Annotated in this window: 222 protein-coding genes, 1 tRNA gene and 1 pseudogene (1 of these 224 cut by a window edge); 118 read left to right on the forward strand and 106 right to left on the reverse strand. The window is 66.0% G+C overall.

Translation table 11 applies throughout. The annotated features are described in order from the left end of the window. Positions 1–234 precede the first annotated feature (234 nt). Together DK26_RS14840 and DK26_RS14845 are read right to left on the reverse strand one after the other, a co-directional pair. Positions 235–1425 (reverse strand): hypothetical protein, encoded by a 1191-nt coding sequence (locus DK26_RS14840; protein WP_066473887.1) that lies wholly within the window; start codon positions 1423–1425, stop codon positions 235–237. A 12-nt stretch (positions 1426–1437) separates the two neighbouring features. Beyond that, entirely contained in the window at positions 1438–2247 is an 810-nt protein-coding gene (locus DK26_RS14845) for a hypothetical protein (RefSeq protein WP_248309983.1), read from the reverse strand. Positions 2248–2758: 511 nt separating this feature from the next. On the opposite strand from DK26_RS14845, the gene DK26_RS14850 reads away from it, so the two are divergent. The 4 genes from DK26_RS14850 (at position 2759) to DK26_RS14865 (ending at position 9283) form a co-directional block, all read left to right on the forward strand. Next, the gene (locus DK26_RS14850) at positions 2759–3361 is read left to right on the forward strand and encodes a hypothetical protein (RefSeq protein WP_066473892.1); all 603 of its coding nucleotides are present in this window, start codon (positions 2759–2761) and stop codon (positions 3359–3361) included. A 400-nt stretch (positions 3362–3761) separates the two neighbouring features. Further along, the gene (locus DK26_RS14855; protein ID WP_157089665.1) at positions 3762–4655 is read left to right on the forward strand and encodes a hypothetical protein; all 894 of its coding nucleotides are present in this window, start codon (positions 3762–3764) and stop codon (positions 4653–4655) included. Between the two features lie 51 nt (positions 4656–4706). Next, a complete protein-coding gene (locus DK26_RS14860) occupies positions 4707–5660 on the forward strand; it encodes an aminotransferase (protein ID WP_248309984.1) in 954 nt (317 codons plus the stop codon). Then, positions 5660–9283: a DEAD/DEAH box helicase gene (locus tag DK26_RS14865; RefSeq protein WP_066473901.1), complete on the forward strand. Its 3624-nt coding sequence runs from the start codon at positions 5660–5662 to the stop codon at positions 9281–9283. The genes DK26_RS14860 and DK26_RS14865 overlap by 1 nt, the downstream gene beginning before the upstream one ends. A gap of 304 nt (positions 9284–9587) precedes the next feature. Here DK26_RS14865 and DK26_RS14870 read toward each other — a convergent pair whose 3' ends face one another. From DK26_RS14870 to DK26_RS14935, 16 genes are all read right to left on the reverse strand, one after another. Next, positions 9588–9872, reverse strand: a complete 285-nt coding sequence (locus DK26_RS14870; RefSeq protein ID WP_066473902.1) for a hypothetical protein — start codon at positions 9870–9872, stop codon at positions 9588–9590. Between the two features lie 53 nt (positions 9873–9925). Next, a complete protein-coding gene (locus tag DK26_RS14875; RefSeq protein WP_066473904.1) occupies positions 9926–10378 on the reverse strand; it encodes a hypothetical protein in 453 nt (150 codons plus the stop codon). A gap of 11 nt (positions 10379–10389) precedes the next feature. Further along, a complete protein-coding gene (locus DK26_RS14880) occupies positions 10390–10578 on the reverse strand; it encodes a hypothetical protein (RefSeq protein ID WP_066473906.1) in 189 nt (62 codons plus the stop codon). A gap of 63 nt (positions 10579–10641) precedes the next feature. Next, positions 10642–10845 (reverse strand): hypothetical protein, encoded by a 204-nt coding sequence (locus tag DK26_RS14885; RefSeq protein ID WP_066473908.1) that lies wholly within the window; start codon positions 10843–10845, stop codon positions 10642–10644. Continuing rightward, positions 10838–11188 carry a hypothetical protein gene (locus tag DK26_RS14890; protein WP_066473911.1) on the reverse strand — a complete coding sequence of 117 codons (351 nt, stop codon included), beginning with the start codon at positions 11186–11188 and terminating at the stop codon, positions 10838–10840. Before DK26_RS14890 ends, DK26_RS14885 begins: the two co-directional genes overlap by 8 nt. 4 nt (positions 11189–11192) lie before the next feature. Continuing rightward, entirely contained in the window at positions 11193–11339 is a 147-nt protein-coding gene (locus DK26_RS29030) for a hypothetical protein (protein ID WP_157089666.1), read from the reverse strand. 81 nt (positions 11340–11420) lie between these two features. After that, the gene (locus tag DK26_RS14895) at positions 11421–11819 is read right to left on the reverse strand and encodes a hypothetical protein (RefSeq protein WP_066473914.1); all 399 of its coding nucleotides are present in this window, start codon (positions 11817–11819) and stop codon (positions 11421–11423) included. A gap of 2 nt (positions 11820–11821) precedes the next feature. Further along, entirely contained in the window at positions 11822–12250 is a 429-nt protein-coding gene (locus DK26_RS14900; protein WP_066473917.1) for a hypothetical protein, read from the reverse strand. Between the two features lie 3 nt (positions 12251–12253). Further along, positions 12254–12637, reverse strand: a complete 384-nt coding sequence (locus DK26_RS14905) for a hypothetical protein (protein ID WP_066473919.1) — start codon at positions 12635–12637, stop codon at positions 12254–12256. Positions 12638–12641: 4 nt separating this feature from the next. After that, positions 12642–12797 carry a hypothetical protein gene (locus DK26_RS29035; RefSeq protein ID WP_157089667.1) on the reverse strand — a complete coding sequence of 52 codons (156 nt, stop codon included), beginning with the start codon at positions 12795–12797 and terminating at the stop codon, positions 12642–12644. Positions 12798–12948: 151 nt separating this feature from the next. Continuing rightward, on the reverse strand, positions 12949–13071 hold the full coding sequence (locus DK26_RS29870; RefSeq protein ID WP_282568039.1) for a hypothetical protein: 123 nt from the start codon (positions 13069–13071) through the stop codon (positions 12949–12951). After that, positions 13068–13307: a hypothetical protein gene (locus DK26_RS14910; RefSeq protein ID WP_066473920.1), complete on the reverse strand. Its 240-nt coding sequence runs from the start codon at positions 13305–13307 to the stop codon at positions 13068–13070. The genes DK26_RS29870 and DK26_RS14910 overlap by 4 nt, the downstream gene beginning before the upstream one ends. A 3-nt stretch (positions 13308–13310) precedes the next feature. Further along, a complete protein-coding gene (locus DK26_RS14915; RefSeq protein WP_066473922.1) occupies positions 13311–15257 on the reverse strand; it encodes a methyltransferase in 1947 nt (648 codons plus the stop codon). Between the two features lie 102 nt (positions 15258–15359). Further along, positions 15360–15629, reverse strand: coding sequence for a hypothetical protein (locus tag DK26_RS14920; RefSeq protein ID WP_066473923.1), 270 nt, complete (start codon positions 15627–15629; stop codon positions 15360–15362). Positions 15630–15958: 329 nt separating this feature from the next. Next, entirely contained in the window at positions 15959–16222 is a 264-nt protein-coding gene (locus tag DK26_RS14930) for a hypothetical protein (RefSeq protein ID WP_066473927.1), read from the reverse strand. Between the two features lie 10 nt (positions 16223–16232). Further along, entirely contained in the window at positions 16233–16421 is a 189-nt protein-coding gene (locus tag DK26_RS14935; RefSeq protein WP_066473929.1) for a hypothetical protein, read from the reverse strand. 143 nt (positions 16422–16564) lie between these two features. Between DK26_RS14935 and DK26_RS14940 the strand changes: the two genes are divergently transcribed. The 3 genes from DK26_RS14940 (at position 16565) to DK26_RS14950 (ending at position 17615) form a co-directional block, all read left to right on the forward strand. After that, positions 16565–16945 (forward strand): helix-turn-helix transcriptional regulator, encoded by a 381-nt coding sequence (locus tag DK26_RS14940; RefSeq protein ID WP_066473932.1) that lies wholly within the window; start codon positions 16565–16567, stop codon positions 16943–16945. Beyond that, on the forward strand, positions 16932–17321 hold the full coding sequence (locus DK26_RS14945; protein ID WP_066473934.1) for an aminoacyl-tRNA hydrolase: 390 nt from the start codon (positions 16932–16934) through the stop codon (positions 17319–17321). Before DK26_RS14940 ends, DK26_RS14945 begins: the two co-directional genes overlap by 14 nt. A 78-nt stretch (positions 17322–17399) precedes the next feature. After that, on the forward strand, positions 17400–17615 hold the full coding sequence (locus tag DK26_RS14950; RefSeq protein ID WP_066473937.1) for a hypothetical protein: 216 nt from the start codon (positions 17400–17402) through the stop codon (positions 17613–17615). Between the two features lie 201 nt (positions 17616–17816). Here the strand turns inward: DK26_RS14950 and DK26_RS28560 are convergent, their stop codons facing one another. Beyond that, positions 17817–18020, reverse strand: coding sequence for a hypothetical protein (locus tag DK26_RS28560; protein WP_083533250.1), 204 nt, complete (start codon positions 18018–18020; stop codon positions 17817–17819). Positions 18021–18050: 30 nt separating this feature from the next. On the opposite strand from DK26_RS28560, the gene DK26_RS28565 reads away from it, so the two are divergent. The 25 genes from DK26_RS28565 to DK26_RS15070 all read left to right on the forward strand — a co-directional run bounded on the left by DK26_RS28565 (position 18051) and on the right by DK26_RS15070 (position 44318). Then, the gene (locus DK26_RS28565) at positions 18051–18383 is read left to right on the forward strand and encodes an HNH endonuclease (protein WP_083533251.1); all 333 of its coding nucleotides are present in this window, start codon (positions 18051–18053) and stop codon (positions 18381–18383) included. 319 nt (positions 18384–18702) lie between these two features. Beyond that, the gene (locus tag DK26_RS14960; protein WP_157089668.1) at positions 18703–19233 is read left to right on the forward strand and encodes a hypothetical protein; all 531 of its coding nucleotides are present in this window, start codon (positions 18703–18705) and stop codon (positions 19231–19233) included. A 3-nt stretch (positions 19234–19236) separates the two neighbouring features. Further along, positions 19237–20931: a terminase large subunit gene (locus DK26_RS14965; protein WP_066473945.1), complete on the forward strand. Its 1695-nt coding sequence runs from the start codon at positions 19237–19239 to the stop codon at positions 20929–20931. Between the two features lie 18 nt (positions 20932–20949). Continuing rightward, complete coding sequence (locus DK26_RS14970; RefSeq protein WP_066473947.1) at positions 20950–22905, forward strand: phage major capsid protein; 1956 nt, start codon at positions 20950–20952, stop codon at positions 22903–22905. A 68-nt stretch (positions 22906–22973) separates the two neighbouring features. Continuing rightward, positions 22974–23360: a hypothetical protein gene (locus DK26_RS14975; protein WP_066473949.1), complete on the forward strand. Its 387-nt coding sequence runs from the start codon at positions 22974–22976 to the stop codon at positions 23358–23360. Further along, complete coding sequence (locus tag DK26_RS14980) at positions 23350–23640, forward strand: hypothetical protein (RefSeq protein WP_066473951.1); 291 nt, start codon at positions 23350–23352, stop codon at positions 23638–23640. Before DK26_RS14975 ends, DK26_RS14980 begins: the two co-directional genes overlap by 11 nt. Next, positions 23633–24565 carry a hypothetical protein gene (locus DK26_RS14985; RefSeq protein WP_066473954.1) on the forward strand — a complete coding sequence of 311 codons (933 nt, stop codon included), beginning with the start codon at positions 23633–23635 and terminating at the stop codon, positions 24563–24565. The genes DK26_RS14980 and DK26_RS14985 overlap by 8 nt, the downstream gene beginning before the upstream one ends. Continuing rightward, complete coding sequence (locus DK26_RS29040; protein ID WP_157089669.1) at positions 24565–24729, forward strand: hypothetical protein; 165 nt, start codon at positions 24565–24567, stop codon at positions 24727–24729. The genes DK26_RS14985 and DK26_RS29040 overlap by 1 nt, the downstream gene beginning before the upstream one ends. Continuing rightward, complete coding sequence (locus DK26_RS14990; protein WP_083533252.1) at positions 24722–26146, forward strand: phage portal protein; 1425 nt, start codon at positions 24722–24724, stop codon at positions 26144–26146. Before DK26_RS29040 ends, DK26_RS14990 begins: the two co-directional genes overlap by 8 nt. 37 nt (positions 26147–26183) lie before the next feature. Then, positions 26184–28121 (forward strand): hypothetical protein, encoded by a 1938-nt coding sequence (locus tag DK26_RS14995; protein ID WP_157089670.1) that lies wholly within the window; start codon positions 26184–26186, stop codon positions 28119–28121. A gap of 3 nt (positions 28122–28124) precedes the next feature. Then, positions 28125–28772, forward strand: coding sequence for a hypothetical protein (locus DK26_RS15000; RefSeq protein WP_066473967.1), 648 nt, complete (start codon positions 28125–28127; stop codon positions 28770–28772). Then, a complete protein-coding gene (locus DK26_RS15005) occupies positions 28769–29158 on the forward strand; it encodes a hypothetical protein (protein WP_066473969.1) in 390 nt (129 codons plus the stop codon). Before DK26_RS15000 ends, DK26_RS15005 begins: the two co-directional genes overlap by 4 nt. Beyond that, a complete protein-coding gene (locus DK26_RS15010) occupies positions 29158–29811 on the forward strand; it encodes a hypothetical protein (RefSeq protein ID WP_066473971.1) in 654 nt (217 codons plus the stop codon). Before DK26_RS15005 ends, DK26_RS15010 begins: the two co-directional genes overlap by 1 nt. A gap of 1 nt (position 29812) precedes the next feature. Then, on the forward strand, positions 29813–30223 hold the full coding sequence (locus tag DK26_RS15015) for a phage tail terminator-like protein (protein WP_066473973.1): 411 nt from the start codon (positions 29813–29815) through the stop codon (positions 30221–30223). Between the two features lie 15 nt (positions 30224–30238). Beyond that, positions 30239–30445 carry a hypothetical protein gene (locus DK26_RS15020; RefSeq protein ID WP_066473976.1) on the forward strand — a complete coding sequence of 69 codons (207 nt, stop codon included), beginning with the start codon at positions 30239–30241 and terminating at the stop codon, positions 30443–30445. A gap of 110 nt (positions 30446–30555) precedes the next feature. Further along, a complete protein-coding gene (locus DK26_RS15025) occupies positions 30556–32037 on the forward strand; it encodes a phage tail tube protein (RefSeq protein WP_066473978.1) in 1482 nt (493 codons plus the stop codon). A 175-nt stretch (positions 32038–32212) separates the two neighbouring features. After that, entirely contained in the window at positions 32213–32692 is a 480-nt protein-coding gene (locus DK26_RS15030) for a hypothetical protein (protein ID WP_184231620.1), read from the forward strand. Positions 32693–32700: 8 nt separating this feature from the next. Further along, positions 32701–33021, forward strand: a complete 321-nt coding sequence (locus tag DK26_RS29380; protein ID WP_066473980.1) for a hypothetical protein — start codon at positions 32701–32703, stop codon at positions 33019–33021. Then, positions 33018–39224, forward strand: a complete 6207-nt coding sequence (locus DK26_RS15040; protein WP_066473985.1) for a phage tail length tape measure family protein — start codon at positions 33018–33020, stop codon at positions 39222–39224. The genes DK26_RS29380 and DK26_RS15040 overlap by 4 nt, the downstream gene beginning before the upstream one ends. Before the next feature lie 65 nt (positions 39225–39289). After that, positions 39290–39697 carry a hypothetical protein gene (locus DK26_RS15045; protein ID WP_066473988.1) on the forward strand — a complete coding sequence of 136 codons (408 nt, stop codon included), beginning with the start codon at positions 39290–39292 and terminating at the stop codon, positions 39695–39697. Positions 39698–39705: 8 nt separating this feature from the next. Continuing rightward, a complete protein-coding gene (locus DK26_RS15050; RefSeq protein WP_066473989.1) occupies positions 39706–40389 on the forward strand; it encodes a hypothetical protein in 684 nt (227 codons plus the stop codon). Next, complete coding sequence (locus DK26_RS15055; RefSeq protein ID WP_066473991.1) at positions 40389–42113, forward strand: hypothetical protein; 1725 nt, start codon at positions 40389–40391, stop codon at positions 42111–42113. The genes DK26_RS15050 and DK26_RS15055 overlap by 1 nt, the downstream gene beginning before the upstream one ends. Then, entirely contained in the window at positions 42113–42895 is a 783-nt protein-coding gene (locus DK26_RS15060) for a discoidin domain-containing protein (RefSeq protein WP_066473992.1), read from the forward strand. Before DK26_RS15055 ends, DK26_RS15060 begins: the two co-directional genes overlap by 1 nt. Next, positions 42895–43821: a hypothetical protein gene (locus DK26_RS15065; RefSeq protein ID WP_066473994.1), complete on the forward strand. Its 927-nt coding sequence runs from the start codon at positions 42895–42897 to the stop codon at positions 43819–43821. The genes DK26_RS15060 and DK26_RS15065 overlap by 1 nt, the downstream gene beginning before the upstream one ends. Before the next feature lie 5 nt (positions 43822–43826). Then, positions 43827–44318 (forward strand): DUF4376 domain-containing protein, encoded by a 492-nt coding sequence (locus DK26_RS15070; RefSeq protein ID WP_066473996.1) that lies wholly within the window; start codon positions 43827–43829, stop codon positions 44316–44318. An 8-nt stretch (positions 44319–44326) separates the two neighbouring features. Here DK26_RS15070 and DK26_RS15075 read toward each other — a convergent pair whose 3' ends face one another. Further along, positions 44327–44530: a hypothetical protein gene (locus DK26_RS15075; protein WP_066474002.1), complete on the reverse strand. Its 204-nt coding sequence runs from the start codon at positions 44528–44530 to the stop codon at positions 44327–44329. 137 nt (positions 44531–44667) lie between these two features. On the opposite strand from DK26_RS15075, the gene DK26_RS28570 reads away from it, so the two are divergent. The 4 genes from DK26_RS28570 to DK26_RS15095 all read left to right on the forward strand — a co-directional run bounded on the left by DK26_RS28570 (position 44668) and on the right by DK26_RS15095 (position 47015). Beyond that, positions 44668–45408 carry an N-acetylmuramoyl-L-alanine amidase gene (locus DK26_RS28570; protein WP_184231621.1) on the forward strand — a complete coding sequence of 247 codons (741 nt, stop codon included), beginning with the start codon at positions 44668–44670 and terminating at the stop codon, positions 45406–45408. 302 nt (positions 45409–45710) lie between these two features. Beyond that, on the forward strand, positions 45711–46163 hold the full coding sequence (locus tag DK26_RS15085) for a hypothetical protein (RefSeq protein WP_157089671.1): 453 nt from the start codon (positions 45711–45713) through the stop codon (positions 46161–46163). A gap of 52 nt (positions 46164–46215) precedes the next feature. After that, positions 46216–46536: a hypothetical protein gene (locus DK26_RS15090; protein WP_066474008.1), complete on the forward strand. Its 321-nt coding sequence runs from the start codon at positions 46216–46218 to the stop codon at positions 46534–46536. After that, on the forward strand, positions 46536–47015 hold the full coding sequence (locus tag DK26_RS15095) for a hypothetical protein (RefSeq protein WP_066474011.1): 480 nt from the start codon (positions 46536–46538) through the stop codon (positions 47013–47015). Before DK26_RS15090 ends, DK26_RS15095 begins: the two co-directional genes overlap by 1 nt. A 252-nt stretch (positions 47016–47267) precedes the next feature. On the opposite strand, the gene DK26_RS15100 is transcribed toward DK26_RS15095, so the two are convergent. Continuing rightward, positions 47268–47573: a DUF982 domain-containing protein gene (locus DK26_RS15100; RefSeq protein WP_066474014.1), complete on the reverse strand. Its 306-nt coding sequence runs from the start codon at positions 47571–47573 to the stop codon at positions 47268–47270. A 517-nt stretch (positions 47574–48090) separates the two neighbouring features. Continuing rightward, positions 48091–49134: a RhuM family protein gene (rhuM, locus tag DK26_RS15105; RefSeq protein ID WP_066474016.1), complete on the reverse strand. Its 1044-nt coding sequence runs from the start codon at positions 49132–49134 to the stop codon at positions 48091–48093. Positions 49135–49535: 401 nt separating this feature from the next. On the opposite strand from rhuM, the gene DK26_RS15110 reads away from it, so the two are divergent. Next, on the forward strand, positions 49536–49793 hold the full coding sequence (locus DK26_RS15110) for a hypothetical protein (protein ID WP_066474019.1): 258 nt from the start codon (positions 49536–49538) through the stop codon (positions 49791–49793). A 364-nt stretch (positions 49794–50157) separates the two neighbouring features. Here DK26_RS15110 and DK26_RS15115 read toward each other — a convergent pair whose 3' ends face one another. Continuing rightward, positions 50158–50385, reverse strand: a complete 228-nt coding sequence (locus DK26_RS15115; RefSeq protein WP_066474027.1) for a hypothetical protein — start codon at positions 50383–50385, stop codon at positions 50158–50160. Positions 50386–51253: 868 nt separating this feature from the next. Here DK26_RS15115 and DK26_RS15125 point away from each other — a divergent pair. Continuing rightward, positions 51254–51592: a Nif11-like leader peptide family natural product precursor gene (locus DK26_RS15125; RefSeq protein WP_066474032.1), complete on the forward strand. Its 339-nt coding sequence runs from the start codon at positions 51254–51256 to the stop codon at positions 51590–51592. 371 nt (positions 51593–51963) lie between these two features. On the opposite strand, the gene DK26_RS15130 is transcribed toward DK26_RS15125, so the two are convergent. The 5 genes from DK26_RS15130 to DK26_RS15150 form a co-directional block, all read right to left on the reverse strand. Next, positions 51964–52215 (reverse strand): hypothetical protein, encoded by a 252-nt coding sequence (locus tag DK26_RS15130; RefSeq protein ID WP_066474034.1) that lies wholly within the window; start codon positions 52213–52215, stop codon positions 51964–51966. A 201-nt stretch (positions 52216–52416) separates the two neighbouring features. Further along, a complete protein-coding gene (locus DK26_RS15135) occupies positions 52417–52842 on the reverse strand; it encodes a hypothetical protein (RefSeq protein WP_066474037.1) in 426 nt (141 codons plus the stop codon). 708 nt (positions 52843–53550) lie between these two features. Beyond that, a complete protein-coding gene (locus DK26_RS15140) occupies positions 53551–54117 on the reverse strand; it encodes a general stress protein (protein ID WP_066474039.1) in 567 nt (188 codons plus the stop codon). Between the two features lie 36 nt (positions 54118–54153). Further along, positions 54154–54447, reverse strand: a complete 294-nt coding sequence (locus DK26_RS15145) for a PepSY domain-containing protein (RefSeq protein WP_066474042.1) — start codon at positions 54445–54447, stop codon at positions 54154–54156. A 112-nt stretch (positions 54448–54559) separates the two neighbouring features. Next, positions 54560–55681, reverse strand: a complete 1122-nt coding sequence (locus DK26_RS15150) for a PHB depolymerase family esterase (protein WP_066474045.1) — start codon at positions 55679–55681, stop codon at positions 54560–54562. Between the two features lie 367 nt (positions 55682–56048). On the opposite strand from DK26_RS15150, the gene DK26_RS15155 reads away from it, so the two are divergent. The 3 genes from DK26_RS15155 to DK26_RS29045 all read left to right on the forward strand — a co-directional run bounded on the left by DK26_RS15155 (position 56049) and on the right by DK26_RS29045 (position 58916). Continuing rightward, positions 56049–56954: a hypothetical protein gene (locus DK26_RS15155; RefSeq protein WP_066474049.1), complete on the forward strand. Its 906-nt coding sequence runs from the start codon at positions 56049–56051 to the stop codon at positions 56952–56954. Positions 56955–56993: 39 nt separating this feature from the next. Continuing rightward, positions 56994–57500, forward strand: a complete 507-nt coding sequence (locus DK26_RS15160; RefSeq protein ID WP_066474051.1) for a ferritin-like domain-containing protein — start codon at positions 56994–56996, stop codon at positions 57498–57500. A gap of 537 nt (positions 57501–58037) precedes the next feature. Then, positions 58038–58916, forward strand: coding sequence for a hypothetical protein (locus tag DK26_RS29045; RefSeq protein WP_157089672.1), 879 nt, complete (start codon positions 58038–58040; stop codon positions 58914–58916). Positions 58917–59022: 106 nt separating this feature from the next. On the opposite strand, the gene DK26_RS15175 is transcribed toward DK26_RS29045, so the two are convergent. Further along, positions 59023–59247, reverse strand: a complete 225-nt coding sequence (locus DK26_RS15175) for a hypothetical protein (RefSeq protein ID WP_066474059.1) — start codon at positions 59245–59247, stop codon at positions 59023–59025. Positions 59248–59579: 332 nt separating this feature from the next. Here DK26_RS15175 and DK26_RS15180 point away from each other — a divergent pair, with 332 nt between their 5' ends. Continuing rightward, positions 59580–59984 (forward strand): hypothetical protein, encoded by a 405-nt coding sequence (locus DK26_RS15180; RefSeq protein WP_066474061.1) that lies wholly within the window; start codon positions 59580–59582, stop codon positions 59982–59984. A gap of 115 nt (positions 59985–60099) precedes the next feature. Here DK26_RS15180 and DK26_RS15185 read toward each other — a convergent pair whose 3' ends face one another. After that, the gene (locus DK26_RS15185; RefSeq protein WP_066474062.1) at positions 60100–60900 is read right to left on the reverse strand and encodes a Ku protein; all 801 of its coding nucleotides are present in this window, start codon (positions 60898–60900) and stop codon (positions 60100–60102) included. 126 nt (positions 60901–61026) lie between these two features. On the opposite strand from DK26_RS15185, the gene DK26_RS15190 reads away from it, so the two are divergent. Beyond that, positions 61027–61866: a Ku protein gene (locus DK26_RS15190; RefSeq protein ID WP_066474064.1), complete on the forward strand. Its 840-nt coding sequence runs from the start codon at positions 61027–61029 to the stop codon at positions 61864–61866. 646 nt (positions 61867–62512) lie between these two features. Here DK26_RS15190 and DK26_RS15195 read toward each other — a convergent pair. From DK26_RS15195 to DK26_RS15215, 6 genes are all read right to left on the reverse strand, one after another. Continuing rightward, the gene (locus DK26_RS15195) at positions 62513–62755 is read right to left on the reverse strand and encodes a hypothetical protein (RefSeq protein WP_066474070.1); all 243 of its coding nucleotides are present in this window, start codon (positions 62753–62755) and stop codon (positions 62513–62515) included. A gap of 302 nt (positions 62756–63057) precedes the next feature. Beyond that, positions 63058–63267, reverse strand: a complete 210-nt coding sequence (locus tag DK26_RS15200; protein ID WP_066474071.1) for a cold-shock protein — start codon at positions 63265–63267, stop codon at positions 63058–63060. Between the two features lie 612 nt (positions 63268–63879). Beyond that, positions 63880–64122, reverse strand: a complete 243-nt coding sequence (locus tag DK26_RS29050; protein ID WP_157089673.1) for a hypothetical protein — start codon at positions 64120–64122, stop codon at positions 63880–63882. A gap of 670 nt (positions 64123–64792) precedes the next feature. After that, positions 64793–66121 carry a hypothetical protein gene (locus DK26_RS15205; RefSeq protein WP_066474072.1) on the reverse strand — a complete coding sequence of 443 codons (1329 nt, stop codon included), beginning with the start codon at positions 66119–66121 and terminating at the stop codon, positions 64793–64795. Between the two features lie 178 nt (positions 66122–66299). Beyond that, positions 66300–66659 carry a hypothetical protein gene (locus tag DK26_RS15210; protein WP_066474078.1) on the reverse strand — a complete coding sequence of 120 codons (360 nt, stop codon included), beginning with the start codon at positions 66657–66659 and terminating at the stop codon, positions 66300–66302. Next, complete coding sequence (locus tag DK26_RS15215; RefSeq protein WP_066474080.1) at positions 66656–66910, reverse strand: hypothetical protein; 255 nt, start codon at positions 66908–66910, stop codon at positions 66656–66658. Before DK26_RS15215 ends, DK26_RS15210 begins: the two co-directional genes overlap by 4 nt. 374 nt (positions 66911–67284) lie before the next feature. Here DK26_RS15215 and DK26_RS15220 point away from each other — a divergent pair, with 374 nt between their 5' ends. Together DK26_RS15220 and DK26_RS15225 are read left to right on the forward strand one after the other, a co-directional pair. Beyond that, the gene (locus tag DK26_RS15220; protein WP_066474082.1) at positions 67285–67617 is read left to right on the forward strand and encodes a hypothetical protein; all 333 of its coding nucleotides are present in this window, start codon (positions 67285–67287) and stop codon (positions 67615–67617) included. Positions 67618–67627: 10 nt separating this feature from the next. Then, a complete protein-coding gene (locus DK26_RS15225; protein ID WP_066474084.1) occupies positions 67628–68386 on the forward strand; it encodes an SOS response-associated peptidase family protein in 759 nt (252 codons plus the stop codon). A gap of 201 nt (positions 68387–68587) precedes the next feature. On the opposite strand, the gene DK26_RS15230 is transcribed toward DK26_RS15225, so the two are convergent. Together DK26_RS15230 and DK26_RS15235 are read right to left on the reverse strand one after the other, a co-directional pair. Next, complete coding sequence (locus DK26_RS15230) at positions 68588–68821, reverse strand: hypothetical protein (RefSeq protein WP_066474087.1); 234 nt, start codon at positions 68819–68821, stop codon at positions 68588–68590. A 127-nt stretch (positions 68822–68948) separates the two neighbouring features. Next, the gene (locus tag DK26_RS15235) at positions 68949–69194 is read right to left on the reverse strand and encodes a hypothetical protein (RefSeq protein ID WP_066474090.1); all 246 of its coding nucleotides are present in this window, start codon (positions 69192–69194) and stop codon (positions 68949–68951) included. Between the two features lie 145 nt (positions 69195–69339). Here DK26_RS15235 and DK26_RS15240 point away from each other — a divergent pair, with 145 nt between their 5' ends. After that, positions 69340–69816 (forward strand): hypothetical protein, encoded by a 477-nt coding sequence (locus DK26_RS15240; protein WP_066474098.1) that lies wholly within the window; start codon positions 69340–69342, stop codon positions 69814–69816. Between the two features lie 15 nt (positions 69817–69831). Here the strand turns inward: DK26_RS15240 and DK26_RS15245 are convergent, their stop codons facing one another. The 11 genes from DK26_RS15245 to DK26_RS15290 form a co-directional block, all read right to left on the reverse strand. Beyond that, the gene (locus tag DK26_RS15245; RefSeq protein ID WP_157089674.1) at positions 69832–70038 is read right to left on the reverse strand and encodes a hypothetical protein; all 207 of its coding nucleotides are present in this window, start codon (positions 70036–70038) and stop codon (positions 69832–69834) included. Positions 70039–70390: 352 nt separating this feature from the next. Further along, positions 70391–70636: a hypothetical protein gene (locus tag DK26_RS29055; protein WP_157089675.1), complete on the reverse strand. Its 246-nt coding sequence runs from the start codon at positions 70634–70636 to the stop codon at positions 70391–70393. After that, a complete protein-coding gene (locus DK26_RS15250) occupies positions 70633–71214 on the reverse strand; it encodes a hypothetical protein (RefSeq protein ID WP_066474104.1) in 582 nt (193 codons plus the stop codon). The genes DK26_RS29055 and DK26_RS15250 overlap by 4 nt, the downstream gene beginning before the upstream one ends. Then, on the reverse strand, positions 71211–71510 hold the full coding sequence (locus DK26_RS15255; RefSeq protein ID WP_066474106.1) for a hypothetical protein: 300 nt from the start codon (positions 71508–71510) through the stop codon (positions 71211–71213). Before DK26_RS15255 ends, DK26_RS15250 begins: the two co-directional genes overlap by 4 nt. A gap of 1 nt (position 71511) precedes the next feature. Continuing rightward, positions 71512–71808: a hypothetical protein gene (locus DK26_RS15260; protein WP_066474108.1), complete on the reverse strand. Its 297-nt coding sequence runs from the start codon at positions 71806–71808 to the stop codon at positions 71512–71514. Next, positions 71798–72253 carry a hypothetical protein gene (locus DK26_RS15265; protein WP_066474110.1) on the reverse strand — a complete coding sequence of 152 codons (456 nt, stop codon included), beginning with the start codon at positions 72251–72253 and terminating at the stop codon, positions 71798–71800. Before DK26_RS15265 ends, DK26_RS15260 begins: the two co-directional genes overlap by 11 nt. Further along, positions 72243–72500, reverse strand: a complete 258-nt coding sequence (locus DK26_RS15270) for a hypothetical protein (protein WP_066474111.1) — start codon at positions 72498–72500, stop codon at positions 72243–72245. Before DK26_RS15270 ends, DK26_RS15265 begins: the two co-directional genes overlap by 11 nt. After that, positions 72493–72954 (reverse strand): hypothetical protein, encoded by a 462-nt coding sequence (locus DK26_RS15275; RefSeq protein WP_066474112.1) that lies wholly within the window; start codon positions 72952–72954, stop codon positions 72493–72495. Before DK26_RS15275 ends, DK26_RS15270 begins: the two co-directional genes overlap by 8 nt. 2 nt (positions 72955–72956) lie before the next feature. Beyond that, positions 72957–73253, reverse strand: a complete 297-nt coding sequence (locus DK26_RS15280) for a hypothetical protein (RefSeq protein WP_066474113.1) — start codon at positions 73251–73253, stop codon at positions 72957–72959. Continuing rightward, positions 73250–74122, reverse strand: coding sequence for a phosphoadenosine phosphosulfate reductase family protein (locus DK26_RS15285; protein ID WP_066474119.1), 873 nt, complete (start codon positions 74120–74122; stop codon positions 73250–73252). The genes DK26_RS15280 and DK26_RS15285 overlap by 4 nt, the downstream gene beginning before the upstream one ends. Beyond that, the gene (locus DK26_RS15290; protein WP_184231622.1) at positions 74115–74396 is read right to left on the reverse strand and encodes a hypothetical protein; all 282 of its coding nucleotides are present in this window, start codon (positions 74394–74396) and stop codon (positions 74115–74117) included. The genes DK26_RS15285 and DK26_RS15290 overlap by 8 nt, the downstream gene beginning before the upstream one ends. Before the next feature lie 447 nt (positions 74397–74843). Here DK26_RS15290 and DK26_RS15295 point away from each other — a divergent pair, with 447 nt between their 5' ends. The 15 genes from DK26_RS15295 (at position 74844) to DK26_RS15365 (ending at position 86726) form a co-directional block, all read left to right on the forward strand. Beyond that, positions 74844–75686 (forward strand): amino acid ABC transporter substrate-binding protein, encoded by an 843-nt coding sequence (locus DK26_RS15295; protein WP_066474124.1) that lies wholly within the window; start codon positions 74844–74846, stop codon positions 75684–75686. A gap of 107 nt (positions 75687–75793) precedes the next feature. Next, positions 75794–76342, forward strand: a complete 549-nt coding sequence (locus DK26_RS15300; RefSeq protein ID WP_157089676.1) for a hypothetical protein — start codon at positions 75794–75796, stop codon at positions 76340–76342. Between the two features lie 126 nt (positions 76343–76468). After that, entirely contained in the window at positions 76469–76663 is a 195-nt protein-coding gene (locus DK26_RS15305; protein WP_066474128.1) for a hypothetical protein, read from the forward strand. Between the two features lie 93 nt (positions 76664–76756). After that, a tRNA-Ser gene (locus DK26_RS15310) sits at positions 76757–76847 on the forward strand. Positions 76848–77364: 517 nt separating this feature from the next. Then, a complete protein-coding gene (locus DK26_RS15315; RefSeq protein ID WP_066474131.1) occupies positions 77365–78387 on the forward strand; it encodes a zinc-dependent alcohol dehydrogenase in 1023 nt (340 codons plus the stop codon). A gap of 106 nt (positions 78388–78493) precedes the next feature. After that, entirely contained in the window at positions 78494–79336 is an 843-nt protein-coding gene (locus DK26_RS15320) for a universal stress protein (RefSeq protein ID WP_066474134.1), read from the forward strand. A 400-nt stretch (positions 79337–79736) separates the two neighbouring features. Continuing rightward, complete coding sequence (locus tag DK26_RS15325) at positions 79737–80492, forward strand: response regulator transcription factor (RefSeq protein ID WP_066474137.1); 756 nt, start codon at positions 79737–79739, stop codon at positions 80490–80492. Continuing rightward, positions 80489–81865 (forward strand): ATP-binding protein, encoded by a 1377-nt coding sequence (locus DK26_RS15330; RefSeq protein ID WP_066474141.1) that lies wholly within the window; start codon positions 80489–80491, stop codon positions 81863–81865. The genes DK26_RS15325 and DK26_RS15330 overlap by 4 nt, the downstream gene beginning before the upstream one ends. 147 nt (positions 81866–82012) lie before the next feature. After that, complete coding sequence (locus DK26_RS15335; RefSeq protein WP_066474143.1) at positions 82013–82225, forward strand: hypothetical protein; 213 nt, start codon at positions 82013–82015, stop codon at positions 82223–82225. Positions 82226–82227: 2 nt separating this feature from the next. After that, positions 82228–83682, forward strand: a complete 1455-nt coding sequence (locus DK26_RS15340; protein ID WP_248309985.1) for a TolC family protein — start codon at positions 82228–82230, stop codon at positions 83680–83682. Positions 83683–83697: 15 nt separating this feature from the next. Further along, on the forward strand, positions 83698–85134 hold the full coding sequence (locus DK26_RS15345) for a copper oxidase (protein ID WP_066474146.1): 1437 nt from the start codon (positions 83698–83700) through the stop codon (positions 85132–85134). Between the two features lie 26 nt (positions 85135–85160). After that, positions 85161–85649, forward strand: coding sequence for a cupredoxin family protein (locus tag DK26_RS15350; protein WP_066474150.1), 489 nt, complete (start codon positions 85161–85163; stop codon positions 85647–85649). Positions 85650–85681: 32 nt separating this feature from the next. After that, positions 85682–85966, forward strand: a complete 285-nt coding sequence (locus DK26_RS15355; protein ID WP_066474153.1) for a copper-binding protein — start codon at positions 85682–85684, stop codon at positions 85964–85966. Beyond that, entirely contained in the window at positions 85963–86241 is a 279-nt protein-coding gene (locus tag DK26_RS15360) for a hypothetical protein (RefSeq protein ID WP_066474155.1), read from the forward strand. The genes DK26_RS15355 and DK26_RS15360 overlap by 4 nt, the downstream gene beginning before the upstream one ends. 35 nt (positions 86242–86276) lie before the next feature. Beyond that, complete coding sequence (locus DK26_RS15365) at positions 86277–86726, forward strand: DUF411 domain-containing protein (RefSeq protein WP_248309986.1); 450 nt, start codon at positions 86277–86279, stop codon at positions 86724–86726. Positions 86727–86819: 93 nt separating this feature from the next. On the opposite strand, the gene DK26_RS15370 is transcribed toward DK26_RS15365, so the two are convergent. Both DK26_RS15370 and DK26_RS15375 read right to left on the reverse strand, forming a co-directional pair. After that, positions 86820–88109, reverse strand: coding sequence for an amidase (locus DK26_RS15370; protein ID WP_066474158.1), 1290 nt, complete (start codon positions 88107–88109; stop codon positions 86820–86822). A gap of 83 nt (positions 88110–88192) precedes the next feature. Further along, positions 88193–89140: a LysR family transcriptional regulator gene (locus tag DK26_RS15375; RefSeq protein ID WP_066474160.1), complete on the reverse strand. Its 948-nt coding sequence runs from the start codon at positions 89138–89140 to the stop codon at positions 88193–88195. A 127-nt stretch (positions 89141–89267) separates the two neighbouring features. Here DK26_RS15375 and DK26_RS15380 point away from each other — a divergent pair, with 127 nt between their 5' ends. The 3 genes from DK26_RS15380 (at position 89268) to DK26_RS15390 (ending at position 94631) form a co-directional block, all read left to right on the forward strand. Further along, positions 89268–90104, forward strand: coding sequence for an alpha/beta hydrolase fold domain-containing protein (locus DK26_RS15380; RefSeq protein ID WP_066474163.1), 837 nt, complete (start codon positions 89268–89270; stop codon positions 90102–90104). 48 nt (positions 90105–90152) lie between these two features. Beyond that, the gene (locus DK26_RS15385) at positions 90153–91370 is read left to right on the forward strand and encodes an efflux RND transporter periplasmic adaptor subunit (protein WP_066474166.1); all 1218 of its coding nucleotides are present in this window, start codon (positions 90153–90155) and stop codon (positions 91368–91370) included. 78 nt (positions 91371–91448) lie between these two features. Next, entirely contained in the window at positions 91449–94631 is a 3183-nt protein-coding gene (locus DK26_RS15390; protein ID WP_066474179.1) for a multidrug efflux RND transporter permease subunit, read from the forward strand. Positions 94632–94767: 136 nt separating this feature from the next. On the opposite strand, the gene DK26_RS15395 is transcribed toward DK26_RS15390, so the two are convergent. Continuing rightward, entirely contained in the window at positions 94768–95493 is a 726-nt protein-coding gene (locus DK26_RS15395) for an outer membrane protein (protein WP_083533255.1), read from the reverse strand. 468 nt (positions 95494–95961) lie between these two features. On the opposite strand from DK26_RS15395, the gene DK26_RS15400 reads away from it, so the two are divergent. From DK26_RS15400 to DK26_RS15430, 7 genes are all read left to right on the forward strand, one after another. Continuing rightward, positions 95962–96798: a DUF3108 domain-containing protein gene (locus DK26_RS15400; protein ID WP_282568040.1), complete on the forward strand. Its 837-nt coding sequence runs from the start codon at positions 95962–95964 to the stop codon at positions 96796–96798. 464 nt (positions 96799–97262) lie between these two features. Continuing rightward, positions 97263–100889, forward strand: coding sequence for an autotransporter domain-containing protein (locus DK26_RS15405; protein ID WP_066474187.1), 3627 nt, complete (start codon positions 97263–97265; stop codon positions 100887–100889). Between the two features lie 180 nt (positions 100890–101069). Then, the gene (locus DK26_RS15410; protein ID WP_066474195.1) at positions 101070–102212 is read left to right on the forward strand and encodes a pyridoxal-phosphate dependent enzyme; all 1143 of its coding nucleotides are present in this window, start codon (positions 101070–101072) and stop codon (positions 102210–102212) included. 129 nt (positions 102213–102341) lie between these two features. After that, positions 102342–103280, forward strand: a complete 939-nt coding sequence (locus DK26_RS15415) for a transporter substrate-binding domain-containing protein (RefSeq protein ID WP_157089678.1) — start codon at positions 102342–102344, stop codon at positions 103278–103280. 82 nt (positions 103281–103362) lie between these two features. Continuing rightward, complete coding sequence (locus DK26_RS15420; protein ID WP_066475520.1) at positions 103363–104028, forward strand: amino acid ABC transporter permease; 666 nt, start codon at positions 103363–103365, stop codon at positions 104026–104028. Between the two features lie 125 nt (positions 104029–104153). Further along, positions 104154–104831 (forward strand): amino acid ABC transporter permease, encoded by a 678-nt coding sequence (locus DK26_RS15425; RefSeq protein WP_066474197.1) that lies wholly within the window; start codon positions 104154–104156, stop codon positions 104829–104831. A gap of 64 nt (positions 104832–104895) precedes the next feature. Next, on the forward strand, positions 104896–105678 hold the full coding sequence (locus tag DK26_RS15430; protein ID WP_066475521.1) for an amino acid ABC transporter ATP-binding protein: 783 nt from the start codon (positions 104896–104898) through the stop codon (positions 105676–105678). Positions 105679–105760: 82 nt separating this feature from the next. On the opposite strand, the gene DK26_RS15435 is transcribed toward DK26_RS15430, so the two are convergent. The 4 genes from DK26_RS15435 to DK26_RS15450 all read right to left on the reverse strand — a co-directional run bounded on the left by DK26_RS15435 (position 105761) and on the right by DK26_RS15450 (position 110423). After that, positions 105761–107029 carry an acyl-CoA dehydrogenase family protein gene (locus tag DK26_RS15435; RefSeq protein ID WP_066474200.1) on the reverse strand — a complete coding sequence of 423 codons (1269 nt, stop codon included), beginning with the start codon at positions 107027–107029 and terminating at the stop codon, positions 105761–105763. Between the two features lie 147 nt (positions 107030–107176). Beyond that, complete coding sequence (locus tag DK26_RS15440; protein ID WP_066474203.1) at positions 107177–108223, reverse strand: phosphotransferase family protein; 1047 nt, start codon at positions 108221–108223, stop codon at positions 107177–107179. A gap of 49 nt (positions 108224–108272) precedes the next feature. Continuing rightward, positions 108273–109670 (reverse strand): bifunctional serine/threonine-protein kinase/universal stress protein, encoded by a 1398-nt coding sequence (locus DK26_RS15445; protein ID WP_066474205.1) that lies wholly within the window; start codon positions 109668–109670, stop codon positions 108273–108275. 12 nt (positions 109671–109682) lie between these two features. Then, on the reverse strand, positions 109683–110423 hold the full coding sequence (locus DK26_RS15450) for a metallophosphoesterase family protein (protein ID WP_066474207.1): 741 nt from the start codon (positions 110421–110423) through the stop codon (positions 109683–109685). 296 nt (positions 110424–110719) lie between these two features. Between DK26_RS15450 and DK26_RS15455 the strand changes: the two genes are divergently transcribed. The 3 genes from DK26_RS15455 to DK26_RS15465 all read left to right on the forward strand — a co-directional run bounded on the left by DK26_RS15455 (position 110720) and on the right by DK26_RS15465 (position 114955). Next, positions 110720–111514 (forward strand): phytanoyl-CoA dioxygenase family protein, encoded by a 795-nt coding sequence (locus DK26_RS15455; protein WP_066474209.1) that lies wholly within the window; start codon positions 110720–110722, stop codon positions 111512–111514. A 113-nt stretch (positions 111515–111627) separates the two neighbouring features. After that, entirely contained in the window at positions 111628–113229 is a 1602-nt protein-coding gene (locus DK26_RS15460) for a CYTH and CHAD domain-containing protein (protein WP_066474211.1), read from the forward strand. 145 nt (positions 113230–113374) lie between these two features. Then, positions 113375–114955, forward strand: a complete 1581-nt coding sequence (locus DK26_RS15465) for an aldehyde dehydrogenase family protein (protein ID WP_066474214.1) — start codon at positions 113375–113377, stop codon at positions 114953–114955. A 73-nt stretch (positions 114956–115028) separates the two neighbouring features. Here the strand turns inward: DK26_RS15465 and DK26_RS15470 are convergent, their stop codons facing one another. Then, the gene (locus tag DK26_RS15470; RefSeq protein ID WP_066474216.1) at positions 115029–116267 is read right to left on the reverse strand and encodes an aspartate kinase; all 1239 of its coding nucleotides are present in this window, start codon (positions 116265–116267) and stop codon (positions 115029–115031) included. A 147-nt stretch (positions 116268–116414) separates the two neighbouring features. Between DK26_RS15470 and ubiG the strand changes: the two genes are divergently transcribed. Then, positions 116415–117167 (forward strand): bifunctional 2-polyprenyl-6-hydroxyphenol methylase/3-demethylubiquinol 3-O-methyltransferase UbiG, encoded by a 753-nt coding sequence (ubiG, locus tag DK26_RS15475; protein WP_066474219.1) that lies wholly within the window; start codon positions 116415–116417, stop codon positions 117165–117167. Positions 117168–117171: 4 nt separating this feature from the next. Here ubiG and DK26_RS15480 read toward each other — a convergent pair whose 3' ends face one another. Next, complete coding sequence (locus tag DK26_RS15480) at positions 117172–117534, reverse strand: DUF4180 domain-containing protein (RefSeq protein ID WP_066474222.1); 363 nt, start codon at positions 117532–117534, stop codon at positions 117172–117174. Between the two features lie 284 nt (positions 117535–117818). Here DK26_RS15480 and DK26_RS15485 point away from each other — a divergent pair, with 284 nt between their 5' ends. Both DK26_RS15485 and ccrA read left to right on the forward strand, forming a co-directional pair. Beyond that, positions 117819–118925: a hypothetical protein gene (locus tag DK26_RS15485; protein ID WP_066474225.1), complete on the forward strand. Its 1107-nt coding sequence runs from the start codon at positions 117819–117821 to the stop codon at positions 118923–118925. A 180-nt stretch (positions 118926–119105) separates the two neighbouring features. Beyond that, positions 119106–120380 (forward strand): crotonyl-CoA carboxylase/reductase, encoded by a 1275-nt coding sequence (ccrA, locus tag DK26_RS15490; RefSeq protein ID WP_066474229.1) that lies wholly within the window; start codon positions 119106–119108, stop codon positions 120378–120380. Between the two features lie 55 nt (positions 120381–120435). Here the strand turns inward: ccrA and DK26_RS29690 are convergent, their stop codons facing one another. Then, entirely contained in the window at positions 120436–120822 is a 387-nt protein-coding gene (locus DK26_RS29690) for a hypothetical protein (RefSeq protein WP_248309987.1), read from the reverse strand. A 248-nt stretch (positions 120823–121070) separates the two neighbouring features. Here DK26_RS29690 and DK26_RS15500 point away from each other — a divergent pair, with 248 nt between their 5' ends. Then, entirely contained in the window at positions 121071–122003 is a 933-nt protein-coding gene (locus DK26_RS15500; protein ID WP_066474234.1) for an acetamidase/formamidase family protein, read from the forward strand. 17 nt (positions 122004–122020) lie between these two features. Here DK26_RS15500 and aac(6') read toward each other — a convergent pair whose 3' ends face one another. From aac(6') to DK26_RS15515, 3 genes are read right to left on the reverse strand one after another with little or no spacing between them, the layout of a single operon-like run. Further along, complete coding sequence (gene aac(6'), locus DK26_RS15505; RefSeq protein WP_066475522.1) at positions 122021–122470, reverse strand: aminoglycoside 6'-N-acetyltransferase; 450 nt, start codon at positions 122468–122470, stop codon at positions 122021–122023. Between the two features lie 53 nt (positions 122471–122523). Beyond that, positions 122524–123036 carry a GNAT family N-acetyltransferase gene (locus tag DK26_RS15510; RefSeq protein WP_066474238.1) on the reverse strand — a complete coding sequence of 171 codons (513 nt, stop codon included), beginning with the start codon at positions 123034–123036 and terminating at the stop codon, positions 122524–122526. Between the two features lie 44 nt (positions 123037–123080). Continuing rightward, the gene (locus DK26_RS15515; protein ID WP_066474245.1) at positions 123081–123938 is read right to left on the reverse strand and encodes a YihY/virulence factor BrkB family protein; all 858 of its coding nucleotides are present in this window, start codon (positions 123936–123938) and stop codon (positions 123081–123083) included. 146 nt (positions 123939–124084) lie between these two features. Here DK26_RS15515 and DK26_RS15520 point away from each other — a divergent pair, with 146 nt between their 5' ends. Continuing rightward, entirely contained in the window at positions 124085–124969 is an 885-nt protein-coding gene (locus tag DK26_RS15520) for a DMT family transporter (RefSeq protein ID WP_066474246.1), read from the forward strand. A gap of 4 nt (positions 124970–124973) precedes the next feature. Here the strand turns inward: DK26_RS15520 and DK26_RS15525 are convergent, their stop codons facing one another. Beyond that, the gene (locus DK26_RS15525) at positions 124974–125906 is read right to left on the reverse strand and encodes a hypothetical protein (RefSeq protein ID WP_184231623.1); all 933 of its coding nucleotides are present in this window, start codon (positions 125904–125906) and stop codon (positions 124974–124976) included. A gap of 262 nt (positions 125907–126168) precedes the next feature. Here DK26_RS15525 and DK26_RS15530 point away from each other — a divergent pair, with 262 nt between their 5' ends. Then, entirely contained in the window at positions 126169–127845 is a 1677-nt protein-coding gene (locus DK26_RS15530) for an acyl-CoA dehydrogenase family protein (protein WP_066474251.1), read from the forward strand. A gap of 4 nt (positions 127846–127849) precedes the next feature. Here the strand turns inward: DK26_RS15530 and DK26_RS15535 are convergent, their stop codons facing one another. Beyond that, positions 127850–128179, reverse strand: coding sequence for a hypothetical protein (locus tag DK26_RS15535; RefSeq protein WP_066474253.1), 330 nt, complete (start codon positions 128177–128179; stop codon positions 127850–127852). Between the two features lie 83 nt (positions 128180–128262). Further along, positions 128263–129987 carry an ABC transporter ATP-binding protein gene (locus DK26_RS15540; RefSeq protein ID WP_066474255.1) on the reverse strand — a complete coding sequence of 575 codons (1725 nt, stop codon included), beginning with the start codon at positions 129985–129987 and terminating at the stop codon, positions 128263–128265. 175 nt (positions 129988–130162) lie between these two features. Between DK26_RS15540 and DK26_RS15545 the strand changes: the two genes are divergently transcribed. Continuing rightward, positions 130163–134728 carry an autotransporter domain-containing protein gene (locus tag DK26_RS15545; RefSeq protein ID WP_066474258.1) on the forward strand — a complete coding sequence of 1522 codons (4566 nt, stop codon included), beginning with the start codon at positions 130163–130165 and terminating at the stop codon, positions 134726–134728. 13 nt (positions 134729–134741) lie between these two features. Here DK26_RS15545 and DK26_RS15550 read toward each other — a convergent pair whose 3' ends face one another. From DK26_RS15550 to DK26_RS15565, 4 genes are all read right to left on the reverse strand, one after another. After that, positions 134742–136694, reverse strand: a complete 1953-nt coding sequence (locus DK26_RS15550; RefSeq protein WP_066474260.1) for a bifunctional 2',3'-cyclic-nucleotide 2'-phosphodiesterase/3'-nucleotidase — start codon at positions 136692–136694, stop codon at positions 134742–134744. 192 nt (positions 136695–136886) lie between these two features. Then, positions 136887–137729, reverse strand: a complete 843-nt coding sequence (locus DK26_RS15555; protein ID WP_157089706.1) for a MaoC family dehydratase N-terminal domain-containing protein — start codon at positions 137727–137729, stop codon at positions 136887–136889. Positions 137730–137866: 137 nt separating this feature from the next. Further along, positions 137867–139021 carry an acyl-CoA dehydrogenase family protein gene (locus DK26_RS15560; RefSeq protein ID WP_066474262.1) on the reverse strand — a complete coding sequence of 385 codons (1155 nt, stop codon included), beginning with the start codon at positions 139019–139021 and terminating at the stop codon, positions 137867–137869. Between the two features lie 9 nt (positions 139022–139030). Continuing rightward, positions 139031–140173, reverse strand: a complete 1143-nt coding sequence (locus tag DK26_RS15565) for a CaiB/BaiF CoA-transferase family protein (RefSeq protein ID WP_066474264.1) — start codon at positions 140171–140173, stop codon at positions 139031–139033. 248 nt (positions 140174–140421) lie between these two features. Here DK26_RS15565 and DK26_RS15570 point away from each other — a divergent pair, with 248 nt between their 5' ends. The 7 genes from DK26_RS15570 to DK26_RS15600 all read left to right on the forward strand — a co-directional run bounded on the left by DK26_RS15570 (position 140422) and on the right by DK26_RS15600 (position 147667). After that, entirely contained in the window at positions 140422–141738 is a 1317-nt protein-coding gene (locus tag DK26_RS15570) for an ABC transporter substrate-binding protein (RefSeq protein ID WP_066474266.1), read from the forward strand. A gap of 189 nt (positions 141739–141927) precedes the next feature. Next, positions 141928–142833, forward strand: coding sequence for a branched-chain amino acid ABC transporter permease (locus tag DK26_RS15575; protein WP_066474271.1), 906 nt, complete (start codon positions 141928–141930; stop codon positions 142831–142833). Then, positions 142833–143774 carry a branched-chain amino acid ABC transporter permease gene (locus DK26_RS15580; RefSeq protein ID WP_066474272.1) on the forward strand — a complete coding sequence of 314 codons (942 nt, stop codon included), beginning with the start codon at positions 142833–142835 and terminating at the stop codon, positions 143772–143774. The genes DK26_RS15575 and DK26_RS15580 overlap by 1 nt, the downstream gene beginning before the upstream one ends. Then, positions 143771–144517, forward strand: coding sequence for an ABC transporter ATP-binding protein (locus DK26_RS15585; protein WP_066474273.1), 747 nt, complete (start codon positions 143771–143773; stop codon positions 144515–144517). The genes DK26_RS15580 and DK26_RS15585 overlap by 4 nt, the downstream gene beginning before the upstream one ends. A 2-nt stretch (positions 144518–144519) precedes the next feature. Beyond that, positions 144520–145215: an ATP-binding cassette domain-containing protein gene (locus DK26_RS15590; RefSeq protein ID WP_066474279.1), complete on the forward strand. Its 696-nt coding sequence runs from the start codon at positions 144520–144522 to the stop codon at positions 145213–145215. Positions 145216–145422: 207 nt separating this feature from the next. Continuing rightward, on the forward strand, positions 145423–146856 hold the full coding sequence (locus tag DK26_RS15595) for an aldehyde dehydrogenase family protein (RefSeq protein WP_066474283.1): 1434 nt from the start codon (positions 145423–145425) through the stop codon (positions 146854–146856). Positions 146857–146938: 82 nt separating this feature from the next. Beyond that, entirely contained in the window at positions 146939–147667 is a 729-nt protein-coding gene (locus tag DK26_RS15600; protein WP_157089680.1) for a class I SAM-dependent methyltransferase, read from the forward strand. A gap of 9 nt (positions 147668–147676) precedes the next feature. Here DK26_RS15600 and DK26_RS15605 read toward each other — a convergent pair whose 3' ends face one another. Next, positions 147677–148231, reverse strand: coding sequence for an Lrp/AsnC family transcriptional regulator (locus DK26_RS15605; protein ID WP_066474289.1), 555 nt, complete (start codon positions 148229–148231; stop codon positions 147677–147679). Between the two features lie 48 nt (positions 148232–148279). On the opposite strand from DK26_RS15605, the pseudogene DK26_RS28575 reads away from it, so the two are divergent. Beyond that, positions 148280–149311, forward strand: a pseudogene (locus DK26_RS28575) (MFS transporter); the annotation flags it as partial. Between the two features lie 222 nt (positions 149312–149533). Here the strand turns inward: DK26_RS28575 and DK26_RS15615 are convergent. Together DK26_RS15615 and DK26_RS15620 are read right to left on the reverse strand one after the other, a co-directional pair. Further along, positions 149534–150658, reverse strand: a complete 1125-nt coding sequence (locus tag DK26_RS15615; RefSeq protein ID WP_066474291.1) for a zinc-dependent alcohol dehydrogenase family protein — start codon at positions 150656–150658, stop codon at positions 149534–149536. Positions 150659–150865: 207 nt separating this feature from the next. Beyond that, positions 150866–151828, reverse strand: a complete 963-nt coding sequence (locus DK26_RS15620; protein ID WP_066474293.1) for a LysR substrate-binding domain-containing protein — start codon at positions 151826–151828, stop codon at positions 150866–150868. Positions 151829–152025: 197 nt separating this feature from the next. On the opposite strand from DK26_RS15620, the gene DK26_RS15625 reads away from it, so the two are divergent. The 5 genes from DK26_RS15625 (at position 152026) to DK26_RS15645 (ending at position 158199) form a co-directional block, all read left to right on the forward strand. Next, positions 152026–153006, forward strand: coding sequence for an MBL fold metallo-hydrolase (locus DK26_RS15625; RefSeq protein ID WP_066475524.1), 981 nt, complete (start codon positions 152026–152028; stop codon positions 153004–153006). A 336-nt stretch (positions 153007–153342) separates the two neighbouring features. After that, positions 153343–154638 (forward strand): hypothetical protein, encoded by a 1296-nt coding sequence (locus DK26_RS15630; protein WP_066474294.1) that lies wholly within the window; start codon positions 153343–153345, stop codon positions 154636–154638. Between the two features lie 2 nt (positions 154639–154640). Continuing rightward, complete coding sequence (locus tag DK26_RS15635) at positions 154641–155933, forward strand: glycosyltransferase (RefSeq protein ID WP_066474297.1); 1293 nt, start codon at positions 154641–154643, stop codon at positions 155931–155933. Positions 155934–155937: 4 nt separating this feature from the next. Then, a complete protein-coding gene (locus DK26_RS15640) occupies positions 155938–156948 on the forward strand; it encodes an HlyD family efflux transporter periplasmic adaptor subunit (protein WP_066474299.1) in 1011 nt (336 codons plus the stop codon). 162 nt (positions 156949–157110) lie between these two features. After that, positions 157111–158199, forward strand: a complete 1089-nt coding sequence (locus tag DK26_RS15645; RefSeq protein WP_066474301.1) for a mandelate racemase/muconate lactonizing enzyme family protein — start codon at positions 157111–157113, stop codon at positions 158197–158199. 7 nt (positions 158200–158206) lie between these two features. On the opposite strand, the gene DK26_RS15650 is transcribed toward DK26_RS15645, so the two are convergent. After that, positions 158207–158617 (reverse strand): helix-turn-helix domain-containing protein, encoded by a 411-nt coding sequence (locus DK26_RS15650; protein WP_083533261.1) that lies wholly within the window; start codon positions 158615–158617, stop codon positions 158207–158209. A gap of 87 nt (positions 158618–158704) precedes the next feature. Here DK26_RS15650 and DK26_RS15655 point away from each other — a divergent pair, with 87 nt between their 5' ends. Then, a complete protein-coding gene (locus DK26_RS15655; protein WP_066474312.1) occupies positions 158705–159694 on the forward strand; it encodes an NADPH:quinone reductase in 990 nt (329 codons plus the stop codon). A 98-nt stretch (positions 159695–159792) separates the two neighbouring features. On the opposite strand, the gene DK26_RS15660 is transcribed toward DK26_RS15655, so the two are convergent. The 12 genes from DK26_RS15660 to DK26_RS15715 all read right to left on the reverse strand — a co-directional run bounded on the left by DK26_RS15660 (position 159793) and on the right by DK26_RS15715 (position 173225). Further along, positions 159793–161688: a sugar phosphate isomerase/epimerase and 4-hydroxyphenylpyruvate domain-containing protein gene (locus DK26_RS15660; protein WP_066474314.1), complete on the reverse strand. Its 1896-nt coding sequence runs from the start codon at positions 161686–161688 to the stop codon at positions 159793–159795. Positions 161689–161856: 168 nt separating this feature from the next. Then, entirely contained in the window at positions 161857–162594 is a 738-nt protein-coding gene (locus DK26_RS15665; RefSeq protein ID WP_066474317.1) for an ABC transporter ATP-binding protein, read from the reverse strand. Positions 162595–162604: 10 nt separating this feature from the next. After that, positions 162605–163348: an ABC transporter ATP-binding protein gene (locus DK26_RS15670; RefSeq protein ID WP_066474320.1), complete on the reverse strand. Its 744-nt coding sequence runs from the start codon at positions 163346–163348 to the stop codon at positions 162605–162607. Beyond that, entirely contained in the window at positions 163345–164370 is a 1026-nt protein-coding gene (locus DK26_RS15675; protein ID WP_083533262.1) for a branched-chain amino acid ABC transporter permease, read from the reverse strand. Before DK26_RS15675 ends, DK26_RS15670 begins: the two co-directional genes overlap by 4 nt. Beyond that, positions 164367–165245, reverse strand: coding sequence for a branched-chain amino acid ABC transporter permease (locus DK26_RS15680; protein ID WP_066475528.1), 879 nt, complete (start codon positions 165243–165245; stop codon positions 164367–164369). The genes DK26_RS15675 and DK26_RS15680 overlap by 4 nt, the downstream gene beginning before the upstream one ends. Before the next feature lie 161 nt (positions 165246–165406). Next, a complete protein-coding gene (locus DK26_RS15685; protein ID WP_066474321.1) occupies positions 165407–166543 on the reverse strand; it encodes an ABC transporter substrate-binding protein in 1137 nt (378 codons plus the stop codon). Between the two features lie 68 nt (positions 166544–166611). After that, entirely contained in the window at positions 166612–167493 is an 882-nt protein-coding gene (locus tag DK26_RS15690) for a shikimate dehydrogenase (protein ID WP_066474325.1), read from the reverse strand. Between the two features lie 110 nt (positions 167494–167603). Further along, the gene (locus DK26_RS15695) at positions 167604–168536 is read right to left on the reverse strand and encodes a LysR family transcriptional regulator (RefSeq protein WP_066474327.1); all 933 of its coding nucleotides are present in this window, start codon (positions 168534–168536) and stop codon (positions 167604–167606) included. 131 nt (positions 168537–168667) lie between these two features. Further along, on the reverse strand, positions 168668–168937 hold the full coding sequence (locus DK26_RS15700; RefSeq protein WP_066474330.1) for a hypothetical protein: 270 nt from the start codon (positions 168935–168937) through the stop codon (positions 168668–168670). Between the two features lie 49 nt (positions 168938–168986). Continuing rightward, complete coding sequence (locus DK26_RS15705) at positions 168987–170579, reverse strand: bifunctional aspartate transaminase/aspartate 4-decarboxylase (protein ID WP_066474332.1); 1593 nt, start codon at positions 170577–170579, stop codon at positions 168987–168989. 18 nt (positions 170580–170597) lie between these two features. Further along, positions 170598–172283 carry an aspartate-alanine antiporter gene (gene aspT, locus DK26_RS15710; protein WP_066474334.1) on the reverse strand — a complete coding sequence of 562 codons (1686 nt, stop codon included), beginning with the start codon at positions 172281–172283 and terminating at the stop codon, positions 170598–170600. A 255-nt stretch (positions 172284–172538) separates the two neighbouring features. After that, positions 172539–173225, reverse strand: a complete 687-nt coding sequence (locus DK26_RS15715) for a GntR family transcriptional regulator (RefSeq protein WP_066474337.1) — start codon at positions 173223–173225, stop codon at positions 172539–172541. 314 nt (positions 173226–173539) lie between these two features. Between DK26_RS15715 and DK26_RS15720 the strand changes: the two genes are divergently transcribed. The 6 genes from DK26_RS15720 (at position 173540) to DK26_RS15745 (ending at position 179317) form a co-directional block, all read left to right on the forward strand. After that, positions 173540–174532, forward strand: a complete 993-nt coding sequence (locus DK26_RS15720) for a 4-hydroxythreonine-4-phosphate dehydrogenase PdxA (protein ID WP_066475529.1) — start codon at positions 173540–173542, stop codon at positions 174530–174532. Positions 174533–174594: 62 nt separating this feature from the next. After that, complete coding sequence (locus DK26_RS15725) at positions 174595–175587, forward strand: tripartite tricarboxylate transporter substrate-binding protein (protein WP_066474339.1); 993 nt, start codon at positions 174595–174597, stop codon at positions 175585–175587. A 138-nt stretch (positions 175588–175725) separates the two neighbouring features. Further along, positions 175726–176214, forward strand: a complete 489-nt coding sequence (locus DK26_RS15730) for a tripartite tricarboxylate transporter TctB family protein (protein ID WP_066474341.1) — start codon at positions 175726–175728, stop codon at positions 176212–176214. A 21-nt stretch (positions 176215–176235) separates the two neighbouring features. Continuing rightward, positions 176236–177753, forward strand: a complete 1518-nt coding sequence (locus DK26_RS15735) for a tripartite tricarboxylate transporter permease (RefSeq protein ID WP_066474352.1) — start codon at positions 176236–176238, stop codon at positions 177751–177753. A 72-nt stretch (positions 177754–177825) separates the two neighbouring features. After that, positions 177826–178359 carry an O-acetyl-ADP-ribose deacetylase gene (locus DK26_RS15740; protein WP_066474355.1) on the forward strand — a complete coding sequence of 178 codons (534 nt, stop codon included), beginning with the start codon at positions 177826–177828 and terminating at the stop codon, positions 178357–178359. A 40-nt stretch (positions 178360–178399) separates the two neighbouring features. Next, the gene (locus DK26_RS15745) at positions 178400–179317 is read left to right on the forward strand and encodes a dihydrodipicolinate synthase family protein (protein ID WP_066474357.1); all 918 of its coding nucleotides are present in this window, start codon (positions 178400–178402) and stop codon (positions 179315–179317) included. A 45-nt stretch (positions 179318–179362) separates the two neighbouring features. Here the strand turns inward: DK26_RS15745 and DK26_RS29875 are convergent, their stop codons facing one another. Both DK26_RS29875 and DK26_RS15750 read right to left on the reverse strand, forming a co-directional pair. Next, the gene (locus DK26_RS29875; RefSeq protein WP_282568041.1) at positions 179363–179497 is read right to left on the reverse strand and encodes a hypothetical protein; all 135 of its coding nucleotides are present in this window, start codon (positions 179495–179497) and stop codon (positions 179363–179365) included. Between the two features lie 74 nt (positions 179498–179571). Continuing rightward, positions 179572–179925 (reverse strand): VOC family protein, encoded by a 354-nt coding sequence (locus DK26_RS15750; RefSeq protein ID WP_066474361.1) that lies wholly within the window; start codon positions 179923–179925, stop codon positions 179572–179574. 154 nt (positions 179926–180079) lie between these two features. On the opposite strand from DK26_RS15750, the gene DK26_RS15755 reads away from it, so the two are divergent. The 6 genes from DK26_RS15755 to DK26_RS29385 all read left to right on the forward strand — a co-directional run bounded on the left by DK26_RS15755 (position 180080) and on the right by DK26_RS29385 (position 192828). Next, positions 180080–180835 carry a fumarylacetoacetate hydrolase family protein gene (locus DK26_RS15755; RefSeq protein ID WP_066474363.1) on the forward strand — a complete coding sequence of 252 codons (756 nt, stop codon included), beginning with the start codon at positions 180080–180082 and terminating at the stop codon, positions 180833–180835. A 248-nt stretch (positions 180836–181083) separates the two neighbouring features. Further along, the gene (locus DK26_RS15760; protein ID WP_248309988.1) at positions 181084–183036 is read left to right on the forward strand and encodes an autotransporter assembly complex family protein; all 1953 of its coding nucleotides are present in this window, start codon (positions 181084–181086) and stop codon (positions 183034–183036) included. Then, on the forward strand, positions 183036–187361 hold the full coding sequence (locus tag DK26_RS15765) for a translocation/assembly module TamB domain-containing protein (protein ID WP_066474367.1): 4326 nt from the start codon (positions 183036–183038) through the stop codon (positions 187359–187361). Before DK26_RS15760 ends, DK26_RS15765 begins: the two co-directional genes overlap by 1 nt. Positions 187362–187580: 219 nt before the next feature. Continuing rightward, the gene (locus DK26_RS15770) at positions 187581–189221 is read left to right on the forward strand and encodes a porin (RefSeq protein WP_248309989.1); all 1641 of its coding nucleotides are present in this window, start codon (positions 187581–187583) and stop codon (positions 189219–189221) included. 278 nt (positions 189222–189499) lie between these two features. Then, complete coding sequence (locus tag DK26_RS29880) at positions 189500–191830, forward strand: OmpA family protein (protein WP_066474378.1); 2331 nt, start codon at positions 189500–189502, stop codon at positions 191828–191830. An 11-nt stretch (positions 191831–191841) separates the two neighbouring features. Next, the gene (locus DK26_RS29385; RefSeq protein WP_066474380.1) at positions 191842–192828 is read left to right on the forward strand and encodes a hypothetical protein; all 987 of its coding nucleotides are present in this window, start codon (positions 191842–191844) and stop codon (positions 192826–192828) included. 42 nt (positions 192829–192870) lie between these two features. On the opposite strand, the gene DK26_RS15785 is transcribed toward DK26_RS29385, so the two are convergent. Continuing rightward, positions 192871–193764: an alpha/beta hydrolase gene (locus DK26_RS15785; RefSeq protein ID WP_066474381.1), complete on the reverse strand. Its 894-nt coding sequence runs from the start codon at positions 193762–193764 to the stop codon at positions 192871–192873. A 96-nt stretch (positions 193765–193860) separates the two neighbouring features. Then, positions 193861–195885 (reverse strand): lytic transglycosylase domain-containing protein, encoded by a 2025-nt coding sequence (locus DK26_RS15790; protein ID WP_066474384.1) that lies wholly within the window; start codon positions 195883–195885, stop codon positions 193861–193863. Positions 195886–196295: 410 nt separating this feature from the next. Between DK26_RS15790 and dapA the strand changes: the two genes are divergently transcribed. Then, the gene (gene dapA / locus DK26_RS15795; protein ID WP_066474386.1) at positions 196296–197189 is read left to right on the forward strand and encodes a 4-hydroxy-tetrahydrodipicolinate synthase; all 894 of its coding nucleotides are present in this window, start codon (positions 196296–196298) and stop codon (positions 197187–197189) included. A 52-nt stretch (positions 197190–197241) separates the two neighbouring features. Then, complete coding sequence (gene smpB, locus DK26_RS15800) at positions 197242–197715, forward strand: SsrA-binding protein SmpB (RefSeq protein ID WP_066474389.1); 474 nt, start codon at positions 197242–197244, stop codon at positions 197713–197715. Positions 197716–197906: 191 nt separating this feature from the next. On the opposite strand, the gene DK26_RS15805 is transcribed toward smpB, so the two are convergent. The 4 genes from DK26_RS15805 to lepB all read right to left on the reverse strand — a co-directional run bounded on the left by DK26_RS15805 (position 197907) and on the right by lepB (position 201080). Further along, positions 197907–198533, reverse strand: coding sequence for an NYN domain-containing protein (locus DK26_RS15805; protein ID WP_066474393.1), 627 nt, complete (start codon positions 198531–198533; stop codon positions 197907–197909). Positions 198534–198683: 150 nt separating this feature from the next. Then, positions 198684–199595, reverse strand: coding sequence for a GTPase Era (gene era, locus DK26_RS15810; RefSeq protein WP_083533264.1), 912 nt, complete (start codon positions 199593–199595; stop codon positions 198684–198686). Continuing rightward, a complete protein-coding gene (rnc, locus tag DK26_RS15815) occupies positions 199588–200319 on the reverse strand; it encodes a ribonuclease III (RefSeq protein ID WP_066474397.1) in 732 nt (243 codons plus the stop codon). The genes era and rnc overlap by 8 nt, the downstream gene beginning before the upstream one ends. Then, positions 200316–201080: a signal peptidase I gene (gene lepB / locus DK26_RS15820; protein WP_066474401.1), complete on the reverse strand. Its 765-nt coding sequence runs from the start codon at positions 201078–201080 to the stop codon at positions 200316–200318. The genes rnc and lepB overlap by 4 nt, the downstream gene beginning before the upstream one ends. 215 nt (positions 201081–201295) lie before the next feature. Here lepB and aqpZ point away from each other — a divergent pair, with 215 nt between their 5' ends. After that, positions 201296–201988, forward strand: coding sequence for an aquaporin Z (gene aqpZ / locus DK26_RS15825; protein WP_066474404.1), 693 nt, complete (start codon positions 201296–201298; stop codon positions 201986–201988). A 72-nt stretch (positions 201989–202060) separates the two neighbouring features. Here aqpZ and acpS read toward each other — a convergent pair whose 3' ends face one another. Together acpS and DK26_RS15835 are read right to left on the reverse strand one after the other, a co-directional pair. Continuing rightward, positions 202061–202468, reverse strand: coding sequence for a holo-ACP synthase (gene acpS / locus DK26_RS15830; RefSeq protein WP_066474405.1), 408 nt, complete (start codon positions 202466–202468; stop codon positions 202061–202063). Positions 202469–202477: 9 nt separating this feature from the next. Then, a complete protein-coding gene (locus tag DK26_RS15835; protein ID WP_066474407.1) occupies positions 202478–203230 on the reverse strand; it encodes a pyridoxine 5'-phosphate synthase in 753 nt (250 codons plus the stop codon). 147 nt (positions 203231–203377) lie between these two features. Between DK26_RS15835 and DK26_RS15840 the strand changes: the two genes are divergently transcribed. The 3 genes from DK26_RS15840 to DK26_RS15850 all read left to right on the forward strand — a co-directional run bounded on the left by DK26_RS15840 (position 203378) and on the right by DK26_RS15850 (position 208011). Then, entirely contained in the window at positions 203378–205114 is a 1737-nt protein-coding gene (locus DK26_RS15840) for an ATP-binding protein (protein WP_157089682.1), read from the forward strand. Between the two features lie 108 nt (positions 205115–205222). Beyond that, positions 205223–205612 carry a DNA-directed RNA polymerase subunit omega gene (rpoZ, locus tag DK26_RS15845; protein ID WP_066474411.1) on the forward strand — a complete coding sequence of 130 codons (390 nt, stop codon included), beginning with the start codon at positions 205223–205225 and terminating at the stop codon, positions 205610–205612. A gap of 185 nt (positions 205613–205797) precedes the next feature. Then, a complete protein-coding gene (locus tag DK26_RS15850) occupies positions 205798–208011 on the forward strand; it encodes a bifunctional (p)ppGpp synthetase/guanosine-3',5'-bis(diphosphate) 3'-pyrophosphohydrolase (RefSeq protein ID WP_066475530.1) in 2214 nt (737 codons plus the stop codon). A 120-nt stretch (positions 208012–208131) separates the two neighbouring features. Here the strand turns inward: DK26_RS15850 and DK26_RS15855 are convergent, their stop codons facing one another. After that, the gene (locus DK26_RS15855) at positions 208132–208974 is read right to left on the reverse strand and encodes a LysR family transcriptional regulator (protein ID WP_248309990.1); all 843 of its coding nucleotides are present in this window, start codon (positions 208972–208974) and stop codon (positions 208132–208134) included. Positions 208975–209085: 111 nt separating this feature from the next. Here DK26_RS15855 and DK26_RS15860 point away from each other — a divergent pair, with 111 nt between their 5' ends. The 3 genes from DK26_RS15860 to parC all read left to right on the forward strand — a co-directional run bounded on the left by DK26_RS15860 (position 209086) and on the right by parC (position 212794). Next, positions 209086–209469 carry a tautomerase family protein gene (locus DK26_RS15860; RefSeq protein WP_066474416.1) on the forward strand — a complete coding sequence of 128 codons (384 nt, stop codon included), beginning with the start codon at positions 209086–209088 and terminating at the stop codon, positions 209467–209469. A gap of 239 nt (positions 209470–209708) precedes the next feature. Then, the gene (recO, locus tag DK26_RS15865; protein ID WP_066474418.1) at positions 209709–210437 is read left to right on the forward strand and encodes a DNA repair protein RecO; all 729 of its coding nucleotides are present in this window, start codon (positions 209709–209711) and stop codon (positions 210435–210437) included. Between the two features lie 110 nt (positions 210438–210547). Then, the gene (parC, locus tag DK26_RS15870; RefSeq protein ID WP_066474420.1) at positions 210548–212794 is read left to right on the forward strand and encodes a DNA topoisomerase IV subunit A; all 2247 of its coding nucleotides are present in this window, start codon (positions 210548–210550) and stop codon (positions 212792–212794) included. A gap of 198 nt (positions 212795–212992) precedes the next feature. Here parC and DK26_RS15875 read toward each other — a convergent pair whose 3' ends face one another. After that, positions 212993–213400 (reverse strand): DoxX family protein, encoded by a 408-nt coding sequence (locus DK26_RS15875; protein WP_066474421.1) that lies wholly within the window; start codon positions 213398–213400, stop codon positions 212993–212995. 219 nt (positions 213401–213619) lie between these two features. Here DK26_RS15875 and DK26_RS15880 point away from each other — a divergent pair, with 219 nt between their 5' ends. Continuing rightward, positions 213620–213910 (forward strand): helix-turn-helix domain-containing protein, encoded by a 291-nt coding sequence (locus tag DK26_RS15880; protein WP_066475531.1) that lies wholly within the window; start codon positions 213620–213622, stop codon positions 213908–213910. Between the two features lie 88 nt (positions 213911–213998). On the opposite strand, the gene DK26_RS15885 is transcribed toward DK26_RS15880, so the two are convergent. Then, entirely contained in the window at positions 213999–214631 is a 633-nt protein-coding gene (locus tag DK26_RS15885) for a hypothetical protein (RefSeq protein ID WP_157089683.1), read from the reverse strand. A 62-nt stretch (positions 214632–214693) separates the two neighbouring features. After that, positions 214694–215674: a DUF2336 domain-containing protein gene (locus DK26_RS15890; RefSeq protein WP_184231625.1), complete on the reverse strand. Its 981-nt coding sequence runs from the start codon at positions 215672–215674 to the stop codon at positions 214694–214696. Positions 215675–215981: 307 nt separating this feature from the next. Here DK26_RS15890 and DK26_RS15895 point away from each other — a divergent pair, with 307 nt between their 5' ends. Further along, the gene (locus DK26_RS15895; protein WP_248309991.1) at positions 215982–217652 is read left to right on the forward strand and encodes a glucan biosynthesis protein; all 1671 of its coding nucleotides are present in this window, start codon (positions 215982–215984) and stop codon (positions 217650–217652) included. 6 nt (positions 217653–217658) lie between these two features. Here the strand turns inward: DK26_RS15895 and DK26_RS15900 are convergent, their stop codons facing one another. The 7 genes from DK26_RS15900 to DK26_RS15930 form a co-directional block, all read right to left on the reverse strand. Continuing rightward, a complete protein-coding gene (locus tag DK26_RS15900; protein WP_066474431.1) occupies positions 217659–218858 on the reverse strand; it encodes a UxaA family hydrolase in 1200 nt (399 codons plus the stop codon). After that, positions 218855–219169: a UxaA family hydrolase gene (locus tag DK26_RS15905; RefSeq protein ID WP_066474434.1), complete on the reverse strand. Its 315-nt coding sequence runs from the start codon at positions 219167–219169 to the stop codon at positions 218855–218857. Before DK26_RS15905 ends, DK26_RS15900 begins: the two co-directional genes overlap by 4 nt. Next, positions 219169–219816: an RraA family protein gene (locus tag DK26_RS15910; protein WP_066474442.1), complete on the reverse strand. Its 648-nt coding sequence runs from the start codon at positions 219814–219816 to the stop codon at positions 219169–219171. The genes DK26_RS15905 and DK26_RS15910 overlap by 1 nt, the downstream gene beginning before the upstream one ends. A gap of 182 nt (positions 219817–219998) precedes the next feature. Further along, a complete protein-coding gene (locus DK26_RS15915; protein ID WP_066474445.1) occupies positions 219999–220745 on the reverse strand; it encodes an arginyltransferase in 747 nt (248 codons plus the stop codon). Positions 220746–220816: 71 nt separating this feature from the next. Beyond that, entirely contained in the window at positions 220817–221290 is a 474-nt protein-coding gene (locus DK26_RS15920; protein ID WP_066474448.1) for an RDD family protein, read from the reverse strand. Positions 221291–221472: 182 nt separating this feature from the next. Next, positions 221473–222726 carry a threonine ammonia-lyase gene (locus DK26_RS15925; protein WP_066474451.1) on the reverse strand — a complete coding sequence of 418 codons (1254 nt, stop codon included), beginning with the start codon at positions 222724–222726 and terminating at the stop codon, positions 221473–221475. 21 nt (positions 222727–222747) lie between these two features. Beyond that, a protein-coding gene (locus tag DK26_RS15930; RefSeq protein WP_066474454.1) for a branched-chain amino acid ABC transporter permease crosses the window boundary here: on the reverse strand, positions 222748–223735 show its 3' portion. 347 nt of this gene lie beyond the right edge of the window; 988 of the gene's 1335 nt are visible here — the last part of the coding sequence; its start codon lies beyond the right edge, outside the window; the stop codon is at positions 222748–222750.

The raw sequence follows: 223735 nt of genomic DNA on the forward strand, positions 1-223735 counted from the left end.
GCCAACTTTTTCAACGGTATCCGCCAGAAGCGGAACTTGGGACGTTGCCTGGAAGCGGACATTAGCAGTTCGCCTGAGCGATGTCCGCTGGCGATCCTATCCTGACGTGACGCAAACGAAGGTTCCGGCCGGGGCTGGCCGATAATTAGTCATGCGCAACCGGTCCGAAAGCGGACTTTGAGACGATACGCTCAGCAACGCAGCGCGCATTGCGGCGCCGAGTTGAAATAGCAACTAAATAGGTGAGCTGCCTGAGCCCGGATAAATGAGGTTGAGGCGAACACCCGTGATGCGTTGTATGCCCATCTGGGGCAGCACGACACTTACGACGGAAGTATAATGGTCGAGAAGCGCCTTTATATGGTCGAGCACGCCATTTTCGATCTCGTGCCAGAGCGAGGGAAGGTATCTGACGACAATGCTTAGCGCGTAGAGCGTCACGAAATGGATGACGAAGAGATCGTGAGTCTGCCATAGTGGCACAACGATGCTGGTGCCTGTTGCAGCTTTGTAAAGCGGCAGGCTTTGCCACCAAAATTCATTCTCGGGATGGACGTACTCGCCCATGAAGTTGGGGCTGGGGTCATCATCTTCTTTTTGAGCGACGATGTTCTGGATCGGAAACCCGAGGGACGAAAGGAACGCGGCGGTGATTCCCTGGCCCCCACCGAACCCGGTCGAAAAAAGCAGATAGGTCGTCTTTGTATTGCCGTTGTTCGGCCCGCCGACTGGGCTCGCAGGAAACTTACCTGTTCGCTTTAGGTGCTCGGCTCGCAGTTCGCTCTCGATCTCCAAGTTTTTCAACGCGTGAACTAGGTGGAATGATAGCGGTGGCAGACCAAGACACTCCGGGATAAGCGGCCGTAACTCGGGGATCCGCCTTAGCAAATCGGTAAGGGAGACAAGCCTCGCCCTTTCTTCTTCCTTGACCTTTGACCAGCTTCGCGGACGTGAGTCGAATGCGAACGCATCCACGTCATGGCCCTTCGCCCTGCAGTAAGAGCCGAAATGGCCGGATTTCAGCGCGGCGACGAAGTAGTTTTCCGGAAAGACACCATCCAGTGCGCGGAGCGTCCCCAGACCGTGTCCCTGCTCCGTGTGACGCTGAATAGTCTCGAGGCTGGCGTTCTCATCAGGGCCTGCGACCTGTTCTGCGATGGATAGCTGAAGTGCGAAATAGTACTGCGACAGAAGCCGGGCGTTCAAAGCGGTTGGCGCCGCTTCCCAGAAGCCCAAGGCGCTCCGAACGGCCGATGCTACGCCTTCCGCCTTTGATCTCCTGAGATTCGACGTCATGGACGGATGCTTGTCCGCAAGCATCCGATCGCAAATGGTCGCACTCGTCATGCGCCTCAGGCGGAGCCGAAGCGCCTCTTGAGCGTCTTCGGCGACAAGCTGCTCGACTCGTTCTTCAAGTTTTACCATCCTCCCGCACCATCAATGTATGGGCTGAGGCTCGGTGGCGTCGGGCGCCTGGGCAGGCTGGTACTGAATTTTGACGGTCAATTCGGTCATCGCGTAGTGGACGAATTGCTTGCCGAGCGCCGTGAGCTCGTAAGCCTCCGTCTCGTCAAAAGCTGACTTCAGTTGTCGGTTGTTTGCGTGACGGACCGGCGTCGACCTCCTTTTGGCGATGAAATTACCTGCATAGTCAGTCTCCCGGTGCTGACGGATGATGCCCCCGGTCGACAGGTCCCGTACCAGCAACTTGAACAAGTCTGCGTCGGCAGAGTCCTCGCGCACGTCACCTTTGCCAAGATTTCCCCATATTTCACCGCGAGTCGAGCCGGGATTGCGATAAAGCTCGCCAATGACGGCAAAATGAAATTCTGAATATTTCTGTAGCCAATCAATAAAAAGGCCTACCACGTCATCGCTGACGATCCGCGTGCTCGCCGCATTGCAAAGTATATTTCGGACGTAGTCCTGCTTCTTTTCACTTTCGGTTCCCGACCAATTACGAAAGGATTTTCGTAGCAGCGATTGGTATTCCGACGTTTTGACACGCTTCGCGATTTCATCGTCATGAACGTTGATGCGCGAAAAGATGTCGAGAATGGTTCGTTGCTTTTCCCGCAACTCTTCCTCGATCATCTTCATCCAGGCCTTGAGGACGGCCATGATGCTGCCCTGTTCGGCGCCGCTCCATTGGCCCGCAGCTGCCGCGAACAGTTTGTGGGCGAACGACACATTTCCTTCGTCCGAACCATCGCTGGCGTCCGGTTTCTTCTGTTCCAAATTTCCCATTATTGTTTCCCTTTCAATCAATACGCAGATATAATTTTTGGAAAAACATTACTAAACTCGCCTGAATCAATGAAAAATAGCTCGCGACGCGCGCTCAAAGGAAACTTTATTTAACCGAAAAGCGGGATCTAAGAAGTCCACTATGGGTGCGGAGGTACCGCCGCGTCAATATTTGGTCAATTCCACTCCCCCATACAAGCCAGACGTTCTTAGGCACTTGCCCCGCCGTCGGTCTCCGCCATTTGGGGACTCTTGCTTTTCGCCCCGTCGCGGACATTCAGCCGCCCAATCTAATCGGCGTCGCGACAACGGTGATTGCGGCAATTCCCTAGGCATTGAAGAGAGTCAGCTCACCGACAGGAAGTGGTACTCGCGAGACGACCTCACAGATTCCATTTTGCGCGCGCCCGTTTCGACAGGGCTGGCGGAATGTCATTTGTTCGTTCCATGTTCCTTGCGAATCTTGGCTGTTTTGACTTGGATAGCCAGACGCTGCTGGAGGTGTGATGACATGGCGCTGATTGGAGATATCCTGTTTTATAAGGGTGATCTGGACGCTGGATTGCGCCACCAGTTCACGCTACTGCCCGCAGCAGTCGACAAGATTTCCGAGCCGACGTTCAATGCGAAGTCCGATGAGGAAATCGTCGAGCTTGTTCTCAAGGATTTCCGCGTCGAGCCGTTAACGCTTCACACGGACCAGGCGGAGGCCAAGGTCGAAGAGGGACAGGCGGAGACTAGAGACCACTTCCGCTATCATTTGCCTAATGGCCCGATGAAAGTTCCGGGCCTCAAGGCAAGCAAAAGGATTCCGTTCAGCGGCGATCCACAACTCTGGAAGCTCAAGCCCAACCGTTACACACTCAACCCACCCTATGGCGAGGTCCGCAGCAACACGCTAATCATCGGGATCACCGTGCCAGCGGCTCAAGCCAACGAAGCCAAGGAACACATCGACAGCACCCTGGCCAAGATTCCCGACTATCTGAATGCGCAGCGGGCCCAACTCGACGAATATAATGCGAGGCTCCCCGCGGAGGTCGCGCGGCTGATCCAGCAGCGTCGCGGCCGCCTTGGAACAGCAGCCGAACTGCTCAAGAAACTGCAAGGCTAGGACGGCGCGGAATGGGGTTTCGCGGGCTGTTCATTGGCATCGATCGCTATCACGCTCCCGAAATCTACGAATTGAACTGCGCCAAGCGTAATGCTAGCGCGCTGGAAGCGCTCTTCAGCTATACGCTGGGCGACAGCACCTTTTTGCGAGCAGACCACGACGTCACGCGGGCGCGTATTGAAGCAGAGTTTCTATTGCTTCGTGATACCTCGCCTGATGACACCGTAGTCGTGGCTTTTTCCGGTCACGGGTCAGAACGGACGAGCTTGTCGCCTACGACACCGCGTTGGCCGTCGCGCCAATTCGGCTTAGACGCACTTGTTTCGAAGGTCTCACTCCGCCGGTATTGGACGCCTACGTTGCGTAAGGTTGGGGTCTGCCCAAAGGAGGCGGCGACGTGTTGACCGGACCACCCTTCGCAGCGTTTGCGAACCGATATTCTCAGCGTTCGCTCATCGACAGCGCGAACCGCGAGAAATTCGAGCTCTTTGCCAACAGCATGGCGAATTTCACGTGCTCAAGCCTGCTGGAAAATCTGGTCTCGGGCTATGATGCCGTGCGCTTCGACGCAGTAAACGAGGCGGTTTCCGGTGCGCACAGACTCGCCGCGACCGAGCTTGGCATCTGTGTGCTTTTCTCCATGCGCCCGGAGCCGCTGGAGTGGAAGACGTGCTTCATTGAAGACAGCGGTCAGTATGTCGCCGACTCCAAGGCCAAGCCCGAAGAGCGCCTAACCTACCTCGAGTATCTGTTAGCCTGCTGCTATGAGCCATTTCAGGTTCAATGGGCGGCGATCGAAGATCGCATTAACGGCTTCCTCAAAGCCTCGGCGTTGCGGCTGACCTACCGAGATTTGAACTTCCTGCCTGTCGATGACGAACGGCTCATGGACGAAGTGGTCCAGCCGTTTTGGACGCTTGTCGCCGGAAAAGAGTGGATCAATGTCCGACAGGACATGGAGGGCGCGGTGCAGCAGAGGGATACTGGCGGTCCGAACGCAGCATTGCTGGCTTCGAGAGCGCTTGAAAGCACAATCAAAATTATCAGCGACCGCAGAGGTTGGACGCATCGGAAGGAGCGCGGCGCGGCCAACTACATCGATAACCTAGCATCAGGCGGTCGTTTTATCGATGCATGGGAAGGTAATCTGCTCAAGCGCTTCTTCGCGGAGGTCCGAAATCCGGAAGCACATGGCGCGGGGAGCTTCCCGCAGCCAACGCTAAATGAGCATCAGAACATCTGGGCCATCGAGTTCTGCATGATATCGATCAAAAGTCTGATTCGGCGCTCCTGAATCGACTGTCTGTGGGTGGGCGTTTTCCTGAACGAGGGTGAGGATTCCGCGTTGACCTTGCATATCTGTCCGCCGCCGAAGGATGCGCTTGACCGCTGGCTCAAGGGTTATCCGAGCGTCGTCAACAATTATGGCCATCTTCTGCTGGAGCAGGACTGCGACTGCGACGATGCGCTGATCGCTGACCTCGTCGGCTATTTTGAATCCGCCCATGCCGATGCGCGCGCCTTCTTCCATGAGCAGATGGGGATCGACCTTCATCCCGACGCCAACGCAGAGGGCGTCCATACGACCTATCCCACCTGCCTGCCCTCGATCACGCGGCGCGGACTGTTCGGCGAGGTTATGGCCGGCATGCTTACCGAGCATTACGTCTATATCGGCGGCCACGACTGGAAGATTCCGGTCTTTCTGTTTCGATACCATGAGGATGCAGAGGCCTATCTATTCGCGCTAGTGCGTGACGAGAAGCGCAAGCGCGAAGTGTATGGCCGCCGCGGGTCGGACTTCCTTGCACTCGCACTAAATGAAGCTGGCGAGGTGATCCGGTTCATCGCCGGTGAGGCAAAATGGCGCAAGAAACTTCAGCCCGCTGTCGTTGCCGAACTCATGTACGGCAAAAAGAAGAAAAACCCGGATACTGACGAGCTCGAGCATGACGGCAAGGGCATCTGGTATCAGGTGAACCGCGATATCGCGGCGCCACACGGCCTGCGACAGTTGCAGCGGCTGCTGCGCGAAATCGATCCCGAGGGCTATTCGGCAGCCATTGCCGCGCTCGACAGGGTGTTGGTGGTAAAGGGAGCGCAACAGCTGCCCCGCACCAATCTCATCATGATTTCAGGGGGGGACGTGTCGAGCCGAGAGGCGACACACTCGCTCATTCCCTGGGACGAGGTGCCCAAAGACTATATGGCGCCGCACGATCTTCAGGTGGTCGAGCTTATCCTGACCGACGGCGACGACGTCATAGATGGCGTCTATGACGCGCTCTGGAGCGCCTGATGCCGGCTCATGATCCGCTTCGTCTTGAGATCGCTAACAGTGCTCGCGTCGGCCTCGCGCTCGAGAACGAGCTCTCCGCCAATCAGGCCCGCGCCTACGTGCGCTGTCTCCAGGTCGGCTGGCAGGTCGATACGATCGGGTGGAACCGCGCGGATTCCGAAGGACAGCTCACGGACGCGCGCAGCCTGTTGCAGGCCGCCGAAATTTTCGCGGAGATCGAAGGCCATGACGCGCCGCGCGCGATCGACTGCTACCGGCGTGCCGGTGAAATCTTGGAATGGCTGGCGCGGTCGAACGATGGGACCAAGACCCTGGCGCCGATTGAACTCCTCGCAGGTGCGGCATTTCAGCTCGGCGGCCTCCCGGCCATGGCATCCGGACTGCTCGGCCAGCTAGATCTCGAGGAGGATGGTCCGTCACTGTTCGCCGCGTTCCTGAAGGCAGACTTCGACGAAGTTCTGACCCTCGCCATGACATTCTGGAAGCAACATCCCGACCTGACCGTGGCGGACGCTTCCCGGAGGATTCTCGAGGAGGAGCAGGATGACCGGCTTGCCTGGTATTTCACGGTTGAGCTGGTGCGCGCTCTCGGGCTCTTCGCGGACTCGGTGCGCCGTGGGGACGATGCGCGGCTCGCAAAGGCCTCTGCCAAGCTTAAGGCGCTCGACGCGATGGCTGTGCGCACCTTCAGCGATGACGTTTCTCTGCTAATTAGCCTGCTGCGGCAGGTAGGCTCACGTTTCGCCGATGCAAGTATCTACCGATCAGCACGCGCTCTCGGCGAGCTCAATGTCGAGCGCATGCCGCGCATGCTGGCGTTCGCGCGTGACCAGTTCGCGCGAGGGCGGGGCATCCTCTGGTCGTCACAGCGTGCCGGGCTCAATCGCCTATTCGACAACTCCTCCTTCGCACTCTGCACCCCGACCGGTTCGGGCAAGACGCTGGTCGCCAATCTCGGCCTAGTGAAGGAATTGCTGCTGCGCGACCATGGCGAGGTCGTTCCGCTCGCGCTTTATCTGGTCCCCTCGCGCGCGCTGGCCGGAGAGGTCGAAGCCAAACTCACCGCCGAGCTTGGGCGCGATCTCATTATCACTGGGCTATATGGCGGCGCAGATTGGGGGATCACCGACTATTGGCTGAACGCTGATCGCCCGACCGTGCTCATCGCCACGGTCGAAAAGGCCGACGCGCTTATGCGCTATCTCGCGCCGCTGTTGCTCAGCCGATTGCGATTGTTGATCGTCGATGAAGCGCATCAGGTTCTGCCCGAGGACACCGAGAGTGGCCGAAGCGCCTTCGCCGACCATAGCAGCCGCGCGTTGCGGCTCGAGAGTTTTGTGGCGCGATTGCTTACCCAGGCGCCTGACATCGTCCGCATCGCGCTGACCGCGGTGGCCGGCGGAGCAGCAGGGCCGGTCGCGCGGTGGATGGAAGGGCAGGCTAACGCGCAGGCGATCGGGATGCGCTACCGCAGCACGCGACAGGTGATCGGCGTGCTAGAGACAGCGCCACAGCGGCGCTGCAAGATGCTGCTCGAGCTAATGAACGGCCGGCCGCTCTATGTTCAGGGTCGCGACGATCCGGTCTATCTCAATCTCACCACCCCACCGATGCCCCAGCTGCCGGCCTCGATGCGCAGCAGCCTCAACCGCTTTAACCAGGTCACGGTGCTGTGGACCGCGCTTAGTCTCACCGCCGCCAATCTCCGCATCCTTATCTCGCTTGCGCAGGAGCCCGAGCAGACGATGGGCTGGTATGTGCAGGCCTTCGCCTTACCGGCCTGGCAGCAATTGCCGGCGTTCCAGCCACCCGAGGGGCGGCGAGGCGAACTGTTCGCCGAAGCGCGCGCTGCCTGCGTCGATTATTGTGGGCCGGACTCGTATGAGGTGAAGCTGCTCGACCGGGGGATCGCGACCAGCCACGGCCAGATGCCCCAACGCCTGCGCCGCCTTATAGTCGCGCTCATCGACGAGAAGATCTGTCCGATTACGGTGGCCACCGCGACGCTGACCGAGGGTGTTAATCTCCCCTTCGACATCATCTTCGTTACCTCGCTCAAGCGCAGCGCCTATGACAATGTTCGCCAGCGTCCAATTATCACACCGTTCACCCCCGCAGAATTTCGTAACCTTGCCGGACGCGCGGGGCGGCCTGGCGCGACCAAGGGTATGGAAGGGCTGACGCTCGTCGCCCTACCGACCTCGATCGCCACTACGGCGAACGGACAGAAGCAGACCCAGCGCGACCAGATGGCGGTGCTGCAAGAGGACTATGATGCGCTGCGCGAAAATCTGCGGCGCGATGAATTGGCGGGTGATGCGACGCTGAGCCCGCTCTCTATGCTACTTCAGGAGCTTCGCGAAAAGGCTCGGGCGTATTTCGGTCACGTCACCGACGAGGCCTTTCTCGACTGGCTCGATCAGGTCCAGGCCGAGGACGTTAGCGATGAGGCCGGCACCGGCGCCACCGATGGATTTTCGCGCCTCGCTGATACCGTCGACGAGCTCGATGCCTTCGTCATGACCGCGCTTGAGGAATTGAGTCTGCTCGACGACGGGCTTGACGGCGCGGCCGCCGAGGCGAAATTGGCGTCGCTCTGGCAAAAGACCTTCACCGTGGCTGCGGCAGCGCAAGAGGCCTGGCTCGAACAAGCAATCGTGCGGCGCGGCCGCGCGATCGTTGAGACCATCTATCCCGATGCCGAAGAGCGCCGGCGACTCTATCAGTATGGCTTGTCACCTCACGTCGGCCGCCGGTTCGAGGCGATCGCCCCGTCCATTGCCGCGCAGCTTGCGGCGGCGACCGACTATGGCACCGAAAGCGCGGCCGAGCGGCTCGCGCGGTTCGCGGCGCTGGGCGAGTTGCTCAAGGACGACCGCGGTTTCGGATTTCGGGTGCGCGATACCGTTACCGACCAGAATATCTTGGAAAACTGGACCGATGTGCTCGGCTGGTGGATGCGCGGGCCGGGCGCTGCCGTGCCGGACGCGGACGGTCTGCGTGCGCGACAACGCTTCGTCGCCGACAATCTGGAATTTCGCCTCGGCGTCGCGCTTGGAGCGGTCGTTGCGCAGAAATGGACCGCAGGCGCGGGCGACCCGCTCGCCGTGCCATCGCTCGCCGAATGGAGGGCGACGACGGGTTTGCCCTGGTTCGGCTTCTGGGCGCGCGAGCTGCTGCGGTGGGGCACCCTCGATCCATTTGTCGCCTTTGCTCTGGCGCAAGGGCGCGCCAAGACGCGCGAGGAAGCCGAAGGGATGCGCGCCGATTTCGAGGAGTGGCTCGCCGGCGAGGTCGATGATCCGGCTGCGGAAGACCTGATCGACCCGCAGCGTTTCTTGGCTTGGGAAAAGAGCCTGCCAGTCCGCGAGCGCGAGCGCGCCGAGCCCGTGCCGGAGCAGGCCGAGCTTACCGGCACGACGGGTGGCAGGAAGCTCTACAATGTGCTTCCGATCTCGGGCGATGAGGAAGTGCTGTGGGTCGACGCGGCAGGCTATGAGCTGGCACGTTCGGTCGATGAGTTCGGCTTATATGACGCGAGCGATATCGCCCATGACTACGTCCTAGAAGCCGAGGGACGGGCCACGGTGCGCCGCGTGTTTGCCCGCTCACGCCGCCGATGAGCCGTGCCAACTGCCAAAACGAAGTAGGTATTGTCGCAAGAAGGGGCGACATCTTTCGAATGGCTCTAGGCCTTAGAACGACAGCTATCTCATGATTGCCGTTGAAAACCTGCTGGTGAGCAATTGGCCGATCCTCGACGCGCCGCCCAAGCGGGCGAAATGTCCAAAACCGGACGCTCCGAATTTCGCCTAAGGGCGAGATTCGGTCATGCGGCGCGACGCGAAATCGAACCGCCCATAACCGGACGTTCCAGACGTCGGCAAAGGGCCAACGGGCTCTTCTCCCACAGGATCGCTCAGAGATTTACTGGCTGTCCGCCGGTCGGGTATCGCTGATCACGGAATCGGTCACGCGCTCGGCCATCTCGACGGCGCCGGGAAGCGTCAGCAAAGATAAAGCCAACAGTGCGGCGTGCGGGATATCCTCCTCCCCGGTGGCCCAGGACCGGACCCGCCTGGGGATGGTGCCGAAAAGCCTCGCGAAGCGCCCCTCGGAGAGGCCGACCGTCTCCAGCGCCTGTCGGAACTGCGCGGCCGTCATCCTCTCGTACTCGTATCGCTTCGCCACGGGCTTCACGGTGTCCAGCAATGGGGTCTCCTCTGTTTGCGCGATTCAGGCGTCCGTGGAAAGGCGGGGGTGCGCTAGCGCCGCGGTTCCTGGTAGCCGGGCAGGTCGCGGCGATAGATGTTGAACTGGAGCTTCATGTTTTCGTGTCGAGCCTTGTGGTCGGCTGCCGATATCTGCGCGGCGAGGTCCCATAGCAGGAGCGCGACCGCTTCAGTCTCCAGTGGCTGGCCGGCTGGCGCGTTCAAGATTCCGCGCAGCGCGTCCGCGATGTGGCCGGTCCGATGCGGATCATGGAGGACAGCCTTGCAATAGGCCTCGACCATTTCACCGGTCTGCGGCTGCGGATGCACGTCCCGGATCACCACGATATGGTCGGGCTTCACCTCGTCGACCGAGATCAGCGGGCCCCGCAACCAAGATAGGAAGCCGTCGTTTTCGACGACGTGCACGGTCTTTTTGGTGAGCCAAGCGTGCCGGCGTGCCTTTCCGAGCGCTACCAGAATCTGCTGCGGGGTATAGCCGGTCATCTGAGCTCCTCTTAATTCGGTTTCGGGTAGGCGTCGGCGGCTTCCAGCGCTGCCACGACCATAGGTCGGACGAACAGGCGCATGCCGTCCCGCCAATCGTCGCTGCACGTTTCCCAGTGCAGCATCCGCTTTTCGCGGGACTTCTCGTGCATTGCCTTGGCTGCGGCTTCCACGGCGGCTTCTAAGCGAGGGTCGGTCATGGCTAACCTCCACCGCGATGGTCTTCCTGGCGGCGATCCCGCGCAAGCGGCGGAATGCGGGGTCTAGGCGTAGCGCGGCGCCGCCTTCGTCTCGGCCCGCCGCTCGTTCTCGGCCTGGAGGTCCCAGGCCTGCCAGAGCTTATGGTTCGCCTCGGCGATGAGCTTGCCGACATCCTGGTCGAGCCGCTCGTCGTTCGCGATCCTGCTGAGCTGATCGGAGAGCGGGGAATAGACCGACCAGTGGAAGGGGTGCTTGCGCTTAGCCACGGGCGCCGCCCTCCGTGTCCAGGCTGGCGAGCAGCGCCTTCGCGGCGTCGACAGCGGCGACGGCCTTGTTTGCATTGTCCCGTGCTTCAGCCGCGTTGCTGGCGATGCCCTGGTTAGTAGGATGCTTGAGCGTGCTCGCCTCGCATTCCTCCGCGCATTCCAGCATGTCCTCCGCTCGGCTCTCCGCCAACGGCAGGATGGCGCGGAGAGAGGCGAGTACGTCGCCGGCCGGCGCTGGCGCTGGGTAATTTTCTGCCAGTGCCAGCGCCGGCCGCTGGACGCGCGCATAGAGCGCTTCAGGGATGCGAAGGGTGTATCGGACAAACCCGTCGTCGCGCGCCATCGGTTCAGCCCTCCCTGGTGATGCGGACGACGAAGCGCACGCCGCTCTGTGTGAAGATGACGAGGTTGCTCGGGTCGCTGTTGTCGACGAGCGCGATATGGTCCACGGCCTCGATCGTGGCGGCGTCCTCGTCGAAGTCGTGAACCGCCATCGGCTGATCCTCGAGCCGGAGGCAGATCATCAAGCCGACGTCTAGCGTCTGCGGAATGCGGGGTGCAGGGGAGGGCATCGCTCAGCGCTCCCGCACAGCACCGCCGCCCTGGCGGAAGCGAAGTGGCTCGTCGTCGGCGTCGTAGCTGATGCGCTGGCCGGCGGCGTTTATCAGATAGCCCTCGGCGTCGAGCATCGGCGCGCCGCACTTGTGGGTCAGGACTCGCTTGTGCTCGCGGCCGTAGGCGCACCACTCGGCGGGATTGTGCTCGCGGATGTAGTCCATCGCGCGGATGTGGTAGGCGCTGCCGGCAGTGGCCCCGTCTATGACGTGCCGCCAGGCCGCGTCATCGCTGGCAAAGACGGCTGCCTCGTCGTCGCGGCAAATCTGATAGGGGCCATTGCTGGAGCCGTCGCACTCGTAAATGCCCCAGCCCTCGGCGTCGGCCTGCGTGTTGTCGAATTCTGGGATCGCGTCCACGCTCAAGCCTCCTCGCCTTCGTCGTCCTCGTCCTGCTCCACAAGCTGGACACCATCGGCGGCGGCATATTCCTGCATGATCTGGAGTGCCCATTCGCAGGCGGCGCCGGGCAACTCGCTGGTATCGTCGTTCCACTTGCCGGACACGCGCGCGGCGGCATCGACGGCCCATCGCTGCATGCCGGGAACGTTGCCCCAGCGCTCAGCGGCGGCGTCCATCACTTCCGCCACGGTGAACGCCGCGAGCGAGTAGTGCCCGGCCCTGTACTCAGCCTCGTAGATGAACTGATGTGCGTCATCTGCGGTCATGGCGCTGCGGGCGTAGCGCAGGGCCCTGCCATAGCGCTCCAGGCGATAGCGAAGCCGATGGCGAGCCGTGTGGAAGGCGTTGCGGGCGCGGTGGATAGCCGCGCGGTCGAGGATCGCCAGCATCGATCAGCCCTCCTTATCCAGGTCGGCCAGAAGCTTGCGCGCGGCCTCCCGCTCGCCATGGTCAGACCAGCCGCAGCGCGCGGCGTGCTCGTCGGAGGCCTTCAGCAGACCGCGCAAGGCGTCTTCCAGCTCCTGCGCCTGCCATGCGGCGCCGCGCGTTATGTCGATGAGGGACCCGCCGAACTTGCCTTCCGCGTCGGTGCGGTGCTCGCAAAGCTCGTCCTCGTCTTCGCCCTCCTCGCCGTACTGCTCGATGTAGGAGTCACGCATCGCGGCGCGGCCCTTCGCCTCGGCGTCGCTTTCATTGTCGGCAAGCCCGGTCCAACCGAACTCGCCTTGTTCTTCGTCGCCGTCTTCCCAACGGATCAGGACTGAAAATCGCGGCATGGTTTCAACCTCCGAAAGCGAGGAAAGGGGAGAGGGCGAGCGCAACGGCGCCGACCGAGAGGCTCGCCAGCAGGAGCGCAGCGCGAGCGGCGTAGAAGGCAAAGGCGAGCGCGGAATAGCCGGGCCGGCTGGCGTGCGGGACGTAGGGGCGGCAGGTCATGCTGCCACCTCGCGAGGCGGCTCCAGCGCGCCGAAAATCGAGGCGTCCCAGCCATCGGCATAGAGCCGTTCGAAGCGGCGCGCAGCGGCCGGGCTCACGGTGTACCCGCCGGAGCGGTGAACCCATTTCCCGCCGATGCCCTTGGCGCCAGCTAGGCGGCGCGGGTCTTGAAGCCGGAGCCGTCACGCGCCGGGACGATGACCATCTTTCCCTTGGCGTAGCGGGCTGGCCCGATCGAATAGGCGGCGGCAGGGGTGAGGGCGGGCGCGGTCATGAAAGCACCTCCTCGACAGCGTCCGCCGGGGCCCAGATGTGGTAAAAGGTGGTGTCGTGCGCCCAGATGGTTCCGCGCCCCGTGGCGCTGTCGGTTTCGACGCGAGCGACGGGGATCACGTAGCCCGGACCTGTGCCGCACATGACCATGCGCAGCGGCGTGCCGGCCTTAGCGCGGACGGTGTGCAGCCCTTGGAAAATCATCTGCACGTCGCGGGCGAGCTGATAGCGGGGCATCGGTCAGCCCTCCGCGTCAATGACGACGAGGACGGTCGCGACGCCCGTGCCGCTTTCCTTGAAGGAGCCGGCCGGCAGGTCTTCGCGCTCGCCGCCCAAGGCCTCGAACCATTCGCGGAACTCGACGGCGCGCCGGTCCTGCCGGAAGAACGGGCCGGGCGACATGATCGCGACGAGACGGCCGCCCGGCTTCAGGAACTGGAAGGCGTGGCGAACGTGCGCGATATCCTGCCCGTTCTCGAAAGGTGGGTTCATCACCGCCCGGTCAAAGCGCGGCTCCGGCGCGGCCTCCATGAAGTCGGAGCCGACAAGGGCAACCCCCTTCATTTGCAGCACCTCGCGAAGCCGGCTGTTGACCTCGAAGGCCTCGACCTTCGCCAGCGGGGCAGCTCGGGCGACGCCTTCGCAGATCGCTCCGCTACCGGCCTCCGGTTCGAGAATGAGGCATGGCCCCTCCGGTAGGCGCGCCGCATCGGTCATCCGATCGACGACGGCCGCAGGCGTCGGGAAATAGCCGGGGATGCTGGCGAGCTTCAGGGCATCGACCTTGCGCCGCAGTTCTTCTGCTGCGCGCTCGGCTTTGCCTGCGTCCGCGACAAGGTCCCAGAATAGCCGGGCCGCGTCCGTGTCGCTGGCCGGCTGCCCGGTCTCGTGCCCCGCGTCATAGTAGCCGCCCGACCGATTGATTTCGGCGCGGGCGAGGTCCATGGCGGCTTTCTTGCTGGTCACGCCAGCGAGCGCGCCGGGAACCTGGCCGGCTTCATGAAGATCGGCGAGCGCTCGCAGCCCGGCTTGCGCCCGCTGAAGCTGGAAGCCGTCGAGCCGCGCGCTTGCTGCCTCCCGCTGTTGCTTCGGCGTATTGCTTCGGCGCTCAGCGAACTTGTGCGCGATGTCATCCGCCATGCCATCAGCGAGCGCGCGGAGCTTCGCCGCAACCGGGGCGCCGTTGCGCGCCGGCTGGACGCGGGCCGCCGGCTCCGCTGGCGTTGCAACCTCCGCCGGATTGGCGAACGCCTCCGCGCTCGCACGATCCTTGAAGGCGAAGCCGCCGGGAGTACGGCCCCACGGCCGGGAGTACCAGCCCCCCATTGCCTGAGCGGCGTCCCGCAGGCGCTCGAACTCGTCGCGCTCGACACGCTCCGGCATGACGCAGACGAACATGGCAAAGCCCTTCTTCGTGTGCGTGTGCTCTTCGATCCGAAGGCCTCCGGCGGTTTCGAGCGCGACGGGCGGCGCGGCCGGGGCCGCCAGCGACCATTCCGCAGTGGGGAGGCTGGCGGCCGGGTTGTCGTCGCGCAGCGAAACCTTGGAGACCTGCCAGCCGCTGGAATGGCGGTAGCCGTCTTTCAGGTAGAAACCGCCGCCCATCGAATATTTCTCGCGGTGCTCGGCTGCCTCCGGCGCGTCCGCGAGACGGGCGGTTTCGGCGAAGTTGCGAGCGGCCGCCCGCATCTCCGGGAAGAGGTCGCGGGTATGCTTGGAAAAGCCGAGGATGACGGCCCGCGTGCGCTTGGAACCGAAATAATCCGACGCGATGTCGGATTCGTCCTCGATCAGCTCCGCCACAATGGCGGCCTTGGCCCATGCCGGGATGCGGTTCGCGGCGTCCGCATCGAATGCCGCGCGCGTCTGGCGCTGGGCTTCATCGGCGAGCCGGGCCGCGTCGCGGCTATCGGCCATCGCCTGCCGTGACGCGGCAAGGCGGCGCGCCGCTTCCTCCGGCGAAATGTCGGGGATCCCGGCGGCCTTGGCGCGGGCGATGAACGGCGCCGCAATCCCGTCGATCAGTTCGGAAACGTGGCTGTCGAAGCAGCAGACATATTCGGCGGAAGCGGGACGCATCCCGCCGGACAGCGTGAAGGTGTTGGCAGGCGCGGGGCGAACCTCGGCAATGTAGCCGGGCGCGCCACTGGGGGCGAGAAGGGCGGTTCCAACGGTCGCATTGGTCATCGGACAAAGCTCCAGGGTTCGCGCTCCAGCCATGGGCGAGCGCGTTGTGGTGGGGTGAGGTTCAGGAAGGGCGCGGGCGGCCAGGCGTCCGCGCTGTAGGGATCAGGCGCGGGCGCGACGTTCGGCGCGGATTTCAGCCCCGAAGACGGCGACGAAATGCCGGTTCCAGTTTCGGGAGGCAGAAAAGAGCCGCTGATACTCTGCGCGCGCCTGCTGGTAGTCCGGCCGGCGCTTCACTTCGTCGGGCGTAAGCCCATGCGGGCCACTGCCGACGCCCGGAACAGCCTTCAGCCGCGCGCTTGCGTCCGCGACGAGCTTGTCCCAATGGGCGCGATGCAGCTTGGCGCTTTCATAGGCCTGATTGCCGGTCATGGCCGCACCATGCGAACGCTGCGGCCATAGTCGCGAATGGCGCGCATATATCCGGCATAGTCCCGGGAGCGCCGGGCGTTGCCGACCCATGCGACGACGGTAGAGGCGCGGCCCTGCCCATAGAAGCGGCCGCGCGGGCCATCGGGTCCAGCCGTGACCCACTGCCCGACCGGGAGCGCGGCGCGCTCTGCGTCAGAAAGGGGCCAGATGTCGAGAGTGGCGCGAAAGCGTGCCATGGGGGAATCCTTCGCCGTTCGCGCTGGCGATCGCCGCGCGTCATCGTGGAATGGATGAGGGGGAGGGCGCGGCGCTAAGGCCGCGCCGCAGGATCAGTGCGGGAGATTGGCGAGGAAGCGCACCGCGAGGAAGCCGGCGGCAAGGATGCTGCCCGCACCGCCTGCCACCATCAGGCCGAGGCGGATCGTAAGGCGCAGCGTCTGGACTTCCAGCGCCTGCCGCAGGTCCTCGCGTGTCGCGATCTCGGCCATGATGAAATCTCGCGCGGCTTCCGCCATCGCTTCGGCATCAGCGGCTTTCACACCGCCAGCCTTAAGCGCCTTGGCATATCCGAGAGTATCGAAGGCAAGAGCCATCGTCAGCCCCTCACATGCTAGCGAGGAAAGAGCGCTTGTCGGCGAGGCGAGCGCGGCGCACCCGGCGACGGTCCCGGCCTTCCGCGCGCTCGGCATAGTCGCCAGCGCCCGGCGTAGTGAAGGGACGCGAGGCGAGCGGCAGGCCGTTCTGCGCCGCGCCGGCGGAAAGCGAGATTCCATTGAGCTTGAAGGTGGTCATCTGACGGTCTCCAAAATGGAAGGCCACAATCGGCCTGTGTCGTCCAAAGCGCTTGATGTGCTCTATATGAGCGAATATGTATCACGTCCGCTGCGCCGTCAATAGGGCGTGATACAGATTTCTCAAAATTGTTGGAGGGCAGATTGGCTATCCGCTACGATCCGGCGATTCCCATAAACCCGCTTGGCTCGCGCGGGCCGGCCGCTGCATCGCCTGTTGTAGTTGGTAGCCAGGTCAAGGCGCGCAAGACGGATAAGAATGCCAGCGTCGCCGAAGTGATCACAGCTCGCCAAATCCGCGCAGGCCGCGCATTGCTAGGCTGGACGCAAGACGAATTGGCGAAGGCGGCCAAGATCGGAAGGGCTACGCTCGCCCGGATCGAAGCGGACATGACTAATCCCGGCGCCGACACGCTCAAGGCGATCCGCGCAGCGTTGATGGCAAACGGTGTCCGCCTATTCGACGACAGCGACGGCATAGGCGAGGGCGCCCGCATGGCAAAGCCGGACGATGCTGATGCTTGAGCCGGCGCCGCAGAAGCCCGAGCTGAAAATGTGGCTCGCGGTGCGAACTGACCTGGCGCTGTCTCGCGGCAAACTCGCGGTTCAGGCAATGCACGCCGCCGGCTGGCTGCATTTGATCGTTGCGCAGGATCGCCCGGATTTGATGCGGGCCTACATTGAGAGCGCTACGCCCAAGGTCGCGGTCCGTGTCGACTCCGGGGCGGCGCTTGACCGAGTAGAGGAGGAGGCCAAAGCAGCCGGCATCCCGTGCTTTGTCGTTGCAGATGCCGGCCGTACCGAGATCGAGAGTGGGACGCGGACCGTCTGCATGTTTGGTCCAGCATATCGCGACGACCTGCCGGATTATCTGCGCCGGCTCCGTTTGCTCACGGAATAGTCGCGTGAAGGCCAAGGTGCTCGGCTATCGCCCTAGAGCCAGCCGGCCTATGGTCCCGGCTCATGTTAGGAGCCTGCTATGAGTGACGATGGATACAAAGTGATTTCGGTCGAGGACGACGCGAAGTTGCTGCAGGAAGCACTGGATCAGATCAGCGAGGACCAGGGTGTCGTGGTCACGGTCATCTGGCAGCCCGCCAGGGAGATCACAGTCGGCGGCGAAACCAAGAAGGCCAATTCGGGGTATGTGGTCGTCGCCGACTACGGCCTCGAAGAGCCCGATCCGCGCCACTAGCGGCAGCGCACGCGCTCAGAGCGTTGAGCCCGCACGGTTCGCCCTGCGGGCTTTTCCATGTCTGCGCCATCTTCAATCTAAACGCACAAATCAAAAATCATTGTTGACGTTTTGAAGAAGATGATTCAGAACTATCTCCACAAGGCGAATCGTCTCCCCACGGATGCACTGGGTTGAGGCGCCGCCCCAGCGAAGCCCGGTTCATAGCGAGCCGGGCTTTTGCATTTCAGGGGTCTGGTCGTCCGGGTGCCTCCAGCCTTTGGCGCGGCCGTGGCGTTCCATCTCCTCCAGCTCCTGCTTGGCCTTTTCGTGCTCTGGAAACCGCTCCTGCAATGCGAGCCGCATCACATCGCGACGCAATCCCCGCACGATATCCACCCATTTCAGGCGCGACTCATAATTCATTCGGGAAACCTCCTTCTGCGAGCTTAGTCCATGGCACGCCTCCGCGCTCTCCCGCCTCTGGCCAGCTCGCTCCCGCCGCTTGTCCCCGTGGCGCCGAAGCAGACCGACGCCGAATTGGGGACCGCCGCTCATCGCACATGGGCACGGCAGGTAAAGGAACGCGCCGGCTACCGCTGCCAAGACCCGGAGCACGACCGAGCCACGCCGCGCAGCGGCCCCGGTGTCGCGCTCTATGCCGACCATGTCGAGGAACGGCAGGACGCCCCGCACCGTGCGCTCGATCCTCTCAACGGCATGTGCCGCTGCGCATCCTGCCACGTCCGCAAAACCCATCGCGCCAGAGCCGCACGCCACGGCGCATAGGAAGCCAGCCCATGAGCGACCAGGCCGCAATCCGTTTCATCGGCGATATGCAGCGACTTGAAGTGAAGCCCGGCGACCGCTTCGTCATCATGGTGCCCAACGTCATCACCGCAGAGCAGCAGGAGCGCATCGCCGATGCTTGGGCCAGCTTTGTGGCAAGGCTCGACCCAGCGCCGCCGCTGCTGATCCTCGAAGGCGGAGCAAGCCTCAACCTGATCGGCCGCGACCACCTTGAGGGCTCATTAGAGGGGGGGGCTTCCCGACCTCGAGCCCGACCGGGGGCCGCCACCGCTTGGGGGCAACTTCGCAGAAAAAATTCTTGCCCCCGGAATTTTCGGGGCGACTCGGAAACTGTGAACAGATGGCAAAATCACCGAAACGCGGCAGCCGCGGGCCGGCGCCGAAGCCGATCTCGAAGGAGCAGCGCGACAAGGTGCGCCTCTGGGCTGCCGGCGGCATTGCCGAGGAGCAGATCGCGTACCTGCTGAAGATCTCCAGGAACACGCTGCGCAAGCGCTATCCGCGGGAGCTCGACCAGGGCAACGCCATCGAAAGGGCCCGCAACCTGGAGCGCTTGCAGGCCGCAGCCGACAAAGGGAACGTCGCAGCCATCAAGCACCTGGATGCAAAGCTCCAGGCAGCGGCGGCTCAACGGGCCTGGACCGCCGACGAGCCCGAGGCGACCCCTGCCGCACCCGCGGCTCAGTCCACAGGCAAGGGCAAGCAGTCGAAGAAGGAGGCGGTCGTCGCCGCGGCCGAGCAGGCGCTCCAGCCGACCGGCGACTGGGGCAACGACTTGATGCCGGAAGGCGTCCTGGCGTTCCCGGTTGCGGCGGCGCGGAAGAAGTAACCGATGCTGGCTCTGCCCAGCTGGAACACGGCCTGCAAGGATTGGGCGCGCCGGATCATCGCCGGCGAGAGCATCATCCCGGTTCTGCCGCTCGACCACGAGCGCGCCGCCAAGGCGCTTCGGATCTTCAAGCGGCTCCGGGTCAAGGATATGCCTGGCTTCCCCACCTTAGGGGAGTCGAGCCCGAAATGGGTTTTCGAGTTCGTCTACACGATCTTCGGCGCCAGGGACGCCGAGACGAAAAAGCAGGCCGTCAAGGCGTTCCTGCTGCTGATCGCGAAGAAGAACGGGAAGTCGACTATCGCCGCCGGCATCATGATGACGGCGCTGATCCTGAACGACCGGGCCGACGGCGAATTCCAGATCATCGCGCCGACGCAGAAGATCGCGAACAACTCGTTCGGGCCGGCAATGGGAATGGTCGAGCTCGACCCGCAACTGAGCGACCTGTTCAAGGCGAACCGGAACTACCGCTCGATCGAGCACAAGCTGATGAACTCGTCGCTGCGCGTGGTCGCGGCGGACGCGGACACTGTCGGCGGCGGCAAGTCGATCGCCAACCTGATCGACGAGCTCTGGCTGTTCGGTAAGAACCCGCGGTTCGCGAACATCCTGTCGGAGATCGAGGGCGCGCAGGCGGCGCGGCCGGAAGGCTTCACCGTGATGCTGTCTACGCAGGCAGATGAGGAGCCCACGGGCGAGTTCAAGCGCATCCTCGAGCACATGCGGGCGGTGCGCGACGGGACCGTGGCCGACCACACCTCGCTGCCGGTCCTCTACGAGCTCCCGGAGTACCTGCTGAAGGACGAGATCTGGCGGAACGACGAGACGCTCTGGCGGATCCCGAACCCGAGCATCGAGACTGGCTTTTTCGACATCGACTTCCTGCGGAACGGGTTGGTGTCCAAGACCGGGACGCGCGAGGCGAAGAACATCTTCTTCGCCAAGCACTTCAACATTCAGGTTGGCCTGCGGCAGCGGTCCGACGGCTGGGCCGGCGCGGAATTCTGGGAGGCCAACGGCGATCCGACGCTGACGTTCGAGACACTGCTTGAGCGCTGCGACGTCGTGGTGTTCGGCATCGACGGCGGCGGCCTGGACGACCTCCTCGGCCTGACCGTGATCGGACGCGAGAAGGGGACCGGACGCTGGCTGACCTGGTCGCATGCCTGGATGCACCCGATCGTGTTCGCGCGCCGGCAGGTCATCGCATCGAAGCTGCAGGAACTGATCGACGCCGGCGAGATCACGCTGGTCGAGAAGCCCGGAGATGACGTCGCTGCGGTCTGCGACCTCGTGATGCGAGCCGAGGATGCCGGCCTGCTCGCCGAGGGCCCGGCGATCGGCGTCGACTCGGTTGGGATCGGCGACATCGTCGTGGAGCTCACGTCGGCGGATCGCGGGCTCAGCATCGATCGCATCTTCGCGGTGCTGCAGGGCTGGCGGATGTCCGGCGCGATCAAGACCGCGGAGCGCAAGGTCGCCGGCGGCGAGATGATCAACGCCGCACAGGCGCTGATGGCGTGGTGCGTCGGCAACGCCAAGGCCGTCGCCCGCGGCAACGCGACGGCTATCGACAAGCAGATCTCGGGCGCCGCGAAGATCGACCCGCTCATGGCGCTGTTCAACGCCGTCACCCTGATGGTGCGGAACCCGCAGCCGAAGAAGAAGCCGTCCTTCCAGATGATGTTCGTCTAGGGCGACCGGAGAACCTCGATGAATCGAGCATATTCGCTGCTCACCGTGAAAGCGGTGGATGAAGACGCGCGCGAAATCGAGGGCATCGCCACGACGCCCACGGCCGACCGCACCGGCGACATCGTCGAGCCCAAGGGCGCCGACTTCAAGCTGCCGATCCCGCTGCTCTGGCAGCACAAGTCGGACAAGCCGATCGGGCACGTTACCTTCGCCAAGGTCACGGATGCCGGCATCGTCATCAAGGCGAAGATCACCAAGATCGACGAGCCGGGTGCTCTGAAAGATCGTCTCGACGAGGCTTGGCAGTCGATCAAGCATGGTCTCGTACAGGGCCTGTCGATCGGCTTTCAGCCGCTCGAATCCGCCCGGATCGAGGGCAGCTACAGCTATCGGTTCATGAAGTGGCTCTGGCTTGAGCTTTCGGCCGTGACCATCCCCGCGAACTGGGAAGCCACCATCACCGCAATCAAGTCGGTCGACACCGAACTGCGCGCCGCGTCTGGCGAGAAGCAGCACCGCGTCGTTCGGCTCGACGCTCCCGGCGCTTCGGGAACCACCTCCAAGACCAAGTCTATCCCGGCGCCCAAGGAGGGCACTGACATGAAGACCATCGCAGAGCAGATCGTTGCCTTCGAGGCCGAGCTGCAGGCCAAGCAGACCAAGCTCACCGAGATCCAGGGCAAGGCCCTCGAGGAGGGCCGAACCAAGGACGTCGCCGAGAAGGAGGAGTTCGACACCCTCCGCGAGGAGATCAAGTCGATCGAGCTCGAGCTCAAGGATCTGCGTGACCTGGAGGCTGCCCAGGCGGCCCGCGCCAAGGCTGTCGGCACGCCGAAGACGGCCGCCGAAGGCTCCGCCGCCCGTGTGCCCGTCTCGATCAAGGCCAATGCGCCGGAACCGGGCATCCGCTTCGCTCGCTATGTCCGATGCATCGGTCTCGCTCACAAGACCCACCGCGATCCGGCGACGATCGCGAAGGAGCTCTACGGCGAGCGCGACCCCCAGGTCGTCGAGATCGTGAAGGCGGCCGTCATCGCGTCGAACACGACCACCGACGCGGCGCTGATCGGCAACGAGGGAGGCTGGGCCGACTTCGTCGAGTTCCTGCGCCCGCGCACGATCATCGGTCGCTTCGGCCAGAACGGTATCCCGGGCTTCACCCGCATCCCGTTCCGCGTGCCGCTGATCACCGAGGCGAGCGAGAGCGCGGCTTACTGGGTCGGCGAGGGCAAGGCGAAGCCGCTGACCAAGCCATCCTGGACCCGCACGGAGATGAACCCGCTCAAGGTCGCGAACATCGTCGTCGCGACGATGGAGCAGCTCCGCGACAGCTCGCCGTCGGGTGAGGTGCTGCTGCGCAACAGCATCGTAAATGCTGTGGCGAAGGCTCAGGACCAGGCGTTCATCGACCCGTCGAACGCGGGCACGGCCAACGTGAAGCCTGCGTCGATCACCAATGGCCTGACGGCCGTCGCGTCGAGCGGCAACGACGGCGAGGCAGTGCGCGCCGATGCGAAGGCCGCCATGGGCAAGTTCGTCCTGGCGAACAACGCTCTGACCTCCGGCGTCTGGGTCATGTCGGCGACGACGGCGCTGTCGCTGTCGCTGATGACCAACGCGCTCGGCCAGGCGGAATTCCCGGGGCTGACGCTGAACGGCGGCACCTTCATGGGGCTGCCGGCCATCACCTCGCAGTACGTCGGCAACTACGTCGCGCTGGTGAACGCCGAGGACGTCTACTTCGGCGACGAGGGCGAGGTGGCGGTCGACATGTCCACCGAGGCCTCGCTCGAGATGATGGACAACCCCACGGGCGACACCATCGCTGCCACGCCCGTCGCCGCCGAGCTTGTGTCGCTCTGGCAGACCAACAGCGTCGGCTTCCGCGCCGAGCGGACCGTGAACTGGATGCGCCGGCGCAACTCCGCCGTGGCACTGATCACCGGCGTCGCCTGGGGTGACCCGGCCTCCTGATCGGCTCACCGAGCAACAGGGCGGGCGACTTCGGTTGCCCGCCTCCTGCAGCCGCCCAGGAGGCAGTCATGAAGCAGAAGCTGATCGCGGTGAGGCCACTCACCTATGCAACCCGTCGGCTTCTGGCCGGCGACGAGTTCGAGGCAACACGCTCTGACGCGCGCGTGTTGGTTGCCGTCAACCGTGCACGGGTGATGGAAGAGCCCCGCGAGCCCGGGTCGCTCCCGCCACCGCCAGCCGCGGTGATCCCGAGGGACGAGCCTGCTCCGACCAAGTTGTCGCCCCCGTCCGTTCCCGATCAGGTCGTCGAGATCCCTGATGACTGGCGCGATTTACACCACATGAAGATGATCACGATCGCGAAGGCGCTCGGCGCTACGCCCCAGAACAAGGTGGAGGCGATCGCGGTACTCGAGGCGGAGGTCGCTCGGCGACAGGCCGCCAATGCCGGCTGACGAGACCGGGACCACGAACCTCGGCCCCGTCCCGCCCGGGATGGAGTTCCTCGACGCGATCCGGGCGGTCGAGGGGCAGCGGAAGCACCGGATCAACCCCGCCCACCAATCGCGCCGTCTCACCCTCTGCGAGACGCAGCGTGAGATCTGGCGCCTCGCGTCCAGCCTCCCCGAACCACATCGCTCGCAGCTTCAGCTTCTCGCTGGGGCCGGGTTCGATTTCGGGAAGCGCATGGACGCGCGGATGAAGCAGTTGAAGGCGATGCTGCCCGATGCCTGATCTGACCGTTCTGACCTGGCTCTGGGCCCAGCCCGGCGGCCGAGCCGCGTACACTGCGGCCCACGTCAATGTCTGGGCCGGAATGGTCCGTCGGCACCTCGCGATGCCTCATCGGATCGCTTGCGTCACGGACATGCCGGACGGGATCGACGCTTCAATCGACATCATCGCGCCGCCGCGCGACTTCGAGACCTTCCGCATCCCGACCTGGGGCGAGGACAAGCCTCAGTGCCTGCGTCGCGTAGCGATGTTCCGGCCGGACGCCGCCGACATCTTCGGCCCGCGCTTCGTCAGCATGGATCTCGATTGCATCATCTCTGGACCGCTCGACCCGCTGTTCGACCGTCCCGAGGACATCGTGCTCTATCGCGGCGCCACGGCGACCCGGCCGTACAACGGCTCCATGCTCATGATGACGGCCGGCGCCCGCCCCGCTGTTCACGCCGACCTGACGCCCGAGCGCGCTGTCGAGGCAGGGCATCGCTTCATCGGATCGGATCAAGCGTGGATCAGCGCGCGGCTCGGCTACGGCGAAGCGACGTGGGGGCAAGAGCATGGCATCGTTTGGTTCGGCAGCGGCGTCGCGCGCGTCTCGCCGAGCACGCGCATCATGTTCTTCTTCGGCAACCCTAAGCCCTGGGACCTGGTCGATCGCGGCGTCGATGATTGGGCCGCCGAGCATTACCGCGGGGGAGGGCGAGGCCGTTGCCTGGTGCTCGGCTATCACCCCTCCGTGTGGACCGACGCGACCGCCGCTCTTGCAACCGGGCCGTTCGACGCCGTGATCGCCTCACCGGAGGCGGCCGCGCACTGGCCGGGCTCGCCGATCTTCGCACGGGACGACGCCCACGCTGATCGGCTGGCACGCATGCACGGCTTCGACGAAGTCGTGTTCTGCGGCCGCAGTGAGGCTCTGGCCGCCTGATGAAGCTCCTCATCGCGATCCTGGTGCTGGCGCTGGCGGGCGCCGGCTTCATCACGACCGGCGTCTTCCTGCTGGCGGGCCCGGGCTGGGCGTTCATCGCCGGCGGTGTCTTCGCGCTCGCCGCCGCCGTCATCTGCCGCAACGGGCTGAACCCAAATGGCTGAGGCAGGCTTTCTTTCGGCGCTGGGGCAGGCGCTGGCGCCGCGCGCCAAGGGGATGTCCATGGTCCCGGCCGGGCGCGGTGGCTGGTGGTCGATCATCCGTGAGCCGTTCGCTGGCGCGTGGCAGCGCAATGTCGAGGTGCGCTTCGACACGGCGATGTCGTTCCATGCGGTCTTCGCCTGCATCACGCTGATCGCGTCCGACATCGCGAAGAATCGGATCAAGCTGGTCGAGCATCAGGGCGAGGACATCTGGACGGAGGTGGAGAGCCCCGCGTTCAGCCCTGTCCTTCGGAAGCCGAACAGTTACCAGAACCGGATCCAGTTCGCCGAAGCCTGGCTGCTCTCGAAGCTGAGCCGTGGCAACACTTACGTGCTGAAGGTGCGCGACGGGCGCGGCGCAGTCATCGCCCTGCATATTCTCGATCCTGATCGCACCAAGCCCCTAATCTCTGATGATGGAGCGGTCTTCTACGACCTGAACGCCGACCACCTGGCCGGCTTGCCGTCGCAGGTAATCGTGCCGGCGCGCGAAATCATCCACGATCGGATGAACTGCCTGTTCCATCCGCTGGTCGGGCTCTCGCCGATCTATGCCTGCGGCCTCGCGGCGATGCAGGGCCATGCCATCCAGAACCAGTCGGCGAAGTTCTTCGGCAACAACGCTCAGCCGGGCGGCGTGCTGACTGCTCCGGCACACATCGACGATGCGACGGCCGCACGCCTGAAGGCGCATTGGGAGTCCGAATACACGGGGGACAAGGGCGCGGGGCGCGTCGCGGTGCTCGGCGACGGCCTGAAGTTCGAGTCGATGACGATGAAGGCGACCGACGCGCAGCTCATCGAGCAGCTGAAGATGTCGGCCGAGGTCGTCTGCTCGGCTTTCCACATGCCGCCCTACAAGGTTGGTGTCGGTCCGCTCCCCAGCTACGACAACATCCAGGCGCTCAACGTCGAATATTACTCCCAGTGCCTGCAGATCCTGATCGAGGCCAAGGAGCTCTGCCTGGATGAGGGGCTTGGTCTCGACACGATCAAGGAAGGTGGCCGGCGGCTCGGTACGGAAGTGGACACCGACAACCTGCTCCGGATGGACAGCGTCGCGCAGATGGAGGTGCTCGAGAAGGCCTCCGGCGTGATGACGATCGACGAGAAGCGCCGCCGCGTCGGCTTGAGGGCTCGCCCGAACAAGGAAGGCGATGACGTCTTCCTGCAGCAGCAGAATTTCAGCCTTCGCGCGCTCGCCAAGCGCGATGCGAAGGCGGACCCCTTCGCGAAGTCAGGGGCCAGCACCGACAGCGTCGCGCCGGCGGAGGAAAATAATGACGAACCCGTCGACGAGCAGCGCGCCGCAGCCAGCGTCGCCGCGCACGCCGAGTTTCTCGAATGTCTCTCCCAGGGTCCTTATGTCCTGCAGTGAGACTGCCCCCTCCGCTCTCGATTTGGCGCTGGCTCGCGTGATCGCGAAATGCCGTTCGCAATGGGAGAAGGAGGTCGAGGTCATTTCGGCGGATGCGCGCGCCACGATCGCCGAGCTCAAGGCGGCGAACGCGGATCTCGTCGCTGCGCTGAAGGAGAGCGCCGGCCTGCAGACCCAGCGCATCGATGCTGCGCTGGGCGCGATCCGGAATGGCAAGGATGTGGACCCCGCCGAGGTCGCCGCCGCGGTGGCCAAGGCCGTCGACGCGCTCCCTCGGGCCAAGGACGGCGCTGACGCCGACATGGCAGCGATCGCCGTTCGCATGCAGGAGATGGTGAAGGCTGCCGTTGACGCTATCCCGCCGGCCAAGGATGGCGAGCCCGGGCGGGACATCGATATCGCCGAGGTCCGCGCCGTGGTCGCGGAAGCGGTTGCGGAGGCTGTCTCGGCGTTGCCACCGCCGGTCGACGGCAAGGATGCGGACCCCGAAGAGATCAAGCGGGCCGTCGACGCCGCGGTCGCTGCGCTGCCCGCTCCCCAGGACGGCAAGAGCGTGACGGCCGAGGATGTCGGCCCGGTCGTGGCGGAAGCGGTTGCGCTTGGCTTGGCGGATCTGGATGACCGCATCAACGCCCGCGCGACCGAGCTCGTCGGCCTCATCCCGCTGCCGAAGGATGGCGAGAGCATCACGGTGGACCAGGTTCGGCCAATCCTGGAAGAATTGGTCCAGGCGCTGCCCGCGCCGGCGGCCGGCAAAGACGCCGACATGGATCAGGTTCGCTCGATGCTCGAGGAACTGGTCCAGGCGCTGCCGAAGGCCCGCGACGGTGAGGACGGCAAGAGCGTGAGCCTCGAGGAGGTCGCGCCGGCGATTGTCGACGCGGTGAAGGCTCATCTCCCGGCGATGGTGTCCAAGGCAGTCGCTGCTCTTCCAGAGCCTGCGCCGGGCAAGAGCGTTTCGGTGGAGGACGTCGCCCCGATGATCCGCGAGGAGATCGAGAGGGCGGTCGCCGCGCTGCCGCCGGCGAAGGATGGCGAGCCGGGTGCGAACGTCGACATGGTCGAGGTTCGGGAGGCGATTGGCACCCTGGTCAAGGAGGCTGTGGCGGCGCTGCCGGCGCCGAAGGACGGTGAGCCCGGGCAGGCCGTATCTGTCGATGACGTTGCCCCGATGATCGAGCGCGAGATTGCGACCCGTTTCGAGGCTGTGTCGAAGCTGTTGCCGGATGCGGACGCGATCAGTGCCACGCTCGAGCCCCTCGTCTCCGCCGCGGTCGAGGCTCTGCCGCCGGCCGCCGCGGGCAAGGACGTGGACATGGCGGAGGTCGAGCAGATCATCCGTCGCGCCGTCGACGCCATCCCCCGGCCGAAGGATGGGACCTCCGTTACGGTCGAGCAGGTCATGCCTGCGATCGAAGAGCGCATCGCTGCCGTGGCCAAGGCGATCCCGGTGCCGAAGGACGGTGTCGGGCTCGCGGGCGCGCTGATCGACCGGGACGGCAACCTCATCGTCACCTTGGCCAACGGCGAGGCGAAGAACCTCGGGCCGGTGGTCGGGCGCGACGCTGATCGCGACGCGATCGCCGAATTCATCAAGGGCGAGATCGCCAAGATCCCGGTTCCACAGGATGGGCTCGGCTTCGACGACATGACGGTCGAACATGATGGCGAGCGCTCTTTCGTGCTCCGCTGGGCGCGCGGCGATGTCGAGAAGTCCTGTCGCATCGAACTGCCGGTTGTGCTGGACCGCGGCGTCTTCAAGGACGGCAGCGTCTACGCCCGCGGCGATGGCGTGACATGGGGCGGCAGCTACTGGATCGCGCAGGACGACACTGGCGAGAAGCCTGGCGACGGGAGCAAGTCGTGGCGTCTCGCCGTCAAGAAGGGCCGGGACGGGCGTGAGATCGTGAAGCTGCCGCCGGCCGATCCCAAGCCGTTCAAGCTCCCGGGCGCCGACCCCGACAAGGCGGTCTGATCAATGCTCGAGATTGTTTCGCCCGCGGCCGACCCGAACCTACTGACGGTGGTGGAAGCGCGCAAAATCGTTGGGCTCCCGCCCGGCGATACCTCGCAAGACGCGGTGCTCGCCAAACTGGTCGCGCGTGCCTCCGCGGATATCTTCGCGGCCTGCCGGATCGTGCGAGGGCAGGGCGCCCCGCGCACGCTCAGGCAGGAGGTGGTTCGAGAGACGCGGTTCTTCAGCGGCGGCGACAAGTTGATCTTGGCACGCCGCCACGAGATCACATTGGCCGGGCTGACCATTAGCGGATCCGTCATCAATCTCGCGGGATGCATCGTCGAAGGAGACCCGGGGCTGGTCTCGCGAACCGCCGGCGCGCGCCTACAAGCGTGGCCCGCCGGGCTTGTCGTGGTCGAGTACGAGGCTGGGTTCGATGAAGTACCGCCCGATCTGGCGGGCGTCGCCGCCGACATGATCCGGCTGCTTCACTCAGCTGAGACCCGCGACCCTCTCGTGAAGAGCGTTCGTGTCGACATCCCCGGCGTCGAGGAGGTCGAGACGCAATACTGGGTGAATTCCGGCGCCACGACGCCATCCTCCTCGTCTGGCCTGCCCGCCGACCTGATGGCGCGCTTGGCCCCATACCGCAACGCGACGTTCGCATGAGCACGGTCGACACCCCAGCCGGCATGATCGCGCGGCTGGACGCTTCGCTGGCGCGACGTGGCGAGGCCGTCACGGTTCGCCGACGCGTCGGCCCCGCGCCGAATGTGTTCGTCGAGGTCCAATGCCGGGCCAAGGTGACGGGCTTCAACAGCGAGGTACTGGTCGCCGGAGTGAAGCAGACGGCCTCGTCGATCGTCATGTCGCCGACGCAGTTTCAGGCCGCTGCATCTGCCGGGACGTGGCCGGGTGCGGCTGGCGGCGGGGTCTGGCCAAAGGTCGGCGACTTCATTCGCCAGGCAGACGGCCGGGAACGCAAGATCGAGGCGGGCGCGCCGATCGTGGTAGGCGACGTCGTTGTCCGGATCGAGGCGAAGGTGCTCGGCTGATGGCACGCTTCGAGACCTTCGCCCGAGATCTCCAGATGGCGACGGCCGATCTGGCGCCGGCGGCGATCAATCAGGAACTGGCAAAGTTCGCGCGGGGCGCGCTGCGGGATGCCATCGCCGGCGGCGAGGCGTCGTCGATTTACACGAAGTATGTCAACGGCCGAGAGGGTGCCGAGGAAGAGACCGTCGAGGCCCCGGGCCCGATCGTCTACGACTTCAGCTACTGGCAGCCGATCCTCGCCTTCACCCTGGCGGAGCTGGAGAAGCGCTCGCCCCGCAGGAGCGGCGACTACATCGCCTCGCATGTCGTGATGGCCGGATCGCAGGTCATGCGTGCCGATGCCGAGATCGCGGCAGGCGAGGAGGTCTCCGTGGTGGCGACGGTGCCGTATGCCCGCAAGATCGAAAGCGGCTTTCAGCGCGTCTCGACTGGCGAGGCGGTCTTCCAGGACGTCCGCAGGAAGGTCCAGTCGCAGTTCGGGCGCGCCGTCGATGTGAGATTCCGGATGGTCTACATCCCGAACGGCTACGTCCTGAAGGGCCGTTTCCGGCGCGGCTATAAGCCGTTCGCTCGCACGAAGCTGCAGCGCGACACGCAGGCCGGCGCGCGGACGACCTATCCCGCCATCGTCATGAATATGAAGGCCGCCTGAGATGGCTTCGGGCGTGGTCTATGACGCGGTTCGGGCATTTCTGGTCGACCATTGGACCGAGACCCTCATCGAATTCGAGAACGAGGAATTTGAGCAGACTGCGCAGCAGACCTGGATCGCGGTCGAGATGTCGAGCTCGGTCTATGCGCAGCAGAGCATCGGCGCCGAAGAACAGAACCGCTGGGACGAGGTGGGAACCCTCTGGATACACGTGATGGTCCCCGCCGGCACTGGCTCATCCGAAGCGCGCCGGTTGGCCAAGGCTGTTGCGGACCTGTTCCGCGGCGCTCGGCTCATGAACGACGATCTCGAGTTCAGGGATGCCGCGATCGGCCTCGGCGGCCGCGATGAAGCGACCGGGGCTCTTTGGACGTTGTCCGTGACCGTCGATTGGCTGCGGTTCGAAGCCTGAGACAGGAGAAAACCCATGTTGATCACCGTGTTGAAGCCGTTTCCGCATCCGAGCCGCCGGTTCGCCGCCGGCGATAGCGTCTCCGAGGTCGAAGCGGCCGAGGGCCCGATCCCGCTGGAGGATCTGAAGCGCCTCCGGTTCGTGGCGGGTCCGGAGAGCAGGTCCGCGAAGGACAGCGCCGCCGCCGGCGAGGCCACCACGGGGAAGGCCAAGCGCTCGTAACCCAACCTGAACTGCCCGCGCGTGGCCCGCGCCGGCATCGAACATTCCGACCCTTGGGCAAGGTGATGGGGCGCTTGGTGGCGCCCCTTTTCTATTGGGAGCCCTGAACCATGACCTCATCGAACCGCGTGCGGGTGAGCTACGTGATGGAGTCGACGCCGGGCGTCACGCCCACGACGCCTCGCATGAAGCAGGTCCGCCTGACTGGCGAATCTCTCTCCGGCGCGCCGGAGTACGTCGACAGCGACGAGCTGCGCGACGACCGCATGAACGCCGATCCGATCATGGTCGGCCAGACTTCGGGCGGCGGGATCAATTTCGAGCTGTCGTACCCGCACCCGCAGAGCTTCGTGTCGGATGGGCTGCGCGCCGCGCTGTTCTCGGACTGGCTCAACACGCCGGAGCGGGACAACGACGGCACGGCCGACAGCGTGATCACTGCGGTGGCCGGCACGACCGACGAATTCACGGTCACGACCGGCGCCGCCTTCGTCGCCAACCATCTGCTGCGCGCGACCGGTTTCGCCACCGCTGCCAACAACGGAGTCTGGAAGGTCACCACGGGCGGCACCACCTCCGTGGCTGTGCTCGGCGCGAACCTGGTGACGGAAGCCGCGCCGCCGGCCACCGCGCGCCTGAAGGTGGTCGGTTTCGAAGGAGCGTCGGCGGACATCACCGCGCTGGCGGACGGCCTGGGCTCGACGGCTCTCGACTTCACCACGCTCGGCCTGCGCAAGGGGCAGTGGATCAAGATCGGCGGCACCGCCGACGCGACCACCTTCGCCTTCCTCGTCACCGCCGGCGCTGTGGCGCGGGCTGCGGCCTGGGCGAGGGTCACTGACATCGCGGCTGGCAAGCTAACGCTCGACAACCTGCCTTCGGGCTGGTCGACCGACGTCGGCACCGGCAAGACCATCCGGGTCTGGTTCGGCGATCAGCTGAAGAACGGCGTGACGCCCGCTCCGATGACCATCGAGCGCGGGTTCATGGGGCAGCAGGTCCCGGCCTACATCGTGAACCGCGGCATGCAGGCCGGCCAGCTCGAGCTGACGATGGAGGCGAAGCAGAAGATCACCGGCGCCTTCACCTTCACCGGGCTGACCGCATCGCAGGGCACGGTGACGCTGGATGCCTCGCCTGATCCGGCTACGACCAACCAGGTGATGGCCGGCAGCGCGAACGTCGGCCGGCTCGCCGAGGGCGGATCGCGGCTCACCAGCCCGAACTGGGCTCGCCGTGTCTCGTTCACGGTGAACGCCAACCTCGAGGCGCAGGACGCCGTCGACAACTTCGGCGCGGTCTACATCCGCGAAGGCGAGAACACCGTCACCGGCCAGATCGACACCTACTTCGGCAGCAATGCGGTGCTGCAGAAGTTCTATGACGGCACGGTCACCTCGCTGAACGGCCGGGTCGCCAAGAACAACCAGGCGGTGGTGATCCAGATTCCGCGTGCGACGCTGCGCGGTGGCGGCAACCCGTCGGCAGGCGGCAAGAACCAAACGGTGACGGCGCAGTTCGACTTCTCCGGTGCGCTCGACCCGGAGACTGGCGCCAACATTATCTTCGACCGCCTCGAGTACTTCGCCTGATCCGTCGCGGCTTCGGCCGCGGCGATGAATTGCCCGCTGTGTCGGCGGCGGGTCCAGAAGCCTAGCTGGTCAGCGCCAGCGACGCCGGTTGGTGCCGGCGGCGAGATGGATGTGCGCGCACTCCTGGCGGACGGGCCCGACAGCCCGTCCGTCTCCCTCGCAAGAAAGCACCACAATGGTTCTGAAGCTTTCCTCCCTCCGAGCCAATCTCGATCGCGAAGCCAAAGGCGATTGGGTTCCCTCGCTCCAGTGGCCGGGCGTCGAGTTCCTCGTCTCCGCCCTGACCAAACCCTCCTACCGCATCAAGCGCGACGCTCGCGTCCAGCAGCTGAGCCGCCGGTACAAGGGACAGCCCATTCCCCCTGAGAAGTTGGCGCCTGTCATCGGCCGCCTCTACTGCGAAGAGATCCTGCACGGTTGGCGGGGGCTCGATATCGAATACTCGCCCGAGGCCGCGCTCGCGACGCTCACCGATCCCGCTTTTCGCGTGATCGTGGCCGAGGTCGAATACTGCGCCGGCAGGCTCAGCGAGGTCGATCCGGAGTTCACCGATGACGCTGAGGCGCTCGGCGAGGCGGCCGAGGACGACCTGGGAAAGTCCGAAGCGCCTTCCGCGCCCGCCTCGAGCGCCGCGGAGACGAATTCGGCTTCCTAGCCGATCTGATGGATGAGGAGCCTGACGCCGCCGAGGCGTTGGGCGATCAGATCGAAGAGATCGAAGACGACGAGATGCCGCCTTGGGCCGGCTATCTCTTCGATGCATGGAACGCGCTCACCAACGACCGGCACCGCGGCGACATGGGTGGATGCTCCGGCATCTACTACCAGAGCATCAGCGCCTATGCCCGCGATCACGGCCTGATGGGCGACATCTTCCCCGATTTCTACCTATTCCTGCGGGCCATGGACGACGAGTACGTCGCCTACGCCGCAAAGCAGGCCAAGGCCGCGGCCGAAAAGGCCAAGCGCGAGCGATCCGCATGACCACCAAGCTCTCTTCCCTCCGCGTCACTGCTGAGATGGACGTGTCGCAGTATGTGCGCGCGGCTGCTCAGAAGGTGTCGGCGGATGGCGACATGGTCGGGTCGGCCAAGGCGGTCGGCCGGGCGCTGGCGGCGACCGATGCCGCCGCCAGCAAGGCTGTTCCGGGTGTCGCGTCGCTGTCGCGCGTCTGGATCACTGGCTATGGCGACGCGGCGAAGTTCGAGAGCGCGGTCCGTTCGATCGGGAAGGCTCTCGATCGAGGGATGGACCCGGCCCGGGCGGCTGCCGCGCTCGACGGGGTCTATCGGAAGTTCGGTCAGACGGCCGATGCCGCGAGCATGGCCCGGCAGGGGTTCGTGGCCCTTGCACCGGTCGTTGCAGCGCTCAATGACCGATACGAAGTCAATGCCGCCGTGGCCGACCGCGCGGCTGCGGCGACCAAACGGCTCGCGGACGCGCAGGCTACGCAGCAGCGCATCAACGCGTCGTTCGGGATCGGGAGCAGCGCAGGCTCCGCACGGGATTCCGCTGACGCATTTCTTGGCTCAGTCGGAGGCCTTGAAGGTGTCGCCGCCGCCCGTGGGCGCGCCGTTGCCGACAGCTTCACGACTTCGCTGAATGAGGCGCTGATCGCTGGCGCGCCACGCTCGGCTCGCCAGTCGGCCTCTGCCTTCACAGCCTACTTCGATGAGATCGCGGTTGAGATTAAGCGCCGCGAGGCCGCGGTGACGGCGAGTGTCGCTCGTATGCAGGCCGTCCAGGAGCGGCTGCAGCAGGTCCACCGCATTGGCTACCAGTTCGACAGCACGCAGGGCGCGCGCGCCTCGATGTCGGCCTTCATCGAGGAGGATGAGCGCGCGGTTCGTAGCCTGACGCAGGCCTACAACCCGCTGCTGACTAACGAGGAGCGGCGAAACGAGGCGCTGAAGACGGCCCAAGGGCTTCTGGCCCGGCGGTCCATCGACGAGAAGCAGTACGCGACCGTCGTCACGAACATCAACAAGGTCCACGACGACACCAAGAAGGCACTCGAGGGCGCGTTCACGGCGACGGGCAAGTGGACCTCGGGTGTTGGTCTTGCCCGCCATGAGCTAATCAACCTCGGCCGGCAGGCGCAGGACGTTTTCGTCTCGCTGGCTTCCGGCCAGTCGCCCATGACGGTGCTGATCCAGCAGGGCACTCAGATCGCGGACGTGTTCGCGGCGTCTCGCGGCTCGGTCATGGGCTTCCTTGGCCAAATGGGGCCGGCCCTTCTCCGGCTCGCTGGGCCGATCGCGGCCGTCACGACGGCGCTAGGTGCGATGTATGCGGCGTTCAAGGTGTCGAGCGAACAGCAGACCCTGAGCAACTCGCTGCTCGGGGCAGGGCGCACTTCCGGGCTCGCCGGCGGCCAGCTCGAGGGGCTCGCTAGGGAATCGGCGCAGGCCGCGGACATCACGGTCTCCAATGCCCGCCTGATCGGCGCCGAGTACGTCAAGCTCGGCCGGATCGCGAACGACAACCTGCCGAAACTGACGCGGATCACGAAAGACTACGCCGCGGTCAACGGGCAGGATCTGAAGAGCGCCGCCCAGGAGATCGCGCAGGCTCTGGCCGACCCGGCACGTGGCGCACAGGGGCTGAGCGACAAGATTGGCGGGCTCGACAGCACGACGCTACGCATGATCCGCACCGCGACGGACTTCAACGACAAGCTCCGCGCCCAGAGGCTGCTGATGGAGGAGCTCGGGCGCGCGACGGACAACGCGGCTGACCAGTCGCTGTCGAAGTGGGACCGCCTCACCAAGGAAATGGGCATCGTCTTCGGTCGCTTGAAGGAGGGCGCTGCCGGCGCGGTGCTCGGCCCAGATCGCTCCGAGGAGATCGCGACGGCCCGTTCGCGAATCCGAGAGATCGAGCAACAGCTCGCGACAGGCCGCACCACGTTCGGCCAGGAATCCGGGCTTCGCGCCGAAGTAGGCACCTTGCGGCAGAAGCTGTCGGCGTTGGAAGCGATCGAGCAGAAGGAGCGGGAAGCCGCCCGGGTAAAGGCCGAGGCTAGCGCTTCCAGTCGAAAGACCAATGAGGGCGAAGCGGTCGCTTTGGCGACGGGGAACCAGGGCCTCGCTCAGCAGCTTCGCCTGTACAACGAGACGATCGGCCGGGTTAACACCCTGGACAAAAGCCTTGAGGAACTCAGGGCGAAGCGCAACGCGATTGGCGTCCCGGACGATTCGAACCGCGAGCGGTTTGCCACCCTCACGCAGCAGATCAAGGAGCAGACCGAGGCGCTGGAAGGCCAGCAGAAGGTCGCCCGCGATCTGCAGGGCATCACTTCCGGACTCTCGCTCGAGCAGGAACGAGCCCGCCGAAACACCGAACTCGACCTCAAGGCGTCGCAGGATAAGACCTTAGCCGATGCTCAGGCCACGGCAGCAGAACGCGCGCGCATCAACATGCTTGGCGAGGCTGTCTCCACTTCGAGGGAGGCTGCTGCGATCAAGCTGGCCGAGCGGGCCACAGCCCGCGGCACCGTCGCGCTGAACGAACAGTCGAAGGTGATTCAGGATGGAATCACCGTCACCAATGCACAGACGGAAGCCTATCGGCGCGGTGGCGTCGCGGCTGCCGAAGTCGCGCGCATCCGCAAGGAGGCCGCGCAGCAGGCGCGGACCACTGGCGGCGACGCGGAGGTGATCTTCCGGGAGCGCCTCAACAAGGAGATCGCGGAGACCAAGCGCGGGCTCGCCGAGAAGATCGCGTTGCAGCGCCAGGAGGCTTCGGCAACGAACGCCGCCAACGCAGCGGCGTCCGCTGGGAATCTGTCGGCGAAGCAGCGCGCCGATCTGGAAGAGCGGCTCCAGGCTGAACGCGAGGCCTATAACAAGCTGATCGCCACCGGTCTCGTCACAGAAAAGGAGGCCGCACGCCTTGCGAAAGAGCAAGCGGACTCAGTTTCGCGCGTGCAGGACGCCCGAACCGAGGCGGCGGCGCTGGGCATGCTGGCAGATCAGCGTGAGTCGACCGAGCTGCTGCGCCTCGAGGTATCGCTCCTTGGCAAGTCGGTAGAAGAGCGCTCTCGGGTCCTCGCCGTGCTCAAGGCGGAGCAGGCGCTGCGCCGGCAGGGGATCGACCCAGCCAGCGACCTCGGCCGGCAGTATCTTGATGGTGCGAAGGTCGAGGCGGCCCTGAATGCGACGAAAGAGCGCTTTGTCGACTTCGGCAAGGACCTGACCTCGATCCTCGGCGGCGCCTTCGACGATCTCTTCACCCAGACCGACAAGGGCTTCGAGGGGGTCGTCGACAATGCGCTGAAGAGTTTCGCCAAGCTCGGGACGCGCCTGATCGAGAACCAGATCCTGAAGCCGCTGATGTCGGGACAGGGCCTCGGCAGCCTGTTCGGGACAACCTCGGCGGCCAACGACAACGGCACCTTGAACGTCAAGCCGCTGACCGACAGCCTGGAGCGGGGCGCTTCCGGCGGTATCATCGACGGCTTCAAGAAGATTGGTTCCTGGCTCTTTGGTGGCGGCAGTTCGGCCCAAGGCCAGACGCAGAGCGCCTCGGCGCCTGGCTCGGCCGGAGGCGGGCTCTCTTTCGGCGGTGTCGCAGGCCTGGGCGTGGCCGCGCTCGCGGGCTACGGCATGGGGCAGCAGAGCCAGTCGCCGCTCATCGGCGGCCTTGGTGGCGCGCTCTCCGGCGCGGTGGCTGGATCCATGATCCTGCCCGGCATCGGCACGGCGATCGGTGCCGTGGTCGGCGGGCTTTCCGGCGCGGCCGGCGGCATCATGGGCCAGTCGGCTGCGAAGAAGCAGCGGCGCCAGGAGATGATGGCGGCGCTGAAGCAGTATCAGGACGACTGGGCGCAGATTCAGCCGGAGGTGGAGCGCCAGCGCGCGCTCTGGCGCGGTGAGACCGAGGGCGGCCTGACCGGCTCGTTCCGCGAGGCCCGGACCAATTTCCAGAGCGCGGCGAAGACGGCGCAGCTCGCCGGTGACAAGACGGCGGTCTTCGCGATGGAGCGCGATCTCCAGGCGTTCCTCGACCGTTCGGTCACCGAGTTCCGGCGCAGCTTCGCTGGCACGCTCGACGCGCTCAACCAGGGCTTCGGCCTCAACTCGCCCTTCCTCCAGGCCAGCAAGTCGGTGAAGGATACCGGCGAAGCACTGAAGGGCTTCGTCGCGGATACCCAGCTGACGGATGGCGCCTATGAGGCGGCGCGCGAGGCGAGCCGCACCTATGCGATGTCGCTGTTGACCGGCGCGCGCGAGATCGGCGCGGTCGAGGCCGAGATTCAGCGGATCAACGGCACGGCCTCGTCGCTGTCGCAGGTCCTGGTCGATCTCGGCATGTCGGCGGACGCCGCGGCCGAAGCTGTCGAGCAGGGCGTCGTCGTCGCGATGGACCGGCTGCGCGCCGGCTTCGAGCGCGACCTCGACCGCAAGACGCTGTCGGCTCTCGACCGCGACCATATCAACGAGACCGCCGATCTGTTCGCCGAGGTCGAGCGCCTGCGCGCCGACGCCGCCTTGCTCGGTACCGACCAGGCGCGGGTGAGCGCCTACTTCCAGGCGGCGGCGCAGAAGATCGTCAATGGCGCGGATCTCACCGGCGCCGCCTTCGATGATCTGATCGCCCGCTTCCCGGCGCTCGCCGGGCTGGTCGTCGAGGCCGGACAGGCGATCGGCGAGGCGGCGCGCGAGATCGAGGCGGCCAAGCGCCGTCTCGGCTATCAGGACCGGCTTTTCGCGGCGCTCAACGACAGCACGACGCTGGACGGCCAGCTCGCGGCCTTCGACCGCTCGGCGCACCGCCAGCGGCTGGAGGAGATGCGCGCCGGCGGGCAGGCAATCAACGACCTCGAGGCGGCGCTCGCGGCCGAGCGTCTCAAGATCATCGAGACCTTTGCCGATCAGGCTGCGGCAGAGCAGAAGCGGGCGAAGCAGGAGGCGCAGAACTTCTTCGATGGCTTCACCCGCAACCTGCGCCAGTTCGTCGACAACATGCGCGCCGGCAACGACTCGCCGCTGTCGCCGGAGGCAAGGCTCGCGGCGGCGCAGTCGCAGTACAATGCCCAGCTCGCGCTGGCGCAGGGCGGCAATCGCGATGCCATCAACGGGCTGACCGGTTACGCCTCCTCGCTGCTCGATGCGGCGAAGGGCTTCTATGCGTCCTCGCCCGCCTTCCAGGCGATCTTCGAACAGGTCGCCGCGCAGCTGACGGCACTACCGACGCAGGTCTCGGCCGAGCAGTTCATCGTCGACGCGATCGAGCATGCGAACACCAGCCTGCTCGCCTCGCTGGCGCGCCTCGACACCAATGGCGACGGCATGATCAGCCTGCAGGAGGCGGCGAATTCGAACCTCGCGGCGATCTTCAGCGAGCTCGATACCAATGGCGATGGCCAGATCAGCCGCCTCGAGCTGATCCGAGCGGCGGCGCAGGGCACCGATGCCAACACAGAGATCGCCAACACGCTGCTGCAGCAGGTTCAGGCCCTGGGCGGGGCCACCAACAGCCTGATGGAATCCTCCAATTCCATGCAGCAGAGCGCGGTGAATTTCGCCTCGACGCAGAACGGGCTGCTCGGCGAGCTGATCTCGCTGAACACGACCTCGCTGGCGATGCTGAACGCGCTGAACCGGCAGTTTTCGCTCGACACGGACCTGACCATCCGGGGCGTCGGGGTCAACAACAACATGGTCACGGCGCTCAACAAGATCGCCTACAACACCGCCTTCATCATGCAGTACACTGGCAATGCCGGCGGCTTCGGCACCGGCAACATCGGCGCCTTCGCCTCGGGCGGCTGGATCAGCGGGCCGGGCTCGCCGACCTCGGACAGCGTGCCGATCTGGGCCTCGAACGGCGAGTTTATGGTCAACGCTGCCGCGGCGTCCCGCCATGCCAGCCTGCTCGAGGCGATCAATGGCGGGGCGTCCTTCGCGGATCTGGCCACCTTCTCCCGGCCGCGGCCCGCGCCCGGCCCGGTCTTCGTTCCGCCCGCCAACCAGAACGACGGCAGCCGCGAGATCGTCGCGGAGTTGCGGCGGCTGCATGCCCGCATCGAGCAGCTCGAGCAGCGCCTGATCGAAGCCGAATACGGCTCGGCCGGTGTCGTCGCCGGCGAGGTCGCGGGCGTTCGGCAGGAGCAGCGCCGCGCCGCCGCCGATGCCCGCCAGGACCGCAACCGCCCGGACCGGGCCGGCAAGCGCGTCGCCTGATCGATTTCGCCTGACCCGCCACCAGCAAGCCGCCGGCCCAGCCGCGCGGAGATGAGGAGCCATGCATGGCCAATCTGTCGAACTATGCCGAGAAGAAGCTCTGCGACCACATGCTGGGCCTCACCTCCTTCACCATGCCGGCGGTCTATCTCGCACTGTTCACGGCCGACCCTGGCGAGGCCGGCTCGCTGACCGCCGAGATCGGCTCCGGCGTCGGCTACACACGGGTCGACGTCACCGCCGCGATGGCTCCGGCCAATGCGACCACCGGGCAGGCGCTCAACGAGGATGTGATCTCGGTCGGTCCCGCCACGGCCGACTGGGGCGTGATCACCCATGCTGCGTTGATCGACAGCGCGACGCTGGGTGCCGGCAACATCCTGATGAGCGCGGCGCTGAACTCCTCGCGCAACATCCAGAACGGCGACGTCTTCCAGTTCGCGGCGGCGCAGCTCTCGGTCGTGTTCGCCTGATCTGATCGATGCTCGGCTTCGGCGCACTCTCGCAGGCACCGATCGCGGCGCTCCCGCCCGATCGGTCGCCGATCAACGCCACGGTGACCTTCAACGCCGTGGCGAGCCTCGCGGCGGTGGCTTCGCGCCTCGCCGCCGGCGCGGTCGCGATGGTGGCCGGCGGCGTGCTCGGGGCGCAGGCGCGCCAGATCCACGCGTCCGGGCTCGCACTCGCGGCGGGCGGCGCCCTGGCGGGCAGTCCGCGACGGCTGGCGCGCAGCGGGCTTGCGCTATCGGCCGGCGCGGGCCTCGCCGGCGAGGCGCGGCGGCTGGCGCGGCCCGGGGCATCGTTCGGGGCGACCGGACAGATGGTCGCGCAGCCGCAGGCGATCTTCCGGCCCTCGGCCAGCTTCGCAATTGGCGGGATGCTGTCGCCGGCGGCGAGCCAGATCCATGACGTCGCAGTCGGCTTCTCAGCCGCGGGCGGTCTTTCGGGGACGGCGCATCGTCTGGCGCGGACAGGGCTATCGCTGTCGGTCACGGGCCAGCTTTCCGGGCAGGCCTGGCGGCTGCGCTTCGCCGGCGTCGTCATGACCGGCCAGGGCAGCTTCTCGGGCATGCCGACCACCGCCTATGCCGATCTCGTCACCAACACCAAGGTGATGCTGGTCTACGCCGCCGAAATCTCGCCCTGGGCGATCGGGTCGGAATAATGCTCGGCGAACCGCTTTCGACCTATCCGATCTCGGCACAGCGGCCGATCAACCCGCTGGTCGGCGTCGTCTTCAATGCGCGGGTTGGTCTCGCCGCTGCCGCGGCCGCGATCATGCGGGCGCGTCTCGACCTGTCGGCGCAGGCCGGCCTGCAGGGGCGCGCCGACCGTGCCCGCTTCGCCTCGGTGAGCTTCGTCGCCGAAGCCGAGTTCTCGGCGCAGGCGCTGTTCCGGATCTACAGCGCGACGCGCGAGTTCATCAGCCGGCCGGATGACCAGCTTCCGAACCAGCCCTTCCACGGCACGCTGCAGAAGGCGCTGCGCTGGGATCGCTCCATTCTCGGCGGGCGCCGGATCGGCGAGTTCACCGCCGGCTGGGGCGAGCTCGAGCTGATCAATGCCGAAGGTGACTACGACTATCTGATCGAGCGCTACGCGATCGACGGGCGCCGCGTCGTGGTCAAGGTCGGCGCTGCCGGCGCCGCCTATGACAGCTTCCGGGTGCTGTTCGACGGCACGGCCGCCGATTGGGAGGTCCGCGAGGATGTGCTGCGGATCTATCTGCGTGATAGCGGCTACAGGCTCGAGGTACCGGCCCAGCCAAACTCCTATGGCGGGACGGGCGGGCTCGACGGCAATAGCGACCTGAAGGGCCGGCGCAAGCCGCGCGCCTTCGGCCGCTGCCTCAATGTCTCGCCGCCGGCAGTGATCCCGGCCGAACTGGTCTACCAGGTCAATGACGGGCCGCTCGACGCGGTGACCGCCGCCTATGATCGCGGGGTCGCGCTCGCACCCGCCGGCGACTTCGCCAGCGCCGCGGCGCTGCGGGCAGCGACGACCGGGGCGGCCGGATCCGGCAAGGATATCGAGGCCGGCGAATACGCGACCTGCCTTGCTGCCGGGCTCGTCAGGCTCGGCGGCTCGCCGGTGGGCACCGTGACCTGCGATCTGCGCGGCGACAGCGCCGGCGGCGCCTATGTCGAGCGGACCGCCGATATCGTCCGCCGGCTGATCGTCGCGACCGGCGGCCTCGCCGATCCGTCGGAGCTCAGCCTGCCGAGCTTCGACGCCGTCAATATCGAGCAGCCGGCAGCGATCGGCATCTTCCTCGACGGCAGCGACCGAACGGTTGCCGATGTCGTGGCCGAGCTGATGGGCGGTATCGGCGGCTGGGGCGGGTTCCGGCGCAATGGCCGCTTCGAGGTCAGGATCTTCAAGGCGCCGGCCGGCATCCCGACCAATCGCTATGACAAGGTCGATATCGTCGAGATCGGCCGCGAGCGCCTGCCCGGCGATCTCTCGCCGCCGCCCTGGCGCTTCCGGCAGGCCTGGGGGCGCAACTGGACGGTGCAGAGCGATGTCGACGGCCGGGCCGGGATCACGCCGGCGCGCGCCGCCTTCCTGAAGGAGCCGTGGCGCCTCGCCGAGGCGGCGAGCCCCGGCATCCGTGCGGATCGGCCGCTCGGCAAGGATATCGAGCCGATCCCGAGCTTCTTTGCCAATGAGGGCCCCGCCCGGGCCGAGGCGCTGCGCCAGCTCAGCCTCTACAGCCAGGCGGCGCTCTACCGGATCACCATGAAGGCGCAGGCCTTCATCCACGACGTCGGCGACGTGATCTACGTCACCTATCCGCGGTGGACGCTCGCCGAGGGGCGCCTGCTGTCGGTCGTTTCGATCAGCGAGGACAGCGATGAGAACAGCGTCGAGATCGTGGGGTTCGGCTGATGCCCATCGCTAGCGCTGCCAGGATCGGCTGGCGCAATCTCGCCGATGCCAGCGCGATCTCGGCCTCGAGCTTCGCGCAGCTGACCCCGCCGACCATGCTGCAGAACCCGCATGTCGCGAGGAAATGGCGCGGCACCGCGGGCGCCGCCGAGCATGTCACCGTCGATCTCGGCGCGGTCGTCACGATCGACTGCGTGGCGCTGATGGGCGTCAACCTCTCGGAAGCCGGCATCAGCCGGATCCGCGCTTCGTCCGCCGATTCCTCGGCGCTCGACGGTGCGGCCCATGACAGCGGCGCGGCGTCCGGCCGGATCGACCCGCGCTATCCGCAGCTGATCCATCTGCTGCCGGCGCCGGTCAGCGCCCGCTATCTCAGGATCGACCTCGAGGAGCCCGCCGCCGCCTTCGTCGAGGCCGGCCGGCTCTTTGTCGGGCTGACCGAGCAGCTCAGGATCAATTTCGCCTATGGCTGGGATCGCGCGTGGGTCGACCCCAGCCGGGTCACCAAGAGCCGCGGCGGCCAGAGCTATATCGACCGGGCGGACCCTTACCGGCTGCTCAACCTGACCTTCGGCCATCTCGACGAGGCGCAGCGCTATGGGCTGGTCGAGGATATCGACCGGGTCTGCGGCAAGCACACGGACATCCTGATGCTGACCGATCCGACCAGCCCGGCGCTGGCGCGGGATTCGGTCTGGGGCCGGATGGAAGACGTCAGCCCCGTCGGCCAGCCCACCTACGCGACCTTCTCAAAAACCTACAGGATCGAGGAACGTCTCTGATGGCTTTCAAGCTCGGTGACCGCATTCGCGAGAACACGACGACGACCGGAACCGGCGACCTGACGCTGACCGGCGCCGATGTCGGCTTCGCTACCTTCAACAGCCGGCTCTCGACCAATGATACCACCTGGTATGCCCTCGTATTCGGCGCGAACTGGGAAGTCGGCATCGGCACCTTCACCGCGCCGGCGACGCTGGCGCGCACCACGATCATCGCGAGCTCGAACAGCGATGCCGCGCTCAACCTCGGCGCCGGGACGAAAGAGGTTTTCATCACCGTGCCGGCGCAGGCGCTCAGCCTGCTGACGAAGCTGCAGACCGTGACGTCCGCGCGCTTCATGGGCCGTAAGACTGCGGGCGCCGGCCCGGCCGAGGAGCTGACCCGGGCGGACGCGGCGGACATGCTGCAGATGGGCTCCGAACTGATCGCCTCGGGCGTCGGACCGACTGGCGGCGGCGTGATCGTGTTGCCGCTCACCAGCTCTTTCCGCTTCTTCAAGTTCCTTGGGAGCCGCCTGGAGCCGACCACTGCAGGGCAACTGCTTCAGATGCAGGTCTCGACCGATGGCGTGCCGAATTTCCAGACCGGCGCGAACTACCATTACGACGGGCAGAGCCGCCGGGCGGGTGCTGCGACCGTCGATTGGCAATCGACCACGGACGACAAATTTGCGCTGAGCGCGGCGCTCAACGCTGCCGGTTCGAACATGGCCGATCTGGTGATGGAGATCACGAACAGTTCCGGCGTCGTGCCCGAGTTCGACTGGAAGATGAAGTTCCGACGTCAGACCAGCAACGAGAAATCGACGGTGCTCGGCTCCGGCTACTTTTCTGGCGACACTTCGCGGTGGACGCATGCCCGGCTGTCTTTCAACAGCGGCAACGTCAGCTCGGATGCCGTCTGGCGTCTCTATGGCTGGAGGTGAGCAGGATGACCACGCAGAAAGCACTTGGCCAGAGCTTCGCCCGCGAGATCGAGGCCGCCGGCCTGATGGGCCTGCCCTGGTCCTACGAGCCCAATGGCACCATCACAGGCCGCGAGAACCTGTCGCCGGAGCAGGACTCAGTCCTCCAGGCGACAATCGACGCTCACGACCCGGTGCGGTCTGGGCTGATCGATTATGCCCGTGAGCGTCGCTGGCAAGTCGAGGTCGGCGGCATCGTCGTGGGGGGCGTGCCCATCGCGACCGACCAGGAGAGCCAGGGAAAGATCCTTGGTGCTTATGTCGCCGCCTCGCGAAACCCGGACTGGACCACGCTATGGGACAGTGTCCATCCGCTGGATGCTGCAACGATGCTGGCGATCGGCGACGCTGTGCAATCGCACATCAATGCGAGCTTTACGGTGCGTGGGGACGTGCTCGCCGCCATCGCCGCAGGCACGATCACGACCCGCGAAGAGATCGACGCAGCGTTCGCCTAGCGCTCAGATCAGCGGCTGATGAAGCCCGTAACGACCAGGAAGGCATAGCCGCCCGCGAGCAAGAGCCCCCAACGCAGCAAGCGAAGGAGCTTTCCCGCCCATGGATGGCGAAGCGCGGCCTTCGCGAAGGCGACGATCCCCCAGGGGATTCCACCGATAACGGTCCCGGCGACGACGAATAGTTCGGTAGTACCGAGACCAAGAAGGCGCATCGGGGATATCTCCGGCCCGCACAACCGTGTGCGACCTAGGCTTCGTATGCGGCCAGTCGCCGCCCCGCATCTCCCAAATGGGGTGCGTCATCCTCGTCGCCGCCTTCGGGCGGCTTTTTCATGTCTGGAGTAAGCTCATGAACCTCCGCGAGGTGCAAGCCGCGCTGCTTTTGCTCGCCATCAGCGTCGGGCCGACCGGCGCCGATGGCAGGCCCGGCCCTGGCGCGAAAGCCGGGATTGAAGTGTTCCAGCAGCGCTACGGCCTCTTCGTCGACGGCATCGCCGGTCGGCAGACCATCGCCGCGCTGAAGCAGGCGATCACCGCGCCGAAGCCCGGCCGGCCGGAGCCCGACAAGAGCGCGATGGCCGTGCCTGCGCTGTCCCTCTACCGACTGGGCGGCGTGGCGGCGCCGCCTCCGAACGTCGCGAGCCTGCAGCTGCTGGCGACGGCGCGCGCGATCGACGAGATTATCTGGCACTGCGCCGCGACGCGCGAGGGGCAGAACTTCACCGTCGCGGACATCCGCGCCTGGCACAAGCAGCGCGGCTTCTCCGATGTCGGCTACCATTACATCATCTACCGCGATGGCCGGATCATGCTCGGACGGCCTATCGGTCAGCAGGGCGCGCACTGCGCCGATGCGGGCAAGAACCGCGGCACGATCGGCTGCTGCTACATCGGCGGCGTCGCCGCGGACGGCAAGACGCCGAAGGACACCCGCACGCCGGCGCAGCGTGCCTCGATGCTCTGGCTGACGCAGCAGCTGATGGCCCAGCATCGCGGCATCAAGCGCGTGACCGGCCATAACGATTACACGAACGCGAAAGCTTGCCCGTCCTTCAAGGTCGGCAAGGACGAGATCGGGCGGCTGATGTGATCAGTTCACGGCCTAATCGTCGTTGTCGGCGCGGATATGCGCCGGAAACGCATCCACGCTCACTTCAGCGAGTTTTGCGGCCTCCGCTGAAGACAACCTTTTAGCCTTCCTATCAGTTCGCTTCTTCAGGGTTACGGCCCGCAGTGTAGTCCGCCGCTGATAATAGGCGGTCGAGCGCATTCTTATTGTCATTTGGCCCTCTCACCCCCGGGGGCACTTTATCCTGCCGACGGTCTCTTGTCGTTAGCATTCGACGCCCCCTGAACTGCCGGCTTCCGCCCATCACCATCATGGAGATCATCATGAAGCTGTTCGCCTATCTGGGCGCGCTGGCGCTCGCCTGCGTCGTCGTTATGCTCGCCGCGGTAGCCGCCGAGGCGCAGACCCTGAGCGATTCCCTGCTCGGCGTTTTCCGTCCCTACCTCATCGAGCTCGCGGGCATCTTCGTCGCCGCGCTCGCTGCTTGGCTGTTCAAGCTGATCCGCGAGAAGCTCGGCCTCGACATCGAGGCGCGCCATCGCGAGGCCTTCCAGACCGCGCTGACGCAGGCGGCCGGCATGCTGATCTCGCGGCTCGGCTCGGCAGGCATGGCCATTCGCCTCCCCGCCGACAGCCCGGGCATCGGTGACGGCGTAACCTATGTGCAGCAGGCAGTTCCCGACGCCGTCGCGCGGTTCGGGCTCGATCCGGACGCCATCGCCGAGAAGCTCACCGCCAAGATCGGTGTCGTTGCCGCGGCCGCCACGGCGCGCTGATCAATCCTCCTGGCCGGAGCCTGAGCCTATGCCTGAAAGAATGCCTCCGGCCATGCTCCCGGGCGATACTGTCCTGTGGTCGGCCGACATCCAGCGAATGATCACCGCGGCAGCTCTCGAGGCTGCGAAGGCCGTCCGGGATGACGCCATCAAGGCGGACGATGTCGAGGACATGGTCGAAGCAGGGATTCAGCGCTTCCTCGACAGGGTCGGGATCGATGACATCCCAGCCTTCCGAAAGGACCTCTCCGCGATGCGCGCGGCGCGCGAGACGCGCGAGGCGCTGATCAGTCACGGGCTCAAGGCGGTCGTGACCGTTCTGCTTGGTGGCATCTGCACGGCTATCTGGCTCGCGATCAAGGGAGCGAAGTGATGCTGTCAGCGAAGACGGTTGCTGCGGTCGGGGTGTGGGCTCCGGCCGGCGCCATCGGCACCGCGCTCTTCCTCTATGGAACGCCAATGCTCGAGGCGCGGTTTGCGCCTGTGCTCACAGAGCAGCGTGTCGAGTTCGACGGTGAGGACCGAACGCCCGGCCGGATGTGCTGGACGTGGCACTGGGTCAAGGCGCGCTATGCCCAGCCGGTGGTGGTGTCTTGGTCGATCACCGTCGACGGCACGGCGGTCGAATTCCCAGCTATCACGGAGCGCCAGCGTGACGGCGCCGTGCTGCGAACGCCACAAGCCAGCGCGCTCGGTCCTGGCCGCAACGATCTCTGCGTGATCATCCCCCGCGACCTCGATCGCGTCCCCGGCCTAGTGATCCGCGGCCAGATCAACTACCGCATGCCGCACGGGCTCTGGACCATCTGGCAGGAGCTGCCGGTCGTGCGCGTGCCGCCGCTGCCTTCCTGAATGGCGTGGTACTGCGGCGCTTCGCCGCCGGCGCCACTTTCGCGGTTGAGGTGACGCAAGGGTTTTGACGTAGGCGCCCTGGTGAATTCGCCACTCAGGAGGCCAAAATCTGGACCCCGCTGATCGTCACCGCCGGGATGTTAGGCGTCGCAGCAGTGACTTGGTGGGCCTCAAGGCGTTGGCCTCTCTAGGCTCGGATTTGCTTCCCGTTCGTGCGCCCTGTCCCGATCGCAGCGGGGCCGGGCCTCTCCGTTAGCGGGCGCCGTGCGAGTTTCCGCGCCGGCTGGTGATGAAAGCGGCGGCATCGGGCGCGAGGATGTCGCGTCTTTCCGCCCATGAAGCGAAGAGCCCCCGCGCCGTCTCAGTTTCGATGTCGCCACGGACGGCTGCCAGACAGCCCTTAAGCGCCAGCGAATGCACTGCGTCGCGCTTCGAAGCCGGCCAATCGGACAGGAACATGTATGCCTCCATCGCCGATGAGACCGCGGTGGGAACACCGAACCGGGTCAGGATGACGACGGGACGCTCGAATTGATCTGTCGGGGCTGCCAAAGCCATATCCTCCTAGAGCAACATGGGTTCAGAGCCATAGCGGAGCAGGAGCTACACGCTGCAGCGCAGATAGATTTATTGCGCAAGGCGCTTGCTTCAAGGGTGAAGTAGGCGGGCGTTGTGCGTCCAGCTATGTGCCTCTTTCCTTTCGGCTCTGAGTGGCTCTTGGGCCGCTCGGTTTGATGCCTCCCTATTGAACTGGCCCCGCTGGCTCGCGCCGGCGGGGCCTTTTTTCGTTTCGATCATCCAGCCGGGCGGAATCTCAGCGCCGCGGCACTTCGTCGAATGTCAGATGAATGTGGGCTTCCTTGAAGTTTCCTTCGGTGTCTGCGAGCCACCGTACCTGGCGTACGCCGAGGTTCGAAGTCCCGCCGCGGTGATCAAAGCTCACAACGTCTCCTACTGCCGGAATAGCAGGCCAATCGGCCTCCTTCCCGTCGGGAGAAAACTCTTCGCTAAATAAAACTACCTTCATTATTCATCCCTCAGAATATGAGCCTAGCTTGCAGGAATTCGAAGGTCGCTAGTCTTGCGCACTCGGACTCGGCAGCCCTGCGCGGTAGATGGCGAGTTGAGATCGCACATGGGCGTCTGCCACTGCTCGTGTGATGCCCGCGCCATAGCCGGGGAAGGTTGGATACTCGTTCACGGCGATTAGTTCATCGAGCTTGCTGAGGAGCCTCGCCATAGAAACCGTCTTTCCTCGCTGCGCCATGCTCTCGGCGTAAAGCAGCCACTGCTCGCCTAGGATCTCCATGGCGCGAAGTTCGTCCGCTTCGAGGTAGTTCTTCGCGACCTTGGCTTCTTCGAAGGTCGGGGAACGGTTGCTGGCGCCCTTCATGCCCAAGTTCGGCTTCGTGCCATCGCAACGAGCATGGACGATCTGGGCGGCCGTCTGCTCGGACGCTGCGAAATGAAACCGGTCTTGAGACTGGGCAAAGAACTGCCGCGCTATCGGGTCATCCTTGTCGTAGTCTAGGGAGCAGAGCACGAACGTTTCTCGGACTTGCTGGTAGAGATTCCTTTCCGACGTCCTGATGGCCCGCACTTCTTGGGCCAAGCGAAGGAGCGCGGCCGGGTCGCTATGCAGCCGCTTCCCGTTGAGGGCGTAACCGTCGACGAGATAGCTCTTGAGAATGCCGTTGGCCCACGCCCGAAACTCGGCAGCCCTTGTTCCGCTGACGCGGTAGCCGACAATGAAGATGACATCTAAACTGTAGTGGCTGATTTCTCGTCGGACTGCGCGTCCGCCCTCCGATCGAACTAATGCAATTTTTGCATGAGTTGCGTCGGTCTCCGGCAACTCATTGTGTTCAAAGATATTCTTGATGTGGCGGGCGATCACGGATTGATCGACGCCGAAGAGCTGAGACATTTGCTCCTGCGTCGCCCATATCGTTTCCTGGGTAACGTCTATCGGAAGATCGATTTCTCTCCCGTCTGCCTTGTACTTTCCGAAAAGATCGAACTGGGTGGTGACGGCCTGAACCGCTTTCGTCACCGTTCTCTTCGCCGAGGCAATGCCATCGGCTAGCCGCTGGCGGAACGGCTTCTTCTCATCAGTCATGTCATTCTCTGTCGTCGGCGCCTCGCCTGTTGATAAGGCGACGGGCGCATGGCTGGGGCGACGGCAAGAGGCTGGACAGGACTCACTCAGAATCTTAGGTCTGAGGTGCTGAGAGTGATGGCCAGCATTCTTGCCGGTCCGTCGTCGGAGGCCGTCGGGAAACCGACGGCCTTTCCGATTCAAGACAGTGCCATTTTATGGTCTAGCAGGGCCGCTACGCAACGACGTTCCAGCTTTGTTCATCGCGCGACGGCATGGCGTCCACAGCGAACTGCAATCTATGCGTGCCTCGCGTGCGATCCCGCCCGGTCTCGCTCACGCGGGGGGGGCGGGCCCTTTTCTGCGTCGATAGGATCGATTATTTTTCCTCCCCAAGGGAGGGTGAGATGCCATTTCGATCCTTGACCGACCCGGTCGATCTGGCCCACGCAATCGCAGCCGTCGAGGAAGTCTGGGCTGAGATCCGATCGACTTCATATGCGCTTCTCGGCACCGAGGAGCAGGAACGGGAGCGGCTGAAGTTCATCGTCGCGAGCCTTGTTCCGATGGCTCTGGACGAGAAAGAACTGGTGGCACGAGCCGTGGAACGCTTCATCGGCAATGCCCGAAAGAACAGCGTTTCGGCGGGGCGCGAGGACGAGGAACCGCTCGCCCCATAGTGCGTTTGATGATGGCGCTCACTCGCTGAGCGCTCGCCCCCGCCGTTCCTGAGAGCCGCGGATGTACCGGTCACCGGGTGCGCGGAAGGTTCTGGCGTCGCTTATTGGAGTGGCGGCCATGGATGAAGCTCGTATCAAAGCCATTGCACGCGCGCTTTGTCGTTCTGCGCGGATCGATCCCGACGCTATTCTAGATGCGGAGCCTAGGCTGGGGTTAATGTCGCCAGCCATGGAACCGATACCCGCTTGGGAGCGGTTCCGATCTGCAGCCGAGAATTACTGCCAAACGCGGCAAGACCTCCGGGCAGATGAGGAGTCCGCTGGGCGGGGATTGAAAAGCACGATGGCCGGCTAGTATTGCCGGTCAGCCGTCGCTGTCGGACGCGTCCGCGTTCGCCGTCACGGGATCGACCTTCTGGCGCGCGTCATACGCTTCCATTGCTGCTGAAAAAGCCTGGGAGGTCAGGGCGTCCACTGAGCCGGGCTCCGCGTTCGCCAACCTTTTCACCTCCCGCCGAGCAGCGTCGTACTCGGCGGAGGTATTGATGATGACTGTCGGCTGTTCCGGGCTATGACGCGTCGGCAAGGTCATTTTCCCCCTTCGTCCGGGGATCCTACCGCTTGTGCCGGACCGGGGCCACCAGCCGTAGCAGCGCTGCCGCGCTACCCGACGCCGCAGGACAGGAAGCAAATGCTGACGATTACGAAGAGCATGGTGAGGAACCAGAGCGCCGTCGGTGAGGACAACAGCGGCGCCTTGGAATCGGGTTTGGTCATTCTCGCTAACGTTCCCTTGCCCTTGGATTGACGGTCGGTAATCGCTCTTGATGAAGGAGCATTGCACCGGCGAGGCGGTTTCTCGCTAGATCGGCCTCTGGCGGGGGCCGGTTACGTCGGTCGCTTTTTGCCCTGGAGGTGGGGCGACGGCGGACTGACTTGCCCGCTACCCGCGAGGGAAGCGGGTTTTTCTATCAGTGACGCGAGATGAAATTCAGCACTTCAGCTTCCAGTTCAGCGATCAATTCTTCGTACGCTATGTGCCGATCGCTGTTATCGGATGCCGCGCGCAAGCAATGATCAAGGCCCGCCCAAGCGACCTCGTAGTCTTCACACAGATCGAGAAAACTCTCCCTTGTCGAGTCGGCCAAAGCGCGACGATACGCAGGCATGCGAAGCATTAGGCGCTGCCTTCCCCGCTCGCGAAGTGCTGCCCTCTGGCGCTCATCATTCCAAGCCATACACTGATGCTGCCGCGGTATCGCCCTCAGTCAATTGTCCTGAGGGGAGTCGGCGCAGTGCCTCTTAGGGCGTTGACCTCTGAACGGCGGATCTCGACAGGCGGTGTACCTTGATCTGCAAGTTTCTTGTAAGTTCGACCTCCGAAGTTGCACGTTCAAAACGACAGACGTCACCTTCAATCTCGAAGGTGCTTCGCGTCGCGATCAACAGGCGAGCGTGAAATGAGCATCTCCGAGATCGATCGCTTTCGCGCTGAATTAAAGTCCGATCGCGCACTGCGCGCGGAGGCCGAGTCCTATCGGGCGGCGAAGGCTACGTCGCCCGAGGACGTGGTCGCATTCGCTGCAGCCAGAGGCTACGACTTCGACGCAGGCGAATTGGCGGAGTTTGATAACCACGAACGCAGCAGGGAACTGTCCGAGGCCGAACTCTACGCTTTCTCGGGAAATGGCGTCGACAGTGAACCTGACGAGTGGCCACCGGCAACGGCGGAGTGGGTTTTAGATGCTGGCCTAAGCCTAGCGGTATTCTCCTTCCTGCCGCGAGACCCGGGGCACTAGACCCGGTTTGGCGCGGCTGCGTGCGACGTAGCCCCTCCAGGTCGTAACGTGCCTGCTAACAGCGAGAGGGGCGGGCTTTGCTAATTGGAGCCGGGCACTTCGACTTGCCGCGCTTCTATTATCGCTTGATATTTTGCGCGCAGATTCGGTGCTCATGTCGGGCGCGACCAGTTGCTCAAGCGCCGCCTCCGCGCTTCAGGATGGAACCTAGCGGTTGCGAGGGGTACATTTGGTCCGGTTGAATGGGCCGGTTCTCACCACCAGCGGAAGCATGTGCTGCACCGCGCGCGTTCGCGGGGAGAGGGGGCAAAGCTAAATACTATGACCGGACAAAAACGACGCAGCGAACCTATGGCACCGTGGTGAGGGGATCAAAGGCAGCGCGTGACAACGGTGCCCGTTGAGGCAATTTCGAAGCGGCACTCGTCTAGGTAAGTCACCGGCGTTCCATCCTCTAGCGCATAGCTTGTGACGTTGAGGTTCGGGAAGACCAGCCAGACGATGACAGCGTAGCGGTTGCCGTCCTCGTCCTGGCAGAGTTCGCGATAGAGCTCGAGTGGGGTCGGAACTGTGAGGTTGGCAGTCTTGTCGCTGGGCGGTGCTTGGTTGGTCTGGGCACGCATGATTCCCTCCAACATTGAGCAACGAGCGAGAAGCTAGGCCGTTCCATGTCTTGCTGATCACATTTTCCAGTCCCGGCACGCTGGTCCGCCCCCGAATGTTAAAGCGCCAGAGTTCTTGAGAGCAGCGGACAGTGAGTTTGGCTAGGCGTCCTGCCTCGCCACCGCGGTCTACCGGCTGGTTTCAACGTGGCGCCGAGCCGATCAGTTGGAGGGCGCGGCAAGGCCAGCCTTGTTGGCCGTCTCTCCTGAAACTGGCTCGGAGCTTGCGAGGCGTAATGCGGCCGCGACCAGGTCGGCTGGCGGCATGGTGTCGTGCTGAAGATGCTGCTCAACGTAGCTGCGGCTCTCGCCGACCATGTTGGCGAGGTCTGCCACCCAGTCTTGACCCGCAAATCGTCTCGCCATCCATAATGCGAATCCCGATCCCGTTTCGCGAGCCAGCACTTCGGATGTGCTGCGTTCGCCAGCCGCCTCGCCTCCATCTAAACGGTCCCAGTCGTCAGCCGCGCCCAAAAGCGCCCTGAGCTCGCTGGTGTCCAGGACGGTCGCGGGGCTCCTGGTACTCAGCTGCTGAATGCGGATGATCGCCTTCTCATAATCGTTTTGCGTACGGAATATGGTCGCCATGGCTTTCCTCCTCTCGGCACTACCAACGGCCGAAGGATTGGTTCCTTGCTTCGTTGCGGCTATTGCGGCTGCAAGGACTTGGCGTGTTTCATGTCTGAAGCGTATCCACCCATTCTAGGTTCACTTAACCAATTTGGGTTGCGCCAATTGCCGCGGCAGCTTGCCTCCGGGCGTGACGGCTTCCCCTAACTGATCACCACTCGGGTTCGAGCCGGCCGATCTTCGAATGACCGCGGGCTGTAGCCCGATCATGTCAGCGCCCCGGCGAGCGACGCGGGGCCAGATCTTGGCTGTTCCCAGGTTGCCCTGGTTGCGAGCTGCTCTGGCGAGGTGCCGGCGGTGTAGCAACCAGCGCCGGCCTCGGCCTCTTGGCCACGCATCGCGCAACAAATTGGCCCATAGCTGACGCCTGGAGCGTCCGCTTTCCGGCATTTCAGCTTAGCGTCTGAAATTGGCCCTTTCCGGGCCCTCGGAGCGCCCACTTCTGAGCGGCTCAGTTCGGCCATTATGGCCCGCTCAAAACCTCACGGTGCCCAACATCCAGCAGGACCTACAATCCAAATTGCCGAATTGAATAGCACCTCGCCCGCGGAAAGCTGATCTTCAACGCGCCGTACAGCCCGCTGGCGGAATTTCGATAGAATAGGCCTCCGAGATACTCTCGGAGGCCTGATCAACAACCGGTCCCAGTCAAGAACTCCAGCGGCCCTAGTCAACCGGGAACTGCGGGCGCCCAGCTGACGGCGCCGCGCTGCTGTAGGGCGGGGCCTTGGCGTCGAACTCCGTCCAGCCTTCCGCGCGATAACTGGCGAGCCGGGCATCGCGGTCGATCGGCGTGGCGTCGTCCATGATCGCCTCGACCGTGCCGGCGTGCTCCTCGGGAGCTTTCACCGAGACTGCCGTGCCGCCGCGACGAACCGTCTCGGCGTGGTAGTTCGCATCGCCCTCGCTGAGACCCGCACTGGTGAACGAGCCGACCAGTCCGCCAGCCGCCGCGCCCGCGACCGCGCCAGCGGCCGTAGCTGCAAGCCAGCCTGCGGCGACGACCGGGCCGACTCCGGGGATGGCGAGCATGCCGAGGCCTGCCAGTAGGCCAGCCGCGCCGCCCACGCCAGCTCCGATGCCAGCACCTTCAGCCGCGTTATTGTCATTGGCGCGGTCGTCCTTGCCGACGACGCTGATATCGGAATCCGATATTCCAGCCGCTTCGAGATTTTCGACCACGACAGCGGCGGTTTCGTAATCTTCATAGGATCGGGTGATCGTGCGGGTCATCTGATTTTCCATATGTCCGAGGTAGGTGGGCAGCGTTCAGTTGCGAACGACGTTACCCCGATAGTCGACGGAGACGTTGACCTTGGCGCCGGCGCTCATCGCCGAGCCCTTCCAGACACCGTTGTCGTCCTTCTTCAACTCGCTCACCTCGGTGTAGCCGTTTGCTTCGAGGCGGCTCTTGGCTTGTCCTTCGGTGAAGCTGTTGGCGCCGGGCAGCGGAGCGTTGGCGTCAACCGGCGAAGTCGGCGTCGTAGCAGTCGTCGGCGTCTGGGCCATGCCGGCAAACGGCACCATCGCCGCGACTAGCGCGGTCGTGAGCAGCTTTTTCATATGTGGGGTTCCTGGAGCGGCTAAGTCCGCTCATAGGAATTCAACGGATGGCAGCTCACGAAGTTCCCGCTTCTCGAGGATAGTTGCCGCAAGCGATATTCGATTTTGTCCGCTAGCGCATGAGACCTGCTGCCCGTAATGCGTCCTCGATTATCTTGCCGACGCTGGAGGCCGATCCTCGTATCCGCGAGGGAGCGGTAGGTGATTCTCTGCCGATACGATCCGGCGTGGTCTCGGGGGTCGTTTCGACGTGAGCCGACAAGGCGAGCTCAGATCCCGCTTCAGTCAACTGCCAGAACCGCGCGATATGGCGGGTGGACGAGATCCCGGCGTCGAGCATGAACGCCCCTGGGGTGCCGATATCGTCGGCGCCGCTGAGCGGCGTGCCGTGCGCCATGCCGGCAATGCTAAAAGCCTCGATCTTCGCGACGCCAGTGTCGTCGCGCCAAATCGTCCGGGAATGAGGGCCGACGGCGCTCTTCTCGGGCTCCACAGTCTTCAGCCCGTGCAGGCCACGCCACTGTGCGACGATGGCGTCCATGTTGCTGTGAGCGACCGTTCGGTCGGCACTGCCATGCCAGAGCGAGAGGGTCGGCCACACTCCCCGATGAGCAGAAGCTTTGCGGATACGCGCTTCGAGTTCGCGTTCGGAGGGCAATCCATGCCCGCGCATACGATCGAATGCTTCCGGGATCGATGCCGCGCAGCCATAGGGAAGCCCGGCAATGATCGCGCCACCGGCAAAGAGTTCGGGATAGGTAGCGAGCATAACCGAGGTCATGGCGCCTCCTGCCGAAAGTCCGGTGACGAAGACCCGTTCCCGATCGAGCCCGTGATGCTCGATCATCCTGCGAACCATCTGTGCGATCGAAAGCGCCTCGCCGGAGTCCCGCTTGATGTCTTCGGGCACGAACCAGTTGAAGCAGAGGTTCGGATTGTTGGCCCGCTGCTGCTCGGGATAAAGCAGGGCGAAGCCATGTCGGTCCGCGAGCTGAGACCAGCCCGCGCCATTGTCATAGCCGGCCGCCGTCTGCTTACAGCCATGGAGCACGACGACGAGCGGCGCATCCGCTGGCAGCCGTTGCGGCACATAGCAATAGCCGTGAAGCGCGCCGGGGTTGGCACCGAAATCGCCAAGCGGGGACAGTCGGGACGGCTGAGCCGCCGCGCCAGTCAATGGAAACTTGCCCTTGGCTGCTTTCAGGCGGGCGATCGTATCGGAGAGGCTGCGCATCGCGGCTGTCCTTTGCGGGTCATGCCGAGATGGCGCTGACGAGGATCCAACTGCCTCGCATCGGTTATGTTGCAATGCACAATGAAATGAGTTGGCACTTCTGTTTCAGAAGGGATCGACCGCGCAGTCTGGGATGAAATCCGGGCACCCGAATCGATCCATACACTCGGCGAGAGCGACGCAACTCGCGTCCATAGTCGCATGCTCGCCTACGAATGACACCATTCCAGTCGCTCCCCAGCTGCGATGGGCGGCTATTCGCCGTGTCACGGAACAGATCGGCTCGTACCAAGTTGGGCTGAGATCGGACGGGCATGGGGCAGTCCGCAATGCGCCGCGCAGGCGGTGCCCTTAAAGTGCAATCCACATGACAGACTATCCCTCCCGTGGCCTTGCCGACGGCACGACCGCGCTCGCGTCCTCCGCTGTGTCTTGGAGCGCTGTATTGGGAGGTGCCGTCGTCAGCGCGTCCATCTCCCTGATGCTCCTCTCAGCCGGCGCCGGGCTTGGCTTCACCTCAGTTTCGCCCTGGTCTAATGCGGGCGTCGCCGCCACGACATTCGGCATTGCGGCCCTGATCTGGCTGGCACTGGTTCACCTTATTGCGGCTGGCGCTGGAGGCTATCTCGCCGGGCGGCTCCGCACCAAGCGCGTTGGCCTCCACACCGACGAGGTTGCGTTCCGCGATACGGCACACGGCTTTATGACCTGGGCTGTCAGCGCCATCGTCACGGCAGTGCTGCTGGCTTGTACCGCCTTTATGATCATTGGCGGCACTGCCCGGCTCGGCGCTACTGCGGCATCTGGGGTCGCTTCGTCCGTCTCCGGCATAGTGAGCCAGGCAGCCGGCAGTGTTGACCTGTCCAATCTGGACCCCTCCGCGTACCTGACGGACTCCCTGTTCCGCACCGACCGCCCAGCCTCGGCATCAACTGATACCGGCCCGGCCCGCGCCGAGGTCGGCCGGATCGTCGCAATGAGCATTCGCAACGGTGAGATGGCGCCAGCGGACAAGGCCTACGTCGCGAGCGTGATTTCGATCCAGACGGGCATCAGCCCGCCCGACGCTGAAAAGCGCATCAACGACGCCATAGCTAAGACGAAAGAGGCCGCCGCCAAGGCCGAGCAGACCGCTCGCGAGACGGCGGATGTTGCCCGCAAGGGAGCTGCCTCCTTCGCCCTGGCGACCTTCATCGCGATGCTGATCGGCGCGCTGGCTTCGAGCTATGGCGCGACTGTCGGCGGCCGTGCCCGCGACAAGGTCGAGGACTGATCACCACGCCTACCCTCAAAAAAACCCGGAGAGACCAACATGGCCACGACTGCACCCAAAGCCCTCGACGACATGTTCTTAGACACGCTCAAGGACGTCTACTACGCCGAAAAGCAGATTCTGAAGGCTCTGCCCAAAATGGCGAAGGCAGCCAAGTCGCCGGAACTGAAGAAGGCCTTCGAAACTCACAAGATGGAGACCGAGGGGCATGTCGAGCGCCTGACCGATGTCTTCGAATTGATCGGCAAGGCACCACGAGCCAAGACCTGCGACGCCATCCTGGGCATCCTCGACGAGGGGAAAACCGTAATGGAAGACTACGCAGATAGCCCGGCTCTTGATGCCGGCCTCATTGCCTCAGCGCAGGCGGTCGAGCACTACGAGATTTCGCGATACGGCACCCTGAAGGCCTGGGCAATCCAGCTCGGTCATAAAGACGCGGCCAAGCTGCTCGACGAGACGTTGGCCGAGGAGACTAAGACCGACAAAGCGCTGTCGCAGCTCGGCGGGCCCGCCAACTCGGCGGCGGTGGCAAAGGCAGCCTGAAGCATCGATCCACTTCATTGGGCTCGGCTCGCTCGCGCGGTCCGGGCCTTTTTTTGCTCTTCTGCCCCCAATCGGGAGGTGACACGATCATTATGCGCGTCACGCTGACCGCGGGAGGCTGTGATGGCAATCGCGTGTTTCAGCATCGCTATAGCGGTGTTCGGCGTTGTCGCCCTCGGCGCGATCGAGGCTGGCGCGGCACTCTGACTGTTCTCGTTCCTTGGGCTGCGGCTCAGCAAGCGAGCGCTCACTGGCGCCTGATCGGGTTCACAACGCTAGCCGCGACACCTGCATGCTAGTGCACCTGCGCCTCTCCGTTTGCGCGGGCGCCCATGTACCGGGCCAAACAATCGCCTCGCGGCCTGTTTCGAAGCGCGCTTCCTCCGCGGAACTTCCTGTTGCTTCCACCGTTGCAAGCTGATCGCCATTCTCGGCGCGGCAACGGAGGTCCTCATGAACGGCATCATCTACATCATAGGCCTTGTCGTGGTCGTCCTGGCGATTTTGTCCTTCCTCGGGCTCAGGTAGGGGGCTTCCATGGCAGCTAATCCAACCGACCCCGTCATTGTTGCACCCACGTCCCGTAATAGCGGCGCGTCCTATCTGGACTGGAGTCCGATTTTTGGTGGCGCGGTGCTTGCTGCAGCGATTTCGACCATTTTGGCAGCCTTTGGCTCGGCTATCGGCCTCTCGATGGTCTCTGCCGACACAGCCCGCTCTTCCGGACTGGCAGCGCTTGCCATCGCCGGCGGTCTATGGGCGTTGTGGGTGACAATCTCGGCTTGTGGCGCTGGTGGATATCTGGCGGGACGAATGCGCCGGCCCGCCATGGACTCAACAGAACATGAACGCCACGTACGAGATGGTGCTCACGGCTTGGTCGTCTGGGCAGTTGGCGCGCTGCTTGTCGCGTTTATCACGAGCTCGACTATTACGGGGGCTGCTAAAACCGCGGCGACCGGCGCCGCAACCGCTGCCGCCGGGGCGGGCGCCCTGATCAGCCAACAAACGGATCCCGTTGCATCTTCGCTGGACACGATGCTCCGCACGACCGGAACGGAGCCGATTTCGGCATCAGAACGAGAGGAGGCGTCGCGAATTCTGGTGCGGAGCGTAGCCAATGGGAGCGTCGATCCAGCCGACCGTAGCTATATCGCCTCTAGGATTGCAGCCCGATCCAATATCTCGCAGCAAGATGCGGAAAAGCGCATTGATGATGCGTTCGCTCGACTCAATCAAGCCAAGGAGACGGCCAAGCAAGCTGCCGAGCGTGCTCGAAGGATGGCAGTGGTAACTGCCTTCTTGACCGCTGCTGCGCTTTTGGCAGGTGCGGCCGCCGCCTGGTTCGCGGCTGTTCTTGGCGGAAAGCACCGCGACGAGGAAATCGATTTGACGGCGCTATTTGGCCCGCGCTGACCGAGGAGAGGTGTGCTCCAACGGGCCTCATTTTTCGAGTAAGACAGGAATCACAATGCAGGGCCCGGTCTCGCTCACGCGGGGCAGGGCCCTTTTCAGATTCAGCTCACTCGCCCGAGCTAATGAGGCGGTCTGATCGACTATCCTGGCGGACCAGGCCCGCTTCATAGGCTTCTATGGCCGCTGAAAAAGCCTGATAAGTCAGCGCGTCCACCGAGCCGGGCTCGGCATTCGCCAGCCGCCCGACCTCCCGCTGGGCTACTTCGTACTCGGCAGGCGTGTTGATAACGACGGTTGGCTGCTCCGGACTGTGGCGCGTTGGCAAGGTCATTCGCCCCCTTTCTGCAAGAGCATACTACCGCTTATCCAAGCGACGGCCAGCCGCCCCGACGCCGCAGGAAGGCAGGTACTGACAATTGCGCGGTGCCTTGCGGAACGAGTCGGCGCGGCCGCCGTTTCGACTCCCGTGTGAGGAGTTGCGTCATGTGTGCTCAGCGGATTTTGCGTTCCGGCCCGGGAGCCGATGTCGTCAGGAGCCGTCCGCCGAGGCGGGTGGACGAAAGGCAGGGCGCGCTTGACCTCGATCTTCCAGCAGCAGCCCCGGGAGAAACCCGGGCCGAACAAACGATCTATCGGCTGGCCCGAGAGGTTGCGGAACTCCGCATGAAGCTCGCGGGTGCGGGGGCAACCTCAACAAGCGCCGAGGGGGCGACCTATCGAGCCTATACTTCGGCCCACGGTTGGGCCGACACGGTCGATCCCATTGCTCTACTGGCGCATGGATTTGCTGCCCGACTGGCCCGGGTGAAATGCATCCGAACGCTGGGCCCCGCGGGGGACGCCCTTGAAGACGATGCGCGTGCGGTGAATGCCCACATCGCCATGATAGCGGAAGAAGCCGACAACCTGATCACGGCGCTGATCGGGGACGCAGAGAGCGCTGGGCTGGAGGCGACCGGCGCATGGATGAAGCTCCCGCTGGTCGAGTGCCGGAAGTTCGAGGCGATCGAGCGCGACCCGGATCTCGACAGGGCCGACGACATCCAGGACGACAAGCTTAACTCTTGAGGCGCCGGCTTCAGCCGACGGCCAGTTGCGTGGTGACGCGTATGGTGAGATGGCCAGCTTCACGTCGCGCATTGAAAGCGGGCTGGCCGGCGGAATGTTACGGAGTGCTCCGGCGTCAGCCCTGAAGGGTCTTGTCCGCCTGCAGGCTTTTCTTCAGGGCGTCGAACAGGTTGACGACATTGGCCGGCCGCCCCTTCTCGCCGGCGTCGGCGGATTTGCGCGAGCCCTTGCGCTTCTTCGAGGCGATCAGCTTGAGCAAGTGCTCCTGGACCGGGTCCTGGACCATTTCGGTTGACCAGTCTTGCGTCTTGGTGGCGATGAATTGCTGCGCAAGCGCGAGAAGCTCCGGCGCAGGCTTTTCCTTGTCGATCCCGCTGAAGTAATTCTTCTCGTCACGGACTTCGTCGCCGTAGCGCAGCGTCCAGAGGACGATGCCGTTGTCCCGCGGCTCGATCATCACTGCCCGCTCGCGTCGGTAGAGGACGACGCGCGAGATCCCGATCATTTTCGTCGCCGCCATGGCGTCGCGGATGACGGAGAAGGCCTCTTCGCCGACCTCGTCGTCGGGAACGAGGTAGTGGGGGCTGTCGAGATAGATCCAGGGGATAGAGTCGCGCGGGACGAAGGCGTCGATATCGATTGTTCGCACGGTATCGAGCCTGACCGCCTCGAGTTCCTCGTCCTCGACTATGACAAGTCGCCCGGCTTCGGCCTCGTAGCCCTTGGCCTGGTCGTCTGCCTCGACTGGCTTGCCACTCTCAGCGTCGACGTAACGGCTCAACACGCGATTGCCGGTGTGCCTGTTCAGGGTGTGAAAGCGCACCTTCTCGCTCTCGGATGTGGCCGGGCTCATGGCGACGGGGCAGGTGACCAGTGAGAGCTTGAGATAGCCCTTCCAATAGGTGCGGGCGGGCATGGCGACACAACTCCACTTCGAAACTCCGGAGTCAATGCGGATGGATCGATAGAGTTCCCGCCGCGCGGGAACCATCCGGCCCGGGTTGAATTGAATCGCTCGGGTTGCGTTGTGGAGTTGCGGGTCATGGTTGCCGCGCGAGCGAACTGGAAGGGCTATCTGAAGTTCGGGGAAATCAGTTGCCCGGTCGCGCTCTACACCGGCGCGAGCACCTCAGAACGGATCTCGTTCCACACCGTCAACCGCGATACCGGCCATCGGGTGCGCCGGGAATTTGTCGACCCTGTCACCGGGGAGCCGGTCGAGCGCGAAGACCAGATCAAGGGTTTCGAGATTGATACGGACCGCTATGTGGAGGTCGAGCCCGAAGAGATCGCAAACGCGATCCCGGACAGCAAAAAGCTATTGGCGGTTGCGGGCTTCATCCCCTGCAGCGAGATCGACACGGTTTTCTTCGACAAGCCCTATTACCTCGCCCCATCCGGCCAGATCGGCGAGGACGCCTTTGCCGTGATCCGTGAGGCGCTGCGGGCCAGCAAGGTCGGCGCCTTGGCCCACGCGGTGCTGTTCCGACGGTATCGCGCTGTGATGATACGGGCCCAGGGCCTGGGTCTTGTCGCTCACACTCTCAATTTCGACTACGAGGTCCGGTCCGCGGCCGAGGCGTTCGATGAGATTCCCAGGCTCAAGATCAAGAAGGAGATGCTCGAGCTCGCCAAGCACATCATCGCGACGAAGAAGGGGGAGTTTGACCCGTCGAAATTCGATGATCGGTATGAAGCAGCCGTAGCGGAACTGGTGAAGGCGAAGCTCGCCGGCAAGCCTGTGAAGGTCGCCCCGAAGGCCAGGGCGCCGAAGGTCGTCGATCTCATGGAAGCCCTCCGAGCGAGCGTCGGTGCGGCTCCGGCTCCAGCCAACAAGACCCGTTCCCGCAAAGGCGCGACCGATCTCAAAAAGGCGAGCTAGGTATCAAGAACGCAACGTTCAGGGAGCGTAAGATCGCCGGCTCGTCCGCGACGAAGGCCACATCGCTCGGTCCCGCTCGCGCGGGGCCGAGCGTTCTTTGTTGGCGGGAACTTCTCAGTCAGCGGACTGTTGCCTCCCAAAGGAGGCCTTCATGAAGGACAAATCCATCACTCCGGCCGGAAGCGGTTCGCCCGGTCGGCATGAGACACCGCGCCGACCCGGCCAGCCCGGAGAGCAGGATCAGCGACGAGCTGGCCCCAGTCCGGAGTCGCAACACCCAACTGGGCCGCATGCTCCGTACGAAGGCTACGAGAGCGACGGCGCCGCAGCCATCAAGCACGAAACTGCTGGGCAAAATGCCGAGGCAAATGCCCAGCCTAACCAACCTACAAGGGGTCGTCCCCGCTGACCGGTCCGTCATCTGTATGGGAACAGTCGGGGCCACCTCCTTTTTCTCGAGCTCTGCGGCGGACGGCTTGCGCCGCGCGTCTTTCCGCTTCGACTCTTTCGGCCTCGATGAGCCGATCGAGTGTCTGAGTGATTGGGTTGTGGGGACTACGTCGGCCGGGCGTGGCAATCATGAGTTTCAGCCTTTGTGTTTCCGAGCGCATTGCGGGGGCGCTGCGCACAAGCAAACGGTCGCCAATCAAGCGGCGGCGTCTTCTTGCGCAAGGACGCGGCCCGCGACGGCTAGGTACCTGTCGCTATGATGAGTGATGGCGACGATCACGCTGGTGCCGTCGTCGCAGACGACGTAGAGGCGGCCGAGGAAAGCCGCTGGATCAACGGTGGCGGTATCGCAAAACAGATAGCCCGCCCGCTGGTCGTCATAGTCGGCGGCAAATTGATAGTTGAGCGGAATCCGGCGCCCGTCGCGCAGGAGAAGCATCCCATTTCCGGTAATCATAGCGTGTCTCCGCCTAGCGACTTCAATGCGAGCCGCGGCGGTCATTTCCAAAAGCGGCATGGAGACAACTGCGATGGTATAGGACGCTAGGCGTTCGGGTAATGCAAATCACTTCTTGGAGTGGGGAGCGGCATGCACTCGCCGTAGGCCTGCGTCGCTCAATCTCCGCTCTGCCGCCGCATAGGCAGCCAATAAAAAAGGCCAAGCGTTGAGCCTGGCCTTCTGGGCAATCATCTGTCGGTGATGCCAGTACATCCGTGGCCATCACCAACAAGACATTTCGATTACGCCGCCTGAAGCTGCTCGGCGGCCATCTTGCCCGACTTGTTATCGCGAGCGACTTCGAAGCCGAGCTTCTGGCCTTCCTGCAGATCACGCATTCCAGCGCGCTCGACAGCCGAGATGTGAACAAACACATCCTGGCCGCCGTCGTCGGGCTGAATGAACCCGAACCCCTTGGTGGAATTGAACCATTTCACTGTGCCGGTGGTCATGAAAAACCCTCCTTTTGGCAAGACCTGTCGTTCACCAAACAGGAAGTTCGGTGAATTCAGAACGATTTCGAAAGGGGGAGATCATCAGAGCCGCGTCGGAACGCGAAAATAACAACAGCCAACCAACAAATATCGACAGGCGACAACTTAGCGTCGACGATTCTGAATGTCAATTAATATTATTCATTCGGCGAATATAATTGAGAAAATTCTAGTGCGTGGCACTCATTTTACATGCGATTGGCTAAGTGAACGCTTCACCGGCAATGTCCGAAAAAGCAGCGTTCAGGCGGGGCGCGAAGGCGAGGAACCGCGAGCCCCATAGTGCGTTTTGACGACGGCGCTCCTCAGCCCCTTTTGAGCGCCGCGCCTGCCGCCCTGCTCGGGCTGCTTGGAGGAGTCGGCAGACGCTCTGTGTCGCGTTGGGTGGCGTGTCATGGAAACAGATCGCGTGGAAATCATCGCTAGGGCGCTTTGCCGGTCGGTCGGGTTCGATCCGGACGCCCTTCTTCCTCCTGAAATGCACTGTGCGCTGATGTCGCCGGCGCGAGAGCCGTTGCCGGCTTGGCAGCGTTTCAAACGTGCTGCGGAGGTCTATTGCGATGCGAGGGTTTATGAACTGGCGTCCGAGCCAGTAAAACGACCTGCCGTCTCATCAGTTGATGAGGGGCAGGTGTCGCGACCTTGACGTGTTTCATAGTCTTCGATCGCTGCTGAAAAGGCCTGCAACGTCAGCTCGTCCACTGAGTTAGACGTCGGCGTCGCCAGTCTTTTGACCTCCCGCCGTGCTGTTTCGTACTCGGCGGGGGTGTTGATGATGACGATTGGCTGTTCCGGGCTGTGTCGCGTCGGCAAGGTGGCACCTTCCTTTGATCGGGATGGTACCGCTTGTCCCGGGCCAAGGCCACCAGACGTTGCAACGCTGCTGCGCTACCCCACGCCGCAGGATAGGAAGCAGATGCTGACGATTACGAAGATCACGGTGAGCAACCAGAGTGCCGTCGGGGACGACATCATTGGCGGCTGAGAAACGAGTAGGCCATTCTCCCAAACATTCCTCTCGCCAAAGCGTTCCAGACGGGCGGTCGGTAATCGCTCTCGATGAAGGAACCTCGCGTAGTGGGACGCAGTTCTTCGCTGGATCGGCCCCTGGCGTGCCGGTCACGGCGGTCACCTTCAGCCATGGAGGTTGAGCGGCGGGCGCAAACTTCCCCGCCACCCGCAAGGGTGGCGGGTTTTTCTCTGCCTGAGGCTACTGAGCCGCGATCTGCCTAAACCGCGCGATCTCCGCCCGCAGCACTGCGACCGCGGCTTCCCCCCCCGCACCCCTTTAATCCCGCGCTCCTCGCGATCGGTCGAGCCCGCCACGCCACCGAGCATCACGCTCAGCTTTGGCGGCGCCAGCCCGGCGAGATAGGCGATCTCGCATTCGTGCTTCCATTCCTCGGACCAGGTCGAGACCTCCCGGCCGGCAAGATGGGAATAGGCGAGTTTTGGGTTGGCGAGCGGATCTTCTTCCTTCTGGTCAAAACGGATTGGGGCGTCCGCTTCCCCTCATGAAGATGTTTGGGAACGCGTGGATCATCGTACTTCGAAGCTGTTGGCACTCGCTGCTCATGGCTCGAGGACTAAGCATCTCCATGCCGGATGACTTGAATCCGACTTCTGCTATTTCCCAAGCCTTGTCGCGATCTGCGCGGGCTATTTTGGCCGCGTCGAGGGAGCGTGCAATCTCGGCTTGTATCAGGTCGACTTCGCTCTTTTTGAAGAATGCGCCTCTCTGGGCGCACACCTCGGACATTCGCAGCATCGACATGGGGATTGCAATCCGCGCCACGCGTTCACGGGTCTCCTGCTCTGTCGCCTGATTATCGGGCGTGACGCTCGTCGCCTCCTTGTTAGGCGAAGCGGGACGGAAGTCGCTCTCGACATTCCGAAGTCTAAATGCGTCCGCCTTTTCAATCCTGGCGATGGCCTCCTCGATTGACGTTCCTTTCGGTGCGGACCAGCCATGCTTGCCGTATTGGCGCTCGACGTCTTTGGCGGCCTTGGCTATGCGCTGCAGTTCAACCCTGTCCTGATCGGTCAGACCCTGCGCTCCGAACCGCCTCACCTCGGTGAGGAGTTGGTCAAACTTGGCCGACGCCTCAGCGCGCATCATGGCTTTGTCGCGTAACGCAGCGATCTGCTCCGCAGTCTCAGCCACTGGTCCTCGGTCGCTAAGAAACCACTCGCGCTCCACATTCCCCTTGAAGCGTTCGTCTGCCTGCCGGCAGCGGAAAAAGCCGTCCTGGAAAGCCTGAATGTCCGCGTCCGTCCACTCTTCCACCTTCATACCGAAGGTCCATTGGGTCCTCTCCCAGTCGGCGGGATAAGGACCAATCGGTAGAGGGAAGTCAGCCAGCACGGCGCAGGGCGGAATTGAAATCCGGACCGAAGTGGCAGGGGCCTTAACCACCTGGGCCGAGGGTGGGCAGCGGATGAAAGTCCCTTCTACGGCTTGGTCAGTATCTCGTCCCCACGCCAGGAACTTAACCTGGCCACGATCGCTTGAAAGTTCGATCTTGCCCTTGAGTTGGGTCGCTGTCGGCTGTCCATGCCGAAGGCTGGTAATGTCCAGGCGCCAAACTCTGCCGTCACCCGGCTCCTGCGATGCGTTAAACTTCATATTCATGGTTCTGGCGGTGATGCTGTCCGCCGATATGGTAATGACGTTCTTGTCTGCCCCGTCGCGAATGCACGCCTTGTGGCGCTCGGCGAAGTAAAACTCCCCCTCAAAGGGTTGCCCGGCAAACGCGGTGGTCGTGGGGGGCATTCCGACAAGCAAGAGACCGAGAAACGTGAGCAGGCGCATGCAAGCCTCAGAAGCTATCAGCCGTACATCAGTACTCGACCTGTCCCAGCCGAGCGGACCCGTGTAACTGTTAGTGGAAGGTTGGCTTGCCCGCTAGCGCTGGCTGCCCAAGGGGAAAGCCTGAAGCCAGTACTCGGCCTAGAGCGTCCCAGGCGTCGCGATCGTTCAAGGCCGTCCGTCAGTACCCGCCCGGCTCTTCGCCGCACTCCCGGCGCTTCCAGAGGTCGCTGCGTGCATCGACCATAGCCATGTGCTCGACCCAGCGATGCCAGCGTTCATCGCCAAGCCATTCGCGATAGCAGTCCCAAGCGGCTCGGAACTCGCTCATGGCATCCTCGCGCGCTTCTGCCATCCCTGTCTTAGCGAGACCGGGCGAAGGGTCTTGGACGGTGATCGACCAGTTCCAGACGGCCTCGGGCCGGACGCTGTTGTAGACGATCGAGCCGACATAGACGCCCTCGCAGGAGACGCGCCAGAAGCCTTCGCGCGTCGTCTCAGCGTGGTCGTCGGGGTAGGAGCGCGAGAGTGTCAGCGTCATGCCGCCCTGATCTGCTCTTCGAACTCTTCGGGGATCTCTCCGTGCCGGGCGAGCACCGCGAGCGATGCGACCTCGCCGGTTTCGTCGTCCGCAACAACGTGGACAACTGCGACGCCCTCGGCCGTGCGAGCCAGGCGCTCGCCATCCTGCAGCGCGTGATGCCTCGTCTTGGCGGGCACCCGCTGGCTGGGCACGAGCCGCTTCCGGTGCGTCTTGAACGGCTGGAGGAAGAAGGTGTCGACGTTGGCCATGGCTTGACTCTCGTTCTGTTTGTTCTCACTCTGTTCTCATACGAGAGGACGACCGTGATTGGAAGAGCCGCCAGATTTCGGAACGCCGCTGGGGCGCTGGCCATGGATACACGTGCATTTCCGCTGTCACTGGTGCCCGCGGAATGCCGAGGTCCATATTGCCATTCTCGCGGCCTCCTACGGCCATCGTGCGCCGCTGGAGTGGGTCTTCCGACGGTTCGTGAGCGGGTGCCCCTGGGATCCGCATAGCGAGCAGTGGAAGCCACAGAAATGCGGCATGCGCTGCGGGGCCTATTGCCCTGATGTCCGCTCGTCGCGCCCACCGGACCTGCCGCCCAGCATGTCCGGCCTGAAAGTCGTAACAGGAGGCAAGGATGACCAACTCACCAAAGCGCCTGCCAAAGAACGCCGTCGCCGCGTCGGAGGTGACTGATATCACTCTGACCGATGTCGAGGCCGGTATCCGCGAAGCGGCCGAGACCGCCCGTGGTGGTTACGCGATCAGCCTCATCGATGCCGAACGGCTCGGCCTGGAGCCGCGACGGGACGACTGGTCGTCGGGGGAGGTGTTGACAGTCACGGCACTTGCTTCGACCGGGCTCGATATAATCGCGGAGCGGTTCGGCCTGGTGGTTTCCGGGCCTTATCTGCCGCCTGACGAAAATGAGGATCTCTACTACTTGGTGGCTGCGCCGAAGGCGGCTTAAGCTCGGGTGCATGTGCAACCTGTACAGCCACACCCGATCGGTCGAGGCGATGCGCAAGCTGTTCGCCACGTTTAATGATGGCGGCAGCAACCTCGCGCCGCAGACCGGTATCTTCCCTGACTACGAGGCGCCGATCATCCGCAACGAAGCGGATGGCCCGCGCCTCGCCATGACCCGCTGGGGCATGCCATCCTCCAAGAAGGCGCTGTTCGACGCAGCGACCAAGCGCGCCGGCAAGCTCCGCGACAAGGGGAAGGAGGTCGACTTCGATCAGCTTCTTCGCATGGAGCCCGATGGCGGGACGACGAACATCCGCAATACCTCGAGCTCGCACTGGAAACGCTGGCTTGGCGTCGAGAACCGGTGCCTCGTCCCTTTCACCAGCTTCAGCGAGTTCGACTGGGCGGCCAAGCAGGATGTCTGGTTTGCTTTCGGCAATGATAGGCCGACAGCCTTCTTCGCCGGCATCTGGCTCCCTCAATGGACCAGCGTGCGGAAGATCAAGAATGGCGAGGAGACGATCGACCTCTATGCCTTCCTGACAACCGAGCCGAACGCCGAAGTTGGGTCGGTGCACCCCAAGGCAATGCCGGTGATCCTCACGACGCCGGAGCAGTGCGAAACCTGGATGACGGCGCCGTGGCCAGTGGCCAGCTATCTCCAGCGGCCGCTATTGGATGGCAGCCTGACAATCGTGCAGCGCGGCGGGAAGAAGGACGGGCTGGCCGACGTGATGTCCGAAGGCGGCACGCTGGTCGGTGGCGGGTAGCCGATGGGTTACTGGGGTTGGGTCCGCGCGGAGAACCGGCAGGAGCGCGAGCGGCAGGCCAAATGGCCGCGCTGGCTCCATATCCTGCGCCAAGCCGCCAACGCTGCAAGCTGGGTTGCCCTGGCCGCGATTGTGCTTTGGGGCTTTGGCTTCCTCTAGCCGGCCCCGCGAAAAAATCGGGCCCAGCAACCTACCGATGGCTTAGTGGCGCCGGGAGCCTGGAGCTGCTGAGATCACCTCTTCCTGCGGCTGCTCGTTCTCGTTGTCCACCGAGGCCGCTTGAAGCACTGCGAGTAGCAACCTGATCTTGCCGATCGGCTTTCCACAGTCTTGGCAGCTGAGGACGGTCTGGTCGTCGGTCCATTCCGGGATTTCGATGGTGGCGGCGCCGCATTCGTCACAGGCGAAGGCTGGGGGTCGAGTGTCGATAGCCAAGGCATATCCTCATATTCGGCGCCGCATTCTGAAGCGTATCCACCCATTCTAGGTTCACATCACCCATTTGGGTTGCGCCAATTGCCGCGGCAGCTTGCCTCAGGGCGTGACGGCGTCCCCTAACTGATCACCGCTCGGATTCGGCCCGGCCGATCTTCGAACGGCCCGGCTGTAGCCCGGTCATGTCAGCGACCCGGCGAGCGACACAGGACCAGAGCTTGGCGGCTCCCGGATTGCCCTGGCTTCGAGCTGCGCTGGCAAGCTGCCGGGCAGTGTAATAGCCAGCGCCGCCCTCGTCCTCGGCCAAGCGGGTCGCCTCAGCGTCGACCAAGGCTCGATACTCGCGGCGGCGGGAGAGCCAGGAGAACAGCATGCGCAATCTATATCGCTACGTCCCGGCGTGAAGCAGTCGCGCTCGCGCTGTCAGCGGCAGGTGCTCTCGCCCGTGCCATCGTTGCGAGGGACGTAGACTCGCCTTATGGTTGCCGAATGCTCGCGTTGGTTGAGGGGGCAGGGGGATGGGGGCGGCACACGCGGCGCCGCAGAGCGCGGCACTGACCTTCGAAGCGTATTGTAGGCGTGACAAGGAACTGGCTCGCCATGCGCTTCGCTCGAATTGGCAGGAGCAGAAGAAGGTTGAGGCCTTGTGGCGCCGTTTCTCCAGCAGGCTCGAGGCACTTGGTGTTGCGCCATGCGAAGCTAGAGATCTGGAAAGAGCGGTGGCCGGCGCGCGCAGCGCTCTAATCGCGACTGCTCGTGCCTCAGCCGAGCGCGCGGCAATCCGCGTTGAGATCAGGCGTCTGCGGCGGGCCCACACCGCGGCGCGGCATTACGAACGATCACTGAGAGAGCTCCGCCTGCCGTTTCTGTCGCGGGACGAACTCGACCGCCGCGCGGCAAACTGGCTGCAGGCGAGCGAGCGCCTTGATCTCGACTATGGCGACAACGAGGTTATGCGGGCCGCGTATGCGATCTATGGCCCCAAGGGAGCGTAGGAGGCTCCCCCAAGGTCAAGGGGCGAGAGCTTCTGCCCTTTTGTCCCTGGCAAGCCCGGCCTCCTGGATCGCCATCTTGATGAAGAAGACGAGGTCCTCCTCGCGGATGGCGATGGCGCCTCGCAGGGCCAAGACAAGCTGATCGGTGATCTCGTGAAGGAATTGCTCTTCTTCACGTCGGCTTGAAGGAATGACCTTCGTTTTCGACAGCGTCTGGGCCATCGTTACCATCCCGAAGCGCGCGCGCGGCATTGAGAAGTGTCAGCCGGTCGAGCGGTTCAAGAGAGCGGAAAATCTTAACCAACTCAACCCCCATTTGAGTCAGGTCTTGGCCGCCAACTTCAAGGACATGGTCGGGGGTCTGGTTGCACATCTGATCGCTCCCGCTACCGATAGTTCAACACTCGCATCATGCGCGCCGAACTCTTAGGAGGCGAACCATCTTGTCGGAGTGTCACGGATTCTTGACCTAGCGGCGGCTAGCGCCAAGCCCCTGTCCACCACCCATACACCGCAGCCCCAACAAGCAGAGCCAGGATAAGAGCCATCCTCGCGTTAGAGGGGCCGTAGCGCATTAGGGCTGTGATTGGGGGGCCGATTGAGCTGCGATGACTTCGGCAGCCTTCCAGCGATACAGCCGCCAGAGCGGTCGGCGAACCATCACGTCTGGTGTGAAAATTGTTTCGTGGCCAGCGAAGCGCCGGCTACGCTCGTCGGGCGTATCATCGTCATAAACGCCGCCTTCTACCCTTGTTTCTGGGTTGAGGCCTAGCGCCGTGCACATGCCGCGAGCGACCTGTTCGATCTCTTCGTCCGTCATCTCACTCCCCCCTGCGCTCGGATGGCTGCGGCGCCTTTGCGAATGTCATCAGCCGCGTCTTCCATGGCTTCTCGGTAGCCATCCCAATACGGCCCGGAGCGCTGCTTCACCCACTCTGGAACTTGCGCCTCGACGATAGCAAGGCACCTATCGCGTTCCCCAGCGAGTGCGGCTTCGGCGGCTAGGGCGCGGGCAAGTGCTGCCTCTCGTTCATCGATCGCCTGCAACGCTCTACATGTCAGCCGCTCGATCTCCCGCTCCTTCTCCGCCAGGATAGGGGCGAAGAGGGCGAGGACGGCGCGGGCCTCGTTGGCATAGTGCGGCCAATAGATGTCGACCTTGCGCTCTAGTTCTCCGGGGCGCCAGTCTCCCGCGTCAGGGAACAGGGCTTCATGGACGCGTCGGCAGACGATGCGCGCCACGTCCTCCTCGCTCGGGATAGCGGCAGAGGCGGGTTGAACCTGTGCATTTTTTGCACAGGTTGCCGGCGCCTCGGAGCATGATGCAGATTCTGCATAGTGCTCTTCGTCCGGCTGGCTTTCGCTTTTCGCAAAGAAGGGGGTGGGGCTAGCGGTCATGGTCGGGTGTCCTGCGGCTTTGGCGGCTCGATCTCGTCGAAGGTGACGCCAGCGAGCGCCGCGTCCTGCACTGCCTTGTCGAAAGCCTCCATGGCTGTCGTGAAGGCCTGGTTCATCATCAAGGGCATCGTCAGGCTCTTGGTCATATCCGGGTTGGCTTCATGCAGCTCGCGCAACGCGTCTTCGCATCTGTCAGCCTGTTGGCCGATTCTGCGCAGCCTGACGGCCTTGTCTGCTATGTCGCGGTAGAAGGCGGCTTCACGCAGAAATCTGGCGACGGGTTTGGTGTCGCCCATGTCACCGTTCCCCCGCCGCAGAGAGCATGGCGCTGTAGATAGCCTCGGCTTCGGGCGGCCGCTGGTCATAGATTTCAGAGCCAGCAAGACGCATCTTCGTAGATGCCTCCACCGGAACAACTACCGCCTCGACCCCGTCGACAGTAAGGCGAGAGCCGAGCCTGCCGGGGGAGAGGGCTTGCAGGGCCGTGATCGCGGCGATTGCATCGTCGACCTCGAATTCCCATCCTACCTGATGACCGCATTTGCGCGCCCGGATAGCGCGTGCGACGGTTTCGATTGCCTTCTCATCGACCATCGTGCTGCTCCTTGTGAGCGCGGAGAAATGCTGCCAACAGGGCGCGAGCGGGGCTTGTGGTGAAGCCGCTGTGCTTCTCGATTGTAAGGCCGCCGGGCGTCTTTGGCGGCCACATGGCGGCTTCGGTCGGTACCCCCTCGTAGGTCTGCACATACCAAGTCCACCCCGGCAGCTTCTCCTCGATCAGCGTGAGGACGGCGTCGAGGGAGGCGGTGTAGCGGCGCACGGGAGGTACGGAATGGCCTTCCGAGAAATTGCGACGCGTTTCGCCAAGGTCGATCCAGCCGACAATGTACTCGTCGTGCGGCGGCCGGCTATTCCTCGCCAGGATCATGCTTCCGTCTTCGCGGATCGTTCGCCCGTCGAGGATTGCGACGAGCAGGCAATCCAACTCGCGGTCCGCTCCCTCGCCCTTCTCGACTCGCTCGATCAGTTCATCGATCATCGGTGTTCTCCAGGGCAGCGACGATCTGCGGCAGCTTCTCCCACAGCGACCAGATCGCACGCATCTTGGCCGGTGAGCATTCAAGCCGCGCGGGCGTAGGGTCGGTCAGATAGGGCTCGCCCGTGTTCGGGTCGTATCGGTACCGCGGCGGGTCTCCAAAATGGATGGAGTGGCCGCCGCCTTCGGTAGCCTTGACCGCTTGGCGCATGAGTTCGAGCGCGTCTGCCTTCGTCAGCTTCTCAGCCACGGTCTTCCTCCTTGGGCGGTGGGAGCAGCTTCGTCTCGTCGAGCCGCTGAATGACCGTGCGGCCATCATTCGTGACCATATGAGCGAGGAACACAGCCTCGACTGGCATCAGGCCGCACTCGACCGCCGTGACCTGACCCTTGACCCAATCGCGCAGGATCGAGTTCACGGCGATCAAGCCTTGCTCCAGAGCCGCGGCCTCGTGCTGCGCCTTCGTCTTGCGCATCCGGTGGCTGTACGGGGTCTCCTTCAAGAACCACGCTGCCCACCCCTTTGCTGACGCCTCGAACTGGATTGCCCGGCCGCGGTGCTTGAACGCGAGCAGCACGGTCTTCTTCTCGAAGTTGTCCATGAAGCCCACGCTCTCGCAGCCCATGCGGCGCAGAAGCTTGGTGATTTCGTCTCGGGCCGCAGCGCCCGATGTGGCGCTCGCGTAAGGAACTTGGCTGCCCATGCTCATCCCTCCGCGTCGGTGGCGAGGTCGAGCGAGGCGGGTGGTTCGATCGCCTGCTGCTCGATGAGGGCGAGGTGCTGATCCCGCTCGTCGAGGAAGGCGAGGACGGTAGGCTTATCGAGGCGGGCAAAATGCGCGCAGTTCGCCGCGAAGTCCGGGCCGAAGAAATCAGCCACGCGGTACCCGTCGTTCTCGTAATTGCCGGCATAGATCTGGTCGCCATCCGCGCGGAACTCGCCACGCGTCACGCCCCCCAACCCCGCCCGGATCTCTGCGGCCTTCGTGGTGAGGGGCGTCATGCTGCGGCCCTCCGCATGCAGTCGGAGCACATCGGCATGAACAGGTCCCCCTGTCGCTCGTCGCGTGGCTTCGGAAACGGCTTGCCCCAGCCGAAGCCGTGAAGGCGGATGGCTTCCTGCTCCAGTTCGGCAATGCGCTTGCCCCACTCGGGGTAGAGGATGGCAGCCTCGATGCGTTCAGCCTCTGTCTGCATCGTGCCGCACATGCATTCGCCCGACCGACAGAGAGCTTTGGCGACCGGGTTGATCGGCGTCTCGCGGCTTTCGAGATAGCTGTCTCGGGCCTCTTGGGACCAATCGTGGATCAGGTTGACCCAGATGTTGCCCGGCATCGCCGGGTCGCGCCGGAAGACCTCAAGGCGAGCTTTGCGGTTCTCCGACTCGTCCTTGCGGGCGCCGTTGAGCAAAAGAACCCGAACGTCGCGCTTGCCGTGTCGGATATGTTTCGACACCGCCTTGCGGAACGGAGTGGCCTTGAGCACGCGATAGGCGAAGGCATGCGCGGCCAGCCCGACGCCGAAGAAGCCCTTGCGGAGAACGTAATCTTCGTAAGCCGTGCCGGCGTCGGCCTCGACCAATTCGCCAAGCTGCCCGTAGGTATCGCGGACGAACTCCGTTGTCTCCGGGATGCCGCAGCGCGTGTTGCCGTGGATGACGAGATCGAGCTTGGCGCCAAGCTCGCGCGCTACCTGATCGGAGGCCGCGCTATCTTTCCCGCCTGAAACCATCGAGACGATATGCGTCGGGCTGAACTGGTCGATCGCCGTCTTCAGGATTCGCGCGCTGCTGCTGAGCGCATGCTCCCATGGCTTGGCGAGAGGGTGGCCAAGAAGATCGAGGCCCCCGGCCTTCGTGGTGAGGTCAGACATGGGGGGCCTCCGGGGAGGGGGGCGGGTTGATCAGGAAGCCGGCGCACATGGGCTTGTCGTGCTCCAAGCAGCCCATGGCCACGTCTGCGTCGGTGATGAGCATGCCCGCTGTCACGGCACCGTAGATCAGCCTGACTGCCTCCATGACGCCGTTGGCCTGCTGCCGGACGGCGTCGCGGCGATAGTCCGGCGTCTTCGGATCGTTGTGCTCGCGGCAAAGCGCGATGTAGTGGTCCCGAACGCATTCAGGGCAGACGACGTAGAAGCCCATCACGCCACCCCCGCCTGTGTGGGGGCGGGGCGCGCGAGTTCGATTCCGCGATCAGGAACCGCATCGAAAGGTTTGCGAGCCGGCTCGTAACCTATTGATATGCTTGAGGTTGATTTTGCAGGTTTGCGAGCATCAACGCACTGAAATTGCTCGCTTCTGGCGCTCCAGCTCTGGGCACCATTTTTCTCAATAGCTTAGAAGCAAGTGGCTAACCTGACGTCTCAGGTAGTGTTGCCGCTGTGTTACGGTCGCCTGCTCTGGCGGCGTTCCGCTTGGCGAACCGGGAACGCGAGAGGCAATCGAGCGGGGTCTCGATCGGTCACCTCGACACCTGAGATTCTACAGTCTGGGCTGGTCGGGACGGCCGGCGGGCATCGCGGGGCTGGCGCACCGACAAGCCATCTGCCAATTGAACCTCCAAAGTCTAATAGCCTTTGGGGGGATGGTTCGATGATGCGGGTGGGCTGGGTTGGGCTCTTTGGGCTGATTGTTTCGACAGGGGCCCTCGCAACAGACACGCTGTCGCGGATCGAAAAGACCGGTACGCTCCGGCTCGGTTTTCGGGCGGACGCGCCGCCCTATTCGTATCGGTCGGGCGATGGTTCGCCATCAGGCTATATGGTCGATCTCTGCCGCGAAATCTCAGAAGTCGTAAAGAAATCGACCGGCGCCACGAAGCTGAAGGTCGAGTTTGTGGAGATTACCGCTGCCGATCGCCTTGAGGCGGTTCGGGATGGCAAGATCGATGTGCTCTGCGATCCGACTTCGATGACGATGTCGCGGCGGGAACTGGTCGATTTCTCGCTGCCGACGGTCATCGATGGCGCAGGTCTTCTTTATCGGAACACTGGCCCGGGGCATCTTGCGGACTTCGCAGGGAAGCGAATCGGAGTTCTTCAGGGGACGACGACCGAGGAGACGCTGAAGGCGACGTTGTATAAACTGGACATCGAGGCGACGGCCGTCCCGATGAAGAGCCATGAAGACGCGATAAGAGCAATCATCGATAAGAAACTGGATGCTTATTTCGCCGATCGTGGCATCCTCTCTTACTATCTCCTCAACAGCAATCATCGTTCAATGTTGAAGCTGGAGGAGCAGTATTACACATTCGAAACCTATGCCGTCGCTCTTCCTCGCGGTGACGGAAGGTTGCGCCTGCTCGTCGATGCGACTCTTGCTGATCTGTACCGCAGTCATGCTGTGCGGCGGATCTATACCCGCAGCTTCGGAAATACGGCGCCAGACGAGTTTATGCGGGCGCTCTTCGTTATCCACGGCGTCGCAAAGTAGAACGCTTCCCTCGTACCCGTGGCGAGGCCTGGTGCCCGCGCGGAGCATCGAATGGGCCGGCCGCCGGGGCAGAAGCTCGCGGGGCACGTTGACATGGACAGGCGGGTGTGTCCCACGGCGCGATGATTGCAGGGCTGTTGTCGGCCTTCATGGCCTTCGGCACGCCTAGCCTGGCGCAGGAGCGAACGCAGCTCCTGGCCGGGATCGTTTCGTTTCGCGACCCCGCCCTCGCTCGGAGCCTGGAGAACCGGCTCGTTTCCTTGGTAGAGCGGAAGAATGCGGCCGGCCTGCGCGCGCTCGGCGACGAGATCCGCCGGAAGGATGGCGCTGTTCTCGACGCCATCGAGGCTCTCACGACGAAGCATCGTGCCACCGGCACGGTCGCCGATGTCGAACTCGCCCGGGTCGCACTGTCCATGGGGCCTTGCCACCAAGCCAATCTGCTGATCCGGAAAATCGTGCTCGCTATTGCCGCGGGCGAAGCGAAGCACTCCCATCGAAGTGGTGCCGTCCGGCTTGATGATTCGCAGGCCGACAGCCTCTATGCCGAGCTGATCTTGCGCTGCGAGAGGCTGGCGCGCCTGCCTGCAGGGACTCCGAAGCTCGGTGTTCCCTGCGCGCTGAGCGCAGGAGCGTGCGACGAGGGCGAGGACTGAGCCGCGCCGGGGTAGGAGGCCACCCGGCCGTGCAGGGCGCTCTCTGTCGCCTTGCTGCATGGCCCGTTCGGCCAGCGTTCAGCTCCGGAGCGCTTACTGACGGCAGTTCCGCAGGACGATCGTCGCATGCAGGCCGCCGCCGAGACCGCTCATCGCCATGCTATCCCGCCCCGGCCAATCGCGATCCGCTGCGAGCCGGGCGGCTATGGGGTGCGCTTCGGCCTGACGGAAGCGGAGGACGAGAGGCTGCCTTGCCCGGTCTTCGAGACGCTGCCCGAGGCCCTGGCCTTCGTCGCGGCGCTCGATGAGGCGAGGGGGTGAGGCGGCGCTGCGACAGGTCTCGCGTCTTTTCCACGTTTGTCATCAGTGGTCGCTTGTCAAAGCACTATGGGATCGGGCATAGAGCCTTTCAACGGAGACGTGGCCGAGAGGCTGAAGGCACTCGTTTGCTAAATGAGCATACCCCATAAGGGTATCGAGGGTTCGAATCCCTCCGTCTCCGCCACTGCCCTATACTTCTGAAGAATAAGGTCTTTGGCCGCTGTAGCTTGTGGGCTCGGGGCGTTCGGGCCGGAGGCGTGCCGCTGCCTCTTTATCTGTGACAGAGATTCACCCGCCCTCGTGATCCTGTCCCTCAAGCTCGTTCGCTGCGAACACGGCCGGCCCTCGTAACCGCAGGCGTGGAACTCGCTTCGGACGGCTCTTGGAGGCGGTGGTTCCGCACGATCGCTTCCCATGGGCTGGCGTTGCCCGAGATAGCTCCGGTGCCAGAGTCGACGGGCCAAGCCCCGGAGGGGCCAGGCTCCCGGTTGACGGCGCCGTTTCAGCGATGAAGCTGTAGGCACCGGCACCGCGGATACCCCGCCTCGGAAGGAGGGCCGCCGATAGGAGTTGCCAATTCTTCACCGCAGTGTGGGCTGCCGCTTTCGCCACGCCTTTGTCTTCCCGGCGAACGCGGTCGACGTTTCATCCAGGCGGGATCTGGCCGAGGCGTGGCCAATGCGCCGACAGGGAGCATCGCAATGGCAAGGACGATGAAGGCTGCAGTGGTACGCGAATTCAGGCGGCCGCTCTCGATCGAGGAAGTTCCGGTGCCGGAGGTCGGCCAAGGCCAAATCCTGGTGAAGATCGAGGCGTCGGGCGTCTGTCATACCGACCTCCATGCCGCCGATGGCGACTGGCCGGTCAAGCCCAAGCCGCCTTTCATACCCGGCCATGAAGGCGTCGGCATCGTCGTCGCCGTCGGCGCCGGGGTCAAGGCCGTGAAGGAGGGCGATCGGGTCGGCGTTCCCTGGCTGCACACGGCCTGCGGCCATTGCCGGCACTGCCTCGGCGGCTGGGAAACGGTCTGCGACGAGCAGCAGAACACCGGCTACTCCGTCAATGGCGGCTTCGCCGAGTATACGCTGGCGGACCCGAACTATGTCGGCCATCTGCCCGATAGCCTCGGCTGGGAGACGGCAGCCCCGATCCTCTGCGCCGGGGTGACCGTCTACAAGGGTCTCCAGGAGACCGACACCAGGCCCGGGGATACTGTGGTGATCTCAGGGATCGGCGGGCTCGGGCACATCGCCGTGCAATATGCCAAGGCGATGGGGCTCGATGTCATCGCCGTCGACATATCCGAGGAGAAGCTGGCGCTCGCCCGTGAAATGGGCGCCTCGGCGACGGTGAACGCGATGACGACCGATCCGGTCGCCGAAGTGCAGGCGCTGTGCGGCGGCGCCCAGGGAGTGCTCGTGACCGCGGTTTCTCCGAAGGCCTTCAGCCAGGCGCTCGGTATGCTGTCGAAGCGCGGGACCATGGCCCTGGTCGGCCTGCCGCCCGGAACCTTCGACCTCAACATCTTCGAGACGGTACTGATGCGGAAGACGATCCGCGGCTCGATCGTCGGCACGCGCCTCGATCTCGCGGAGTGCCTGCAGTTCGCCGGGGAGGGGAAAGTGAAGGTCCACTACTCGGTCGAACGGCTGGAGGACATCAATGGCATCTTCGACAGGATGCGGAACAACCAGATCGATGGCCGTGTCGTGATGAGGATGTAGCTGGCGCGCGCCCGCATGGACATGAGCGGGAATTCGTCTCGTGCCGCAGCAAGCAAGCTATCGCCGTGAGGAACAGGTTGCCGGTTCCGCTGCCAGGAGAAGACAGATGACGCACGACATCAGGAGTATCTTGATCGGGCTGGTGCCGGCCGACGAGGATGGCGGCGCGACAGCCGCCGTGCGGTTCGGTGTCGGCCTCGCGCGACAGTTCGGGGCGGCGCTGACATTCCAGGCGATCGTCCCGCATGTGACGCTGCCGTACAGCGTCGTCGGCGGCTTTGCCGCCGGCATGGTTGCCGAGGAGAACAAGCGGCGGCGCGAGCTCGTCGAGGCAGCCGCTGCCGCGGCCAGGACTTTGACGGACGCGGCCGGCTTCGCCTGCGTCGCCGATCTGCCCGATCTCGCTCTCGAGGAACTTACGGAGCGCTTCATCCAGCAGGCGAGACTGCAGGACGTGACGGTTCTCGATGCGGGTGACGATCTCTTGGGCAACAATCGCAGCATGATCGAGGAGGCGCTGTTCAACAGCGGCCGCCCCGTCATCGTGATCCCGAAGGCGGACGCCAGCTCCCAGCCAAAGCGGGTCGCGATCGCCTGGGACGGAAGCGCCCGCTCGGCGCGCGCAGTCGGCGATGCGCTGCCGCTGCTGGCGGCCGCGCAATCGGTCTCAGTCGTCGTGATCGGTGGCGAGAAGGATTTGAGCCGCGTCGCTCCTGCCAGCGGCCTGATCGGCTACCTGGAACGTCATGGCGTGAAGAGCGATCTGGTGGCCCTCGAGGCGGTCGGCGGCGATGTGGCCGAGACCCTGCGCCGGCATGTCCTCGACAGTGCGGTCGAACTCGTCGTCATGGGGGCCTTCGTCCATTCGCGCTTTCGCCAAGCCGTCCTGGGAGGAACGACGCGCTCGCTGCTCGAAAACAGTCCCGTTCCGTTGTTCCTCGCCTACTGAAAGGCCCATCCCTCCGTATTGGATATTTGCCGGAACAAGGCTGCCGCAGGCGAACTGCTGTTTTGCGTCCGTGCCGGCGTCCGGGGGAGCAGGCTCCTTGCTCGACAGGTGGGAGGGGCGCTGCTCAGGTGACGTAGCCGCTCGGCGAGATGAACGATGGCCTTGAGGCCGTACTTGCCCTTGTTGGTCAGCAGGGCGCTCGTCTTGCCGCATTGCGATCGTCCGTCGATACTATCGCCCGCAATCGGGGTCGCGCGTCTTGTCCGGCCGAAGGCTGGCGCCGCCGAGGTCGCGGGGAGGGCGGTTTCGCCGTGGCCGCTGAAACAATTTGTCACGAATGCGCCGAGGGCGTGCGCGCTAGAAGGGGCTTTCGCCGCAGGCGAGCAGGGATCAGCAAGCAGTGACCGAAACCGCCGCCGCGAGCGCCGCTCCGCTCGGCTCGCCCGAAGCTCATATCCTCGTCGTCGACGACGACCCGCAGATCCGCTTTCTGGTCAGCCGCCTGCTGCGTGCCAATGGCTATCGCGTCAGTGCCGCCGCCAATGGCCGCGAAATGACCGAAACCCTTCAGGGCGCTCCGGTCGACCTGATCGTCCTCGACGTCATGCTGCCGGGCTCGTCCGGTTTCGAGCTTTGCCGCGAGCTGCGCCGCAGCTCCGCCGTGCCGGTGATAATGCTGACGGCGCGCGGGGAGGAGAACGATCGCATCGCCGGGCTCGATCTCGGCGCCGACGACTACCTCGCCAAGCCGTTCAGTCCGGGGGAACTGGTGGCGCGGATCAACGCGTTGATCCGGCGGGCGCGCCGGGCGGTGAGCCAGGCAGAGGCTGCGCCGGTCCGGAGTTATGCCTTTGCCGGCTGGACGCTCGACATTGTCCGCCGCGAGCTGGTCGACCCGCAGGGAACGATCGTCGACCTCAGCACTGGCGAATTCGATATGCTGCGCGCCTTCGTCGAGGCGCCGGGCAAGGTCCTGACGCGCGAGGCCCTGCTCGACATCGCCAAGAACCGGGTCGCGACCGGCTTCGACCGCGTTGTCGACGTGCAGATCAGCCGCCTGCGCAAGAAGATCGAGGCCGAGGGCGGCGCCGATGCCATGATCAAGACGGTACGTGGCACCGGCTACATGTTCCTGCCGCAGGTCGAGCGCCGATGAATTGGCGGACTGCTGATACCATCCAGTCGCGTACAGTCATCGTCCTGCTGCTGGGCCTCGGCCTGTTCCACCTGCTCAGCCTGTGGACCTATCAGGTCGGGCTGCGCTCCGAGGTCGACCTTGCCAATGAGAGCCGCCTCGCCGAGCGGCTCGTCACCATCAAGCGCGCGGTGCTGGCGCTGCCGGTGGCGGAGCGCGAGCCGATCGCCCATTCGCTCTCCGGCGGTCCGATCGAAGTCCACTGGAGCGCCACGGGGCTGACCGCTGGCGGCGCCGGTGCCAGCGCCGGTCCGGAACTAGAGACGCTGCGGGGCAGGCTGCTCGAGCTTGCGCCCGAACTGGCACAGGAGCGCCTGATCCTCTCCGCGCCGCGCCTGCCCGATGGCCGCGTCGATTCCCATCAGTTCCAGCTCTCGATCAAGGCGCCCGACGAGGGCTGGGTGAACTTCAGCGTGACAAGGCTCAGCGGGCCGCATGGCAGCATGCACGGCATCGTCTGGTCGACGAGCCTGATGGGTCTCGGCGTCATCCTCGTCGCGATCCTGATGGTGCGCTGGCTGACGCGGCCGCTGCGCATGTTCGCGGATGCCGCTCGCCGCGCCTATGTTGGGGCGGAGGCTCCGCAATTGCCGGTCGAGGGGCCGGCGGAAGTGCGCGAGCTCGCCAGCGCCTTCAACGACATGCAGAGCAGGATCAAGCGGTTGATCGACGAGCGCACCCAGACGCTCGCCGCAATCTCGCATGACCTCAAGACTCCGCTGACCAGGCTACGGCTGCGTGCGCAGGAGCTGCGCGAGGCGAAAGGAGCGGGGGACGAGGCGCTGCCCCCGGCGATCGATGCCGATCTCGACGAGATGGAGGCGATGCTCGATGCCAGCCTGACCTTCCTGCGCGGCGAGCGCAGCGAGGAGCCGCTGCGTGATTTCGACCTTGCCGCCCTACTGGAGACGATCAAGGACGACGCGCTCGATGCCGGCCACGACGTCACGCTTTCGGGACCTGGTAAGCTGCGCTGGCGCGGCCGGCGGCTCTTGCTGAAGCGCGCCCTGACCAATCTCGTCCACAATGCCGCGCGCTATGGCGGCAGCGTCAGGATCAGTCTGTCGCGGGCCGAGGGCGAGGCGATCATCCTGATCGATGATGATGGGCCGGGTCTGCCGGAGGACGCGCTGGAGCAGGTCTTCATGCCGTTCGTGCGGCTCGAAACCTCGCGCAGCCGCGAGACCGGGGGCGTCGGCCTTGGCCTGACGATCGCCCGCAGTGCGCTGCGCGGTCATGGCGGCGACGTCACCTTGCAGAACCGGCCGGAAGGCGGCCTGCGGGCGCAGATCCGGCTGCCGCAGACAGACGCAGAGGCCCCCGCAAACTGCTGAAACGGCCTTCGTGGGTCGCTGAAACAATATGTAACACCGCGCCGGAGGCCGCTTCGCTAACTTCGCTTTGCCCACTGATTCACCGAGCAAAGCCAGCGAACGATGCCGACAGAGCCACCACCGCGTCCTCTCCGACGTTTCCGCACGATGCGCCGCGTCGCCGCTGGCGTTGCCTTTTCCGCGCTGCTCGCAGGCTGCACCACGACGGTGCCGCCGATCGCCGGCCGCCATCCGGCCGATGCCAGCGTCGCCGTCGCGACGCCGTCCTATGTCGCCGTTTCCGGCGCGAAGCCGCTGCGTCCTGTCGACCCCAAGGGCTGGCAGGATCTCAACCGCCAAGTGACGCCGAAGGGGCATTGATCGTGAAGCTGCGGACCCTAGCCCACGGCCGTCGCGGCCTGCCTTTCGCGCTCGCTGTCCTCCTCGGCGGCTGCGCCTCCTTCTCGCCTGATGCCGGTCTCGACGTCGCGCGCAATGCCGCCTTTGCTGAGCTCAACAAGGATGTGGTCAAGATTAATGACGTTGCCGGCGCGATCAGTGCCAAGGCGCGCGTCGACCAGCTCCTGAAGAAGCCGCTCACGGCTGACACCGCAGTGCAGATCGCGCTGCTCAACAACCGTGGCCTGCAGGCCGCCTTCAACGAGCTCGGCGTCGCCGAGGCGCAGATGGTTGCGGCGAGCCTGCCGCCCAATCCGACCTTCGGCATCTCCAAGCTCTCCGGCCGGTTCGAGATCGAGGTTGAGCGGCAGATTGCTGGTAGCCTGTTTGCGCTCGTCACTCTGCCTTTCCGCGCCGAGATCGCCCGCGATCGCTTCCAGTCGCAGCAGCTGCGCACGGCCGAGACCGTGATGACGCTCGCCGCCGATACCCGCCGCCAGTTCCATCGCGCCGTCGCAGCCAGCGCCCAGGTCGGCTTCATCGAGCAAGCCAAGGGCTCGGCCGAGGCCGCCTCCGAATTGTTCAAGCGGCTCGGTGAATCCGGCGGCGTCAACAAGCTCGACCAGGCGCGTGAGTTCGCCTTCGATGCCGAGCTCGGCGCGCAGCTCGCGCAGGCGCGGCTGGTGCAGCGCCAAGAGCGCGAGCGGCTGGTGCGCCTGCTCGGCCTCTGGGGCGACGAGCTCAAGTTCAAGCTGCCGAACACGCTTCCTCCGCTGCCGCGGCTGCAGAGCGTCAAGGCGATCGAATCCGAGGCGCTGCGCAAGCGCATCGACCTCCAGGTCGCGCGTGCCGATCTCGACGTGCTCGCCAAGTCGCTCGGCCTGACCAATGCGACGCGCTTCGTCAACGACATCGACCTGCTCGGGCGCCGCACCTACGACCGCGGCCGCAGCATCAACGATCACGGCCATGTCGAGCGCGAGACGAGCCGCAGCCGCACCGTCGAACTCGATATCGAGATCCCGATCTTCGATTTTGGGCAGACCAAGGTCGTCCAGGCCGAGCAGAACTACATGCAGGCGGCGAACAAGCTGGCTGAGAAGGCGGTCAACATCCGCTCCGAGGCGCGCGAGGCCTATGTCGGCTATCGCGCCACGTATGACATTGCCCGGCAGTATCAGAACAATGTGCTGCCGCTGCGCAAGATCATCCAGGACGAGTCGCTGCTGCACTACAGCGGCATGCTGATCGACGTGACGCAGCTCATTACCGATGCGCGCGCCCGCATCCTCTCCAACGTCGTCGCGATCAATGCGCGGCGCGACTTCTGGATCGCCCATACCGACCTCAAGCATGTCGTCATCGGCGGCGGCTCGGGCGGGGGCGGGGCAACCGTCGCCGCTGCGGGCGGCGGCGATGCCGGCGGCGGCGGCCACTAAGCGGGGAATAGCAACATGACCATCTCACGCAGAGGCTTCATCGGCACGTCCGGCCTCGTCGTCGCCGCGGCCGGCGCCGTCTCCGGCCGCACCGCCTTCGCTTCGGTGCCGGAGGCGCCGACCATGAAGGAGGCGACGACCCAGGCTCCTCTCACGCCGACCAGCGGGCCGGACTACCAGCCGGTCGCGACGCTCAACGGCTGGACCTTGCCCTGGCGCATGAACGGCGACTGGAAGGAGTTCCACGTCGTTGCCGAACCGGTCGAGCGCGAATTGTCGCCCGGCATGAAGGCCTATCTCTGGGGCTATAACGGTCAGTCGCCGGGGCCGACCATCGAGGCGGTCGAGGGCGACAAGGTTCGCATCTTCGTCACCAACAAGCTGCCGGAGAGCACCACGATCCACTGGCACGGCCAGCGCCTGCCCAACGGTATGGATGGTGTCGGCGGGCTGAACCAGCCGCATATCCCGGCCGGCAAGACCTTCGTCTACGAGTTCCAGCTACGGCGCTCGGGCACCTACATGTACCACCCGCATTCGGACGAGATGGTCCAGATGGCGATGGGCATGATGGGCTTCTTCGTCGTCCATCCCAGGGACCCGGCCTTCCGCCGCGTCGACCGCGACTTTGTCTTCCTGCTCAATGCCTTCGACATCGAACCCGGCTCCTATGTGCCGCGGGTCGCTGAGATGACCGATTTCAACATGTGGTGCTGGAACAGCCGCGTGTTCCCGGGCATCGACCCCTTCGTCGTCGGCAAGAACGACAAGGTCCGGGTTCGCTTCGGCAATCTGACGATGACCAACCACCCGATCCACATGCACGGCTACGAGTTCAAGGTGTCGTGCACGGATGGCGGCTGGGTCGATCCCGCTGCCGCCTGGGACGAGGTCTCGATCGACGTCGCCGTCGGCCAGATGCGCGCCTTCGATTTCGTCGCGGATGAGCTCGGCGACTGGGCAATCCATTGCCACAAATCGCATCACACGATGAATGCGATGGGCCATGACGTGAAGAACTATATCGGCGTCAGCAAGAAGGACCTCGCCAAGCGCATCGCCAGGATCGCCCCTGGCTACATGCCGATGGGTTCGAACGGCATGGGCGAGATGGGCGCGATGGAGATGCCCTTGCCCCAGAACACCCTGCCGATGATGACCGGCTTCGCGCAGTTCGGCCCGGTCGAGATGGGCGGCATGTTCTCCGTGGTGAAGGTCCGCGAGGGCCTGGCGAAGAACGACTACAAGGACCCGGGCTGGTTCAAGCACCCCGAGGGCACCGTCGCCTACGAATACAAGGGGCCGAAGCTCGCCGAAGCGCCGCGCACCGAGGGGCCCGACAGCGGCGCGCCCTCGGTCGACTGGCGCGTCAAGGACAAGCGCAAGCCCAGGCTCGGCCCGGACGGCAGGCCGCTCTCGGGCGCCAAGGCCGGCGGACATTCCAATCACTAAGGCGCAATCGCAAACGGAGCACGCCGATGAAGACGCAGATCAGATCCATCGCCCTCGGTGCTGTCGCGGCGCTGGTACTGTCGACGACGGCCTTCGCCGGACCCGGTGGAGCCGGCCACGGCCATGGCGACGAGACCGCCTATGGCAAGCCGGGCGATCCCAAGAAGCCGGCTCGCATCGTCCAGGTCTCGATGACCGAGCGCGACGGCAAGATGCTGTTCATCCCGGACCGGGTCGAGGTGCGCCGCGGCGAGCAGGTTCGCTTCCAGCTGCGCAACAATGGCGAGCTCGACCATGAGCTGGTCGTCGCGACGCTCGCCGAGAACCTCAAGCACGCCGTCGAGATGCAGAAGAATCCCGACATGGAGCATGACGACCCGAACGCCAAGCGCCTCGCCCCCAAGAAGACCGGCGAAATCCTCTGGCAGTTCACCAAGGCCGGCGAGTTCGATTTCTCCTGCCTGATCCCCGGCCATCGCGAGGCCGGCATGACCGGCAAGGTCATCGTCAAGTGAGCCGCCAGACAAAACCCGACAGGAGTTCTTCCATGCGTACCGCCATCACCGCCTTCGCCCTTGCCTCGCTGCTGGCCGTTCCGGCGCTGGCCCAGACCCCGGCGCTCGTCAACGGCACGGTCAAGAAGGTCGATACCGCTCAGGGCAAGCTCACCGTCGACCACGGCCCGATCAAGAACCTCGACATGGATGCCATGATGATGGTGTTCCGGGCCGGCGATCCCGACATGCTCAAGACCGTCAAGGCCGGCGACAAGATCAAGTTCACGGCCGAGCGCGTGAACGGCCAGATCACGGTCACGAAGATCCAGAAATGAGCCTCCGACGCGCCCTGGCGCTCGCCCGGCCGGCTTGCCTGGCTGCGGTGATCGCGCTGGGCGCGCCGCAGGCCGGCCTCGGCAGCGACGGGAACCTGCAGTCCGTGCTGCTCGAGGCCGGTTGCCCCCGTTTCCGGCTCGAGAAGCTGTTCGACCGGGATGGGGTGACGAGCTATCGTGCCAACTGCTTCGGCTCGGCGCACAAGGTCGTCATCGTCAGTTGCATCAAGGGCGTCTGCGTCCGTGAAGGGACGCAGGAAGAGCAGCCTGAATGAGGGCTGCGGCTTCGCCCGCCAGAAGGAGAGTTGGAATGCTTACGCGTCGTGGCCTGATCGCCGGAGCCCTTGCCTGCTCCGCGTCGCTGCCTCTCGCAGCCCAGGAGACGGCTCCGGTCGTTACCGTCTATCGCAGCGCCTCCTGCGGCTGCTGCGGCGCCTGGGTCGACCATATGAAGAAGGCCGGCTTCGAGACCAAGGTGGTGATGACCGAGGAGCTGGCGGCGCGCAAGCGCGAGTTCGGCGTGCCGGATGCCGCCGAATCCTGCCACACCGCGATGGTCGACGGCTATTTCGTCGAGGGGCACGTGCCGGCGGCCGATGTCCGCCGCCTGCTGCGCGAGCGGCCGCAGGCCCGCGGTCTCGCCGTGCCGGAGATGCCGGTCGGCTCGCCCGGCATGGAAGTCCCCGGCGTCAAGGCCGATCGCTACGACACCTGGCTGATCGCCAAGGACGGCTCCCACACGGTCTTCGCCAGCCACTGAGCTGGCGCCCGGACGCTGATCCGGGCAACCCTTGCTTACTGTCTCGCCGCGCGTCCCGCCTCGAACTGGCGCGGGGCGGGCGGCACGTGCGTTTCAGTGCCCGGCGGCTGCCGGCTCGATCAGCTTCGCGAGGTTGAGCAGACGCTGATCCTGCCCGGCAACGGCGCTCAGCATCAGCCCGCCCGAGAGCTTGTCGCCCAGCGGCATCGGCAGCGAGATCGAGCACAGGTCGAACAGGTTGCCGAAGGCGGCATTGCGCAGCATCAGCCGGTTGGCGGTAAAGAAGGCGTCGTCGCTGGCCTCCAGCGCGGCGATCGTCGGCGCCTCGATCGGCACGGTCGGGGCGAGGAAGCCGTCGAGCCCGTCGAGAAGGCTGGTGAGCTTGCCGATCAGCCTGCGGCGCGTCTGCATCGCCGCGATGTAGTCGGCGGCCTTGTAGGACGTGCCGAGCGAGATGCGCGCCGCGACGCGCCGGTCGAAAGCTTCCGGCTTGCTGGCGATGGCTTCGCGGTGCACGGCAGCGGCCTCGACGGCCACCAGCGGCACCGAATAGGCGGCCAGCATCTCCTGCCAGACGCCGTCGAAGTCCACCGGCTCGAGCGCGACGCCGAGGCGCCCGACGCGCTCGATCGCGGCCTCATAGGCCTCGACCACCGAGGGGGAAGCTTCGGCGAGGAAGCCGCCGCGAGCGACGCCGACGCGGAAGCGGCCGGGGTTGAGCCCCTCGGCAAGCGTGAAGGGGCGTCCAGTCAGCACCGACAGCAGCCGGGCGCAGCCGGCGACGTCCTTCGCCAGCGGGCCGATCACGTCGAGGCTCGGCGCCAGCGGGAAGCAGCCTTCGTCGGGAACCGAGCCATGGGTCGGCTTCATGCCGACGATGCCGTTGAGCGCCGCCGGAATCCGGCAGGAGCCGCCGGTGTCGGTGCCGACGGTCAGCTCCGATGAGCCCTGCGCCACCGAGACCGCCGCGCCGGAGGAGGAGCCGCCGGGAATGCGTTCCGCATCCAGCGCATTGCCGGGCGTGCCGAAGGTGGCGTTGAGGCCGAGCCCGGAGAAGGCGAACTCGCTCATATTGGTCTTGCCGATGATCACCGCGCCGGCTTGGCGCAGCCGGGCGACGATCGGCGCATCCTGCGCGGCGGGGGCCGCGCCCTTGAGCAGGCTGGAGCCGGCCCAGGTGGTCTCGCCGCCGACGTCGAACAGGTCCTTGATCGAGACGATCGTACCGTCGAGGGGGCTCAGCTTGAGCCCGGCAGCCCGGCGGGTGTCGGCCGCGTCGGCCTCGGCGCGCGCCGTTTCGATGAGAAGGCGGGTGAAGACGGGGCTGCCGTCGCCGATGCGGCCGAGGATGGATTCAAGCTGGTCGCGGACACTGCGTGACATGGATATCGACCTCGGTTCGGGCACCGCATGCGGCGGCGCTTCTGGTTAGCGCATTCCGTGGTCGAAGAAACCCCGCTCGGGGCTCAGGCGGCCTCGCCGCATGGGCCAGGCAGGGTGGAGCGGCGCTGTATCAGGTCGTCCCTGGCGAAGAGCTCGGCGAGCCAGTCGACGAAGACCCTGACCTTGTTGGAAAGGTGCCGGTTCGGCGGGTAGACGATGTGCAGCGGCTTGGGCGAGGTGCACCAGCCGGTGAGTAGCGGCACCAGCCGCCCGGCGGCGATGTGCTCCTGGGCCATGAAGGTCGGCACCTGCATCACGCCGAGGCCCGCGAGCCCGGCGGCGAGATAGCCTGTTCCCTCGTTCAGCGAGACGAGATAGTCGCCGCGGACCTCGATCGTTTCCTTATGCGTCGCGAAGGTGAAGGCCAGGGTGCGGCTCGTCCCGGCAGCGCGATAGCCGATCACCTTGTGCCCGGTTTCGAGGTCGCGCGGATGCTGCGGCGTGCCATGCCGGGCGAGGTAGTCCGGCGTCGCGCAGGTGACGAGCAGCATCTCGCCGACGCGCCGGGCGATCAGGCTCTGGTCCTGGATTTCGCCGGCGCGCACGGCCAGATCGAGATTCTCGCCGATCAGGTCGGCCGGGCGGTCGCCGAGGCCGATATCGATCTGGATCTCGGGATAGCGCGCCAGGAAGCCGGGCAGGGCGGGCAGGATCACATCGATCGCCAGGGGCGCGCTGACATCGAGGCGCAGGCGCCCGCTCGGCCGCGCCTGCGACGACGCCATGCTGGAATCGAGCTCGTCGATCTCGCTGAGCACGCGCAGGGCCCGCTCGTAATAGGCGGCGCCGTCCATGGTGACGGTGACGCGCCGCGTCGTGCGGTTGAGCAACTGCGCCCGCAAATGGCCTTCGAGCTGCTGGATCAGCTTGGTCACGGTCGGCTTGGGTAGGTCCAGCAGCTCCGCCGCACGGGTGAAGGTGCCGACCTCGACGACGCGCACGAAGGCGCGCATGGCGTTGAGCTGGTCCATCCGGGCCTCCTGGCTGATCTGGGTATTGTTTCCATACAGAAACAATGTGGGAGCGGATCGGCGGTTTATTGCGTCCGCACTATCTCCTAAATACTGACGGATCGCAATATTCGTCAGTCGTCACACCATGCTCGCTCCGTCCCTCCCGCAAAGCCGCTACCGCCGCGCCGTCTTTTGGCGCGATCAGGCCGTCAAGGCCGGGTCGCAGACGCTGTCCGGGCGGCTCTATGCCCCGGCCTCGGTGCCGGACAATGCCGGCCTCGTCCTGCATCTGCATGGCGGCACCTTTGACAGCGGCTCGCTCGCTTCCGGTGAGGCGGTCGCGACGACGCTGGCCGAAGCCGGTGCGATCGTGATCTCGCTGCCTTATCCGCTGGCGCCGGAAGCCCGCTTCCCGCAGGCGCTTGAGACAGCGTATGCGGCGCTCGAGAAGATCGCCCGCGACAAGGCGCGCTGGGTCGGCAAGCAGGCACCGCTCTATGTGGCGGGCGAGGAGGCCGGCGGCAACCTCGCCGCTGCCCTCGCCATGATGGCGCGCGACCGGCACGGACCGCCGCTCGCCGGGCAGATTCTGTTCTCGCCGATGCTCGACGCCTGCCTCGGCACCTACTCCTTCCGCCATGCCGAAGCCGGCCCGGTCGGTTGCCGCTGGGCCGATGGCTGGCACGCTTATCTCGGCTCGCCCGAAAAGGCCGCGCATCCCTATGCGACGCCGGCCAACGCGTCGCGCCTGTCCGGCCTGCCGCCGGCGCTGATCGTCAGCGCCGAGGACGACCTCCTGCGCGACGAGAGCGTCAGTTACGGGCTTCGTCTGCGGGCGGCCGGCGGCGATGCCACGGTCCATGTTCTCGACGCTCCCAGCCATTGGCCGCAGGCCCTCGCGGAGGCGCCGCGCGACGGCTCCTGTCTCTGTTCGGCCTGCCATCACATCAGCGAGTTCTTCTCGACGACTGCGCCTCTCTGAGAGGCTTCACTCCCGACACCGGATTTCAGCTTCAGGAAGGAATGACCCATGATTCTGGGAACGATCCGTCATGCCCTGTTGGGCACCGCATTGGCCGCCGGCGTCTCACTCGCGGCGCTCGCTATCGCCGTCCACGGCTCCGACAAGGCACAGGGCGACACCGCCCCGGCCGCGCCGCCGGCGACCCCGGTCTCCGTCGCGCTCGTCGAGCAGCGCAACCTCGTCAGCTGGGCCGAGTTCTCCGGCCGTCTCGAGGCGATCGAGCGCGTCGAGATCCGCTCGCGCGTCTCTGGCGTGGTCGAGCAGGTGCACTTCGCGCAGGGCGCGCTGGTCAAGCAGGGCGACCTGCTCGTCAGCATCGACCAGGCGCCCTATCAGGCCGAGTTCGAGCGCGCCCAGGCGCAGCTTCTCGCCGCCGAAGCCCGTGTCGCCCTCGCGGCCAACGAGCATGAGCGCGGCCAGAAGCTGATGTCGTCGCAGAACGTCTCGCAGCGCGATCTCGACACGCGGCTGAACGCGCTGCGCGAGGCGCAGGCCAATGAGCGCGCTGCCCGCGCCGCGCTGCAATCGGCGCGGCTCAACCTCGACTACACCCAGATCCGCGCCCCGATCGGCGGCCGCATCGGTAGGCTCGAGGTCACCGTCGGCAACCTCGTCGCCGCCGGCGCCAATGCGCCGCTGCTGACGACGTTGGTCTCGGTCGATCCGGTTTATGCCGGCTTCAATGCCGATGAGGGCTCGCTCCTCAAGGCGCTGGCTACCCTGCCGGTCGAGCCCGGCAACGCCCGCGATCTCAAGCGCATCCCGGTGCAGATGACGACTGCTACGAACGAGGCTGCGCCGATCTCCGGCCATCTCAACTTCGTCGACAACGGCATCGATGCCGCGACCGGCACGGTCCGCGTCCGGGCGATCTTCGACAACAAGGACGGCGCGCTGCTGCCCGGCCAGTTCGTGCGCCTGCGCATGGGTCAGGCCAGATCTGAGCCGGCCCTCGTCATCAACGAGCGCGCCGTCGGCACCGACCAGAACAAGAAGTTCGTCTTCGTCGTCGGCAAGGACCACAAGGCCCAGTGGCGCGAGGTCACGCTCGGCACCGCGGCTGAAGGGCTGCGCATCGTGACCAGCGGGCTCGAAGCCGGCGAGCAGATCGTCGTCAACGGCCTGCAGCGCATCCGGCCCGGCGCGACCGTCGCGCCCGAGCAGGTGCCGATGGCCGAGCGTTCCGAATTGAAGAAGCCCAAGACCGAGCTCGCGCAGCGCTAAGGCGCGCGAGCCTTCCATTTTCCGCCCCGCTGGCCGCTTCGGGACCGGCGGGGACGCCGCCTTGAAGGGGCACCCCCCATGAACCTCTCGAAGTTCTTCATCGACCGGCCGATCTTCGCCGGTGTCCTCTCCGTCCTCATCCTGATCGCCGGCCTGCTCTCGCTGCGCGTGCTGCCGATCTCGGAATATCCCGAGGTCGTGCCGCCGACCGTGGTGGTGCGGGCCCAGTATCCCGGCGCCAATCCGCGCGTCATCGCCGAGACCGTCGCGACGCCGATCGAGGAGCAGATCAACGGCGTCGAGGGCATGCTCTACATGTCGAGCCAGGCGACGACCGACGGCGTAATGACGCTGAACGTCACCTTCCGCCTCGGCACCGACCCGGACAAGGCCCAGCAGCTGGTCCAGAACCGCGTCTCCCAGGCCGAGCCGCGTCTGCCTGAGGAGGTGCGCCGGCTCGGCGTCACCACCATCAAGAGCTCACCCGACCTGACGATGGTGGTGCACATCACCTCGCCGAACGGCCGCTACGACATGACCTATCTGCGCAATTACGCCGTCCTCAACGTCAAGGACCGGCTGGCGCGCATCGACGGCGTCGGCCAGGTCCAGCTCTTCGGCTCCGGCGACTATTCGATGCGTGTCTGGCTCGACCCGCAGAAGGTCGCTGAGCACGGCCTCTCGCCCTCCGACATCGTCCGCGAGATCCGCGCCCAGAACGTCCAGGCCGCGGCCGGCGTCATCGGCGCCTCGCCGAGCGGGCCGGGGCTCGATCTGCAGCTTTCGGTCAATGCGCAAGGGCGCCTCGCCAGCGAGGAGGAGTTCGGCGAGATCATCGTCAAGACCGCCCCGAGCGGCGCCGTCGTGCGCCTGAAGGACGTCGCGCGCATCGAATTGGGCGCCGCCGACTACGCGCTGCGCTCGCTGCTCAACGGCAAGTCGGCCGTTGCGGTGCCGGTCTTCCAGGCGCCGAACTCGAACGCCATCGCCATCGCCGACCAGGTCCAGGCGACGATGCGCGAGATCAAGCAGAACATGCCGGAAGGCGTGGATTATTCGATCGTCTACGACACCACCCAGTTCGTCCGCGCTTCGATCAAGGCGGTGATCACGACGCTGCTCGAGGCCGTCGCGCTGGTCGTGCTTGTCGTCATCGTCTTCCTGCAGACCTGGCGCGCCTCGATCATCCCGCTCGCCGCCGTGCCGGTCTCGGTCGTTGGCACCTTCGCGGTGATGTATCTCTTCGGCTTCTCGATCAACGCGCTCTCGCTGTTCGGACTCGTTCTGGCGATCGGCATCGTCGTCGACGACGCCATCGTCGTGGTCGAGAATGTCGAGCGCAACATCGAGAACGGGCTTTCGCCGCGCCAGGCGACTTACAAGGCGATGCGCGAGGTCTCCGGCCCGATCATCGCGATCGCGCTCGTCCTCGTCGCGGTCTTCGTGCCGCTCGCCTTCATCAGCGGCCTGACCGGCCAGTTCTACCGCCAGTTCGCGCTGACCATTGCGATCTCGACGGTGATCTCGGCGATCAACTCGCTGACCCTGTCGCCGGCGCTCGCCGCGCTGCTGCTGCGCGGGCACGATGCGCCCAAGGACGCGCTGACCCGCTTTATGGACAAGCTGTTCGGCTGGTTCTTCCGCGGCTTCAACCGCTTCTTCAACCGTAGCTCCGAGGCCTATGGCGGCGGGGTGCGCCGCATCCTCGGCCGCAAGACGCTGATGATCGTGATCTATGTCGGCCTCGTCGCGCTGACTGGCGTGCTCTTCCGCGCCGTTCCGTCAGGCTTCGTACCGGGCCAGGACAAGCAGTATCTCGTCGGCTTCGCCCAGCTCCCCGACGCGGCGACGCTCGACCGTACCGAGGACGTCATCCGCAAGATGGACGAGATCGCCCTGAAGCATCCTGGCGTCGAGAACGCGATCTCCTTCCCCGGCCTGTCGATCAACGGCTTCACCAACTCGTCGAACGCCGGCATCGTCTTCGTGGCCCTAAAGCCCTTCGACCAGCGCAAGACGCCGGAGCTCTCCGGCAACGCCATCGCCATGCAGCTCAACAAGGAGTTCGCCGGCATCAAGGAGGCGTTCATCGCGATGTTCCCGCCGCCGCCCGTCCAGGGGCTGGGCACCATCGGCGGCTTCAAGCTGCAGATCGAGGACCGCGCTGGCCTCGGCTATAAGGCGCTCGACGAGGCGACCAAGGCCTTCATGGCCAAGGCCGCGGCGGCGCCCGAACTCGCCGGCATGTTCTCGAGCTTCCAGGTCAGCGTGCCGCAGCTCTATGCCGACATCGACCGCACCAAGGCACGTCAGCTCGGCGTTCCCGTCACCGATGTCTTCGAGACGCTGCAGATCTATCTCGGCTCGTCCTATGTGAACGACTTCAATAAGTTCGGCCGCACCTACACGGTGCGCGTCCAGGCCGATGCGCCCTTCCGCGCCTATCAGGAGGATATCGGCAAGCTCAAGGTCCGCTCGAATTCGGGCGAGATGGTGCCGCTCTCGGCCGTGCTCAATGTGCGCACCGATGCCGGCCCCGAACGTGCGATGCGCTATAACGGCTTCCTCAGCGCCGACATTAATGCCGGCCCGGCCCCGGGCTATTCCTCAGGGCAGGCGCAGGACGCCGTCACCCGCATCGCCGCCGAGACCCTGCCCAAGGGTTTCGCCTTCGAATGGACCGAGCTGACCTATCAGGAGATCCTGGCCGGCAATTCCGCGCTGCTCGTCTTCCCGGTCGCGATCCTGCTCGTCTTCCTGGTGCTGGCGGCGCAGTATGAGAGCCTGACCCTGCCGGTGGCGATCCTGCTGATCATCCCGATGGGCCTGCTCGCGGCGATGGCCGGCGTCTGGTGGAGCGGTGGCGACAACAACGTCTTCACCCAGATCGGCCTCGTCGTCCTCGTCGGACTATCCGCCAAGAACGCCATCCTGATCGTCGAATTCGCGCGCGAGCTCGAATTCGAGGGCAGGACGCCGGTCGAGGCCGCGATCGAGGCCAGCCGCCTGCGCCTGCGGCCGATCCTGATGACCTCGCTCGCTTTCATCATGGGCGTGGTCCCGCTGGTCATCTCGACCGGGGCGGGTGCCGAGATGCGCCAGGCCATGGGTATCGCGGTCTTCGCCGGGATGATCGGCGTCACCGCCTTCGGCATCTTCCTGACGCCTGTCTTCTACGTGCTGATGCGCAAGCTTTCGGGGAACAAGCCGCTGCGGCAGCATGGAGATGAGGAGAGGGAGGAGCTTGCCGAGGCGGCGTAAGCAGTGGCCGGCAGGGTCGCCGCTTGCGCGATCCTGCCGGCGTCTGGCCTTGCCGATTGGGGTCGAGGCGAAATAGCGGGCTGCAGGACGCGTGAAAGCAGCCCGGCCGCCGGCCGGGCTGTTTTTATCTTTCAGCTCACCACTTGTAGTTGATGCCTACCCGGACGAGGCCGGCTCCGCTGCTGTTATCCGTCGTCGCGGTATAGGTACCGGCCGGAAGCGCCCCGCCTGGCGCGTTGACGAAGAACCTCGACTTCCTGCCCTCGCTCGTATCGAGGTAGAGACCTTCGAGTTTGACCGACCAGTTGTTGGTAAAGGCGTATTCGACGCCGCCGCCGATCGTCCAACCCACATTGCTCGTGTTGTTGCCCGTCAGCGGGTTGCTGTTCAGGCCGCCATAGGCCAGGCCGCCCGTAATATAGATCAGCGTGCGGTCGAACGCGTAGCCGAGGCGAGCGCGAACGGTTCCAAGATAGCCGCCGTCATCCTCTCCCCTGCCGCGCCACCAGTCGTAAGGGCCCCAGGCAACGCGACCGCCGATATCGACGTACTGAATGTCCGTCTCCAGACCATATACGATCGCGCCGGATTGCCAGTTATAGCCGATCTGCCCTCCGCCGACGAAGGACCCATCGCCGCCGCCGCCTGACACAATGCCGGACGAGGCAGCCGTAGGCCCGGTGACGATCACGTTGCGGGAATTGGCCCACCCAACACCTGCGTTCACACCCACGTAGAAGCCCGTCCATGTGAAAACGGGCACATACACGGGAGGCGCCTGTCGGACTGGAAGATCAGCCGAATAGGCTGAACTGGCGATACCGCTAGCAAGGACGACAGCGGCGATGAGCTTTATGCGCATAGTGTCTCCTCCGGCTTGCTTGTTGCGACGTGCGATACTTGCAGCTCAAAAATAAAAAACCCTCGTGAACGCACCGCTAATACCCTGCGTTCGACGGGAGTGCGCGGGTAGTGAAATCGTACGTCGAACCGGTACTTCACGCTCTTTTGATCGTTCTAGGCAGGCGCGACCTGCTCAGCGGCACCCGGCACGATTGATGGGGCCGCCCCGATTCAGTGGCGTACCTGGCCGTGCCCCGACTCCGGGAGCGCCGCGCCCCGTCGCGCCTTCGTGCATGGCGGTGGTCTCTTCGTCCGCGCTACAACGGCGCATCGCCTCGGCCATGGCCCTGTAACATTGGCCGATTACGCGGAGGGAAGGGGACCAGCCGGTCCTGTGCGGGATGATGCGGATGCTCGGGCGCGACTTCGACAGCGACGACGCCGAGGGACCGCGTGCCTCCTGCTCGGCGACGGCGATGATGCCTGAGTGCGGCGGGAGGGCAGGCCCTTGACCGGCATCGCATCGAGAGGGGCCCATTCCGGGGTCTTCGCGGCAGGCGTCCTGATTGCCGGCGCGTTCGCTTGCGCCGCGCCCTCGGCTGCCTTGGCGCGCGAGATGCGCCTTCGCTACGATGTCACGGTGCTGGGCGGGGTTTCGCTCGGCGAGATCGAGATGAAGGCGATGCTGGACCGCAGCGGCTATCGCATCGAGATCCGCTCGCGGCCCTCCCGGGCGGCCCAGCTCGTCGGGGCTTCCGAGCAATCCGGCAGGGTGGAAGGCCGCTGGGGCCGCAACGGTCCCGAGCCACGGCTCTACACCGCGAACGGCTCATGGCGCGGCCGGACCTATGTCAGCGAACTGCTCTATCAGCGCGGCTTGCCGACGATCCGGCGCCAGGAGCCGTCGAACGAGGACCGCGAGGCCGTCCCGCCCGAACTGATCCGCGGCACGGTCGACTCGCTCTCCGGCGTCGCGGGGATGCTGAAGAAGGTGGCGGAAACCGAAGCCTGCGACGGCTCGACGGCGATCTATGACGGGCGCCGCCGCTCGGTCGCAGTCATGACCTCCTCGGCCAAGGTGCAACTGGCTGACCAGGGGCCCTTGAATGGCCGCGCGCTGAATTGCGGCTTCACCGTGCGGACGATCGCCGGTTTCCGGCATGAGGATGATCGCGAGGCGGCGATGCGGCCGCTCAAGGGCTCGGTCCTGATCGCGCTGCGCGAGGGCGGCGCGTTTCCGCTACCCTTGCGCTTCGAGGTCGAGACGCGTTGGTTCGGCACGGTCGCGGTCCAGCTTGCAGGGCCGCCTGTCGCAGCCGACTGAGCGCCGGCGATCGGTCGATTGGATTGGCCCGCTTCCTTATCCGGCGGCGTATCTTTGCAGGGCCCCGCAGCCCTTGCGCTGAAGTGTGCTGCGGCGCCCCCTGTCGGCGTTAAGTGAATAACCGATTAAAATTCTACGATCCTCTTGCCTTACCAAAGGAAGGCTGGAAAAGGGTGTAGGGCTCGCGGCGTTATCGGCATGGATACGCCGTAGGGACATTGATTAAGTTTGCGTCGGGCGAGTCGTTGCGTGGACGGTCGGAGTCTATCTGGCGATCTGGTCGGGGTTTGATGGCTTTTCCGGACAGGGGGAGGTCCGGAAGATTCGTCTAGGCCGCTGGACGTTCGTCGAAATAGTGCAGATTGCGGTTATTCGCGTGTAGAAGCTTCGTATCTTTCGGTCGTTCGGGAAAAGAGGCGGCCGATAGCTGTGACTATGCCTGGGCTGGGGACGATATGAGTGTGATGAGAGCTAGCTTCGCTGCGAGCGTCAGCGTCGCCGCCCTGATTTCGGCTGCGCAGGCCGCCGAGACCTATCGGATTTCCACGCCCGCCGGGTATTTCGTTGCGGGCACCAGGATCGCCGAGAACGGTGCGACCGCCTTCACCTTCAGCCATGCAAGCGGCTCGACGGGCAGCTGGGCGTGGGACAAGTTCAGCCTGTGGACACCGTCCGGCGGCCTGACTTCGCTGCCGCTCGGACCCCACACCAATGCCCTCGTCTCGATCGCCGGCATCTCGGCCGACGGGTCGATCATCTCGGCCTTCGCCACGCCGCCCGTGCCGCAGGCGAACTTCATCTGGAGGGACGGACGGGATATCCAGTCTCTCGCGAGCATTGCCCCGCTTGCGCCCGGCCATCGAGCGAGCGGGCTCATGCTGCAGGACGGCAAGACGACGCTGCAGTCGACCGCGCTCCTGCCGTCCGGCAACATCAACACGGCCTGGGTGAGAGACGGGCGTGTCGTAAATTCGTTCCAGATGAACTTCTTCGACGAAATCCACGCGAGCCGGGACGGAGAGGTCAGCGTCACGGTCAACTCCGGCACGAAGCTGAATTCCAACGGATTTTCGTTCTCGTCCAACAATATCGGGACCCAGCTGATTCGGGGGCAGGCGGCCGGTGTCGCATTTGCCCCCAATGTGACCCTGCCGGAGGGAACGGTCCGGTCCGGCGCTGTGATGGCAACCGGCGTCAGCCTCGACGGCAACGTCGTCTTTGGAACCTTCGCGCCGGTCCCCGTCGGAGATGTGAGCGCGCGTCGCGGCTTTCGTGCCTTCAGCGACGGGTCCGCCGGCGTCGAAGTTGGCCGGTTCATCGGCCAGGGGAAGGGCACGGCGTTGCCGACCAGTTCCAATGCGGACGGCTCGGCGATCGTCGGCAACAGTGTCCGATGGACGATGGCGGACTACGGGCAGATATCGCTCGTCGGCATCGGCCTGAACGAGCCGCAGGCCGCCGGCGAATCCTGGGCGTGGGACGAAATCTTCGGCACGCGCCCGCTAAGCGAGACGCTCGGCAAGCAGGGCGTCGACACCAAGGGCTACAAGATCGTCGATGCCCGCCTCTCTGGCGACGGATCGACGATCATCGCCCAGCTCCTGCCGGAGGGTGCCCGCAGCTGGGCCGAGCAACGAGCGGCGCTGCCACCGAGCTACCTGGACGAGAATGTCCACACCGCGGCCCAGCGGGCCTACCAGGCCGGACTCCAGACGATCGCGGTCACCGGGCTGGTCCAGAACCGCTATCTCGGGCCGGGTGGCGTCAAGCAGTCGCTCACGCTGGGGGGCGATGAAAAAAGCCGGGTCGGCCTCCTCGGCGGCAGCGGCTCCGTCACGATCGGAAAGGGCGGCCTGCTCACGGTCGGCGGCAACAACGATTCGAGCGACCCGGCCAATGCCCGCAGCATCTGGTCCGGGGTGATTTCCGGAGCGGGCGGCGTCGAGAAGACCGGGACCGGAACCTGGATCGTTTCGGGCAAGAACACCTATACCGGTCCGACACTCGTCAATGGCGGCATGCTCCTGCTGACCGGCCAGCTGACCTCCAACGTGTCGATCGGACGAGGCGCGGCGCTGCAGGTCGGCGACGGCGCGCGCGCCGGCGATCTCAGGGGCGATGCGCTGATCGCCGGAACCTTGCTCTTCGAGCAGCCCGGCGATTACACCTATTCCGGAGCCCTGTCCGGCAACGGCGCGCTCATCAAGCGAGGGCCCGGCACGCTGACCCTTGGCGGCGAGAACCTCTTTACCGGGCTGACCAGCGTCCAGGCGGGCAGGCTTTCGGTGACCGGCCTGCTGTCTCCCCAGTCGGCGCTCAGCCTGGATGGCGGCACGCTCTCGCTCAGCCGCGACCAGAAGGTCGCCGCGCTCGTCGGCAGTGGCGGCACGCTTGCGCTGGAAGGGGCTTCGCTCACGGTCGATCAGTCCGGCGACACGGTCTTTTCTGGGGCCATCACCGGTACCGGCGCGTTTGTGAAGACGGGTTCCGGCTCGCTGAACCTGACGGGCGCGAACAGCTTCTCGGGGCCGACGACGGTCAATGGCGGCCGCCTCGCCGTGAACGGCTCGTTGAACAACTCGCTCGTGACCGTGGAGACGGGCGGTGTCCTCGGCGGCAACGGAACTGTCGGCGGCATCGTGCTGCAGGGCGGCGTGGTCTCGCCCGGCAACTCGATCGGCCAGCTCAACACCTCCGGCAACATCGTCTTCGGGCCGGGGTCGACCTACCTGGTCGAGACGAATGCCGCCGGGCAATCCGATCGGATCGTCACCACGGGCACGGCGAGCCTCGGCAACGGCAGCGTTCAGGTTCTCGCCGAGCAGGGCAATTACGAGCTGCGGACGAACTATACGATCCTGACCGCAGCCGGCGGTGTTTCGGGCCAGTTCGGGTCGGTCTCGACCAATCTCGCCTTCCTGACGCCGACGCTCAGCTATGGCGCGAACAACGTCCTCCTCACCCTCAGGCGCAACGACGTCCTGCTGAGCGATGTCGCCATCACCCGCAACCAGGCTGCCGTCGCCGGCGCGCTGGAGGGGATGTCGATATCCGGCCCCGTGCTGGCGGCATTGATCGGCGGTACCGCCGATCAGGCGCGCGGCGCCTTCAACCTGCTCGCCGGCGAAGTGCACGCCAACGCCGTGAGCACGCTCTATACGCAGTCGGCGAGCGTGCGCGACGCGGTGATGGGGCGTCTGCGCGGTGGCCAACCGCAGGAGGGGAATGCCGCCGCCGGCCCGGCGGACGGGGGAGACCTCGACCCTCGGGTCTTCGGGCTCTGGGGGCAGGGGTTCGGCGGGTGGGGCCGTACCGACCGCGACGCCAATGCCGCCGCCGTGAACCGTTCCGACGCCGGGTTCGTGCTCGGTGCCGATGCCAGTTTCGATTCCCGTTGGCGCGTCGGCGTCGCCGCCGGCTACGCGCATAGCCGCTTCGACACGGCGAGCCGGCTGTCTTCCGGCACGATCGACGGTGGCTTCGCCGCACTTTACGGCGCGACTTCGCTGGGGCCGGTGAATTTGCGTGCCGGCGTCTCCTATGGGCAGCAGACCGTCAAGACCTCGCGGACCGTGCTGTTCCGCTCGTTCAGCAGCGCGTCGACGGCGAATTACGACGCATCGACCGCGCAGGCCTTCGCGGAGCTGGGCTACCGGTTCCGGCTCGGGGCTGTGGCGCTCGAGCCCTTCGTGAACGGCGCGGCGATCAGGGTCCACACCGACAATTTCGCCGAGCAGGGCGGTGCGGCCTCCCTGAACGGCGCCGCGCGCGACTATGTCATCGGGACCACGACCCTGGGCCTGCGCGGCGATTACGCGTTCTCCGACACGCCGATCATCGTTCGCGCGATGCTGGGATGGCGGCTGGCTTATGGCGATCTCAACCCGTCGGCCCGCCTGGCCTTCCAGGCGCCGGCATCGGCACAGTTCCTGTCGACAGCCGCCCCGCTCGACCGCAACAGCCTGGTCTCCGAATTCAGCCTGGACTGGCGTCTGAGCAGCAGCGCTTCGCTGGGCCTGCTCTATGCCGGAGCCTATGGCGCGACGGCTCAGGATCAGTCGCTCAGGGGGCGCTTCGAGCTGACGTTCTAGCTCTGGGCCGCCGGGGTCTCGGTGCCGGCGGCGTCGGATATCGCGCGGCGGGGCCCGGACGACGCAGGGGTGCCCCATGGGAGACGGGGGCAGTCACGGCTTTCGTTTTCAGTCTAGGCTGAGGCCGTGGCGGCCTTGCCGGGGCAGGGCGGCCGGCCGGCAGCCTAAGGAGTGCTCGCGATGGAACTGCGTTGCGTCGATTGCGGCGAGACCTACCCGCCGGTGCTGATGTATCGCTGCAAGGCCTGCGGCGGCATCCTGGAGACGGTCGGCGACGACGATACGCTGCGCGTCTCGCTCGGCGAGAGCACCACGCCGCTGCTGCGGGCCCGCCGGATCGAGGCGGCGCTTCCAGGTTTCTCCGGTGAGATCTGGCTGAAGGACGAGACCCGCAACCCGTCCGGCTCGTTCAAGGATCGCCTCGTCGCCAGCGCCATGGGCCGGGCGTTATCGCTCGGCATCCGCAAGGTCGTCTGCGCCTCCTCGGGCAATGCCGGGGCCGCGACCGCCGCCTATGCCGCCCGCGCCGGCATTCCGGCGGTCATCATAGTGCCGGCCAATACCCCACTGGGCAAGGTGACGCAGATCGCCGCCTATGGCGCGATCCTGCTCTTGGTCGAGGGGCATTACAGCAAGTCCTACGATCTCGCGCTGGCTCTCGCCGAGCGCCACGGCTTTGCCAACCTCACCACCACCTTCATCAACCCCTATGCCGTCGCCGGCCTGACTGCCGTCGGCACCGAACTCGTCGTGCAGCTCGGCGGCGCGCCGAGCCATGTACTGGTGCCGACCGGCAGCGGCCCGCTGGTCAAGGGCGTCTGGCAGGGGATGGTCGATGCCGGCGCCACGACCCGGCTGATCGCCGTGCAGGCAGAGGGCTGCGCGCCGATTGTGCAGGCCTTCGAGGCCGGCGCCGAGGAGGTGACCGCCTGGGGCATGCCGCAGACCATCGCCTCGGGGATCAGCGACCCGCTGATCGGCTATGAGCGCGATGGAGCCTATACGCTGAAACTGGTCCGCGAGAGCGGCGGCCGGGCGATCGCGGTGGGTGACGAGGAATTGCGCGCGGCGATGCGGCTGCTCGCCCGCAGCGAAGGCATCTATGCCGAGCCGACCGGCGCGAGCCCGATCGCGGCGCTGCCGCGCCTGCTCTCGGATGGCGAGCTACCACCCGGCTCGCGCGTCGTCTGCATGGTGACCGGACACGGCTTCAAGGACGGCAAGGCCTATCAGGAGATGCCGGTGCGGACCCACAAGGTCGAGGATCCCGCCGACATAGCTGCGGTCGCCGGGCTTTGCGAGGCTGCCCTGAAAGCCGTCTGAAGGTGGCTCCTGATTTCCCTAGAGGCAGAGTGAATTATCCGGCTTTGCAGCTGGCATTTTTCTTGCCACGTTCATGATGCTGCGGGCCGGAGTCTGCAGGGAACGTGGATCAAAAGAGGGGAGTTCGTGATGGGCATTCATGACGACGGAACTTTGGACGGCGCCACTCCCCAGAAAGACGAGGCGGCCCTGACCTTGGAGCGACGCAGCCTGTTCGGCCTCGGCCTCGCCGGCGCTGCGATCGGCGCGGCGGCGACCGGGCTCCTGACCCCGGCTTCGGCCCAGGCCCAGACGGCGGCGAAGAGCAAACTCCATATCGTCAAGGAACGCGGCAAGCTGATCGTCGGCACGGGCAGCACCAATCCGCCCTGGCACTTCCAGGATGCCAGCGGCAAGCTCGTCGGCATGGATATCGACCTCGCCAAACTTCTGGCGAAGGGCCTGTTCGACGACTACGAGAAGGTCGAGTTCGTGCTGCAGGGCTCGGATGCCCGCATCCCCAGCCTCGTCACCGACAAGGTCGACATCGTCGTGCAGTGGATGACGGTGACGCCGGGCCGGGCCCAGCAGGTCGAGTTCACCATCCCCTATTACCGCGAAGGCGTCGGCCTGCTGATGCTGGCGCGGGGCGGCAAGTTCAAGAACTACGAAGAACTGAAGGCGGCCGGCAAGGACGTCACCGTCGGCGGCATGCAGAACGTCTTCCTCGAGGAGTGGATCCGCAAGGCGCTGCCGCAGGCCAAGGTCGATGCCTTCGACAGCCCGGACGCGGCAATGCAGGCGCTCAACGCGCGCCGTATCGACGCCTCGATGCAGGACCAGTCGGCGATGCGCTGGCTGATGCAGCAGGCGCCCGGCCGCTTCGTCGATTCCGGCTTCGGCTGGATGCCAAACTCCTACGCCTCGGCCGTGAAGCCCGGTGACCCGATCTGGCTGAACTGGGTCAACACGGTCTACAAGGAGGCGATGATGGGCGTCGATTTCGACTATTTCGCCGCCTCCTACAAGAAATGGTTCGGCATCGACCTGCCGATCCCGAAGGTCGGCTTCCCGCAGGAATTCGCCTGATCCCGCATTCGCCTGATCGCAACGTGGCGATGGCGGGCCGGACACCCGGCCCGCCGCTTACGGGACCTTCGCGACAGCCATGATTGACTACCATTTCGACTGGTCCGTCATCGCGCGGAACTGGGACAAGCTGATCGACGCGCTCCTGCTCGGTCTCTGGCTGGCGGTGATCTCGCTGGCGATCGGCTGCATCATCGGCATCCTGACGGCCTATGCCCGGCTTTCCGGCAAGAAATGGCTTTCGGGGCCGGTCTGGGCCTATGTCGAGTTCATCCGCTGCACGCCGCTGCTGCTGCTGATCTTCTTCCTGTATTTCGGTCTGCCGGAATTCGACATCAACTTCCTCGACAAGACCGAGAGCTTCGTGCTCTCGCTCTCGCTCTATGCCGGCGCCTACATGTCCGAGGTCTTCCGGGCCGGCCTCTCCTCGATCCCCAAGCAATATGTCGAGGCGGCCAAGGCGATCGGCCTGCGGCCCTGGCAGCGCCAGGCCTATGTGGTGCTGCCGGTGATGTTCCGGATCACCCTGCCGGCGGTCAGCAATAACCTGATCTCGCTGTTCAAGGACACTTCGCTCGCGGCGGCGATCGCGGTGCCGGAGCTGACCTTTATCGCAAGGCAGATCAACGCCAACACCTTCCGGGTCATGGAGGTCTGGCTGACTGCGAGCGCGCTCTACCTCGCCACTGCCTATCTCATCGCCATCGTGCTGCGCCAGGTCGAGCGCCGCTACGCCTCGATCCGCTAGAGCAGGATGCGAAAAAGTGGAAACCGGTTTTTTGCAGCAATCCTGCTCTAAACTCTTAGAATCGATCACGTTTTATGATTTTGGATCGACTCGATCCAAAATCATCGTGATCTAGGGAGCCTTCGATGGATTTCTCGATGGCTCCCGGCACCTTCTGGTTCGAGGCCTGGCAGGCCCGTGCCTCGCTGCTCTCCGGGCTCGGTGTCACCTTGCTGAGCTCGGCGCTGAGCATCGTGATGGCGACCTTCTGCGGCATCCTGATGGGCGTCGCGCTGTCCTATGGCTGGTGGTGGCTGAAGCTGCTGGCCAGACTCTATGTCGACCTGATGCGCGGTATCCCGGTGCTCGTGCTGATCCTGTTCACCTATTACGGGCTCGCTCTGTTCGGCGTGAACGTCGCCGCCTTCTGGGCCGGGGTGATCGCGCTCGGTGCCTTCGCCACCGCCCATGTCGCCGAGAATTTCCGCGGCGCGGTCGAATCCGTGCCCGCCGGGCAGATGGAAGCCGCCAAGGCCATCGGCCTGAGCTTCGGCAAGCGCCTGTACTACGTGATCCTGCCGCAGGCCTTCCGGCGCATGCTGCCGCCCTGGGTCAATACCGGGCTCGAGATCGTCAAGGGTACGACACTGCTCTCAATCATCGGCGTGGTCGAATTGCTGCTCTCGGCCCAGCAGCAGATGGCCCGCAACTACATGATCGTCGAGTTCTACATGCTGACGGTGGTTCTCTACCTGATCATCAACTTCACGCTGGCGCAGCTCGGCGCGCTGCTGGAACGCAAGACCTCCTATCTGCGCTACTGAGCATGGCGTCGCGCGATGCCAGCTCCGAAGCTCGTGGAATGAACCGAACGGGATGCGACTGCCGATGACCGAGCCAGCCCTGCTCCAGGCCACCAATGTCCGCAAGCATTTCGGCGAGATCGAGGTGCTGAAGGGAATCGACCTCACCGTCAGGCAGGGGCAGGTGGTATCGCTGATCGGTGCCTCCGGCTCCGGCAAGACGACCTTCCTGCGCTGCGTCAACCTGCTCGAGGAGCACGATGGCGGCGAGATCCTGCTCGATGGCGACCCGATCGGCTACCGGATGGTGGGCGGCACTCGCAAGCGTCTGAGTGAGACGAAGATTTCCGCACAGCGCGCCCGTATCGGCATGGTCTTCCAGCAGTTCAACCTGTTCCCGCACCTGACCGCCGGCCAGAACGTCATGCTCGGCCTGACCAAGGTGCAGGGCAAAAGTGCCGCGGAGGCCAAGGAGATCGCCGAGCACTGGCTCGGCCGCGTCGGCCTCGCGGAGCGCCGTGATCACTATCCCTACCAGCTCTCGGGCGGCCAGCAGCAGCGTGTCGCGATCGCCCGCGCCGTCGCCATGCAGCCGCGCCTCCTGCTCTTCGACGAGGTGACCTCGGCGCTCGATCCGGAGCTTGTCGCAGAGGTGCTCGGCGTGATGCAGGCGCTCGCCGAATCCGGCATGACCATGCTGCTGGTCAGCCACGAAATGCTCTTCGTCCGCGAGGTCTCGCACCACGTCCTGTTCCTCGACCAGGGCCGGGTTGCGCAGGAGGGCAAGCCCTCCGAGGTCTTCGACAATCCGGAGAGCGAGCGCCTGCGCAGCTTCCTCGGCCGCTTCCACGGCATCTTCAGCCGCTGAGCGGCCTTGGGGCCTTCAGCAGGGGCATCCCGGGTCGCCTTCGGCCGCCCGGGATGACACCGTCAGTTCACGCGGGTGTCGTTCAGCCAGTCTTCGCATGCGGACGCAGCACGCCCTGTTCGGCGAAGGTGCTGCGGTTGCTTTCTTTGCGCTTCTTGATCTCGGCCCGCGCCACGGTGCGCAGATGCACCTCGTCAGGCCCGTCGATGAAGCGCAGCGCCCGGCCCCAGCTGTAGATGAAGGCGAGCGGGGTGTCGTTGGAGAGCCCGCCCGCGCCGAAGACCTGCATCGCCCGATCGGCGAGTTTGGTCTGCAGACGCGCCGCCACGACCTTGATCGCCGAGACCTCGGTGCGCGCAGCCTTGTTGCCGTACTTGTCCATCATCCAGGCGGCGCGCAGGCAAAGCAGCCGAGCCTGGTCGATCTCCATCCGGCCTTCCGCGATCCAGTCCTGGACATTGGCATAGTCGGAGAGGTTGCGGCCGAACGCCTTTCGCTCAAGCGCGCGCTCGACCATCAGCTCGAGCGCCACCTCGCATTGGCCGATCGTGCGCATGCAATGGTGGATGCGTCCCGGCCCGAGCCGCGCCTGGGCGAGGGCGAAGCCTGCGCCTTCCTCGCCGAGCAGGTTCGCGGCGGGCACGCGGACATTCGTGAAATCGGTCTCGGTATGACCCTCGATCGAATAATGGTTCAGCAGCGGCAGGTTGCGCATCACCGTGAGGCCGGGAGCGTCCATCGGCACGATGATCATGCTGTGGCGCTTGTGCGGATCGGCCTCCGGTCGCGGATCGGAGAGCCCCATGACGATGCAGAACTTCGCCTTCGGATGCAGCGCGCCGGTCGTCCACCATTTGCGGCCGTTGATGACGTAGTCGTCGCCGTCGCGAATGATCGTGGTCTGGAGATTGGTCGGGTCCGAAGAGGCGACGCCCGGCTCGGTGATCCCGACGCAGGAGCGGATCTCGCCATTGAGCATCGGCATCAGCCAGCGTTCGCGCTGCTCCGGCGTCGCGAACATGTGCAGGATTTCCATGTTCCCGGTGTCGGGGGCGTTGCAGTTGAACACCTCCGAGGACCAGAAGATCCGGCCCATGATCTCGGCGAGCGGCGCGTATTCGAGATTGGTCAGCCGCGTGCCCGGCTCGTCCGGCTTGAGCGCCGGCAGGAACAGGTTCCAGAGCCCCGCAGCCCTGGCCTTCTGCTTGAGTGCGTCGATCAGGGCCGTGGGATAGCGCCCTGCCTCGACCTCATGCTTCCAGGCGACGTCGGCCGGCTGGATATGGGTATCCATGAAGTCCTGCAGCTTCGCGCGCAGCTCTTCGACCCTGGCCGAATAAGCGAAATCCATCACTCTTCTCCCACCCTAACGCAGTCGTCCCGGACAAGCCGCGCTGCGGCGCCGATCCGGGATCCATGCCTGAGCCTCTATCGGACGTAGTCCGGTACGGATCCCGGGTCTCCCTGCGGTCCCCCGGGAATGACAACAGAAGCGCACTTAGACGTCATTGCTCTCGATCACGCCCACGGCACGCTGCGCAAAACTCTCCGCCATCGCGCCGACCGCGACGGCGTTCTCGGCCGCGGCATTGCCCGACTTCGCCCGCGCCGCGATGCCGTCGAGGATGACGGCGAAGCGGAACAGCGAGAAGGCGATGTGGAAGCGCCCCGGCCCCTGCGTCCGGCCTGCGGCGGCGCAATAGCGGGCTATGTACTCGTCCTGCGAGGGGATGCCGAGCGCGTCCCGGTCGAGCCCGACGATGCCGGCATACATGTCGGGCGTCGAATGCCAAGGCAGGCAGGAGAAGGCGACGTCGGAGAGCGGGTGGCCGAGCGTCGAGAGCTCCCAGTCGAGCACGGCGACGACCTTCGGCTCCGCGGGCGCGAACATCAGATTGCCCATCCGGAAATCGCCATGGACGATGGTGGTGTCGGGCGTCTCGTCGAGATGGGCACCGAGCCAGTCGATGGCGCGGTCGATCGCCGGGATGTCCTGCGTCTTGGTTTCCCGCCATTGCCGGCCCCAGCGCGCGAGTTGGCGGGCATAGTAGTTCCCTGGCTTGCCGAAATCGGCGAGGCCGGCGCCCTGCCAGTCGAAGCCGTGCAGCGCGGCCAGCGTGTCTGCCATGGCGAAATACATCGCCCGGCGATCCGCCGGGGCTATGCCGGGGAGGGCGGTCTCGTGGAAGACGCGCCCCTCCAGCCGCTCCATCAAATAGAACGGCGTGCCGACGACATCGTCGCCCTCGTGCAGCAGTAATACCGGTGGTACCGGCACGGCGGAGCCCGCGAGCGCCTTCAGGATGCGGTATTCGCGCTCGACCGCATGGGCCGAGGGCAGGAGCGGCCCCGGCGGCTTCTTGCGCAGGACGAGACGCGTGCCGGCCTCCGGATAGGAGACGAAGAAGGTCGGGTTCGACTGGCCGCCGCTGATCCGCTCCAGCGTCAGTCTGCCGGCGACGCGGCCGGGCAGGGCGGAGCGCAGGAAGGCGTCGAGCCGGGAGGGATCGAATTCGGGGGGAGCGGAGGCAGGGCCGGCTGACATGGCGGGCATATTCGGGGGGGCGCTGGGGAAGGTCAACGCGCAAGCTCGCTCAGTCCAGCTCTCCGGTCTTGAGCCGCACCACCGAGACCGAGCACAGCGCCTCGGCGACGACCTTGGTCGACACGCTGCCGAGATGGCGACGCACCGCCGAGGAGGAGCGGGCACCGACGACGATATGGTCGATGTCGTTGCGCTCGGCATGGCGCAGGATCGCATCGGCGGCGCTGACGGCTTCTATGACGTGATAGCTGACGCGTTCCTCCGGCAGGTGCAGCGGCCTTGCCCAGTCCTTCAGCGCCACCAGCCGCTTGATGTAGAGCGAGCGGCCTTCGTCATCGACGGTCCTGGTCTCGCCGATGATCTCGGTGCGCAGCACGGTGATGCAGGCGAGCCAGGAATCCTCGCGTGCCGCCAGCAGTCGGCTGGTCTCGGCCAGGATCGCGCCGGCCAGCGGCTCTTCGCCCTCCGAGAGGTCGACTGCCGTCAGGATGATCGATGGACCGGCCTTGCGCCGCGCCTGCGTCGGCGCGCCGGTGATCTCCTGCTCGTCGCGCTTCTGGAACAGGGCGACGAGGCGTTGCCAGAGCCCGTGCGGCTTGTCGCGCCGCCGGCGCGCAACCGTGACCTGTTCGGGATGGCGCAGGTCGAAGGCGAGCTTGCTGGCATCGGCATAGCGCCGGCCGCGATCGACCTCGAGGCAGCGCCGCACGATCTCCTCGAGCCAGGCGGGCGCTTCCGGATTGACGGCCCTGAGCGGCTTCGGCTGATGATAAAGCCGGCGCTTCATCCCGGCGACGGTCTGCGGCCGGCCGAAGGGCTCCTCGCCGCAGGCCATCTGGTAGAGCAGGCAACCGAGCGCGAAAAGGTCGCTCGCCGGGTCGGAGCGGTCGCCCAGCACCTGCTCGGGCGCGATATAGGCGGCGGTGCCCATCGGCATGGTGCTCTCGGCGCCGAGCAGGTCCGGCAGCTCGGCATGATGCGCCAGCCCGAAATCGAGCAGCACCGCCCGGTTCCCGACCATCATCACGTTCTCGGGCTTGAGATCGAGATGCACCACGCCCTGCCGGTGCAGATCGGCGAGGGCGACGGCGATCGCCTCGCCAATGCGCGCGATTTCGGCAGCCGGTAGCGGCGCACGGCGCATCGTCTCCGCCAGGCTCGTGCCGGCGACGAACTCCATCGCGATATAGGGCGTGCGGGCGAGATCGCCGGCGGCGACGAAGCGCGGCACATGCGGGCCGGAGAGCCGGCGATGGATCAGCGCTTCGGCCTCGTAGCCGAGGATCGCCGAGACGTCGTCGCCCGGGTGGAAGAATGGAATCTTCAGTACCAGCGGCGCCGTCTCGTCCGGGTGGCTGGCGCGCCAGACTGTCGCCATGCCGCCGGTCTTCAGCTTTTCCGTCAGCGTGAAGCCGTCGATCACCGTGCCGGCCTGCGGCTTCTCCATCCGGTTCCTCCCTCAGCGGCCGATCAGCAGGCGCATGCCGAGCCATTCCGGCAGTCCGGCCGCAGCGATCTTGCGGGCCGTCGCCTGCATGTCATAGGGCACGCGAACCATCGTCACCTCGGCGAGATCGGTGTCGAGCAAGGCGAAACAGGCGGCGGGGTCGCCATCGCGCGGCTGGCCGACCGCGCCGACCACCAGCACGTGCCGCCGCAGCGCCGAGAGCGGCGCGGCTAGGTTGCGGCGCGGCGTGAACTTCACCGGCTCACGGCCCGGCCTGGCGTAGAACAGCGCCGGGATATGGGTATGCCCGCAGACGGTCAGGGAAGCTTCGCTGGCCGCGAGGCACTGCCCGGCGGCATGAGCGTCCGTGACATAGGGCCAGTCAGCCGGCGTCCGCGCGCTCGCATGGACGAAGAGCGTGTCGTCGATCGTCACTGAGAACGGCAGCGCCGCCAGGAAGCCGCGCTGCTCCGGCGAAAGCTGCGCGCGCGTCCACAGGGCTGCTTCACGGGCATGCGGCGTCATGCCGATGGGGCCGTGCACGGCGGCCTCGTCATGGTTGCCGAGGATGCAGAGCGCGCCCGCAGCGACGAGCCGGATCGCCATATCGACGGCAAAGCCGGGATCGGGACCGTAGCCGACGATGTCGCCGAGCAACACGAGCCGATCGGGCCGCAGCTGGCCCACCGTCTCCAGCACCGCCTCCAGTGCCTCGCGGTTCGCGTGGATGTCCGAGAGAACGGCGATGCGCATGTCGGGCGAGGCGGGTCCGCTGGTCTTGGCCTATCTGGCAGGCCTGAAGCCGGCTTGGCCAGTGCGCCTTTCGGCTCAGGGGGCCGGGCGTGGGTTGATCGCGCAAGGCGCGGCTGCGATACTGCCCGCACCATGATGATGTTCGCAGTCTTCGATCTCGCCTGACCTTCGTGCGGGCCTGCGGCGCCAAAGGCGCTTCGGTACCGCAAACGGACGCACCTTGCGTCCGAAGGTCCTTTGCCAGCCTGCCCGCGCGGCGGGCGTCTTGGCTGGCCGATATCGAAAGACGTCAATCAATGGCTCACCCTGAAACTGGTGCACGCGTCCTCCACGACGCGCAGATCGCCCATTTCATCGAACGCGGCTTCATCCGCATCGATAACGCCTTCCCGTCAGAGCTTGCCGACGAGGCGCGCGCCATTCTCTGGCGCGATCTCGGCTGCGATCCCTGCGATCCTGCGAGCTGGACGAAGCCGGTCGTTCGGCTCGGCATGTATGTCGACGCGCCCTTCGTCGCGGCGGCGAACACCCCGCGCCTGCATGGCGCCTTCGACCAGCTCGTCGGCGCCGGGCGCTGGCTGCCCTGCCGTGCCATGGGCACCTTCCCGGTACGCTTCCCTTCGCCGGAGGATCCGGGGGATGCCGGCTGGCATGTCGATGTCAGCTTCGGCTTCGACGATCCGGATTTCATGAACTGGCGCGTCAATCTCGCCTCGAAGGGCAGGGCGCTGCTGATGCTCTTGCTGTTCTCGGACGTCGGGGAGGAGGACGCGCCGACGCGTATCCGGGCGGGCTCGCACCATGACATCGCCCGTCAGCTCGCGCCGGCGGGCGAGGCCGGCTTGTCGCTGCGCGGACTCGCCGCCGACGGCTTCGCCGGCAGTGCCGGTCGCGAGGAAGTGTTGGCGACGGGACAGGCCGGCACGGTCTATCTCTGCCATCCCTTCCTGGTGCATTCCGCGCAACCGCATCGCGGTACGAGGCCGCGCTTCCTGGCGCAGCCGCCCTTGCTGCCGCGCGAGCCGTTGAGCCTCGATCGGGAGGACGGCGCCTACTCGCCCATCGAGGCTGCGATCCGGCAGGCGCTCTGACGCTGCGACATGCCGCCTCTGGGGCCTGTCCGGAAGGACGGGGTGACAGTTCGCGCCCGGCGAGGCTAGTCTTTCGCCGGGCGCTGACCCGCGGTCTCGCAAAAGGAGCCGATTTGGAAGCCAACCCGAACCCCGACGCGAAGGAGCCGCAGTCGGACGATGTTTCGTCGCCGGCGAAGGCTGCGCCGCGCGAAGTGGAACTCAAGCTCGCCGGCTCGGCCGAAGCGCTGGCGACCCTGCGCGAGGCCGAGTTGATCGCACGGCACGCCCGCAATCGCGGCGTCGTGCGCCGGCTCGAGGCGGTCTATTACGACACGCCGGACCGCCTGCTCGATCGAAACGGCCTTTCCCTGCGGGTACGGCGCAGCGGCCGGCGCCATGTCCAGACCGTGAAGCGCGCCAACAAGTCGGGTGACCCGCTGGCGCGTGACGAATGGGAAGTGAATCTGCCGGACGAGAAACTCGACCTCGGCCTGTTGCCGCTCGCGGAAATCGGCGAGCCGCTCGCCTCCCTGCCGGCCGCTTCGCTCGCTCCGGCCTTCGCCACCAAGGTCCGCCGGCGGGTGCAGAAGCTCGATTTCGGCGGCGCCGAGATCGAGCTCGCCCTCGATGATGGAGCGATCGAGATTGCCGACCGGCGCCTGCCGCTCTGCGAAGTCGAACTGGAGTTGAAGGCGGGGGAGGCGGCGGCGCTCTATGAGTTCGGGCACGCGCTGCTCGACATCGCTCCCTTGCGGGTCGAGACCGCGAGCAAGGCGGCGCGGGGCTGCCGGCTTGCCTTTGACCTGCCATTGCAGGCGCAGAAGGCAAAACCTGTCGCGCTCGCGGCGGGCGACAATGTCGATGCCGCCATCGTGACGATTCTCGGCAATGGCTATCGCCATCTCATCGCCAATCTCGGCCCGGCCGCTGCCGGTGGTTCGCCCGAGGCCGTTCACCAGATGCGGGTCTCGCTGCGCCGCCTGCGCACCGCCTTCTCGCTGTTCGGGCGCGAACTGGCGCCGCCGACCCTGGAGCCGATCGCGGCGGAGGCCAAGCGCCTTGCCCATGTGCTCGGCCCGGCCCGCAACTGGGACGTCTTCATCACGCAGACGCTGCCGGACATCACCGCCGAAGGGCTGACCGGCATCGACCTTTCGAGCCTGCAGGAGGCGGCGAAGCCGATGCAGGCGGAAAGCTATGCCGCGGTCCACGCTGCGCTCGCCAGTCGCCGGATCAACCGCTTCCTGCTGGCTTTCGGCGCCTTGATCGAGCGGCGCGGCTGGCGCAACGGCATCGCCAGCGAGGCGTTGACGGTGCTGGCCGAGCCGGTCGGCGTCTTTGCCGGCAGGGTGCTGGCGCGCAGCCATCGCAAGGCGCTGCGGCGCGGCCGGCATTTCGCCAAGCTCGCGCCGGAAGCGCGCCATGAACTCAGGCTGTCGCTGAAGAAGCTGCGCTATACCATCGAGTTCTTCCTGCCGCTCTATGCTGAGCAGCCGGCCGCACGCAAATATCTCGCCCGCCTGGAGAAGCTGCAGGAGGTGCTTGGCGCGGCCAACGACGTCGCGACGACGCAGCCCTTGCTTGCCGAGCTGCGGCGCGGCGAGGCCCGGCCGGAGCCGGACTTCGCGGCCGGTGCGGTCCTTGGCTGGCAGCGCCGGCATGAGCTTGACGCCAGCCGCAAGCTCCTGAAGCGCTGGCGGGAATTCGCGGCGGCGAAGCCATTCTGGAACTGAGCTTGCCCAATCCGCAGCCTCCGGCATTGCCCGCAGGCGCGCGCCGCATGCCGGGGTGCCACATGAACGGTTATCGTTTGCGACCTGCCCGGCGTCACAGGGCAGGGTGCTTTGTCTTGGCGTGTATTGTCTTGGGAGGACGAGAATGAACGACGTTGCCGCCTTGCCGCGCGTGACCTACTCCAACATCGCCGAGGATTTCTCCGGCGTTCACGCGCATTTCGGCAAGGTCATCGCCGAAGTCCGCGAGCGGCAACTGGGCCTCGAACGGCCGAACCATGTCGGCGGGCGCGACAGCACGGAAGGCACCGCCTATGACGCGCCGTGCCCGATCGACCGCAGGCTCAGCCTCGGGACGTTCTTCGCCGCCTCGCCACGAGAGGTGGATAGTGCTGTCGCAGCCGCCAGGGCGGCTCAGCGCGGCTGGCGCGCTGTCGGTTGGCCCGGTCGCGTCGCGCTGGCGCGCGCTGCCGCAGACCTGTTGGAAGCTCGCAAGTTCGAAGTTGCTGCAGCCTGCCTGCTCGAAGTCGGCAAGTCGCGCATGGAGGCGCTCGGCGAGGTCGAGGAGGCGATCGATCTGATTCGCTTCTACGCCGGCGAGATGGAGGCGAATGACGGTTTCCGGCGCGATCTGGCGCGAGCCAATCCGCGCGAGGAGACCTTTGACGTGCTGCGGCCCTACGGCGTCTTCGCCGTGATCGCGCCGTTCAACTTCCCGGTCGCGCTCTCAGCTGGCATGTCGATCTGCGCGCTCCTCGCTGGCAATACGGTCGTGTTCAAGCCAAGCCCGATGGCGGGCCTGACCGGGCGGCTGCTGACCGATTGCCTGGTCGAGGCGGGCCTGCCCGGCGGCGTCTTCAATCTCGTATGCGGTGGCAACGAGACCGGCGCGGCGCTTGCGGCGCATCCCGGCATCGACGGCATCGCCTTCACCGGTTCGCATGCGGTCGGCATGCGTATGCTGCGCGAGTTCGGCTGCGGCGGCCGGCACGCGCGCCCGGTACTGGCCGAGATGGGCGGCAAGAACCCGACCTATGTAGCCGCTTCCGCCGATCTCGATACTGCCGTCTCCGGCGTGCTGCGCTCGGCTTTCGGCCTGCAGGGCCAGAAATGCTCCGCGGGTTCGGTCGTCTTCCTGCACGAGACGCTGGCTGGTCCCTTCCTCGACCGTCTCGCCGCCGCCGCAGACGCACTGGTCGTCGGCGATCCCTGCGAGCGTGAAAGCTTCATGGGGCCGCTGATCAGCGATCTCGCGCTTGAGCGTTTCGAGAACTCGGTGGCGCAGGCGAAAGCGGCCGGCGCCAAGGTCCATGGCGGCGAGCGGCTTGCCGGCGGCCTCTACGATCACGGTGCCTATGTCCGGCCTGCGATCGTCACCGGCCTGCCGGACGATCATGCCCTGCACCAGGACGAGTTCTTCATGCCGTTCCTGACGGTCCGGACCTTCAGCGATCTCGGCGACGCGATCGCGCGCGGCAACGCCGTGCCCTATGGCCTGACCGCAGGCGTCTACACGGCCGAGCCGGCCGAACTCGAGCAGTTCCTCGAAACCGCGGAGGCCGGCGTGCTCTATGCCAATCGCGCCAGCGGCGCGACCACCGGCGCGTGGCCGGGCATCCAGACCTTCTGCGGTTGGAAGGGCTCCGGCACCGGTTCCAAGGGCGGGCTCGGCACCTGGTATCTGCCGCAGTTCATGCGCGAGCAGAGCCACACGATCATGCGGTAGTTCGCGAGCCGTCTTCGCGGAGGCGAAGACGGCAATGCTCGAGGCGGGAATTGAAGCCCGCCTCGGCAGATGCTCAGGCGGCGTCGAGCCCGTAGAGCGAGTGCAGCGTGCGCACCGCAAGCTCGGTATAGGCGGCGTCGATCAGCACCGAGAACTTGATCTCGGAGGTGGTGATCGCGCGGATGTTGATGCCCTTCTCGGCGAGCGCCCGGAAAGCGCGCGCCGCGACACCGGCATGGCTGCGCATGCCGACGCCGATCGCAGAGATCTTCACCACTTCCGTCGCGCCCTGCAGCGACTGGTAGGCGATGGTCTCGTGCTTCGATTCGAGCAGCGCCTTGGCCCGTTCGAAATCGCCGGTCGGGACGGTGAAGGTGATGTCGGTGGTCGCCTGGTCGTCGGAAACGACCTGGATGATCATGTCGACATTGATGTTGGCATCGGCGAGCGGGCCGAAGATTGCCGCGGCGACGCCGGGCTTGTCGGCCACGCGCCGGAGCGTGATCTGGGCTTCGTCGCGCGAGAACGCGATGCCGGTGACGATCTGCTGTTCCACGATATCGTCCTCGTCGCAGATGAGGGTGCCTGGATTGGGATTGTCTGGGTCGTCGAAGGAGGAGCGGACATAGGTCGGCACGCGCTGGACCATGGCGATCTCGACAGAGCGCACCTGCAGCACCTTGGAGCCGAGCGAGGCCATTTCCAGCATCTCCTCGAAGGAGACCTTGTCCATGCGGCGGGCCTTGGGCACGACGCGCGGATCGGTGGTGTAGACGCCGTCGACATCGGTGTAGATGTCGCAGCGATCGGCCTTGAGGCCGGCAGCGAGCGCGACCGCGCTGGTGTCCGAACCGCCGCGGCCGAGCGTGACGATGCGGTGGCTGCGCGGGTTGATGCCCTGGAAGCCGGAGCAGACCGCGATCTCGCGATTGCGGTCGAAGCCGGCGAGGATACCGGCGCCGTCGACGCTCTCGATCCTTGCCGAGCCATGCGCATCCGAGCCGTAGAGCGGAATCTGCCAGCCCTGCCAGGAGCGCGCCGGCATGCCCATTTCTTGCAGCGCAATCGCCATCAGGCCGGACGTCACCTGCTCGCCGGAGGCGACGACGACATCGTACTCGGCGGGGTCGTAGGAGGGCGAGGCTTCCTTGGCCCAGGCGACCAGCTCATTGGTCTTGCCGGACATCGCCGAAACCACGACGGCGACCTCGTGGCCCGCGTCGAACTCGCGTTTGACGTGGCGGGCCGCGTTCTTGATACGCTCCACGGTGGCGACGGAAGTGCCGCCGAATTTCATCACCAGACGGGCCATGACATCCAAAGGCTTTCGAGGCTGCCCCGGCGCGGGCCGGGACGAAACGTCCCCTCGCGCCGGGCGAAGGGCCGGTGTAGATGACGGCCAGCGCCGAAAGTGTCAATGCGGCCGGCGCGGGACCGGCGTAAACGGGGAGACAAGGCGATGAGCGCAGCGGCGCGCGAAGGCTCGACGATCGATCCGGCGGAGGTCTCCCGTTTCGACGCCATGGCGAAGAGCTGGTGGGACCCGAAGGGCCCGATGGCGGTGCTGCACAAGTTCAACCCGGTGCGCCTCGCCTATGTCCGCGACCTCGCTTGCGAGCATTATGGCCGCGATCCGAAATCGCTGCGGGCTCTGGACGGGCTCGATATCGTCGATATCGGCTGTGGCGGCGGCGTTCTCTCGGAACCGCTGGCGCGCCTCGGCGCCAAGGTGACGGGGCTCGACCCTGCCACCGGCAACATCGCGGTGGCCCGGGCCCATGCCGAGAAATCGGGGCTCGCGATCGACTATCGCGACGAGACCATCGAGGCCGTGGTTGCCTCCGGCCGCCGCTTCGACATCGTGCTGGCCATGGAGGTGGTCGAGCATGTCGCCGATGTCGAGGCCTTCGTTGCCGCCTGCTGCGCCGCCGCCAAGCCAGACGGGCTCCTGGTGATGGCGACCTTGAACCGCACGCTGAAATCATGGGCCCTCGCCATCGTCGGCGCCGAGTACATCCTGCGCTGGCTGCCGCGCGGCACCCATGACTGGGAGAAGTTCGTCACGCCCGACGAGCTCGAGACGGCAATAGCCGCAGGCGGCTTCGCGCCGTTCTCGCGCCAGGGTGTCGCCTACAATCCGCTCGCCGACCGCTGGTCGCTCTCGGCCGACATGGACGTCAACTACATGCTGGCGGCGCGCGCTGCGGCCTGAGTCGTCAGGCCGCGAGCCGGGCGTCGAGCGCTGCGATGTCCCTGACGAACCAGAGCGCCTGGCCCTGGTCGCTCTCACGGACGAAGTCGCGCAGCGCTTTGCTGCCGGCGCACTGGACCGAGATGTCGCCTATAACAGCCAGGCGTATCCGGTAGTTGACGAACTTCTGGGCGACCTCGCCGGCGAGCCGCGTCGCGAGCTGGAAGAAGGCGGGATCGAGCCGCGCAACGGGGATCGCCACCATCGTCGCTTCCGCCGCCCAGGCGGCGCCGAGGAAGTCGTTGGCGTCGCGCTCGCTGGCGAGCTGCGGACCGTCTTCCGCGCAGATCAGCACGTTCGTGCCGTGAAGCTCTCGAATCATGTCCATGGCCGCGGTATCGCCGGGCCTTCGATACGAGGCAAGCATTGCTCCCCCGGCCGGCACGCGCGGCGTTCCTGGCTCCTCCACGACTACAGGCTATCGCTTCGCCTGCGGGGGAAGAAGAACATCGCGGCGTTCGGACTGAAGGGAAGTCTTTGTAGAATCGCTTGAAACTGTAGGTGGCGCCAGATTTGCCAAGAAGTATGGCGATCCCTGCTGGATGCGGTTAGATTTCCGGGAGCCGCACTTCCGCGGCTCGGATATGGAGACGGGACGCTGGCCCAGGCGGAATGCTGAACGAGACGCTGATCGAGCCTGCCGAGCGGGAGTTGACTGATCTGATCTATGCCGCCCTGCTCGGCGAGAGATCGTGGCAGGATTTTCTCGACCGGCTGAACGCCCTGATCCCGGGCGGCGTCTCGACCTTGTTCTTCCATGATCAGAAATCGGGAGAAGGCGGCATCTCCCTGGCGGCCGGGCTCGATGCCGACACGGCGCGCGACTATGCCGCCCACTATGTCGGCCTGAACCCGTGGATGCACAACGTCGCGCGAACACCGCTCGGCACCGGCATCATCGGGGAGCGCATCGTTCCGCGCGACGAATTTGTCAGGACCGAATACTACGCCGACTTCCTGCAGCGCCGCGACATCGAGGCCGGTGTCGGGGTGACGCTTTGGCGCGAGGAAGCCTGCTCGTTCCTGCTGAGTACTCTGACGGCGCGCGTCGACCCCGACGCGAACCAGCAGGTCGCCGATCTCCTGACGCGGTTGACGCCGCATCTGACCCGGGCCTTCCGCTATTATCGCACCGGCCGTTTCGACGGAGCGCTCGCGCAGTTTGGCGGTTCGCTGCTGGCGTCGCCGGATGTCGGCGTCATCGTGGTCGGGGAGGGCATGGTGGTGCGGGCCGCTTCGCCGCGGGCTGAAGCCATGCTTTCGGCCGGAGCAGTGGTGGGGCTGACGGCCATGGGGACGTTGCGGCTGCGGGATGACGCGGCCGCAACGCTGCTTAAACAGATGCTGACACGCGGCTATGCCGGTCCGCGGTCCCACAGCACGCATTTCGGCGCCTACAGGTTGACGCTGGTCAAGGCGGAGACCGAGGGCGTCACCGGCTACTTTTCCGGGCTTGCCGCGACGCTGATCGTCGAGGAGGCGCGCCCCGCCGGGGCTCCGGACATGGGCTGGCTGGCGCGCCGCTACGGGTTGACGCGCGCCGAGACGCGGACGGTGGAAGGCATCGTCGCCGGGCTGACGCCGATCCAGGTCGCCGAGAGCAGCTGCATCGGGCTCGAGACGGTGCGGGCACAGCTCAAAGCCGTCTACGCGAAAACCGATGTCAACAGCCAGGCCGGCCTCGTCCGGATCGCCTTCGGCTTTCCGCCGCCGCGATAACGCCGCGACCGCAATCGACTATGGCCTCGTAAACCTCGTCACAGACCGCATCGCGCCGATGTCGACCGTTTTTGTTGCAATGCGGAATAATTCCATAGGAGTATGGCGCGATGCAGCATCGAGCGTCATGATCGCCGGCAACGCCACCGAAAACAGGCGTGGCGACAAGGGAGAAAGCGAATGTCGAAGCCGCAACCCGTCGCGAAGCCCGCGCTGAAGGATCTCTACGAGCTCGGCGAGCTGCCGCCGCTCGGTCATGTCCCGGCCAACATGTACGCCTGGACGATCCGGCGCGAGCGCCATGGTCCGCCGCAGGATAGTTTCCAGGTCGAAGTGGTGCCGACCTGGTCGATCGGCGAAGAGGAGGTGCTGCTCCTCGTGATGGCCGGCGGCGTCAACTACAACGGCATCTGGGCCGGCCTCGGCCAGCCGATCTCGCCCTTCGACGTGCACAAGGGCTCCCTTCACATCGCCGGCTCCGACGCCTCCGGCATCGTCTGGGCCGTCGGCTCCAAGGTGAAGCGCTGGACGGTCGGCGACGAGGTCATCGTCCACTGCAACCAGGACGATGGCGACGACGAGGAGTGCAATGGCGGCGACCCGATGTTCTCCTCCTCCCAGCGCATCTGGGGCTACGAGACGCCGGACGGCTCCTTCGCCCAGTTCTGCCGGGTCCAGTCGCGCCAGCTGATGCTGAAGCCGAAGCACCTCTCCTGGGAGGAATCGGCCTGCTACACGCTGACGTTGGCCACCGCTTATCGCATGCTCTTCGGCCACGCCCCGCATACCATCAAGCCGGGCGACAATGTGCTGATCTGGGGCGCTTCTGGCGGTCTCGGCGTCTTCGGCGTGCAGCTCTGCGCCGCCTCGGGCGCCAACGCGATCGGCGTGATCTCCGATGAGACCAAGCGCGACTATGTGCTGGGCCTCGGCGCCAAGGGCGTGATCAACCGCAAGGATTTCAATTGCTGGGGCCAGATGCCCAAGGTCAATTCGCCCGAATATACCGAGTGGACCAAGGAAGCCCGCAAGTTCGGCAAGGCGATCTGGGACATCACCGGCAAGAAGGACGTCGACATCGTCTTCGAGCACCCGGGCGAGGCGACCTTCCCGGTCTCCTGCCTCGTCGCCAAGCGCGGCGGCATGGTGGTGTTCTGCGCCGGTACCTCCGGCTTCAACATCACCTTCGACGCCCGCTATGTCTGGATGCGGCAGAAGCGCGTGCAGGGCTCGCATTTCGCCCATCTCAAGCAGGCGAGCGCCGCCAACCAGTTCGTGCTCGACCGCCGGATCGACCCCTGCATGTCAGAGGTCTTCCCCTGGGACAAGATCCCGCTCGCCCACCACAAGATGTGGAAGAACGAGCACGCGCCGGGCAACATGGCTGTGTTGGTCTATGCCCCGCGTACCGGCCTGCGCACCTATGAGGATGTGGCCGAGGCGCTGGAGGGCTGAGCCAGGGATTGCCAAGCCGGCGGCTGCCGGCTCGGTCGCTCCGACGCTTCGGGGCTCAGCTCCAGCCGGCCTCCTGCTCGCAGGCCTTGCGGGCGTTCGGGTTGGCCTTCTCCCACTGCGTGATCGAGCGGGTCTCGTTGTCGCTCATCTTGCCGTTCATGCAGGTACAGTAGGTGCTGACGACACTGGCCGCGACCTTCGCATCCTTGTTGTCGCTCAGGCACTGGTTGATCCATTTCTTGTCGTCGGCGCTCTGCGCGAAAGCCGATGCATTGGCCAGAACGCCGCCCGCCAGGAGCAGCGCCGAAAGCTTGAGTTTCATGGTGGAGCCTCTTCGATTACCGCCAGGGCCGGCGGCGCTGCGATAGGCGTCGCGCCCGCCGGGACCGTCAAACCGGCGATTCGAACGGTCGTTCACAGGCGGCGACGCTTCGGCCTGCATCGCTTTGCTGCGCCTTCCGACATGCGGGCGCTGTGGACCGCAGTTCACAACCCGGCGCGGGGTCGGAGAATCGTAGCCGTTGCCCGGGCGCCGTCCGGGAACCCGGCGCCACCGAGTCGCATGGCTGGCGTTCTCGCAGCGCGTTCGCCTAGGCTGGCGCAACGGCCGGCTCCCGCGGGATTCGGTCGGGGCGCCAGGTGAGGGCTGATCCAGCCCACCGAAGCGCCCGCAAGACCGGCAGGAGAGTCATGACGCTTCATCGTTTTGTCCCGACCACCTATTCCAACGTCATGGCGACGCTGCCGCCGGTTCTCACCGTCGCGAGCGGCGATACGATCGTGACGACGACGCTCGACGCCGCCGGTTTCGACCATGACGGCGTCCAGAAGGCGCCGCGCGGCAATCCGATGACCGGGCCGTTCGCCGTCGAGGGGGCCGAGCCGGGCGATGCGATCATCGTGACGATCGACCGGATGACGCCGAACCGCGCCACCGGCTGGACCTACTCGCCGCTCTCGCAGCAGGTGGTCGATCCAAGGACGGTCGCCGATCTGCCGAAGAGTGAGCGCTTCGAATGGGCGATCGATGCTGGGCAGGGCACGGTCACCCTGATTGGCGGCTCGGAGCGCATCTCCGGCTGGAGCTTTCCGCTGTCGCCGATGATCGGTTGCTTCGGCGTGGCGCCGGCCGGCGGCCAGGCGATCTCGACCGCGACCAGCGGCCCCTATGGTGGCAACATGGATTACCGTCGCTTCGCCCCCGGTGCGCGCATCGCCTTCCCCGTCTCCGAAAAGGGCGGGCTGTTCTTCCTCGGCGACGGCCATGCCGGTCAGGGCGATGGCGAGATTGTCGGCACCGGCATCGAGACCAGCTTCGAGATCGAGTTCACCCTGCGTCTGCGCAAGAACGCGCCGGGCCGCTGGCCGCGCTGCGAAACCGAGACCGAGATCATCACCCTGGCGAGCGGTCGTCCTCTCGACCAGCCGCTACAGTTCGCCACGACCGAGATGCTGCGCTGGATCGTCGAGGATCTCGGCGTCGATGCGCTGGAGGCGAGCCATCTGCTCGGCCAGATGGTGCGCTATGACGTCGCCAACGTCTTCAACCCCGCCTATTGCGTCGCCTGCCGGCTGGCGAAGAACGACATCACCAAGCCCATGTCGCTGCTCGGTGCGGGCTGACGGCGCCCGTTGGACGTTCAACCCGTTTGCAGCCGCTTGCGGTAGTAGACGACGCGCTCGGTTTCTTCGAAGCCGAGCGCGTGGTGCATCTGCTGCGACCCGGTGTTGAGCAGGCCTGCGTCGGAGGCGAATTCGGCGCAGCCATGTCCGGCAGCCCAGGCCTCGACGGCCTGGCAAAGCGCTCGGGCGACGCCGCGCTTTCGCGCCTCGGGCCGCACATAGATGCCTTCGAGGAAGCCGACCGGAGAGCTCTCGCAGCCATTGACATAGTCGTGCCGCAGCGCGGCCTCGGCGAGGCCGATCGCCATGCCGTCACTATCCCGTGCGATGAAGGCGGTATCATCTGCGCTTTCGAGGATGCCGGCGGCGTCGTTGCGATGCCCCTCTGCGCTCCCGTCCGGCCAAAGCGCCAGGCGCAACGCGACCCAGTCGTCCAGCATGTCGAAGGTACATGCTTCGAGCCGCATGGCCTGTGCCCCTCCCTGGGCGTCGAACTGTTCGATTTTGCCGCGGATGGCGGTCATGGCGCCGGCCGTTCCAGCATGGCGCTGGCGGCGCCCTTGTAGGTGCAGTTTCCGAAGGTCCGGTAACCGAACTTGTCGGCAATACGCAGCGAGGCGGCATTGTCGGGATTGATCAGGCAGACCGTGCGGGACGGAGCATGCGCCCGGTCGATCCAGTCATGGCAGGCGGCGACCGCTTCCGTTGCGAGGCCGCGCCCCTGCGCTGTACGTGTCATGATCCAGGATGCTTCCGGGGCCGCGTCGAAGCGCTCGCCCAGGCTGCGGTGGAAATCGGCACAGCCGACATCGCCGACGAACACGCCGCTTGCCCTGTCGAAGACCGCGAACATGCCGTAGCCGAGCAGCGACCAGTGGCCGGCATAGCGCAGCAGCCGGTTCCAGCCATCCTCCCGCGAAAACTGCGGCGCTGCGATGAACCGAAACAGCTCCCGGTCGGAGAACATCGCGTACCAGGCTTCGAAATCCTCGAGCCGATGGGGGCGCAGGCGCAGACGCGCAGTCTCGATCATGAGGCGTCAGGCTCCATCTCGCAATCTCGTGTCGACATCACTGGCTAGAGCGAAGCGATCGCTTCGCCCGGCGTGGCTTTCGGCGCCCTCACTATCGCGATCGCGGCGTTGAGCTCCGCCCCGTAGAGGAAGATAGCGGCCAGCCAGTACAGGAAGACAAGTGCGATCATCGCCGTCGCGAGGCCGGCATAGGTCGTGACATAGGCGCCGGCGAAGGAGTCGAGATACCAGCCGAAGCCGAGCCCGCCGACCAGCCAGACCGCGAGCGTCATCAATATTCCCGGCCACATCTCGCCGATATGCGGCGCTCTCGCCGGCAACAGCTTGTGGGCGACGCAGAGAGCCAGCACGATCACCACCGTCGCCGCCGACAGGCGCAGGAAGGCCTGCAGGAAGCCGAGCGGCGCCAGCGCCGGCACGTAGCCGACGACGCCGCGCCAGATCAGCGGCCCGAGCACGACCAGTAGGGAAAAGGCCAGCATGAAGAAGGCGCCGCCGATCACATAGACGATCGACTCCAGTCGGGTGCGCCACCAGGAGCGCCATTCATAGGCCTCATAGGCCCGGTTCAGCCCGATCCGCAGCGCCTCGACACCGGAGGAGGAGAAGTACAGCGCCAGCACGGCGCCGAGCGTCAGCGCGTCCCGGCGCACCGCGGTCAGCACCGAGCGGACCTCGCGCGCGATCGGCTCGGCGATCTCGCGCGGCCAGGCCTCGAGCAGAAGCTGCGCCGCCTCGTCGGCCGCCGCCTGCGAGCCGAACAGGCCGCCGAGCGCCGTGACGATGATCAGGAAGGGAAACAGCGACATCAGCACCGAAAGCGCGATGTGGCTGGCGATCGCCCAACCGTCATGGGCGATGAAGCGCTCGAAGGCGATGGCGGGGGCGGAGAGCAGGGACATCGGCAGGCTCTATAGGGCAGGCGGCGATTGTCACAGCTTCGCTGCCGCTGGCAAGCCGGGAAGGCGCGGGGCACATGCCGTCACGGCGTCCGCGGCGGCGACAAGGCCCTGCTTCCAGCGTATCAGGCCTTCGGAAAGGTCGCCCGATGTTCGACTCGCCGCTCGCCCTGCGCCTCGCGCCGGTGCTCTTCGTCTTCCTCTGGTCGAGCGGCTGGATCGTCGCCGGCTACTCCGCCCGGCATTCGGACGCGCTGACCTTCCTGTCGCTGCGCTTCGCCTGCGCCTTCGTCGCGCTCGCCGCGCTGTCCGTCGCCGTCGGGGCGCCCTGGCCGAAGGGACGGCGTGCCTGGATCGATTGCGCCATCGCCGGCATCCTGCTGCACGCGCTCTATCTCGGTGGGGTCTGGTGGGCGGTGCGCCATGGCCTGCCGGCCGGCATCTCCGGCCTGATCGCCGGGCTGCAGCCGGTGCTGACGGCTCTTTTCGCCCCGCTGATCGTCGGCGAGTGGATCTCGCCGGTGCGCTGGGCCGGAATCGTCTGCGGCTTCCTCGGCATCGGACTCGTGCTGGAGCCGAAGCTCGTCGGCGTCGAGCCCGAGGCGCTGCACGCCGTGCTCGTGCCGATCGTGGTCAATGTCATCGGCATGTTCGCCGTCACCTTGGGCTCGTTCTGGCAGAAGGCGCGCATCGTCTCCGGCGACCTGCGCACCGTGACGGCGGTGCAATACGCCGCCGCCTTCCTGTTCACACTGCCCTTCGCCTTCCTGCTCGAGCCGATGCGGATGGAGTGGAACCTGACGATGACGCTGGTGCTCGCCTGGTCGGTGCTGGCGCTCTCGCTCGGCGGCATCGGCCTTTATCTGATCCTGATCCGCCGCGGCCAGGTCTCGCGCACCGCGACTTTCCTTTTTCTCGTGCCGCCGGCGGTGGCGGTCGAGGCTTGGCTGCTCTTCGGCGAGACCCTCTCGCCGATCCAGATGGTCGGCATGGCGGTCGCCGTTCTCGGCGTCGTCCTCGCCAGCCGAAAATAGCGCCTCAGGCGCCGAGCGACGTTGTGACGATCTTCAGCGCGGCCTCAATCGCGGCCTTGTCGGGCTTGCCGGAGAGCGCGGCCTCGACGGTCTTCGCCGCGGTGGCGTCGGCGAGCATCGGCTCTGCGGCCGCCAGCCAGGCGCCGGCGGCGCGCCGCAATGCGGCAGGGCGGGCTTCGTCGCTTGCGTTGGCGGCCTTGCCCAGCGCATCCCGCAGCAGCGCCAGGCTCGCCTTGTCGAGCGCGGCTGCAACGGCGGCTGCCTCGGCCTCGGGCCAGCCTTGCTTGACGAGCGCCTCCTGCCCCCTCGCCAGCGCGGCGAAGAGAGCCTCGTCGATCGCCTTGCCGCCTTCCACGCCTTCGACTGCCGCGAAGCCGGCATGCTTGCCGTCGGGGCCGAGATAGAAGGCGAAGATCTCGTTCCAGTTCTTCGGCGCGCCATTGGTCAGCGCCCAGTTGGCTGGCGAGGCCTTTGCCTTGCGCTGCGCCTCGCCGAGCTCGTAGCGCGCCCAGTTGATCACCAGAGCCGGCGATGCACCGTCGAGGAAGGCGATACGCTCGCCCGCCGATAGATTGGCGAACCGGCCCGAGCCGCCGAGCGCCGCCGTCCAGGCATGGGCCTGGAAGGAGGGCGAGCCGAAATGCTTCGTTGCGCGCGGCAGATAGCCGGAGAGCCTGCCATTGTAGTCGTCGCCAAAGCGCAGCAGCGAATGCTTCGGGAAGTTTTTGCCATAGGCGTAGAGCTCGAGCGCGTGCGCCCAGGCCGGCGGCGACGCCTTCAGGAAGCCGTCGAGATCGCGCAGATCGGCCCCGAGCTGATTGTGCTCGCGCACATCGGAGGCCGTCGTGAATGGGCCGTGGGAGAGCTGCCAGGGTTCGCGCGCCGTGGCCGGGGCGCAGAATGCGAGCGACAGGGCCAGGGCGCAGCGGGCGAGCATGACGAAAACCTCCATGTGAAGACCGCGAGCATACAGGCAAAAAGCGTGCATTAAAGTATTGATTTCGCTTGATATTTTAGAATCATTTCAATGAGCGTGCAGGTGCGCGGCAAGACTGACGGTCGCGAGGCCGTGCTGCGGGGGGCGGCGCAGTTACCTCTGGTCTTCGACGGCGCTGCTGCACTCTCGCATCCTTCGAAAGACGGGGCTTCCGCAGCCCGCGGCGCATCCACTATGCTGCGCCGCAACAAGGGAGAGAGACATGAGCGCCAACGCCGCCCTCAGGACCGCGACGCAAGCTTCCGCCATCGAATTGATCGGCGCGGCGCTGCCCGGCTTCGAGACCCTGCTGGAGCAGGCCGTCGCGGCGGTACGCCAGAAGGTGGTGGTCGAGGGCCGGGTTTCCGCTGTGAAGCTGGAGCAGGAACAGCACGCCGCCCACGGCCTGTCCTGGCTCGCGACCTATGTCATGGCGCTGCGCGAGCTGAAAGCCTATGGCGAGCGCCTGCAGGCCGAGGATCGCTATGGCGCGATCGAGGACTACGCCATCAGGATCGGCGCTGGCGAATATGCAGCCCAGATCTTCGGTGGCATTCCGATGAGCCAGGGCGAGATCGTCCGACTCCCCTCGCTCGGTCTTTCGGCCAAGGCTGTCGCCGACGCCTGCTCCGACGCTGCGGACGCGCTGATCGCGCAGGGCAACACGCCCGAGAACCGCGCCCGCTTCGTCTCGCTGTTCAGCCAGTCGCAGGGTCTCGCCAGCGTCGGCGATCCCGGGCTCGACGAGACGCTGGAGGCTATCCGGGCCGAAATGCGCCGTTTCTGCGAGGCGCAGGTCACGCCGCACGCCCATGAATGGCATCTCGCCAACGAGTACATCCCGATGCCGGTGGTCGAGCAGATGGCCGAGCTCGGCGTCTTTGGCCTGACCATCCCCGAGGAATTCGGTGGCATGGGCCTGTCGAAGGTCTCGATGTGCGTCGTCTCCGAGGAGCTCTCCCGCGGCTATATCGGCGTCGGCTCGCTCGGCACCCGCTCGGAGATCGCCGCCGAGCTGATCCTCTGCGGCGGCACCGACGAGCAGAAGGCCTACTGGCTGCCGAAGATCGCGTCCGGCGAAATCCTGCCGACCGCCGTCTTCACCGAGCCTAACACCGGCTCGGACCTCGCCTCGCTGCGCACCAAGGCGGTGAAGGACGGGGACGTCTGGAAAGTCTACGGCAACAAGACCTGGATCACCCACCCCGTCCGCGCCGACATCATGACGCTCTTGGTCCGCACCGATCCCGACGCGCCCGGTTATCGCGGCCTCTCCATGCTGATCGCCGAGAAGCCGCGCGGCATCGACGCCGAGCCGTTCCCGGTCGAAGGGCTGACCGGCGGCGAGATCGAGGTGCTCGGCTATCGCGGCATGAAGGAATACGAGCTCGCCTTCGACGGCTTTGTGGTCAAGGGCGACAACCTGCTCGGCGGTGTCGAGGGGCAGGGCTTCAAGCAGTTGATGCAGACCTTCGAGGCCGCTCGAATCCAGACCGCGGCGCGGGCGCTCGGCGTCGCGCAATCGGCCTTCGATCTTGGCCTGCGGTACGCCCAGGAGCGCGTGCAGTTCGGCAAGCCGCTGATCGCCTTCCCGCGCGTCGCCGACAAGCTCGCCATGATGGCGGCCGAGCTCGTCATCGCCCGCCAGCTCACCTATTTCGCCGCGCGCGAGAAGGATGCCGAGCGCCGCTGCGACCTCGAAGCCGGCATGGCCAAGTTGCTGGGCGCCCGCGTCGCCTGGGCGGCAGCCGACAACGCCCTGCAGATCCATGGCGGCAACGGCTTTGCGCTGGAATATCCCGTCAGCCGCGTGCTCTGCGACGCCCGCATCCTCAACATCTTCGAGGGCGCGGCCGAGATCCAGGCGCAGGTGATCGCGAGAAGGCTGGTGGAGGGGTGAGGGGCTATCCCTCAGCCTCGGCGTCTCCGCCGATCAGAAGATGCCGGATGACACCGGGCACGGGGAACCCGTAGCCGTCGCCCTGCTCCAGCCAGCGAAGTCTGCCGGCCCGGTGAAAGTCGCTGGTGTAGATGTCAGCCCCGATAGCCTTCAGCGCGAGCAACATCGCCTGCACGGCGTCGATGCCGTAGCCGTGGCCTCGGTGTGTCCCGTCCGGCCAGCCGATCTCGTAGGCACACGACCAGTCGCGCTCGCCTTCGAGGGGAGCGTGGACCGTCGCCGGAACCACGAGGTCGCCGGTGTCGCTTCGGTAGGTCAGCCCTCTGCTCATCATGGCCGTCGCGGTCCGGTCGGGAGCAACCGACGCAGTCCTAGCACGGCCTGATGGAGGTCGCGCCACTGGCGCTCGCCGCCACCTCAGCCGGCCCGCCCGCCATATTGCGCCTCGTGCAGGCGCCGGTAGATGCCCGGCCGCTGCACCAGTTCCTGATGCCGGCCCTGCTCGGCGACGCCACTCTCGTCGATGACGATGATGCGGTCGGCATCCTGGATCGTCGCGAGGCGGTGGGCGATGACGAGCGTGGTGCGGCCCTTTGACAATTCTGCCAGCGAGGCCTGGATCGCCCGCTCGGTCTCGGTGTCGAGCGCCGAGGTCGCCTCGTCGAGGATCAGGATCGGCGGGTTCTTCAGGAACATCCGGGCAATCGCCAGGCGCTGCTTCTGCCCGCCCGAGAGCTTGACGCCGCGCTCGCCGATCACCGTGTCGAGGCCATCTGGCAGCCGTGCGATCATCTCGTCGAGCCTCGCGCGCCGCGCGGCGTCTTCGATCTCGGCCTCGCTGGCGCCGAGCCTGCCATAGGCGATGTTCTCGCGTAGCGTGCCGGCGAAGAGGAAGACGTCCTGTTGCACGATGCCGATCTGGCCGCGCAGCGATGCCAAAGTCATCTGGCGGATGTCGATGCCGTCGATGGTGATGCGCCCGCCCGTGACGTCGTAGAAGCGCGGCAGCAGCGAGCAGATCGTGGTCTTGCCGGCGCCGGACGGGCCGACGAAGGCGATCGTCTCGCCGGCGCGGATCGCAAGGTCGATCCCGTTCAGGATCTTGCGGTCCTTCGTATAGCCGAAGGTGACGTTCTCATAGGCGATGTCGCCCTTGAGGCCCGTGACCGTGACGGCGCCTGGCAGGTCGGCGATGTCGGGGCGCGTGTCGAGGAATTCGGTGTAGCGCCGGAAGCCGGCGATGCCCTTCGGATAGGTTTCGATCACCGAATTGATCTTCTCGATCGGCCGGAAGAAGACGTTGACCAGCAGGAGAAAGCCGACGAAGCCGCCGGCGCTGAGATCGCCGACCAGCACGTAGTAGGCACCGGCGATCATCACCGCCATCTGGGTCAGCCGCATGCCGAAATAGGAGAGCGAGAGCGAAGCAGCCATCAGCCGGTAGGCCTCGAGCTTGGTGCGGCGATAGTGCAGGTTGTCCTGCGCGAACAGGCTGCGCTCATGGTCCTCGTTGGCGAAGGCCTGGACGACGCGGATGCCGCCGACATTCTCCTCGATGCGGGCATTGAAGGCGCCGACACGGCCGAACAGGCTCTGCCAGGTCTTCGTCATCCGCCCGCCATAGCGGCTGGTCAGCCAGGCCATCAGCGGCACGATGGCCGCGGTGATCAGGGCGAGCTGCGGATGCACCCACAGCATCAGCGCGAAGGCGCCGAGGAAGGTCATCACCGCGATGAACAGGTCTTCCGGCCCGTGATGGGCGACTTCGCCGATTTCCTCGAGATCCTTGGTCAGCCGCCCGACGAGATGGCCGGTCTTCTGGTTGTCGAACCAGCCGAAGGAGAGCTTCTGCAGGTGATCGAACGCCTTGCGGCGCATCTCGGTCTCGATGTTGATGCCGAGCATGTGGCCCCAATAGGTTACCACCACCATCAGCCCGGCATTGACGAGATAGATCGCGAGCAGGCCGAACGAGGCCAGCAGGATCAGGCTCCAGTTTCCGCTCGGAAGCAGCTGGTCGACGAAGAGCTTCACCGCGACCGGGAAGCCGAGCTCGAGCAGGCCCGAGATCACGGCGCAGCCGAAATCGAGCATGAAGAGGCCGCGATGCGGGCGGTAATAGGCGAAGAAGCGCTTCAGCATGGCGGGCGCGGCTTAGCACGCGGGCGAGCGCGGAGCCATTCGCTGGAGGCGTGGCAGGGCGGTGCCGGCGGCGGAATTGCCACAGCAACACGAATTGCCGGCGTGTGAACCGCCATTCATTGCCTTGCGGACGCGGCGGTCTAAGCCTTCTGCTGCGGTTGGGGCCTGACTATCGATGCAGAACAATGCGAAGCCTGCGGAAGAGCTGCCCGCGTGGCGGCTGCGGCCGGAGCGGCTCTATCTGTCCGTTTCAGTGCTCGCGCTCGGGCTCGCGTTGCTCGCCGGCGAGCCTGTCGCATTCGCCCAGTCCGTGACCGGGACTGGTGACGTCAGCCCGGGTATTCCCGCGCCGCCTCTGCCGAACTGGGATCTCGGCGGACTGTCTCTCGTCATCGGCGAAACCGGCGCGGGGGCGCTGACCATCGCGGATGGCGGCACCGTCGCCAGCACAGGAGCCCGTATCGGCAGGTCCGGCGCCAACTCGGGCACGGTGATGGTGACCGGCGCAGGCTCGACCTGGAGTAATGCTGGCCAGCTTTATCTCGGCGTCTTCGACACGAGCACCGGGGTGTTGACCATCGCGAGCGGTGGCAAGGTCAGCACCTCGTCGATACTTCTGGGAACGCACACGGGGACCAGTGGCACGGTCAACCTGCTCGGCGACGCCGTGAGCGGGCGCGGCGTGCTGGAGACCAACGTTGTATACAGGGGAAACGGCACCGCCTCGCTCAATCTCGACGGCGGCATCCTGCGGGCGAGCGCCAGCGAGCCCAGTTTCCTCCATAACTATGCGGTGCTGGCCATCGGCGCCAACGGCGCCTTCTTCGACAGCAATGGCCACGATATCGGCATCGCGACCAGTTTCGGCGGCACGGGCGGGTTGATCAAGCTCGGTGCCGGTACACTAACGCTCTCCGGCACGAGCACCTACACGGGAGGCACGACGATCGCCGGCGGCAAGCTCTCGGTGTCGTCGGACGCCAATCTCGGCGATGCGTCGGGCGGTTTGACGCTGGATGGGGGCACCCTACTGGCGACGGGTAGCTTCTCCTCCTCGCGAGCAATGACGCTGGGAAGTGGTGGCGGAGGAATAGAGGTCGCGGCCGGCCAGACCTTGTCGCTGTCCGGTTCGATTTCCGGCTCCAGCGGGTTGACCAAGAGCGGTGCGGGCCGGCTGACGCTGGCGGGTACCAACACCCATTCGGGCGCGACCCTCGTGCATGAAGGCAGCCTCGCGATTCAGGGGGCGCAGGCGCTGTCGGCGGCATCCGATTACAGCTTCGCCGCTGGGACGAGGCTAGACATCGCAAGCTCTCTCGGGATTGTCACGGCCGGCTCGATCGCTGGCGCGGGCCGGCTCGAGATCGATCCGGACTCGACACTGGAGACCGGCGCGACCAACGCTTCGACCACCTTCAGCGGCATGATCATCTCCTCCGGCAGCTTGCGCAAGGTCGGCACGGGGACGCTTACGCTGACCGGGGAGAACAGCTACTCCGGTGGCACAACGATCGCGGGCGGGGCGATCAGCATCGCCAAGGAGAGCAATCTCGGCAGCACATCGGGTGCGCTGACGCTGGATGGCGGCGTGCTTCAGGTAACCGGCACGGGCCTCGCCGATCTTTCGCGCGCCATCGTCCTCGGCTCCAATGGCGGTGGTTTCGACATAGCGGAAGCCGGCCACATCTTCACCGTCACGCAGTCCTTCTCCGGTGCGGGCGGCCTGTCCAAGGCCGGTGCCGGAACGCTGGTGCTGAGCGGAACGCATGATTACTCCGGCGCGACGACGGTGCTGGCCGGGCGCCTGGTCGGCGACAGTGCCAGCGCCTTCTCCGCGAATTCGGACTTCACGATCGCGGCCGGCGCGGTGCTGGAGGCTGTTGGCGGTGCGGGCGTCTACGAGGTCGGCTCGCTCGCGGGCGCCGGCGAGGTCGCGATCGGCACCGGCAGCGTGCTCGTCACCGGCTCGACCAATGTCACGACCACCTTCTCCGGTAGCTTCAGCGGCGGCGGCTCGCTCGAATACAACGGCACGGGCACGCAGATCTTCACCGGCACCGGCTCGCTCGGCGGCGGGCTCTCGGTCTGCTCCTGTGCTGCCGGCAGCGGCTCCTTCGTCATTCGCGGGGGATCGCTGACGCTCGGCGATTTCGTCATGGTCTCCAGCGGCACACTCGTCGTCGACCAGGGCGGCAGCCTCGACAATGGCAGCAATGGCTTCCTCGTTCGCTCGGCGGTGCGCATCGACGGCGCCGGAACCCGCGTGACGACCGGCGACACTTTCGTGCAGGGGTTCTTCGATCCCGCGACGATCAGCATATCCGGCGGCGCGACGCTGACCTCCCGCGCCAGCGGCTTCGGTCCTGGCCCCGGTGCCGGCATCTATGGTCTTGGCGCGAGCGCTTCCGTGCTGGTGACCGGCGCCGGCTCGCGCTGGAGCGTCGATGGCGGGCTGGAGATCGGCGGCTTCGGCGGAACCTTCGCCGCCTCGGTCACTGTCGCCGATGGTGGGGCGCTCGTCCTGAGCTCCGGCGACGTCGCGATCGACGCGTTCGGCACGCTCAATCTCGGCGCCGGCGGCAAGGCGGGAACGGTCCAGCTCGACGCCGGCATCATCCGCAATGACGGCAGCATCGTCGCCGATTTCACCGATAGCACGACGCTGGCGGCGACCATCGACGGCGCGGGTTCGCTGACCAAGCGCGGGACGGGCACGCTGACGCTCTCGGGCACCAATACCTACACCGGTGGCACGACCATCGCCGGAGGTGCCGTCAGCATTTCTTCCGAGGCCAATCTCGGCGACACCTCGTCTGCGCTGACGCTGGATGGCGGCGTGCTTCAGGTGACGGGCACGACGCTGACGGAGCTTGCACGCAACATCGTGCTTGGCGCTGGCGGCGGCGGCTTCGACATCGCCGACGCCGGCAACAGCTTTACTGTGGCACAGGCGCTGACGGGTTTGGGTGGCCTGATCAAGGCAGGGGCCGGTACGCTGACGCTGACTGGTGCCAGCACCTATTCCGGTGGGACCACGGTCGCGGCCGGCAAGCTCGTGGTGAACGGCACGCTGGCGAGCGCGGTGACGGTCAATGGCGGCGTGCTCGGCGGTTCCGGCACGGTCGGCGGAATCGCGGTCGCGGGCGGCGGCACGGTGGCGCCCGGAAACTCGATCGGGACGCTCAACGTCGCCGGCAATGTCGCCTTCGCGGCCGGCTCCACCTATCAGCTCGAGATCAACGCGGCTGGCCAGAGTGACCGGATCAATGCGACGGGGCTGGCGACGCTGTCGGGCGGCACCGTCCAGGTGCTGGCCGCGGCCGGCAATTATGCGGCTGGAACAAGCTACACCATCCTCACCGCTGCTGGCGGGATCAGCGGTCAGTTCGCCGGCGTCTCGTCGAACTTCGCCTTCCTGACGCCGACACTGAACTACGGCGGTCAGGGCGTAACCTTGACCATGACCCGCAACGATACCGGCTTCGGGCCGGATGCTGGGGGCGGCGGCGGGACCGGTGGGGGCGGTGGCTCGGGCGGCAGCGGCGGCGGTGGCACGAGCGGTGGCTCCGGCGGCGGCGCCAGCCCACGTCCCTATGTCGCCCAGACGCGCAACCAGGGCTTCATCGCGAATGCGGCGGAGCGTCTCGGCGTCGGCAATCCCGTCTACGACACGCTGGTCTCGGCGACGGCGGCGGAGGCGCGCGCCGGTTTCGATCTGCTCTCGGGCGAGGCCCATGCCCAGGGCGTCGCGGTCGCGGTCGGCGAGAGCCGGCTGGTGCGCGAGGCGGTGCTCGGGCGGCTGCGCGGCTCGCTGCTGCCGGTTCCGGGTGGTGAGATCGCGGCCGGCTTCTCGGCCGATCTGCCGAGCGCCAAGGGCCCGGTGGTGATGCCGGCGCCGCGTCTCGACGAGCGCTTCACCCTCTGGGGCGAGGCGTTCGGCGCGCATGCCAACACCGATGGCGACGGCAATGCCGCTTCGCTCTCGCGCCGCACCGGCGGCGCCGTGGTCGGCGCCGACATGAAGCTCTACGACAGCGGCTTGAGTTCGCTCAGGGTCGGCATCGCCGGCGGCTATACCCGCTCGGATTTCGACGTCGATGCCCGGCTGTCGAGCGGAAGGCTCGAGAGCGGCCATGTCCTGCTTTATGCCGGGGCGCGCCATGGCAATTGGCGGCTCGATGGCGGCGTCGGCTATTCCTTCGGCGAGACCAATCTGACCCGCCAGGTCCGGATCCGCGGTTTTGGCGACACGCTGCGCTCGGAGCGCGACACCGACGTGCTGCAGGCATTCGCCGAGCTCGGCTACGCCTTCCGCTTCCAGAGCTTCGCGCTCGAGCCCTTCGCCCAGATCGCGCTGCTGCGGGTCTCCTCGGGCTCGGCGATCGAGCAGGGCGGGGCGGCGGCGCTGCGGGTCGCCTCGCAGGACCAGTCGCTCGGCTTCACCACGCTCGGACTGCGGGCCGAGGCGCAGCTCGGCGCCATGCCGCTCTTCGCCCGCGGCCTCGTCGGCTGGCGCTACGGCTTCGGCGACCTCACCCCGCAGGCGCTGACCGGCTTCGTCGTCGGCACCGCCCCGGCCCGGGTCTACGCGGCGCAGATCGACCGCAACGCCCTCGTCGCCGAGGCCGGCCTCGACTGGCGCGCTACCGCCTCGACGACGCTCGGTCTGGGCTATTCCGCCGCGATCGGCGAACGCACCAGGGATCACGCCCTCAAGGGCAGGCTCGAGGTCAGGTTCTAGAAAAAGGCCGCTGTCACCCGCCCAGCCGGTACTTTACAAACCCTTCGCCGGCATCTCCCACGGCCTGCGCCTTCAGCGCCTCCGGCTTCTTCCCGGCGGCGGACGGGGAGCTCGGGAAGGTGACGTTGACATTGGGCGGCAGCGGCACGAGCGACCAGTTGCCGTCGGCCGTCGGGTCGATCGCCTTCTTCTCGATGATGTGGCGCACGATCACGTCGCGGTTGAGGTCAGGCGCTTCCAGCACGATCGTCGTCTTGGTCCCCGGAAAATTGCCGCCGCCGGAGGCGCGGTAGTTATTGGTGACGACGATGAACTGCGCCTTCTCGTCGATCGGCTTGCCCTGGAAGGAAAGATCGACGATGCGGCGCGCGTCCGGCGCCACCAGCTTGCCGTCGAGGTCGTAGCGCGAAGCTTGCGTCACATCGATCCGGTAGCTGACGCCGTCGATCACGTCGAAATTGAAGGCGAGGAAGCCGGGATTGATCAGCGGCTGCTCGTCGGACTTCGTGATGTCGATGCGGTTGAAGATGCCGGCCGAGCGTTCCAGCCATTCGTGCAGCTGCGCGCCCGTGACTTTCACGATCTGCACGGTGTTCGGGTAGAGATAGATGTCGGCAACGTTCTTGATCGCCAGAGGCCCGGCAGGGATGTCGGTGAAGTAGGCCGGCCCGCCGCGCCCGCCGGATTTGAAGGGCGCGGCTGCGGAGAGGATCGGCAGGTCCTTGTGCGGCGTCTGCGCCATCAGTGGCCTTGCATAGGCGATCTGGGCATCGGCGACGATCTGCACGGAAGGATCGTCGGCGACCAGGGCGAAGAAGCTGGTGATCGGCGCCGAGGTCGCGCCGACCGGCTCGCGCATATAGTCCAGCGCCGCCTGATGGTCGGCCTTGACCGTGGCGAGGATCGCGGGCTCCGCCTCAGCCTTCGGCACGATCTTGCGGTCGGGCGTGCGCTCATAGATCGGCTTCGGGTCGACCTTGAAATCGGCGATCTTCCAGCCCCCTTCGCGCTTCTCCAGCTCGAGGTCGAGGATGCCGATATGTGAGCCCCAGAAGCCGGGTTGGCAGGCTGGCTTGCCATGCAGGGAGCCCTTCTTGTTGTCGACCCCGGCGATGCCGTCGAACGCCTTCGCTCCGGGGAAGACCAGATGCTGGTGCCCGGTCAGGATGACGTCGATGCCGTCGAGCCTGGCAAGATGCAGCGCCGCGTTCTCTTCGCCGCCCCGGCGCTCGCCGCCGGCGATGCCGGAATGGCAGAGCGCGATGGTGAGGTCGGGATGGGCGAGCGCGATCTCCGGCAGGTACTTTTGCGCGGCTTCGACGATGTCCGTCGCAGTGACCTTGCGCTCGAGATGGGCCTTGTCCCATTGCATGATCTGCGGCGGCACGAAGCCGATCACCGCAATGTTGAGGACATGTTTGGCGCCGGCCTCGTCCTCAAAACTCTGCTCGAAGATGCGCCAGGGCTCGATCAGCGTGCCGCCGCCGACACGGTCGACATTGGCGCAGACGATCGGGAATTCGGCGCGGGCGAGGCCGTGCTCCAGAAAGTCGAGCCCGTAATTGAACTCATGATTGCCGAGCGTGCCGCACTGATAGGGCAGGGCGTTCATCGCGGCGATCATCGGATGCGTCTCGCCCGCCTTCAGCCCCTTCTTGTAGGCGACATAGTCGCCGAGCGAGGAGCCCTGCAGGAAGTCGCCATTGTCGAACAGAAGGCTGTTCTTCGCCTCGGCTTGGGCCGCCTTGATCAGGCTCGCGGTCTTGGCGAGGCCGACCGTGTCGTCAGCCGCGTCGCGGAAATAGTCGTAAGGCACGACATTGACGTGCAGATCGGTGGTCTCCAGCAGTCGCAGCTTCAGGCGCACCGGGGCCTGGGCAGCGAGCGCGCCGGGCAGGGCGGCGGAAGCGGCGATGGCCGCTCCAGCCTTGAGCGTGTCGCGGCGGCTGAAACGGGCGCGGTCCATCTTCGGCTCCTGAATGAGGTGCTGCGACAGACGCTAGCACCATGGCAGGACCGTGACACGGGCGAAGATGACTGTGCAGGCGTCATGCTCGGGCTTGACCCGAGCATCTCAAGCCGGAGGAGGCTCCTATCGGTGCCCTCTCGTCCCGAGCTCCTCGGATCTGCGCTTCGCTTCGTCCGAGAATGGCGCGGCTCAACGGCTGACGCCGTCCATCCGCACCCGCCCGTCGGCGCCTTCCGTCCAGGCGGCGATCGCCCCGTCCGGGAGCCGCTTCGCCTTCACCAGGAAAGGTTCGCCGGCGATCAGAGGAGCGAGTCCGCGATAGTCGAGCCGGATCGGCTCGCCGCCGGAGAGCGTCGCGATGATGTTCATGATCAGCGTCGCCTGGATCGGCCCGTGGACGACGAGGCCGGCATAGCCCTCGACCCCGGTGACATAGGGCTCATCGTAATGGATGCGGTGGCCGTTGAAGGTCAGCGCCGAATAGCGGAAGAGCAGCACCGGCGAGGCCTCGACCGTCCAGGTGAGGTCGGCGGCCCGCGGCTCGGCCGCTGGTAGGGGTGGCGTGGTCGCTGCCGGTTCGGCGCCGGGCTGCGCGGCTTCGCGATAGACGATGTTGTGGCGCTCGCGCAGGGCCACGCCACGCGGCGTAGCGAGCTCATGGTCGACGGCGACGAAGCAGAGCGGCCCGCTGCGTCCCTCCTTGTAGGCGATATCGGCGATGCGCGAGCGGCGCGTGATCTCGTCGCCGGTCCGCAAGGGCGCGATCGTCTCGATCGTCCCGCCGGCCCACATCCGCCGCGGCAGGGGGATCGGCGGCAGGAAACCGCCCTTGGCCGGGTGGCCGTCCTCCCCGAGCGCGGCCATCGGCGCGATCGGCGGGGCGAGGCACCAGTGCAGGGCGAGGGGCGCCTCGCCTTCGCCATGGGGGGCAAGATGCGGCGCAAAGGTCGCCTGATAGCTCGCGACGAGCCGCGGCGTGACGAGGTCGGAAGCCTCTTCCGTCCTGCCGATCCAGGATTTGAGGTGGTCGATGTTCACGAAGGTATCCTTGGTTCCATATTCCAAGTCATCCCGTGCGACCGAAGGGAGACCCGGGATCCATTCCGGAACGGTTCAGGCATGGATCCCGGGTCTACGCTGCGCTGCCTCGGGATGACTCGAATGGGAGGTCAATATGACCGCGGCATGCCGAGCACATGCTCGGCGAGATAGGAGAGGATGAGGTTGGTCGAGATCGGCGCGACCTGATAGAGCCGCGTCTCCCGGAACTTGCGCTCGACATCGTACTCCTCGGCGAAGCCGAAGCCGCCATGCGTCTGGATGCAGGCATTGGCCGCCTCGAAGGAGGCATCGGCCGAGAGCATCTTGGCCATGTTCGCCTCGGCGCCCGGGTTCTCGCCGGCCTCGTAGAGAAAGATCGCCTCGCGCACCATCAGCTCGGCGGCGCGCATATTGGCGTAGGCCTTGGCGATCGGGAACTGGATGCCCTGGTTCTGGCCGATCGGCCGGCCGAAGACCTGCCGCTCTTTTGCGTAGGCCGACGCCTTCTCGATGAACCATTTCGCGTCGCCGACGCATTCGGCGGCGATCAGGATGCGCTCGGCATTCATGCCCGAGAGGATGTAGCGGAAGCCCTTGCCCTCCTCGCCGACGAGGTTCTCCGCCGGGACCCTGACATTGTCGAAGAACACCTCGGTGGTGGCGTGGTTCATCATCGTCCGGATAGGCCGGATGGTGAGGCCCGCCTTCAGCGCCTCGCGCATGTCGAGGATGAAGACCGAGAGCCCGTCCGTGCGCTTGGCGACCTGATCGCGCGGCGTGGTGCGGGCGAGCAGCAGCATCAGGTCGGATTGCGCCGCCCGGCTGGTCCAGATCTTCTGGCCGTTGACGATGTAGTGGTCGCCCTCGCGTCTTGCGGTGGTGCGCAGGGCGGTGGTGTCGGTGCCGCTGGTCGGCTCGGTGACGCCGAAGGCCTGCAGCCTGAGTTCGCCCGAAGCGATCTTGGGCAGATAGCGCTGCTTCTGCGCATCGGAGCCATGGCGCAAAAGCGTGCCCATCACATACATCTGGGCATGGCAGGCGGCGCCGTTGCAGCCCTGGCGCTGGATCTCCTCCATGATCACGGCGGCGGCCGAGAGAGTGAGGCCGGCGCCGCCATAGGCCTCCGGGATCAGGGCCGAGAGGAAGCCGCTCTGCGTCAGCGCGGTCACGAACTCCGTGGGGTAGGCCATTTCGCGGTCGAGCTTGCGCCAATACTCGCCGGGAAAATCGGCGCAGAGTCTGGCGACGGCGTTGCGGATTTCGCTGTGGTCGTGCTGCGTCATCGGATCAACTCAGGCCGTGCGCGCCGTCTTGGGCGCGAATTCCCGGCGCAGCGCTGCCTCGTGCTCGCCGAGCGCCGGCACACGGCGCATCACGGTGCGCTTGCCGTCGACGATCGCGGGCGGCGCCAGCACCTCGACCAAACCGTTCTGCGTCTCGACCGGCAGCGCCGTCGCGGCGGGATGGCTGATCAGGTCGCCGACCTGCGAGACCGTGCCATAGGCGATGCGCGCCGTGTCGAGCGCGGCGGTCGTCTCGGCGAAGCTGCGCGGCGCGAGGATGGCCTGGATCGCCGCGTCGAGCGCGGTGCGATTGCGGACGCGCAGGACATTGCTCGCAAAGCGCGGATCGTCGGCGAGGCCGTCGTCGCGCAGCACGTCGCGGGCGAGGGTGCGCCATTCCGGCTCGCTCTGCACCGCCAGGAGCACCTCGGCATCGGCGAGGCGGAAGACGCCATAGGGCGCGATCGAGGGATGGGCGAGGCCGAGCTTCGGCGGCTCGATCCCGCCATAGCGCCGCGTCAGATAGGGCACGTTCATCAGGTCGGCGATGGTGTCGAACAGCGAGAGCTGGATATGCGAACCCTGGCCGGTGCGCGCCCGCCGCAGCAGCGCCTCCAGGATCGCGGCATAGGCGGCGTTGCCGGTGGCGATGTCGGCGATCGAGATGCCGATCCGCATCGGCCCCGAGCTCTCGCTGCCGGTGATCGCCGAGAGGCCCGCCTCGGCCTGGATCAGGAGGTCATAGGCCTTGCGGGTGTAGTGCGGCGTACCCGGCGCATAGCCGGAAATGTCGCAGGTGATCAGCTTCGGATGGCGTTGGCGCAGCTCGGCCGAGCCGATGCCGAGCCGGCCGGTGGCACCGGGCGCGAGGTTCTGGATGAAGACATCGGCCTCGGCGAGCATCGTCTCGACCAAGGCGAGGTCGTTCGGGTCCTTGAGATCGACCCGGCAGGATTCCTTGCCGCGGTTGATCCAGACGAAATAGGAGGACAGCCCTTCGGCGTAATCATCGTAGCCGCGCGAGAAATCGCCCTCGGCCCGTTCTAGCTTGATGATGCGAGCCCCGGCATCGGCGAGGCGGCAGCTGGCGACCGGTGCCGCCACCGCCTGTTCCAGGGCCACCACCAGGATTCCTTCGAGAGCATCCGCCATCTTGATTTGGTCCGCCTTCCTTTTCGGGCGAGACGCGCCGTTCGGCAGGGCGAAGTCAAATAGTCTTTTGCGATGGGGGCCATAGCGCTGCCGGCTCGAAGGCCGGGCGGGGGACTATAGAAAATCGCTATGGGCTTCATCGCTTTATCCTACTTGTGACCTCAGCGCGCCTATGCGCCCCTTCCGCCATGGTTCAGGCGCCGCAAAAGAGCGTCGTGCCCCGTTCTGCGGACATCAGGGAGGACATCATGGTGAGGATGAAACTGGCGGGCGCCGTCTTGGCCGGCACCGTCTTGGCGGGCGCGCTGGCGCCGCTGCCGGCGCTGGCGCAGGACAAGCCGAAGGAACTCGTGGTCGGCATCGCGACCTTCCTCTCCGGCCCGGCCTCGGTGTTCGGCGTGCCCGGCAGAAACGCCGCCGACCTCTTGATCGAGGAACTCAACGCCAAGGGCGGCATTCTCGGCGTGCCGGTGAAGCCGGTCTATGTCGACGAGGGCGCCGGCACCAACCAGCTTCTCTCCGAGTATCGCCGAGTCGTGCAGGAACAGGGCGCGCAGGTCATGCTGGGCGCGATTTCGTCGGGCTCCTGCAACGCGCTCGCCCCGGTCGCGGAAGACCTCAAGGTCGTCAACGTGATGTGGGATTGCGGCACGCAGACCATTTTCGAGGACGGCAAGTGGAAGTACTCCGTCCGCACGCAAGGCCATGCCGGCGCCGAGATGATGGCGACGCTGCTCTACCTGATGAAGGTCAAGCCCGACTTCAAGTCGATCGCCGTGGTCAACCAGGACTATGCCTGGGGCCGCGAATCCTGGGCGCTGTTCCAGGCCGGGCTGAAGGCGCTGAAGCCCGATGTGAAGGTCGTCGCCGAGCTTTTCCCGAAATTCGGCGCGCCTGATTTCTCGACCGAAATCACACGGCTCTCGGCGCTGCGGCCCGATGTCGTGCTCTCGACCTCCTGGGGCGGCGACCTCGACACCTTCGTGCAGCAGGCGGCGGCGCGCGGCCTCCTGAAGCAGTCGACCTTCGTGCTGCCGCTGGCCGAAAGCTCGCTGGAGCGGCTCGGCAACGTGCTGCCCGAGGGTGTCATCGTCGGCGCCCGCGGCGATCACTACTGGCTGCACCCGAAGACCAAGAACACCCCGGAGATGCAGGCCTTCGTCAAGAAGTACAAGGACAAGACCGGCGTCTACCCGATCTACCCGACCTTCCACATGCAGCAGGCCCTGACCGGCCTCGCCAAGGCCTATGAGAAGGCCGGGGCGTCGACCGGCGGCAAATGGCCGAGCAAGGAGCAGGTCATCGCCGCCTTCGAGGGGCTGGAGTTCAAGTCGCTGACGGGCACGATCACCATCCGCGCCGATCATCAGGGGCTGGAGGACCAGATGCTCGGCACGACCAAGCGCGTGCCCGAATACCCGTTTGCGGTCTACGACAAGATGGCGCTCTATCCCGGCAAGCTGGTGACGACGCCGGTGGGCGAGAAGTCGCTCGACTGGTTCGCCAAGGCGACCCAGTCCCTGGTCAACGACAAGTCGATCGAGACCTTCGACTACGCAAAGTGAGGCCGCTCCTCACCCTGGTCGTCCCGGACGCGCGGCAAAGCCGCGACGATCCGGGACTCATGCCCGAACATCGATGGGAGAACCCAGGCATGGATCCCGGGTCTCCCTCCGATCGCCCGGGATGACGGGGAGGGGCCTGATTGAATCAGCCTCTCAAGCACTTGAATCAGTTTCTGAAGAACGGTCTGCATGCCCATTGAAATGCTTCTTCTCGCCGCGCTGGACGGCCTGGCCTATGGCTCGCTGATCTTCCTGGTCGCGGTCGGGCTCTCGCTGATCTTCGGCGTGCTCGGCATCATCAACGTCGCCCATGGCTCGTTCTACGCGATCGGCGCCTACGTCGCCGCCGCCGGCGTCCTCGCCATGGGCGCGATGGGCCTGCCCGCCTGGCTCGCCTTTCCCTTCTTGCTGGTCGCCGCCGCGCTGGTCGGCACCGTCGTCGGCGGCGTCGTCGAGATCGTCCTGCTGCGCCGGGTCTACGGCAAGGAGGAGGTGCTGCAGCTGATCGTCACCTTCGCCGTCTTCATGATCCTGGAGGATGCCCAGAAGGTGGTGTTCGGGGTGCAGCCCTATTTTGCCAACGCGCCGATGAACTGGCTCGGCACGGTCGATGTCTTCGGCATCTACTACACCAAGTACCAGCTCATCCTGATGCCGCTGGTGGCGCTCGCCGTGCTGGTCGGCCTGCGCTTCTTCCTGCGCCGGACGAGCTTCGGGCGCGCCATCGTCGCGGTCACCCAGGACCGCGAGGCTGCGACCGCGATGGGCATCGACGCAGCCAAAGTCTACCTGATCACCTTCATCATCGGCGCCTCGTTGGCGGCGCTCGGCGGCGCTCTCGCCTCCGCCACCACCTCGCTGACGCCGGGCATCGGGGCCGGCACGCTGGTGCTCTCCTTCGCGGTCGCCGCGACCGCCGGGCTCGGGCGCATCGAGGGCGCGGCGGTCGCCGCCCTGCTGATCGGCCTCGGGCGCTCCGTCGCGGTCTACTTCGCGCCGGAGTTCGACGTGCTGATCCCCTATCTCATCATGATGCTGGTGCTGCTGGTGCGTCCGCAGGGCCTGTTCTCGACCGTGCAGACGAGGAAGGTGTGATGGCGCGCCAACTCGTTCTTGGCCTCGCGCTGCTCATCACGCTCGCCGTCTTCCCGCTGTTCTCGCCCTGGTCGACGGTGATCCTGACCGTCGCGCTCTGCGAGGGGCTGGCGGCGCTCGGCATCATGGTCCTGCTGCGCGCCGGCCAGGTCTCCTTCGGCCACGGCCTGTTCTTCTCGTTCAGCGCCTATGCCGTCGCCTTCATGGCGGCGGCCCGGCTCGGCCATGAGGCACTGATCCTGATCCCGGTCGCCACGGCCGCATCCGGCCTGCTCGCCGCACTCGTCGGCCTGTTCATCGTCCGCTACCGGGCGATCTTCTTCGGCATGCTCAACCTCGCCATCTCCATGGTTTTCTTTTCCTTGCTGGAGAAGCTCTTCCCGATCACCGGCGGCGCCGATGGCAAGCGCGTGCCGCGCCCGACGCTCGCCGGCATGGAGTTCGGCCGCGAGCAGTTCGAGCTCTGGATCTTCTACATCACCCTCGGCCTCTGCCTCGCCGCGGCGCTCTTCGTCGCCCGCTATCTGACCTCGCCCGGCGGCAAGGCGCTCGAGGCGATCAAGTCGAACGAGACGCGGCTCGAATATCTCGGCGTCTCCCCGCGCAAGGTGCTGTTCGGGGCCTATCTGCTCTCGGGCCTGCTGGCCGGCCTCGGCGGCGCGGTCATCGCCCTGGTCTCCGGCCATGTCACGCCGGAGCTGGCTTATTGGGTGCGCTCCGGCGAGTTCGTCTTCATCGCCATTCTCGGCGGCATAGGCGGCGTCGCCGGGCCTTTCCTCGGGGCGCTGATGTTCCAGATCATCCGCGGCTATGCGGCGGTCTACGCGCCCGAGACCTGGCACGCCGTGCTCGGCGTCATGCTGCTCGTCATCATCTTCTTCGCGCCGGCCGGGCTCTATGGCATCGCCACCGGCTCGCGCCGCAAGGAGGGCGGGCGATGAGCGTCATCCTCGAGGCGAGCGACCTCAATCTGCGCTTCGGCGGCGTGCAGGCGGCGAACGGCGCCTCGCTCAAGGTTTCGGCCAATGAGCGCATCGCCATCATCGGCCCCAATGGCGCCGGCAAGACCACATTCATCAATCTCTGCACCGGCTATCTCAAGCCGCAGTCCGGCCGCGTCGTCTTCGCCGGGCAGGACATCACGGCGCTTTCGCCGCGCGCCATCACCCGGCTCGGCATCGGCCGCTCCTTCCAGATCCCGCAGCTCTTCCTCGACAACACGGTGATCGACAATCTGCTGCTGGCGCTCTCCGCTCGCGAGGGTTCCTGGTCGCCCTTCCTGGTGATGGAGCGCCATCCGAAGGCAGGCGAGATGTGGGAGCTGCTCGAAATGGTCGGGCTGAAGGCGATCGGCGGGCGCATCGTGCGCGAATTGCCGGAGGGCATGCGCAAGCTCGTCGACATCGCCGTCGCGCTGGCGCTCGAGCCCAAGCTGATCTTCATGGACGAGCCGACCAGCGGCGTCTCTTCGACCGAGAAATTCGAGGTCATGGACACGCTGACGCGCGCGCTCGACGCCCGCGCCACCACGGCGATCTTCGTCGAGCACGATATGGACGTGGTCGCCCGCTACGCCAGCCGCGTCGCGGTCTGGTCCGGCGGCAGGATCGCGCTCGAAGGCTCGCCCGAAGAGATCCTGAACCATCCCGAGGTGCGCGAGGCCGTGATCGGAGTGGGAGTCTGATCATGCTGGAGATCAAGGGACTTTCAGCCGAGATCGAGGGCGTGCAGGTGCTGCGCCGGGCGAATCTCTCTCTGGCCGAGGGCGCGACCGTGGCGCTGATCGGCCGCAATGGCGCCGGCAAGACCAGTCTGCTGCGCGCCATCATGGGCTTCATGAAGGTGACTGAGGGCGCGATCAGCTTCGATGGGCGCCCGCTCGACAGCGTGAAGGCGCATCTGCGCCCGCGCCTCGGCATCGGCTATGCGCCGGAGGACCGGCGCCTGTTCTCGAGCTTCAGCATCGAGGAGAACATCCGCCTGCCGGCCGAGGTGATGAAGCTGCCGGCGGCCGAGGTCGCGCGCCGGCTGGAGAGCATCTACGCCGTGCTCCCTGAGCTCGCCGAGCTGCGCCATCGGCCGGCGGCGGGCCTCTCCGGCGGTCAGGGCAAGATGGCGGCGCTGGCGCGGGCTCTGATGGTCGGCAGCCGGGTGATCCTGCTCGACGAGCCCTTCCAGGGCCTCGCCCCGGTTCTGGCGAACCGCTATGCGGCGGCGCTGCGGACCTTGCGCGACAGCCATCCCGACATCGCCCTGCTGATCACCGAATCCAATCCGAGCCTGCTGCGCAGTTTCGCCGAGAAAGCCTATGCTATCGAGCGCGGCGAGGTCAGCGAAACTGCGCTTGCCGCAAGCTCGCTCGCTGCGGCCGGGCTGCATTGAGGGCCGGGCGCAAGCTCCTTTCCCGAGCCGGGCAGGGCGGGCGAGGGAGGCGATCTTTTACTGCCTGCCGCGATTCGTCGTGCGGCCAGCGCAAGGCGTCCGATCGCATGGCCGACTATCCCGATCCCTGACGATCCCTCACAAGGGGCGCCACAGGTCGAGGCTCGCCTCACAGGACACGCCTCGCAGGACTTGGAAGGATTTTACATGACCCAGCATTTCATCAACGGCCGTTATGTGGCCGGCCGCACCGGCGAGACCATGGCCGTGCTCGCTCCCGCGACGGGCGAGGAATTCACCCGCATCGCCTGCGGCAACGCGCAGGATATCGACGATGCCGTGAAGGCGGCGCAGGCCGCCTATGAAGGCGCCTGGGGCAAGCTCACCGCCGCCGAGCGCGGCCGGCTGATCTCCAAGCTCGCCCTCAAGGTCCAGGACCATTTCGAGGAGCTGGCCAAGATCGAGGCGCGGGATACCGGCAAGCCGATGGCGCAGGCCCGGGCCGATATCGAGGCGACCGCGCGCTATTTCGAATTCTATGGCGGCGCCGCCGACAAGGTGCACGGCCACATCATCCCGTTCCTCAACGGCTACAGCGTCAACGTCGTCCACGAGCCCTATGGCGTCACCGGGCATATCCTGCCCTGGAACTACCCTGCGCAGATGATCGGCCGTTCGCTGACCGCTTCGCTCGCCATGGGCAATGCGGTGGTGCTGAAGCCGGCCGAGGATGCCTGCCAGAGCGCGCTGCGGCTGGCTGAGCTCGCCTCGGAGGTCGGCTTCCCCGATGGCGCGATCAACATCGTCACCGGCCGCGGCCATGAGGCCGGCGAAGCGCTCTGCCGCAATCCCGGCGTCGGCTTCATCTCCTTCACCGGCTCGCCGCAGGTCGGCCAGATCATCCAGAAGGCCTGCGCCGACAATTTCATCACCTGCACGCTCGAACTCGGCGGCAAGTCTCCGCAGATCATCTTCGACGACGCCGATTTCGACGCGGCGATCCCGACCGTCTGCAAGGCCATCGTCCAGAACACCGGGCAGACCTGCTCGGCCGGCAGCCGCGTGCTCGTCCAGAAGAACGTCTATGACGAGTTCATCGGCGCCGTCGCCAAGGAGTTCACCAAGCTGCGCGCCGGCACGCCGGAGATGGACCTGGATTGCGGCCCGGTGATCAACGCCAAGCAGCGCGGCCGTGTGCAGAGCTTCATCGACCAGGCCCGCGAGCAGGGCATTCCGGTCCTCGCCGAGGGCGCGATCGCGCAGGGCGTGCCGAATGGCGGCTTCTATGTGACGCCGACGCTGTTCGGCCAGGTGCCGCGCGGCAACCGGCTGGAGCAGGAGGAGGTGTTCGGGCCGGTGCTGGCCGCCTTCTCCTTCGAGGACGAGGAGGATGCCGTCCGGCTCGCTAATTCCACCGCCTATGGCCTTGTCGCCGGCGTCTGGACCGGCAATGGCGGGCGCCAGCAGCGCGTCGCCAAGCGCGTCCGGGCCGGCCAGGTCTTCATCAACGGCTATGGCGCCGGCGGCGGCATCGAACTGCCCTTCGGCGGCACCGGCAAGAGCGGCCATGGCCGCGAGAAGGGCTTCATGGCGCTCGAAGAGTTCGCCGTCAGCAAGACCATCGTGCACAAGCACGGCTGAACCCAGCTCTAGACTCCCCGGCGCAGGATCCCCCGAAATCGGGTCTTGCGCCGGCATGCCGGCCGCGTATCCAATGATCGCCATGGGCACCCGGCCGGCAGGCGACACCGTCGACATTCTCGAAACGCTGCTGGCGCCCCTGCAGGATCGCCGCATCCTCGATATCGGCTGCGGCCGGGGCCATCTCTTGCATGCGCTCACCGAGCGTGGCGCCCGCATGGCCGGCGTCGATCCCGACGAGGCGGCGCTGGAAGCGGCGCGCGCGCTCGTCCCGAAGGCGCAGCTCCACAAGGCCGGCGCGCAGCATCTGCCCTGGGGCGATGCCTCAATGCATGTGGCAATCTTCCTCAACAGCCTGCATCACGTACCGGTCCCGGAGATGCTGCCGGCGCTGGAGGAGGCCGCCCGCGTCGTCGGCAAGGGCGGCGCCATCGTTGTCGTCGAGCCGCTTTCGGAAGGCACCTTCTTCGATGCGCTGCGCCTGATCGAGGATGAGACCGAGGTTCGTCAGGCCGCCCAGGAGGCGATCGTCAGGGCGATGCGCCGCGGCGTCGTCAGCGAGATCAGCCGGATCGAATTCGATCGGATCGAGGCTTTTCCCGATCTCGCCGCCTTCGTCGCGCGTGCGGTCGCCGCCGATCCGGCGCGCTTGGAGCAGGCGGTGGCGGCGCGTGACAAGCTGCAGGCCCGTTTCGAGACCTTGTCGGAGCGCGACGGGCGCGGCTATCTCCTGCATCAGCCGATCCGGCTGCATCATTTCAAAGTGCCGGTCGGACCGCGGCCGGTGGTCAATCCCGCACTTTACGGCTGACTATGTCGCCTATCCGGCGCTGGCCTCGCCCGGCGCGCGCGGAGCTTTGACCCGTCCGGGCCAGTCCTGCGTGACGCCCGGCTGCACCGGCCGCTCCAGATAGGTCGAGAGCACGACATAGCTGCGCGTCGCGGTGACGCCGGGGACGTCGTAGATCTTCGCCAGCAGGCCTTCGAGCGCATGCGTGCTCTCGGTGCGGACCTTCAGCAGCATGCAGGTGTCGCCGGCGACCGAATGGATCTCCTCGACCTCGGGATGGGCCTCGATCGCCAGCAGCGTCGTCGTCTTGCCCCAGCCGGTGGTGTCGACATGGACGAAGGCGAGCAGCGTCTTGCCGGTCGCCTCAGGCTCGATCAGCGCCGCGATCCGCTTGATCGCGCCGGAACGCCGCAGGCGCTTCACCCGCTCATGCGCTGCCGGCGGCGACAGGCCCACGCGCTCGCCGAGTTCAGCATAGCTCGTCGTCGCATCCTCGACGAGGACGCCTAACAGCTTTCGGTCCATTGCATCGAGTTCGCGCTCGGACGTGCGGCCGCGCCGAACGCCATCTGTTTTTTCGAGCATTCGATATTCTCCGATTGAACCGGAATTTAGTTCGGTCATTTTGCCAAAATGACGAATGTAGATCAAATCGCCTCTCGGGTACCGGCCGCCGCCTACGCGCTGTGCCTGTGCATCGGGCTCATCGGCGCGAACTCGCTGGCGCTCGGGCCGATCGCGCCGCGCGTCGCCGAGAGCTTCGTCAGCACGGTTCCGGCGGTGATGGCGGCCTCGGCCGCCTTCGGCATCGGCACGGCGGCGAGCGCGCTCCTGCTCGCCGGGCTGATCGACCGCTTCGGGCCGGGACGCATGCTGCGCTATGCGCTGCTCGCCTTTCTGGCTGCGCTCGCGGTGAGCGGCGCGGCGCCGGTCCTGCCGGCTTTCATCGGCGCCCAATTGCTGGCCGGGCTCGCCGCCGGAGTCGCGCTCCCAGCAATCTACACGCTTGCCGCGCTGGCATCACCGCCCGGCCGCGAAAGCGACACGCTCGGCGTGGTCCTGTTCGGCTGGACGTTGAGCATGGTCGCGGGCGTCTCGCTCTCGGCGGTGATCGCCGACCTGTTCGGCTGGCGCATGGTCTACGGCATCGTCGTGATCGCAGGCCTCGCGGCCGTAGCCGGAATCTCGAAGCTCACTGCGGGCGGCGGCGCTACCGGCCGTGCCGCGCCGTCGCCGCTCTCGGCCTTGCGTATTCCCGGCATTGCGCCGCTGCTCTTCGCCTGCGCCGCCTTCATGGCCTCGTTCTACGGTGTCTACGCCTATGTCGGCGACCATCTGCACCGGGTGCTGGGCCTCCCCGTAAGCGCCGCCGGCCTGCTCGCCCTCTGCTACGGCCTGGGCTTCGGTGCTACCACCTTTCTCGACCGCTGGATCGACCGCCTCGGCCCGGCCCGCCTGCTGCCGCTGTTCTTCACGCTCGTCGGCAGCGTCTACCTGCTGATGAGCCTGGCTGCCGGGTCCTATCCCGCGTTGCTCGCCGTTGTGTTCTGCTGGGGCATGGCCAACCATGCGGCGCTGAACGTGCTGATCGTCAGGCTGGCCGCGCTCGATCCTGCCCGCCGGGGCGCGATCATGGGCCTCAACAGCGGCGTCACCTATCTTGCGCTCTTCGTTGGAACGACCGCATTCGGGCCGCTCTATGCCCGCGCCGGCTTCGCGGCGCTTGCGCTGACGGCGGTCGCATTGATGCTGACGGCGGCACTCGTGACCGCGCTCGTGTCCCGAGCCGTCATTCCGGGGCAGACCGACGGCCTGAGCCCGGAACCCAGAGGTTCTGGGTTCCGGGCTCGCCGCTTTGCGGCGACCCGGAATGACCGAGAGCGGACCTCACATCTGGATGATGTGCCGGATCGTGCGGCCCTCGTGCAGCGCGTCGAAGCCCTCATTGATGCCGTCGAGCGGGCTCGAACTGGTCCAGAGCTTGTCCACCGGCAGCCGGCCGCGTTGATAGAGGTCGATGAAGCGGGGAATATCGCGCACCGGGATGCAGGAGCCGACATAGGACCCCTTCAGCGTGCGCTCCTCGCCGACGAGCCGCACCGGCGCCAGCGACATCGTATGGGCGGGGTTGGCAAGGCCGGCAGTGGTGGTCGTGCCGCCGCGCCGGGTGATCTGGTAGGCGAGTTCGAGCGCCTTGACCGAACCGGCCATTTCGAGGCCGTGGTCGACGCCGCCCTTTGTGGCGGCGCGGATCGCCTCGACGACATCTGGCGCGCCGGCGTTGAAGGTGTCGGTCGCGCCGAGTTCGCGGGCGATCTTCAGCTTCTCGTCGGAGAGGTCGACGGCGATGACGCGCGAGGCGCCGCAGGCGACGGCGCCGAGCAAAGCGGAGAGACCGACGCCGCCGAGGCCGACCACCGCAGCGGTCTCGCCAGCGCGGACCTTGGCGGTGTTCACCGCGGCGCCGACGCCGGTCAGCACGGCGCAGCCGAACAGTGCGGCGATCTCGTGCGGGATATCAGCGTCGATCTTGACCAGCGAATGCCGCGACATCACCGCATGCTCGGCGAAGGCAGAGACGCCGACATGATGGTTCACCGGCTTGCCGTTCTGCGAGAGCCGGCGCCCGCCGGCCATCAGCTCACCGACGCCATTGGCGGCATTGCCGGGCTCGCACAGGGCAGGGCGCCCCTCGCTGCAGGGCGCGCAATGGCCGCAGGACGGTACGAAGACCATGATGACACGGTCGCCCTTCCTGAGGTCGGTGACGCCGGGGCCGACCTCTTCGACCTCGCCAGCCGCCTCATGGCCGAGCACCATCGGCACCGGGCGCGGCCGGTTGCCATCGATCACCGAGAGGTCGGAATGGCAGAGCCCGGCGGCCCGGACCTTGACCAGCACCTCGCCCATGCCGGGCGGGGCAAGCTCGACCTCCTCGATCCGGAGCGGCTTGGATTGCGCATAGGGGGCGGCGACAGGGCTGGCATGGAGGACGGCGGCACGGGTCTTCAAGGCGTATCCTCGCATCGTATGCTTCGTTGGCCTCAGCCCTCATCCTGAGGAGCGATCGCAGATCGCGTCTCGAAGGATGGACGGGTTGTCCCCAGAACTTGCCGGAGCATCCTTCGAGACACCGCTGCGCGGCTCCTCAGGATGAGGGCTGAGGATGTGCGGGAGAGTGGGCGCCGAAGCTACCGGCTGTCAAAGACGAAATGCCGATCAGCCATATAAGGTCGGCTGATCGCCATCCTCGCCGAGCGTCGCGGCCCAGCTTTCGTCGGTGACGAGCCCGCGCAGGATCTCCCAGGAGAGCTGGCCGATAGCTCGTGCCGCTGCCGGCATCGGCCGCTCGGTCGAATAGGCGAGGTAGACCTTGCGGTAGAGCGAGGGCCGCTCGATCGGCCAGGTCCGGAAGGTGCCGGCCTTCTCCTGCGCTCTCACGGCCATGCGCGGCAGGATGCCGTAGCCGAGCCCGCGTTCCGCAAGGCGCTTGATCTGTGCATAGGATTCGATCTCGACGGCGGCGTGGACCGTCGCGTTGATGCCGGCAGCCGCCTCGTCGATCTGGTCGCGCAGGCCATGGCCGGGCCCCGGCAGGATCAGGTCGAGCCCCGCCGCCTCGGCCAGCGTCACCGGTTCGCCCGGCTGCGTTGCGAGCGCCGTCAGCGCCGGCACGCCGAACAGGCAGAGTTCCTCGGTCAGGACATGGTGGATGCCGAGCCCCTTGGGATCGGAGGTCGAGTAGATCACCGCGAGGTCGACCTCGCCCTTGCGCAGCCAGTCGAGCACGAAGCCGCTCATCGCCTCGGCGATGCGGATGCGCACCGCCGGGTAGCGCTCCTTCGCAGCCTCGATCAGCGGCACGCTGAACTGTTCGCTGACCGTCCCCGGCAAGCCGATGCGGACCTCGCCGGCAGGCGCAACCGTCTCGCCGCGCACGCAGTCGCGCAGATCGGCGAATTCGGCGAGGATGGTGCGGGCCCGCTCCAGCAGGCGCTCGCCGGCCTCGGTCGCCACGACGCCGCGTGTGCCGCGATGCAGGAGCGCGACGCCGAGTTCGTCCTCCATATGCCGCAGATGCTGGCTCAGCGCCGGCTGCGCCACGCGCAGCTTGGTCGCAGCCTTCGAGAAAGAGCCCTGTTCGACGATGGCCGTGAAATAGCGCAACTGGCGCAGATCCATCGCCGCTCCTGCTTCCCGATCTCTGATCAGCGCCCTGCCGGCCCGGCGGGCAGCAGCAGCTTTCGCTTATGCAGACTAGAGCGAAGGCTTATTGGCCGTCCACTGCGCGGGCGTGCAAGCTGCCCGTGCGGCAAGGCCGGGCGCCCGCCCAGACCCGGCGTCGCTCTGAACCCAGGAGGAACGCCATGTCGAAGCTCATCACATCGTCGGCCAGCCGTCGTGGCTTCCTCTCGGGGGCGGCGGCGCTCGCCGTCGGTGCATCCCTTCCGGCCGCTGGGCCGGCGCTGGCAAAGGCGCCGCTCGCGGGCAGTCAGGCACCGTATTTCTATCGGTTCATGCTGGGTCAGGCCGAGGTCAGCGTCGTCTCCGACGGGCCGCTGCCGCTCGGCGATCCCGGCACCAACTTCGCCGGCGTCCCCAAGGAGGACGTCTACAAGATGCTGGAGACGAACTTCCTGCCCAAGGACAATGTCGTGCTCGAGCAGAACATCCCGATCGTCAATTTCGGCGACAAGCTGGTGATGTTCGACACCGGCATGGGTTTTTCCAAGGCGTTCGGGCCGACCACGGGGCGGCTCTTGAAGAGCATGCAGGAGGCCGGCATCAACCCAGGCGATATCGACGCCATCGTCTGCAGCCATGCCCATATCGACCATATCGGCGGCATCTGCTCGGCCGAGGGCAAGGCGCATTTCCCGAACGCCCAGATCTATCTCAGCCAGACCGATTTCGACTTCTGGACTGATGAGAGCAAGCTCGGCTCGCCGCTCAAGGCCTTCATCGAGCATGCGCGGGCCAATCTCCTGCCGGTGCGCGACCGCATCGTCTTCTTCAAGGACGGGCAGGAGTTCCTGCCCGGCATCCAGGCCATCGCCGCACCCGGCCATACTTTCGGGCACCACATCTTCCTGGTCTCCTCCGGCGGAAAATCCTTCGCCTTCCTCGGGGATCTCACCCATCACGCCGTGCTCTTGCTGGAAAAGCCGCTGATGGAGTTCGCCTATGACAGCGACCCCAAGCAGGCGGCGCAGTCGCGCGTGCGGCTGCTCGGCATGCTCGCCGAGAACAAGACGCCGGTGATGTCGTATCACTTCGCCTGGCCGGGCTTCGGCAATCTCGCCAAGGCGGGCGAGGGCTTCCGCTACTACCCGGCGCCGATGCAGATGCTGCGGGGCTGAGCGAGACTAGACGATCCGCGTCAGGACCGGGGAGCGTGCGCTGGCGAGCGCAGGCGGGGCCTCGTGCGCTCGGATCGCCGCGCTCCCGGCCAGGTGTCTTGTTGCTTTTGCCAGGCTCGTCAGGTTCAGCGGCCCACGCATGATCGCGCACTCGTGCGGAGGTGCCGCGAGCCTGGACGGAGTAGTCCGAATGCCCCCCGCGGGAGCGGGGCTTTGCCATTCCCGCATGGTTAAGATGTGTTACCAAATTTCCCGATGCACCCGTTCGTGTCCCGTTGAAAGACGGCCGCCGGCCGGTGCTGACTGGTCCCGTTGCTTCCGGCATGGAGTACCGTCATGCTCATGGGGGTCGACGGCTTTGCACTGACGCCGACCGCAAACTTCCTCGCTTATCCAAAGCTTCACGACGAATGCCGCTTCCCGCCGGGCTGGCAGCTCGTGGCGCGCGGCGAGATGATCGACGCATTGGTGCTGACGGCCGCCGTGCCCGATAACGCGCTGCGGACGATCCTGGCGCATATCGGCGATCCGCTGGTGCCGATCGTCAGCCTGGTTCCGGACGAACGGCAGGGCATCGACGCGGGCGGGCAGGGCGAGCAGTTCGCCTGGGAACGCGCCTATGCGATCCAGGCGAAACTACGCGAGCTGCCCGGATCGATCCGCCACAGCGCCGAACCCGAGGATATCCTGCTCGCCAGGGTCTATTCCCGCGATCAGGGGCTTGTCCCGATCCTTGATTCAGGCGCGCGCGACCTGGTGCGCTACCCGGTCGCCGGGATGCTCGACAATGTCTCGGAGCTGGCGGCTGGTCTCGACCACAAGGGCTACCTGAGGCGCCGCTTCTTCGACCGCCTGTTCTGTTGCCCGCAATGTCGTTCCGCGCATTTGTCGGTGCGGGAGGAGTGTCATTCCTGCCGCTCCGCCAACATTACCGAAGAGGTCGTCGTCCACCATTTCCAGTGCGCGCACGAGGCGCCGGAATCGCAGTTCCGCAGCCATGGCGGCTTCACCTGTCCGAAATGCGCCCGGCCGCTGCGCCATATCGGACTCGACTACGACAAGCCGGGCTCGATCACCCGCTGCCTCGAATGCGGATCGATCAACGACAAGCCAGCGGTTGGTTTCAAGTGCATCGACTGCGGTGCTCACCATGCGCCTGATCAGGTCCCGGCTCGGACCTGGTACGCTTACAGCCTGACTGCGGTCGGCCAGCGCCGGGTGCTGCGAGGCGCAGCCGACGAAAGCGTGCCGGCTCAGGCCGGGTTCGATCGCTTCCAGCTCCTGCTCGAGCACACCAGGAAGGAGCAGCGGGAATTCGGCTCGCCCTATCAGGTCGCAAACGTCACCTTCGCCAACCGCAGTGTGATCGCAGCGCAGGATCTGCGGCTCTGGGAGCAGAGCCAGCAACTCGTCGGAGACACCCTGCACAGCGCACTGCGAGAGGTCGACGCCGTGCGTGAGCATGCCGAGGGCTTCCTCATCCTGATGCCGCGCACCGGACCGCACGATGCAGCGCGCGCCCTGCAACTTGTCGCCGCCAGGATCAGGGGTGTCCTCAAGGTCGATCCGGGCTTTCGCTTCACGCTGGTCGACGACGTCGCACTAGAGGGCTTCTGCAGCCGGCAGGGTTGAACATGATCGAGCTAGACGCTCCCTTGGTGATGCTGGGGCAGTTCGACTGGGCCACCTGGTTCTCCATGTTCTGGTTCATGGTCCTCCTCGAGGTCCCGCGCTACACCCTGTCGGCGATCTCGGTCTTCGCGGCGAGCTTCGCCCGGCCGACCGTGCCGACGCCAGCCGAGCAGCGCTATCTCGACGGGCTGAAGCTCAGCGTCGTCATCGCCGGCCACAATGAGGCGGACGCCATCGAGCGCTGTCTGAGGTCGCTCGGCGAGCAGACCCGCAGGATCGACGAGATAATCTTCATCGACGACGGCTCGACCGACGGGATGCGCGAGATCATCCACAAGTACCGGTTGCTGGGTCAGATCGATATCGCCCTGTCCAATCAGGTGCGCAGCGGCAAATCTGCCTCCTGCAATCTCGGCTTTTCCCTTGCCAGGGGCGATATCATCATCAATCTCGACGCCGACTGCTCTTATGACTGCGACGCCATCGAGAGGCTGATCGAGCCCTTCATCGATCCCAGGGTCGGCGCAACGACCGGCTCGATCGGGGTGCGCAACTACGACTACTCCGCCGTCACCGCCTATCAGGCGATCGAGTACATCGTCTCGATCGGCATGGGTAAGCGCGCCCTCGACATGCTCGACATGGTCGTCTGCGCCTCCGGGGCCTTCGGCGCCTTTCGCCGCGGAGCGATCCATCAGGTCGGCCTGCTCGCGCCCGGTCCGGGCGAGGATTTCGACCTGACCTTGCGCCTGCGCCGCTGCGGCTGGAAGATCCGGTTCGCCGCCAATTCCTGGTGCTTCACCGACACCCCCGCGACGCTTGCCGCGCTGGTGCGTCAGCGCCGCCGCTGGGACCGCGACACACTGCGCACGCGCCTGCGCAAGTTCCGCGACACCTTCCATGCCCGGCGGCGCCGGTTCGCGCTGCTGGAGACCTTCGAGCAGTGCGAGTGGCTGGTGATGAACGGGCTCGTGACCCTGGTCTTCCCGATCTATGTCGCCTGGCTGTTCCTGTGCTTCGGTGTCGGCGCCCTGAACATCCTGATCGCGGTCGCGCTCGTCTATCTCGTCCTCGACGCCATAGGCTTCCTAATGGCGCTCGCGATCTGCCGGCGCTACAGCGCCGCGATGGTCTGGGCCGTCGCGCCTTACCTCCTGACCTTCGGGCTGTACAACGGCGTCTTCATGCGGTGCGTGCGGCTCCATGCCTATGGGGAGGAGTGGATCTACCGCGCTTCCTCGCGCGATTCCTATTCGCCATCCCGCGTCTCCCACCAGGCCCACTGGAAACGGTGACGTCATGATCACTCAGCTGCGCGATCATGAACGCGCCGACAAGTTCCTCAACGATGTCCGCGCCAACCAGAAGGCGCGGCGCAATTACGGGCGCTATATCTACATCGCCGCCGTGCTCGCGACCTTCGCCTATCTCGGCAATGTCCTGTTCGGAAACCTGCTCTGGCTCAGGGCGGAAGGCCTGATCCTGTCCGACCATGTCATCATCGCCTCGCCTTACGCCGTCCAGGTGACGAAGATGACTGTCCAGCCTGGCCAGCTGGTGAAGCAGGGGGAGGTGTTGGCCGAGGTCAGCTCACCGCAGATCATGGAGGCCATGGCGACGCTGACCTCCAAGGCAGCCGAGACGACCGCCCGGCAGGCGGAGCTCGCGATCAAGCTCGAAGTCGCCAACGCGGTGATGAAGACGGCCGAGGAGCGGCTCAAGGAGACCGAGCAGCAACTGCGCAAGGTCAATACCTCGCGCGCCGGGCTCGGCTTCGTTTCCGACGCCTTCGCTGCGAATGTCCAGAAGGACCGCTACGCCGCCATGCAGGAGAAGGTTTCGCGCGAGGCCGAGCGCCGCGGCACGATCCAGCAACTCGCCCAGCTCGATCTGTCGCTGGGCGAGGCCCGGGCAGCCCTGGAGCAGCTGCGCCGGAGCTACAATGACGGCATCATCACCGCGCCCGCCGACGGAACCATCGGACCGAAGACCGCGGTCCAGGGAGACGTCCTGCGTCCGGGCGACAATCTGATGCAGCTCTATGTCGGCCACAAATACGCGCTGGTCTATCTGGAGACCGGCACGCTCTATGAGGTGAAGGTCGGCGATCCCGTGAGGGTTGCCGATGGCTTCAAGCAGACGGACGGCATGATTTCCGAGATCCAGCCGATCACGGTGCCGCTCCCGGCGGAGTTTCAACGGGCCTTTCGCCCGCCCTCGCGCGGGCAGGTCGCGAAGATCCGGCTCGACGCCGAAGCAACCTTCCCGCTGGCATCGAAGGTCACGGTGGCTGGCCGGTCCTGGTGGTGATGAAAAGGGGTAGGCCGGCGCGGTCCTCGCGGCGCTTTGTATCTGCCCCGCGTCCGGGCGCCGGCCTGTATGCAGCCGGATGCCTTCCGGTGGGGTTGCGGCCTCCCTAGGCTCCCCTTCCAACGACGCCCGGATCGACGCGGGCGATTCACGGGAGGTTCCATGGCGCTCATCAGCAAGGTCGAGGCGGGCTTCTACCGCATCCCGCTCGAGGTCGCGGTCAGCGACAGCATGCATGGCGAAATGCTGGCTTTCGAGCTCAACACCGTTCGCATCACCGATGCCGACGGCGCGGTCGGCGTTGGCTACACCTATACCTGCGGCCGCAACGGCGCCGCCATCGACGCCATCCTGCGTCGCGAATTGCCGGAACTGCTGATCGGCGAGGATGCCGATCGCATCGAGCATCTCTGGAACAAGATCTGGTGGGCGCAGCATTATGGCGGCCGCGGCGGCCCGACCGTGCTGGCGCTCTCGGCCGCCGACATCGCACTCTGGGACTTGAAGGGCGTGCGCCTCGGCCAGCCGCTCTGGAAGCTGCTTGGCGGCAATGCCGACCGGGTCTCCTGCTATGCCGGCGGCATCGATCTGGACTACCCGCTGGAGAAGCTGCTGGCGCAGACAGACGGGAACCTGAAGAAGGGTTTCCGGGCGATCAAGATGAAGGTCGGCCGCAAGCGCCTGTCTGAGGATGTCGAGCGCGTCGCGGCGATGCGCCGCCATCTCGGCGACGGTTTTCCGCTGATGGTCGATGCCAACATGAAATGGAGCGTCGACGAGGCGATCCGCGCGGCGCGCGCCTTCCAGCCCTATGAGCTGACCTGGCTGGAGGAGCCGATCATCCCCGACGATGTCGCGGGACACGCCCGCATCGTCCGCGAGGGCGGCCTGCCGGTCGCGGCCGGCGAGAACCTGCGCACGCTCTGGGAGTTCAAGCAGCTCGTCGCCACCGGCGGCGTCACTTTCCCCGAGCCCGACGTCACCAATTGCGGCGGCGTCACCGCCTTCCAGAAGATCGTCCACCTCGCCGAAGCCTTCAACCTGCCGGTGACCTCGCACGGAGCCCACGACGTCACCGTGCACCTGCTCGCCGCGGCACCGAACGGTGCCTTCCTCGAAGCGCACGGCTTTGGGCTCGACCGCTACATCGCCGAGCCCTTGCGCATCGAGGAAGGGCTCGCCATCGCCCCGTCGCGGCCCGGCCACGGCATCGCGTTCGATTGGCAGGGGCTGGAGGCGCTGCGGGCCTGAACGCGGCTCAGCAGGTCCGGGTCGGCTTGTCCGGCCCGTCCATGCGCGCCTGGAAGGCTTCGCCCCAGGCGCGCATGCTCAGCAGCACCGGCTCCAGCGAGCGGCCGAATTCGGTGAGCTCGTATTCAACCTTCGGAGGCACTTCCGGATAGACGATCCGGCGTAGCACGCCGTCGTTTTCCAGCTCGCGCAGCTGCAAGGTGATCATCCGCTGCGTCGCCCGCGGCGTCAGCCGGCAAAGTGCGTTGAAGCGCAGCTTGCCGCGCAGCAGATGGAAAAGCAGCACCGGCTTCCAGACCCCGCCGAGAACCGAGAGCGTCGCCTCGACCCCGCAGCCGGTGCGGCCGGCGGGGCGCCGCCTTGGTCGCGTCTCCGCTTCCGTCGCCGGTGCCATCTCGACCTCTGTACTTACATCCATGATAGTACATGTCTCTTTTGTACGTACTTGTAAGATATGAGGTATGGCGGCATTTCCCTGCTTTCGCAATCGAGCAGGAGCAGGGCGATGAAGGCAGCATGGTATGAGCGCAAGGGACCGGCGAGCGCGGTCCTGCAACTGGGTGAGCGGCCCGATCCGGTGCCGGGACCGGGCGAATTGCTGGTCAGGGTCCGCGCCAGCGGCATCAATCCGTCAGACTGGAAGGCACGCGCCGGCTGGCTCGGCCGTGACCAGATGCCGTTCCCGCTCGTCATCCCGCATCAGGACGGCGCCGGCGAGGTCGTCGCCGCCGGCTCGCCCGAGTTGGAGAGCCGCGTCGGCGAGCGGGTCTGGTTCTACGAGGCGGCGCTCGGCCGGCCCTTTGGCGGAGCGGCGGAGTATGTCGCCTTGCCGGCGCGTCAGGTTCAGCCGCTGCCGGACGGCGTCTCCTTCGCGGAGGGCGCCTGCCTCGGCGTGCCGGCGATGACGGCGCATCGCTGCGTCTTCGCCGACGGGCCGGTCGCCGGCAAGGTCGTCCTCGTCACCGGCGGTGCCGGCGCGGTCGGCCGATATGCGATCCAGTTCGCCAAGCAGGGTGGGGCGCGGGTGATCGCCACGGTCAGCCGCGAGGAGCAGGCGCGCTCGGCCAAGGCGGCCGGCGCCGATCTCGTGCTCAACCGCCTGACCGATGACCTGCCCGCCGGCATTCGAGCTTTCGCCGGCGCGGAGCGCGGCGTTCATCGCGTCGTCGATGTCGCCTTCGGTGCCAATCTCGATCTGACCATGCAGGTGCTGGCGCCGCGGGGTGTCGTCGCGACCTATGCCTCCGACGCGATCCCGGAGCCGGCCGTGCCGTTCTGGCCGCTGATCACGCTCGATGCGACGATCCGCTTCGTGCTCGTCTATGTCATGGACCAGGCTGCACACGATGCGGCAGCCGCCACGATCGGCGAGGGGCTGCGCCAGGGCTGGCTCAGCCATGAGATCGCGGCGCGCTTCCCGCTGGAACGCATCGCCGAGGCCCATGAGCTGCTCGAAGGCGGTCGCCTCGTCGGCAAGGTGGTGGTGACGAGCTAGAGCACCGGACCGAAAAGTGGAATCCACTTTTCGGGCGAATCCGATGCTTTGGCAAAGAGATAGATCGCCGGCGCGCGTCCGACAGGACGCTCGGCGAGCTAGTCCTCTCGAAGGGGGCGCGGCACCGTCACCGGCCGCGCCTCTCTCGCCTGCGCGGCGAGACGGACCGGCGCGTTGACGGCACCGAAGCCGGAATAGCCGCCGCGGCGCTCGACGATCTCGAAGAAGAAGCGCTGCGCGAAGACGTGGGTGTAGACCTGCAGGAACTCGGCTTCGCCGTCGCGGTCGTAGAGGATGTGGTGCTCGCGCAGGCGCTCGAGGAAGTCCGGATCGAGATCGTAGCGGGCTTCGAGGTCGTCGTAATAGTTCTCGGGAATGTCGAGGAAGGACAGGCCGACCTCGCGCATCGCCGTCACCGCCGCGAAGATGTCCGGCGCCGAGAAGGCGATGTGCTGCACGCCGGAGCCGAAATGCTCGGAGACGAAGCGCGAGGACAGGGTCCGCGTCGCCTGCGAGCCGTTGAGGATGAAGCGCAGGCTGCCCTCGGCATTGACCAGCGGCCGGCTCTCCACCAGCCCGGCGGGGTCGGCGATGGCGAGCTGTGGAATCCGGTCCAGCGCGAATAGCGAGGTGTAGAACAGCAGCCAGGACAGCATCTCGTCATAGTCCATGGACTGCGAGATGTGGTCGACGCCCGTAAGCAGGGCAGGGCGGTCGCTGTCGCTGCCTTCCGGCAGGAAGTCGTTCTTCCAGCTCTGTGCTCGATCGCCGGTGGGCTCGGTAAAGTAGATCAGACTGCCGCCGACGCCGCGGATCGCCGGGATTTCCATCTCGCCGGGACCGACCGGCTGCTCGAAGGTCGGCACCTTCAGCGCCCGCGCCCGCGCCATCGTCGCCTCGACATCGGCGACCCGCAGCGCCAGCGCGCAGACGCCGGGACCATGCATGATCGCATGCGACTGGGCGAAGCCATCCTTTTCGGTGTTGATGATCAGGTTAACGCCGCCCTGGCTCCAGCGTGTCACCGCCTTGCTGCGATGCGTCCCGCTCTGGCGGAAGCCGAGCGCGCCGAACAGCTTGGCGAGCTCGTGCGCCGGCTCCTCGTCGAGCGCGAATTCGATGAACTCGACGGCGAGGCAGGGGGCGCGGTCGGGCATCTCGGCCCTGGCCGGGCTCTCCAGCCGCGCGACCTGGTCGCCGAGCTGTATCAGCGAGCGCAGCCCGTCGGTGGCAAGGCGCCGCGTCGACCCCGCACGGAACTGGTCGTTGAAAATCTCGAGCGAGAGCGGGCCGGAATAGCCGGTGGCCTCGATCGCCCTTACGAAATCGACGACCGCAAGGTCGCCCTGTCCCGGGAAATTGCGGAAATGCCGGCTCCAGCTCAGCACGTCCATGTCGAGCTTCGGCGCATCGGCGAGCTGGACGAGGAAGATCCGGTCGCCCGGTATGCTGGCGATCGGCTCCAGCGGCGAACGGCGCGCCAGGGTGTGGAAGGAATCGAGGATCAGGCCGATGCGCTCATGATTGGCGCGGCGCACGATCTCCCAGGCGTCGCGATAGTCGTTGACGTGCCGGCCCCAGGCCAGCGCCTCGTAGCCGACCCCGACGCCGTGCTTCTTAGCGAGCTCGCCGAGCTCGGCGAAATCGGCGGCGGCCCGGTCGATGCCGCCCAGGGACTGCGGCGAGACATTCGAGCAGATCAGCATCAATTCCGCGCCGAGCTCGTTCATCACTTCGAACTTGCGGGCGGCACGGGCGAAGGTCCGGGCCCGCAATGGCTCCGGCATGCCCTCGAAATCGCGGAAGGGCTGGAAGGCGTAGATCTTCAGGCCGAGGTCGGCGACCATCCGCCCGACATCGCGCGGCCCGCCATCGAAGCTCAGGAAGTCGTTCTCGAAAACCTCGATCCCTTCGAAGCCGGCGGCAGCGATCGCCGTCAGTTTCTCGGCGAGGTCGCCGCTGATCGAGACCGTGGCAATCGAGGTCGGGTTCATGACTGTCCTCAGCTCACTGGCAACATCGCCGTCACCCGGCCTGTCATCCCGGACAAGCCGCGTAAGCGGCGCCGATCCGGGATCCATGCCGGAACGGTTCAGGCATGGATCCCGGGTCTGCGCTTCGCTCCGCCCGGGATGACCGGGGAGAGCACGCGAGATCCATCATCACGCTGCGTCCGTCATCGCGCCGCCGAGGAAAAGCTGGCCGACGCGCGGATCGGCGAGGATCTCGTCGGCTGGGCCCTGCATCCTGGTCTGGCCGAGTTCAAGCACGAGGCCTTCGTCGGAGATCTCCAGCGCCGAGCGGGCGTTCTGCTCGACCATCAGGATGGTGACGCCCTTCGCGCGGAGGTCCTTCAGGATGCCAAAGGTCTCCTGCACCATCATCGGCGAGAGCCCGATCGAGGGCTCGTCGATCAGCACGAGCTGCGGGTCGAGCAGCAGGCCTCGGACGATTTCGAGCTGCTTCTGCTCGCCGCCGGACAGGGTCGATGCCTGCTGGTCGGCCTTGCGGCGAAGAGCCGGAAAGCGGTCTAACGCGGCTTCCAGGCGCTTGGGCATGTCGGTGATGCCGGCGCCCGCGGCGACGCTGCCGAGCTCGATGTTGTGGCGCACGGAGAGCTCGGGGAAGATGTTGCGCCCTTGCGGAACATAGCAGATCCCAGCTTCCAGCAGCCTGCGCTGGTTCCAGTTGGTGATGTCCCTGCCATCGAGCCGGATATGGCCCTCGCGGACCTTGAGCAAGCCGAAGATCGCCTTGAACACCGTCGACTTGCCGGCGCCGTTCGGGCCGATCACGGTGGTAATCGCGGCGCGGCGAACCTTGAAACTCGTGCCGTTGAGGATGGTCATGGCGCCATAGCCGCCAACCACACCGTCGAGTTCTAGGATGGGGGTGGTCATGGCTCGCTCCTCAATGCCCCAGATAGGCTTCGATCACCGCCGGATTGGCCCGGACCTCGGCCGGCGTGCCTTCCGCCAGCACCTTGCCTTCGGCCAGAACGAGCACGCGCGTGCACAGCGACATCACGAAATCCATGTTGTGCTCGATGACCACGAAGGTCGAACCCTGCTCAGCATTGATTGCGCGCAGGCGCTCCTTGAGGTCGCCGAGCATGGTCAGGTTGACGCCGCCGGCCGGCTCGTCGAGCAGCACCAGCCGCGGCCCGGCCATGAAGGCCATGGCGGCGTCGAGCAGCTTCTGCTGGCCATAGGAGAGTCCGCCGGCCTTGGCGTCGATGAGGTGGCCGAGCTTGAAGAAGCTGATCATCCGGTCGGCGGCCTCACCGAGCCCGGCATCGCGCGCGCCGAAGAAGCGCGACAGCATCGAGCCCTGATGCTCCTGTCCAGCGAGGATCAGGTTCTCGCGCACGGTGAGCTCGGGGAATACCTGCAGCAACTGGAAGGTGCGGCTGACGCCGAGCCGGTTGAGCTCGGAGGGGCGCATATTGGTGACCTCGCGTCCGTCGAGCTTGACCGTGCCCTCGGTCGGCTCGAGCTGGCCGAGGATGCAGTTGAACAGGGTCGACTTGCCGCAGCCATTAGGGCCGATGATGCCGAGGATCTCGCCTTCATTGACCGAGAAGGAGACCCCGTTCACCGCCTTGATGCCGCCGAAGGCCTTATGGAGGTTGGTGACTTCGAGGACCTGTGTCATCGGCTGCCTCCCGCCTTGTTACGGCCGGTGATCCAGGCCCAGCCGCGTTCGATCAGCCCGCTCATGCCCTGCGGGCAGGCGATCAGCAGCAGCATGACGATGGCGGCGAAGATGATCAGGTAGAGCGAGCCGGCAAAGCGCAGCCATTCCGGCAGGACAACGCCGAGCAGCGCCCCGATGAACGGCCCGAGCAGGTAGCCGGCACCGCCCGCCACCACCATCAGCAGCAGGAAGAAGCTCTGCGACAGCGAGAAGGGCGAGGGGTCAATGAACTCGACGAGCGGCGCATAGAGCGCACCGGCGAAACCGGCATAGGCCGAGCCGATGGCGAAGGCGAGCAGCGTGTACGTGCGCGTGTCGATGCCGAGGCTGGCGGCGCGGATCGGGTTCTCGCGCAGCGCGGTGAAGGCCCGGCCCCAGGGCGAGCGGATCATCCACCAGAGCAGCACGGCAAGCAGGAAGGTCACCACCACCACGAAGCGGTGGAAGGCGAGCGCCCCGTCGAGCTTGAAGCCGAACAGCGAGGGGCGCGGGATGTTGGAGAGGCCAAAGACGCCGCCGGTCAGCCATTGCTCGTTGCGCATCACCAGCCAGACCAGGGTCGAGAAGGCGAGCGTCACGAAAGCGAGGTAATGCGCCTTGACCCTCAGCGCCGGGAAGCCGAGCAAGAGGCCGACCGCGAAGGTGACGATGCCCGAGATCGCGAAGGCGGCATACCAGGAGATGCCGGTCTTGGTGGTCAGCAGCGCGGTGATATAGGCGCCGATGCCCATGAATGCGGCCTGCGCCAGCGATTTCAGGCCGGCATAGCCAAGCGTCAGGTTGAGGCCCATCACGGCGATCGCCATCACCAGCCAGAGCGAGAGCACATAGGTGCCGTAGCGGCCCATGCCGGAAGGGGCGAACCAGAGGATGACGGCGCCGATGGCGAGGGCGATCAGCGTGCCGTCGGCGAAACCGCCGAGGGCGGGCGAGCGGGCGGGCGCGGCCTGCACGGCGGCGCGGCTTGCGGGCGCGGTCATACGCGGCGCTCCTCTCTGCGGCCCATCAGGCCTTCCGGCTTGAGCAGGATGATGATGATCAGCAGGACCAGCGGTACGGCGAGCTTGTACTGGCTCGAGAAGTAGCCGGCCGCCAGGCTGTCGACGATGCCGACGATCAGGCCACCGACCAGCGCCCCACGGACCTGGTTGAAGCCGCCGACGATCGCCGCGATGAAGGCGAACAGGCCGATCACCTCGCCATTCGAGAACTTCGCCAGATAGATCGGCGAGATCAGCACCGAGGCGACCACGGCGAGCGCCGCGTTGATCACGAAGGTCAGCAGCACCATGCGCTCGACGGGGATGCCGAGGATGCGGGCGACCGTCGGGTTCTGCGCCGTCGCCTGCATCTGCCGGCCGAGCCTGGTGCCGCCGACGAACCATTGCAGCGCGCCGATCACGGCGAAGGCGACGGCGATGATGGCAAGATGCTGCAGCGAGATCGCCGCGCCGAAGACCGAGAGCGTGTCGGTCGGCACGAAGGAGGGGAAGTTCTGGGCCTCGGCCGAGAAACCATCCTTGGCGCCTTCCTTCATGATGATCGAGAGCGCCATGGTGGCGATGGCCAATGGCAGCACGCCATGGCGGATCATTGGGTCGACCACGGCAATCTTGAAGCCGACGCCGAAGATCAGGATGAAGGTGGCGATGCCGATCAGCGCACCGAGCCAGATCGGCGCGCCGAACAGCTTGATCGCCAGCAGCACCAGCACCGCCGGCAGCATCACGAACTCGCCCTGGGCGAAATTGATCGTCTGCGAGGTCTGCCAGACCAGGGTGAAGCCGATGGCGGCGAGCGCGTAGATCGCGCCCGTCGCGACCCCGGCGATGAGATAGGCGATGAATTCGGCCATGGCGGTGTTCTCGCTCGCTTCGTTGAGCGTTGCGTTCAATCTGCTCGTGTCATCCCGGCCGCAGGCAAGCGGAGCGCCGGGATCCATGCAGCCGTGTCGCCCTTCGATCGATCCCGGGTCGAGCCTTGCTCGCCCGGGATACGTCGAGGGTGGAACGGCCCTTACGGCTTGATCTTCGGCAGGGTCGCGTTGATCACCTGCTTGCCGTCGATGACCTCGGCGATGAAGCTGACGCGATCGAGATCGCCATTGGGCTCGATCGTGGTCTCCATCAGGATGCCGGGCTCCTCGGAGGGCTTGATCGTGGCGCCGCGCAGCGTGTCGGCAAGGCCTTTCTTGTCGAATTTCTTCTGCTTTTCGGTCGCCCACTTGATCATGTAGACGCCCATATAGCCCTTCATGCCGTTATGGTCTGAAGCGTAGTTGTACTTGGTCTGGAACTTCTTGCCGAATTCCTGGAAGGCCGGGATCGGCGCGTCGATCGAGAGACCGACATGGCCCTTGGCGCCATTGGCGGCGTCGCCGGCGAGCTCGATCACCTTGGCGCCGAGCAGCGTCGTCTCGCCGACCATCGGCTTGTTGACGCCCTGCTGTTTGGCGGCGCGCAGGAAGCGGGCGCTCTCTTCTTCGTTGAGATAGACGAAGACCGCGTCGGCATTGGCGTTCTTGATCTTGATCGCGTCGGCAGAGAAATCGGCCTGGCCCTGCTCGGTCGAAACGTCGGCGGCGACCTTGATGCCGGCCTTCTCGAGCTCGGGGATGATGGCGTCGCGCCCGCCCTTGCCAAAGTCATTGTTGACCCAGACCACGGCGACGGAGTTCGCCTTGACCGTGTTCTTGAGATAATTGGCGATCTTCGGCATCGCCGCCGCCTGGCTGAGCGAGGTGCGGAACAGGTATGGGTTGCCCTGCTTGGTCAGGCCGGCCGCCTCACCGCCGACGATCTGCGCGATCTCGGCGCGCTGGGCGATCTGCATGGAGGCGCCGATCGGGCCGGAGAAAACCGGGCCGAGCACGGCATAGGTGCCTTCGTCGATCGCGCGCTGCACGGCGGCGCGGGTGTTACCCGGGTTGGTCTGGGTATCGTAGTGGATGATCTCGATCTGCTTGCCGAGCAGGCCGCCCTTGGCGTTGATCTCGGCTACGGCGAGGTCGATGCCGTTCTTGAAATTGGTGCCGGCCGTCGCGCCTGCACCCGACAGCTCGACGACATTGATGAGCTTGACCTTGTCCTGCGCCGAGGCGGGCAGGGCGATGCCGGCGCTGAGCGCGGCGGCGACGATCCAATGCGACTTCATGATATTACGTCTCCTCCAACCGTTCGTTTGTTCGTTTCTTGTCGTCCCGGTCGTACCGGTCCGTCTTCTTATGCCGCACGTTCGCCGGTGCGCTCCGCCATCGCGGCATCGAACGCAGTGCTCATCGCGGTTTCCGATGCTTCCGCGCCGGTGAACAGCGTGAAGGCGTCGAGAGCCTGGTTGATGGCGAGCTCACGCCCGCTCATCACCGTTGCGCCAATGCTTTGCGCAGCCTTCATGAGCGGTGTCCAGAGCGGATGGTAGACGGAATCCGCGACCCATTGCGATGGCTGCAAAACGCTGGCCGGAAGCGGCATTTCGCGGTTTGGTGCCATGCCGAGCGGCGTGCCGTTGACGATGCCGGCAGCGCCGTCCGCCGCTGCGGCCGCACTCGCCGCAATCTCGATTCGGGCGCGGCCGGCGAGTGCGTGCGCCAGGACTTCGCATTTGCCGCGGTCGATGTCGTAGAGCCGTAAGGTGCTGACGCCGCTGCCGGACAGCGCGAAGGCGATCGCCTTGCCGACGCCTCCGGCGCCGATGATCGCGACCGGCCCGTCGCCATCATTCCGGGCGAGCTTGCGATAGGCGGCGGCAAAGCCGCTGGCATCGGTGTTGTGCCCGGTGAGACGGCCGTCGGCGACGGTGATGGTGTTGACCGCGCCCATCGCCGCGGCGTCCTGCGAGAGCGCGTCGAGCAGCGGCACGACCGCTTCCTTGTAGGGGTATGTGACGTTGATGCCGGAGAATCCGAGCCGGCGCACGCCATCGAGCATGGCGGCGAGGTCACTCTTGCCGGCGCCCTCGACCTCGATCAGGTGGTAATGCGCTTCGAAGCCGGCCGCCCGGGCCGCGGCCTCCTGCATCGCCGGTGTCGCCGAATGGGCGATCGGGTAGCCGATCAGCCCGAGCAGCACCCGTTTGGCTTTCCTGGCGTTGACGCGTGCCGGCATGTCCGTCCCTTCCGGGCGCGCCCGTCTCGGCAGGCTGCGCGATGGCGAAAGATACGCCGATCCAGTGCGCTAACGCGATAACCAATCCATCGCGCAGACCTAACGCGATGTTATCTTTTGGGTGGAGGCGAGGCCGCGCCGTGCCCCTGCGGCACCACCACGGCGTTCATCTCCTCGCGCAGCAGCTTGACGAAGCTCTCGGCATAGAGGGAAGGGGCCTTGTCCTTCTTGATCGCGACATAGGTCTGGAACTGCGTCGGTTCCGCGATCGGGATCGCGACGATGCCCGGCATCGCACGATGGGCGACGGTGAACTGGTCGATGATGGCGATGCCGAGCCCGGCCTTGACCAGCGCGCAGACGGTGGTGCCGAAGCGCGCCTTGATCGCCATCTCGAAGGCGAGCCCCTGGCGCACGAAAATCTCGCTCATGATCCGTCCATAGGGATCGTTGGGGTCGATCCCGATCAGCGGGTGCGTGACGATCTCGCTGGCCGAGACTCTTGCGCGCCCGGCCAGCGCATGGCCCTCGGGCACGATGCAGAGCAGCTCGCCCATCGCCAGCGGCACGAAGTCGAGGCCGGGATGGTCGAGCCGATAGCTCATTGCCGCGATCTCGCCCTTGCCGAGCAGGAGATAGTCGAGCGCCTCCTCGATCTTGAGGATGTTGATCTCGATGCGCAGGTCCGGGTGCTTGCGCTTCAGGCGCTCGATCGCCCGCGGCACCATGACATTGCAGATGCTCGGCACCGAGCCGAGCTGGAGCTCGACCCCACCGCCCCGATCGATCCGTGCCAGTGTGTATTGGAGATCATCGACCTTCTGGTAGACGCCATTGATCTGCTCGAAGATGTCCTTGGCTTCCGGCGTGGGGACGTAGCGGCCATGCCGACGCTCGAACAGCTTCAGCCGCAAGCTCCGCTCGGTGTGCTTCATCAGCCGGCTGATGCCTGGCGCGGACACGTTCAGGAGCTTCGCGGCGCCGGCGACCGTGCCGGTGATCATGATCGCTCGAACCACCTCGATCTGGCGCAGCGTCAGCATGGCAAGGTGGTCCCCGCGCCGATTTTCTTTCGCCAGCGGAGGCGAGCGTAGGAAAACTGTCAAGCGGAGGTTATCCGCTTGCTGTCAGCGGTCGATCGAAGGCACGGGCCGGGTTGCCGCCCGCCCCGGCCTTAGCGGCGGCCGGACCGTCCCGAGACGTGCGGCCGCGTGTTTTCCGGCGGCGGTGGCGCTGCGCTCCCGGGTGACCGGAACGCTTCGACATTGGCCGTCCCGCTGCGCATCATCTCGTCCATGCGGCCGTCATGCATCATGCCGTAGTTCTCGTTCTGAAACTCGTGGATGCAACCATCCATCCGGTTGCAGGCGGAGGCGGTGGTGATGCCGGCGCCGCCTCCGAAGGCGGCGAGGACGAGCGCTGCGGCTATGGCGCGCCTGATCATCGGCATTCTCCTGTCGGTCACATGGCCAGGGCGCTGTTCCTTGCGCCGTTCATCCCCCGCCTTTCTTGTAGGCGGCATAGAACTGGTCGGCCATGGCCCGCAGGGCCCTGCCGATATTGGCGTATTCGTACTCGTTGAGGTTGGCGAGCGAGGCCCGGCCGGCCGGCTGCTTTGTCCCGAAGCCGCGCCCGGGCAGCAGCACGATCCCGGTCTCGTCGGCGATGCGGAAGAGGAAGTCGCCCGATTGCGAGCGTTCGAGGACCCAGGTCGCGAAGTCGTCGCCATAGAGCTTGCGCGAAATGTGCTCGAGATCGAGCAGGGTGTAGTAGTCGACGGCGTTCGGATCGCTCTCCTGCTCGATGCCGAGCTCGCGATAGAGCGCGGCCTCGCGGCGGCGGATCAGCTTCTTCAGCTCGGCCTTGTAGCTGTCGCTCTCGTCCATCAGGGCGAACAGCGAGAACAGCACCATCTGGACCTGCTGCGGCGTCGACAGGCCGGCGGTGTGATTGAGCGCGACGGCCCGGCTGTCGGCGACGATGCGGTCGATGAAGCGCAGCGACCTCACATCCGGCAGCAGCGAGCCATAGCGGTGGTCGAGGCCCTTCTTGGCGTCTTCGGGCAGGGCGTCGAGCGCGCCGTCGAAGACGTTCTGCTTGTGCGTGGCGATCACGCCGAGACGCCAGCCTGTCGCGCCGAAGTACTTGGAGAAGGAATAGACCAGCATGGTGTTCTGCGGGCAAGTCGCGAAGAGCGAGCGGAACCCGTCGGCAAAGGTGCCGTAGACATCGTCGGTCAGGATGAACAGGTCCGGCCGATGTTCCTTCACAATAGCCGCGACGCGGTCGAGGCTGCGATCGTCCATCTTCACCGAGGGCGGGTTGCTCGGATTGACGCAGAAGAAAATCTTGATCGCCGGGTCCTTGAGCTTGTCGAGCTCGCTGTCCGGGTACTGCCATTCCATGGCGGGGTCGGCATTGATCGCGACCTCGACCAGCCCGTATTCGTCGAGCTCTGGTATTTCGATATAGGGCGTGAACACCGGCAGGCCGATCGCGACCTTGTCGCCGCGCTTGAGCAGCCCGTTCTGCTTCAGCGTGTTGAAGATGTATGCCATCGCCGCCGTGCCGCCCTCGGTGGCGAAGAGGTCGATGCTGCCGGCCGGCAGGAAGCCGCCGATCATCTCCTTGACGATGTACTGTTTGACGATCTCCTCGCTGAGCCTGAGCATGCGCGGCGGCACCGGATAATTGCTGCCGAGGATGCCTTCGACCATTTCGTGCAGGAAATCCGAGGCCGACAGGCCGAGCTGGTCGCGGACATAGCTCAGCGCACGGCCGAGGAAGACGACGCCCTGCTGGTCGCGATGCTCGGCGGTGAAGCGCTCGAACCTTCCCTCGATGCCGTCGATCTTCGGCAGGCCGCCGACGCCGTTCTCCATGTAGGAATAGGACAGCTCGGCCTCGGCCACGGCGAACAGGCCGAGCCGGAAGAAGGCCCGGCGGGGCAGGGTGGCAAGGAAGTTCGGATTGCCGCGGCCGGCATTCAGCATCAGCCGGTTTGCCTTGCCGGAGGCCAGCTTGATCAACTCGTCCTTCAGCTCGAACGGGCTGAGCTTCGCGTATTTCGCGTAATCGGTGGTCATGGGCGGTCTCCGATCGGTTCAGACGAAGGCGACGACGAGAGGTCCGAGCAAGGTCAAGAAGACGTTTGCGAGCGCGTAGGTGATGGCAAAGGGTGTGGTCGGGATCGAGTTGCCGGCCTTGTCGAGGACTTCGCCGAAGGCCGGATTGGCGCTGCGCGAGCCCGACAACGCGCCGGCGAAGATCGCGGTGTTGTCGTAGCGCAGTACATAGCGGCCGAAGACCATGGTGATTAGCAGCGGCAGCAGCGTCACGACGACGCCGATCAGGAAGATCGACAGCCCCTTCTCGGCAATGGTGGTGACCGCCTGCTGGCCCGATTGCAGCCCGACCACGGCGACGAAGCCGGCGAGGCCGAGATCGCGCAGCAGCGTCGAGGCCGCGGTCGGCATGTTGCCGAGCGCCATGTTGCGGCTGCGATACCAGCCGAAGGCGAGGCCGGAGAGCAGGGCGCCGCCACCGCTTCCCAGGGTCAGCGGGATGTCGCCGAAGCGCACCACCACGAGCCCGATAAGCAGGCCGACGACGAGGCCGAGGCCGTGGAACACGAAGTCGGTCTTGTCGCTGGGGATAATGATGCTGCCGACCTGACGGGCGGCGCGCTGCACATCCTCGGAGGTGCCGTACAGCGTGACGACGTCGCCCGGCTCGATCACGGTATCGTCTTTCAGCGATAGCCGAACCCCGGCACGCTTCACTTCGACGACATAGACGCCGTGGCGCATCTCGGCCGCAGTCGAGGAGCGGATCTCGGCGACGGTGCGCTTGACGAAGGCCGGGGCGGTGACCGCGACCTCGCGCGTCACGACAATGACGTCCATTCCTTCCGAAGACTGGAGCTCAGGGCCGAGCTTCGACGACAGGTCGACGACGCCGGCGCGACGGCCGACCACGAGCACGATGTCGCCCGCCTGCAATTTGAGCGAAGGCTCGGGCCCGATCAGGGCGCCATCGCGCTTGACCCGCTCGATGCTGATCGGCAGCGCAGCGCCGGCCTCGATCTCGCTGACGGTGCGGCCGGCAGCACTACCGATGCGGTAGATTCGACCGACGAGATCGGGCGCCGCCGCATATTCGCCGACGCCGAGATTGCGCGCGCCGGCCAGCATTTCCGCCTCGGCCTTGATCGCGTCGTCGCGGATGCTCCGGCGCATGAACCAGGGCAGGATGTTGACGCAGACGATGATCGCGCCGAACGAGCCGAAAATGTAGGTAACGGCATAGCCGATCGCGACATTGGCCTGCAGGCGCTGTGTCTCGTCAGCCGCGAGGCCGAGCTTGCCGATTGCCGCGCCGGCTGTGCCGATGATCGCCGACTGGGTGAGGCCGCCCGCCGCGATGCCGGCAGCGAGGCCCTTATCGAGGCCGAACATGCGCGCGAGCACGACGACGGTGATCAGGCCGCTGACGGCAAGCACCGTCGCCATCGCGATCTCACGCAGCGACTGGCGCCCGAGCGAGCGGAAGAACTGCGGGCCGCTCTCGAAGCCGACGGCGTAGATGAACAGCGCGAACAGGACGGATTTGATGCCGTTGTCGATCGAGACGCCGACCTGGCTGATGATCACCGCCGCCAGCAGCGAACCGGCGACGCCGCCGAGCTGAAACTTGCCGAACTGGAATTTACCGACCCAATAACCGATCGCCAATGAGAGAAATAGAGCGATCTCGGGGGATTGATTTAATAGAGCGTGGAGCCAAGACATGGACGCTTTCCCTCGACATCGAAACGTCTACGGCAGTCAGTCATGTTGCTTCGGATTCTGGATAAAAGTCTATTGAGTGTGTGTTTGGAAGTTTTCTAGGAAAACTGTACAGATTTTGACCATCCGACCGTAGCATTCGTCGGTAGGCCTGTTAAACAAAAATCTGATGACGCTGCCTTGCGCGCAGCGCAACGCTACGGCGGGCGCCGCGGTGGTTCGGTTTCTGCTTCCCGTTGCGGCTGCCGTGTAGGCGCCTCAGAGCACGTCCCAGACCCGCAGCCGCGTCGAATCCATGTGGAGGCGAATGACTTCCATCAGCGCCTCGACATCGCGTTTCTCCAGCGACTCGATCATGGTCTCGTGCTCGGCGACGGCGCCGGCCCATTTTTCCGGGCCTTCATTGCCGATGAAGCGCAGCCGCTTGATGCGGGCTTGAAGCGTGCCGTGCATCTCCACCAGCACATCGTTGCCCGAAGCGGCGACGATGGCCGAATGGATCGCCTGGTTGAGCTTGAAATATTCGAGCCGGTTCCTGACGCTGTACTGTTCCATCATCGCGTCATGCAACGCCCGGATCGCTGCGATGGTCTCGTCGGAGGCGATTTCGCAGGCCATTCGGCCGCCGAGCTGCTCGAGATTCTTCAGCACCTCGAGGATATTGCGCATATCGGCCGAGCTGAACTTGCGCACGATGGCGCCCTTGGCTGGCTGGATCTCGACCAGGCCTTCGCTGGCGAGCGTCTTGATCGCTTCGCGCAAGGGGGTGCGCGAGACGCCGAGCTGCGCCCCGATCAGGCCTTCGTTGATGCGCTGGCCCGGCGCGAGGGTACCCTCGATGATCATGTCGCGCATGCGTTCGAGCACCTCGTCGTGCAAGGTCCGGCGCTGAATGCGCGGATAGGCTTCCGACGCTTCGTCCAACGTCCCGGCTCCGCTCGTCATCGACGCTCCTTCTCCATAACCCTGTACGGCATGGCCACTTCCCGGTGTCAACGCACGGGGGGGCGGGCCCCGTAGGCACGGCTCGGCGCGAGCCGCAGAAGCTGTGGAAACGCATGCCGGCGGCTTCAGGCCCATTTCCTGGCAGCGCCGCCAGCCACCATTCTACGACACTATAATTATGCTGCATACAGAATACTTGCCTAGCCATTGGGCGCATGTTAGGCCACAAGCCATGTCGCCGGCTTGTGACCGGATCGAGGGAGGATTGTTTGGAAACGCAGGCGCAAACCGCCCAGCCGGTCATTGCGGTCGCCATGGGCGATCCCTCCGGCATCAGCCCTGAACTCACTGTTCGCATTCTCGCCGAGGCTGATCTGCGCTCGGCTGCGCGCTATGTCGTCTTCGGCGATCTGCGCCTGCTCGAGCTCGGTGCTGCCGATGCCGGCCTCAAGGCCGATGTGCATGTGGTCAAGGACGGCGAGGCCCTGCCGACCGATGCTGGCAAGCCGGTCTTCGTCGATCTCGCCAACCATGATCCGGCCGATCTGCAGCGCGGCAAGGCGACCCTCGCCGGCGGCAAGGCTGCGACCGAGAATTTCCGCCGTGCCCTGCAGCTCGCTGCTTCCGGCAAGGCTGATGCGGTGTTCTTCACGCCCTTCAACAAGGCGGCGATGCGCTTCGCCTATCCGGGCTATGACGACGAGATCCGTTTCGTGCGCGACGCCATCGCGTTCGAGGGGCCGGCGAGCGAGTTCAATGTGCTCGACAAGCTCTGGAACGCCCGCGTCACCTCGCATGTCCCGCTCTCCGAGGTCGCGAAGAACGTCACCCAGGAGCGGATCCTGCGGGCGCTCGATCTCGCCGACAAGAATTTGCGCGCTGCCGGTTTCAACCCGCCGCGCATCGCGGTTGCGGGCATCAATCCCCATGCCGGCGACGGCGGCAATTTCGGCCGCGACGAGATCGATACGATCGAGCCGGCGGTGAATACGGCGAAGGCCAAGGGCTATACGGTCGAAGGGCCGTTCCCGTCCGACACCGTCTTCCTGCGCGCCAGGAACGGCGATTTCGATGCCGTGCTGACGATGTATCACGACCAGGGCCAGATCGCGATGAAGCTGATGGGCTTCGACCGCGGCGTCACCCTGATCGGCGGTTTCCCGTTCCCGATCTGCACGCCGGCTCATGGCACGGCCTATGAGATCGCCGGCAAGGGTATCGCCAATCTCGGCGCTACCCGCGCGGCGCTGTCGCTGGCCATCAAGATGGCGAGCGAAGGAAAGGCGGCAAGCAAGGCCGCAGCCTGAGGCATTCCGGCAGGGCGGCCGTCAAGAGCCGCCCGATCACTTTAAGAAAGGGAGAGAACAGCATGAAGAAGTTCACGATCGCGGCGAGTTTCGTCGCCGCGTCCTTCGCGACCGCGATGCCGGCACAGGCCTGGCAGCCGACCAAGCCGATCGAGTTCGTCGTGGCCTCGGGCCCCGGCGGCGGCACCGACAATTTCGCCCGCGTCATCCAGTCGATCATCACCAAGCACAAGCTGGTCGAGCAGCCGATCGTCGTGCTCAACAAGGGCGGCGGCAGCGGCGCCGAGACCTTCGTCTACGGCAAGGGCGGCAAGGGCGACGCCCACAAGGTCATCTTCGGCACCAACAACGCCTATCTGCTGCCCTACGTCGCCAAGCTCGGCTACAAGTTCTCGGATCTCACCCCGGTCGCCGCGCTGGCGCTCGACGAGTTCCTGATCTGGGTCAACGGCAACTCGCCCTATAACGACGCCAAGGCCTATATCGATGCGGTGAAGGCGAAGCCCGGCGGCTTCAAGATGGCCGGCAGCCAGTCCAAGGACACCGACCAGACGCTGACCGCGATGATCCAGGAGGCGACCGGCGCCAAGTGGATCTACGTGCCCTTCCAGGGCGGTGGCGCTGCCGCGACGCAGCTCGCCGGCGGCCATGTCGACTCCAACACCAACAACCCGAACGAGAATCTCGGTCAGTGGAAGGCCGGCCAGGTCAAGCCGCTCTGCGTCTTCTCGCCGGTGCGTCTCGCCAAGGGCGAGCCGGTCCATGACGGCAAGGGCTGGGGCGATATCCCGACCTGCAAGGAAGCCGGCCTGCCGCTCGAGTCGTTCCAGATGCCGCGCACCGTCTGGCTGCCGGCCGAGGTTCCGGCCGACGCCGTGACCTTCTATGCCGACGTGATGGAGAAGGTCAGCAAGACCCCTGAGTGGGCCGAGTTCGTCGCTCGCACCGCGCAGACCGCCCGCTTCATGAAGGGCAAGGAACTCAACGACTTCGTCGCCAAGGACGAGGCCGCCAACGCCAAGACCTTCAAGAACGAAGGCTGGGTCGTCAACTGATCCGTTGACGGCAGTGGGGCGGGGCCGCGGGGCGCATGCGCGCGCCGCAAGGTGCCGCTCCTCTCAGGACGGACATTTCGGGAGGCGCGCTTCGGGCCCGCCTCCCGCGTCACAAAAAACAGGGATGGAAGGCTGCCGATGATCACCCGCTTCCAGGCCGAAATCGCGACAGCCCTGGCGACGCTCGCCTTCGGCGTCGTGATCGTCAACGGTGCCCGCGAATTCGGCATCGGTTGGGACTCGTCCGGCCCCCAGCCCGGTGCCTTCCCATTCTATTGCGGCCTACTGATCACGCTCGCCAGCGCCGGAACCGTCGTCACCACGATCGGGAAGCGCATTGGCGGCTCGGCGGCTCTCGCCGAGAGCTTCCTCAACCGCGAGCAGGGCAAGCGCGTCCTCTCCTTCCTTCTGCCGATGCTCGCCTTCATCGTGCTCAGCGTCACGCTCGGCATGTATGTCGCGATGGTGCTCTATCTCGTCTTCGCGATGCGCTTCCAAGGCCGCTTCGGCTGGTTGCCGACCCTCGCGACCGCCTTCGGCACCGCCGCTTTCTTCTATTTCGGCCTCGAGAAGTTCGCCCAGGTTTCCCTGCTCAAGGGGCCGGTCGAGACGATGCTCGGCCTCTGACCTTCGCGAGCGGATCGACCCATGGAAAATTTCGCCTCGCTCCTTCACGGCTTCGAAGTCGCGCTGACCACCCATCACATCGCGCTGATGATGGCCGGCGTGCTTCTCGGCATCCTCGTCGGCGTGCTGCCCGGGCTCGGTGCCCCGAACGGCGTCTCGCTGATGCTGCCGCTGACCTTCACCATGGACCCGGTCTCGGCGATCATCCTTTTGACCTCGCTTTACTGGGGCGCGCTGTTCGGCGGTTCGACGACCTCGGTCCTGTTCAACATCCCCGGCGAGCCATCCTCCGTTGCGACCACCTTCGACGGCCATCCCATGGCCAAGCAGGGCAGGGCGGCTGAGGCGCTGTCCTTCGCCTTCCTTTCGGCCGGCTTCGGCGCGATGGCCGGCGTCATCCTGATCACGCTGCTCTCGGGCTGGGTCGCGCGCTTTGCGCTGAAATTCTCCTCGCCGGAGTATTTCGCGGTCTATTTCATGACTTTCGCCAGCTTCGTCGGCCTCGGTGGCGCCTCGCCGCTGAAGACGCTCGTCTCGATGGCGATGGGCTTCACCTTCGCCTCGATCGGCATGGACTCGGTCTCCGGCAATGTCCGCCTGACCTATGAGTTCGACGTGCTGCTCGCCGGCGTCAGCTTCCTGATCGCGGTGATCGGCCTGTTCGGTCTCGGCGAGCTGCTGCAGACCATGGAAGACGGGCTGCGCTTCGACGGGGTGAAGGCCAAGGTCCGCCCGCGCGACGTGTTCCTGACGGCGCTCAAGCTGCCGCGCTACTGGTTCGCGCTGCTGCGCTCCAGCATCATCGGGATCTGGATGGGCATCACGCCCGGCGGGCCGACGGCGGCTTCCTTCATGAGCTATGCCATGGCCAAGCGCTCCTCGCGCAACCCGGAGAAGTTCGGCAAGGGCGAGCCGGAGGGCGTGATCTCGCCCGAGACGGCCGACCATGCCGCGGGCTCCGCCGCCATGCTGCCGATGCTGGCGCTCGGCATTCCCGGCTCGGCGACCGCCGCCGTGATGATGGGCGGGCTGATGATCTGGGGCCTCAACCCCGGCCCGATGCTGTTCGTCGAGCGCCCCGACTTCGTCTGGGGCCTGATCGCCTCGATGTATCTCGGCAACGTCGTCGCCGTCGTCGTCGTGCTGGCGACCGTGCCGCTCTTCGCCTCGATCCTGCGCATTCCGTTCTCGATCATCGGCCCGGCGATCGTCGTCGTCTGCTTCATCGGCGCCTATACCGTCGCCAGCAAGGAGTTCGACATCTGGCTCGCGCTGGCCTTCGGCATCATCGGCTACTTCTTCAAGAAGCTCGACTATCCGATTGCGCCTTTGGTGCTGGCCATGGTCATTGGCGACAAGGCGGAGGACGCCTTCCGTCAGTCGATGATCTTCAGCCAGGGCTCGCTCTCGATCTTCTGGTCGAACCCGCTGGTTGCTTCGCTGATGTCGATCGCGCTCGCGCTGCTGCTCTTCCCGCTGTTGGGTTCGGCCAGGCGCGGGATCCGCAAGCTGACGACCGCGCGAGCGGCCAAGGCCTGAGCGGTCCGGCGCTGCCGGCTGTCGCCGGCTGCGCTATGCTGCACGGGCAGGGCCCGAGCCGAGGGGGGCACGATGACAGATGCCAGGCTGCGGGCCATCCAGGCGGACATCACGACGCTCTCTGTCGACGCCATCGTCAACGCGGCGAACAATTCGCTGCTCGGCGGTGGCGGCGTCGACGGCGCGATCCATCGTGCGGCCGGCCCCGAACTTCTGCAGGAATGCCGGCAACTCGGCGGTTGCCAGACCGGCGACGCCAAGTTGACCAAGGGTTACCGCCTCCCGGCGCGCCATGTGATCCACACAGTCGGGCCGATCTGGCACGGCGGCCGCGAGGGCGAGGCGGAACTGCTCGCCTCCTGCTATCGCCACTCGCTCGCCCTTGCGGCGGAAGCCGGCCTGCGGACGATCGCCTTCCCGAGCATCAGCACCGGCGTCTACGGTTATCCGATCGAAGAGGCCGCCGGCATCGCGGTGACGACGGTCGCCGCCGCGCTGCGCTCCGGCGCCGATCTGCGGGAGGTCACCTTCTGCTGCTTCTCCTCCGATGACCTCGCCATCTACCAGCGCAGGCTCGCCGAGATCGGCGATCGCCTGGCGCATTAGCCTTCACCACCCTCCAGCCTCGAAGAGCCGAGAACCTGCCATGACCGAACCGTACAAGGGCATTTTCCCGATCGCGCCGACGATCTTCCACGACAATGGCGACCTCGACATCGAGGGCAACAAGCGCGTCATGGACCTGATGATCGACCAGGGCGTCGACGGGATCTGCATCCTCGCGAACTACTCCGAGCAGTTCCTGCTCACCGACGAGGAGCGTCATCAGGTCATGCTGCTCTCGATCGAGCAGGTCGCCGGGCGTGTGCCGGTGATCGTCACCACCTCGCATTTCTCGACCCGCATCGCCGCCCAGCGCGCCAAGGCCGCCGCGGATGCCGGCGCCAAGATGCTGATGATGATGCCGCCCTATCACGGCGCCCTACTCAAGGCCGACGAGGACGGCATGATCGAGCATTTCGCGCGCGTCGCCGAAGCCAGCGGCCTGCCGATCATCCTGCAGGACGCGCCGCTTGCCGGCGTCAACATGAGCGTGCCCTTCATGGTCCGGTTGGCCAAGGAAGTTCCGCTCGTCTGCTATTTCAAGATCGAGATCGCCGGCACCGCCAACAAGTTGCGCGCGCTGATCGAGGCCGGCGGCAAGGCGGTCATCGGCCCGTTCGACGGCGAGGAGGCGATCACGCTGATGGCCGATCTCGACGCCGGCGCCACCGGCACGATGACCTCGGCCATGATCCCCGACCTGATCAAGCCGATCGTCACCGCCCATGCCGCTGGTGACCGCAAGACGGCGGCGGCGATCTATCGCGACCTGCTGCCGATCATCAACTACGAGAACCGCCAGTGCGGCCTGCGCGCCACCAAGTCGCTGATGAAGGAAGGCGGCGTGATCAAGAGCGAGGCCGTTCGCCATCCGCTGATGCCGCTGCATCCGAAGACCCGCGAAGGCCTAATCGAGCTGGCGCGCGAAGTCGATCCGCTGGCGCTGCGCTGGGGCAAGTGACGCGGCGCCGTAGCGGCGTTGTCATCGTGCGGGAGGCGAGGGGTGTCAGTACGCCCCGATGCCTCCCGAAGGCGGCGGCAGGTTGCCGCGCCGGTCCTTGGTGATGAAGTCGGGTGAGACCTGGAGCATCCAGGAAAGCCATGCGGTGTAGGCTGCTAGCAACTGCTTGATGGCACGCATTGGTTGCCTCCACATTTGCGGAGGCAACCATAGCATGAAAATGGGCTTCCTGCTCGCGATATGCGGCGAGAGGCTCAGCCCTTCGTCCAGACCGCCAGCTCGTAGCCGTCCGGGTCGGCGAAGTGGAAGCGCCGGCCGCCTGGGAAGTCGAAGGCCGGTTGCACGATCCGCCCGCCTGCCGCTTCGATCGACGCCTGAGTGGCGGCAAGGTCGTCCGCATAGAGGATAACCAGAGGCCCGCCCGGCCTCGGAGTGCCCTGCGTCGTGAATCCGCCTTCCAGCCGCCCATCGGCGAAGGCGCAATATTCCGGGCCGTAATCTGTCATCCTCCAGCCGAAAGCGGCCCCGTAGAATGCCCGCGCCCTCGCAAGGTCGGCGACGATGAATTCGATATAGTCGATGCGGCGGTCGTTCTCTGATCTCGTCATCGAATCTCTCCTGATCGTTCTGGTCGCGCGAGTTCTAGCGCGGCTCCGGCCCGCGCGTGGCGGCAGCCGCCCCGGCGCCTGGCGAATTCCCATTCGCCGACCGATGCTGTAGCCAATGAGCTCTACGAGGCTGCTGCGACAGGAACCCAGCACGATGGCGACGACGATTGATACCCTTGCCGAGGCGCTGACCGGCGCCCGCCGCGGCCACAGCCTGGTCGACATCACGACCTTGCCGGTTCCGGCCGATATCGACGCCGCGCTCGCCGTGCAGGCCAAGGTGCAGAAGGCCATGGGCTATGCCGATGCCGGCTGGAAGGTCTCGATCGCCGAGGGTGGCCGGGCGATCGCCGCGCCGATGCCTGGGCCCTATCTGAAATCCGGCGATACCTATCGCTCCGCCCATGGCGCCGAATTGCGCGTCGAGATCGAGCTTGCGGTGCGGCTCGGCCGCGACATGCCGCTGCGGCCCGGCAACCCCTATACCCGCGCCGAGCTGATCGAGCATTGCGATGCCGCCCTGGTCGGTATCGAGATCGTCGAGAGCCGCATCGCCGACTGGACCAATGTCGCCTTTCCGCTCTGGCTCGCCGACGCGCTCGGCCACGGCGGCTATCTCCTTGGCCCGGAGGTTCCGTTCAGCATCTTCGACGACGTCGCGGCCCTGACCTGCAGCGTCGAACTCGACGGCGACGTCCTCTATGAGCGCCCGGCCGAGCACGCCAATGGCGACCCGCTGGTGACGGCGCTCGCCTGGGCCAACCGCCCGGCCGAGACGCCGCTCGGCGGCCTCAAGGCAGGCCAGATCATCACAACCGGCAGCCTCTGCGGCGGCGTGCTCGCGCCGACGCTCGGGCCGGTGATCGCCCGGCTCGACCCGGTCACGGCGATCTCTTTCGCGCTGGCATAAGCGCCTTGCGCTCGCGGGAGACTCTTGCCCGCGAGCGCTTTCGTTGCGGCGACGTAACGGTACGTTTACTTCGCCGGTGCTCGGATCATGCCACGGATCGGCAGCGTTGAATTGTGATCAACTGACGGCAGGATCACAAAAAGAACTCATTTTCTGCATTCTAGTCGCGTTGCGTTGGAGGTTTGATGCGGTTGAGACGGAGGAGGGGGCTCGGTGTTGCGGGCGGGGGCTTATGCGCTTTCGTCGCGATGCTTGCGGCCGAAACTCCGCCGGCCCGCGCCTTCGATCTGTCCTCGCTCGACGTCTTCGGCCTGTTCGGTTCGAAGGAGAAGCCACCAGCGGTCAGCGCCACCACGCTGCCCTACGAGCTGAACTTCGAGCTTGGCGATGCGCAAGATGCCAGCGCGCTGACACGCAATCTGCAGGATGCCTCGCTGCTCTATCGCCTGAGGCAGGATCCACCGCCCGACGGCGATAGCCTGGCGCGCCGGGCGAGTGCCGATATCGACCCGATGCTCGATGCGCTCTGGGCGCGCGGCTACTTCAACGCCCAGGTCACGATCGCGGTCGATGGTGCGGTGGTCCGCCAGGCGGGCGAGCCGCCGCCCGGCTTTGCCGCGGCGGCCGAGCGCTTTCGCAACCGCGCGCCGGCGCCGGTGGTCGTCACCGTCGATCCCGGGCCGCTCTTCACGCTCCGCAATGTCGACATCGTCCCCGGCGCGAAGCGCGATCCGACTGCGGTGATCGCCGATCCCGGAAAGGTCTCCGGGCTGAGGCCGGGCGACCCGGCCGCGTCGGCCTCGTTGCGCGCGGCGCAGGCGGCGCTTGTCGACTATTGGCGCGCTCGCTCGCGCCCGCTGGCCAAGGTCGTCGAGATCCGGCCGGTCGTCGACCATGCCGCAAAGATCATGGATGTCGCTGTCGTCGTCGATCCCGGTCCGGTCGCCGGCTTCGGCGACTTCAGCATCGGCGAAACCGGCGACATTCCCGAGCCGGTGATCCGCTCCTTCATCTATCTCGAGCCCGGTGATCCCTATTCGCCCAAGGCACTCTCCGACACCCGCAAGTCGATTGCGCAGATCCCCGCGGTCGGCGCGGTGCGGATGCGGGAGGGCACGGCCCTCGATGCGCGCGGCAACCTGCCGATCTTCGTCGAGGTCAACGAGAGGCCCAAGCGCCTGATCGGCTTCTCGGCGCGCTATTCGACCATCGATGGCCCGACGGTGCGGACCTATTGGGAACATCGCAACCTGTTCGGCGGGGCCGAGCGCCTGCGGCTGGAGGGCGATCTCTTCTTCGCACCGCGCATCGACGGCACCAAGATCCAGCGCTTCGGCGACTTTCTGCCGTCCGATCTCGGTGCTCGTTTCTCGATCGGCTTCATGAAGCCGGCCCTGGGCGGCAGCCGCAACGACCTGCTCGTCGACGTGGTCGGCACGCGCGAGCGCGTCGGAACCAATCGCTATGGCGGCTACACGGCCCGCTACGTCAACGCCACCGCCGCCATCCGCCACCGCTTCAGCGACGTCTTCTCGATCCAGGCCGGGCTGGAGGCCGAGCGCGGCCAGACCAGCGACGTCCTCGGCCAGGTCGACTACACCCTGTTCGGCGTGCCGCTCTCGGTGCGCTACGATTCGACCGACAGCCTGCTCGACCCGACGCGGGGTATCCGCGTCACCGCTTCGGTCGCGCCCTACTACTCCTACGGCCATTCGGCGGCGCCCTTCTTCCAGAGCAAGGCTGCGCTTTCTGGCTACTATTCGCTGGACGAGGACGGGCGCTATGTGCTGGCCGGGCGGGTCGGTCTTGGCTCGGTCGCAGGCGCCGATCTCGACGAAATCCCGGCGACGCGGCGCTTCTATGCAGGCGGCGGCGGTTCGGTACGCGGCTATGCGTATCGCTCGCTGGCGCCACTTGGGCCGCTCTACCAGCTGACTGGCGGGCGCAGCCTGTTCGAGGCCTCGGCCGAGGCGCGCATCAAGATCACCAACACGATCGGCATCGTGCCCTTCTTGGACGCCGGCATGGCCTTCGAATCGCAGGTACCGAACTTCAAGGAGCAGTTGCAGTTCGCCGCTGGCCTCGGCCTGCGTTACTATACGCCGATCGGGCCGATCCGCGTCGATGTCGCGGCCCCGCTCAACCCGCGCAAGGGCGACAAGCCCGTCGCCCTCTATATCAGCATCGGGCAGGCCTTCTGATGGGCGCGCTCCGCTTACCCCGGCTGGTGCTATCCCTCGCGGCGCTGCTGATCGCCGGGCTGCTGGTCTTCGTTTCCGGCTTCGGCCTGCACGCCCAGAACTCCGGCGAGCGCGGCGTCCTCGCCGACCTGATCTCGAAGGCGCTCTCGACCGATGGCAGTCAGGTCTCGATAGGCGCCGTGGACGGCGCGCTGTCCTCGGACGCCTCTATCCGCGACATCGTCATCTCCGACCGCGACGGCCCCTGGCTCCGCCTCGACCGGGCGCGGTTGATCTGGACGCGCTCGGCCTTGTTGCTGCGCCGGCTCGAGGTCAACCGGCTCGAGATCGGCAAGCTCGAGATCCTGCGCAGGCCGCTGCCCGACCCTGCGGCTGCGGCGGCCCAGGCCAATGATGGTCCGCTCCTCCCCGATCTGCCGCTGAAGGTGATCATCGAGGCCTTTCAGCTCGGCGAGCTTGCGCTCGGCCCAACCGTGATCGGCGCGCCGGCGCGGCTCTCGGCGAACGGTTCGGCGCGCCTCGGCCCGCCCAATGAGGGGCTCGACCTGCGCCTCGCCGGCCGCCGGCTCGACATGGGCGGCAGCCTCGACGTCAATCTGCGTTTCGTGCCGCAGACCACGCAGCTCCAGCTCGCGATCAAGCTCGACGAGCCGCAGGGCGGCCTGCTCGCGACCATCGCCGATCTGCCTGACCGCCCGCCGGTCAAGCTCGACCTCTCGGGCGACGGGCCGCTCGATCGCTTCAAGGCGACGCTCGCCTTCAATGCCGGGCCGAGCATCGGCGCGGACGGCACCGCCGACCTCTCGCGTCGCGGCGCCGGGCGCCGCCTGCTGCTCGCGCTCGATTCCCGCATCGCCGGCCTGATGCCGCCACCGGTCGCGCCCGTCTTCCAGGGGTCGACCCGGCTCGATGGCGCCGTCGCCTTCGCCGATGACGGCGCCGTCGCGGTCGAGGAGCTCGCCCTGGTCTCGGCGCTGGCCCGGCTCGATGTGAAGGGGCTCTACGGCGCCGACAAGAACCTCGATTTCACCGTGACCGCGGCCGCCCGGCCGAATGCCGAGGGCCGGACTGTCGCCTCCGGCACCGAGATCGCCAAGCTAGCCTTCGACGCCAGGATCCAGGGGCCGGCCGCCGGTCCGCGGGTCAATGCCAGCTTGCAGGCCGAAGGTGCTTCGGTGCCTGCCGGCAAGCTCGGCAAGCTCGATCTGACCTTCACCGCTACGCCGAACGGCCCGTTCGGCGATCCCGCGACAAGGACGGTCCTGGTGTCCGATGGCGAAGCCTCCGGTATCGCGTTCGTCGATGCCGGGCTCGCGCGCTTCATTGGCGACCGCGTCCGCTTCACCTTGCGCGGCACGGCGAGTGAGGGCGGTGGTGGCGAGTTCGAGACGCTGAAGCTCGCCTTCGGGGGCGCGGAGCTCGATTATATCGGCCAGCTGGGCCCCAAGCGTATTCTCGGCAAGGCGCAGGCGCGTCTGCCCGATCTCTCCCGGCTGAGCGGCCTTGCAGACCGCAAACTCAAGGGCGCGGCGACCGTCGCGGCGGCGATCGACGCCGAGCCCCATCTCAAGAGCTATGCGGTGAAGCTCGACGGCTCGGCGGAGGCCCTCGGCCTCGATCAGGAGGCGCTCGATCGTCTGCTCGCCGGCAAGCTGACGCTAGGCGGCGAGGTCCGTGTGCCCGGAAGCGGCGGGCTCGTCGTCAACGGCTTCCGCATTGCCGGCACCCATGTCACCGCGGCCGCCGACGGTGCGCTCGGCGCCCAGGGCTCCGATCTGCGCGCCAATATCGCGATTCCCGATCTGCGCCGCGCCGATCCGAGATTGTCGGGGCAGGGCGCTTTCGATGCCGCCTTGTCCGGTCCGCTCGACAAGCTCGACGCGACGCTGCGCGCCGCCATCAGCAACGCCACGGCGCTCGGCCGCCCGGTGCCGCGGCTCGCGCTTGATGCGATACTGCGCGACCTGCAGGGAGCGCTGACCGGCGAAGCGAAGCTGTCCGGAGAGGTCGAAGGCAAGCCTGCGACCGGCATGCTCCGCTTCGCCAAGCGCGATCCCGGCGGCTGGAACCTGCCGCAGCTCGACGTCGCCATCGGCTCGGTCACGCTTAATGGCGCGCTCGATCTCGACGCCGCCAATCTCGCCGAAGGCAACCTGAAGCTCGCCGCCCGCAATCTCGACGACCTCTCGGCTTTGGCGCTGGCCAAGCTCGGCGGCCGCATCGATGCCGATCTGCGCCTCGCCCGGCCGAATGGTGGCCAGAACATCGACCTCAAGACCAATGCCCAGCGCCTGTCGGCGCCTAGCCTGACGCTCGAGAAACTCGATGCCACGCTCGCCATCGTCGATGCCCTGCGCAAGCCGCGGATCGACGGCAATGTCCAGGTCGACCGTGCCGTCATTGCCGGCGAGCCGGTCAGCGCAATTCGGCTGGTCTCGCAAGGCGCCGCCGAGACCAGCGACATCAGCCTCGATGCCACGGCGCGCGGCTTTGCGCTGGCCGCCAAGGGCAGGCTCTCCGTGTCCGAGCCGCTGCGCTTCGACCTCTCCAGCTTCACCGCCAGCCGCGACGGCCGCCGCATTTCGCTTTCCAAGCCGGCGAGCTTCGCCGCCATAGAGGGCGGCGTCGCCATTCGCGATCTCGCCATCGCCGTCGATGCTGGCCGTATCGCGCTCGACGGTCAGGTCGGCCGCGCCCTCGACCTGCGCTTCCAGGCGCAGAATGTGCCGCTCTCGGCTGCAAGGCTTGCCGCGCCGACGCTCGATCTGTCCGGCACGCTCGACGCCGAGGCGACGATCAAGGGAACGCCAGAGGCCCCGACCGGTCCGTGGCGCCTGAAGATCGCGCGCCTCGTCGCGCCGCAGACGCGGCAGGCCGGTCTGCCGCCGATCGAGATTGCCGGGCAGGGCGCCCTGAACGGCCGCCAGACCAGCCTCGATGCCAGCCTCAATGCCGGCCGCTTCGTCGCGCTGACCGCGAAGGGGACGGCGCCGCTCGGCGGCAATGGCGCGCTCGATCTCGCCGTGCAGGGCCGGGTCGATGCCGCACTGGCCAATACCCAGCTCGCGGCTGATGGCCGGAACCTGACCGGCCAAATCGCCATCGACATGCGGGCCAGCGGAACGATGTCCGCACCGCAGCTCTCCGGTGGCGCGACGCTCACCAATGGCAGCTTCAGCGATGCCCTCCAGGGCGTCAGGCTGACCGCGATCGAGGCGCGCCTCGCCGCGCGCGGTCCTGAACTCGCGATCGAGCGCTTCTCGGCGCAGACGCCGGGTGGCGGTACGCTTTCGGCGCGCGGCAATGTCCGGCTCGATCCCGAGGCCGGTTTCCCGGGGACGATTCGGATCGAAGGCAAGCGCGCCCAGCTCGTCGCCAACGGGCTGGTCACCGCGGTGGCCGATCTCGGGCTCGATCTCGCAGGGCCACTGGCTCAGCGCCCGCGCGTCTCCGGACGCATCGGCGTCGTCACGATCGAGGTCGCCGTGCCGGACCGGCTGCCGTCGAGCCTGCGCCCGGTCGACGGCATCAGGCATGTCCACGCCAAGGGCCAGGCCGCGCAACGCCTCGCGGCGCAGCGCAAGGCCCGCGCCGCCGCACAGCGCAAGGGTGCCCGCGCGCCGGCCTTCGATGCCGCGCTCGACATCACGGTCTCCGCCCCGGGACGCGTCTTCATCCGTGGCCGCGGCATCGACGCCGAACTCGGCGGCGAGCTGCGTGTCGGCGGCACCTCGGCGAATCCCGTGCTGAACGGCGGCTTCGATCTGCGCCGCGGTCGCCTGAGTGTGCTCAGCCAGCGCCTCGACTTCAGCCGCGGTCGGGTGACCTTCTCCGGCGACGTCATGCCGGAACTGGACTTCGTCGCAGAGACGCGCGCCGCCGACGTTACGGCCAGAATCATCGTCAGCGGCCAGGCATCGGCGCCGGAGTTCGCCTTCACCTCCTCGCCGGAGCTGCCGCCGGACGAGGTGCTCTCGCGACTGCTCTTCGAGCGCGCTTCCGGCTCGCTCTCGCCCTTCCAGGCGCTGCAGCTCGCCCAGACCGCGGCGCAATTCTCGGGTGCCGGTGGCGAGGACGTGTTCGAGAAGCTGCGGCGCCAACTCGGTGTCGACAATTTCGACGTCCAGATGGGGCCGGACGGGCCGACCGTCGGTGTCTCGCGCGCCTTGTCCGACAACATCACAATCGGTGTGAAGGCAGGAGCCAAACCCTCCGAAAGCGGAGTCTCTGTCGGCATCGACGTGACCCGGCGGCTGAAGCTCCAGGCGGAGACCAATGCCGACGGCAGCGCGGCGGTCGGTGTCGGAGCCGAGTGGGAATACTGAGTCGGCTGGCGGGGGAATCGTCGCCGCTGCTCGGAGCCGAAGATTCGCCTCATAAGAGGGCCAAAACGGGCTTCGGGTGCCGCGATCCGGTCCCGGCCGGTTAACAGCGTCTTAAGTTCCGCGCTCAAAGCGTGGCCGACGTGCAACACCGGGGTCCAAAGAGCCCCGCCAAGCCTCACCCGGACGTGATGATGGTTGATCGCGGGGCGGGCATTCGTAATGGTGACTGTGCGGCGGGACATTCCCGGTCGCTGTTTTTCAACTTCGCCTCTGAGTGGTTCAGGGTGGGGGGGGAAGACCGGGATAGGCGGGTTCGCCGGTGGGGTCTCCTGGGGCCGTCCGGAAAACGAGTTCGCCGAAGCCCGAGGGTCTCGAAACTCTTTTGGAGGTTATCAAATGAAGCTCGTTAAGAGCCTCCTCCTCGGTTCTGCCGCCGGTATCGCCGCGGTTGCCGGGGCTCAGGCCGCCGACCTTCCCTCGCGGAAGGCCGCTCCGGTCGAATACGTTCGCGTCTGCTCCGCCTACGGCGCTGGCTTCTTCTACATCCCGGGCACCGACACCTGCCTCCGCGTCGGCGGTCGTGTCCGTGCTGAGTACACCGTCGGTTCGCGCTATGGCGACACGAACGACTCCTACGGCAGCCGCGCTCGTGGTCGTCTGAACGTCGACGCCCGTACCGCCACCGCTTTCGGCACCCTGCGGACCTTCTTCCGCTACGAGCTGACCAACAGCACCGGCCTGTACAACAACACGCTCAACGGCAACCAGGGCATCGTCGCTCCGGGCGCCCCGCGCACCCTGACCGGCTCGACCGCTTCGTCGGCGAACCTCGATCTGGCCTTCGTCCAGTTCGGCCCGATCACCGCTGGTCGCGCTCAGTCGTTCTTCGACTTCTATGCCAACGATCTCGGCTTCACCACCGTTCGTACGGCTGACTCGCGTCTGAACCTGTTGGCCTACACCGCCACCTTCGGTTCGGGCTTCTCGGCCACCCTGTCGCTCGAAGATCGCGTCTCGGGCACCGGTTCGCGTGAGTCCGGCATCGCTCTGGTCGGCACCAACGCCGCCGGTGAGCCGATCGGCCTGGGCGTCGGCAGCTACCTCGGTCAGGACTATCCGGACATCGTCGCCTCGCTCCGCGTCGATCAGGGCTGGGGTTCGGCTCAGTTGTCGGCTGCTCTGTCGCAGCGCAGCATCAACAACGCTGGCCTGAACACCGTCTTCGGTCCGGGCGGCGCTGCTGCTGGCGGCATCGCCAACGGCAACGGCATCTTCGTCGGCAACAAGGACGAGATGGGCTGGGCCATCCAGGGCGGCGTGAAGATCAACCTGCCGATGCTTGCGGCTGGCGACTTCCTGTTCCTGCAGGCTGCCTACGCTGACGGCGCTCTCGGCTACCTCGGCTGGGGCGGCAACATGGGCGTCGGCCGTATCTCGGCCTTCAACTCGCAGCTCGCTGTCGCCGACTTCGGCGTGAACGCCATCGGCAACGTCGACTCCTCGACCGGCTGGTCGATTGTCGCGGCCCTGCGTCACTTCTGGACCCCGACCCTGCGTTCGGAGCTCGTCGCTTCGTACTCCGAGCTGAAGCTCGGCTACGTGCTCGGCGCTCAGAACGTCGGTGGGCAGATCAACCGCCCGCTCGATCCGAAGGAGCTGATCGTCTCGGGTAACCTGATCTGGTCGCCGGTTTCGGGCCTGGATATCGGCGTCGAGGTGCTCTACACCAGCACCAACCTGCGTCAGCCGGTCCTGTCGGGCAACAACCTCGGCAACCGCATCGCGGTCGGCAACGGTGGTTCGCTCGTCAAGTCCGACGACGCTTGGGCTGGCCGCTTCCGCATCCAGCGCGACTTCTGATCGATCTTACGATCGTGAGGATGGAAGCCCCGGGGAAACCCGGGGCTTCTTTCGTTTTGGCGGCCTGCGGCGGGCGCTGACGAGATGCTTGGCGATGATGCGAGCTTGGCGACGACGCGAGGCGTCTCGACCGCGCGGCCGCGCCAGTGCCGCGGGCCGCCGATTCCGGGGTAGAACCTGGCCGCTTTGCTTGACTTGATCGTGGGATAGGGCCTGATTCTTGCGGTGCCGTAGGAGCCGGAAGCGGTTCGATTCGGTGGCAGGGGCGAGGGTCGGGGATGACGCGGCAGGCCGGTTGGCTGTGGGGATTCGTTCCACTGGCGGTGTTGTGGAGCTCGGCAAACCTGATTCAGGGCGAAGCGGTTCGCAGGGATGTCGAGGGCAGGGCTCTCGCAGCCGGATCTCTTGCTGGCGCGGCTCCGGGAATTCGCGAAGTCACGGTCAGGGTCGATGGCCGCGACGTCTATCTCGATGGCGAGGCGACCAGCTCCGACGGTGCCGCCAAGGCGTTGGCGCAGCTGACGTCCGAATTCGGCGTCCGGCGTGTGATCGGTGGCCTGACCCAGGTCGTCGCGCAGAAGCCTTATAGCTGGTCGGCCAACCGCGAGGCGAAGCGGCTGACGCTTGCCGGCTACGTGCCGGACGAGGCGACGGCGAAGGCCAATCTCGCTGCCGCCAGGGCGCTGGGAGCCGATCTGCCGATCGAGGACCAGCAGAAAATAGCCTTCGGCGCGCCGGCCGGTTTCGCGGCCCTGACCGCGGCGATGATCGCCGACCTCGGCCGCCTCGCCACCGGCAAGGTCGCGCTCGACGATGCGCGTTTCTGCGTCGAGGGTACGGCCTCCACGCCGGAGGCCTATCTGGCCCTGCGGGCCGCGGCGGCGACGGCTGCCCCGGCAGGCTTTTCGCGAGTCGACTGCGCGCTCAACCCGCCGACTGTCGCGCCCTATGCCTGGAGCGCCGAGAAGAGTGCCGCCGGGACCGTGACGATTTCCGGATTCTACCCGTCGGAGGCTGTGAAGCGGGAGTTCGGCGTCCTGCTCGCACGCGGCTTCCCCGGGGAAGGCAAGATCATCGACAGGACATTGCCGGCCGCTGGCGAGCCCCCGGTTTTCCTGGCGCAAGTCGGACGCGCGATTTCGGAGTTGGCGCGTCTGCACAGCGGCAAGGTCGAACTCGAGGGAGGCCGCTACCGGATCAGCGGCGAGGGGCCGAAGGATTTCGCCAGCTGCGAGGCGCTACGGCTCAACATCGCCCAGGCGGATGGCCCGGAATCCGTGGCAGTGGCGACGATCGCCTGCCCACCGCCACCGCCGCCACCTCCCGCACCGGTGATGCCGCCCATGCCGGAGGCTCCGGCGCTCAACCTCACCTTTGCCCCACCGCCAACGCCCGCGGAGCCTCTCGCGCCGCAGGCGCCTCTGGCGCCGACGGTGGCGACCGCGCCGCCGCCCCCGGCACCACCGCCTGCTCCTGCAGTTCCGGCGCGCCCGCTGCAATGGCGTGCCGAGAAATCGGCCGATGGCATCACCTTGTCGGGCTTCGCTCCCGACTCGGCTGCCAGGATAGCTGTGGCGGAACTCGCCCGGACAGCTCTTGGCCGCGGCGCGCTGACCGATCGGACCAGTATCGAGCCGAACCTGCGCAACTCGGCCGACTACGGCGCCGTGACGCGTTTCGCCCTCGGCCTTCTGGCGAAGATCGAGCGCGGCAGTGTCAGCCTGAACGGCGGTAATCTCTCGGTTGCTGGCGCCGCGCCAGATCATGCCGGTTGGACGGCGCTGCAGGAGGCGCTTAAAGGGCAGTCCCTGCCGGCTGGCCTTGTGCTTTCCAGCACGCCGGCGCTGACCATCAACCGCTACGGTTTCTCGGCCACGGTCGACAAGACCGGCGGCACGCTGACGGGCCATCTGCCGGATGCTGGTTCGAAGCAGGCGATCGCGGCGCTGATCGAGGCCTCGCCGCTGCGCGGCAAGATTCAGGACGAGACGACGATCGTGCCGGCGGCGCCAGCCGGCTTCGGGGTTGCGGCGCGCGGTGCGATCCAGGACCTGCTGCGGCTGGACCTCGGTTCGGTAAGCGTGGTTGATCATGACGTCAGCGTTCAGGGCCTTACCTGCCGCGATCTCATACGCGCCGAGATCGAAACCAATGCCGCGAGCGGTCTTCCGGAAGGCTTCACCGGCAAGGCCGAGGTCGCCATGCGCCAGACCGGCTGCGTCATCGACCCGCCCAGCACCTGCCAGAACGATCTCGATGCCTTGACCCAGCGCTACTACGTGATGTTCGGGCAGGGCACGGCGGTGGTGACGCTCGATCCTGTCACCGAGCGGGCGATGGTCGAGGCTGCGGCGATTCTGAAGCAGTGCCCGGCCTCGCGGGTCACCGTCGAGGGCCACGCCAATCTCGACGGCGAGCGGGCGGGCTTCAACAACCTCGACCTGTCGCGGCGGCGCGCTCAGAGGGTTCGCGAGGAACTCGTCCGGCGTGGGCTGGATCCTGACCAGCTCGAGGTCAAGGGCTATGGCGTCGACCGGCCGCTGGTTGCCCATGGCGATACCGAAGCCAAGGTCAAGAATCGCCGCGTCCAGTTCACCGTCGCGAAATAGGGACGCAAGCCATGCTGTATCTCGCGCTCCATTTTGCCTGGTTTCTCGTGGCAGCCTTCGCCATCGGCCTGGTTTTCGGCTGGCTGACCTGTCGCGGCTGGCTGCGCGGCCTGCTTTCTGCCCAGGTGCTGCTCGTCGTCGCGCTCTGGGCGGGCGCCGCGGCGCTGGTCTGGCTGCGCGCCTTGAACAACCTGCCGGCCTTCTGGGTCGAGACCGGTCTTCTCTATGTGGCGGTCTATGCCGCCGGCTGCCTGGTCGGCTGCCTGCTCAAGGGCGATGCGCCGGTGCCGGAAGCGGCGCTCGCCCTGCCTGCGCCGCGGCTGGCGCTGCCGCAACCACCCCGCGCCTTGCCTGCGCCAATCGGGAGTGCAGAGCCTGCCCCGATGCCTAAGCTCGACGGCGAGGATGCGATCGCCGGGCGCAGGCCGACCGGCTATGTCGCTGCGCGCGGCGGCGTTGCCGACGATCTCAAGCTGATCAAGGGCGTCGGCCCGCAGAACGAGGAACGCCTGCACGCGCTCGGCATCTGGCATTTCAGCCAGATCGCGGCCTGGACGCCTGAGAATGTCGAATGGGTCGGCGGCTATCTCGCCTTCCCGGGCCGGATCGAGCGCGAGGAATGGGTCGCGCAGGCTGCGACACTGGCCGGAGACGCGGCGACGGCCGATCAGGCAGCGCCCGTCGTCATGTCCGGTGCGGCTCTCGAAGGCACGCGGCCGGGTAACCTGCTCACGGCAGCCCGCGACGGCAAGCCGGACGATCTGTCGCTGATCGACGGTGTCGGCAACGCCATCGCCGAAAAGCTGAACGGGCTCGGCATCTGGCATTTCGACCAGCTCGCTGCGCTCGGGACGGAAGAGCTGCGCTATATCGCGCACCACACCGGTTTTCCGGGGCGCGACATCGCCGAGCAATGGCGGGCCGAAGCGCGCATCCTGGCCGCTGGTGGCGAGACGGCGCATTCGCGCGCAGAGAAAGAGCGGCGCGGCAAGGGCTGACGAGGCCGACCGCTCGCCGGCGAGCCTTTTGCCGGCGCGCCGTCAGGCGGCGCGTTTCTCCGCGCGGCTCACCAGCCTGCCGATGCGTTTCGTCATGTCGCGGCTGCCGAGCAGCGGCGCGTGGCCCTGTCCCGGCGCGGTAAAGATCTCGCATTGCGGATGGCGCCCGGCCATCTCCGTCAAGGTCTGCTCGGCCAGCAGGTCGGAGTTCTCGCCGCGAATGCCGAGGACGGGGACGTGGTTCAGCGCGGCGAAATAGGGCCAGAGCACCGGCAGCGGCGCTTCGAGATCGAGCTCTTCGAGTGTCTTGAGCAGCCGCGGATCGTAATCGGGGACGAGCGCGCCGCCGCGCTCGGTCCAGGTGCGGCGGGCCATGACCTCCCATTCCCGGTCGCCGAAGAGCGGGAACTGCTGGTCCGAAAGCCTTTTCAGGATCTCGGCGCCCTCGGCGAAGCTGCGCGGCGTGGGCAGCTTGCCGACATAGCCGCGAATGCGCAGCAGGCCGCGCGCATCGATCACCGGCCCGACATCGTTGAGCACGACGCCCTTGATCACGCTTGGCCGCGCCACGGCCAGCGCCATGGTCAGCAGCCCGCCGCGCGAGGTCCCGACAAAGGCCGCTTCCTCGATGCCGGTGGCCGCGAGAACCTGCATGAGGTCGTCGAGCTCGACGCGGATGTCGTAGTTGCGCCAGTCGCGGTCGTACTCCGAGCGGCCGCGCCCACGATAGTCGAGGGCGAGCACCCGCCGGGGCTCGGCGGGATCGCTGCTCAGCGCCAGCGCCAGCTCGTGGAAGTCGGCCGCGGTGCGGGCGAGGCCGGGCAGGCAGATGACAGGCAGGGCGCGCGCCGCGAGCGGGCCGTATTCGCGCACATGCAGTTTCAGCCCGTCGCGGGCGCTGAAATAGAGCGAGCGGAATCCGCTATCGGCGTCCATGCGTGATCCTGTCGTGTGGTCGACAAGGCTTGTCGCATGCCGGCTCCGCTGCGGCAAAGCCCCTTCTCGCCCCTTTGGGGCGGGATGAACCATGCCTCAATCGCGCTTTCCGCCGCGTTTCAGATCCTGGTCGATCATGTAGGCGGTGCGCTGGTTCAGGCGCTGGCGATAGACCTGCAGGTTTTCCATGACGCGCTGGACATAATTGCGCGTCTCGGAGAACGGGATGCGCTCGACCCAATCGACGGCATCGACCTCGGGAAGGCGCGGGTCGCCATAGGCGGTGATCCATTTCTTCACATTGCCCGAGCCGGCATTGTAGGCGGCGAAGGTCAGGATGTAGGAGCCTCGCCAGTCGCCGAGCAGGTCGTTGAGATGGGCAGCCCCCATCTTCGCCGAATAGAGCGGGTCCTTGGTCAGCCGGTCGAGCTCGAACGGCAGCTGTGCCCGTCTTGCCGTCTCGCGCGCCGTCGCCGGCATCATCTGCATCAGGCCGAGCGCACCGGCATGCGAGACTGCCGCCGGGTCGAAGGCGCTTTCCTGCCGGGCAATCGCGTGGACGATGGCCCGCTCCATCGGATCGCCGAGCACCGGGAACTCAGGCACGCCCGAGGTCGGGAAGGCGGCCTCGTCGAGCGGAAAACCGCGCTGCAGGGCGATCTTGCCGATGGTCAGCAAGGTCTTGGCGTCGCTGCGCTGGCGGGCAAGGTCGGCGATGGCCTCGAGCGCGGCGGTATCGTGCAGGCGCTGCGACAGGTCGATCAGCAACTGGCCGGCGAGATCGGGCGCCTCGATCTCGTAGAGCAGCTTGGCGGCCTTGAAGCCGGGCAGATGCGCGAGCGGCGCCGCAACCGTACGCCTGACCGGCAGGTCCGTGAGGCCAAGCCGCGCGCGGGCAAGCTGGCCGTAATAGGCGACGGGGTGCTCGGCGGCGCGGCCATAGAAGGCCTTCGCCTCCTCGGCCTTGCCGAGCACGTCGGCAGCGCGGCCCTGCCAGTAGGTGGCGCGGGCGACCGAGATCGGCGTCTCGGCGATCTTGGCGGCCTCGGCGAAGTGCTTGGCCGCGCGTTCGGCGTCCTTTTCGAAGCGCAGCGCGATCCAGCCGGAATGCCACTCGGCGTCGATGCGCTCGGCCGTGTCCTCGGCGCCATGGCCGGAAACGACCGCATAGGCGCCCTTGGCGTCGCCATCGTCGAGCAGCCTGCGGGCGATCAGCCGGCGCTCGGTCCACCAGCCGTCGCCGTCGCCGAGCAGGGCCGGGTCGCGCGGGACCTCGGCGATGGCCTTCGCCGCATCCGCAGCCTTGCCGCTGCGGCGTGCCTGCTGCGCCTGCAGGAAGGCGAAGGAGATGTCCTTCTTCATGGCGGCGGGCACGGCGTCGATCTGCTTCTGCGCGATCGGGCCCTTGGCCTTGGCCGAGGCGAGGCGGACCTTCGCCAGCGCGACATAGTCCTGGGAGACGCGCGCGGCATTGCGCAGCGCCTCCTCGCTCTTTCCTGCGAAGAGGTAGCGCTCGGTGCGCAGGCGATGGTCGGCGGTGCTGAGCTTGTCGCCGAAATTGTCGAGCACGATCTTTTCGAGCCCGGCGCCGAGATGGTCGTTGAGCCAGGTCCGGCGCGCGAGCGCCAGCGCTTCCTGCTGCTTGCCCTCGGCGGCGAGGGCCCGTGCGAGCGCGACGCGGCCGGCCGGGCTGATCGGCTCGCCGCCATGGAAGAAGGCGCGGACGGTCTCCGGGCTGCGGCGGTCGTTGATCAGCGCCGCTTCGGCACGCCGACGGAACGGGGTGGTGCCGGGATAGTTCGGAAACTCGTCGAGGAAGGCGTCGATGCGCTCGAAGCTCACCACATTGGTCAGGCTGCGCAGCGCCACCCATTCCAGCATGCCGCGCACCGCCTTGTCGTCGACGCCGCGGGCGACGGCGTCGCCCTCTTCCAACTTGCCGGTGCGATAGGCCACGACCGCCTTCTTCAGCGGCTCGAGGTCGATCCGCTCTTCCGGCCGGGCGATCTCTGCCGGCGGCGCGGGCGATGCGGGCGGCTCGGCCTGCGGCGCGAGCGAGGCCGTGACGCCGACATCGACGCTGGTGTTTCCGGTATCTGCTGCAGGCGTGTTGACGCTCACCAGCCGCTCTTCCTGAAAGGGATGCGAGCCGTCGGGGCCTGCCGAGCACGGGCCGGTTGCCACCAATATGAGCGTCAGGCCAGCTCCAAAGAACCGTCGGCCCGGCGATAGCGCCATCGAGGGATCCCCCCTAGCGCGCTTTCTCTCGTTCGGCCGGAGGGGTCGAACGGGAGAAGGTGCGCAGCGTTACGAACTGGAGCACGTCCTCGGCGCAAAAGAGCTGCCGACTTTTGCACAACCTGCTCCGGCAAACAGAATCGTAGCAGTGGCCTATGCTCCGAGACGGAGCTTTATGAAGTCCTAACCATGCCGCCACGATAATTGATGGGTTGCTGGCTTTGCGGACTGCGACTGAAAGGCTATGTCTGTCGCCCGTTTTCCGCGCAACTATGTCGTTTTCAGGACCGCCCATGACCAAGCATGTGCCCTTCACCGGTTCACTCACCGCTCTGGTGACGCCGTTCAAGGACGGCAAGATCGACGAAGCGACCCTGCGCGCGCTTGTCGACTGGCAGATCGAGAGCGGCAGCCATGGGCTCGTGCCCGTCGGCACCACCGGCGAAAGCCCGACGCTGAGCCATGACGAGCACGGTGAGGTCACCGAGATCGTCATCGACCAGGCGAAGGGCAGGGTGCCTGTCATCGCCGGCGCCGGCTCGAACAACACCACCGAGGCGATCGCCCTGGCCAAGCATGCCGAGAAGGCCGGCGCCCAGGGCCTGCTCGTGGTCACGCCCTATTACAACAAGCCGACCCAGGAGGGCATGTATCAGCACTTCAAGGCGGTGAACGATGCGGTCGGCATCCCGATCATCATCTACAACATCCCGCCGCGTTCGGTCGTCGACATGTCGGTCGAGACGATGAAGCGGCTCTACGAGCTGAAGAACATCGCCGGGGTGAAGGACGCCACCGCCAACCTCGCGCGCGTCTCGCAGCAGCGTCATGCGCTCGGCAACGACTTCATCCAGCTTTCGGGAGAGGACATGACGGCGCTGGCCTATATGGCGGCGGGCGGTCATGGCTGCATCTCGGTCGTCGCCAATGTCGCGCCCAAGCTCTGTGCCGAGCTGATGGTCTGCGCCCTCAAGGGTGATTATGCCGGCGCGCTGAAGCTGCAGGACCGGCTGGTTCCGCTGCATGACGCCGTGTTCAAGGAGCCGGGCCTGGCCGGCGCCAAGCACGGGCTGAAGCTGCTCGGCCGCATTTCCGAGGAGGTCCGCCTGCCCCTGCTGCCGGTGACGCCGGCGACCGGCGAGGTCATTCGCGGCGCCATGGTTCACGCCGGCCTGCTCAATGCTTAAGTGAGGCGTTCGGCGGTCGCCATCCGCGGCCGCCGAAGCCGGAGTTTTCTGAATGAGCAAGCCCGATCCCGAGCGCTACAAGCTCGCGGCCGATAATCGCAAGGCCCGCTACAACTACGCGATCACCGAGACGCTGGAAGCCGGCATCGCCCTGCAGGGCACCGAGATCAAGTCCCTGCGCGGCGGCAAGGCGACGATCGGCGAAAGCTATGCCGGCCCGATGGGCGACGAGCTCTTCCTGTTCAACGCCCATATCCCGGAATATCTGGAAGCCAATCGCTTCAATCACGATGTGCGCCGGCCGCGGAAGCTGCTGCTGCATCGCCGCCAGATCAACAAGCTGATGGGGGCGATCCAGCGCGAAGGCTACACCGTCATCCCGCTCAAGGTCTATTTCAACGACAAGGGCCGGGCGAAGGTCGAGCTCGGCCTCGGCAAGGGCAAGAAGCTCCACGACAAGCGCGAGACCGAGAAGACCCGCGACTGGAACCGCGACAAGGCGCGGATCATGAAGACGGGCGGGTGAGGGCGACCGCGGTGTTTATTCGGACTGACACAGGCCCCCGTCATTCCGGGCAAGCCGCATAGCGGCGCAGACCCGGAATCTGTCGAAGGTCGCAGGAACGCTACGATGGATTCCGGCGTTCCGCTTCGCTGCGGCTGGAATGACGAAACGGATTGCCGGCTCCGCGGCGGACTCTGCCGACGGTCGGAGCCTCAGGTGTCGGTAGGCTCGTCGCTCTGGCGGATGCCGTAACGCCGCTCGAGCCCGGGATGGGCAGGCGTGCCATGTCCGCTCGGGGTTCGGGCGCTGCGCTCGGCCGGATCGCGTCCGACCTTCTGCATGAGGTTGCCGAGCTCGACGAATTCGTCGCACTGCCGGCGCAGATCGTCGGCTACCATGGGCGGGTTGGTGTTGATGGTAGAGACCACCGAAACCTTGACGCCCTTGCGCTGCACCGCTTCGACCAGCGGCCGGAAATCGCCATCGCCGGAGAACAGGTAGATCTGGTCGAGATGCGGCGCGAGTTCGAGCATCTCGATCGCCAGCTCGATGTCCATATTGCCCTTGACGCGCCGGCGCCCGGTCGCGTCGGTGAACTCCTTCGCCGCCTTGGTGATGACCCGGTAGCCGTTATAGTCGAGCCAGTCGACCAGCGGCCGGATCGAGGTGTACTCCTCGCTCTCGATCAGGGTGGTGAAGTAGAAGGCGCGGATAAGGTTGCCGCGGCCCTGGAATTCCTTGAGCAGCCGGCGGTAATCCATGTCAAAGCCGAGCTGCTTCGAGGTGGCATAGAGATTTGCGCCATCAATGAAGAGCGCGATGCGCGGCTCGGCTGCCATGGCAATATCTCCCGCTGAAATTCGTTCGATTATAAAGAATCTGCAACAAAGGCGGTGTAACAATGTCGAATGCCGGTCAAAATCCCGGCATTGGTCGTAGGGTCCCTGGCGCTTCGCCGCGGCTTTTCCGTGCGGCGAGACAGGGCCGGTTCAGCCCTTCGGGAACTCCAGGCCCATTTCGCGATAGCGCTCCGGATCGTCGCTCCAGTTCTCACGAACCTTGACGAACAGGAAGAGGTGGACCTTCGCTTCGGCCGCCTCAGAGATCTCAACGCGCGCCTTCTGGCCGATCGCTTTGATGGTTTGGCCGCCTTCGCCGAGCACGATCTTGCGCTGGCTTTCGCGCTCGACATAGATCGTCTGCTCGATCCTGACCGAGCCGTCCGGCCGCTGCTGCCAGCTCTCCGTCTCGACGGTCGAGCGGTAGGGCAGCTCGTCGTGCAGGCGCTCGAAGATCTTCTCGCGCGTGATCTCTGCGGCGAGGAAGCGCAGCGGCGCGTCGGAGATCTGGTCTTCCGGGTAGAGCCACGGTCCGGGCTTCAGCCGCGTCTCGAGCCAGGTCAGGATGTCCTTGACGCCATAGCCCGTCAGCGCCGCGATCATGAAGGTCGTCTCGAACTTGCCGAGCTCGTTGACCTGCGCGGTGATGGCGAGGAGCTTTTCCTTCGGGACGGTGTCGATCTTGTTGAGGATCAGGAACTTCGGCTGCTTCAGCTCGGCGAGCTTTTCCAGCAGGCGCGTATTCTCCTCATGGTTGAAACGCTCGACATCGATCAGCACGCCGATCAGGTCGGCATCGCCGGCACCGCCCCAGGCACTGGTCACCATGGCGCGGTCGAGGCGGCGCTTTGGCGCGAAGATGCCTGGCGTGTCGACGAAGATGATCTGGGTCGGTCCCGACAGCGCGATGCCGCGCACCTGCGTCCGCGTCGTCTGGACCTTGCGCGAGACGATCGAGACCTTGGCGCCGACGAGCTGGTTCAGCAGCGTCGACTTGCCGGCATTGGGGGCGCCAATCAGCGCGACGAAGCCGCAACGGGTCGGCAATTGAGGCTCAGCCATGCTCGCCCTCCGCATTTTCGTTCCACAGGCCCTGCCGGCGCAGGAGAGTTTCGGCGGCCGCCTGCTCGGCGAGGCGCTTGGAGCGCCCCTCGGCCTCGGCTTCCACCAAGGTGCCGATCCGTACCGCGATCCGGAAGACCGGAGCGTGGTCGGGGCCCGAGCGGGCGAGTTCGGCATAGGTCGGGGTCGGATGACCCTGGCCCTGCGCCCATTCCTGAAGCGCCGTCTTGGCATCGCGCAGCGGCGTTACGGGCGTCAGCAGGCGCTGGCCGAAGCCGGCCTCGACCAGTTTGCGCGCAGCCGCATAGCCGCCATCGATGAAGACGGCGCCGATCACGGCCTCGCAGGCATCGGCCAGGATCGCCTTGTTCTTGCGGGCTCCGGCCAGGATCTCGCCTTCGCCGAGGCGCAGATGCGGGCCGAGATCCCAGGCGGCGGCGACCTCGGCGCATGTCTCCTTGCGCACGAGATCGGCGAGGCGGCGCGACATGTCGCCTTCGACCGCCTGCGGGAAGGTGGTGAACAGCATGTCGGCGATCGAGAGGCCGAGCACCCGGTCGCCGAGGAATTCGAGGCGCTGATAGCTGGCGAGCCGACGCTGATCGGCGCTCATATGGGTCAGCGCCGTCTCCAGCAGGGAGCGTTCGGCGAAGCGGTGGCCGAGCTTTGCCTCGAGCCTCGAGAGCTCCGGCAGCTTGCGGCCGGTTTCACTGGGTTTCGTCACTTGATCGTCGTGAACATGCGGTTCCAGCGTACGGTCCAGGGCCATTCCCAGATCCGCCAGGCGGAGGCGCCCTCGTCGATCGAGAAGAAGATGATCTCGGCGCGGCCGACGAAATTCTCGAAGGGCACGTAGCCGACGCTGCGATCACGCGAATCCAGCGAGTTGTCGCGATTGTCGCCCATCATGAAGAAGTGCCCGGCTGGCACCGTGAAGACCGGCGTGTTGTCGAAAGTGCCGGTATCGCCCTCGCGCTCGATGATCTGGTGGCTGACGCCATTGGGCAGCGTCTCGCGATACTGGATCGCCGGCGCCGTGCGGCCCCAGGGGTCGGTGGTGGTGAAGTCGGCGATACGCTCGCGCTTCACCGCCTGGTTGTTGATGTGCAGCACGCCGTCGATCATCTGGATCCGGTCGCCCGGCAGGCCGATTACGCGCTTGATGTAGTCGGTCGAATTGTCGCTCGGCAGCTTGAACACGGCGATGTCGCCGCGCTTCGGCTCCGCGGCCCAGACGCGGCCGTTGAACAGCGGCGGGCTGAACGGCACCGAATGCTTGGAATAGCCATAGGTGTATTTCGAGACGAACAGATAGTCGCCGATCAGCAGGGTCGGGATCAGCGAGCCCGACGGGATGTTGAAGGGCTGGAACAGCAAGGTGCGGATCACCAGGGCGATCAGCAGCGCCTGGACGACGACCTTGACCGTCTCCAGGAACCCGCCTTCGTCCTTGGCCTTGCTCTTGATTTCCGCGTCGTTGGCCACAAGGGGCTCCTGCTGGCTACCGTTTGAATGCGCGGTCTAGCCGAATGTCGGGCGAGGGACAACGCGCATCGCGTCACGGCCTCGTGCGCTGTGGAACCTCGGGAGGCGCATGGCTGTCCTGTCCCATGCGCGGAAGAAGTAAAGCGGTACGCGTTGACGAAAATGCCGCGCAAGAACAGCATCGCACCGTACTGCCGATTTTTTGGGGAATCATCATGGGTGCAAAGAAATATGCCGCCGAAGTCATCGGTACGTTCTGGCTCACCTTTGCCGGCTGCGGCAGCGCGGTCATCGCTGCCGGGTTCCCGCAGGTCGGCATCGGCCTGCTCGGCGTCGCGCTGGCCTTCGGCCTCACCGTCGTGACCATGGCCTATGCGGTCGGGCACATTTCGGGCGGGCACTTCAACCCGGCCGTGACCATCGGTCTGGCGGCAGGTGGCCGGTTCCCCGCCAGCCAGGTCCCTGGCTATATCGTGTCGCAGGTCATTGGCGGTATTGCGGCGGCGGCGGTGCTCTACTTCATCGCCAGCGGTGCGCCCGGCTTCGACGTCGCCAAGGGCTTCGCGTCCAACGGCTATGGCGAGCATTCGCCTGGCAAATACGGCCTCGGCGCGGCCTTCGTGATGGAATTCGTCATGACCGCCGTCTTCCTCTTCGTGATCTTCGGCGCGACCAGCAAGCAGGCGCCGGTCGGCTTCGCACCGCTGGCCATCGGTCTGGCGCTGGTGCTGATCCATCTCGTCAGCATTCCCGTCACCAACACCTCGGTGAACCCGGCACGCTCGACCGGCCCAGCCCTCTTCGTCGGTGGTTGGGCGATCTCGCAGCTCTGGCTGTTCTGGCTGGCGCCGATCCTCGGCGGCATCTTCGGCGGCGTGCTCTATCGCTGGATCAACGACGAGGCCTGATTGGCCGTCTTTGGCACTGGCAGGCGCCAGCGCGAACCTTCAGTCGGCCGCCCGAGCAGGGCGGTCGGCTTTTTACTCGACGGGGATTGGCCGCGCCTCGATCACCACGAACGCTTGGGCCAGCGGCGGGTCGTCCGTCAGCGAGACATGGACGATCGCCTCATGTCCCGGCGGCGTCATCTTGGCGAGCCGCGCCGCCGCGCCCCCGGTCAGCTTCATGGTCGGTCGCCCGCCGGGCAGGTTGACCACTTCCATGTCGCGCCAGAACACGCCGTGGCTGATGCCGGTGCCGAGCGCCTTGGAGCAGGCCTCTTTCGCGGCGAAGCGGCGGGCATAGGAGGCCGCGCGGGTCGCCCTGCGATCCGATTTCGCCTGCTCGCCTTCCGTGAAGACGCGCTGCGTGAAGCGCGTCCCGAAACGCTGCAGCGAATTCTCGATGCGGCGGATGTCGCAGAGGTCGGAGCCGATGCCGAGGATCATAGACCCGCTTTATCCGGCGGTGCGGCCCTCGTCCATCGCCTGGCGCATCCGGGCGATGGTGGCTTCTAGGCCGACGAAGATTGCCTCGCCGATCAGGAAGTGGCCGATATTGAACTCGACGAAGTCGGGAACGGCGGCGAGCTTGCGCGCCGTGTCGTAGTCGAGCCCGTGGCCGGCATGGACTTCCAGCCCGAGCGAGGCGGCGAAGGCGGCGCCCTTGGCGAGGCGCTGGAACTCGGCTTCGGCCTTGGCGGAATGCCCATCGGCGACGGCGTGGCACCAGGTTCCGGTGTGGAGCTCGACGACGGGCGCACCGAGCTCGGCCGCCATCGCGATCGGCGCCTCGTCGGGCTCGATAAACAGCGAGACCCGGCAGCCGGCCGCTTTAAGACGGGCGATCGCGGGCGCTAGAGGCGCAGCCTGACCGACGACGTCGAGCCCGCCCTCCGTCGTCCGTTCCTCACGCTTCTCCGGAACCAGGCAGGCGGCGTGCGGCTTCAGCTTCTCGGCGAGGACGATCATCTCCTCCGTCGCCGCCATCTCGAAGTTGAGCGGCTTCGAAAGCTCGCGCGCCAGCCGCTCCATGTCGGCGTCGCGAATGTGGCGCCTGTCCTCGCGCAGATGCGCGGTGATGCCGTCGGCGCCGGCGGCGATAGCGAGATGGGCGGCACGAACCGGATCGGGCAGGGCACCGCCGCGTGCATTGCGCACCGTGGCGACGTGGTCGACATTGATCCCAAGGCGCAGGCGGTTCTTCGGCATCGTCACGGTCCCCAGCTCCACGCTAGCCTGTACGCCTTGGCCGGCGCCGGCTCAAGGCAACGGAATTGATCGGCATCTTCAGCGTTGTTGATCGATGGCGGGTACCGTGAGTATTCGCTCCGGATCCGCCCTTGCGGGAGCGAGCTGTTGTTAAGACCTGCGCGCTATTCTCTGGCGATGCAGTACTCCATCTCGGACCGAAAGCTCTTCGAAGCGGACGTTTCGCCGGATCGGCGCGACGCCAGCCAGCCGCCAGACCGTTCGCTCGGCCGGGTGGTATCGTGCTCCGGCGCACGCGCCACCATCGTCGCTGCTGTCACCGGGCCGGCACTCGGCCCGAACAATATCTGGGCCGTCGGCCGCCTGATCTCGATTAATCTCGGCGAAAGCCGGGTCGTCGGGCTCGTCTACCAGATGCGCGTCATGAGCTCGGGTTGGGACGAGAGCGGCGCGAATGCGATCGGCATCGACGTCGAGCTGCTCGGCGAGGTGGTCGACCTGCCAGACGGTAGCTGCCGTTTCCAGAGCGGCATCTCGACCTATCCGCCGCTGGGTTCCTTGGCGCATCGCATCCGCTCGCGCGACCTCGCCGCAGTCCACGATCTCGGCGAACATGAAGGCGCCGAGATCGGTACGCTGTCGCAGGACGGCGCAATCCCGGCAACGGTCAGCATAGAGCGCCTGCTCTCGCGCCATTTCGCCGTGCTCGGCACCACTGGCGTCGGCAAGTCGAGCGCGGTCGCGCTCCTCCTTCGCAAGGCGGTGGAAGCCAAGCCCAATCTGCGGGTGCTGATCCTCGATCCGCACAACGAGTACGCCCACGCTTTCCCCGAGAATTCGGTCCGCATCGACGCGCAGACGCTCGACCTGCCGTTCTGGACCTTCCGTTTCGACGAGTTCGCCGACATCGTCTTCCGCGGGCGGCCACTGGTCGAGGACGAGGCCGAGATCCTGCGCGAGGTGATCGCGGTCGCGCGCAGCCGCTACCGAAGCGGCGCGGCTCACGACATGGCGCGCGACCTCGGCAGCAGCGTACTGAAGCGGCCGCTCGACCTTGGCGCGCGCCGTCCGGCGGAAATGGGCGGCGCGGCCGGTCTGGCCGTGCCCTATAGGATTGCGGACCTCTTCGCCGCGATCGACGAGCTGATCGGCCTGCACGAACAGCGCTACCCGCGCGCCACGCTGCGGTCCCTGCGCGTGCGTCTGGAGACGCTGCACGCCGATCCGCGCTACGGCTTCCTCTTTGCCCATGCCAACAGCATCGAGACGATCGCGCCGGTGATCGGCCAGATCTTCCGCGTGCCGCATCAGGGCCGGCGGGTCACGGTCTTCCAGCTCGCCGGCCTGCCTTCCGAGGTGGTGAATGCGGTGGCCTCGAGCCTGGCGCGGCTCGCCTTCGACCTCGCAATGTCGAGCCGGGGCGGGTACGAGATTCTGCTGCTCTGCGAGGAAGCGCACCGCTACGTCCCGCAGAACCAGGCGCTGGGTTTCGCGCCGACGCGCCAGGCCATTGCCCGCATTGCCAGGGAGGGCCGCAAATACGGCGCCTATCTCGGCATCGTGACGCAGCGCCCGGGCGAGCTCGATCCCACGATCCTGTCGCAGTGCTCGACCGTCTTCGCCATGCGCCTCGCCAACGAGGCCGACCAGCAGATCATCCGCGCGGCGATCGCCGACGCCTCGGCAAGCACGATCGCCTTCCTGCCCTCGATCGGCAATCGCGAGGCCATCGCCTTCGGCGAGGCGGTGGCAACGACGATGCGCATGCGCTTCCTCGACCAGCGGCCGGAAGAGCTTCCGGCAATGGCCGGTCACGAGCCCGGCGCGGCGCGCCGACCGGAGCCCGGCCTGGAGGAACTCGTCGCTCGCATGCGCGGGCTGTAGGCCGCTTCTGACCGCATCTGCGAAAATCTTGCATCTGCGCGGCGCAAGCTGTAAGAGCGCCCTTCATCGTTTCCATCGCATCGACGACAGCTGGAAGGAGCCCGCGGGATGGCTCGCGTTACCGTTGAGGATTGCATCGACAAGGTCGAGAACCGCTTCGAGCTCGTCCTGCTCGCGAGCCATCGCGCCCGCATGATCGCGTCCGGCTCCTCGATCCTCGTTTCGCGCGACAACGACAAGAACCCCGTCGTTGCGCTGCGCGAGATCGCCGAAGAGAAGCTCACGCCCGAGGATCTCAAGGAAGACCTGATCCACTCGCTGCAGAAGCATGTCGAGGTCGACGAGCCCGAGGCCGATCCGGTGCCGCTGCTGACCTCGCAGTCGCATGTCGCCACCCCCGATTCGGAAGTCCAGTTCGACCGGATGAGCGAAGAAGACCTGCTGCGCGGCCTCGACGGCTTGGTGCCGCCGACCGAGAGCGCCGACGACGAGGACTGACCCCCGTCGCTCCGGCCGGGTGCCGGAGCGTAATGTGGAAAATCGTTGACGATGATCGCTAAAGCCCGGCGCTGCCGGGCTTTTTCATGCCCGCTGCGCAAGCAGGCGCCTTGCCGGCAGGCGCGCCCTTGCCGATATTGAACGGATTCAGGGAAGATGATCGGCGGAGCAGGGCCCGCATGGGCATGATGCGGCAATACGAGCTTGTCGACAGGGTCAAGCGCTACAATCCGAACACGGACGAGGACCTGCTCAACCGCGCCTATGTCTACGCCATGCGCGCGCATGGCACGCAGAAGCGTGCCTCGGGTGATCCGTTCTTCGCGCATCCGCTCGAAGTCGCGGCGCTGCTGACCGATCTCAAGCTCGACGACGCCACCATCGTCGCCGCCGTCCTGCACGACACCGTCGAGGACACCGAGGCGACGCTCGAGGAGATCGAGAATCTCTTCGGCCCCGACATCCGCCGTCTCGTCGACGGGCTGACCAAGATCAAGAAGCTCGACCTGGTCTCCAAGAAGGCGGCGCAGGGCGAGAATTTCCGCAAGCTGCTGCTCGCCATCGTCGACGATATCCGCGTGCTGCTGGTCAAGCTCGCCGACCGGCTGCACAACATGCGCACCCTGCATTACATGGCGCCCGAGAAGCGCCTGCGCATCGCCGAGGAGACGGTTGAGATCTATGCGCCGCTCGCCGGCCGCATGGGCATGCAGGAACTGCGCGAGGAACTCGAGGAACTCGCCTTCCGCCACATCAAGCCGGAAGCGCACGAGACCATCACCAAGCGGCTGGAGGAGGTGACCCAGCGCGAGGGGCGCGTCATCAGCGAGATCGAGAACGACCTCAAGGCCAAGCTCGCCGAGCGCGGCATCGAGGCGCAGGTCTATGGCAGGCGCAAGCGGCCTTACTCGATCTGGAAGAAGATGGAGCGCAAATCCGTCTCCTTCGAGCAGCTTTCCGACATTTTCGGCTTCCGCGTCATCGTCGATGCGCCGGAGGATTGCTATCGCGTGCTCGGCATCGTCCACATGACCTGGCCGATGGTTCCCGGCCGCTACAAGGACTACATCTCGACGCCGAAGCAGAACGATTATCGTTCGCTTCACACCACCGTCGTCGGCCCCGGCCGCCAGCGCGTCGAACTGCAGATCCGCACCGATAAGATGGATCGCGTCGCCGAATTCGGCATCGCCGCCCATGCCCGCTACAAGGACGGGCGCACCGCCGGCGCGATCGGCGAGGCGGATGAAAGCCGCGCCTATCAATGGCTGCGCCGCACCGTCGACCTCCTGGCCGAGGGCGACAATCCTGAGGAGTTCCTCGAGCATACAAAGCTCGAGCTCTTCCATGACCAGGTCTTCTGCTTCACGCCCAAGGGCCGGCTGATCGCGCTGCCGCGTGGCGCCACCCCGATCGACTTCGCCTATGCCGTCCACACCGACGTCGGCAACACCGCCGTCGGCGCGAGGATCAATGGCCGGATCGCGCCGCTCCTGACCGAGCTGCAGAACGGCGACGAGGTCGAGATCACCCGTGCCGAAGGGCAGGCACCGCCCGCCGCCTGGGAATCCCTCGCGGTCACCGGCAAGGCCCGCGCCGCCATCCGTCGTGCCACGCGGGCCGCCGTGCGCCGGCAATATGCCGGGCTCGGCCGCCAGATCCTCGAACGGGCCTTCCAGCGCGCCGAGCGGCCCTTCTCCGACGACAAGCTCAAGGCGGCGCTGAAACGCCTGGCCCGTACGGCCGTCGACGACGTTTTCGCTGCGGTCGGCCGCGGCGAGATGTTCTCGGGCGACGTGGTCAAGGCGGTCTATCCGGATCTCGAACCCGAGAAGCGCCTGGCGCTCGACGCCAAGGCCAAGGCGCCGGCCGGGAAGGGCTGGTTCGAGCTGCGCCAGGGCGGAGAGAACCTCAAGTTCAAGTTGCCGGAGGAGACTCCCGGCGCCGATGCGATCCCGATCCGTGGTCTCGGCGGCGACCTGCCGGTGCGCTTCGCGCCGGGCGGCGGCGCCGTGCCGGGCGACCGTATCGTCGGTATCCTGACGCCGGGCGAGGCGGTGACGATCTATCCGATCCAGTCGCCCTCGCTCGCCGCCTTCGACAACGAGCCGGAGCGCTGGCTCGACGTCCGCTGGGATCTCGACGACAGCCGCCCGCAGCGCTTCCCCGCCCGGATCATGCTGAATTCCATCAACGAGCCCGGCTCGCTCGCCCAGATCACCACGACGATCGCCGAGCACGACGGCAACATCGACGCGGTCCAGATGGTGCGCCCGACGCCGGACTTCACCGACGTCACCATCGACCTGACGGTCTGGGACCTGAAGCACCTCTCGGCGATCATCAGCGAACTGCGCGAGAAGCGCGTGATCAGCCGGGTCGAGCGGGTGGTGGCGTAAGATCAGTGCGTCATGGTCGGGCTTGTCCCGGCCATCCGCGTCTTCCCTCGGGCAGCGCGGTGTTCAAGACGTAGATGCTCGCCACAAGGGCGAGCATGACGGTTAGAGATACGGCTTTGCTCACCCCACCCGGAACGCGGCCGCCAGCTCCCTGACGAAGGCGTTGGCGCGCGGTGTCGAGACCTGGCTGCGCAGCACGACCTCGGAGGCGCCGAGTGGCGGCAGGCCCCAGTCCGGCCCGACATCGACCGCTTCGCGCGGCGCGATGCGCACGGCCAGCGGCGCGACGCCGAGCCCGCCGGCGACCGCCGCCAGGACGGCCGCCATGCCGCCGCCGATGAAGGCCTCGCGCCAGGTGATGCCTGCACGTTCGAGAGTGGCGACGGCGTGCAGGCGCAGCCGGCATTCCGCCACGAGATTGACCAGCGGCAACGGCCCGTCCGGCCGCGACAGGGATGGCAGCGCGAACCAGCCGAAGACGTCGCGGCGCAGCACTTCGCCGGTCCGCCCGGGGCCGAGGCGCCTGACGATCGCGACATCGAGCTCGCCGCGCTCATAGGCATCCTCCAGGGCCGCGGATGCCTCGATCCGCAGCCCGATGACGAGGCCGGGGTCGTGCCGTGCCAGTCTCGCGAGCAGGGCAGGAGCGTCGGCCCCCACCGCCTGCTCGCTGATGCCGATGGCGATCCTTTCCGCCGGCTGGGCGAAGGCGGCGAGTGCCCGCTCATGTGCCGCCATCAAGTCGCGCGCCGCCGGCAGGAAGCGCTCGCCCTCGGCGGTCAGCCGGACGAGGCGCGGATGCCGCTGCAGCAAGGTCTGGCCGAGGTATTGCTCGAGCCGCTTGATCCTTGTGCTGACAAGGGATTGCGCGGTGCCGAGCGCCTCGGCCGCCCGCGTGAAGCTGGTGAGCTCTGCCGTCCGCACGAAGGCGGCGACTGCATCGAGGTCTAGCGATCCCATCATAGATATAAAGTCCGTATCGCTGCTATCATAAGTGATACGGTTTTCGGATTTAATGGGCAAGCTTAGCTTGGCGGTATCGACGGTCACTTCGACCCAGCTATGGAGCCCCCTATGCCACTGATCCGCATCTCGATGCGCCGCGGCCATCCGGCCTCGCATCCCGCCGCCATCGTCGACGGTGTCTATCGCGCTTTGCGCGCGACCTTCGAGGTTCCCGAGAACGACCTGTTCGCCGTGGTCCATCAGCACGAAGCCGAGGAATTCGTCTTCGATGCCAATTATTTCGGCTTTCAGCGTTCCGACCGGCTGGTGATCATCCAGATCACCGTCGCCAATACCCGCGGCGTCACTCAGAAGAAGGCGCTCTACGCTGCGATCGCCGCCAATCTGCAGCGCGAGCCGGGGCTGAAGCCGGACGACATCTTCATCAACCTCGTCGAGGTCAAACGCGAGGACTGGTCCTTCGGTGGCGGCATTGCGCAATACGTAGCGTAGTCGTTAGGGCGAGGAGCCGCGGGAACCCTCTCCTGGAAGGAGAGGGCAGGGTGAGGTGCAGGCCGTCGAACCAGCGCCGCGAGCGCTGGTCGCATCGCCGCCGTCAGGCTCGCGATATCTCTCCCGAACACCTCACCCCTACCCCTCTCCTTGCAGGAGAGGGGATCCCGCGCTTCTGCTGACAACGTTGTGCGCATAGCCACTGGAAATGCCGGGGACGTTCGCCATAACTCTGCTCCATGGAATGGAGCGACGAGGGCACGATCATCGGCGTCCGCCGGCACGGCGAGAGCGCCGTGATCCTGGAGGTGATGACGCGTTTTCATGGCCGCCATCGCGGCCTGGTCCGCGGCGGCCGCTCCATCAGGCAGCAACCGGTGCTCCAGCCCGGCAATGCCGTTGCGCTGACTTGGCGGGCGCGGATCGACGAGCATCTCGGCGAATACAAGGTCGAGCTCCTGACCTCGCATGCGGCGAGGTTGATGGCGCAGCCTGTCGCGCTCTACGGGCTCGCCAGCATCGCCGCGCTGCTGAGGCTCTTGCCAGAGCGCGATCCGCACCCCGCCTTGCATGAAGGGCTCGGCGTGCTGATCGAGCATCTCGACGAGATCGGCCTCGCGCCGGCGCTGATCGTTCGTTTCGAGCTCGCCATGCTGGGAGAACTCGGTTTCGGGCTCGACCTCAACCGCTGTGCCGTGACGGGTGCGCGAGAGGAGCTGAGCCATGTCTCGCCGAAGTCTGGAAAGGCGGTGAGCCGCAAGGCGGCGGAGCCTTATCTGGACCGCCTTTTGGCCCTGCCACGCTTTCTCAGCGAAGGGCAGGGCGCGAACCGGCCCCTGCCGGCCGAGATCGCGGCGGGCTTCGCGCTGACCGGCCATTTCCTGCGACGATACCTTTATGAACCGCGCGGTCTCGCCGAACCGCCTGAACGAGTCCGGCTGCTGGAGCTGGCGACGAAAATCCACTGATTTTCGCAGTCTGTTCATCGGTAAACTTTGCAGTTGCCAGCGCAGGCCTGCATCTTCATGGGAAGTGATTCGCGGCCGGACGCGGCCGCAAAGTCGAGGTTGAGTGCACCATGGGTAAGCCTGTCGAGCCGCCGCCGGAGGAGGAATCCGAGCGCGTCGATCTGAAGACCGCGCTCGAGGAGCGCTATCTCGCCTATGCGCTCTCCACCATCATGCACCGCGCTCTGCCGGATGCGCGCGACGGACTCAAACCCGTCCACCGCCGCATCCTGCACGCCATGCGCCTGCTCCGGCTCGATCCCGGCCAGGTCCACAAGAAATGCGCCCGCATCGTCGGCGACGTCATCGGTAAGTTCCATCCGCATGGCGACCAGTCGGTCTATGACGCGCTGGTGCGTCTCGCGCAGGATTTCGCCCAGCGCTATCCCCTCGTCGACGGACAGGGCAATTTCGGCAACATCGACGGCGATAACGCCGCCGCCTATCGCTATACCGAAGCGCGCATGACCGAGGTCGCGCGCCTCCTGCTCGATGGCATCGAGGAGGACGCGGTCGATTTCCGCGAGACCTATAATGGCGAGGACGAGGAACCGGTCGTCCTGCCGGCCGCCTTCCCGAACCTCCTGGCCAACGGCTCGCAGGGCATCGCGGTTGGCATGGCGACCTCGATCCCGCCGCACAACGCCGCCGAGCTCTGCGACGCCGCGCTCTATTTGATCCAGCACCCGGAGACGACCTCCGAGCAATTGATGACCTTCGTGCCGGGACCGGACTTCCCGACGGGCGGCATCATCGTCGAGAGCCGGGCCTCGATGATCGAGACCTACACCACCGGCCGCGGCGCCTTCCGCACCCGCGCCCGCTGGGTGAAGGAGGAGCTGGAACGCGGCGCCTGGCAGGTCGTCGTCACCGAGATTCCCTACATGGTCTCGAAGGGGCGCCTGATCGAGAAGATCGCCGAGCTCCTGAACGAGCGGAAGCTGCCCTTGGTCGCCGATCTGCGCGACGAGTCGGCCGAAGACATCCGCATCGTCATCGAGCCGCGCGCCCGCAATGTCGATGCCGCCCTGATGATGGAATCGCTCTTCCGGCTCTCCGAGCTCGAAGCGCGCGTTCCGATGAACATGAACGTGCTGACCGGCGGGCTGGTGCCGCGCGTGCTCGGCCTCAATGAGGCCCTGCGCGCCTGGCTCGACCATCGGCGCGACGTTTTGCTGCGCCGTTCTCGCTTCCGTCTCGGCCAGATCGAGAAGCGCCTCGAAATCCTGCGCGGCCTGCTGATCGTCTATCTCGATCTCGACCGGGTGATCAAAATCATCCGCGAGGAGGACGAGCCGAAGATCGAGCTGATGCGCTTCTTCGATCTCACCGAGATCCAGGCCAACGCCATCCTCGACACGCGCCTGCGCGCGTTGCGCAAGCTCGAGGAGATGCAGCTCAAGACCGAGCTCGACGAGCTGACCGCCGAGAAGGGCCAGATCGAAGGCCTGCTCGCCTCCGAGGCGACGCAGTGGAAGACCATCTCCTGGGACATCCGCGAGGTGAAGAAGCTGTTCGGGCCGGAGACCGAGATCGGCAAGCGCCGCACCAGCTTCGCCGACATGCCCGAGACCACGGAGGTCGACCTGACGCAGGCCATGGTCGAGCGTGAGCCGGTGACGGTGGTGATCTCGAAGAAGGGCTGGATCCGGGCACTGAAGGGCCATGTCCAGGACCTGTCGAGCCTCTCCTTTAAGGGCGATGACGGCCTGCGCACCGCCTTCTTCACCGAGACGACGGCGAAGATCCTGGTAATGGCGACGAACGGCAAGGTCTTCACGCTCGAGGCTTCGAAACTGCCTGGCGGGCGCGGCTTCGGCGATCCGATCCGGCTGATGATCGAGCTGGAGGAGAGCGCCGAGATTGTCGCCGCCTTCCCCTACCGGCCGGGGCTCAAGCTGCTGATGGCGACGACCGAGGGGCGCGGCTTCGTGGTCTCCAGCGACGACATCGTCGCCAACACCCGCAAGGGCAAGCAGGTGCTGAACGTCGACGCACCGGTCGAGGCGATGCTCGCCGTGCCGGCCGAGGGTGACCATGTCGCGATCATCGGCCAGAACCGCAAGCTGCTCTGCTTCCCGATCTCGGAAGTCGCGGAGATGAGCCGCGGCAAGGGCGTCAAGCTGCAGCGCTACAAGGATGGCGGGCTTTCCGACGCCAAGGTCTTCACCCTGGCCGACGGGCTGACCTGGCTCGACACTTCGGCCCGCACCTGGACGGTGCCGCAGGCCGAGCTGATCGACTGGCTCGGCCATCGCGCCGAATCCGGCCGGCTGCCGCCCAAGGGCTTCCCGAAGAACAACAAGTTCGGCGGGTAAGCGAGGCAGCAGCCGGCTGGTTGCCCGGCGCTATCGACCGGTCTGCTGCGGCGTCGGCCAGCCGACCGAGCGGCCGAGGTCGGTGGTGTGGCAGGCCGAGAGGGCGAGCGCCAGCAGGCTGGCGGCAATCAGGCGTGACATGAAACTGCTCCGGTGGGTTGTGCAGGGTGGGTGAACGGGACGGCGCGCCGCGCTGGCTCAGTCTTGGCCGGGTGGCGGCGATCTGAGCGCGGCTTCGATCGTGCGCCGATGCGCGCCGGCGACCAGCAGGCAGAGGGCGAGCAGGGCCAAGGCCGGTAGCGGCGAGCCGGGCAGGACCGTGAGATGTGTCAGGGCGGCGCCGGCCATGGTCGCTGCCAGCAGCAGGGCGGCAAACCCGGCGAGCGCAGGCAGGAGCAGCACAGCAGCGCCCGCGAGCTCGATCGCCCCGGTCAGATAGCGGAACCATTGCCCGAGGCCTATCGTGCCGAAGGCCTCGACCATTGGCTGGGCACCGGCGAGCTTGGCGCCGCCAGCGGCCGCGAAGATGGCTGTGAGAACCGCCTTGACGGCCCACAGGGCGAGCCTGCGCCAGCGCGGAGCTTCCGGGATTTCATGGGCTGGCATCGGTCTCTCCGGGGAATTCCACAAGGCGCGATCGGCGGTTGTTCGCTTTCGCCACATGGAATTCGGGAGTAGAGATCGAAATGACAAGTAGGACGGATTTACTGGTATAGTATGAAAAACGAGACTAATGGGATCGAGCCGTCGTCCGTCGGGGTGGAGCACCCTGCGGAACCAGATACTTGTCCGAGCGTGGAGGTGGTCGAGCAGTTCCATGCCGCCATGCGCATGCTGACCGGCAAGTGGAAGGCCGACATCCTCTGGCGGCTCGGGCATGGCACGCTGCGCTTCGGCGAGCTGCGGCGCGCGATTCCCGGCATCACCCAGCACATGCTGACGACACAGCTTCGGGATCTGGAGGCGCATGGCCTCGTCAGGCGCACGATCTACCCGGAGGTGCCTCCGCGCGTGGAGTACGAGCTGACGCCGTCAGCCCGCGATCTCGGCCCGGTGTTCAACGAGATCAGGATCTGGTCCGACAAGCACGCGATCGCGCTCAGCCCACCGATTTGAGCACGCTGGATCGAGCTTATTTCTGCTGATCGATCAAGGAATTGCGCCGATCTGATGAATCGGTGTGCCAGCGTCTTGAATCAAGCTCTCAGCGGATCGACTGGCCGACCAGCCCGACTTCCAGCCCGAGGGTCAGCTTGTCGGTGACCGCCCATTCGACGCCGGCCCGCGCTTCCGGCCTGACCGCGATGTCCGAGCGCGAGAAGGGCGCCGAGAACGGTGTTGCGCCGTAGCGGTAGGTCTCGTTGGCGGCGGCCATACCGAGCTTGGTGTAGAGCAGCACGTCGGGCGTCGCGAGCACGCCGGCCTTGATCTGGAAGGCGCCGGCAATGTCCTGCGTGTAGCTCGCCTGGCCGAAGCCGGGATTGTTGTAGCCGCCGAAGCCCGGCGCATATTCCAGCGCTCCGACGATGCCGTAGACGAAGTCGCCGTCGCGCCACATCTTGCCGCCTTCGAGCCCGATTGTCGGGCCGGCGGAGGTGCCATAGTGCCTCGAACTGGTGACCTGGAAGCCGGTAGAGATGCGCGCGTAGGAGCCCTCCCATTTGACGCCGCCCGGCGCCAGCGTCGGCGCCGACCAAGCGAAGCTCGGCAACGTCGCAAAGCCCATGAAGGGCAGGAAGGCTTGTGCCTGGGCGGGTTGGCTGGCGAAGGCAAGGCCCGCAAAGCCGGCGATGACGGCAAGGCCTCTCACTCGTGCCATGACTGCGGGCGCGCTCATTCTCATGGTCTAGCAGGAGAGGGAGCGATTGTCGCGCTTTTGTGGCGGGACGGCTGGCCGCATCAGGCGACCTTGGTCTTCAGCCGCAGGAAGCGCATCGTCCGGTCGGCGGTCGCGGCATCGAGCCTGCCATAGTCGCGCAGATCATCCTCGATCGTCTTCGCCGCGAAGAAGAGCCGCCGCCCGCGCAGGCTGAGCATCGCCCGGAAGGTATCAGTGTCGAGGCTGAGCGCCCGGGCGAGCACGGCGATGCCGCTGACGTCGCGCTGGAGCAGCACCCGCAGCGCCTGCTCGTTGCTGATCTCCGCGGCCGAGGCGAGGACCTGGGCGAGGTGGAAGGCCCGGTCTTCGTCGGCGAGCAGCGTCACGACTTCGGCGAGCGTGCGCACCTGGGCCCGCAGGTCGGCCAGCAGCAGCTTGACCTCGAGCCGCTGCTGCCGCGCCTGTCTGGCGAGGTCGGCGGAATCCTTGCTGCGCTCTCCCTGTTCGGCGACCTGCTCGACGATACGCAGCACGCGCTGGACCCGCTGCGGCGAGAGGTCGCTGCGGCGCGCCAGCGCCTCACCGACCGCGGCGTCGTCGCCGCCGCGCTGGAGCAACCGGTCGAAGCCGTGGTCGGAGAACTGCGCGCCTTCATTGCCGCTGACCGTTCGCAGCACGCCGCTGTCGCCACGCTCGACCAGGATGTCGGTGACGCTTTCGGAAAGGCGGGCGCGCTCGGCGATCGCCGTCAGATGCGCCTGCGTCTGGCTGACGGCGATGGCGGCGAGGTCGGTGTCGGTCAGGACCGGCGAGAGCTTCAGCACGAGCTTCGCCACTTCGGAATCGGTGTCGCTCGCGAGCGACACCGCAACCTCATGCGGCAAGCTTGGCGTCGCCGCGACACTGTCGGCGTATTGCTTGCGGTCTTCGCTCTCGAGATGCGGCAGGGTGCGCAGCGCGATGTCGCCATAGTGCGACTTGGAGGTGTCGCTGGGTTCACCGTCGAGCAGGAACAGGTCGGTCACGGCATTGAGGAGCTGGCGCCGCGAGTCCGATGACATGTCTGCCGGCATGCGGGAAAGCGACTGCAACATGGGTAGGTCCGGCCATTATGAGCGCGCGACGCCGCGAGCGAAGACCGCAACCTGCCTCAGGTCCATTTGATTTAGTCTTAAGCCGACCGGCCAATTTGGGTCGTTCGCCAAGTATTGTGCGCGCATGCGTCAAGGGGACCCACAGGGGGCTTCCTGCGAGGTCCGCCCCGGAACTTCCTCCCGACCGCCACGTTTTCGCGGCACGGGTCACGGCATGGTGACGGCCGACGGATCTTACCCGGAGCTTTGCGTGAACTGTCCTGCCCGAGATGATGTGCGTCTTCCCGAAATGTTGCAGCCGCCGCGCCGGGAGGCGGCGGCCAGCCCGCCTTCGCGCCGCTCGATTCTCGCGCTCCTCGCCTCGACCGCCATGCTTGCTCCACCGGCGCTCGCCCAGAACCCAGCTACGCCATCGGGCAGGAACGCAGCGGACGGCCAGCCGCCGGGTACGCCGCGCCCCGGTACTTTCAGCTATGCGGAGGTCGTCAATCAGGCACGCATCCTGGCCGAGCGCCCTTTCGACGACGCGCAGCCCGATATTCCGGACTCGCTGAGGGCGCTGACCTATGACAGCTATCGCGAGATCAGGTTCCGCCGCGACAAGGCGCTCTGGCAGAATGACGGAACGGATTTCCGTCTGCAGCTCTTCCATCTCGGCTTCCTGCACGACCGGCCGGTCCAGATCCACGTCGTGTCGAACGGCAATGCGATTCCGATTCCCTACAACATGGCGCTGTTCGAGTTCGGCAAGGCGCCGGTGCCGCAAAAGCTGCCGGTGTCGCTGGGTTTTGCCGGCTTTTCCGTCACGACGACGCTGAACAGCCTGAAGCTGCAGGACGAGGTGATCTCGTTCCTCGGCGCCAGCTATTTCCGCTTTCTTGGGCGCGGCCATCGCTACGGCCTGTCGGCACGGGCGCTCGCGCTCGATGTCGGTGGCGAGGCGGATGAGGAGTTTCCGTTCTTCCGTTCGCTCTGGCTGGAGCGGCCGAAACCGGAAAGCGTCGATCTCGTCGTTTATGGACTGGTCGATTCACCCTCGGTCAGCGGAGCCTTCCGCTTCGTGGTGACGCCCGGCCCGCAGACCAGCATCGCGGTGACGGCGACGATCATTCCGCGCAAGCCGATCCAGCGCATCGGCATCGCGCCGTTGACCTCGATGTTCCTCGCCGGCGAGGGGGACCGCGAGCAGCGCACCGATTTTCGCCCCGAGATCCACGATTCCGACGGGCTGATGCTCCATACCGGCGTCGGCGAATGGATCTGGCGGCCGATCCGCAACCCGAAGGCGCTGGCCATCTCCTCCTTCCACGATAGGAACCCGCGCGGCTTCGGCCTGATCCAGCGCGACCGCGAGTTCGGCCATTACCAGGATCTCGAGGCGCACTACCATGCGAGGCCGGGCTACTGGATCGAGCCGGTGGGCGAATGGGGCGAGGGCCGCGTCGACCTGATCGAGATCCCGACGCAGGGCGAGGAATTCGACAACATCGTCTGCTGCTGGACGCCGAAGACGCCGCTGGAGCCGGGGCGCCAGACCGAGCTGAGCTACCGGATGACGAGCGTCTCAACGACCGAGACCTTGCACGGCATGGGTCAGGTCCAGAGCAGCTTTGCGACCGACGATGCGGTGGATGCCGCTGCCGGGCTGGTCCGAAGGCGCTTCATCGTCGATTTCAACGCCGGCGATCTCGAATTTTACCTAAGCGATCCCAAGCGTGTCTCCGCGGTGGCCACGGTCTCGGTCGGCTCGGTCACCAACACGATCCTCGATCCCAATTATGCGGCGAAGGGCTTCCGGGCGATCGTCGACGTCGCGCTGCACCCCGGCGAAAGCACTGATCTGCGCCTCTTCCTGCGGACGCCGTTGCGCTCGCTGACGGAGACCTGGACTACCGGCTGGTCGGCTCCCGGCTCCGCACCGCCGCCGGCCGCCAGCGGCGGCTGAGCGGCTTCAGGCGGCCGGCAGGCAGGCCGGGCCGAGCGGCTCGAAGCTCTTATAGGTCAGGATGAACTCCTGGTGCCCGAGCTCTTCCGATTTGGTCCGTGCGCCCTGCGCCAGCGAGACGACGAGGTCGCGGATCTCGGTGCCGACCTCGTCGAGGCTCGCCCGCCCTTCGAGGATGCGGCCGGCATCGACATCCATGTCGTCGCTCATCCGGCGATAGGTCTCGGGATTGGCGCAGATCTTCACGACCGGCGAGATCGCCGAGCCGACGACCGAGCCACGGCCGGTGACGAACAGCACGCAATGCGCGCCGCAGGCGATCAGTTCGGCGATCTCGGCATTGTCGTTGATATTCGGGAAGCCGAAGCGGACTTCGCCGTCCGGCACCACGTCGAGCAGATAGAGCCCGCCATGCGGCGGCACGTCGCCCGGCTTGATCAGCCCGGAGATCAGCGATGCCCCCGACTTGGCATAGGCGCCCATCGACTTCTCCTCGATGGTCGAGAGCCCACCCTCGGCGTTGCCGGCGGCGAAGGAGCCGTAGCCCAGCGTCGCATAGTAGCGCGCCGCCTTGGCGACCGACTTCTCCAGCTCGGCGCCGAGTTCGGGCGTGATCGCGCGCGCCGCCATGATGTGCTCGCAGCCGATCAGCTCGCCGGTCTCCTCGAAGATGCAGGCGGCGCCCTCGGCGATGAGCTGGTCGAAGGCGCGGCCGGCGGCCGGATTGCCGGTGATGCCGGAGGTGCCGTCGGAGCCACCGCAGACAGTGCCGATCACCAGCTCGCTCACCGCCATCGGTACGGTTTCGGTCTCGTCGAGCAGGGCACGCGCCTCCTCGACCCAGGCGCGGCCCTCCTTGATCGAGGCGCGGGTGCCGCCGGTGCCCTGGATGACGATGGTCTTGACTGGCCGGCCGGTCGCGCGGACGACCCGCTCCAGCGCGTATTTGTTGAAGCTCTCGCAGCCGAGCGAGATCAGCAGCACCGCCCCGACATTGGGATGGGTGCAGAGCTGCTCCATCATCCGCTCCGCATAGGGGTTCGGATAGCAGCCGGGGAAGCCGATCGCGTGGACCTCGTTCTCGCGCCAGGGCAGGGCGATCTCGCGCGCGACGTGGTGGGCGCATTCGACGAGATAGGCGACCGCCACGACATTGCGGATGCCCTTGCGGCCGTCGCTGCGCAGATAGCCCTTGAGCCCGCTCATTGGGTCGCTCCCGCCTTGCGTTCGTCCTCGAGATGATAGGTCGGCGTGTAGTCGCTCTTCATGTTCTGGACATGAACATGGCTGCCGGCGGCGATGGCGATGGTCGCCACGCCGATCGGCGCGCCGTATTTCAGGATCTTCTCGCCGGGCGCGATCGCCCGGCGCGCGACCTTGTGTGCCAGCGGCACATCGCGGTCGAGCGTAGCCGCGCCCGTTCCGGTCTCGATCGCCTCGCCGGCTGGCAGGCGGGTGCGCGCGACGAAGACGTTGTCGCGGGCGTCGAGCAGGATCAGGCGCGGGTCATGGGTCATCAGAACTTGCCGAACTGCAGATAGGCCTGCTGGGGATCGGTTCCGGCGAGGATCGCGGTGCGGACCTTGTTCTCGGCCGTGATCGCGGTCTCGGACTTGGTCAGCACTTCCTCGATGATCTCGGCCGGGATGCGCACGACGCCATCACGATCGGCCAGGATGTAGTCGCCCGGACGGATCCAGACATCGCCGATCTTGATCGGCTCGTCGACCGCCTTGGGCTGCCAGAAGCCGACGATGTCGCGCGGCGTATAGGCCTTGAAATAGACCTGATAGCCCATGTCGATCATGAACTCGGTGTCGCGGGCGAGGCCGTCGATGACGCAGCCGCGCACGCCCTTGTTCTTCAGCGTCTCGGCCGAGAGCTCGCCCATCAGCGCGCAATCCTCGGTGTTGGGCTGGCAGACCCAGACATGGCCGGGCTTGGCGCGCGAGAGCAGGCCGGTCCAGGCGAGCAGCGTCTCATGCGCGTCGAACTCGCCGGTCTTGCCTTCCAGGGTGAAGGCCGGACCCGCCAGCTTGGTGCCGGGCAGGAGCGGACGCAGTTCCGGCGGCAGGGTGAAGTCCTTCAGCCCCATTTCGCGCAGGATGTCGTGGATCACGCCGGTGTAGCAGCGCTCGAGGCGCTCGGTCAGCTGGTCGACCATGTTTCCTCCAATACGGGCAGCCAGAGAGAGCGGCGGCCTTCGCGGCTAGCTATCGCCCGTTGCTTCCTGCCCGGGCAAGTGCTCGTTCTGCAGGTCCGCCGTGCACATCAAACGATTTAGATATCGCTGCGCCGGGGGTAGACATGCCTCCCACGTTTTCCAGTGCTGGTGCCACGCAGCGATCAGCCGACGCGTTCCCAGCCTTGCGGCATCAGCCGCTCCTGCGGAAGGAAGCGGGCCTTGTACGCCATTTTCGGCGAACCATCGACCCAGTAGCCGAGATAGACATAGGGAAGGCCGAGCTTGCGGGCGCGCTCGACATGGTCGAGCACCATGAACGTGCCGAGCGAGCGCAGCTCTAGATCGGGATCGTAGACCGAATAGACCATGGAGAGCCCGTCGCTCAGCCGGTCGGTCAGCGCCAGCGCGTAGAGATCGCCCTGGCCGCGCCCGGTGAAACCGCTGTCGGGGCCGCGCCGGCGATACTCGACCAGGCTGGTCTCGACATGGGTGTCCTCGATCATCATTGCGAAGTCGAGCGCCGACATCGTCGCCATGCCGCCTTCGGGGTGGCGCACGTCGAGATAGCTGCGGAACAGCGAGTAGTGCTCCGAGCGCGGCTGCGGCGGCAGGGCCTCGCCGATCAGGTCGCTATTGCGCGACAGCACCTTGCGGAAGCCGCGGGAAGGACGGAAATCATCGACGACGATCCTGACGGAGATGCAGGCCCGGCAGGTCTCGCAGGCCGGACGATAGGCGATGCTCTGCGAGCGCCGGAAGCCGCCCTGCGAGAGCACGTCGTTGAGGTCGCGCGCCCGGCCGCCGACGAGATGGGTGAACACCTTGCGCTCCTCGCGGCCCGGCAGATAGGGGCAAGGTGTCGGCGAGGTCAGATAGAATTGCGGAGCATCCCGCAGGGGCCGCGTCACGTTCGAAGGGCTCCGTCAATCGCTCCCCGCAAGTGTAGCATTCGCGACGGCGGCAACAAGCGCCTCGCGGCTCAGGCGCGCACCACGACGAGCCCGGTCAGCAGATCGTGACCGAGGCGCCGGTCCGAGCGCGCCAGGCCGCAGAGAATGTCGAGGAACCAGAGCGCCACCGTGCCGGCCGCGACATAGAAGAAAAGCGCGTGCACCGCGGCCGCCAGCGCATCCGGGCGTCCACCGGAGGCGGTCTCGACCCGAAGGCCGGCCATGCGCATGCCGAGCGTCGCCTGCTTGCGCCCGCCGACGGTGATGGCGGCGTAGCCGAGCGCCACCGCGATCGTCGCGCCGCCCATCAGCAGCCAGGTCAGACCGAAGGTGACGATGCCGAGGATGCCGAGCAGGACGAGGACCATCCAGGTCAGGAAGAACAGCACGACGACGTCGCCGATCCAGGCGAACAGCCGCGAGCCCAGCACGCCGCGCGTATCCTGCACCCGGCGCTCCTCCATGGGGAGCGTCTGCTGGCGATAGGAAGAGGGCTGGCTCATCGGGTGGTCGACCTTCCTTTGTCTGTGCGGGCAGCCTGCTGATCGGAATTGCCGCCCGCTCCAACAATGTTTGATCAGCCTCCCGGTTCCGCAAGTCCGCGATGTCGAAAAGTGCACGCGGCTTTCGCCCAGGATCACGCGCTAGTTCGTTGAGAAGGAGACCGATTCACGCTCCCGAAGTGTCACTGACCGGAGCGATCGATCTCCTGGCCGCGTGGATAGATGCGCCGCGGCGCGAAGCCTTCCTTGCACAGTGCCTGCTCGATCGCCGCGGTATGGTGCTCGTCGCGGGTTTCGACGGTTACGTCGAGCGTCACGCCCTTGGCCGGCACGTCTAGGAAGAGCCGGCCATGGCTGACTTCCAGGATGTTGGCGCCTAGCGTGCCGAGCAGGCTCGCGACCTTGCCGAGCAGGCCCGGCCGGTCGCTCGCCGTCAGGCGGAAGGCGGCGATGCGCTGCTCGCGCTCGAGTTCGCGCACCATGATCGCGGCGAGCAGCCGCGTGTCGATGTTGCCGCCGGTGAGAACGAGCCCGACCTTGCGGCCGCGATAGCGCTCGGGCTGCTGCAGCATGGCGGCGAGCCCGGCTGCGCCGGCGCCCTCGGCGAGCGTGTGCTGCAGCGAGGCATAGGCGTTGACGGCGCGCTCGATCAGGTCTTCGCCGACCAGCACGATGTCGGAGACCAGCTCCCTGACGATCGGCAGCGTCTGCACGCCGACCGTCTTGACCGCGATGCCTTCGGCCAATGTTGCGCCGCCGATCGGCAGCTCGGCTGCGTGCATGGTGTTGTGGAAGGACGGGTAGAGCGCGGCCTCGATCCCGATCAGTTCGATCCCCGGCTTCAGCGCCTTGGCGGCGACCGCATTGCCGGCCATCAGCCCGCCGCCACCGATCGGGATCAGCAGGACGTCGAGATCGGGCGCCTCGCGCAGCATTTCGAGCGCGACCGTTCCCTGGCCGGCCATCACCGCTGCATCGTCATAGGGGTGGACGAAGACCAGCCCCTTCTCCTGCGCCAGCTTGCGGGCCTGCTCGGCCGCTTCGAACAGGGTTTCGCCGAAGAGCACGACCTCGGCGCCATGGGACCGCGTGTTCTCGATCTTCACTAGCGGCGTCGTCTCCGGCATCACGATCGTCGCCGGGATGCCGAAGCGCCTGGCGTGATAGGCGACCGCCTGGGCGTGATTGCCCGCCGACATCGCGATGACGCCGCGGCGCTTCTCCTCGTCGCAGAGGCTGAGCAGCTTGTTCACCGCCCCGCGCTCCTTGAACGAGGCGGTCGCCTGCATGTTCTCGTGCTTGACCAGGACCTCGGCCCCGGTCAGGGCCGAGAGGCGTGGTGCCGGCATGAGCGGCGTCTTCAGCACATGGCCTTCGATGGTGCGCGCCGCAGCCTCGATATCGGCGAAGCTGACGGCGAATGCGGTCTCTGCCACGTTTTCCCCCCGGAGCGCTTTTCAGACTTGGCGTGGCGACAGCGCGCCGTCGCCGAAGAAGCCGCCGGGACGCAGGATCAGCGTCACGGCGAGCAAGCTATAGACGGCGATGTCTCGCTGTTCGAGGGGCATCGCCGTCGACCAGGCCATCTCGAAGGCGGCGATGGCGAGCCCGCCTAGGCAGGCGCCCGGCACCGAGCCGATGCCGCCGAGCACGGCCGCGACCAACGCCTTCAAGCCGAGCGTGAAGCCGCCGGAAAAGCCCATGCCGCCATAGATCACCGTGACGATCACGCCCGCTGCGCCGCAGGCCGCGCAGGCGATGACGAGAGCCCGGTCGTGCACGGCCCGCACATCGACCCCGAAGAGGGCCGCAGTGCGGGCATCGTCTGCTACCGCCCGCCAGGCCCGGCCATAGGCCGAACGGCGAAGATAGCGCATCAGCGCCAGCGCCGCTGCGAGCCCCGCCGCCGTCATGGCTAGGCCAACCGGCGTGGTGGTGACGATGAAGTTCTCGGCGCGCGCCAGCGGCAGGGGCTCGTTGAACACCGGCGGCAGCCAGCGCAGCTCGACGCCCTGGGCAAGGCGCAGATATTCGGAGAGTGCGATGGCGAGGCCGATCGTAGCGATCAGCACCTGCTGACCATTGGCCTTGTCGAGATGGCGCAGCACGAAGCGGCCCATGGCGAAGCCGTGGATGGCGCTGACCGTGATGGCGACCAGGAAGGCGATGGCGAGGCCGGAGGCCGGGGTCGACGGCGCGAGTGAGAAGACGAGCGCGACGCCGACCACGGCCGCGGCGGCGCCCAGCGCGGAGAACTCGCCGAAGGTCAGGACGATGCGGCCGTTCAGTCCGTAGATCAGAGCGTAGGCGCTAGCGAGCAGGGCGTAGATCGCAGCCGAGGGCAGGGCGGCGAGGGCCTGCTGAAGGAGATAGGCCGCCCCCGGCGGGAGCGATGGAAGATGCGCGACCGATGCCGCTTCCGGATCGACCGGCGGTTCGGCCTTG

Origin of the sequence: Allobosea sp. WAO (assembly GCF_001509835.1) — a bacterium.
GTDB lineage: Bacteria > Pseudomonadota > Alphaproteobacteria > Rhizobiales > Beijerinckiaceae > Allobosea.

What these genes read in the sequence shown, in the direction of transcription:
- DK26_RS14840 (WP_066473887.1), bottom strand. Translation starts at nt 1,425, where the DNA reads ATGGTAAAACTTGAAGAACGAGTCGAGCAGCTTGTCGCCGAAGACGCT.
- DK26_RS14845 (WP_248309983.1), bottom strand. Translation starts at nt 2,247, where the DNA reads ATGGGAAATTTGGAACAGAAGAAACCGGACGCCAGCGATGGTTCGGAC.
- DK26_RS14850 (WP_066473892.1), top strand. Translation starts at nt 2,759, where the DNA reads ATGGCGCTGATTGGAGATATCCTGTTTTATAAGGGTGATCTGGACGCT.
- DK26_RS14865 (WP_066473901.1), top strand. Translation starts at nt 5,660, where the DNA reads ATGCCGGCTCATGATCCGCTTCGTCTTGAGATCGCTAACAGTGCTCGC.
- DK26_RS14875 (WP_066473904.1), bottom strand. Translation starts at nt 10,378, where the DNA reads ATGACCGGCTATACCCCGCAGCAGATTCTGGTAGCGCTCGGAAAGGCA.
- DK26_RS14880 (WP_066473906.1), bottom strand. Translation starts at nt 10,578, where the DNA reads ATGACCGACCCTCGCTTAGAAGCCGCCGTGGAAGCCGCAGCCAAGGCA.
- DK26_RS14890 (WP_066473911.1), bottom strand. Translation starts at nt 11,188, where the DNA reads ATGGCGCGCGACGACGGGTTTGTCCGATACACCCTTCGCATCCCTGAA.
- DK26_RS29030 (WP_157089666.1), bottom strand. Translation starts at nt 11,339, where the DNA reads ATGGCGGTTCACGACTTCGACGAGGACGCCGCCACGATCGAGGCCGTG.
- DK26_RS14900 (WP_066473917.1), bottom strand. Translation starts at nt 12,250, where the DNA reads ATGCTGGCGATCCTCGACCGCGCGGCTATCCACCGCGCCCGCAACGCC.
- DK26_RS14905 (WP_066473919.1), bottom strand. Translation starts at nt 12,637, where the DNA reads ATGCCGCGATTTTCAGTCCTGATCCGTTGGGAAGACGGCGACGAAGAA.
- DK26_RS29035 (WP_157089667.1), bottom strand. Translation starts at nt 12,797, where the DNA reads ATGACCTGCCGCCCCTACGTCCCGCACGCCAGCCGGCCCGGCTATTCC.
- DK26_RS29870 (WP_282568039.1), bottom strand. Translation starts at nt 13,071, where the DNA reads ATGACCGCGCCCGCCCTCACCCCTGCCGCCGCCTATTCGATCGGGCCA.
- DK26_RS14910 (WP_066473920.1), bottom strand. Translation starts at nt 13,307, where the DNA reads ATGCCCCGCTATCAGCTCGCCCGCGACGTGCAGATGATTTTCCAAGGG.
- DK26_RS14915 (WP_066473922.1), bottom strand. Translation starts at nt 15,257, where the DNA reads ATGACCAATGCGACCGTTGGAACCGCCCTTCTCGCCCCCAGTGGCGCG.
- DK26_RS14920 (WP_066473923.1), bottom strand. Translation starts at nt 15,629, where the DNA reads ATGACCGGCAATCAGGCCTATGAAAGCGCCAAGCTGCATCGCGCCCAT.
- DK26_RS14930 (WP_066473927.1), bottom strand. Translation starts at nt 16,222, where the DNA reads ATGGCTCTTGCCTTCGATACTCTCGGATATGCCAAGGCGCTTAAGGCT.
- DK26_RS14935 (WP_066473929.1), bottom strand. Translation starts at nt 16,421, where the DNA reads ATGACCACCTTCAAGCTCAATGGAATCTCGCTTTCCGCCGGCGCGGCG.
- DK26_RS14945 (WP_066473934.1), top strand. Translation starts at nt 16,932, where the DNA reads ATGCTGATGCTTGAGCCGGCGCCGCAGAAGCCCGAGCTGAAAATGTGG.
- DK26_RS14950 (WP_066473937.1), top strand. Translation starts at nt 17,400, where the DNA reads ATGAGTGACGATGGATACAAAGTGATTTCGGTCGAGGACGACGCGAAG.
- DK26_RS28560 (WP_083533250.1), bottom strand. Translation starts at nt 18,020, where the DNA reads ATGAATTATGAGTCGCGCCTGAAATGGGTGGATATCGTGCGGGGATTG.
- DK26_RS28565 (WP_083533251.1), top strand. Translation starts at nt 18,051, where the DNA reads ATGGCACGCCTCCGCGCTCTCCCGCCTCTGGCCAGCTCGCTCCCGCCG.
- DK26_RS14965 (WP_066473945.1), top strand. Translation starts at nt 19,237, where the DNA reads ATGCTGGCTCTGCCCAGCTGGAACACGGCCTGCAAGGATTGGGCGCGC.
- DK26_RS14970 (WP_066473947.1), top strand. Translation starts at nt 20,950, where the DNA reads ATGAATCGAGCATATTCGCTGCTCACCGTGAAAGCGGTGGATGAAGAC.
- DK26_RS14975 (WP_066473949.1), top strand. Translation starts at nt 22,974, where the DNA reads ATGAAGCAGAAGCTGATCGCGGTGAGGCCACTCACCTATGCAACCCGT.
- DK26_RS14980 (WP_066473951.1), top strand. Translation starts at nt 23,350, where the DNA reads ATGCCGGCTGACGAGACCGGGACCACGAACCTCGGCCCCGTCCCGCCC.
- DK26_RS14985 (WP_066473954.1), top strand. Translation starts at nt 23,633, where the DNA reads ATGCCTGATCTGACCGTTCTGACCTGGCTCTGGGCCCAGCCCGGCGGC.
- DK26_RS29040 (WP_157089669.1), top strand. Translation starts at nt 24,565, where the DNA reads ATGAAGCTCCTCATCGCGATCCTGGTGCTGGCGCTGGCGGGCGCCGGC.
- DK26_RS14990 (WP_083533252.1), top strand. Translation starts at nt 24,722, where the DNA reads ATGGCTGAGGCAGGCTTTCTTTCGGCGCTGGGGCAGGCGCTGGCGCCG.
- DK26_RS15000 (WP_066473967.1), top strand. Translation starts at nt 28,125, where the DNA reads ATGCTCGAGATTGTTTCGCCCGCGGCCGACCCGAACCTACTGACGGTG.
- DK26_RS15005 (WP_066473969.1), top strand. Translation starts at nt 28,769, where the DNA reads ATGAGCACGGTCGACACCCCAGCCGGCATGATCGCGCGGCTGGACGCT.
- DK26_RS15010 (WP_066473971.1), top strand. Translation starts at nt 29,158, where the DNA reads ATGGCACGCTTCGAGACCTTCGCCCGAGATCTCCAGATGGCGACGGCC.
- DK26_RS15015 (WP_066473973.1), top strand. Translation starts at nt 29,813, where the DNA reads ATGGCTTCGGGCGTGGTCTATGACGCGGTTCGGGCATTTCTGGTCGAC.
- DK26_RS15020 (WP_066473976.1), top strand. Translation starts at nt 30,239, where the DNA reads ATGTTGATCACCGTGTTGAAGCCGTTTCCGCATCCGAGCCGCCGGTTC.
- DK26_RS15025 (WP_066473978.1), top strand. Translation starts at nt 30,556, where the DNA reads ATGACCTCATCGAACCGCGTGCGGGTGAGCTACGTGATGGAGTCGACG.
- DK26_RS15030 (WP_184231620.1), top strand. Translation starts at nt 32,213, where the DNA reads ATGGTTCTGAAGCTTTCCTCCCTCCGAGCCAATCTCGATCGCGAAGCC.
- DK26_RS29380 (WP_066473980.1), top strand. Translation starts at nt 32,701, where the DNA reads ATGGATGAGGAGCCTGACGCCGCCGAGGCGTTGGGCGATCAGATCGAA.
- DK26_RS15040 (WP_066473985.1), top strand. Translation starts at nt 33,018, where the DNA reads ATGACCACCAAGCTCTCTTCCCTCCGCGTCACTGCTGAGATGGACGTG.
- DK26_RS15045 (WP_066473988.1), top strand. Translation starts at nt 39,290, where the DNA reads ATGGCCAATCTGTCGAACTATGCCGAGAAGAAGCTCTGCGACCACATG.
- DK26_RS15050 (WP_066473989.1), top strand. Translation starts at nt 39,706, where the DNA reads ATGCTCGGCTTCGGCGCACTCTCGCAGGCACCGATCGCGGCGCTCCCG.
- DK26_RS15055 (WP_066473991.1), top strand. Translation starts at nt 40,389, where the DNA reads ATGCTCGGCGAACCGCTTTCGACCTATCCGATCTCGGCACAGCGGCCG.
- DK26_RS15060 (WP_066473992.1), top strand. Translation starts at nt 42,113, where the DNA reads ATGCCCATCGCTAGCGCTGCCAGGATCGGCTGGCGCAATCTCGCCGAT.
- DK26_RS15065 (WP_066473994.1), top strand. Translation starts at nt 42,895, where the DNA reads ATGGCTTTCAAGCTCGGTGACCGCATTCGCGAGAACACGACGACGACC.
- DK26_RS15070 (WP_066473996.1), top strand. Translation starts at nt 43,827, where the DNA reads ATGACCACGCAGAAAGCACTTGGCCAGAGCTTCGCCCGCGAGATCGAG.
- DK26_RS15075 (WP_066474002.1), bottom strand. Translation starts at nt 44,530, where the DNA reads ATGCGCCTTCTTGGTCTCGGTACTACCGAACTATTCGTCGTCGCCGGG.
- DK26_RS28570 (WP_184231621.1), top strand. Translation starts at nt 44,668, where the DNA reads ATGAACCTCCGCGAGGTGCAAGCCGCGCTGCTTTTGCTCGCCATCAGC.
- DK26_RS15085 (WP_157089671.1), top strand. Translation starts at nt 45,711, where the DNA reads ATGAAGCTGTTCGCCTATCTGGGCGCGCTGGCGCTCGCCTGCGTCGTC.
- DK26_RS15090 (WP_066474008.1), top strand. Translation starts at nt 46,216, where the DNA reads ATGCTCCCGGGCGATACTGTCCTGTGGTCGGCCGACATCCAGCGAATG.
- DK26_RS15095 (WP_066474011.1), top strand. Translation starts at nt 46,536, where the DNA reads ATGCTGTCAGCGAAGACGGTTGCTGCGGTCGGGGTGTGGGCTCCGGCC.
- DK26_RS15100 (WP_066474014.1), bottom strand. Translation starts at nt 47,573, where the DNA reads ATGGCTTTGGCAGCCCCGACAGATCAATTCGAGCGTCCCGTCGTCATC.
- rhuM (WP_066474016.1), bottom strand. Translation starts at nt 49,134, where the DNA reads ATGACTGATGAGAAGAAGCCGTTCCGCCAGCGGCTAGCCGATGGCATT.
- DK26_RS15115 (WP_066474027.1), bottom strand. Translation starts at nt 50,385, where the DNA reads ATGACCTTGCCGACGCGTCATAGCCCGGAACAGCCGACAGTCATCATC.
- DK26_RS15125 (WP_066474032.1), top strand. Translation starts at nt 51,254, where the DNA reads ATGAGCATCTCCGAGATCGATCGCTTTCGCGCTGAATTAAAGTCCGAT.
- DK26_RS15130 (WP_066474034.1), bottom strand. Translation starts at nt 52,215, where the DNA reads ATGCGTGCCCAGACCAACCAAGCACCGCCCAGCGACAAGACTGCCAAC.
- DK26_RS15135 (WP_066474037.1), bottom strand. Translation starts at nt 52,842, where the DNA reads ATGGCGACCATATTCCGTACGCAAAACGATTATGAGAAGGCGATCATC.
- DK26_RS15140 (WP_066474039.1), bottom strand. Translation starts at nt 54,117, where the DNA reads ATGACCCGCACGATCACCCGATCCTATGAAGATTACGAAACCGCCGCT.
- DK26_RS15145 (WP_066474042.1), bottom strand. Translation starts at nt 54,447, where the DNA reads ATGAAAAAGCTGCTCACGACCGCGCTAGTCGCGGCGATGGTGCCGTTT.
- DK26_RS15150 (WP_066474045.1), bottom strand. Translation starts at nt 55,681, where the DNA reads ATGCGCAGCCTCTCCGATACGATCGCCCGCCTGAAAGCAGCCAAGGGC.
- DK26_RS15155 (WP_066474049.1), top strand. Translation starts at nt 56,049, where the DNA reads ATGACAGACTATCCCTCCCGTGGCCTTGCCGACGGCACGACCGCGCTC.
- DK26_RS15160 (WP_066474051.1), top strand. Translation starts at nt 56,994, where the DNA reads ATGGCCACGACTGCACCCAAAGCCCTCGACGACATGTTCTTAGACACG.
- DK26_RS29045 (WP_157089672.1), top strand. Translation starts at nt 58,038, where the DNA reads ATGGCAGCTAATCCAACCGACCCCGTCATTGTTGCACCCACGTCCCGT.
- DK26_RS15175 (WP_066474059.1), bottom strand. Translation starts at nt 59,247, where the DNA reads ATGACCTTGCCAACGCGCCACAGTCCGGAGCAGCCAACCGTCGTTATC.
- DK26_RS15180 (WP_066474061.1), top strand. Translation starts at nt 59,580, where the DNA reads ATGAAGCTCGCGGGTGCGGGGGCAACCTCAACAAGCGCCGAGGGGGCG.
- DK26_RS15185 (WP_066474062.1), bottom strand. Translation starts at nt 60,900, where the DNA reads ATGCCCGCCCGCACCTATTGGAAGGGCTATCTCAAGCTCTCACTGGTC.
- DK26_RS15190 (WP_066474064.1), top strand. Translation starts at nt 61,027, where the DNA reads ATGGTTGCCGCGCGAGCGAACTGGAAGGGCTATCTGAAGTTCGGGGAA.
- DK26_RS15195 (WP_066474070.1), bottom strand. Translation starts at nt 62,755, where the DNA reads ATGCTTCTCCTGCGCGACGGGCGCCGGATTCCGCTCAACTATCAATTT.
- DK26_RS15200 (WP_066474071.1), bottom strand. Translation starts at nt 63,267, where the DNA reads ATGACCACCGGCACAGTGAAATGGTTCAATTCCACCAAGGGGTTCGGG.
- DK26_RS15205 (WP_066474072.1), bottom strand. Translation starts at nt 66,121, where the DNA reads ATGCGCCTGCTCACGTTTCTCGGTCTCTTGCTTGTCGGAATGCCCCCC.
- DK26_RS15210 (WP_066474078.1), bottom strand. Translation starts at nt 66,659, where the DNA reads ATGACGCTGACACTCTCGCGCTCCTACCCCGACGACCACGCTGAGACG.
- DK26_RS15215 (WP_066474080.1), bottom strand. Translation starts at nt 66,910, where the DNA reads ATGGCCAACGTCGACACCTTCTTCCTCCAGCCGTTCAAGACGCACCGG.
- DK26_RS15220 (WP_066474082.1), top strand. Translation starts at nt 67,285, where the DNA reads ATGACCAACTCACCAAAGCGCCTGCCAAAGAACGCCGTCGCCGCGTCG.
- DK26_RS15225 (WP_066474084.1), top strand. Translation starts at nt 67,628, where the DNA reads ATGTGCAACCTGTACAGCCACACCCGATCGGTCGAGGCGATGCGCAAG.
- DK26_RS15235 (WP_066474090.1), bottom strand. Translation starts at nt 69,194, where the DNA reads ATGCTGTTCTCCTGGCTCTCCCGCCGCCGCGAGTATCGAGCCTTGGTC.
- DK26_RS15240 (WP_066474098.1), top strand. Translation starts at nt 69,340, where the DNA reads ATGGGGGCGGCACACGCGGCGCCGCAGAGCGCGGCACTGACCTTCGAA.
- DK26_RS15245 (WP_157089674.1), bottom strand. Translation starts at nt 70,038, where the DNA reads ATGGCCCAGACGCTGTCGAAAACGAAGGTCATTCCTTCAAGCCGACGT.
- DK26_RS29055 (WP_157089675.1), bottom strand. Translation starts at nt 70,636, where the DNA reads ATGACGGACGAAGAGATCGAACAGGTCGCTCGCGGCATGTGCACGGCG.
- DK26_RS15250 (WP_066474104.1), bottom strand. Translation starts at nt 71,214, where the DNA reads ATGACCGCTAGCCCCACCCCCTTCTTTGCGAAAAGCGAAAGCCAGCCG.
- DK26_RS15255 (WP_066474106.1), bottom strand. Translation starts at nt 71,510, where the DNA reads ATGGGCGACACCAAACCCGTCGCCAGATTTCTGCGTGAAGCCGCCTTC.
- DK26_RS15260 (WP_066474108.1), bottom strand. Translation starts at nt 71,808, where the DNA reads ATGGTCGATGAGAAGGCAATCGAAACCGTCGCACGCGCTATCCGGGCG.
- DK26_RS15265 (WP_066474110.1), bottom strand. Translation starts at nt 72,253, where the DNA reads ATGATCGATGAACTGATCGAGCGAGTCGAGAAGGGCGAGGGAGCGGAC.
- DK26_RS15275 (WP_066474112.1), bottom strand. Translation starts at nt 72,954, where the DNA reads ATGGGCAGCCAAGTTCCTTACGCGAGCGCCACATCGGGCGCTGCGGCC.
- DK26_RS15280 (WP_066474113.1), bottom strand. Translation starts at nt 73,253, where the DNA reads ATGACGCCCCTCACCACGAAGGCCGCAGAGATCCGGGCGGGGTTGGGG.
- DK26_RS15285 (WP_066474119.1), bottom strand. Translation starts at nt 74,122, where the DNA reads ATGTCTGACCTCACCACGAAGGCCGGGGGCCTCGATCTTCTTGGCCAC.
- DK26_RS15295 (WP_066474124.1), top strand. Translation starts at nt 74,844, where the DNA reads ATGATGCGGGTGGGCTGGGTTGGGCTCTTTGGGCTGATTGTTTCGACA.
- DK26_RS15305 (WP_066474128.1), top strand. Translation starts at nt 76,469, where the DNA reads ATGCAGGCCGCCGCCGAGACCGCTCATCGCCATGCTATCCCGCCCCGG.
- DK26_RS15315 (WP_066474131.1), top strand. Translation starts at nt 77,365, where the DNA reads ATGGCAAGGACGATGAAGGCTGCAGTGGTACGCGAATTCAGGCGGCCG.
- DK26_RS15320 (WP_066474134.1), top strand. Translation starts at nt 78,494, where the DNA reads ATGACGCACGACATCAGGAGTATCTTGATCGGGCTGGTGCCGGCCGAC.
- DK26_RS15330 (WP_066474141.1), top strand. Translation starts at nt 80,489, where the DNA reads ATGAATTGGCGGACTGCTGATACCATCCAGTCGCGTACAGTCATCGTC.
- DK26_RS15335 (WP_066474143.1), top strand. Translation starts at nt 82,013, where the DNA reads ATGCGCCGCGTCGCCGCTGGCGTTGCCTTTTCCGCGCTGCTCGCAGGC.
- DK26_RS15345 (WP_066474146.1), top strand. Translation starts at nt 83,698, where the DNA reads ATGACCATCTCACGCAGAGGCTTCATCGGCACGTCCGGCCTCGTCGTC.
- DK26_RS15350 (WP_066474150.1), top strand. Translation starts at nt 85,161, where the DNA reads ATGAAGACGCAGATCAGATCCATCGCCCTCGGTGCTGTCGCGGCGCTG.
- DK26_RS15355 (WP_066474153.1), top strand. Translation starts at nt 85,682, where the DNA reads ATGCGTACCGCCATCACCGCCTTCGCCCTTGCCTCGCTGCTGGCCGTT.
- DK26_RS15360 (WP_066474155.1), top strand. Translation starts at nt 85,963, where the DNA reads ATGAGCCTCCGACGCGCCCTGGCGCTCGCCCGGCCGGCTTGCCTGGCT.
- DK26_RS15365 (WP_248309986.1), top strand. Translation starts at nt 86,277, where the DNA reads ATGCTTACGCGTCGTGGCCTGATCGCCGGAGCCCTTGCCTGCTCCGCG.
- DK26_RS15370 (WP_066474158.1), bottom strand. Translation starts at nt 88,109, where the DNA reads ATGTCACGCAGTGTCCGCGACCAGCTTGAATCCATCCTCGGCCGCATC.
- DK26_RS15375 (WP_066474160.1), bottom strand. Translation starts at nt 89,140, where the DNA reads ATGGACCAGCTCAACGCCATGCGCGCCTTCGTGCGCGTCGTCGAGGTC.
- DK26_RS15380 (WP_066474163.1), top strand. Translation starts at nt 89,268, where the DNA reads ATGCTCGCTCCGTCCCTCCCGCAAAGCCGCTACCGCCGCGCCGTCTTT.
- DK26_RS15385 (WP_066474166.1), top strand. Translation starts at nt 90,153, where the DNA reads ATGATTCTGGGAACGATCCGTCATGCCCTGTTGGGCACCGCATTGGCC.
- DK26_RS15390 (WP_066474179.1), top strand. Translation starts at nt 91,449, where the DNA reads ATGAACCTCTCGAAGTTCTTCATCGACCGGCCGATCTTCGCCGGTGTC.
- DK26_RS15395 (WP_083533255.1), bottom strand. Translation starts at nt 95,493, where the DNA reads ATGCGCATAAAGCTCATCGCCGCTGTCGTCCTTGCTAGCGGTATCGCC.
- DK26_RS15405 (WP_066474187.1), top strand. Translation starts at nt 97,263, where the DNA reads ATGAGAGCTAGCTTCGCTGCGAGCGTCAGCGTCGCCGCCCTGATTTCG.
- DK26_RS15410 (WP_066474195.1), top strand. Translation starts at nt 101,070, where the DNA reads ATGGAACTGCGTTGCGTCGATTGCGGCGAGACCTACCCGCCGGTGCTG.
- DK26_RS15415 (WP_157089678.1), top strand. Translation starts at nt 102,342, where the DNA reads ATGGGCATTCATGACGACGGAACTTTGGACGGCGCCACTCCCCAGAAA.
- DK26_RS15425 (WP_066474197.1), top strand. Translation starts at nt 104,154, where the DNA reads ATGGATTTCTCGATGGCTCCCGGCACCTTCTGGTTCGAGGCCTGGCAG.
- DK26_RS15430 (WP_066475521.1), top strand. Translation starts at nt 104,896, where the DNA reads ATGACCGAGCCAGCCCTGCTCCAGGCCACCAATGTCCGCAAGCATTTC.
- DK26_RS15435 (WP_066474200.1), bottom strand. Translation starts at nt 107,029, where the DNA reads ATGGATTTCGCTTATTCGGCCAGGGTCGAAGAGCTGCGCGCGAAGCTG.
- DK26_RS15440 (WP_066474203.1), bottom strand. Translation starts at nt 108,223, where the DNA reads ATGTCAGCCGGCCCTGCCTCCGCTCCCCCCGAATTCGATCCCTCCCGG.
- DK26_RS15445 (WP_066474205.1), bottom strand. Translation starts at nt 109,670, where the DNA reads ATGGAGAAGCCGCAGGCCGGCACGGTGATCGACGGCTTCACGCTGACG.
- DK26_RS15450 (WP_066474207.1), bottom strand. Translation starts at nt 110,423, where the DNA reads ATGCGCATCGCCGTTCTCTCGGACATCCACGCGAACCGCGAGGCACTG.
- DK26_RS15455 (WP_066474209.1), top strand. Translation starts at nt 110,720, where the DNA reads ATGGCTCACCCTGAAACTGGTGCACGCGTCCTCCACGACGCGCAGATC.
- DK26_RS15465 (WP_066474214.1), top strand. Translation starts at nt 113,375, where the DNA reads ATGAACGACGTTGCCGCCTTGCCGCGCGTGACCTACTCCAACATCGCC.
- DK26_RS15470 (WP_066474216.1), bottom strand. Translation starts at nt 116,267, where the DNA reads ATGGCCCGTCTGGTGATGAAATTCGGCGGCACTTCCGTCGCCACCGTG.
- ubiG (WP_066474219.1), top strand. Translation starts at nt 116,415, where the DNA reads ATGAGCGCAGCGGCGCGCGAAGGCTCGACGATCGATCCGGCGGAGGTC.
- DK26_RS15480 (WP_066474222.1), bottom strand. Translation starts at nt 117,534, where the DNA reads ATGGACATGATTCGAGAGCTTCACGGCACGAACGTGCTGATCTGCGCG.
- DK26_RS15485 (WP_066474225.1), top strand. Translation starts at nt 117,819, where the DNA reads ATGCTGAACGAGACGCTGATCGAGCCTGCCGAGCGGGAGTTGACTGAT.
- ccrA (WP_066474229.1), top strand. Translation starts at nt 119,106, where the DNA reads ATGTCGAAGCCGCAACCCGTCGCGAAGCCCGCGCTGAAGGATCTCTAC.
- DK26_RS29690 (WP_248309987.1), bottom strand. Translation starts at nt 120,822, where the DNA reads ATGCAGGCCGAAGCGTCGCCGCCTGTGAACGACCGTTCGAATCGCCGG.
- DK26_RS15500 (WP_066474234.1), top strand. Translation starts at nt 121,071, where the DNA reads ATGACGCTTCATCGTTTTGTCCCGACCACCTATTCCAACGTCATGGCG.
- DK26_RS15510 (WP_066474238.1), bottom strand. Translation starts at nt 123,036, where the DNA reads ATGATCGAGACTGCGCGTCTGCGCCTGCGCCCCCATCGGCTCGAGGAT.
- DK26_RS15515 (WP_066474245.1), bottom strand. Translation starts at nt 123,938, where the DNA reads ATGTCCCTGCTCTCCGCCCCCGCCATCGCCTTCGAGCGCTTCATCGCC.
- DK26_RS15520 (WP_066474246.1), top strand. Translation starts at nt 124,085, where the DNA reads ATGTTCGACTCGCCGCTCGCCCTGCGCCTCGCGCCGGTGCTCTTCGTC.
- DK26_RS15525 (WP_184231623.1), bottom strand. Translation starts at nt 125,906, where the DNA reads ATGCTCGCCCGCTGCGCCCTGGCCCTGTCGCTCGCATTCTGCGCCCCG.
- DK26_RS15530 (WP_066474251.1), top strand. Translation starts at nt 126,169, where the DNA reads ATGAGCGCCAACGCCGCCCTCAGGACCGCGACGCAAGCTTCCGCCATC.
- DK26_RS15535 (WP_066474253.1), bottom strand. Translation starts at nt 128,179, where the DNA reads ATGATGAGCAGAGGGCTGACCTACCGAAGCGACACCGGCGACCTCGTG.
- DK26_RS15540 (WP_066474255.1), bottom strand. Translation starts at nt 129,987, where the DNA reads ATGCTGAAGCGCTTCTTCGCCTATTACCGCCCGCATCGCGGCCTCTTC.
- DK26_RS15545 (WP_066474258.1), top strand. Translation starts at nt 130,163, where the DNA reads ATGCAGAACAATGCGAAGCCTGCGGAAGAGCTGCCCGCGTGGCGGCTG.
- DK26_RS15550 (WP_066474260.1), bottom strand. Translation starts at nt 136,694, where the DNA reads ATGGACCGCGCCCGTTTCAGCCGCCGCGACACGCTCAAGGCTGGAGCG.
- DK26_RS15560 (WP_066474262.1), bottom strand. Translation starts at nt 139,021, where the DNA reads ATGACGCAGCACGACCACAGCGAAATCCGCAACGCCGTCGCCAGACTC.
- DK26_RS15565 (WP_066474264.1), bottom strand. Translation starts at nt 140,173, where the DNA reads ATGGCGGATGCTCTCGAAGGAATCCTGGTGGTGGCCCTGGAACAGGCG.
- DK26_RS15570 (WP_066474266.1), top strand. Translation starts at nt 140,422, where the DNA reads ATGGTGAGGATGAAACTGGCGGGCGCCGTCTTGGCCGGCACCGTCTTG.
- DK26_RS15575 (WP_066474271.1), top strand. Translation starts at nt 141,928, where the DNA reads ATGCCCATTGAAATGCTTCTTCTCGCCGCGCTGGACGGCCTGGCCTAT.
- DK26_RS15580 (WP_066474272.1), top strand. Translation starts at nt 142,833, where the DNA reads ATGGCGCGCCAACTCGTTCTTGGCCTCGCGCTGCTCATCACGCTCGCC.
- DK26_RS15585 (WP_066474273.1), top strand. Translation starts at nt 143,771, where the DNA reads ATGAGCGTCATCCTCGAGGCGAGCGACCTCAATCTGCGCTTCGGCGGC.
- DK26_RS15590 (WP_066474279.1), top strand. Translation starts at nt 144,520, where the DNA reads ATGCTGGAGATCAAGGGACTTTCAGCCGAGATCGAGGGCGTGCAGGTG.
- DK26_RS15595 (WP_066474283.1), top strand. Translation starts at nt 145,423, where the DNA reads ATGACCCAGCATTTCATCAACGGCCGTTATGTGGCCGGCCGCACCGGC.
- DK26_RS15600 (WP_157089680.1), top strand. Translation starts at nt 146,939, where the DNA reads ATGGGCACCCGGCCGGCAGGCGACACCGTCGACATTCTCGAAACGCTG.
- DK26_RS15605 (WP_066474289.1), bottom strand. Translation starts at nt 148,231, where the DNA reads ATGCTCGAAAAAACAGATGGCGTTCGGCGCGGCCGCACGTCCGAGCGC.
- DK26_RS15620 (WP_066474293.1), bottom strand. Translation starts at nt 151,828, where the DNA reads ATGGATCTGCGCCAGTTGCGCTATTTCACGGCCATCGTCGAACAGGGC.
- DK26_RS15630 (WP_066474294.1), top strand. Translation starts at nt 153,343, where the DNA reads ATGCTCATGGGGGTCGACGGCTTTGCACTGACGCCGACCGCAAACTTC.
- DK26_RS15635 (WP_066474297.1), top strand. Translation starts at nt 154,641, where the DNA reads ATGATCGAGCTAGACGCTCCCTTGGTGATGCTGGGGCAGTTCGACTGG.
- DK26_RS15640 (WP_066474299.1), top strand. Translation starts at nt 155,938, where the DNA reads ATGATCACTCAGCTGCGCGATCATGAACGCGCCGACAAGTTCCTCAAC.
- DK26_RS15645 (WP_066474301.1), top strand. Translation starts at nt 157,111, where the DNA reads ATGGCGCTCATCAGCAAGGTCGAGGCGGGCTTCTACCGCATCCCGCTC.
- DK26_RS15650 (WP_083533261.1), bottom strand. Translation starts at nt 158,617, where the DNA reads ATGGATGTAAGTACAGAGGTCGAGATGGCACCGGCGACGGAAGCGGAG.
- DK26_RS15655 (WP_066474312.1), top strand. Translation starts at nt 158,705, where the DNA reads ATGAAGGCAGCATGGTATGAGCGCAAGGGACCGGCGAGCGCGGTCCTG.
- DK26_RS15660 (WP_066474314.1), bottom strand. Translation starts at nt 161,688, where the DNA reads ATGAACCCGACCTCGATTGCCACGGTCTCGATCAGCGGCGACCTCGCC.
- DK26_RS15665 (WP_066474317.1), bottom strand. Translation starts at nt 162,594, where the DNA reads ATGACCACCCCCATCCTAGAACTCGACGGTGTGGTTGGCGGCTATGGC.
- DK26_RS15670 (WP_066474320.1), bottom strand. Translation starts at nt 163,348, where the DNA reads ATGACACAGGTCCTCGAAGTCACCAACCTCCATAAGGCCTTCGGCGGC.
- DK26_RS15675 (WP_083533262.1), bottom strand. Translation starts at nt 164,370, where the DNA reads ATGACCGCGCCCGCAAGCCGCGCCGCCGTGCAGGCCGCGCCCGCCCGC.
- DK26_RS15680 (WP_066475528.1), bottom strand. Translation starts at nt 165,245, where the DNA reads ATGGCCGAATTCATCGCCTATCTCATCGCCGGGGTCGCGACGGGCGCG.
- DK26_RS15685 (WP_066474321.1), bottom strand. Translation starts at nt 166,543, where the DNA reads ATGAAGTCGCATTGGATCGTCGCCGCCGCGCTCAGCGCCGGCATCGCC.
- DK26_RS15690 (WP_066474325.1), bottom strand. Translation starts at nt 167,493, where the DNA reads ATGCCGGCACGCGTCAACGCCAGGAAAGCCAAACGGGTGCTGCTCGGG.
- DK26_RS15695 (WP_066474327.1), bottom strand. Translation starts at nt 168,536, where the DNA reads ATGCTGACGCTGCGCCAGATCGAGGTGGTTCGAGCGATCATGATCACC.
- DK26_RS15700 (WP_066474330.1), bottom strand. Translation starts at nt 168,937, where the DNA reads ATGATCAGGCGCGCCATAGCCGCAGCGCTCGTCCTCGCCGCCTTCGGA.
- DK26_RS15705 (WP_066474332.1), bottom strand. Translation starts at nt 170,579, where the DNA reads ATGACCACCGATTACGCGAAATACGCGAAGCTCAGCCCGTTCGAGCTG.
- aspT (WP_066474334.1), bottom strand. Translation starts at nt 172,283, where the DNA reads ATGTCTTGGCTCCACGCTCTATTAAATCAATCCCCCGAGATCGCTCTA.
- DK26_RS15715 (WP_066474337.1), bottom strand. Translation starts at nt 173,225, where the DNA reads ATGACGAGCGGAGCCGGGACGTTGGACGAAGCGTCGGAAGCCTATCCG.
- DK26_RS15720 (WP_066475529.1), top strand. Translation starts at nt 173,540, where the DNA reads ATGGGCGATCCCTCCGGCATCAGCCCTGAACTCACTGTTCGCATTCTC.
- DK26_RS15725 (WP_066474339.1), top strand. Translation starts at nt 174,595, where the DNA reads ATGAAGAAGTTCACGATCGCGGCGAGTTTCGTCGCCGCGTCCTTCGCG.
- DK26_RS15730 (WP_066474341.1), top strand. Translation starts at nt 175,726, where the DNA reads ATGATCACCCGCTTCCAGGCCGAAATCGCGACAGCCCTGGCGACGCTC.
- DK26_RS15735 (WP_066474352.1), top strand. Translation starts at nt 176,236, where the DNA reads ATGGAAAATTTCGCCTCGCTCCTTCACGGCTTCGAAGTCGCGCTGACC.
- DK26_RS15740 (WP_066474355.1), top strand. Translation starts at nt 177,826, where the DNA reads ATGACAGATGCCAGGCTGCGGGCCATCCAGGCGGACATCACGACGCTC.
- DK26_RS15745 (WP_066474357.1), top strand. Translation starts at nt 178,400, where the DNA reads ATGACCGAACCGTACAAGGGCATTTTCCCGATCGCGCCGACGATCTTC.
- DK26_RS29875 (WP_282568041.1), bottom strand. Translation starts at nt 179,497, where the DNA reads ATGCGTGCCATCAAGCAGTTGCTAGCAGCCTACACCGCATGGCTTTCC.
- DK26_RS15750 (WP_066474361.1), bottom strand. Translation starts at nt 179,925, where the DNA reads ATGACGAGATCAGAGAACGACCGCCGCATCGACTATATCGAATTCATC.
- DK26_RS15755 (WP_066474363.1), top strand. Translation starts at nt 180,080, where the DNA reads ATGGCGACGACGATTGATACCCTTGCCGAGGCGCTGACCGGCGCCCGC.
- DK26_RS15760 (WP_248309988.1), top strand. Translation starts at nt 181,084, where the DNA reads ATGCTTGCGGCCGAAACTCCGCCGGCCCGCGCCTTCGATCTGTCCTCG.
- DK26_RS15765 (WP_066474367.1), top strand. Translation starts at nt 183,036, where the DNA reads ATGGGCGCGCTCCGCTTACCCCGGCTGGTGCTATCCCTCGCGGCGCTG.
- DK26_RS15770 (WP_248309989.1), top strand. Translation starts at nt 187,581, where the DNA reads ATGGTGACTGTGCGGCGGGACATTCCCGGTCGCTGTTTTTCAACTTCG.
- DK26_RS29880 (WP_066474378.1), top strand. Translation starts at nt 189,500, where the DNA reads ATGACGCGGCAGGCCGGTTGGCTGTGGGGATTCGTTCCACTGGCGGTG.
- DK26_RS29385 (WP_066474380.1), top strand. Translation starts at nt 191,842, where the DNA reads ATGCTGTATCTCGCGCTCCATTTTGCCTGGTTTCTCGTGGCAGCCTTC.
- DK26_RS15785 (WP_066474381.1), bottom strand. Translation starts at nt 193,764, where the DNA reads ATGGACGCCGATAGCGGATTCCGCTCGCTCTATTTCAGCGCCCGCGAC.
- dapA (WP_066474386.1), top strand. Translation starts at nt 196,296, where the DNA reads ATGACCAAGCATGTGCCCTTCACCGGTTCACTCACCGCTCTGGTGACG.
- smpB (WP_066474389.1), top strand. Translation starts at nt 197,242, where the DNA reads ATGAGCAAGCCCGATCCCGAGCGCTACAAGCTCGCGGCCGATAATCGC.
- DK26_RS15805 (WP_066474393.1), bottom strand. Translation starts at nt 198,533, where the DNA reads ATGGCAGCCGAGCCGCGCATCGCGCTCTTCATTGATGGCGCAAATCTC.
- era (WP_083533264.1), bottom strand. Translation starts at nt 199,595, where the DNA reads ATGGCTGAGCCTCAATTGCCGACCCGTTGCGGCTTCGTCGCGCTGATT.
- aqpZ (WP_066474404.1), top strand. Translation starts at nt 201,296, where the DNA reads ATGGGTGCAAAGAAATATGCCGCCGAAGTCATCGGTACGTTCTGGCTC.
- acpS (WP_066474405.1), bottom strand. Translation starts at nt 202,468, where the DNA reads ATGATCCTCGGCATCGGCTCCGACCTCTGCGACATCCGCCGCATCGAG.
- DK26_RS15835 (WP_066474407.1), bottom strand. Translation starts at nt 203,230, where the DNA reads ATGCCGAAGAACCGCCTGCGCCTTGGGATCAATGTCGACCACGTCGCC.
- rpoZ (WP_066474411.1), top strand. Translation starts at nt 205,223, where the DNA reads ATGGCTCGCGTTACCGTTGAGGATTGCATCGACAAGGTCGAGAACCGC.
- DK26_RS15850 (WP_066475530.1), top strand. Translation starts at nt 205,798, where the DNA reads ATGATGCGGCAATACGAGCTTGTCGACAGGGTCAAGCGCTACAATCCG.
- DK26_RS15855 (WP_248309990.1), bottom strand. Translation starts at nt 208,974, where the DNA reads ATGATGGGATCGCTAGACCTCGATGCAGTCGCCGCCTTCGTGCGGACG.
- DK26_RS15860 (WP_066474416.1), top strand. Translation starts at nt 209,086, where the DNA reads ATGCCACTGATCCGCATCTCGATGCGCCGCGGCCATCCGGCCTCGCAT.
- recO (WP_066474418.1), top strand. Translation starts at nt 209,709, where the DNA reads ATGGAATGGAGCGACGAGGGCACGATCATCGGCGTCCGCCGGCACGGC.
- parC (WP_066474420.1), top strand. Translation starts at nt 210,548, where the DNA reads ATGGGTAAGCCTGTCGAGCCGCCGCCGGAGGAGGAATCCGAGCGCGTC.
- DK26_RS15875 (WP_066474421.1), bottom strand. Translation starts at nt 213,400, where the DNA reads ATGCCAGCCCATGAAATCCCGGAAGCTCCGCGCTGGCGCAGGCTCGCC.
- DK26_RS15880 (WP_066475531.1), top strand. Translation starts at nt 213,620, where the DNA reads ATGCGCATGCTGACCGGCAAGTGGAAGGCCGACATCCTCTGGCGGCTC.
- DK26_RS15885 (WP_157089683.1), bottom strand. Translation starts at nt 214,631, where the DNA reads ATGAGCGCGCCCGCAGTCATGGCACGAGTGAGAGGCCTTGCCGTCATC.
- DK26_RS15890 (WP_184231625.1), bottom strand. Translation starts at nt 215,674, where the DNA reads ATGTCATCGGACTCGCGGCGCCAGCTCCTCAATGCCGTGACCGACCTG.
- DK26_RS15900 (WP_066474431.1), bottom strand. Translation starts at nt 218,858, where the DNA reads ATGAGCGGGCTCAAGGGCTATCTGCGCAGCGACGGCCGCAAGGGCATC.
- DK26_RS15905 (WP_066474434.1), bottom strand. Translation starts at nt 219,169, where the DNA reads ATGACCCATGACCCGCGCCTGATCCTGCTCGACGCCCGCGACAACGTC.
- DK26_RS15910 (WP_066474442.1), bottom strand. Translation starts at nt 219,816, where the DNA reads ATGGTCGACCAGCTGACCGAGCGCCTCGAGCGCTGCTACACCGGCGTG.
- DK26_RS15920 (WP_066474448.1), bottom strand. Translation starts at nt 221,290, where the DNA reads ATGAGCCAGCCCTCTTCCTATCGCCAGCAGACGCTCCCCATGGAGGAG.